At 68.6% G+C, this 229,975-nt stretch carries 208 protein-coding genes, 3 tRNA genes, 1 other RNA gene and 5 pseudogenes (2 of these 217 cut by a window edge); 86 read left to right on the top strand and 131 right to left on the bottom strand.

Annotated features, from left to right (window positions below):
• From ABEA39_RS03410 to ABEA39_RS03400, 3 genes are all read right to left on the bottom strand, one after another.
• A protein-coding gene (locus ABEA39_RS03410; RefSeq protein WP_345373217.1) for an RNA polymerase sigma factor crosses the window boundary here: on the bottom strand, positions 1-582 show its beginning. Its footprint begins 726 nt before the window's first position; the window shows 582 of its 1,308 coding nt (coding positions 1-582); it begins with the start codon at positions 580-582; the stop codon falls past the left edge of the window.
• 232 nt (positions 583-814) lie between these two features.
• On the bottom strand, positions 815-2,152 hold the full coding sequence (locus ABEA39_RS03405) for an MFS transporter (RefSeq protein WP_345373214.1): 1,338 nt from the start codon (positions 2,150-2,152) through the stop codon (positions 815-817).
• A gap of 27 nt (positions 2,153-2,179) precedes the next feature.
• Positions 2,180-3,109, bottom strand: coding sequence for a proteasome assembly chaperone family protein (locus ABEA39_RS03400; RefSeq protein WP_345373211.1), 930 nt, complete (start codon positions 3,107-3,109; stop codon positions 2,180-2,182).
• A gap of 125 nt (positions 3,110-3,234) precedes the next feature.
• Between ABEA39_RS03400 and ABEA39_RS03395 the strand changes: the two genes are divergently transcribed.
• The 3 genes from ABEA39_RS03395 to sucB all read left to right on the top strand — a co-directional run bounded on the left by ABEA39_RS03395 (position 3,235) and on the right by sucB (position 7,801).
• The gene (locus ABEA39_RS03395; protein ID WP_345373208.1) at positions 3,235-4,737 is read left to right on the top strand and encodes a leucyl aminopeptidase; all 1,503 of its coding nucleotides are present in this window, start codon (positions 3,235-3,237) and stop codon (positions 4,735-4,737) included.
• Between the two features lie 114 nt (positions 4,738-4,851).
• A complete protein-coding gene (gene lpdA / locus ABEA39_RS03390) occupies positions 4,852-6,225 on the top strand; it encodes a dihydrolipoyl dehydrogenase (protein ID WP_345373206.1) in 1,374 nt (457 codons plus the stop codon).
• 46 nt (positions 6,226-6,271) lie between these two features.
• On the top strand, positions 6,272-7,801 hold the full coding sequence (gene sucB / locus ABEA39_RS03385) for a 2-oxoglutarate dehydrogenase, E2 component, dihydrolipoamide succinyltransferase (RefSeq protein WP_345373204.1): 1,530 nt from the start codon (positions 6,272-6,274) through the stop codon (positions 7,799-7,801).
• Positions 7,802-7,812: 11 nt separating this feature from the next.
• Here the strand turns inward: sucB and ABEA39_RS03380 are convergent, their stop codons facing one another.
• A complete protein-coding gene (locus tag ABEA39_RS03380; protein WP_345373202.1) occupies positions 7,813-9,090 on the bottom strand; it encodes a hypothetical protein in 1,278 nt (425 codons plus the stop codon).
• A gap of 123 nt (positions 9,091-9,213) precedes the next feature.
• On the opposite strand from ABEA39_RS03380, the gene ABEA39_RS03375 reads away from it, so the two are divergent.
• A complete protein-coding gene (locus ABEA39_RS03375; protein ID WP_345373200.1) occupies positions 9,214-9,933 on the top strand; it encodes a DUF4191 domain-containing protein in 720 nt (239 codons plus the stop codon).
• 134 nt (positions 9,934-10,067) lie between these two features.
• Here the strand turns inward: ABEA39_RS03375 and ABEA39_RS03370 are convergent, their stop codons facing one another.
• Positions 10,068-10,493 carry an RDD family protein gene (locus ABEA39_RS03370; RefSeq protein ID WP_345373198.1) on the bottom strand — a complete coding sequence of 142 codons (426 nt, stop codon included), beginning with the start codon at positions 10,491-10,493 and terminating at the stop codon, positions 10,068-10,070.
• A 141-nt stretch (positions 10,494-10,634) separates the two neighbouring features.
• Here ABEA39_RS03370 and glnA point away from each other — a divergent pair, with 141 nt between their 5' ends.
• Entirely contained in the window at positions 10,635-12,059 is a 1,425-nt protein-coding gene (gene glnA / locus ABEA39_RS03365) for a type I glutamate--ammonia ligase (RefSeq protein WP_345373196.1), read from the top strand.
• Positions 12,060-12,213: 154 nt separating this feature from the next.
• On the opposite strand, the gene ABEA39_RS03360 is transcribed toward glnA, so the two are convergent.
• The 5 genes from ABEA39_RS03360 to ABEA39_RS03340 all read right to left on the bottom strand — a co-directional run bounded on the left by ABEA39_RS03360 (position 12,214) and on the right by ABEA39_RS03340 (position 21,734).
• Entirely contained in the window at positions 12,214-13,611 is a 1,398-nt protein-coding gene (locus ABEA39_RS03360; protein ID WP_345373933.1) for a UDP-glucose dehydrogenase family protein, read from the bottom strand.
• A gap of 109 nt (positions 13,612-13,720) precedes the next feature.
• A complete protein-coding gene (locus tag ABEA39_RS03355; RefSeq protein WP_345373194.1) occupies positions 13,721-15,199 on the bottom strand; it encodes a glycoside hydrolase family 26 protein in 1,479 nt (492 codons plus the stop codon).
• Between the two features lie 13 nt (positions 15,200-15,212).
• Positions 15,213-16,832, bottom strand: a complete 1,620-nt coding sequence (locus ABEA39_RS03350) for a glycosyltransferase (protein WP_425556901.1) — start codon at positions 16,830-16,832, stop codon at positions 15,213-15,215.
• Between the two features lie 514 nt (positions 16,833-17,346).
• A complete protein-coding gene (locus ABEA39_RS03345; RefSeq protein WP_345373190.1) occupies positions 17,347-20,382 on the bottom strand; it encodes a bifunctional [glutamine synthetase] adenylyltransferase/[glutamine synthetase]-adenylyl-L-tyrosine phosphorylase in 3,036 nt (1,011 codons plus the stop codon).
• A gap of 14 nt (positions 20,383-20,396) precedes the next feature.
• The gene (locus ABEA39_RS03340) at positions 20,397-21,734 is read right to left on the bottom strand and encodes a glutamine synthetase family protein (RefSeq protein WP_345373188.1); all 1,338 of its coding nucleotides are present in this window, start codon (positions 21,732-21,734) and stop codon (positions 20,397-20,399) included.
• Positions 21,735-21,825: 91 nt separating this feature from the next.
• Between ABEA39_RS03340 and ABEA39_RS03335 the strand changes: the two genes are divergently transcribed.
• Entirely contained in the window at positions 21,826-23,562 is a 1,737-nt protein-coding gene (locus tag ABEA39_RS03335; RefSeq protein ID WP_345373186.1) for an NAD+ synthase, read from the top strand.
• Here the strand turns inward: ABEA39_RS03335 and ABEA39_RS03330 are convergent.
• Complete coding sequence (locus ABEA39_RS03330; protein WP_345373184.1) at positions 23,559-23,738, bottom strand: SPOR domain-containing protein; 180 nt, start codon at positions 23,736-23,738, stop codon at positions 23,559-23,561. The genes ABEA39_RS03335 and ABEA39_RS03330 overlap by 4 nt on opposite strands.
• Before the next feature lie 104 nt (positions 23,739-23,842).
• Between ABEA39_RS03330 and map the strand changes: the two genes are divergently transcribed.
• Together map and ppgK are read left to right on the top strand one after the other, a co-directional pair.
• Positions 23,843-24,712, top strand: a complete 870-nt coding sequence (gene map / locus ABEA39_RS03325; protein ID WP_345373182.1) for a type I methionyl aminopeptidase — start codon at positions 23,843-23,845, stop codon at positions 24,710-24,712.
• Positions 24,713-24,762: 50 nt separating this feature from the next.
• Complete coding sequence (ppgK, locus tag ABEA39_RS03320) at positions 24,763-25,524, top strand: polyphosphate--glucose phosphotransferase (protein ID WP_345373178.1); 762 nt, start codon at positions 24,763-24,765, stop codon at positions 25,522-25,524.
• Between the two features lie 165 nt (positions 25,525-25,689).
• Here ppgK and rnpB read toward each other — a convergent pair.
• From rnpB to ABEA39_RS03300, 4 genes are all read right to left on the bottom strand, one after another.
• Positions 25,690-26,081: RNase P RNA component class A (gene rnpB / locus ABEA39_RS03315), an RNA gene on the bottom strand.
• Positions 26,082-26,205: 124 nt separating this feature from the next.
• Positions 26,206-26,949, bottom strand: a complete 744-nt coding sequence (locus tag ABEA39_RS03310; RefSeq protein WP_345373958.1) for a zinc ribbon domain-containing protein — start codon at positions 26,947-26,949, stop codon at positions 26,206-26,208.
• 62 nt (positions 26,950-27,011) lie between these two features.
• Positions 27,012-27,827, bottom strand: coding sequence for a Nif3-like dinuclear metal center hexameric protein (locus ABEA39_RS03305; protein ID WP_345373176.1), 816 nt, complete (start codon positions 27,825-27,827; stop codon positions 27,012-27,014).
• A complete protein-coding gene (locus tag ABEA39_RS03300; RefSeq protein ID WP_345373174.1) occupies positions 27,824-29,014 on the bottom strand; it encodes a hypothetical protein in 1,191 nt (396 codons plus the stop codon). The genes ABEA39_RS03305 and ABEA39_RS03300 overlap by 4 nt, the downstream gene beginning before the upstream one ends.
• A 96-nt stretch (positions 29,015-29,110) precedes the next feature.
• Between ABEA39_RS03300 and ABEA39_RS03295 the strand changes: the two genes are divergently transcribed.
• The 9 genes from ABEA39_RS03295 to ABEA39_RS03255 all read left to right on the top strand — a co-directional run bounded on the left by ABEA39_RS03295 (position 29,111) and on the right by ABEA39_RS03255 (position 39,300).
• On the top strand, positions 29,111-29,830 hold the full coding sequence (locus tag ABEA39_RS03295) for an SDR family oxidoreductase (RefSeq protein ID WP_345373172.1): 720 nt from the start codon (positions 29,111-29,113) through the stop codon (positions 29,828-29,830).
• Positions 29,831-29,962: 132 nt separating this feature from the next.
• On the top strand, positions 29,963-31,621 hold the full coding sequence (locus ABEA39_RS03290) for a TIGR04028 family ABC transporter substrate-binding protein (RefSeq protein WP_345373169.1): 1,659 nt from the start codon (positions 29,963-29,965) through the stop codon (positions 31,619-31,621).
• Between the two features lie 24 nt (positions 31,622-31,645).
• The gene (locus ABEA39_RS03285; protein ID WP_345373167.1) at positions 31,646-32,590 is read left to right on the top strand and encodes an ABC transporter permease; all 945 of its coding nucleotides are present in this window, start codon (positions 31,646-31,648) and stop codon (positions 32,588-32,590) included.
• A complete protein-coding gene (locus tag ABEA39_RS03280; protein WP_345373165.1) occupies positions 32,587-33,444 on the top strand; it encodes an ABC transporter permease in 858 nt (285 codons plus the stop codon). The genes ABEA39_RS03285 and ABEA39_RS03280 overlap by 4 nt, the downstream gene beginning before the upstream one ends.
• The gene (locus ABEA39_RS03275; RefSeq protein WP_345373163.1) at positions 33,441-35,105 is read left to right on the top strand and encodes an ABC transporter ATP-binding protein; all 1,665 of its coding nucleotides are present in this window, start codon (positions 33,441-33,443) and stop codon (positions 35,103-35,105) included. The genes ABEA39_RS03280 and ABEA39_RS03275 overlap by 4 nt, the downstream gene beginning before the upstream one ends.
• On the top strand, positions 35,102-36,148 hold the full coding sequence (locus tag ABEA39_RS03270) for a putative FMN-dependent luciferase-like monooxygenase (protein ID WP_345373161.1): 1,047 nt from the start codon (positions 35,102-35,104) through the stop codon (positions 36,146-36,148). The genes ABEA39_RS03275 and ABEA39_RS03270 overlap by 4 nt, the downstream gene beginning before the upstream one ends.
• On the top strand, positions 36,145-36,777 hold the full coding sequence (locus ABEA39_RS03265; RefSeq protein ID WP_345373158.1) for a CMD domain protein: 633 nt from the start codon (positions 36,145-36,147) through the stop codon (positions 36,775-36,777). The genes ABEA39_RS03270 and ABEA39_RS03265 overlap by 4 nt, the downstream gene beginning before the upstream one ends.
• Positions 36,774-37,373 carry an alkylhydroperoxidase domain protein gene (locus tag ABEA39_RS03260; RefSeq protein ID WP_345373156.1) on the top strand — a complete coding sequence of 200 codons (600 nt, stop codon included), beginning with the start codon at positions 36,774-36,776 and terminating at the stop codon, positions 37,371-37,373. The genes ABEA39_RS03265 and ABEA39_RS03260 overlap by 4 nt, the downstream gene beginning before the upstream one ends.
• A 103-nt stretch (positions 37,374-37,476) precedes the next feature.
• Positions 37,477-39,300, top strand: coding sequence for a DEAD/DEAH box helicase (locus tag ABEA39_RS03255; RefSeq protein WP_345373154.1), 1,824 nt, complete (start codon positions 37,477-37,479; stop codon positions 39,298-39,300).
• A 13-nt stretch (positions 39,301-39,313) separates the two neighbouring features.
• On the opposite strand, the gene ABEA39_RS03250 is transcribed toward ABEA39_RS03255, so the two are convergent.
• A complete protein-coding gene (locus tag ABEA39_RS03250) occupies positions 39,314-39,826 on the bottom strand; it encodes a hypothetical protein (RefSeq protein WP_345373152.1) in 513 nt (170 codons plus the stop codon).
• Between the two features lie 114 nt (positions 39,827-39,940).
• Here ABEA39_RS03250 and ABEA39_RS03245 point away from each other — a divergent pair, with 114 nt between their 5' ends.
• Entirely contained in the window at positions 39,941-40,186 is a 246-nt protein-coding gene (locus ABEA39_RS03245; RefSeq protein WP_345373149.1) for a hypothetical protein, read from the top strand.
• A 45-nt stretch (positions 40,187-40,231) separates the two neighbouring features.
• Here the strand turns inward: ABEA39_RS03245 and ABEA39_RS03240 are convergent.
• Together ABEA39_RS03240 and ABEA39_RS03235 are read right to left on the bottom strand one after the other, a co-directional pair.
• Positions 40,232-40,304 (bottom strand) — tRNA-Val (locus ABEA39_RS03240).
• A 52-nt stretch (positions 40,305-40,356) separates the two neighbouring features.
• On the bottom strand, positions 40,357-40,830 hold the full coding sequence (locus tag ABEA39_RS03235) for a peroxiredoxin (protein WP_345373146.1): 474 nt from the start codon (positions 40,828-40,830) through the stop codon (positions 40,357-40,359).
• A 273-nt stretch (positions 40,831-41,103) separates the two neighbouring features.
• Here ABEA39_RS03235 and aceE point away from each other — a divergent pair, with 273 nt between their 5' ends.
• From aceE to ABEA39_RS03205, 6 genes are all read left to right on the top strand, one after another.
• Positions 41,104-43,848 carry a pyruvate dehydrogenase (acetyl-transferring), homodimeric type gene (gene aceE / locus ABEA39_RS03230; RefSeq protein ID WP_345373144.1) on the top strand — a complete coding sequence of 915 codons (2,745 nt, stop codon included), beginning with the start codon at positions 41,104-41,106 and terminating at the stop codon, positions 43,846-43,848.
• 7 nt (positions 43,849-43,855) lie between these two features.
• A complete protein-coding gene (locus ABEA39_RS03225; protein WP_345373139.1) occupies positions 43,856-45,109 on the top strand; it encodes a PucR family transcriptional regulator in 1,254 nt (417 codons plus the stop codon).
• A gap of 79 nt (positions 45,110-45,188) precedes the next feature.
• The gene (locus ABEA39_RS03220; protein WP_345373136.1) at positions 45,189-46,112 is read left to right on the top strand and encodes an ACP S-malonyltransferase; all 924 of its coding nucleotides are present in this window, start codon (positions 45,189-45,191) and stop codon (positions 46,110-46,112) included.
• On the top strand, positions 46,109-47,119 hold the full coding sequence (locus ABEA39_RS03215) for a beta-ketoacyl-ACP synthase III (protein ID WP_345373134.1): 1,011 nt from the start codon (positions 46,109-46,111) through the stop codon (positions 47,117-47,119). Before ABEA39_RS03220 ends, ABEA39_RS03215 begins: the two co-directional genes overlap by 4 nt.
• A 139-nt stretch (positions 47,120-47,258) precedes the next feature.
• Positions 47,259-47,507, top strand: coding sequence for an acyl carrier protein (locus ABEA39_RS03210; protein ID WP_066280333.1), 249 nt, complete (start codon positions 47,259-47,261; stop codon positions 47,505-47,507).
• Between the two features lie 84 nt (positions 47,508-47,591).
• Positions 47,592-48,827 (top strand): beta-ketoacyl-[acyl-carrier-protein] synthase family protein, encoded by a 1,236-nt coding sequence (locus ABEA39_RS03205; RefSeq protein WP_345373129.1) that lies wholly within the window; start codon positions 47,592-47,594, stop codon positions 48,825-48,827.
• Positions 48,828-49,708: 881 nt separating this feature from the next.
• Here the strand turns inward: ABEA39_RS03205 and ABEA39_RS03200 are convergent.
• Positions 49,709-50,158, bottom strand: a complete 450-nt coding sequence (locus ABEA39_RS03200; RefSeq protein WP_345373125.1) for a DUF3145 domain-containing protein — start codon at positions 50,156-50,158, stop codon at positions 49,709-49,711.
• A gap of 231 nt (positions 50,159-50,389) precedes the next feature.
• Between ABEA39_RS03200 and ABEA39_RS03195 the strand changes: the two genes are divergently transcribed.
• Positions 50,390-50,920 (top strand): PadR family transcriptional regulator, encoded by a 531-nt coding sequence (locus ABEA39_RS03195; RefSeq protein WP_345373123.1) that lies wholly within the window; start codon positions 50,390-50,392, stop codon positions 50,918-50,920.
• 322 nt (positions 50,921-51,242) lie between these two features.
• On the opposite strand, the gene ABEA39_RS03190 is transcribed toward ABEA39_RS03195, so the two are convergent.
• From ABEA39_RS03190 to ABEA39_RS03160, 7 genes are all read right to left on the bottom strand, one after another.
• On the bottom strand, positions 51,243-52,865 hold the full coding sequence (locus tag ABEA39_RS03190) for a bifunctional 3'-5' exonuclease/DNA polymerase (protein WP_345373121.1): 1,623 nt from the start codon (positions 52,863-52,865) through the stop codon (positions 51,243-51,245).
• A 182-nt stretch (positions 52,866-53,047) separates the two neighbouring features.
• Complete coding sequence (locus tag ABEA39_RS03185) at positions 53,048-53,881, bottom strand: DUF1684 domain-containing protein (RefSeq protein WP_345373119.1); 834 nt, start codon at positions 53,879-53,881, stop codon at positions 53,048-53,050.
• A gap of 65 nt (positions 53,882-53,946) precedes the next feature.
• The gene (locus ABEA39_RS03180) at positions 53,947-54,570 is read right to left on the bottom strand and encodes an FMN reductase (protein ID WP_345373116.1); all 624 of its coding nucleotides are present in this window, start codon (positions 54,568-54,570) and stop codon (positions 53,947-53,949) included.
• A 37-nt stretch (positions 54,571-54,607) separates the two neighbouring features.
• The gene (locus tag ABEA39_RS03175; RefSeq protein ID WP_345373931.1) at positions 54,608-55,732 is read right to left on the bottom strand and encodes an LLM class flavin-dependent oxidoreductase; all 1,125 of its coding nucleotides are present in this window, start codon (positions 55,730-55,732) and stop codon (positions 54,608-54,610) included.
• A 138-nt stretch (positions 55,733-55,870) separates the two neighbouring features.
• On the bottom strand, positions 55,871-56,026 hold the full coding sequence (locus tag ABEA39_RS03170) for a hypothetical protein (protein ID WP_345373114.1): 156 nt from the start codon (positions 56,024-56,026) through the stop codon (positions 55,871-55,873).
• A 90-nt stretch (positions 56,027-56,116) separates the two neighbouring features.
• Positions 56,117-56,434 carry a hypothetical protein gene (locus ABEA39_RS03165; RefSeq protein WP_345373112.1) on the bottom strand — a complete coding sequence of 106 codons (318 nt, stop codon included), beginning with the start codon at positions 56,432-56,434 and terminating at the stop codon, positions 56,117-56,119.
• 62 nt (positions 56,435-56,496) lie between these two features.
• Complete coding sequence (locus tag ABEA39_RS03160; protein WP_345373110.1) at positions 56,497-59,712, bottom strand: beta strand repeat-containing protein; 3,216 nt, start codon at positions 59,710-59,712, stop codon at positions 56,497-56,499.
• Positions 59,713-59,809: 97 nt separating this feature from the next.
• Here ABEA39_RS03160 and ABEA39_RS03155 point away from each other — a divergent pair, with 97 nt between their 5' ends.
• From ABEA39_RS03155 to ABEA39_RS03145, 3 genes are all read left to right on the top strand, one after another.
• On the top strand, positions 59,810-61,600 hold the full coding sequence (locus ABEA39_RS03155) for an MFS transporter (protein WP_345373108.1): 1,791 nt from the start codon (positions 59,810-59,812) through the stop codon (positions 61,598-61,600).
• Entirely contained in the window at positions 61,600-62,079 is a 480-nt protein-coding gene (locus tag ABEA39_RS03150; protein WP_345373106.1) for a MarR family winged helix-turn-helix transcriptional regulator, read from the top strand. Before ABEA39_RS03155 ends, ABEA39_RS03150 begins: the two co-directional genes overlap by 1 nt.
• Positions 62,080-62,226: 147 nt before the next feature.
• Positions 62,227-63,132: an alpha/beta fold hydrolase gene (locus ABEA39_RS03145; RefSeq protein ID WP_345373104.1), complete on the top strand. Its 906-nt coding sequence runs from the start codon at positions 62,227-62,229 to the stop codon at positions 63,130-63,132.
• An 87-nt stretch (positions 63,133-63,219) separates the two neighbouring features.
• Here ABEA39_RS03145 and ABEA39_RS03140 read toward each other — a convergent pair whose 3' ends face one another.
• Positions 63,220-63,966: a hypothetical protein gene (locus ABEA39_RS03140; RefSeq protein ID WP_345373102.1), complete on the bottom strand. Its 747-nt coding sequence runs from the start codon at positions 63,964-63,966 to the stop codon at positions 63,220-63,222.
• Positions 63,967-64,285: 319 nt separating this feature from the next.
• On the opposite strand from ABEA39_RS03140, the gene ABEA39_RS03135 reads away from it, so the two are divergent.
• Entirely contained in the window at positions 64,286-65,470 is a 1,185-nt protein-coding gene (locus ABEA39_RS03135; RefSeq protein ID WP_345373100.1) for an Ig-like domain-containing protein, read from the top strand.
• A gap of 4 nt (positions 65,471-65,474) precedes the next feature.
• Positions 65,475-69,971: an FtsK/SpoIIIE domain-containing protein gene (locus ABEA39_RS03130; protein ID WP_345373098.1), complete on the top strand. Its 4,497-nt coding sequence runs from the start codon at positions 65,475-65,477 to the stop codon at positions 69,969-69,971.
• A 544-nt stretch (positions 69,972-70,515) separates the two neighbouring features.
• Here ABEA39_RS03130 and ABEA39_RS03125 read toward each other — a convergent pair.
• The 19 genes from ABEA39_RS03125 to ABEA39_RS03035 form a co-directional block, all read right to left on the bottom strand.
• On the bottom strand, positions 70,516-70,680 hold the full coding sequence (locus tag ABEA39_RS03125) for a hypothetical protein (RefSeq protein ID WP_345373096.1): 165 nt from the start codon (positions 70,678-70,680) through the stop codon (positions 70,516-70,518).
• Entirely contained in the window at positions 70,677-71,309 is a 633-nt protein-coding gene (locus tag ABEA39_RS03120; protein WP_345373094.1) for a hypothetical protein, read from the bottom strand. The genes ABEA39_RS03125 and ABEA39_RS03120 overlap by 4 nt, the downstream gene beginning before the upstream one ends.
• 29 nt (positions 71,310-71,338) lie before the next feature.
• A complete protein-coding gene (locus tag ABEA39_RS03115) occupies positions 71,339-71,689 on the bottom strand; it encodes an FHA domain-containing protein (RefSeq protein WP_345373092.1) in 351 nt (116 codons plus the stop codon).
• Entirely contained in the window at positions 71,686-74,016 is a 2,331-nt protein-coding gene (locus ABEA39_RS03110) for a transglutaminase-like domain-containing protein (RefSeq protein WP_345373090.1), read from the bottom strand. The genes ABEA39_RS03115 and ABEA39_RS03110 overlap by 4 nt, the downstream gene beginning before the upstream one ends.
• Before the next feature lie 173 nt (positions 74,017-74,189).
• On the bottom strand, positions 74,190-75,527 hold the full coding sequence (locus ABEA39_RS03105; RefSeq protein WP_345373088.1) for a DUF58 domain-containing protein: 1,338 nt from the start codon (positions 75,525-75,527) through the stop codon (positions 74,190-74,192).
• Positions 75,524-76,489 carry an AAA family ATPase gene (locus ABEA39_RS03100; RefSeq protein ID WP_345373929.1) on the bottom strand — a complete coding sequence of 322 codons (966 nt, stop codon included), beginning with the start codon at positions 76,487-76,489 and terminating at the stop codon, positions 75,524-75,526. The genes ABEA39_RS03105 and ABEA39_RS03100 overlap by 4 nt, the downstream gene beginning before the upstream one ends.
• Positions 76,490-76,570: 81 nt before the next feature.
• Positions 76,571-82,213 (bottom strand): Ig-like domain-containing protein, encoded by a 5,643-nt coding sequence (locus tag ABEA39_RS03095; protein ID WP_345373086.1) that lies wholly within the window; start codon positions 82,211-82,213, stop codon positions 76,571-76,573.
• A gap of 3 nt (positions 82,214-82,216) precedes the next feature.
• Positions 82,217-83,692: a serine/threonine-protein kinase gene (locus tag ABEA39_RS03090; RefSeq protein ID WP_345373084.1), complete on the bottom strand. Its 1,476-nt coding sequence runs from the start codon at positions 83,690-83,692 to the stop codon at positions 82,217-82,219.
• The gene (locus ABEA39_RS03085; protein WP_345373082.1) at positions 83,682-84,635 is read right to left on the bottom strand and encodes a hypothetical protein; all 954 of its coding nucleotides are present in this window, start codon (positions 84,633-84,635) and stop codon (positions 83,682-83,684) included. The genes ABEA39_RS03090 and ABEA39_RS03085 overlap by 11 nt, the downstream gene beginning before the upstream one ends.
• Before the next feature lie 254 nt (positions 84,636-84,889).
• On the bottom strand, positions 84,890-85,132 hold the full coding sequence (locus ABEA39_RS03080; RefSeq protein ID WP_345373080.1) for a hypothetical protein: 243 nt from the start codon (positions 85,130-85,132) through the stop codon (positions 84,890-84,892).
• A gap of 65 nt (positions 85,133-85,197) precedes the next feature.
• On the bottom strand, positions 85,198-85,557 hold the full coding sequence (locus tag ABEA39_RS03075; RefSeq protein WP_345373078.1) for a hypothetical protein: 360 nt from the start codon (positions 85,555-85,557) through the stop codon (positions 85,198-85,200).
• A 296-nt stretch (positions 85,558-85,853) separates the two neighbouring features.
• Positions 85,854-87,233 carry a TNT domain-containing protein gene (locus ABEA39_RS03070; RefSeq protein WP_345373076.1) on the bottom strand — a complete coding sequence of 460 codons (1,380 nt, stop codon included), beginning with the start codon at positions 87,231-87,233 and terminating at the stop codon, positions 85,854-85,856.
• 413 nt (positions 87,234-87,646) lie between these two features.
• Positions 87,647-87,934 (bottom strand): WXG100 family type VII secretion target, encoded by a 288-nt coding sequence (locus ABEA39_RS03065; protein WP_345373074.1) that lies wholly within the window; start codon positions 87,932-87,934, stop codon positions 87,647-87,649.
• Positions 87,931-88,284, bottom strand: coding sequence for a WXG100 family type VII secretion target (locus ABEA39_RS03060; RefSeq protein ID WP_345373072.1), 354 nt, complete (start codon positions 88,282-88,284; stop codon positions 87,931-87,933). Before ABEA39_RS03060 ends, ABEA39_RS03065 begins: the two co-directional genes overlap by 4 nt.
• A gap of 141 nt (positions 88,285-88,425) precedes the next feature.
• Positions 88,426-88,716 carry a WXG100 family type VII secretion target gene (locus ABEA39_RS03055; protein ID WP_345373070.1) on the bottom strand — a complete coding sequence of 97 codons (291 nt, stop codon included), beginning with the start codon at positions 88,714-88,716 and terminating at the stop codon, positions 88,426-88,428.
• Between the two features lie 229 nt (positions 88,717-88,945).
• On the bottom strand, positions 88,946-89,092 hold the full coding sequence (locus ABEA39_RS03050; RefSeq protein ID WP_345373068.1) for a hypothetical protein: 147 nt from the start codon (positions 89,090-89,092) through the stop codon (positions 88,946-88,948).
• 55 nt (positions 89,093-89,147) lie between these two features.
• Positions 89,148-89,222, bottom strand: a tRNA-Ile gene (locus ABEA39_RS03045).
• A gap of 19 nt (positions 89,223-89,241) precedes the next feature.
• Positions 89,242-90,519: a glycosyltransferase gene (locus ABEA39_RS03040; RefSeq protein ID WP_345373065.1), complete on the bottom strand. Its 1,278-nt coding sequence runs from the start codon at positions 90,517-90,519 to the stop codon at positions 89,242-89,244.
• 66 nt (positions 90,520-90,585) lie between these two features.
• Positions 90,586-91,500 carry a DMT family transporter gene (locus tag ABEA39_RS03035; RefSeq protein WP_345373062.1) on the bottom strand — a complete coding sequence of 305 codons (915 nt, stop codon included), beginning with the start codon at positions 91,498-91,500 and terminating at the stop codon, positions 90,586-90,588.
• Positions 91,501-91,587: 87 nt separating this feature from the next.
• On the opposite strand from ABEA39_RS03035, the gene def reads away from it, so the two are divergent.
• Complete coding sequence (gene def, locus ABEA39_RS03030; protein WP_345373059.1) at positions 91,588-92,154, top strand: peptide deformylase; 567 nt, start codon at positions 91,588-91,590, stop codon at positions 92,152-92,154.
• 83 nt (positions 92,155-92,237) lie between these two features.
• Positions 92,238-92,310: transfer RNA gene (locus ABEA39_RS03025), tRNA-Asn, on the top strand.
• A 225-nt stretch (positions 92,311-92,535) separates the two neighbouring features.
• On the opposite strand, the gene ABEA39_RS03020 is transcribed toward ABEA39_RS03025, so the two are convergent.
• The 9 genes from ABEA39_RS03020 to dusB all read right to left on the bottom strand — a co-directional run bounded on the left by ABEA39_RS03020 (position 92,536) and on the right by dusB (position 104,868).
• Positions 92,536-93,546, bottom strand: a complete 1,011-nt coding sequence (locus ABEA39_RS03020; RefSeq protein WP_345373057.1) for a D-isomer specific 2-hydroxyacid dehydrogenase family protein — start codon at positions 93,544-93,546, stop codon at positions 92,536-92,538.
• Positions 93,547-93,582: 36 nt separating this feature from the next.
• The gene (locus tag ABEA39_RS03015) at positions 93,583-94,443 is read right to left on the bottom strand and encodes an ATP-binding cassette domain-containing protein (protein ID WP_345373055.1); all 861 of its coding nucleotides are present in this window, start codon (positions 94,441-94,443) and stop codon (positions 93,583-93,585) included.
• Between the two features lie 2 nt (positions 94,444-94,445).
• Complete coding sequence (locus ABEA39_RS03010) at positions 94,446-96,167, bottom strand: ABC transporter ATP-binding protein (protein ID WP_345373053.1); 1,722 nt, start codon at positions 96,165-96,167, stop codon at positions 94,446-94,448.
• Positions 96,164-97,210 carry an ABC transporter permease gene (locus ABEA39_RS03005; RefSeq protein ID WP_345373051.1) on the bottom strand — a complete coding sequence of 349 codons (1,047 nt, stop codon included), beginning with the start codon at positions 97,208-97,210 and terminating at the stop codon, positions 96,164-96,166. Before ABEA39_RS03005 ends, ABEA39_RS03010 begins: the two co-directional genes overlap by 4 nt.
• Positions 97,211-97,213: 3 nt before the next feature.
• Positions 97,214-98,305: an ABC transporter permease gene (locus tag ABEA39_RS03000; RefSeq protein ID WP_425556900.1), complete on the bottom strand. Its 1,092-nt coding sequence runs from the start codon at positions 98,303-98,305 to the stop codon at positions 97,214-97,216.
• A gap of 193 nt (positions 98,306-98,498) precedes the next feature.
• Positions 98,499-100,136 carry an ABC transporter substrate-binding protein gene (locus ABEA39_RS02995; RefSeq protein WP_345373048.1) on the bottom strand — a complete coding sequence of 546 codons (1,638 nt, stop codon included), beginning with the start codon at positions 100,134-100,136 and terminating at the stop codon, positions 98,499-98,501.
• Positions 100,137-100,352: 216 nt separating this feature from the next.
• Entirely contained in the window at positions 100,353-102,296 is a 1,944-nt protein-coding gene (gene dnaG, locus ABEA39_RS02990) for a DNA primase (RefSeq protein ID WP_345373045.1), read from the bottom strand.
• Positions 102,297-102,360: 64 nt separating this feature from the next.
• Positions 102,361-103,653 (bottom strand): deoxyguanosinetriphosphate triphosphohydrolase, encoded by a 1,293-nt coding sequence (locus ABEA39_RS02985; protein ID WP_425556899.1) that lies wholly within the window; start codon positions 103,651-103,653, stop codon positions 102,361-102,363.
• Positions 103,654-103,701: 48 nt separating this feature from the next.
• Entirely contained in the window at positions 103,702-104,868 is a 1,167-nt protein-coding gene (dusB, locus tag ABEA39_RS02980; protein ID WP_345373043.1) for a tRNA dihydrouridine synthase DusB, read from the bottom strand.
• Positions 104,869-104,975: 107 nt separating this feature from the next.
• Here dusB and ABEA39_RS02975 point away from each other — a divergent pair, with 107 nt between their 5' ends.
• Positions 104,976-105,500, top strand: a complete 525-nt coding sequence (locus tag ABEA39_RS02975) for an aminoacyl-tRNA deacylase (RefSeq protein ID WP_345373041.1) — start codon at positions 104,976-104,978, stop codon at positions 105,498-105,500.
• 135 nt (positions 105,501-105,635) lie between these two features.
• On the opposite strand, the gene ABEA39_RS02970 is transcribed toward ABEA39_RS02975, so the two are convergent.
• The 5 genes from ABEA39_RS02970 to ABEA39_RS02950 form a co-directional block, all read right to left on the bottom strand.
• Positions 105,636-105,884 (bottom strand): hypothetical protein, encoded by a 249-nt coding sequence (locus tag ABEA39_RS02970; protein WP_345373039.1) that lies wholly within the window; start codon positions 105,882-105,884, stop codon positions 105,636-105,638.
• A complete protein-coding gene (locus ABEA39_RS02965) occupies positions 105,881-106,591 on the bottom strand; it encodes a DsbA family oxidoreductase (protein ID WP_345373037.1) in 711 nt (236 codons plus the stop codon). The genes ABEA39_RS02970 and ABEA39_RS02965 overlap by 4 nt, the downstream gene beginning before the upstream one ends.
• Positions 106,588-107,562, bottom strand: coding sequence for a type IV toxin-antitoxin system AbiEi family antitoxin domain-containing protein (locus ABEA39_RS02960; protein WP_345373035.1), 975 nt, complete (start codon positions 107,560-107,562; stop codon positions 106,588-106,590). Before ABEA39_RS02960 ends, ABEA39_RS02965 begins: the two co-directional genes overlap by 4 nt.
• Positions 107,563-107,749: 187 nt before the next feature.
• Entirely contained in the window at positions 107,750-109,135 is a 1,386-nt protein-coding gene (locus ABEA39_RS02955; RefSeq protein ID WP_345373033.1) for a glycine--tRNA ligase, read from the bottom strand.
• Positions 109,136-109,199: 64 nt separating this feature from the next.
• Complete coding sequence (locus ABEA39_RS02950) at positions 109,200-110,321, bottom strand: aminotransferase class V-fold PLP-dependent enzyme (RefSeq protein ID WP_345373031.1); 1,122 nt, start codon at positions 110,319-110,321, stop codon at positions 109,200-109,202.
• A gap of 81 nt (positions 110,322-110,402) precedes the next feature.
• Here ABEA39_RS02950 and ABEA39_RS02945 point away from each other — a divergent pair, with 81 nt between their 5' ends.
• Both ABEA39_RS02945 and ABEA39_RS02940 read left to right on the top strand, forming a co-directional pair.
• Positions 110,403-111,344 carry a LysR family transcriptional regulator gene (locus ABEA39_RS02945; protein WP_345373029.1) on the top strand — a complete coding sequence of 314 codons (942 nt, stop codon included), beginning with the start codon at positions 110,403-110,405 and terminating at the stop codon, positions 111,342-111,344.
• A gap of 71 nt (positions 111,345-111,415) precedes the next feature.
• Entirely contained in the window at positions 111,416-112,084 is a 669-nt protein-coding gene (locus tag ABEA39_RS02940; protein WP_345373027.1) for a hypothetical protein, read from the top strand.
• Positions 112,085-112,534: 450 nt separating this feature from the next.
• Here ABEA39_RS02940 and ABEA39_RS02935 read toward each other — a convergent pair whose 3' ends face one another.
• Together ABEA39_RS02935 and recO are read right to left on the bottom strand one after the other, a co-directional pair.
• Positions 112,535-113,320: an isoprenyl transferase gene (locus tag ABEA39_RS02935; protein WP_425556917.1), complete on the bottom strand. Its 786-nt coding sequence runs from the start codon at positions 113,318-113,320 to the stop codon at positions 112,535-112,537.
• Positions 113,321-113,442: 122 nt separating this feature from the next.
• On the bottom strand, positions 113,443-114,210 hold the full coding sequence (recO, locus tag ABEA39_RS02930; RefSeq protein ID WP_345373025.1) for a DNA repair protein RecO: 768 nt from the start codon (positions 114,208-114,210) through the stop codon (positions 113,443-113,445).
• Positions 114,211-114,244: 34 nt separating this feature from the next.
• Between recO and ABEA39_RS02925 the strand changes: the two genes are divergently transcribed.
• Positions 114,245-114,907 (top strand): trimeric intracellular cation channel family protein, encoded by a 663-nt coding sequence (locus ABEA39_RS02925; protein WP_345373023.1) that lies wholly within the window; start codon positions 114,245-114,247, stop codon positions 114,905-114,907.
• Between the two features lie 125 nt (positions 114,908-115,032).
• Here ABEA39_RS02925 and leuA read toward each other — a convergent pair whose 3' ends face one another.
• The 13 genes from leuA to hrcA form a co-directional block, all read right to left on the bottom strand.
• Positions 115,033-116,793 (bottom strand): 2-isopropylmalate synthase, encoded by a 1,761-nt coding sequence (gene leuA / locus ABEA39_RS02920; RefSeq protein ID WP_345373021.1) that lies wholly within the window; start codon positions 116,791-116,793, stop codon positions 115,033-115,035.
• 231 nt (positions 116,794-117,024) lie between these two features.
• Positions 117,025-119,571 carry a bifunctional lysylphosphatidylglycerol flippase/synthetase MprF gene (locus ABEA39_RS02915; RefSeq protein ID WP_345373019.1) on the bottom strand — a complete coding sequence of 849 codons (2,547 nt, stop codon included), beginning with the start codon at positions 119,569-119,571 and terminating at the stop codon, positions 117,025-117,027.
• Entirely contained in the window at positions 119,568-120,884 is a 1,317-nt protein-coding gene (locus ABEA39_RS02910; protein WP_345373017.1) for an alpha/beta hydrolase, read from the bottom strand. Before ABEA39_RS02910 ends, ABEA39_RS02915 begins: the two co-directional genes overlap by 4 nt.
• 96 nt (positions 120,885-120,980) lie before the next feature.
• Positions 120,981-121,688 carry a response regulator transcription factor gene (locus ABEA39_RS02905; protein WP_345373015.1) on the bottom strand — a complete coding sequence of 236 codons (708 nt, stop codon included), beginning with the start codon at positions 121,686-121,688 and terminating at the stop codon, positions 120,981-120,983.
• A complete protein-coding gene (locus ABEA39_RS02900) occupies positions 121,685-122,974 on the bottom strand; it encodes a sensor histidine kinase (protein ID WP_345373013.1) in 1,290 nt (429 codons plus the stop codon). The genes ABEA39_RS02905 and ABEA39_RS02900 overlap by 4 nt, the downstream gene beginning before the upstream one ends.
• Before the next feature lie 125 nt (positions 122,975-123,099).
• Entirely contained in the window at positions 123,100-124,032 is a 933-nt protein-coding gene (era, locus tag ABEA39_RS02895; protein ID WP_345373011.1) for a GTPase Era, read from the bottom strand.
• Positions 124,029-125,393 (bottom strand): hemolysin family protein, encoded by a 1,365-nt coding sequence (locus ABEA39_RS02890; protein ID WP_345373009.1) that lies wholly within the window; start codon positions 125,391-125,393, stop codon positions 124,029-124,031. Before ABEA39_RS02890 ends, era begins: the two co-directional genes overlap by 4 nt.
• A 6-nt stretch (positions 125,394-125,399) precedes the next feature.
• A complete protein-coding gene (gene ybeY / locus ABEA39_RS02885; RefSeq protein WP_345373008.1) occupies positions 125,400-125,864 on the bottom strand; it encodes an rRNA maturation RNase YbeY in 465 nt (154 codons plus the stop codon).
• Positions 125,861-126,928, bottom strand: a complete 1,068-nt coding sequence (locus ABEA39_RS02880; protein ID WP_425556898.1) for a PhoH family protein — start codon at positions 126,926-126,928, stop codon at positions 125,861-125,863. The genes ybeY and ABEA39_RS02880 overlap by 4 nt, the downstream gene beginning before the upstream one ends.
• Positions 126,921-127,292 carry an HIT domain-containing protein gene (locus ABEA39_RS02875; protein WP_345373007.1) on the bottom strand — a complete coding sequence of 124 codons (372 nt, stop codon included), beginning with the start codon at positions 127,290-127,292 and terminating at the stop codon, positions 126,921-126,923. Before ABEA39_RS02875 ends, ABEA39_RS02880 begins: the two co-directional genes overlap by 8 nt.
• A 23-nt stretch (positions 127,293-127,315) precedes the next feature.
• Positions 127,316-128,071 carry a 16S rRNA (uracil(1498)-N(3))-methyltransferase gene (locus ABEA39_RS02870; RefSeq protein ID WP_345373005.1) on the bottom strand — a complete coding sequence of 252 codons (756 nt, stop codon included), beginning with the start codon at positions 128,069-128,071 and terminating at the stop codon, positions 127,316-127,318.
• A gap of 2 nt (positions 128,072-128,073) precedes the next feature.
• Entirely contained in the window at positions 128,074-129,177 is a 1,104-nt protein-coding gene (gene dnaJ / locus ABEA39_RS02865; protein ID WP_345373003.1) for a molecular chaperone DnaJ, read from the bottom strand.
• A 78-nt stretch (positions 129,178-129,255) separates the two neighbouring features.
• Positions 129,256-130,278 carry a heat-inducible transcriptional repressor HrcA gene (gene hrcA, locus ABEA39_RS02860; protein WP_345373001.1) on the bottom strand — a complete coding sequence of 341 codons (1,023 nt, stop codon included), beginning with the start codon at positions 130,276-130,278 and terminating at the stop codon, positions 129,256-129,258.
• A gap of 77 nt (positions 130,279-130,355) precedes the next feature.
• Here hrcA and ABEA39_RS02855 point away from each other — a divergent pair.
• Positions 130,356-130,661: pseudogene (locus ABEA39_RS02855) on the top strand (DUF4870 domain-containing protein); the annotation flags it as partial.
• 72 nt (positions 130,662-130,733) lie between these two features.
• Here the strand turns inward: ABEA39_RS02855 and hemW are convergent.
• From hemW to ABEA39_RS02825, 6 genes are all read right to left on the bottom strand, one after another.
• A complete protein-coding gene (hemW, locus tag ABEA39_RS02850) occupies positions 130,734-131,960 on the bottom strand; it encodes a radical SAM family heme chaperone HemW (protein ID WP_345372999.1) in 1,227 nt (408 codons plus the stop codon).
• Positions 131,961-131,972: 12 nt separating this feature from the next.
• The gene (locus ABEA39_RS02845; protein ID WP_345372997.1) at positions 131,973-132,623 is read right to left on the bottom strand and encodes a DUF1990 family protein; all 651 of its coding nucleotides are present in this window, start codon (positions 132,621-132,623) and stop codon (positions 131,973-131,975) included.
• A 111-nt stretch (positions 132,624-132,734) separates the two neighbouring features.
• Positions 132,735-132,893, bottom strand: a complete 159-nt coding sequence (locus ABEA39_RS02840) for a hypothetical protein (protein WP_345372995.1) — start codon at positions 132,891-132,893, stop codon at positions 132,735-132,737.
• 46 nt (positions 132,894-132,939) lie between these two features.
• Positions 132,940-133,419, bottom strand: coding sequence for a hypothetical protein (locus ABEA39_RS02835; protein WP_345372993.1), 480 nt, complete (start codon positions 133,417-133,419; stop codon positions 132,940-132,942).
• A 52-nt stretch (positions 133,420-133,471) separates the two neighbouring features.
• Positions 133,472-135,325, bottom strand: a complete 1,854-nt coding sequence (gene lepA, locus ABEA39_RS02830; RefSeq protein ID WP_345373920.1) for a translation elongation factor 4 — start codon at positions 135,323-135,325, stop codon at positions 133,472-133,474.
• Positions 135,326-135,455: 130 nt separating this feature from the next.
• Complete coding sequence (locus ABEA39_RS02825; protein WP_345372991.1) at positions 135,456-136,595, bottom strand: pyridoxal phosphate-dependent aminotransferase; 1,140 nt, start codon at positions 136,593-136,595, stop codon at positions 135,456-135,458.
• 314 nt (positions 136,596-136,909) lie between these two features.
• Between ABEA39_RS02825 and rpsT the strand changes: the two genes are divergently transcribed.
• Positions 136,910-137,179: a 30S ribosomal protein S20 gene (gene rpsT / locus ABEA39_RS02820; RefSeq protein ID WP_345372989.1), complete on the top strand. Its 270-nt coding sequence runs from the start codon at positions 136,910-136,912 to the stop codon at positions 137,177-137,179.
• Between the two features lie 536 nt (positions 137,180-137,715).
• Here rpsT and holA read toward each other — a convergent pair.
• A complete protein-coding gene (holA, locus tag ABEA39_RS02815) occupies positions 137,716-138,741 on the bottom strand; it encodes a DNA polymerase III subunit delta (protein ID WP_345372986.1) in 1,026 nt (341 codons plus the stop codon).
• A 211-nt stretch (positions 138,742-138,952) separates the two neighbouring features.
• Here holA and ABEA39_RS02810 point away from each other — a divergent pair, with 211 nt between their 5' ends.
• A complete protein-coding gene (locus tag ABEA39_RS02810; protein WP_345372984.1) occupies positions 138,953-139,132 on the top strand; it encodes a hypothetical protein in 180 nt (59 codons plus the stop codon).
• On the opposite strand, the pseudogene ABEA39_RS18805 reads toward ABEA39_RS02810, so the two are convergent.
• Positions 139,064-139,579: pseudogene (locus ABEA39_RS18805) on the bottom strand (ComEC/Rec2 family competence protein); the annotation flags it as partial. The gene ABEA39_RS02810 and the pseudogene ABEA39_RS18805 overlap by 69 nt on opposite strands.
• Positions 139,580-139,927: 348 nt before the next feature.
• Here ABEA39_RS18805 and ABEA39_RS02805 point away from each other — a divergent pair.
• On the top strand, positions 139,928-141,475 hold the full coding sequence (locus ABEA39_RS02805; RefSeq protein ID WP_345372981.1) for a hypothetical protein: 1,548 nt from the start codon (positions 139,928-139,930) through the stop codon (positions 141,473-141,475).
• A gap of 246 nt (positions 141,476-141,721) precedes the next feature.
• Positions 141,722-142,018, top strand: coding sequence for a helix-turn-helix domain-containing protein (locus ABEA39_RS18800; protein WP_425556896.1), 297 nt, complete (start codon positions 141,722-141,724; stop codon positions 142,016-142,018).
• Positions 142,019-142,029: 11 nt separating this feature from the next.
• Here ABEA39_RS18800 and ABEA39_RS02800 read toward each other — a convergent pair whose 3' ends face one another.
• A complete protein-coding gene (locus ABEA39_RS02800; RefSeq protein WP_345372977.1) occupies positions 142,030-142,428 on the bottom strand; it encodes a hypothetical protein in 399 nt (132 codons plus the stop codon).
• Between the two features lie 151 nt (positions 142,429-142,579).
• Positions 142,580-142,774: a hypothetical protein gene (locus ABEA39_RS02795; RefSeq protein ID WP_345372975.1), complete on the bottom strand. Its 195-nt coding sequence runs from the start codon at positions 142,772-142,774 to the stop codon at positions 142,580-142,582.
• 77 nt (positions 142,775-142,851) lie between these two features.
• Here ABEA39_RS02795 and ABEA39_RS02790 point away from each other — a divergent pair, with 77 nt between their 5' ends.
• The 7 genes and pseudogenes from ABEA39_RS02790 to istB all read left to right on the top strand — a co-directional run bounded on the left by ABEA39_RS02790 (position 142,852) and on the right by istB (position 146,986).
• On the top strand, positions 142,852-143,460 hold the full coding sequence (locus ABEA39_RS02790) for a hypothetical protein (RefSeq protein ID WP_345372972.1): 609 nt from the start codon (positions 142,852-142,854) through the stop codon (positions 143,458-143,460).
• Complete coding sequence (locus ABEA39_RS02785; protein WP_345372969.1) at positions 143,453-143,980, top strand: hypothetical protein; 528 nt, start codon at positions 143,453-143,455, stop codon at positions 143,978-143,980. Before ABEA39_RS02790 ends, ABEA39_RS02785 begins: the two co-directional genes overlap by 8 nt.
• Before the next feature lie 325 nt (positions 143,981-144,305).
• Positions 144,306-144,779: a hypothetical protein gene (locus ABEA39_RS02780; RefSeq protein WP_345372967.1), complete on the top strand. Its 474-nt coding sequence runs from the start codon at positions 144,306-144,308 to the stop codon at positions 144,777-144,779.
• A gap of 56 nt (positions 144,780-144,835) precedes the next feature.
• Entirely contained in the window at positions 144,836-145,123 is a 288-nt protein-coding gene (locus ABEA39_RS02775; protein ID WP_345372965.1) for a hypothetical protein, read from the top strand.
• On the top strand, positions 145,120-145,428 hold the full coding sequence (locus ABEA39_RS02770; RefSeq protein WP_345372963.1) for a hypothetical protein: 309 nt from the start codon (positions 145,120-145,122) through the stop codon (positions 145,426-145,428). Before ABEA39_RS02775 ends, ABEA39_RS02770 begins: the two co-directional genes overlap by 4 nt.
• Positions 145,425-145,709, top strand: coding sequence for a hypothetical protein (locus ABEA39_RS02765; protein WP_345372961.1), 285 nt, complete (start codon positions 145,425-145,427; stop codon positions 145,707-145,709). The genes ABEA39_RS02770 and ABEA39_RS02765 overlap by 4 nt, the downstream gene beginning before the upstream one ends.
• Positions 145,710-146,180: 471 nt before the next feature.
• Positions 146,181-146,986, top strand: a pseudogene (gene istB / locus ABEA39_RS02760) (IS21-like element helper ATPase IstB).
• A gap of 13 nt (positions 146,987-146,999) precedes the next feature.
• Here the strand turns inward: istB and ABEA39_RS02755 are convergent.
• Together ABEA39_RS02755 and ABEA39_RS02750 are read right to left on the bottom strand one after the other, a co-directional pair.
• A pseudogene (locus ABEA39_RS02755) lies at positions 147,000-147,517 on the bottom strand (GNAT family N-acetyltransferase).
• Positions 147,514-147,864: an ArsR/SmtB family transcription factor gene (locus ABEA39_RS02750; protein ID WP_345372959.1), complete on the bottom strand. Its 351-nt coding sequence runs from the start codon at positions 147,862-147,864 to the stop codon at positions 147,514-147,516. Before ABEA39_RS02750 ends, ABEA39_RS02755 begins: the two are co-directional and overlap by 4 nt.
• An 88-nt stretch (positions 147,865-147,952) precedes the next feature.
• Here ABEA39_RS02750 and ABEA39_RS02745 point away from each other — a divergent pair, with 88 nt between their 5' ends.
• Positions 147,953-149,269, top strand: coding sequence for an NAD(P)-binding domain-containing protein (locus ABEA39_RS02745; RefSeq protein WP_345372957.1), 1,317 nt, complete (start codon positions 147,953-147,955; stop codon positions 149,267-149,269).
• Between the two features lie 13 nt (positions 149,270-149,282).
• On the opposite strand, the gene ABEA39_RS02740 is transcribed toward ABEA39_RS02745, so the two are convergent.
• Positions 149,283-149,957 carry an arsenate reductase/protein-tyrosine-phosphatase family protein gene (locus tag ABEA39_RS02740; RefSeq protein ID WP_345372955.1) on the bottom strand — a complete coding sequence of 225 codons (675 nt, stop codon included), beginning with the start codon at positions 149,955-149,957 and terminating at the stop codon, positions 149,283-149,285.
• A 40-nt stretch (positions 149,958-149,997) separates the two neighbouring features.
• Here ABEA39_RS02740 and ABEA39_RS02735 point away from each other — a divergent pair, with 40 nt between their 5' ends.
• The 5 genes from ABEA39_RS02735 to ABEA39_RS02715 all read left to right on the top strand — a co-directional run bounded on the left by ABEA39_RS02735 (position 149,998) and on the right by ABEA39_RS02715 (position 154,696).
• Positions 149,998-150,753: an aquaporin gene (locus ABEA39_RS02735; RefSeq protein WP_425556895.1), complete on the top strand. Its 756-nt coding sequence runs from the start codon at positions 149,998-150,000 to the stop codon at positions 150,751-150,753.
• Between the two features lie 21 nt (positions 150,754-150,774).
• The gene (locus ABEA39_RS02730) at positions 150,775-152,157 is read left to right on the top strand and encodes an FAD-dependent oxidoreductase (RefSeq protein ID WP_345372951.1); all 1,383 of its coding nucleotides are present in this window, start codon (positions 150,775-150,777) and stop codon (positions 152,155-152,157) included.
• Entirely contained in the window at positions 152,154-152,555 is a 402-nt protein-coding gene (locus ABEA39_RS02725; protein ID WP_345372948.1) for an arsenate-mycothiol transferase ArsC, read from the top strand. Before ABEA39_RS02730 ends, ABEA39_RS02725 begins: the two co-directional genes overlap by 4 nt.
• Before the next feature lie 64 nt (positions 152,556-152,619).
• Entirely contained in the window at positions 152,620-153,588 is a 969-nt protein-coding gene (locus tag ABEA39_RS02720; RefSeq protein ID WP_345372946.1) for an arsenic resistance protein, read from the top strand.
• A gap of 43 nt (positions 153,589-153,631) precedes the next feature.
• Positions 153,632-154,696: a DMT family transporter gene (locus ABEA39_RS02715; RefSeq protein ID WP_345372944.1), complete on the top strand. Its 1,065-nt coding sequence runs from the start codon at positions 153,632-153,634 to the stop codon at positions 154,694-154,696.
• 50 nt (positions 154,697-154,746) lie between these two features.
• Here the strand turns inward: ABEA39_RS02715 and ABEA39_RS02710 are convergent, their stop codons facing one another.
• From ABEA39_RS02710 to ABEA39_RS02700, 3 genes are read right to left on the bottom strand one after another with little or no spacing between them, the layout of a single operon-like run.
• Positions 154,747-155,415: a cation diffusion facilitator family transporter gene (locus ABEA39_RS02710; RefSeq protein ID WP_345372941.1), complete on the bottom strand. Its 669-nt coding sequence runs from the start codon at positions 155,413-155,415 to the stop codon at positions 154,747-154,749.
• Entirely contained in the window at positions 155,412-156,344 is a 933-nt protein-coding gene (locus tag ABEA39_RS02705) for a cation diffusion facilitator family transporter (protein WP_345372939.1), read from the bottom strand. Before ABEA39_RS02705 ends, ABEA39_RS02710 begins: the two co-directional genes overlap by 4 nt.
• Positions 156,341-156,748, bottom strand: a complete 408-nt coding sequence (locus tag ABEA39_RS02700) for an ArsR/SmtB family transcription factor (protein WP_345372938.1) — start codon at positions 156,746-156,748, stop codon at positions 156,341-156,343. Before ABEA39_RS02700 ends, ABEA39_RS02705 begins: the two co-directional genes overlap by 4 nt.
• Before the next feature lie 337 nt (positions 156,749-157,085).
• On the opposite strand from ABEA39_RS02700, the gene ABEA39_RS02695 reads away from it, so the two are divergent.
• Complete coding sequence (locus tag ABEA39_RS02695; protein WP_345372936.1) at positions 157,086-157,259, top strand: hypothetical protein; 174 nt, start codon at positions 157,086-157,088, stop codon at positions 157,257-157,259.
• Between the two features lie 335 nt (positions 157,260-157,594).
• On the opposite strand, the gene eno is transcribed toward ABEA39_RS02695, so the two are convergent.
• The 5 genes from eno to ABEA39_RS02670 form a co-directional block, all read right to left on the bottom strand.
• Complete coding sequence (gene eno, locus ABEA39_RS02690) at positions 157,595-158,929, bottom strand: phosphopyruvate hydratase (protein WP_345372934.1); 1,335 nt, start codon at positions 158,927-158,929, stop codon at positions 157,595-157,597.
• Positions 158,930-158,950: 21 nt separating this feature from the next.
• Positions 158,951-159,322: a fluoride efflux transporter CrcB gene (crcB, locus tag ABEA39_RS02685; protein WP_345372931.1), complete on the bottom strand. Its 372-nt coding sequence runs from the start codon at positions 159,320-159,322 to the stop codon at positions 158,951-158,953.
• Positions 159,319-159,729, bottom strand: a complete 411-nt coding sequence (locus ABEA39_RS02680) for a fluoride efflux transporter FluC (protein ID WP_345372929.1) — start codon at positions 159,727-159,729, stop codon at positions 159,319-159,321. Before ABEA39_RS02680 ends, crcB begins: the two co-directional genes overlap by 4 nt.
• A gap of 89 nt (positions 159,730-159,818) precedes the next feature.
• Positions 159,819-160,562 carry a 2,3-bisphosphoglycerate-dependent phosphoglycerate mutase gene (locus ABEA39_RS02675; protein WP_345372927.1) on the bottom strand — a complete coding sequence of 248 codons (744 nt, stop codon included), beginning with the start codon at positions 160,560-160,562 and terminating at the stop codon, positions 159,819-159,821.
• Positions 160,559-161,065 carry a universal stress protein gene (locus ABEA39_RS02670; RefSeq protein WP_345372925.1) on the bottom strand — a complete coding sequence of 169 codons (507 nt, stop codon included), beginning with the start codon at positions 161,063-161,065 and terminating at the stop codon, positions 160,559-160,561. The genes ABEA39_RS02675 and ABEA39_RS02670 overlap by 4 nt, the downstream gene beginning before the upstream one ends.
• Before the next feature lie 252 nt (positions 161,066-161,317).
• Between ABEA39_RS02670 and ABEA39_RS02665 the strand changes: the two genes are divergently transcribed.
• The 8 genes and pseudogenes from ABEA39_RS02665 (at position 161,318) to ABEA39_RS02635 (ending at position 167,787) form a co-directional block, all read left to right on the top strand.
• Complete coding sequence (locus ABEA39_RS02665; RefSeq protein WP_345372923.1) at positions 161,318-161,869, top strand: uracil-DNA glycosylase family protein; 552 nt, start codon at positions 161,318-161,320, stop codon at positions 161,867-161,869.
• A 78-nt stretch (positions 161,870-161,947) separates the two neighbouring features.
• On the top strand, positions 161,948-162,853 hold the full coding sequence (locus tag ABEA39_RS02660) for a LysR family transcriptional regulator (protein ID WP_345372921.1): 906 nt from the start codon (positions 161,948-161,950) through the stop codon (positions 162,851-162,853).
• Between the two features lie 74 nt (positions 162,854-162,927).
• On the top strand, positions 162,928-164,085 hold the full coding sequence (locus ABEA39_RS02655; RefSeq protein WP_345372919.1) for a TDT family transporter: 1,158 nt from the start codon (positions 162,928-162,930) through the stop codon (positions 164,083-164,085).
• Between the two features lie 205 nt (positions 164,086-164,290).
• Positions 164,291-164,887, top strand: coding sequence for a recombinase family protein (locus ABEA39_RS02650; protein ID WP_345372917.1), 597 nt, complete (start codon positions 164,291-164,293; stop codon positions 164,885-164,887).
• A 7-nt stretch (positions 164,888-164,894) separates the two neighbouring features.
• Positions 164,895-165,044: pseudogene (locus tag ABEA39_RS18795) on the top strand (helix-turn-helix domain-containing protein); the annotation flags it as partial.
• Between the two features lie 141 nt (positions 165,045-165,185).
• Entirely contained in the window at positions 165,186-166,280 is a 1,095-nt protein-coding gene (locus ABEA39_RS02645; protein WP_425556916.1) for a Mu transposase C-terminal domain-containing protein, read from the top strand.
• Positions 166,280-167,092: an AAA family ATPase gene (locus ABEA39_RS02640; RefSeq protein WP_345372913.1), complete on the top strand. Its 813-nt coding sequence runs from the start codon at positions 166,280-166,282 to the stop codon at positions 167,090-167,092. The genes ABEA39_RS02645 and ABEA39_RS02640 overlap by 1 nt, the downstream gene beginning before the upstream one ends.
• Positions 167,093-167,220: 128 nt before the next feature.
• The gene (locus ABEA39_RS02635) at positions 167,221-167,787 is read left to right on the top strand and encodes a recombinase family protein (protein WP_345372911.1); all 567 of its coding nucleotides are present in this window, start codon (positions 167,221-167,223) and stop codon (positions 167,785-167,787) included.
• Between the two features lie 363 nt (positions 167,788-168,150).
• On the opposite strand, the gene ABEA39_RS02630 is transcribed toward ABEA39_RS02635, so the two are convergent.
• The 9 genes from ABEA39_RS02630 to ABEA39_RS02590 all read right to left on the bottom strand — a co-directional run bounded on the left by ABEA39_RS02630 (position 168,151) and on the right by ABEA39_RS02590 (position 181,925).
• The gene (locus ABEA39_RS02630) at positions 168,151-168,564 is read right to left on the bottom strand and encodes a hypothetical protein (protein ID WP_345372907.1); all 414 of its coding nucleotides are present in this window, start codon (positions 168,562-168,564) and stop codon (positions 168,151-168,153) included.
• Positions 168,551-170,659 carry a hypothetical protein gene (locus tag ABEA39_RS02625; protein WP_345372904.1) on the bottom strand — a complete coding sequence of 703 codons (2,109 nt, stop codon included), beginning with the start codon at positions 170,657-170,659 and terminating at the stop codon, positions 168,551-168,553. The genes ABEA39_RS02630 and ABEA39_RS02625 overlap by 14 nt, the downstream gene beginning before the upstream one ends.
• Positions 170,656-171,972 carry a hypothetical protein gene (locus tag ABEA39_RS02620; protein WP_345372901.1) on the bottom strand — a complete coding sequence of 439 codons (1,317 nt, stop codon included), beginning with the start codon at positions 171,970-171,972 and terminating at the stop codon, positions 170,656-170,658. Before ABEA39_RS02620 ends, ABEA39_RS02625 begins: the two co-directional genes overlap by 4 nt.
• A gap of 404 nt (positions 171,973-172,376) precedes the next feature.
• Positions 172,377-173,714, bottom strand: coding sequence for a site-specific integrase (locus ABEA39_RS02615; RefSeq protein ID WP_345372897.1), 1,338 nt, complete (start codon positions 173,712-173,714; stop codon positions 172,377-172,379).
• Positions 173,715-173,894: 180 nt separating this feature from the next.
• The gene (locus ABEA39_RS02610) at positions 173,895-175,499 is read right to left on the bottom strand and encodes a ComEC/Rec2 family competence protein (protein WP_345372894.1); all 1,605 of its coding nucleotides are present in this window, start codon (positions 175,497-175,499) and stop codon (positions 173,895-173,897) included.
• On the bottom strand, positions 175,496-176,272 hold the full coding sequence (locus tag ABEA39_RS02605) for a ComEA family DNA-binding protein (protein WP_345372890.1): 777 nt from the start codon (positions 176,270-176,272) through the stop codon (positions 175,496-175,498). Before ABEA39_RS02605 ends, ABEA39_RS02610 begins: the two co-directional genes overlap by 4 nt.
• Positions 176,273-176,378: 106 nt before the next feature.
• Positions 176,379-177,662 (bottom strand): SGNH/GDSL hydrolase family protein, encoded by a 1,284-nt coding sequence (locus ABEA39_RS02600; RefSeq protein WP_345372887.1) that lies wholly within the window; start codon positions 177,660-177,662, stop codon positions 176,379-176,381.
• Positions 177,663-177,847: 185 nt separating this feature from the next.
• The gene (gene leuS / locus ABEA39_RS02595; RefSeq protein WP_345373918.1) at positions 177,848-180,409 is read right to left on the bottom strand and encodes a leucine--tRNA ligase; all 2,562 of its coding nucleotides are present in this window, start codon (positions 180,407-180,409) and stop codon (positions 177,848-177,850) included.
• A 151-nt stretch (positions 180,410-180,560) separates the two neighbouring features.
• The gene (locus ABEA39_RS02590; RefSeq protein ID WP_345372885.1) at positions 180,561-181,925 is read right to left on the bottom strand and encodes an anthranilate synthase component I family protein; all 1,365 of its coding nucleotides are present in this window, start codon (positions 181,923-181,925) and stop codon (positions 180,561-180,563) included.
• 12 nt (positions 181,926-181,937) lie between these two features.
• On the opposite strand from ABEA39_RS02590, the gene ABEA39_RS02585 reads away from it, so the two are divergent.
• Positions 181,938-182,732, top strand: a complete 795-nt coding sequence (locus tag ABEA39_RS02585; protein ID WP_345372883.1) for an aminotransferase class IV — start codon at positions 181,938-181,940, stop codon at positions 182,730-182,732.
• A 68-nt stretch (positions 182,733-182,800) separates the two neighbouring features.
• On the opposite strand, the gene ABEA39_RS02580 is transcribed toward ABEA39_RS02585, so the two are convergent.
• The 4 genes from ABEA39_RS02580 to ABEA39_RS02565 all read right to left on the bottom strand — a co-directional run bounded on the left by ABEA39_RS02580 (position 182,801) and on the right by ABEA39_RS02565 (position 185,646).
• Positions 182,801-183,982: an AI-2E family transporter gene (locus ABEA39_RS02580; RefSeq protein WP_345372881.1), complete on the bottom strand. Its 1,182-nt coding sequence runs from the start codon at positions 183,980-183,982 to the stop codon at positions 182,801-182,803.
• 62 nt (positions 183,983-184,044) lie between these two features.
• Positions 184,045-184,422 carry a hypothetical protein gene (locus ABEA39_RS02575; protein WP_345372879.1) on the bottom strand — a complete coding sequence of 126 codons (378 nt, stop codon included), beginning with the start codon at positions 184,420-184,422 and terminating at the stop codon, positions 184,045-184,047.
• Positions 184,409-185,020 (bottom strand): Asp23/Gls24 family envelope stress response protein, encoded by a 612-nt coding sequence (locus ABEA39_RS02570; protein ID WP_345372877.1) that lies wholly within the window; start codon positions 185,018-185,020, stop codon positions 184,409-184,411. Before ABEA39_RS02570 ends, ABEA39_RS02575 begins: the two co-directional genes overlap by 14 nt.
• Complete coding sequence (locus ABEA39_RS02565; RefSeq protein WP_345372875.1) at positions 185,017-185,646, bottom strand: RNA polymerase sigma factor; 630 nt, start codon at positions 185,644-185,646, stop codon at positions 185,017-185,019. The genes ABEA39_RS02570 and ABEA39_RS02565 overlap by 4 nt, the downstream gene beginning before the upstream one ends.
• Positions 185,647-185,902: 256 nt before the next feature.
• On the opposite strand from ABEA39_RS02565, the gene ABEA39_RS02560 reads away from it, so the two are divergent.
• The 9 genes from ABEA39_RS02560 (at position 185,903) to ABEA39_RS02520 (ending at position 191,000) form a co-directional block, all read left to right on the top strand.
• On the top strand, positions 185,903-186,952 hold the full coding sequence (locus tag ABEA39_RS02560) for an AraC family transcriptional regulator (protein WP_345372873.1): 1,050 nt from the start codon (positions 185,903-185,905) through the stop codon (positions 186,950-186,952).
• A gap of 178 nt (positions 186,953-187,130) precedes the next feature.
• On the top strand, positions 187,131-187,574 hold the full coding sequence (locus ABEA39_RS02555) for an Asp23/Gls24 family envelope stress response protein (protein WP_345372871.1): 444 nt from the start codon (positions 187,131-187,133) through the stop codon (positions 187,572-187,574).
• A complete protein-coding gene (locus ABEA39_RS02550) occupies positions 187,571-187,759 on the top strand; it encodes a DUF2273 domain-containing protein (protein WP_345372869.1) in 189 nt (62 codons plus the stop codon). Before ABEA39_RS02555 ends, ABEA39_RS02550 begins: the two co-directional genes overlap by 4 nt.
• On the top strand, positions 187,756-188,112 hold the full coding sequence (locus ABEA39_RS02545) for a hypothetical protein (protein WP_345372867.1): 357 nt from the start codon (positions 187,756-187,758) through the stop codon (positions 188,110-188,112). Before ABEA39_RS02550 ends, ABEA39_RS02545 begins: the two co-directional genes overlap by 4 nt.
• Positions 188,109-188,681, top strand: coding sequence for an Asp23/Gls24 family envelope stress response protein (locus ABEA39_RS02540; protein WP_345372865.1), 573 nt, complete (start codon positions 188,109-188,111; stop codon positions 188,679-188,681). The genes ABEA39_RS02545 and ABEA39_RS02540 overlap by 4 nt, the downstream gene beginning before the upstream one ends.
• Positions 188,681-189,286, top strand: a complete 606-nt coding sequence (locus tag ABEA39_RS02535; protein WP_345372863.1) for a hypothetical protein — start codon at positions 188,681-188,683, stop codon at positions 189,284-189,286. The genes ABEA39_RS02540 and ABEA39_RS02535 overlap by 1 nt, the downstream gene beginning before the upstream one ends.
• Before the next feature lie 70 nt (positions 189,287-189,356).
• Positions 189,357-190,388, top strand: a complete 1,032-nt coding sequence (locus ABEA39_RS02530; protein ID WP_345372860.1) for an Asp23/Gls24 family envelope stress response protein — start codon at positions 189,357-189,359, stop codon at positions 190,386-190,388.
• Positions 190,385-190,795: a hypothetical protein gene (locus ABEA39_RS02525; RefSeq protein WP_345372858.1), complete on the top strand. Its 411-nt coding sequence runs from the start codon at positions 190,385-190,387 to the stop codon at positions 190,793-190,795. The genes ABEA39_RS02530 and ABEA39_RS02525 overlap by 4 nt, the downstream gene beginning before the upstream one ends.
• 43 nt (positions 190,796-190,838) lie before the next feature.
• Positions 190,839-191,000 (top strand): YqaE/Pmp3 family membrane protein, encoded by a 162-nt coding sequence (locus ABEA39_RS02520; RefSeq protein WP_345372856.1) that lies wholly within the window; start codon positions 190,839-190,841, stop codon positions 190,998-191,000.
• A gap of 67 nt (positions 191,001-191,067) precedes the next feature.
• Here the strand turns inward: ABEA39_RS02520 and ABEA39_RS02515 are convergent, their stop codons facing one another.
• The 5 genes from ABEA39_RS02515 to ABEA39_RS02495 form a co-directional block, all read right to left on the bottom strand.
• On the bottom strand, positions 191,068-192,783 hold the full coding sequence (locus tag ABEA39_RS02515) for a CBM35 domain-containing protein (protein ID WP_345372854.1): 1,716 nt from the start codon (positions 192,781-192,783) through the stop codon (positions 191,068-191,070).
• A gap of 71 nt (positions 192,784-192,854) precedes the next feature.
• Complete coding sequence (locus ABEA39_RS02510) at positions 192,855-194,786, bottom strand: glycoside hydrolase family 127 protein (protein WP_345372852.1); 1,932 nt, start codon at positions 194,784-194,786, stop codon at positions 192,855-192,857.
• 3 nt (positions 194,787-194,789) lie between these two features.
• Positions 194,790-195,551: a carbohydrate ABC transporter permease gene (locus tag ABEA39_RS02505; RefSeq protein ID WP_345373916.1), complete on the bottom strand. Its 762-nt coding sequence runs from the start codon at positions 195,549-195,551 to the stop codon at positions 194,790-194,792.
• A gap of 143 nt (positions 195,552-195,694) precedes the next feature.
• Positions 195,695-196,672, bottom strand: a complete 978-nt coding sequence (locus ABEA39_RS02500) for a carbohydrate ABC transporter permease (protein WP_345372850.1) — start codon at positions 196,670-196,672, stop codon at positions 195,695-195,697.
• A gap of 36 nt (positions 196,673-196,708) precedes the next feature.
• A complete protein-coding gene (locus tag ABEA39_RS02495; RefSeq protein WP_345372847.1) occupies positions 196,709-197,965 on the bottom strand; it encodes a sugar ABC transporter substrate-binding protein in 1,257 nt (418 codons plus the stop codon).
• 210 nt (positions 197,966-198,175) lie between these two features.
• Here ABEA39_RS02495 and ABEA39_RS02490 point away from each other — a divergent pair, with 210 nt between their 5' ends.
• Positions 198,176-198,454, top strand: a complete 279-nt coding sequence (locus ABEA39_RS02490) for a LacI family DNA-binding transcriptional regulator (RefSeq protein WP_345372845.1) — start codon at positions 198,176-198,178, stop codon at positions 198,452-198,454.
• 93 nt (positions 198,455-198,547) lie between these two features.
• Entirely contained in the window at positions 198,548-199,591 is a 1,044-nt protein-coding gene (locus ABEA39_RS02485; protein WP_345372843.1) for a LacI family DNA-binding transcriptional regulator, read from the top strand.
• A gap of 21 nt (positions 199,592-199,612) precedes the next feature.
• On the opposite strand, the gene arfA is transcribed toward ABEA39_RS02485, so the two are convergent.
• From arfA to ABEA39_RS02460, 5 genes are all read right to left on the bottom strand, one after another.
• On the bottom strand, positions 199,613-201,130 hold the full coding sequence (gene arfA / locus ABEA39_RS02480; protein ID WP_345372841.1) for an arabinosylfuranosidase ArfA: 1,518 nt from the start codon (positions 201,128-201,130) through the stop codon (positions 199,613-199,615).
• 26 nt (positions 201,131-201,156) lie between these two features.
• Positions 201,157-202,944, bottom strand: coding sequence for a glycoside hydrolase family 35 protein (locus ABEA39_RS02475; RefSeq protein WP_345372839.1), 1,788 nt, complete (start codon positions 202,942-202,944; stop codon positions 201,157-201,159).
• A gap of 68 nt (positions 202,945-203,012) precedes the next feature.
• A complete protein-coding gene (locus tag ABEA39_RS02470; RefSeq protein ID WP_345372836.1) occupies positions 203,013-204,356 on the bottom strand; it encodes an ABC transporter substrate-binding protein in 1,344 nt (447 codons plus the stop codon).
• Positions 204,357-204,427: 71 nt separating this feature from the next.
• The gene (locus tag ABEA39_RS02465) at positions 204,428-205,366 is read right to left on the bottom strand and encodes a carbohydrate ABC transporter permease (RefSeq protein ID WP_425556893.1); all 939 of its coding nucleotides are present in this window, start codon (positions 205,364-205,366) and stop codon (positions 204,428-204,430) included.
• Positions 205,363-206,301, bottom strand: coding sequence for a carbohydrate ABC transporter permease (locus ABEA39_RS02460; RefSeq protein WP_425556892.1), 939 nt, complete (start codon positions 206,299-206,301; stop codon positions 205,363-205,365). Before ABEA39_RS02460 ends, ABEA39_RS02465 begins: the two co-directional genes overlap by 4 nt.
• Before the next feature lie 89 nt (positions 206,302-206,390).
• On the opposite strand from ABEA39_RS02460, the gene ABEA39_RS02455 reads away from it, so the two are divergent.
• A complete protein-coding gene (locus tag ABEA39_RS02455; RefSeq protein WP_345372834.1) occupies positions 206,391-207,413 on the top strand; it encodes a LacI family DNA-binding transcriptional regulator in 1,023 nt (340 codons plus the stop codon).
• Between the two features lie 28 nt (positions 207,414-207,441).
• Here the strand turns inward: ABEA39_RS02455 and ABEA39_RS02450 are convergent, their stop codons facing one another.
• Complete coding sequence (locus tag ABEA39_RS02450) at positions 207,442-208,203, bottom strand: hypothetical protein (RefSeq protein ID WP_345372831.1); 762 nt, start codon at positions 208,201-208,203, stop codon at positions 207,442-207,444.
• Positions 208,204-208,340: 137 nt separating this feature from the next.
• Between ABEA39_RS02450 and ABEA39_RS02445 the strand changes: the two genes are divergently transcribed.
• Genes ABEA39_RS02445 through ABEA39_RS02435 form a run of 3 tightly spaced genes read left to right on the top strand, consistent with a single transcriptional unit; the run spans position 208,341 to position 210,827 of the window.
• The gene (locus tag ABEA39_RS02445) at positions 208,341-209,024 is read left to right on the top strand and encodes a response regulator transcription factor (RefSeq protein ID WP_345372830.1); all 684 of its coding nucleotides are present in this window, start codon (positions 208,341-208,343) and stop codon (positions 209,022-209,024) included.
• A complete protein-coding gene (locus ABEA39_RS02440) occupies positions 209,021-210,604 on the top strand; it encodes a sensor histidine kinase (RefSeq protein ID WP_345372827.1) in 1,584 nt (527 codons plus the stop codon). The genes ABEA39_RS02445 and ABEA39_RS02440 overlap by 4 nt, the downstream gene beginning before the upstream one ends.
• 52 nt (positions 210,605-210,656) lie before the next feature.
• Positions 210,657-210,827 carry a CsbD family protein gene (locus ABEA39_RS02435; protein ID WP_345372825.1) on the top strand — a complete coding sequence of 57 codons (171 nt, stop codon included), beginning with the start codon at positions 210,657-210,659 and terminating at the stop codon, positions 210,825-210,827.
• Between the two features lie 101 nt (positions 210,828-210,928).
• Here ABEA39_RS02435 and ABEA39_RS02430 read toward each other — a convergent pair whose 3' ends face one another.
• Entirely contained in the window at positions 210,929-211,963 is a 1,035-nt protein-coding gene (locus ABEA39_RS02430; RefSeq protein ID WP_345372824.1) for a helix-turn-helix domain-containing protein, read from the bottom strand.
• Positions 211,964-212,222: 259 nt separating this feature from the next.
• Here ABEA39_RS02430 and ABEA39_RS02425 point away from each other — a divergent pair, with 259 nt between their 5' ends.
• A complete protein-coding gene (locus ABEA39_RS02425) occupies positions 212,223-213,614 on the top strand; it encodes a serine/threonine-protein kinase (RefSeq protein WP_345372822.1) in 1,392 nt (463 codons plus the stop codon).
• A 113-nt stretch (positions 213,615-213,727) separates the two neighbouring features.
• On the opposite strand, the gene cydC is transcribed toward ABEA39_RS02425, so the two are convergent.
• From cydC to ABEA39_RS02380, 9 genes are all read right to left on the bottom strand, one after another.
• Positions 213,728-215,458 carry a thiol reductant ABC exporter subunit CydC gene (cydC, locus tag ABEA39_RS02420; RefSeq protein WP_345372820.1) on the bottom strand — a complete coding sequence of 577 codons (1,731 nt, stop codon included), beginning with the start codon at positions 215,456-215,458 and terminating at the stop codon, positions 213,728-213,730.
• The gene (gene cydD / locus ABEA39_RS02415; protein WP_345372818.1) at positions 215,455-217,167 is read right to left on the bottom strand and encodes a thiol reductant ABC exporter subunit CydD; all 1,713 of its coding nucleotides are present in this window, start codon (positions 217,165-217,167) and stop codon (positions 215,455-215,457) included. The genes cydC and cydD overlap by 4 nt, the downstream gene beginning before the upstream one ends.
• Before the next feature lie 52 nt (positions 217,168-217,219).
• Positions 217,220-218,224, bottom strand: coding sequence for a cytochrome d ubiquinol oxidase subunit II (gene cydB / locus ABEA39_RS02410; RefSeq protein WP_345372816.1), 1,005 nt, complete (start codon positions 218,222-218,224; stop codon positions 217,220-217,222).
• Entirely contained in the window at positions 218,224-219,651 is a 1,428-nt protein-coding gene (locus ABEA39_RS02405) for a cytochrome ubiquinol oxidase subunit I (RefSeq protein ID WP_345372814.1), read from the bottom strand. Before ABEA39_RS02405 ends, cydB begins: the two co-directional genes overlap by 1 nt.
• 251 nt (positions 219,652-219,902) lie before the next feature.
• Complete coding sequence (locus ABEA39_RS02400; protein WP_345372812.1) at positions 219,903-220,829, bottom strand: ABC transporter substrate-binding protein; 927 nt, start codon at positions 220,827-220,829, stop codon at positions 219,903-219,905.
• Entirely contained in the window at positions 220,829-221,575 is a 747-nt protein-coding gene (locus ABEA39_RS02395) for an ABC transporter permease (protein WP_345372810.1), read from the bottom strand. The genes ABEA39_RS02400 and ABEA39_RS02395 overlap by 1 nt, the downstream gene beginning before the upstream one ends.
• Positions 221,572-222,252 carry an ABC transporter permease gene (locus tag ABEA39_RS02390; RefSeq protein WP_345372808.1) on the bottom strand — a complete coding sequence of 227 codons (681 nt, stop codon included), beginning with the start codon at positions 222,250-222,252 and terminating at the stop codon, positions 221,572-221,574. Before ABEA39_RS02390 ends, ABEA39_RS02395 begins: the two co-directional genes overlap by 4 nt.
• Positions 222,249-223,109 (bottom strand): ABC transporter ATP-binding protein, encoded by an 861-nt coding sequence (locus ABEA39_RS02385; RefSeq protein WP_345372806.1) that lies wholly within the window; start codon positions 223,107-223,109, stop codon positions 222,249-222,251. Before ABEA39_RS02385 ends, ABEA39_RS02390 begins: the two co-directional genes overlap by 4 nt.
• 145 nt (positions 223,110-223,254) lie before the next feature.
• Positions 223,255-223,806 (bottom strand): TetR/AcrR family transcriptional regulator, encoded by a 552-nt coding sequence (locus tag ABEA39_RS02380; protein ID WP_345372804.1) that lies wholly within the window; start codon positions 223,804-223,806, stop codon positions 223,255-223,257.
• A 199-nt stretch (positions 223,807-224,005) separates the two neighbouring features.
• On the opposite strand from ABEA39_RS02380, the gene ABEA39_RS02375 reads away from it, so the two are divergent.
• From ABEA39_RS02375 to ABEA39_RS02360, 4 genes are all read left to right on the top strand, one after another.
• Positions 224,006-224,734 (top strand): SOS response-associated peptidase, encoded by a 729-nt coding sequence (locus ABEA39_RS02375; RefSeq protein ID WP_345372802.1) that lies wholly within the window; start codon positions 224,006-224,008, stop codon positions 224,732-224,734.
• 46 nt (positions 224,735-224,780) lie between these two features.
• Entirely contained in the window at positions 224,781-225,848 is a 1,068-nt protein-coding gene (locus tag ABEA39_RS02370; protein ID WP_345372800.1) for an App1 family protein, read from the top strand.
• Between the two features lie 62 nt (positions 225,849-225,910).
• Positions 225,911-226,261, top strand: coding sequence for a helix-turn-helix domain-containing protein (locus ABEA39_RS02365; protein ID WP_345372798.1), 351 nt, complete (start codon positions 225,911-225,913; stop codon positions 226,259-226,261).
• Position 226,262: 1 nt separating this feature from the next.
• Positions 226,263-227,546, top strand: a complete 1,284-nt coding sequence (locus ABEA39_RS02360) for a type II toxin-antitoxin system HipA family toxin (protein WP_345372796.1) — start codon at positions 226,263-226,265, stop codon at positions 227,544-227,546.
• A 101-nt stretch (positions 227,547-227,647) separates the two neighbouring features.
• Here ABEA39_RS02360 and ABEA39_RS02355 read toward each other — a convergent pair whose 3' ends face one another.
• A complete protein-coding gene (locus ABEA39_RS02355) occupies positions 227,648-228,604 on the bottom strand; it encodes a hypothetical protein (RefSeq protein WP_345372794.1) in 957 nt (318 codons plus the stop codon).
• Positions 228,605-228,795: 191 nt separating this feature from the next.
• Here ABEA39_RS02355 and ABEA39_RS02350 point away from each other — a divergent pair, with 191 nt between their 5' ends.
• Both ABEA39_RS02350 and ABEA39_RS02345 read left to right on the top strand, forming a co-directional pair.
• Positions 228,796-229,122, top strand: coding sequence for a DUF6504 family protein (locus ABEA39_RS02350; protein WP_345372792.1), 327 nt, complete (start codon positions 228,796-228,798; stop codon positions 229,120-229,122).
• Between the two features lie 45 nt (positions 229,123-229,167).
• Positions 229,168-229,975 carry the beginning of a glycoside hydrolase family 15 protein gene (locus tag ABEA39_RS02345; RefSeq protein ID WP_345372790.1) on the top strand. The gene runs 1,124 nt beyond the window's last position, so only the first 808 of its 1,932 coding nucleotides appear in the window; its start codon is at positions 229,168-229,170; its stop codon lies beyond the right edge, outside the window.

The following is a 229,975-nucleotide window of genomic DNA, read 5'->3' as shown; positions in this document are numbered from 1 at the left end:
GTCGCGGGACACCCAGCGCAGCTCGCGCTCGAGCTCCTTCGAGATGTTCGGGGTGTTGGCCAGCTTGTCGTCGGCGAACAGACCCGCCTCGATGCGCATGGCGAGCTCGACCTCTTCGGCGGCGTTGAGGAGCGCCACCTTGCCGATCTGCTTGAGGTAGTCCTTGACCGGGTCGGCGGTGGCACCGGTGATCGTCGTCGAGTAGACGGGGATCTCGTCGTCGTCGTCCTGGGAGATGACGAGCGCGCCGGTCGGCAGCGCCTCGTCGGTCGCCTTGGCCTTGCCGTCGTCGTCGGAGTCCGTGTCGGCGGCGTCGTCGGTCGCGTCGGCGTCGACCACGACGACGGCCTCGACGTCAGCGCCGTCGGCGTCGGCCTCGTCTTCTTCGTCGTCCGACGCCTTGGCCTTCTTGGTGGTGGCCTTCGCCGCGGTTTTGGCGGGAGCCTTCTTGACCGCCGCCTTCTTCGCGGGGGCCTTCTTGGCGGCAGGGGCCGCCGCCTCGACCGACGTGACGTCGGTCTCGACTGCGTCGGACGCAGCCTCGTCGATGACAGGGGTCGCTGCCTTGGTGCGAGTAGCCATTGGAGCACCTTTCACTCGGGCCGGAAGTCTTCGAGCCACATCGCCTTCGCGATTCCCACCTGTTCATGACCTGTTGTGGAAACAGTCCTGAAACATGAAAAGCAGGCATGGCTAGGACCCATGTCAAGTCCTCGCGGTTGAGACGAGGGACTTGAAATAGGTCCGTAAGTGATTATTGCACGATCTGGGTGGACCCGTTTACAAGGGGGCGCCGTTCCTGGTAAGGGAGTGGCTATCGGGTGGCTCGGTTCCGCCGCAATCGTCTGCTGAGTGCAACCCAGAGGGGCCCTACCTCTATTCCCTCTTCGAGGTGCATGCTCCGCCGGGTCCGACGCCGATCGAGGAGGAGGCCGACGACCCCGAGCCCCACCACGACGTACTGCACGAGGAACGCCACCCGAAAGTTCGACCAGGCGAAGATCGACGTGGGATGCCCGGCGGCGATCGAGGCCCCGTGCACGGCGTCGAGCACCACGCCGATCAGGTACATCATCACGAAACTCGCGAGGAACCCGCCCACGTTGACGATGCCGTTGGCGACGCCGAGGCTGCGGAGCGGGTTGAAGGTACGCGCGAAGTCGAAGCCGATCAGAGAGCCGGGGCCGCCGACTCCCAGGACCACGACGAGGGCGACGACGACCCCGTGCGGCGGGATGCCCGGCCAGGCCAGCACGGTCGTCCACATGATGCCGAGCATCGTCACGATGCCGAGGACGAGGTTCGACCGACGGAGCGGGAAGCGGGCGGTCAGGAGCCCGAGGATCGGCCCGGCGATCACGCCCATCACGACCAGGAGGGCCAGCAGGGCGGAGGCCTCGCCGGTGGTGAAGCCCAGGCCGCCGACGAGTGCCGGGACGCCCCACAGGAGCGAGAAGACGGTGCCGGAGGACTGGGTGACGTAGTGCGACCAGAAGCCGAGGCGTGTTCCCGGCCGACGGAGGCTCTCCCCCAGCTGGCGACCGGCGTCACGCCACGACGAGGCCACGAGCGGGACGGAGAGCTCGGCCGGAGCGTTCTTCACCAGGACGGCGAGGACCGCGACGGCGAGCAGCGAGACCGCCGCGGCTCCGGCGAAGGCCGGCGCCCACCCTTGGGAGTGCAGGACGAGAGCGAACGGTATGGCCGACAGGATCTGCCCGATCTGGCCGAGGTTGCCCGTCCACTGCGACACCTGCGGCAGGATCGGGCCGCGGAACCAGGACGGCAGAAGTCGGATGACGGAGATGAACGTCATCGCGTCGCCCGCGCCGACCAGGATCCGGCCGGTGATCGCCACTCCGATATGGGGAGCCGAGACCGAGACCACCACCTGGCCCAGACCGAGGACGACGGCCCCCGACACCAGCAGCACCTTCGGCCCGACCCGATCGAGGAGGACGCCGACGGGGATCTGCAGGCCCGCGTAGACGACGATCTGCGTCACGGCGAGCGTCGACAGCGTCGAGGCCGAGACGGAGAAGAGGTGCTGGGCCTCGACCCCCGAGACGCCGAGGGAGGACCGCTGCAGGACCGCGACGACGTAGGCGAAGACCGCGGCTCCCCAGACGATCCAGGCGCGGGCGGAGTTCACGCTCCGACCGTAGCGGGTCGCGAGCGGTCAGAGCAGCCCGGGACCGCTCTCGTCGTCGGAGCGGCGGTTGGACAGGAACTTCTCGAGTTCGGCCGCGATGGCATCGGCGCTCGGCACCTGTCCGTCGAGCCCGATCAGGGGCGAGGGCAGCGGGTTGCCCTCCATGTAGGTGTCGTGGCGTTCCTCCAGCGTCTGCACGAGACGAGAGAGTTCGTGGTTGCCGACGACCTGCTCCTCCACCTTGGCCAGGAACTCCCGGCTCTCGTCCTTGAGCTTGTCGGTGGGAAAGATGAGCCCGGTGGCGGTCGAGATGCTCGAAAGCGCCGTGATCGCCGCGTCGGGGAACTCGGTGTCGGCCAGGTAATGCGGCACGAGCAGGACGAAACCGGCGGTGGGATGCTCGGTCTCGGCCAGCCTGTATTCGACCAGGTGCAGGGCATTCGCAGGGGCCTGCGTCGTCGGCCGCCAGACCGAGAGGGACTCGATCAGGTCGACCCGATTGCCGCTGACGGTCACGCCGAGCGGACGGGTGTGCGGCACCGGCATCGGGATCGCGTGCACCCAGGTCGTGGTCGCGACCTGGAATCGCTCGATCAGGCCGATCAGGGCGCTGGTGAACTGCTCCCACCGGAAGTCGGGCTCGAACCCCGACAGGAAGAGGAACTGCTGGCCGATCTCGTCGCGAACCAGGCTCAACGTCAGGGTGGCGGCCCGGAAGTCGGAGATGTGGTCTTGATCGAAGGTAAAGATGGGCCGGCGTGCACGGTAGTCGAGCAGGGTGTCGGCGTCGAACGTCGCGACGAGACGGGAGTCGAACGTGTCGAGCACGTACTCCGACACCTGCGCCACGGCCCCGCCGGCGTCGGCGAACCCGGTGAGCCCGGCGATCAGCGGCAGCCCGGCGGGGACGTCGTCGGCGCCCTCGGCGAGCTCGTACAGGTCAGCAGGATCAGCCATCCTCCAATGCTAGGCATCGAGCCCGCGCGGCACGCCCGGGCCCGGCAAGCCCTGAGCGAACACACCGTCACCGAGACCGAGTCGGCGCGGGGGATGCACGGGCCCGCGTCGATACGATCGATCCCATGACCGTTCCCTCCCTCTCCGTCTCCTCGTCCGCTCCCGAGTCCCTCGACGTGGATGTCCTCGTCCTCGGCGTCCTCCCGGCCGAGAAGGGAGCCGACGCGCCGCGCCTCCTCTGGGACGCACCGGTCTTCGCCGCGCAGTTGAAGGCGCTGGGCGTCTCCGGCGGCAAGGACGAGCTCACGCGCTTCCCGGCGTCGAGCCTCGACGGACTCGCCGTCACGGCCGGTTCGATCGCCCTGATCGGGTTGGGGGCGGCCCCGAGCGTCGAGACGCTGCGCTACGCCGCCGGTTCGGCCGTCCGTCAGCTCGCGGGCACGGCGCGCATCGGAGTCGCGCTACCCGTCGCCGACGAGGCCGAGGCTCTCGCAGTGCTCGAGGGAGCGGCGATCGGCGCGTACTCGTTCGACACCTACAGGAAGGCGACGGCGGGCGACGTGCGGAAGGCGGTCGAGGAGGTCGTCCTCGTGACGGGCACGAGCATCCCCGATTCCGTCGTCTCGAAGGCCGTGGCCGTCGCCACGGCCGTGCACACCGTGCGCGACCTCGTCGCGACGCCGCCGATCGACCTCTCGCCCGAGGCTCTGGCCGACGCGACCGTGAAGCTGTCCGAGACGCGCGAGGTCACCGTGACGGTCCTGGCGGGCGACGACCTGCGCGAGGGTGGTTTCGGCGGGATCGTCGGGGTCGGGCAGGGGTCCGCCCGCGGGCCTCGCCTGGTCAAGGTGGTCTATGCGCCGGCCGGCGCCACGAAGCACCTGGCACTCGTCGGCAAGGGGATCACCTACGACACGGGCGGGCTCTCGCTCAAGCCGGCCGGTTCCATGGTCGGCATGAAGTACGACATGACCGGCGCTGCCACCGTGATGGCCGTCACGCTCGCCGCGGCCGACCTCGGCCTGCCCGTCAAGCTGACGGCGTGGATGTGCCTCTCCGAGAACATGCTCGGTGCCGACCCGATCCGCCCCGACGACGTGCTCACGATCAAGAACGGCACCACCGTCGAGGTCACGAACACCGATGCGGAGGGCCGCCTCGTCCTGGCCGACGGCATCTCGGCCGCCAGCGAGGAGTACCCCGACGCCATCGTCGACGTCGCCACCCTGACCGGGGCCCAGGTCGTCGCCCTGGGGATGCGCTACACCGGCGTGATGGGGACCGACGATCTCGCCCCGCTCGTCGTCGACCTCGCCGACAAGGCTTCCGAACCGTTCTGGCGCGTGCCCCTGGCACCCGAGCTGAAGGCTCGACTCAAGTCCGACGTGGCCGACCTCGTCAACGCGACGCCGGGCAACTCGGCTGCGGGCATGCTCCTCGCCGGGGTGTTCCTGAAGGAGTTCGTCGGCACCCGCGAGGGCAGCGACGAGCTGATCCCCTGGGCCCACCTCGACATCGCCGGGCCGAGCGAGAACAAGGCCGGCGGCTACGGGTTCACGACCAAGGGCCCGACCGGAGTCACGGTCCGCACGCTCATCGACCTGGCCGCCAGTTTTTCGGTGGCGTAGTAGGGTCGTCGGGGCGGGAGAAACTCGCCGAAGAAGGGCTGTTCGGCCCTCTCGTGTGTCGTGATCCGCGCCGAGGGTGGGCAGCCGAATCCGAAAGCACGAGGGAGTTGCTGAGTGTCGGAACAGAATTTTGATCTGGTGGTCCTCGGAGGCGGCAGTGGCGGTTACGCCGCAGCCATCCGGGCGAGCGAGCTGGGCCTGTCGGTCGCTCTGATCGAGAAGGACAAGGTCGGGGGCACCTGCCTCCACCGCGGCTGCATCCCCACCAAGGCGCTGCTCCACTCGGCCGAGGTCGCCGACGTCTCGCGCGAGTCGTCGAAGTACGGGGTCAACACCGACTTCCACGGCATCGACATCGCCGCCGTCACGACCTACCGTCGCGACATCGTCGAGCACAAGTACAAGGGCCTCCAGGGTCTGGTCAAGGCGCGCGGGATCACGACGATCACCGGTGCCGGTCGGCTCACGTCGCCGAGCACCGTGCAGGTCGGCGACGACACCATCGTCGGCAAGAACGTCATCCTCGCCACCGGCTCGTACTCGCGCAGCCTTCCCGGCCTCGAGATCGGCGGCCGGGTCATCACGAGCGAGCACGCTCTCGAGCTCGACTACATCCCGAACCGTGTCGCAATCCTCGGCGGAGGTGTGATCGGCGTCGAGTTCGCCAGCGTCTGGAAGTCCTTCGGCGCCGAGGTGCAGATCATCGAGGCGCTCCCCCACCTCGTTCCGAACGAGGAGGAATCCATCTCCAAGTCGTTCGAGCGGGCCTTCAAGAAGCGCGGGATCGCCTTCTCGCTGGGCATCCGCTTCCAGAGCGTGACCCAGGACGACAACGGCGTCCACGTCACCCTCGAAGACGGCAAGACGTTCGACGCGGACATCCTCCTCGTCGCCGTCGGCCGCGGCCCGGTCACGAACGACCTCGGCTACGAAGAGGTCGGCGTGACCATGGACCGCGGGTTCGTGCTCACGAACGAGCGCCTCGCGACGAACGTCCCCGGCGTCTACGCCATCGGCGACATCGTCCCCGGCCTGCAGCTCGCGCACCGCAGCTTCCAGCAGGGCATCTTCGTCGCCGAAGAGATCGCCGGACTGAAGCCGATCGTCGTCGAAGACGCCAACATCCCCAAGGTCACCTACTCCGACCCCGAGGTCGCCTCGGTGGGTCTCACGACCGCCAAGGCCACCGAGAAGTACGGCGCCGAGAAGATCTCGTCGTACGACTACAACCTCGCAGGCAACGGCAAGAGCTCGATCCTCGGCACGGCCGGTTCGATCAAGGTCGTGCGGGTCGTCGACGGTCCCGTCGTCGGGGTGCACATGATCGGAGCCCGCGTCGGCGAGCTCATCGGAGAGGCTCAGTTGGCGGTCAACTGGGAGGCCTACCCCGAAGACATCGCGCCCCTGATCCACGCGCACCCGACCCAGAACGAAGCGCTGGGCGAAGCGATGCTGGCACTCGCCGGCAAGCCGCTCCACGCGATGTAATCCCCTTCCCTTCCACTGAGATTTTTAGAGACATGGAGTTCCACTGATGAGCGAATCCGTCAACCTCCCGGCACTCGGAGAGAGTGTCACCGAGGGCACGGTCACCCGCTGGTTGAAGAACGTCGGCGACCGGGTCGAGGTCGACGAGCCTCTGCTCGAGGTCTCGACCGACAAGGTCGACACCGAGATCCCTTCGCCGATCGCGGGTGTGATCGAGGAGATCCTCGTCCAGGAGGACGAGACCGTCGAGGTCGGGACCGCCCTCGTGAAGATCGGCGACGGCAGCTCCGCACCGGCCCCGGCCGACGAGGCCCCTGCTGCCGCTGAGCCGGCACCCGAGGCCGAGCCCGCCCAGGAGACCCCGGCGGCCGCGGACAGCGAGCCCGGCTACCAGAGCCCCGCCCCCGAAGACGAATCGGCCGAGGTCCCCTCCGACGCCGCTCCGGCTCCGGGTGAGAACGAGAGCCAGACCCCGCCTGCGCCGGCTCCGGCCGTCGACCCGGCTCCTGCTGCTGCGGCCCCCGCCCCGGCGGCGCCCGCGCCCGTCGCCGCCGCCCCCGCTGCCCCGGCTCCGGCCGCCGCACCGGCTCCGACCGCGGCTCCGGCTCCCGCTGCTTCGGCCGCCGCCTCGGCTCCGTCCGGTGGCCCCGTGGGCTATGTCACGCCTCTGGTGCGCAAGCTCGCCAACGAGCAGGGCGTCGACCTGTCGACCGTCGTCGGCAGTGGTGTCGGCGGTCGGATCCGCAAGGAGGACGTGCTGGCCGCGGCCGAGGCCGCCAAGGCAGCCGCACCGGCCGCCACGGCACCGGCCGCTTCTGCGCCCGCCGCCTCCAGCGCCTACGTGCCCCTGCCGGTCTCCGACCTGCGCGGCACCACGGTGCCGATGACCCGCCTTCGCAAGGTCGTCGCGGCCCGCGCGGTCGAGTCGATGCAGCAGACGGCTCAGCTCACCAGCGTCGTCGAGGTCGACGTCACCAAGGTCGCGAAGTTCCGCGACGCGGTGAAGGGCGACTTCCTCGCCAAGACCGGCAACAAGCTGTCGTTCCTGCCGTTCTTCACGCTCGCTGCGGCCGAGGCCCTCCAGGCCTACCCGAAGCTCAATGCCACCGTCGACGGCGACTCCATCGTCTACCCCGACACCGAGAACATCTCGATGGCGGTCGACACCGAGCGCGGCCTGCTCACCCCGGTGATCAAGAACGCAGCCGACCTCGACCTGGCCGGTCTGGCCGCGTCGATCGCCGACCTCGCCGGTCGCACGCGCGATAACAAGCTCACCCCCGACGAGCTGTCCGGCGGCACCTTCACGGTGACCAACACCGGCTCGCGCGGTGCGCTGTTCGACACCCCGGTGGTGTTCCTCCCGCAGGTGGCCATCCTCGGCACCGGCATCGTCGTCAAGAAGCCGGTCGTCATCACGGCCGACGGCTCCGAGTCGATCGCGATCCGTTCGATGGTCTACCTGGCCCTCTCCTACGACCACCGCATCGTCGACGGCGCCGACGCCGCCCGCTTCCTCGTCGCGGTGAAGAACCGCCTCGAAGGCGGCGACTTCCAGGGCAAGCTCGGCATCTAGCCCCACCCGCGTCACCCCGTGTTCGTGAGGACACGCACGTCGCGAAGGCGCCAACCGGCCCCGGTCTTGATCACCAAGACCGAGGCCGGTTCGTCGTTGCCGGTGATCGCCCGGAACAGCACTCCCCCGCCCAGACGATTCGTCTCCTCGCCCACGGCGACGTCGACAGGCACCTGCGTCAGAAGGCCGGGAGCCTCGACCGCAGCCGTGTCGACGGTCTCCGCCGGCGACCCCGCCTGATCGACCGCCGCAAGGCACTCACTGTCGAGCGCCGTGAGGCACGCCGCGCGCCTCTGCAGCAGCAGGGCGGTCGCGGCGGCGGCGTCGTCACCCTGCAGGACTCCTTGGTCGTCCGACCCGGACGGCGACGAGGGTATCGGCGACGCGGACCCCGCCGGTGACGAGCCGGACGGCGCGGGGCCCGAGGGCAGGGGCCGCGGACCAGCGGGAGCGGGTGTTTCCGAGGCGATCGTCTGCGCCACCCCGGACTCGCCCTGCCGACCGAGCACCACCACGCCGCCGACGATCGAGACGGCCACCACAGCCGCCATCAGCCAGACACGGGGTCGGACGGCCGCGAGGGATGCACGCAGCCGACCCCGAACCGTCTCCCCCACCCGCTCGTCCGTGCTCTGGCCTGCGGCCTGCCGCGCGTCCGTCTGCACCTCGACGCCGTGACTCGCCAGGGGAAGCGGCACGGCGAGCTCGAGCAGCACCTCGATGAGCTCGTCGATCTCGAGAGCCTCGGATGCGCTGCCCACGTCGGAGTCCGCAACGAGGGTGTCGAGGGCGGACCGGGCCGCGGGGGCCCCGCCTTGGGTGCGGGACAGGGCCTCCCGCGTGAGACGGGCCGCGACGCTGCGGGCACGGCTCTCGAGGCCGACCCACGGGGGCGCGGCGGACGACGGGGCAGGGCACGACGCAGCAGAGGACGACGGCGACGGCGACGACAGCCGCCGCACGACGGGAGCGCCGCGGTCGTCGAGGACGATGTCGGCGAAGGTGATCGTCGAGACGACGTCGACCCGGGCGTCGAGGCCTCGACGGGCCAGATGCAGCAGGGCGCGGAGCAGCGGCACGAGGAGGGTGACCGTCTCGCCCGCTTCGATGGTGCCGCGTCGATCGAGCCACGACGCCACCGATTCCCGTCCGGGACCGGGGCTGACGGTCAAGACCCCCGAGGGCTCGACGCCCGCGAGACGCGCCACGTGGTCGTGGTCGAAGCACGCGAGCAGGACCGTCGAGGCGCGGTCGGCCCCGTGTCCGTCGAAGGCGTGGGGCGGGTGCATCCCGCGATTCTGGCCCTCGTCTCGTCGGTGCGGGGCCCCGGTGGTCTCAGCGGTGGACAACTCCGCCGAGGGCGAACCGGTGGAGAGGACGTGGCGGACGCGAATGCCCGTATCCTTGTGTCCATGGCACGCAGCAAGTCTTCGGAGAGCGCAGCTCCCACAGCGAAAGAGCCCGGACGCATCAAACAGATGGTCCAGGTCTTCAACATGACCCGTCGGTACGACTCGATGGCGATCTGGTGGATGGCGGCGGCGTTCCTCGTCCCCGTCCTCATCGGCGTCGCTCTCGCGTTCGCGCTATCCGGCGGGGCGATCCTGAGCTTCATCCTGTACATCGTCGTCGGGGTGCTCGCCGGTGTCCTCCTGTTCCTCATCGTGCTGGGCCGCCGCGCCGAGCGGGCCGCGTACGCGCAGATCGAGGGCGAGCCCGGTGCGGTCGGTGCCGTCTTCAAGAGCGGCCTCCGTCGGCAGTGGCGTGCGAGCGAGATGCCCGTCGCCGTGAACGGCCGCACCCAGGCCGCCGTGTACCGGGCCGTCGGCCGTCCCGGTGTCGTGCTCGTGACCGAGGGCAGCCGCGGCCAGACGCAGAAGATCGTCGACGAGGAGCGCCGCAAGGTCGCGCGCATCACTCCCGGCGTTCCGATCACCGTGCTCAGCGTCGGGCCCGACGCCGACGCGATCCCCCTCTACAAGCTCGCCGGCCGCATGAACAAGGTCAAGAAGGCCATCGGCAAGGACGAGATCCTCGCCGTGAGCAACCGCCTCGGCTCGCTCGGTCAGAACGGGCTGCCGATCCCCAAGGGCGTCGACCCCATGCGGGTCCGCTCGGGTCGTCCGCGCTGATCGCTCCTGCCTGACACAGACGCCGCCTCACAGAGGCGCCGCGTGACACGAGGGCCCTGCCGCTTCTGCGGCGGGGCCTTCGTCGTTCCCGGCGGGGCCTGGCGGTGCATCCCCGGGAGCCCCGCCGACAGGTGCTAGACGCGCACCAGGATCGTGCCGACCGCCCGGTCGTGCAGCCCGCGCTGGTCTTGGTCGTAGATGACCGCGGGGATCACGATGCAGATGAGCACCGTCCGGACGATCGGACGCCACCAGCCGAGACGCCCGCCGGCAAGCGGGGTGACGCGCATGCGCAGGATCAGGTGACCCGGGGTGCCGCCCAGCGTGATCAGGAACACGATCTGCACGACGGCGAAGACGATCAGTGTGGCGAGACCGCCGTAGTGGAAGAACGCCGCCGAGATGATGACCGCGATGAGCCAGTCGATGGCGAGCCCGAGGACGCGGCGGCCCAGCCGCCCCAGCGACCGCGGCCCCTTCTCCGGCAACCCCAAGTCGTAGCCGGGGTACGGCGTGCCCTTCTTCGGCTCGGGCGGGATGTACGGAGGGCGTGCGGGCATGCCCCCGAGCCTACCGAGGCCGGCTACGCGTAACATGCCGGAAACAAAGGCGACACCGGGTGGAAACGGCTGCTCAATAGCCTCAACGGTGGATACGTCCTGCTATCCACCCATGTTCCACGCCCATTGGAGACATCGCGTATGTTCACTGATTCTTCCGAGGTGCTCAAGTTCATCAAGGACACTGACGTCAAGTTCCTTGATATTCGCTTCACCGATCTTCCCGGTGTTCAGCAGCACTTCAACATCCCCGCATCCACGGTCGACGAAGAGTTCTTCTCCGTCGGTCAGCTCTTCGACGGCTCCTCGATCCGCGGCTTCGCGTCGATCCACGAGTCGGACATGCAGCTCATCCCCGATGTCACCACGGGCTACGTCGACCCGTTCCGCGAAGAGCGCACGCTCATCCTGGTGTTCGACATCTTCAACCCGCGCAACGGCGAGCTCTACTCGCGCGACCCGCGTCAGGTCGCCAAGAAGGCCGAGCGCTACCTCGCCTCGACCGGCATCGCCGACACCGCGTTCTTCGCCCCCGAGGCGGAGTTCTACATCTTCGACGACGTCCGCTACGAAGTGAAGCAGAACAGCTCCTCGTACTTCGTCGACTCCATCGAGGGCGCCTGGAACTCGGGCCGCGAAGAAGAGGGCGGCAACCTCGCCAACAAGACGCCCTACAAGGGCGGCTACTTCCCGGTCTCGCCGGTCGACAAGACGGCCGACCTCCGCGACGACATCAGCCTCAAGCTGATCGACTCGGGTCTCATCCTCGAGCGCGCGCACCACGAAGTCGGCACCGGTGGTCAGCAGGAGATCAACTACCGCTTCGACACGATGGTCCACGCCGCGGACGACATCCTGAAGTTCAAGTACATCGTCAAGAACGTAGCCGAGCAGTGGGGCAAGGTCGCGACCTTCATGCCGAAGCCGCTCTTCGGCGACAACGGCTCGGGTATGCACACGCACCAGTCGCTCTGGAACGACGGCTCGCCGCTGTTCTACGACGAGAACGGCTACGGCGGGCTCTCCGACCTCGCCCGTTGGTACATCGGCGGCCTGCTCAAGCACGCCCCCGCCGTCCTGGCGTTCACCAACCCCTCGATCAACTCGTACCACCGCCTGATCCCGGGCTTCGAGGCTCCCGTCAACCTGGTCTACTCGGCCGGTAACCGCTCGGCTGCGATCCGCATCCCGATCACGGGCACCAACCCCAAGGCCAAGCGCATCGAGTTCCGCGTCCCCGACGCCGCTTCGAATCCGTACCTCGCGTTCGCCGCTCAGCTGATGGCCGGCCTCGACGGCATCCAGAACCGCATCGAGCCGCACGAGCCCGTCGACAAGGACCTCTACGAGCTTCCGCCCGAAGAGGCCAAGGGCATCCCTCAGGTCCCCGGCTCTCTCGAGGAGGCGCTTGCCGCCCTCGAGGCCGACCACGAGTTCCTCACCAAGGGCAACGTGTTCACCGAAGACCTGATCGAGACCTGGATCTCGTACAAGCGCGAGAAGGAGATCCTGCCCATGGCGCAGCGTCCCCACCCGTTCGAGTTCGAGATGTACTTCGGCGTCTAGTCGACCGAGCATCACGAAGGCCCCACCTGCAGGCAGGTGGGGCCTTTCTCATGCCCTGGGGCTCTCCTGTGGGCCGTTCACACCGAGTGCACGACGACGGCCCCGGCACGAATGCCGGGGCCGCCGAGAGGGAGCGGGGGATGCTCGGGTCGGGCTACGCGGGAAGGTTCACGCCCTGGTAGCTGCGCCCCTTGCGCTGCACGATCTTGCCACCGAGGGGACGGACCTCCCAGCCGGCACTCGACCACACCTCTTTGTCGAGGGCGTTGCGCGAGTCGAGGACGACCGGGTTCGCCGCCAGCTCGGCGAGGTGCACCGGGTCGGCGTTCACGAAGACGGGCCACTCCGTCAGCAGCAGGACCACGTCGGCGTCCGTCACGGCCTCGTCGAGGCTGTCGGCGAACGACAGGGTCGGGAACTGCAGGGCGGCCGTGTTCGACGCCTCGGGGTCGACGACGAGGACGCGAGCACCGCGGAGGTGGAGCGCCGCGGCGACGTTCAGCGCCGGCGAGTCGCGGACGTCGTCGGTGTCGGGCTTGAACGCCGCACCGAGCACCGCGATCTTGCGGTTGAGCACCGAGCCGCCGCAGGCGTCGATGGCCTGGTCGATGACGCGCTGGCGCTGCAGCATGTTGATCTCGTCGACCTCCTGCATGAGGCCCACGACGCGGGTGGCACCGAGCTCGTTGGCGCGGTACATCAGGGCCCGGATGTCTTTCGGCAGGCAGCCGCCGCCGAAGCCGAGGCCGGCATTGAGGAACTTGCGGCCGATGCGGTCGTCGTGGCCGAGGGCGTCCGCCAGGACGGACACGTCGGCTCCGGCGACCTCGCAGAGCTCGCTGATCGCGTTGATGAACGAGATCTTGGTGGCGAGGAACGCGTTGGCCGAGACCTTGACGAGTTCGGCCGTGGCCAGATCGCAGGAGATGACCGGCGTACCCGTGGAGATCGACTCGGCGTAGATCGTGCGCAGGAGGGCCTCGCTCTTGGCGTCGGTCCCGCCGAAGACGAGGCGGTCCGGGCGGAGGGTGTCCTCGACCGCGTGGGCTTCGCGGAGGAACTCCGGGTTCCAGACCACGGAGGCGTCGACGCCGGCCGGCTTGGCGTCGGCGACGATGCCCCGGAGGCGGGCCGCTGTGCCGACCGGGACCGTCGACTTGCCCACGATCAGGCCGTCGTGGCTCAGGGCCTCGGCGACGGCCTTGGTGGCCGCCTCGACGTAGGTGAGGTTGGCGGCGTGGCTGCCTCGACGCTGCGGGGTGCCCACGCAGATGAAGTGGACGTCGCTGGTGGCCACGGCGTCGGCGAGGTCGGACGTGAAGCGCAGGCGGCCGGTGCCGACGTGCTTGAGGATGAGCTCGGGAAGGCCGGGCTCGTGGAAGGGCACGCGACCGGCGCTCAACGCGTCGACCTTCGTCGGGTCGGTGTCGACGCCGATGACGTCGAAGCCGAGCTCGGCCATGGCCGCAGCGTGCGTCGCACCGAGGTAGCCGGTGCCGATGACGCTGATCCGGGGCTTCAAGCCCTCGACGGGGATCGTCGTCTCGTCCATGGGGTCGAAAGCCTTGCCATCGTTCTTCTTGGGAGTGCTCATGAGTGGCTCCTGGTGTCGAGGGTCGTGATATCGAGGATAGGGAGGAACGGGTGCGAATGCGTGCTCATCAGGACACGGGTTTCAGTGCGAATTGGAATGCCTGTGGATTGGACGCCACGAGCGCGAGTCCGGACTTGAAGGCGGCGATCGAACCGTTCGACGATTGGATCCGCCAGTCGTTCGTGTACTGGACTCCCGACGTGGTCGAGGTGACGACGTGGTTGAACCAGTCGACGCCGACGATGTCGTTGTTTACGGGGTTCGAGAGGGCCGTGAAGAGGCTGGTGATCCAGGCCGCTTTCTGGTTGCCGATCTCGGACGCCCCGGTCTCCGCGAGGAGAATCGGCTTGCCCGGGGCGATGTCCCGGAGCTGAGTCAGCGTCGTGCCGAAGGTGTGGTCGAACGAGTAGGTCTCACCCGTCGAGTACGGCGGACGAAGGTAGGCGGACATGCCGACCTGGTCGACGTAGGCGTCTCCCGGGTAGAAGCTCAGGAGGTAGGACTCCTTCTGCATGCCGTTGGCGGCACTCAGGCCGTCGACGCGGTTGGGGGCCCAGATCCAGTCCACGTAGGCGTTGGCGCCTTCGGCGGCGAAGATGTCGTGCACGTGCTGCCACATCAGGACGAATTGACCCTTGCTGTTGCCGTTCGCGCCCTCTCCCCAGGGGTACCAGTTCGCGTTCATCTCCTGGTCGAGACGGATGCCGAGGGGCTGCCCGTTCGCGACGATGTCGTCGGCGTACTTCTTCAGGTACGCGTCGAAGTTTCCGTTGATGATGTTGCCGAGCGAGTAGGCGGCCTGATTGGCCGTCGTGGTGGTCGACGACGAGTTGGACTGCGACTCCCAGGTGAGAAGCGGGGTCTCTCCCTTGGCCCAGGCCCGCTGGACGGCGTCGGCCCGGAAGTCTGTGTCCCATCCCTGGAAGTAGCCGGCGATACTCGGCTGCGCGCTGAGGTCGGAGGCGACGAGGTCGTTCTCCGCCCAGTTGAACGGCGACTGGTCGGTGTACAACCCGAACTGTCGCGACGCAGGGTGGATGAGCGAGTCGAGAGTGCCCGCCTGAGGGACGACGGGACCGACCGCGGCCGTGGTCGACTTGGCCGGCGTGACGGCTTTCGCGGTGCCCGCGTGGGATCCCGCGGCCGCGACCTGCGCGGAGAGCGACGCGGCCTTTCCTTCGGCGGCTGATTCGGCCGCCGAGGCTGCCGACAGCTGCTGCTGGAGAGCCGTCGATTTTCCGTTCGCGGCGGCCAACTGGGCTTTGATCTTCGCGAGTTCGGCCTGTTGGTTCGACATCGCCGACTTCGACGAGACGAGCTGGGACAGCAGGTTCGCGCGATCGCTCTTCAAGGTTGCATCGCCGGCAATCGGCTGCACCACGTCGGAGACGGCCTTCCGGACGATGTTGTCGCTGGGCGACATCCACACCAGCCAGCTGATGAGGGCGAGGAGCACGACGATGGTCGTCGCTCCGAGCGCCGTCTTCCGACGGTTCTTCTTACCGGTGGTCCAGAACGACCGACCCTGCGAGAGGGGGGTGATCATGGTCTCGTTGTACTCAGACAATGAAGAGAGCCTCCAGGACGAGGATGATCGCACCGATCAGGTACGGCCATCCGGCTTTGGGGTTCAGGCGTCGACGGGGTGCGACGGCCTTCTTGGGTACGGTCTGGGCGACCTTGGTGCTGCGGCGGCTCTTGACGAGCACTGTCCCCGCCGCCGGGTACTCCGAGGAGCCGAAGTCGAACAGCGTGTCGATTCCGTCGGCCTCCATCTCCTCGATGCGGGCTTCCGCATAGACCGCTTGGTCGAAGCCGGGAGTGCCGAGGGCGGCCGGCTCTTGACGGAACTGCGCTTCGAGCGCGTCCAACGGAGCCGCCTGTGCGGCCTGTCGGGTCTCGATGACCTCGTGGACCTCCTCGGTCACGACTCCTCCGTCGTAGGCACCGGCGCGGGTTCCCCAGCCGGCCGAGTGACCCATGCGGAAGAAGCCGAGGATGCGGATCGGCATCAGGAAGAAGGTGGAGACGATGATGAAGACGGGGAGTCGGAGGAAGTCGCCCGGCTTTTCGGAGAGGTGCCGCATCTGACGGATGGCCATGCTGAGCACCGAGGAGACCACCATCAGGGCGACGATCGCGATGATGCCCGACTTGAAGCCGTAGTCGTGCAGGATCCCCATGTAGAGGTTGACTCCGCGGTGCGTCACCGCGTCGAAGATCCAGCCACCGACGACGCCCAGCAGGACGAACGGCAGGATGATGTCCATCGCGAAGAAGAACGCCAGCATCGGAGCGTGTCCGAGCATCCACGGCATCATGCGGAGAGTGTTGTACTGACTGCCACGGGCCCAGCGGAGCTGCTGCTTGAACAGCTTCTTGACCTTGAGGGGCGCGTCCGTGTAGCAGAGGCTCGTGTACTGGTACACGGTGCGGTAGCCCTCTTTGAGCGTGAGGTTCGTGAGCGTCCGGTCGTCGCTGACCTCGAGGAAGACGCCCATGAACTTCTCGGTCATGAACTTGTCCATGACCCGCACGAGGATCTCGCGACGGAAGGCGATGGTGCGGCCGGGGAGGCAGCCGATCTGGCCGAGGACGCTCTGCGCAGGCATGGAGTACAGCGCTCGGCTGTTCTCGAGCCAGTCGGCCCAACGGGTGATCCAGCTGCGCTCCGGCTCGAGGATGCGCTGACGAGTCGTGACGCCGCCGATGTTGGCCTCGGCGAACGGCTTGACGAGCTCGGACAGCGTGCCCGGGGTCCAGACGGTGTCGGAGTCGACGAGCACGGTGATCTCGCCGCGGCTGAGCTCGGTGCCGATCATGACCGCGTTCCGCTTGCCCGGAATGGGCGTGTGCGTCCAGCGGACGAGCGGCGCGAAGTCCTCGCAGATGGCCTCGAGCACCGGGTTCGGCTTGCCGTTGATGACGACGATGATCTCGCCTGGGCCCTGCTCGACCATGCGCCCGATGACGTCGCGGAAGAGGTCTTCCGGCTCGTCGACGACGGGAACCACCACGCTGGTGGTGCCGGTGAACGTGCCGGTGAAGGGCCGGTAGTTCCGCGAGATGACGACCTTGATGATCCACAGGACCCAGATCATGATCGAGTAGACGCTGAAGAGGTAGACCTGCGGATGGCCGTTGACCATGTGTCGAATTTGAAGGATGAACGTGAGCACGATGCCGCCTCGATGGGGAGTTGGTAAGAAGTGGCTTCCGCATCATTGGGGAAAGGGGCGTTCGGGTAGTCCAATGTCTAGTCGAGGATCGGGGACACCTCAACCAACCCCGTCCGGGAGGCACCCGAAGTGGGCATCGGGGTACACGCCTGTCCCCTCTTTCGTGTCGTACTAAAGGCCGACCACGGTTTTTCCGGAAGGTCTGCAGTTCTGAGATCTCCGTTCCGGGCCGAACAGCGACATTCGGAAAGCTGGGAACGACCAACGAAATACCTGTTGAGGGCCGCGTCTGTGCATCCCTCGTTCTCAGCTTCGGCGGATGATCGGTCGCGAGAGTGGCCTGGCCCCCGTTCGCGGGGTGGGTGATGAGGAAGTCACTCACCCGTAATGAACCGGACATCTGATTCGGGTGACAAGGGGATTATTCGGGGTACGAACACAGGTGGTTCGGGCAACTTTCCGAACTGATGCGTTCTCGGGCGTGTCGCGGCAGGACGCGTGTCGTGCGATGGGGTCAGACCGAAGGGTCGGGCGACTTCTCCACGCCGTAGAAGCCGTCCTCGAAGACGTGCCGGGCGCGCCTCGTAGTGGCGAGGTAGTCCTCTTCGAGCTGGGTGGCCGAGCCGGGCGGGTACTCGAGCAGGCGCGCGACGCCCTCGAGTTGGCGCCGGTCCGTCGGCAGCACGTCGCTGGTGCGCGAGGTCCAGAGCATGACTGCGGAGCGGGCCCGCGAGGCGATGATCCAGGCGGCACGGAGCTTCGCCGCATCGTCGCCCGCGACCAGGCCCGCTTCGACTGCGGCCTCGAGGGCGTCGAGGGTCGAGGGGGTCCGCAGACCCGGCACCCGATGGGCATTCTGGAGCTGGAGCAGCTGCACGAACCATTCGACGTCGCTCAGAGAGCCGCGCCCGAGCTTGAGGTGGCGGGACGGCTCGGCCCCCTTGGGTAGCCGCTCCGACTCGACCCGGGCTTTGATCCGCTTGACCTCGCGTGCGTCCTGTTCGGACAGGCGGGGCGGGTAGCGGACCGTGTCGGCGAGGGCCGCGAAATCCCTTTGAAGGGCCTCGTCGCCGGCGACGGGGCGAGCGCGCAGCAGCGCCTGGGCCTCCCAGGTGAGCGCCCACCGCGAGTAGTAGCTGGCGTAGGAGTCGAGCGACCGGACGACGACGCCGTTCTTGCCCTCGGGCCGGAGATCGGCGTCGAGGTCGAAGGGGACGAGGGCGTCGTCGGTGAAGCGGTGGAGGTCGGCCACGATGCGGGTGGCCCGGGCCTGCGCCGCGGAGTCGGCCGGATCGGAGCGGTGGACGAACAGGATGTCGGCGTCGGACCCGAAGCCCAGCTCTTCTCCCCCGTAGCGGCCGACCGCGATCACGGCGAACTCGGAACCCGAATCGTCGCCGCGCCGCGCGAGCGCCAAGGCGCCGGAGATCGCGGCCGTCGTGATCGTCGACAGCCCCGTTCCGAGCTCGCCGATGCTCAGGACGCCGACGATCGCTCCGAGGGCCAGCCGGAGGATCTCGCGTCGCCGCGACGCGCGGAGGATCTGGGCCACCGCCGCCGGATCGTCGTGGCGGGCCAGGGTCGCCGCGCCCTCGTCGAGCAGCGCCTCGAGGGTGCGGGGCTTCAGGTCGTCGTCGCTCTCGAGCCACAGAGCGGCCTCGGGGATGCGTTCGAGGAGGTCGGCGGCGAATCGCGAGCTGGAGAGGACGGTGGTCAAACGCTGTGCGGCGCCCGACGAATCGCGCAGCATGCGGAGATACCAGTAGCTCTCCCCCAGTTTGTCGCTCAGACGGCGGAACGCCAGCAGCCCGAGGTCGGGGTCGGTGCCCTCGGCGAACCACTGCAGCATCGCGGGCAGGAGGTGGCGTTGGATGGTGGCCCGCCTCGACACCCCGGTCGACATGGCGGCGATGTGCGCCAACGCACCCCGGGGGTCGCGGAAGCCGATGGCCGCCAGACGGGCGACCGCGGAATCGGTGGTGAGGGCGAGGTCCTCCTCCGGACGGCGCGCCACGGCGCTGAGGAGCGGACGGTAGAAGAGGCGCTCGTGCAGACGCCGCACCCGCAGCTTGATGGCCCGCCAGTGTTCACGGAGCCCTTCGGCGCTCGTGGCCAGGCCGGTGCCGCGGGCGAGGATGCGCAGCTCGGCGTCGTCCGTCGGCATGAGATGGGTTCGGCGCATCCGCGTGAGCTGGATCCGGTGCTCGAGAAGGCGCAGCTCGCGGTAGTCGCGATCGAATTCGGCCGCCTCGGCTCGTCCGACATAGCCTTCGCGGGCGAGGGCGCCGAGAGCGCCGAGCGTCGACCGCTGGTGGATGGACTCGTCGGACTGCCCGTGCACGAGCTGGAGGAGCTGCATCGTGAACTCGATGTCGCGCAGACCGCCGGGCCCGAGCTTCAGCTGCACGTCGACCTGATCGGCGGGGATGTGGCTGACCACCCGCTCGCGCATTTTCTGGGTCGACTCGACGAAGTTCTCGGTGGACGCGACGGACCAGACGAGCGGCGCCAGACGCTTCACGTAGTCGTCACCCAAGTCGCGGTCGCCGGCGATCGGGCGGGCCTTGAGCAGAGCCTGGAACTCCCACGACTTGGCCCAGCGCTCGTAATAGGCCACGTGGGATGCGAGGGTGCGGACGAGCGCGCCGTTCTTGCCCTCGGGGCGGAGATTCGCGTCGACCTCCCACAGGGCGGGTTCGGGTGCCAGGTCGGAGAGCACCCGCATGGTGTGCATGGCGAGCTTCGTGCCGATCTCGACTGCCCGCCCGCTCGAGACGAGGGCCTCGTCGGAGCTGTCGGCCACGTAGACGACATCGACGTCGCTCAGGTAGTTGAGCTCGCGAGCCCCCGCCTTGCCCATGGCGAGGATCGCGAGGCGTGTCGCGCGCACCTCGTCGGCGGGGAAGGCGACCTCGCGACGGGCGACGTCGAGGGCGGCTTCGAGGGCCGCCCCGGCGAGGTCGGACAGGGCCGCTGCCACGAGGTCGAAGCCGGCGACGGGGTCGTAGAGGGAGAGGTCGTAGGCGGCGAGGGCGACGAGGTGGGTGCGGTAGGCCACCCGGAGCGCCGTGCGAGCGGGGTCTCCGGTCAGTCCCTCGACCGCGTCGAGGAAGAGCCGTTCGTAGTCGGCCTGCGAGGGGACGGTCCGGATCTTGCTGCGGAGGGCTTCGAGCGCCTCCGGCCGACGGACCAGGAACTCGGCCAGCCCCTCGGAGGCGCCCAGCACGAGCACGAGGCGGTCGCCCGGACCGGCGGCGTCTTCGAACGAGGCGTGCATCCCCGTGTCGAAGGGGGTTCCGGGGAGGATCGGCCCGAGACCCGACGCCCCCGGCGACCCGAGGAGCGCGGAGACCTCGGCCGGCGCCCGCTCGAAGAGACGCTCGAGACGGACCAGGGCCTGATCGGGATCGGCACTCCGCGACAGGGTCGGGAGCAGCCCCTCGACCGCCGGCTCGCGTTCGACGAGCGCGTCGAGCAGGTCGCGACTCGCACGGAGCTCGGCGAAACCGAAACGCGCCAGATCCGTGAGGGCAGTGGCGGTTCGGGGCATGGCGCGACCTGCTGCTAGAGCATTTCCAGGTTGGAGCGGAGTTCGAACGGGGTGACCTGCGCCCGGTACTCGCGCCACTCGCGGCGCTTGTTCTTCAGCACGTAGTTGAAGACGTGCTCACCAAGGGTCTCGGCGACGAGTTCGCTGTCCTCCATGATCGAGAGGGCGTGGTCGAGGCTGGCCGGCAGCTGGTTGTAGCCGAGAGCGCGCCGTTCGGCGTCGCTCAGGCTCCAGACGTTGTCCTCGGCCTCGGCCGGAAGCTCGTAGCCCTCTTCGATGCCCTTGAGCCCCGCGGCCAGCAGCAGCGAGAAGGCGAGGTACGGGTTCGCGGCGCTGTCGATCGCGCGGTACTCGACCCGGCTCGACTGCCCCTTGTTGGGCTTGTACAACGGCACGCGCACGAGGGCGGAGCGGTTGTTGTGGCCCCAGGTGACGAAGCTCGGGGCCTCGTCGCCGCCCCACAGGCGCTTGTAGCTGTTGACGAACTGGTTGGTGACGGCGGTGATCTCGGGAGCGTGCTTGAGGAGGCCGGCGATGAACTGACGGCCGATCTTCGAGAGCTGGTACTCGGCACCCGCCTCGAAGAACGCGTTGGCGTCGCCCTCGAAGAGCGAGAGATGGGTGTGCATGCCGGACCCGGGGTGACCCTGCAGCGGCTTGGGCATGAAGGTCGCATAGACGCCCTGCTCGATCGCGACCTCTTTGATGACCGTGCGGAAGGTCATGATGTTGTCGGCCATGGTGAGCGCGTCGGCGTAGCGGAGGTCGATCTCGTTCTGGCCGGGGCCCGCCTCGTGGTGGCTGAACTCGACCGAGATGCCGAGGTCTTCGAGCATGCGCACGCTGCGACGACGGAAGTCGTGAGCCGTGCCGCCGGGCACGTTGTCGAAGTAGCCGGCCTGGTCGACCGGCTCGGGGCCGTCGGGGCCGAACTTCGACGATTTGAGCAGGTAGAACTCGACCTCGGGGTGCGTGTAGAAGGTGAAGCCGCGGTCGCCGGCTCGCGCCAGGGTGCGCTTGAGGACGTTGCGGGGGTCGGCCACGCCGGGTTGACCGTCGGGTGTCGCGATGTCGCAGAACATGCGGGCGGTCGGGTCTTCGGTGCCCCGCCAGGGCAGGATCTGGAAGGTCGTGGGGTCGGGATGCACGAGGACGTCGGCCTCGAACGAACGCGTCAGGCCCTCGATCGCCGAGCCGTCGATGCCCACGCCCTCGGCGAAGGCGCCCTCGACCTCGGCCGGCGCGATCGCGACGGACTTGAGCGTGCCGATGACATCGGTGAACCAGAGTCGGATGAACTTGATGCCTCGCTCTTCGATCGTGCGAAGAACGAAGTCGGTCTGCTTGTCCACACATCCCCTTTCGATGTCATCTCGGCCCGGATCGCGGCTGTCCGGCGGTGGACGCGCGGCACGATTCGAGGTCATCAGTAGGCTAGTGGACATGCCCCGACTCCGCTTGGCGCTCGCTCAGACCAACCCCATCGTGGGAGATCTCGCGGGCAACTCAGACCAGATCGTCGAAGCCGCTCGCGCGGCCCGAGAGGCGGGGGCGGACCTCCTCGCCACCGGTGAGATGAGCATCACCGGCTACCCGATCGAAGACCTCGCGAGCCGCCCCAGCTTCCTCAAGTCGTCGAGGGCAGCCGTCGAGCGTCTTGCGTCTCGTCTCGCCGAGGAGGGCCTCGGCGACCTCGCCGTGGTGGTCGGCCATCCGGACGGCCCGTTCGAGCCGCGGCTGCTCGACACGTCCAACGCTCCGACGGCCATCGCCAAGAACTGCGCCAGCGTGCTGCAGGGCGGGCGGGTCGTCACCACGACGGCGAAGTACCACCTGCCGAACTACTCGGTCTTCGACGAGTACCGCGTCTTCATCCCCGGCGACGAGCTCCTCGTCGTCCGGGTCAAGAACATCGACGTCGCCCTCATCATCTGCGAAGACCTCTGGCGCGACGGCGGCCCCGTCGGTCGAGTGATGGAGGCCGGCGCCGGGCTCCTCCTCGTTGTGAACGCCAGCCCGTTCGTGGCGGACAAAGACGAGGTGCGACTCCCCCTCGTCACCCACCGCGCCACCGAGAACGACACGATCGTGGCCTACGTCAACATCGTCGGCGGCCAAGACGACCTCCTCTTCGACGGCGACAGCGTCGTGGTCGACGGCTCCGGCGCGATCCTCGCCCGTGCTCCGCAGTGGAAGGAGCACCTGCTGGTCGTCGACCTCGATCCCGAGGCATCGTCCGGTCGCGCCCTTCCCGCGGGCATCCGACGGGTCGACGTCGACGCCCGCGGCGTCGGCCCGCTCGACGCGCTGGCACCCGACATCGCCGAACTCCTCGACGATCGCGAGCAGCTCTGGAACGCCCTGGTGGTCGGCACCCGCGACTACGTGGAGAAGAACGGCTTCAAGTCGGTCATCCTGGGCCTCTCCGGCGGCATCGACTCCGCCGTCTGCGCCGCCATCGCGGCCGACGCCCTCGGCGGCGACCGCGTCTACGGCGTCTCGATGCCGTCGCAGTGGTCGTCCGACCACTCCCGCAGCGACGCCGACGACGTGGCCGAGCGGATCGGCGTGCACTACTCGACCGAGGCGATCGCCGACCTGGTGGAGCCCTTCGAGCGCCAGTTGAAGCTGACCGGTCTCGCCGCCGAGAACGTCCAGGCACGCGCCCGCGCGCTCATCCTGATGGGGCTGTCGAACCTCGATGGGCACCTGGTGCTCACGACGGGCAACAAGACCGAGCTCTCGGTCGGCTACTCCACCATCTACGGCGACTCGGTCGGAGGCTTCGCCCCGATCAAAGACGTCCCGAAGACGATGGTCTGGGAGCTGGCGCGGTGGCGCAACTCCTTCTCCGAAGCCAGGGGCGAGCGCGGGCCCATCCCGGAGAACTCGATCACGAAGCCGCCATCGGCCGAGCTCCGCCCAGGCCAGGTCGACCAGGACACCCTGCCGCCGTACGAGATCCTCGACGGAATCCTCGACGCCTACATCACGAAGGCGCTCGGGGTCGCCGACGTCGTGGCCCTCGGCTACGACGCCCAGGTCGTGGCCGACGTGACCAAACTGGTGGATCGCTCCGAATGGAAGCGCCGCCAGGGCGCCATCGGCCCGAAGATCTCGGGCATGGCCTTCGGTCGCGACCGGCGCCTGCCGATCACGTACCGGCCGAGCGCGCTCTAGCGGTCTTCGGCCGCGTCTTCGGCGGCCCACTTCTCGCTGTTCGCCTTGATCTGGGCGAGGGCGTGCTCGGCCTCCTCGCGGGTCGCATACGGCCCCGCCCGGTCGACCGCGGGCGAGACCATGCCCTGCTCCACCGCGTGCGTCTTCGTGTTGTAGTACCACTGCTCATCAGCCATGCTGCGAGCGTACTGCGGCGACAGCGGGCCGGCCCCGCGCATCACCCGGCGGCGCCCGCTCGAGGGGACACCGGCATCCCACGTCGACCTCTAAGCTGGTGGGCATGCCCCGGGATTCGCACGGTCATCTGACCCCCGGCCGGATCTCAGCGCAGCGTCCGGTCCCCTCGTCCATCCCCCGTCCCGAGTACGTCGGCAAGGCGGCCCCGGCCGAGTACACCGACGGCGACGTGTACGACGCCGAGACGATCGAGCTCATCCGGCAGAGCGGGCGCATCGCCTCCGACGCCATCACCGCAGTGGGCCGGGCGATCGTCCCGGGCGTGACCACCGACGAACTCGACCGCATCGGGCACGACTACATCGTGGCCCACGACGCCTACCCCTCGACGCTCGGCTATCGCGGCTTCACGAAGTCCGTCTGCACGTCGGTCAACGAGGTCATCTGCCACGGCATCCCCGACGACACCGTCCTCGTCGAGGGCGACATCGTCAACCTCGACATCACGGCTTTCAAGAACGGCGTGCACGGCGACACGAACCGCACGTTCGTCGTCGGCGAGGGCTCGCAAGAGGCTCGCGACCTCGTCGAACGCACCAAGCTCGCCCTCGACCGCGGCATCAAGGCCGTCGCCCCCGGCCGTCAGGTCAACGTGATCGGCCGCGCGATCGAGATGTACGCGAAGCGCTTCGGCTACGGCGTGGTGCGCGACTACACCGGGCACGGGGTGGGGCGCGCGTTCCACTCCGGGCTGATCATCCCCCACTACGACGCCCCGCAGTACGACGACGTCATGGAGGTCGGGATGGTCTTCACGATCGAGCCGATGCTCACCCTCGGCGGCATCGAGGCCGACATCTGGCCCGACGAGTGGACCGTCTCCACCCGCGACAAGTCGCTCACCGCGCAGTTCGAGCACACGCTGGTCGTGACCGAACGCGGTGCCGAGATCCTCACCCCCTACGAGGCGTAGAGCCACCCGGCTCGCACCCGTCCCCCGAACCCTTCAGAGAGGCAACGCACGTGGCTAACAGAGCAGTGGGAATCGACATCGGCGGCACCGGCATCAAGGGCGCCGTGGTCGACGTCGACTCCGGGGAACTCCTCACCGACCGGATCAAGAAGCCGACCCCCGAGGGCGGCGAGCCCGAGGCGATCGCCGCCGTCGTCAAAGAAGTCATCGACGAGCTGAAGGTGACCGACGCCGACCTGCACGTGGGCGTCTGCTTCCCCGCCGCCATCATGGACGGCAAGACGCTCTCCGCCGCCAACGTCTCGAAGAAGTGGATCGGCTTCGAGGCCGAGAAGCTTTTCGAGAAGACCCTGGGGCGCCCCATCCACTTCGTGAACGACGCCGACGCCGCGGGCTACGCCGAGGGCCGCTACGGGGCCGCCAAGGGCGTGAAGGGCCTCGTCATCATGACCACGCTGGGCACCGGCATCGGAACCGCCCTGCTGAACGACGGCGTGCTGATCGTCAACGCCGAGCTCGGCCACCTCGAGATCGAGGGCAAGGACTACGAGACGAAGGCGTCGTTCGCGGCGAAGGAACGCGACGACCTCTCCTGGAAGCACTGGGCCAAGCGCCTGCAGAAGTACTACTCGCGTCTCGAGGCGCTGCTCTACCCGCGGCTGATCATCGTCGGCGGCGGGGTGTCGAAGCAGTACGAGGAGTTCCTGCCCCTGCTCGACCTGCGCGCCGAGATCGTGCCGGCGAAGCTGCGCAACAACGCGGGCATCCTCGGTGCCGCCGCCCTGGCGTCGGAGTCGAAGCCCGCGTTCTGAGGCATCGGCGAAGCCGGAACCGGACGGGCCCGCCCCTTCACCCACCAGGTGGGTGGAGGGGCGGGTCCATTCGACCAAAACAAATACGGGGCGAATGGGCCGACCCGTCACTCGCCAGGAAAGACGTGTGACGGGTCGGCTCATTCGACCAAAACAAATACGGGGCGAATGGGCCGGCTGCTACGCCGGGTTCTGTCCGGGCGACGTGCACGCACGCCGCCGTGGACGGCCATCTATCTCGGCGCTACGTTGCCGCAGCGCTCCAGCGGTCTACCCGGGAACTCGGCGAGCCGCCTCGAGCGTTCCCTGTCTGACCTTGCTCCGGGCGAGGTTTACATAGCCGGTCGGTCACCCGAACCGCTGGTGGTCTCTTACACCGCCGTTTCACCCTTACCCCGCCGCCCTTCCGAAGAAGAGCTGCGTGGCGGTCTGCTCTCTGTTGCACTTTCTCGCGGGTCGCCCCGGGTGGGTGTTACCCACCGCCCTGCTCTGTGGAGCCCGGACGTTCCTCGGCGCACACCCCGAAAGGCGCGCGACGCGACCGTCTTGCCGACCCATTCGCCTGGACGAGTCTAGAGGGTGGGATGCACGGCTTCGCCCCGGGCCGAGGCGCGGGTCGTGCATCCCCCGCTCTCGCGCCGTCGACGCCCGTCGGTCGGACTAGACGCCGGGCGGGTCGGACTAGATGCCGGACTCGGCGGTCCGGACCAGGACGGCCTGGCTGTCCGGGCAGAGCAGCACGTCGTCGGGAGCCGCGGCCCTCACGGCTGCGAGGTCGTTGCCGTTGAGCGCGACGCCGCTGGCGCTGGAGACACCCGCGCGGAGGTGCGAGGCGCCGACGCCGTAGCGGTCGCGCTGCCGTTCGTACAGCGCCAGCAGGTCGGCGGGCACCTTGGCCGCGAGGGTGGCGCGGTCGGCGATCGCGTGCTGCCGCTGGCCCTCGATGGTGACGAGCCCGGCCTCCTTCGAGGCTTCGGCCGCGGCACGCCGGACGGCCAGCTCGTCGATCTCGGCCTGCGTGGCGCTGACGACCGCGCCGTGCTGCTCGACGCGGTCCATCACCTCGAGCTGGATGTCGTCGAGGTCGCTCTGACGGTTGGCGAGAGCTGCCAACTCGCCCTCGAGCGCCTGGATGTCCTTCGTCGACGTCGCCGTCTGCAGTCGGTCGCGATCGCGCTTGACCCGGGTCTCGACGATCTCGACGTCGGACTCGATGCGCGTGAGTTCGCGGCGGGCGTCCTCGAAAGTGCCCTCTTCGGCGGTGAGCCGGACGCGGAGCGCCTGCGTCTGCTTGTCGATGGCCGCGATCTCGGCGATCTCCGGGAGGCTGCGGGTGCGGTGCGCGAGCTGCTGGACCGACGTGTCGAGGGTCTGCAGGTCGAGCAGCAGGGCCTGGTCGGCGGGGCTGGCTTTCAAGAGGGGCATGGGGCTCACTTACTGAGAAGGCGGACGGGAGAGGCCTGAGAACGCGGGATGCACGGGGCCGGTCAGCGGACCACGGCGAAGTCCCACGGGTCGGTGCGCAGATCGCTGAGCGTGACCTCGACTTCGGGCAGGGCGAGCCGCAGTTGCGCGGCCGCCGTGTCGAGCCAGAGCCATTCGGAGGCCCAGTGCGAGATGTCGACGAGAGCCGGCCCGCGGCCCAGGAGCATGAGCTCGCGCGCGTCGGAGGCGGGGTGGTGCCGGAGGTCGCTGGTGATGTACACGTCCGCGCCCAGCACCTCCGGGTGGCCGAGGAACGAGTCGCCGGCACCCCCGCAGAGGGCGATGGACTCGACGACGCGATCGGGATCGCCGGCGACCCGGACTCCCCCGGCGGTCGGCGGCAGGACGTCGGTGAGGAGGCGTGCGAGAGTGACCAGCGTCAGGGGCTGTGCGGCTCGACCGACGATGCCGAGGCCCGTCGTGCCTCCTGCGGCGGGCTCGAGGGGCCGCTGATCGACGAGGCCGAGCTGGTGCGCCAGGACGCGAGAGGTGCCGGTCTCGACGACGTCGGCGTTGGTGTGCGCGGCGAGGAGGGCCGTGCCGCCCCGGATCAGCCGTGCGATGACGGCGCCCTTGGTCGTCGACTCGGAAACGGTCTTGACGCCGTGGAGGAGGAGCGGGTGGTGCACGAGCAACAGGTCGGCCCCGAGCTCGACGGCCTCGTCGACGGTGTCGAGCACGGCGTCGACGGCCAGGTGGATGTGGGAGACCTCGGCTCGGGGATCTCCGACGAGCAGGCCGGGGGCGTCCCACCTTTCGGCGCCGGCCAGGGGCCAGAGGGTTTCGACGACGGCGCCGACCGCTTCGAGTGAGGTCACGCCTGCGAGTTTAGCGGCGTGCTCCCGGCGTCGTCGGCGCCGGCCGGAGCCCGCTCGACGACCACGACGACCACGAACGAGACCACCAGAGCCGCCACGACTCCGACGACGGCCGACACCGGGAAGGTCAGGCCGTGGATGCCGAGCGCTCGTGCCAGGTAGCCCTGCCAGGTGAAGGCGGGCGCACTCGAGAGGACGAGGCCCTGACCGACGGCCACTCCCGCCACGAGGCCGACGACGAGAGCCCAGGCGGTGCGGGGCGTGACCGGGGCGGACTTCGGCGCGGCGCCGACGGCGCGGCTCCGAAGGGCGACGCGGCCGACGACGAGCCCGATCCAGGCGGCTCCGAGGACGGCGACGGCCACGAGGATCGAGGTCGGTTCGATGGGGACGCCGACGAAGGCGAAGAGGAGCGAGGCCGCGACGACGAGGGCGGCGAGCACGGCGAGGGCCCCGGCCAGGATTCGGGACCGCGAGCGGGGCGGAACCGAGGAGGTCGACGCGGCGGGGGTCGGCGCAGTCACGCCGGGTCGGGCATCCCCCGGCTCGTCGCCCGTCACGACCGGCTCGGGATCGAGGACGGCCAGCTCGTCGTCGAGCGTCGGGGGCCGGGTGAGGTCGTGCAGGTCGGGGTGCGTGCCGGGCGGGAGGACTTCGACGGGGACGGCCGCGGCCGCGGCTTCCGCGGCGGCGGTGTCCGTGGTTGCGGTGTCCGTGGTGGCCTCGGACGATGACGACGGCGCCGCCGTGACTGCAGGAGCGGGCGCCGAGGCGCTCGACGCGTCGGAGGCCCGGGCCTGACCGAGGTCGGACAGGCTCAGCAGACCGGGCGCGACCTGGACGGGGATCACTCCCGTGAAGCGCAGCCGGGTCTTCTCGACCTCTCCGAGTGCCTCGTCGGTGCCGATCTGCCGCATCCGGTCTTCCCAGGCGCGGAAGCTGGCGGCCTCGGCGGCCCGGAGCTGCAGTTGCGCCTGAAGGATGCCGATGAGGTCGATGGTCGCGGTGTCGGTCGTGTGGCGCGCGACGAGCGGCACCAGGTCGTCGTCGTCGAGGGAGGCACGCTCCGGCGGCACGGGGAAGTGCGGCCCGGTCCGATGGCCGGTCCGGTCGACGGTCTGCTCGTCTTCCGGCTCGAGGAATGCGGTCATGGTGCTCGACCCCCTCGCATCCCACTCTTCGGTCATGCCGGAATGGTATGCGATCACATGTTGCGTGTCTGGACGACGCGCCGGGGTGCTTGAGCGGCCGGTCGTCAGGAGCAACGCTGCCAAGCTGGCCGTATGACGAACGACGCCCTGGCCCGCCTGTCCGACCTCGACCCGGACCGGCCGGTCGCCCTCGTCACCGGCGGCACCAGCGGCATCGGCCGAGCCATCGTCGACGAGCTCCGGTCGACGCACCAGGTCGTGGCAGTCGGGCGGGACGCGGGCCGCCTGGCCGAGGTCGGCGGCCTCGACGGGGTGACCCCGCTGGCTCTCGACCTGACGGCCGCCGAGGACTTCGCGGCCGTGGCCGCAGCCATGGCCCGTCTCGACGTGCTCGTCCACGACGCGGCGCTGGTGCAGCGATTCTCGGTCGCCGATGCCACGGTCGACGACTGGCGCGCGAGCTTCGCCACGAACGTCATCGCGCCGGCGGAGCTGAGCCGCGTCTTCCTGCCGCACCTGGCCGCCACGAGCGGCGTCGTCGTGTTCATCAGCTCGGGCGCCGCCCGACGTTCGGTGCCGAACAGCACGGTCTACTCGGCCAGCAAGCATGCGCTGCAGGCGCTCACCGACGGCCTCCGACAGCAGGTGTCCGGCGACGGGATCCGCGTCAGCACCGTCGCACCCGGGCCGACCCGGACGCCGCTCGCAGAGGTGTCCGATCGCTACGGGGACAAGGATCCCGGGGTCGTGCGCAGTGAGCCGGCCACCGTCGCGAAGGCGGTCCGGTTCGTCGTCGACGCCCCCGCGGACTCGCAGATCTCCGAACTGTGGGTGCGGCCCCGGAGCGAGTGAGCCGACGACACGTGTCGCCTCGAGTGACACCGCGCGACTCGTTTCGTCATGTGAGGACATGCGACTTGGCCAACGGGCGTCGGACTGGAACGGTAAGAGGATCCCCGATCACCTTCCGCGAAAGGCACACCCGTGTCCCGACTCACCCTGGCAGGAGCCGTGGCCACAGCAGCCGCCGCGGCCCTCCTCCTCGGAGGCTGCTCCGCCGCCTCGTCCTCCTCCAGCTCCTCCACAAACGCCTCGGCGAAGCCCGTCGTCGGCGGCACCCTCGTCTACCTCGAGCAGCAGGCCCACACGAACCTTTACCCGCCGTCGGGCGGGTTCTACCCCAACGGCGGGATCCTCAACCAGATCACCGACAAGCTCACCTACCAGGACCCGAAGTCGCTGAAGATCGAGCCGTGGATCGCGAAGTCCTGGACCACCGACACCACCGACACCGAGTACGACTTCACCCTCCGGTCCGGCGTCACCTTCTCCGACGGCACCCCGCTCGACGCCGCCGCGGTCGCCAAGAATTTCGACACCTACGGCCTCGGCAACACTGCCTTGTCGCAGCCCGTGTCCGAGGTGTTCAACAACTACGACCACAGCCAGGTCGTCAGTCCGACCGAGGTCAAGTTCTTCTTCAAGAAGCCCTCGCCCGGTTTCCTCCAGGGCACGAGCGTGATCGGGTCCGGTCTGGTGTCGCTCTCGACGCTCGCCAAGAACTTCAACGACCTCGGCAGCGCGACGAACATCATCGGCTCCGGCCCGTTCGTCGTCTCGAAGGAGTCGCTCGGCAAGGAGGTCGACCTCACCGTCCGGAAGGACTACAAGTGGGCCCCGGAGAGCTCGTCCAACCAGGGGCGCGCCTACCTCGACGGCATCAAGTTCATCGTGGAGCCGGAGGACAGCGTCCGCATCGGATCGCTCCTCTCCGGTCAGGGCGACTACATCCGCCAGGTCCAGGCCTACGACGAGAAGCAGGTCACCAGCCAGGGCTACTCCGTCGTGGCCAAGGCCACCAACGGCGTCAACGACAGCATCACCTTCCACCCGCAGAATGCCCTCGTCGCCGACGTCAAGGTCCGTCAGGCCCTCCTGCACGCGACGAACACGAAGCAGATCGTCGAGACGATCTTCTCGAAGAACTACCCGCAGGCCACGGGCGTCCTCGCCCACACGGCGAAGGGCTACGTGAACCTCTCGTCCGAGCTGAAGTACGACCCCAGCCAGTCGAAGAAGCTGCTCGACGCCGCGGGCTGGAAGCTCGGATCCGACGGAGTCCGCCAGAAGGACGGGCAGGAGCTGGCGTTCGACATCTACGAATCGCTCCCCCAGCCGCAGAACAAGCAGGTGCTCCAGCTCGTCGCGCAGCAGTGGGCGAAGGTCGGCGTCAAGCTGACGGTGAAGGCGGGCGACGCGGGCAGTGCGACCACGGACAACCTCGACTCGTCGAAGACGGCCCTGGCCGTGACCGAAGTGGGTCGCGCCGACGAAGACGTGTTGAAGAGCCAGTTCTACCCGAAGAACCGCAACGGGCTGCTGCAGGCCGGCGGCACCGCGACCGACGCGACGTTCACCGACCCGAAGCTCAACGACCTCCTGGACGCGGAGACGACCGAGACCGACCCGGCCAAGCGCGTCACCGACACACAGGACGCCTCGACCTACCTCGTCGACCAGGCGTACACGATCCCCCTCTTCGAAGAGCCGCAGGTCTTCGCCGGTGCCTCGTACGTCAAGGGCGTCGCCTTCGAGGCCGTCGGCCGTCCGAGCTTCTCCACGACCTGGCTCGCGAAGCACTAGGCGACGAAGAACCGAAGGAGCGTCATGCCGAGATATCTGCTGGGTCGCATCGGACAGGCCGTCCTGGTCCTCTGGGTCGCCTACACCGTCACGTTCGTGCTGCTCCAGGCGCTGCCCGGAGACGCCGTCCTGATCAAGTTCCAGGGCGGCGACATCAACCTGACTCCCGACCAGCTCGAGCAGGTCCGGCAGACCTACGGGGCCGACGAATCCGTCCTGCAGCAGTACTTCCAGTCGCTCGGTCGCCTCGTGACCGGCAACCTGGGGTACTCGGTGCAGCACGGGGTGCCGGTGACGAAGCTCCTCGCAGCCAACCTCCCCTCGACGGTCGCGTTGACGGCGCTGGGCTTCGTGCTCGCCGTCGTCATCGCGGTCGCCGTGGCGTTCCTCTCGTCACTGAGCCCGTTCGCGTGGCTCCGACGTCTTCTCCAGGCCGTCCCCGCCCTGTTCATCTCGGTGCCCACCTTCTGGTTGGGCATCACCCTGATCCAGATCTTCTCGTTCAAGCTGCGGCTGGTGCCGGTCATCGGCGGGACGGCGGCGCAATCGCTCGTCCTGCCGGTCATCACGCTGGCCGTACCGATCTCGGCGCCCTTGGCGCAGGTGCTCATCCGGAGCATCGACGCCGTGTCGTTGCAGCCCTTCGTCCCGGTCCTCCGCGCGAAGGGGGCCGGACCGAACTGGATCCTCTGGCGGCACGTGGGCAAGAACGCCCTGCTGCCCGCCCTCACGATCGCCGGTGTGCTGTTCGGCGAGCTGATCGCGGGCGCGGTCGTCACCGAGACGGTCTTCGGACGCACCGGCATCGGCGTCCTGACCCAGGACGCCGTCAACAATCAGGACGTGGCCGTCCTGCAGGCCATCGTGCTGCTCTCCGCCCTCGTCTACGTGGTTGTCAACCTGATCGTCGACCTGCTCCACCCCCTCCTCGATCCGCGCCTCTCGCAGAAAGTGGTCCTCGCCGCATGACCGCCACCGCTCTCCTCCCCGGTCTCCTGCGGTCCACCCGCCGCCGGTCGGTCAGCCCGACTCTCGTCCTCGCCTGGGTCGTCGTCGCCGTCGTGATCCTCTGGGCCATCGCGCCGGGGCTCTTCACGCATTACAGCGCCACCTCCGGGGTCCCCCAGGACCGCCTTCTGCCGCCGGACGCCCAGCACTGGTTCGGGACGGATCAACTCGGACGCGACCAGTACTCCCGGGTCGTGCACGGCTCGATCCACTCCCTCTCCGGCGCGGTCGTCGCCGTCGCGGTCGGATTCGTGGCGGGCAGTCTCCTCGGCCTCCTGGCGGGCTCGCTCGGCGGTCTGGTCGACATCGTCATCGGACGCGTCGTCGACGTGCTCCTCTCGGTCCCCGGCCTGCTGCTGTCGTTGACGGTGATCATCCTTCTCGGCTTCGGCACGGTCCACGCGGCCATCGCCGTCGGATTGACCTCCATCGCCTCCTTCACGCGGCTGACCCGGTCCGAGGTCGTCGGCGTCCGACGCAGCGACTACGTGGAGGCCGCGTTCGGATCCGGCGGTCGCCGCTGGTCGGTCCTGTTCCGCCACGTCCTGCCCAATTCGCTCGGACCCGTGCTCGCGCTCGTCGCCCTCCAGATCGGCACCGCGATCATCGCGATCTCGACCCTGGGGTTCCTCGGCTACGGCGCTCCGCCGCCGACGCCGGAGTGGGGCCTGCTGATCGCCGACGGGCGCAACTACGTCGCCACCTCCTGGTGGCTGACCACGTATCCCGGCATCGTCGTGGTGGTCGTCGTGCTCGCTGCCAACCGCATCGGCCAGTCGCTCGGTCGTCGCGGTCGCCAGGGCGGTTCCCGATGACTCTCCTCGACCTCGACGGCCTCTCCGTCTCGTACGCCACCCGTCAGGGCACCCGCACCGTCGTCGAGGACGTCTCCTTCGCCGTCGACCCCGGCGAACTCGTCGCCGTCGTGGGCGAGTCGGGCTCCGGCAAGACCACGACGGCCCAGGCGGTCCTCGGGCTGCTGGCCGACAACGGCCGGATCGAGAGCGGACGCATCTCGCTGAACGGCACCGACATCGCCCGCTGGAGCGATCGCCGCCTCCGTGCCGTCCGCGGGTCGCAGATCAGCCTCGTACCCCAGGACCCGGGCAACTCCCTCGATCCGGTGAAGACCATCGGCAGCCAGATCGCCGAAGTCTTCCGCCTGCACGAGCCGCGCGGCCGCCGCCCCGTCGGCCCCCGCGTGATCGACCTGCTCGAACGTGTCGGACTGACCCGCCCCGAGTTGCGCGCCCGGCAGTATCCGCACGAACTCTCCGGTGGGATGCGCCAACGCGTGCTGATCGCGATCGCCGTGGCCCTGCATCCCCAGCTCATCATCGCCGACGAGCCGACCAGCGCGCTCGACGTCACGGTCCAGCGCACCATTCTCGACCTCATCGACTCGCTGCGCCAGGAGTTCGGCACCGCGGTCCTCCTGGTGACGCACGACCTCGGGGTCGCCGCAGACCGGTCGGACCGCCTCGTGGTGATGAAGGACGGTCGCGTGCAGGAGACCGGCCCGACTCCCGTCGTCGTGGCGGACCCGTCGAGCGAGTACACCCGGGCCCTCCTCGCCGACGCCCCGTCGTTCGGCAGCCCCCTGCAGGCACGACGCGAGCAGCGCGAACCCGTCGCCGCGGTCTCCTCGGGCGGCGTCACCCCGGCCGAGGCCCCGCCCGCCATCGTCGTCGAAGGCCTCGTCAAGGAGTTCCGCGGCGGTCGGCGCGGCGACGCCGTCCGCGCCGTCGACGACGTCTCGTTCGTCGTCCCTCGGGGCACCACTCACGCCCTCGTGGGCGAGTCCGGTTCGGGCAAGACCACGACGGCCCGCCTCGTGACTCGCTTCGAGACGCCCACCGCGGGCTCGATCCGTCTCGACGGCTCCGACGTCTCCGAGCTCCGAGGAGAGGACCTGCGCCAGCTCCGACGGCGGATCCAGCTCGTCTATCAGAACCCGTTCGCCACCCTCGACCCGCGCCACCGTGTTCGCGACATCGTGGCCGAACCGCTGCGCAACTTCGACCTCGGCGATCGGTCGTCCCGTCGCGACCGCACCCTCGAGCTCCTCGACCTCGTCGCGCTGCCGGCGGCGGTCGCGGACCGTCCCGCGCGCGAGCTCTCCGGCGGCCAGCGCCAGCGGGTCGCCATCGCCCGGGCCCTCGCCGTCGAGCCCGAGGTGGTCGTCCTCGACGAGGCCGTCTCGGCCCTCGACGTCACCGTGCAGGCCGCGATCCTCCGCCTGCTCGACGACCTCCAGCGACGCCTGGGGCTGACGTACCTGTTCATCTCGCACGACCTCGCCGTCGTGCGGCAGATCTCCGACACGGTGTCCGTGCTGAGCGGCGGGCGGGTCGTCGAAAGCGGCCCGGTGGAGCGGATCTTCACCGAGCCGGAGGACCCTTACACGAGACAGCTCCTGGCTGCCGTCCCCGGTGCCGCGACACCCGCGCCCTCCGAACCGAAAGCCGCGCAATGACCTCGAAACGCCTCGGATTCTTCACCCGCGTCCTCGACGACGCCCCGCCCGCCGAGCGCTACCGCCTCGCAGTCGAGCAGATCCGGCACGCCGAAGAGCTCGGCTTCACCTCGGCCTGGGTGGCCCAGCACCACTTCAACCGTGACGAGGGTGGGATGCCCTCTCCCTTCGTGTTCCTGGGGCACGTCGCGGCCGTGACCAGCCGGATCCGACTCGCCACGGGCATCCTCACCCTCCCCCTCGAGAACCCCGTCCGCGCCGCAGAGGACGCCAGCGTCCTCGACGCCCTCTCCGGCGGACGACTCGACGTCGGTGTGGGCTCCGGCGGCACGGCGACCGCGTTCCCGGCGTTCGGCGAGGAGAGCGACGAGCGCGGTGCGGTCTTCGCACAACACCTGCGCCTGCTCAAGCGCGCCTGGGCCGGGGACTCCCTGCCCGGCGGCAACCACCTGTACCCGGCCGGGCTCCCCCTCGCCGACCGGGTCTGGCAGGCGACCTTCTCCGAGTCCGGCGGTCAGCGAGCGGGCGCGGCCGGCGACGGTCTGCTGCTGTCGCGGACCCAGCCGCGGACGGGCGAGCGACCCGACGCGACCCTGGCCGAGTTGCAGACGCCGATCGTGGAGGCCTACCTGGCCGCGCTCCCTGCGGGTCGCACCCCGCGGATCCTCGGCTCCCGCAGCGTGTTCGTCGCGGACGACCGCTCCGACGCCCTGCGGTTCGCGACCATCGGCCTGACGCGCGCGGCCGAGCATCTCGCGGCGTCCGGGCGGCCGCCGGTCGGCCGGACCGTCGACGAGTTGATCGCCGAGTTCGACGTGCACGTGGGCACGCCCGACGACGTCATCGCCTCGTTGGCAGCCGACACGTCGCTGGAGCACGCCACCGACGTCGCCTTCCAGGTGCACTCGGTCGACCCGCCGCACGAGTTCGTCCTGCGGTCGCTCGAGCTCGCCGCGACCCGGGTCGCGCCCGCGCTCGGCTGGGCCATCGACGCCCCTCTTCTCACCACCTCCCTCTCCGAACCCGAAAGAAGCCGCGCATGAGTCACGCCGACGTCATCGACCACCTCGCCGGGATCGAGCCCGGCACCCCGCTGGACGCCGTCCGGAGCGCTCGCCCCGAGGCCCGCAGCCAAGCGCAGGCCAGCTTCGACGCCCTCTTCACCCCGCTCGACGCGGGCACCTTCGACCTCGTCGAGCGGTGGGCCGTCGCCACGGTCGTCACCGCGTTCCACGGCGAGCCGTCAGCGGGCGCGGCCGCCTTCTACCACCAGCAGCTTGTCGAGTCGGGAGCCGCCCCCTCCCTCGTCGACGCGGTGACGGCCGCCGCCCAGGCCGGCGTCACCGAGGGCCCCTACGGCTCCTTCCCCGCCGGGCCCCTCTCGGGCGAGGACACGCACGGGCTCCACCTCGCCATCGACGAGCCCCTCCGCTCCCGTCTCGGGGAGCGCCTCGCCGCGGCCGTCGAACACGTCCACCTGCTGGTCTTCCGCCCCCGCGACTCCTCCTCCGAGGCTCTGACACGCCTCGAGGACGCGGGATGGTCGGTGGACGACATCGTGACGCTCTCGCAAGAGGTCGCGTTCCTCACCTTCCAGGTGCGCGTCGTCGCGGGCCTCGGTACGCTCCTCGCCACCCCCGCCGCCGCCGACCTCTCCGGGAGCATCCGATGACCGACACCACGACCGCCACCGACGAACTCCCCTCGGGCCGACCCGTCGCCTTCACGCAGGCCGAGCTCGACTGGACCCCCTGGCTCGAGCCTCTCGCCGAGTCCGAGCTCACCGAGCGTCACTGGACGGGGCTGGTCGATCGAGCCCGCGGCAAGAACCCCTACTTCCGGCTGCTCGCGCGCGACCCGGAGATCCTCGCGGCACGCACCAAGACCGACAAGGACATCTTCTACAACACGAAGACCGGCCTGCCCCGCGCCGAGCGCGAGCTGGCCGCGGCCGCCACCAGCCGCTTCAACGGCTGCATCTACTGCGCCTCGGTGCACTCGCGCTTCGCCACGCACTTCTCCGGCCGCGGCGACGACGTCCAGCGGCTCCTCGACGAAGGGGTGTCGGTCGACCTCGGGGCGCGATGGAGTGCCATCGTGGCCGCCTCCGTCGCCCTGGCCGCGACGCCCGTGCGCTTCGACGCCACGCACGTGACCGCGTTGCGCGACGTCGGCCTGGACGACCTCGAGATCGTCGACGTGATCAACGGGGCGGCCTTCTTCAACTGGGCGAACCGGCTCATGCTGAGTCTCGGCGAACCCGTCTGAGGGCCCGCCACAGGACTCGCCGGCGGGTCCTATTAAGGCGGCCACGGGCATCCCACGGGCCCCATGGGCGGGGCGGAGCCCCTCGACCGGCTACCGTTTGACTATGACCACCGAAACGAATGCCCCGATCGAGGCAGACACTGCCGACGCCGCAGCCGTCACCTTCTCCGACCTGGGGCTGAGTGACGCCGTCCTGAAGGCCGTGAAAGACATCGGCTACGAGACCCCTTCGGCCATCCAGGCCGCCACCATCCCGGTCCTGCTCGAAGGGCGCGACGTCGTCGGCCTCGCGCAGACCGGCACCGGCAAGACCGCCGCCTTCGCCCTTCCGATCCTGTCGCGCCTCGACGTCACGCAGAAGAAGCCGCAAGCGCTCGTCCTCTCCCCCACGCGCGAGCTCGCCCTGCAGGTCTGCGAGGCGTTCGAGCAGTACGCGTCGCAGATGCGCGGCGTGCACGTGCTGCCCGTCTACGGCGGGCAGGCCTACGGCGTGCAGCTCTCGGCCCTGCGCCGCGGCGTCCACGTCGTCGTCGGCACCCCCGGCCGCATCATGGACCACCTCGCCAAGGGCACGCTCGACCTGTCCGAGCTCAAGTACCTCGTGCTCGACGAGGCCGACGAGATGCTGAAGATGGGCTTCGCCGAAGACGTCGAGACGATCCTCGCGGACACCCCCGACGACAAGCAGGTCGCCCTCTTCTCCGCGACGATGCCCTCGCAGATCCGCCGCATCTCGAAGCAGTACCTCCACGACGCCGAAGAGATCACGGTCAAGAACAAGACCACGACGTCGGCCAACACGACCCAGCGCTACCTGATGGTGTCGTACCCGCAGAAGGTCGACGCCCTGACGCGGATCCTCGAGGTCGAGAACTTCGAGGGCATGATCGTCTTCGTCCGCACCAAGAGCGAGACCGAGACCCTGGCCGAGAAGCTGCGGGCCCGCGGCTACTCCGCGGCCGCGATCTCGGGCGACGTCGCTCAGGCCCAGCGTGAGCGCACCGTCAACCAGCTCAAGTCCGGCAAGCTCGACATCCTCGTCGCCACCGACGTGGCCGCCCGTGGCCTCGACGTCGACCGCATCAGCCACGTCGTCAACTACGACATCCCGATCGACACCGAGTCGTACGTCCACCGCATCGGCCGCACCGGTCGCGCCGGCCGCTCGGGTGCCGCCATCAGCTTCGTCACGCCGCGCGAGCGACGCCTCCTCGGCGCCATCGAGAAGGCCACCCGCCAGCCGCTCACGCAGATGCAGCTGCCGTCGGTCGACGACGTGAACGTGACCCGCCTCGCCCGCTTCGACGACGCCATCACTGCCGCTCTCGCTCAGCCCGAGATGATCTCGACGTTCCGCGACATCGTCGGCCACTACGTCGAACACCACGACGTGCCCGAGGCCGACGTCGCCGCCGCGCTGGCCGTGGTCGCGCAGGGCGACACGCCGCTGCTGCTCGACCCGGCGGCCGAGCGTCGTCAGCAGTCGTTCGATCGTGACGAGCGGGCCTCGCGCCCCTCGCGGGACTCCGACGGCGGCTCGCGGTCGCACGACCGATCCTCCGACGGCGGGTCGCGCTCGTACGACCGTGACGATCGCGGTGAGCGCCCCGCCCGTGGGCCGCGCACCACGAAGCCGATGTCGCCGTACCGCCTCGAGGTGGGCAAGCGGCAGCGTGTCGAGCCCCGTCAGATCGTCGGCGCTCTCGCCAACGAGGGCGGTCTCAGCCGCGAGGACTTCGGTGCGATCTCGATCCGCCCGGACTTCTCCATCGTCGAGCTGCCCGCCGACATGAACCCGGACGTGCTCGACAAGCTCAGCGACACGCGCATCAGCGGGAAGCTGATCGAGATCCGGCCCGACCGTCCGGGTCGTGCGCCGCGGTCGGACCGCGACGAGCGCCCCGGGCGTCGTCCGCGCAACGACTGACGCTCGGGAAGGGTCAGGCGGCAGCCTGAGCGCGAGCGACGGCTGCCGCCCGCTCCGCAGCTTCGGCCGCCAGGGCGTCGGCGTACTCCGGCCCGACCGACCCCGTAGCCGCACCGACAGCGCGACGGGCGGTCGTGGCGGCGCGCTGCTCGGCGACGACGGATGCGATCGCTGCAGCAGTGGGCGTGCGAGCCCCGGCGGGGGCCACCCAGGCGTAGGCGCCCGAGAGCAGCAACGGCCCCCCGAGGGCATCCGACGAGGATGCACGGAACGCGAACGTCGTCTCCTCGTACACCGAGCGCGCTTCGGCTTTGTTGCGACTCATGAGACGCGTGGTGCGGTATTCCTCGACCAGCGTCGCATCCACCTCGATCACGGCCTCGTCGCCTCTCGCCACCACGTCGTACGTGCCGACCTTGATCGTGTAGCGGTCGTACCAGGCGGAGTCGTCGAGAGTGTCGTCGACGTGCTCGAAGTCCTCAAGAACGGTGAGGCGCAGGGGTGCGGCGGATGCGGCGGCGTTCATGGTGGTCTCCTCGGAGCGCGGGGCTCCCTCCGGCCGCCGGACTCGACGGCCGCGGTCAGTCCAACACACGACGACCGTCGTCGGACGCCCGCCGCGCGGGCTTAGGCTCGACCCATGGAAGACGACGATCCCCGCGTGCTCGGCTGGGTGCACCGACACACCGCACTCCTCTGGGCGATCATCGGCGTGATCTTCCTGGTCTACGGCATCAGCGCCATCAGCCAGGTCAGTCGAGGCGTGGTCGGCCCCGACCATTCGAACGTCATCTCGAGCTTCGGCGGCATCATCGCGGCGATCGTCTGCGGCATCCTCGCGCTGCGGTGGCGAGCGGAGCGGCGTCGGTCGAACGACAACGACTGAATAGGCCCTGCCGGGTCACTGGGTGGGCCCGACCGGGCTCCTGAGTGGGCCCTACCGGGCTCGAACCGATGACATCCACGGTGTAAACGTGGCGCTCTACCAACTGAGCTAAAGGCCCGCATCCCGCACGGGGCGGAAGCGTTCGTCCATCGTAGCGGGACGGACGGAGGTCAGACGGGGAGCGGCACCAGCGCGTCGAGGGCCGCGCGATAGTCGGTGATCGACCGGGCGGAGCCGGGCTCGGTGACGAAGTGCTCGCGGATGATGCCGTCGATGTCGATGAGGAACGTCGCCCGGTTCGCGAAGCCCTTGTGCTCGAGGAACACGCCGTACTCCTTCGCGACCTCGCCGTGCGGCCAGAAGTCGGCGAGCAGCGTGAAGTCGTACCCCTCGGCCTCGGCGAACGAGCGGAGAGTCGCCTTCGAGTCGACCGAGATGCCGATGAGCTCGACGCGGTGATCCTTGAACATGGCGATGTTGTCGCGGAGGTCGCAGAGTTCGGTCGTGCAGGTGCTGGAGAACGCGAGGGGGAAGAACACGAGGGCGACGGGCTTGACTCCGCGGTAGTCGGCGAGCCGGATGTGCTCGCCGTACTGGTTGGGGAGGTCGAAGTCGGGAGCCTGGATGAAGTTCTCCAGAGCCATCTGGCGGTCCTTTTCTGCCACTCGACTCGAGCGGCCCATTCGCGTCACTCGGTCGGAGCGGCGATTCTCTGCGACACCCGGGTGCGGGCGACGGCACGATCGGCAATGCTACGCCCAAGAATGCGGGATGCAAAGGTTGTCGAATTCCTCCCTCAAGCCGCGTGTCGGTTGTGGGAACTAGAGTGGTCGAGGTCGGGTTCGACACCGCCTCCACAGAGAGCGGCGCCGCACCCGATAACACTGTGTTCACTCCATACAACGAAGAGGTCAAGGGTGTCGGTCAACGAACAGGATCCGTATTCGGTCGACGATTTCGATCGGGATCCCGAAGAAACCGCCGAGTGGAAGGAGTCGCTCGACGGCCTCGTCGCGGCTCACGGCCACGAGCGTGCTCGAGAGATCATGCTGAGTCTCCTCTCGCGCTCCCACGAGCTGCACCTGAACGTGCCGATGGTCCCCACGACGGACTACATCAACACGATCGCCCCCGAGAACGAGCCCCAGTTCCCCGGCGACGAAGACGTCGAACGCCGCTACCGCAAGTGGTTGCGCTGGAACGCCGCGATCATGGTCCACCGTGCCCAGCGGCCCGGCATCTCGGTCGGCGGCCACATCTCGACCTACGCGTCGTCCGCCGCCCTGTACGAGGTCGGCTACAACCACTTCTTCCGGGGCCAGAACGCGCCCGGCGGTGGCGACCAGATCTTCTTCCAGGGGCACGCCTCCCCCGGCATGTACGCCCGCTCCTTCCTCGAGGGTCGCCTCGACACGAACGTCCTCGACGGCTTCCGCCAGGAGGTCTCGCACCAGGGCGGCGGCCTCTCGTCGTACCCGCACCCGCGTCTGATGCCCGAGTACTGGCAGTTCCCGACCGTGTCGATGGGCCTCGGCCCGATCAACGCGATCTACCAGGCCCAGTTGGCCAAGTACCTCACCAACCGCGGCATCAAGGACGCCTCGGACCAGCAGGTCTGGGCATTCCTCGGCGACGGCGAGCTCGACGAGGTCGAGTCGCGCGGGCAGTTGCAGGTCGCGGCCAACGAGGGCCTCGACAACCTCAACTTCGTCATCAACTGCAACCTTCAGCGCCTCGACGGGCCGGTCCGCGGCAACGGCAAGATCATCCAAGAGCTCGAGAGCTTCTTCCGCGGCGCCGGCTGGAACGTCATCAAGGTCGTCTGGGGCCGCGAATGGGACGAGCTCCTGGCCCGCGACACCGAGGGCGCGCTGCTCAACCTCATGAACCGCACTCCCGACGGCGACTACCAGACCTATAAGGCCGAGTCGGGCGCCTACGTCCGCGAGAACTTCTTCGGCCGCGACCCCCGCACGCTCGAGCTCGTCAAGAACTACAGCGACGACGACGTCTGGAACCTCAAGCGAGGCGGCCACGACTACCGCAAGGTCTACGCGGCGTACAAGGCGGCGTCCGAGCACAAGGGCCAGCCGACCGTGATCCTCGCGAAGACGATCAAGGGCTACGGCCTCGGCCCGTCGTTCGAGGGCCGCAACGCGACCCACCAGATGAAGAAGCTCACGCTCGACAACTTGAAGAAGTTCCGCGACGAGATGAGCATCCCCATCACCGACGCGACGCTCGAAGAGAACCCCTACCTGCCGCCGTACTACCACCCCGGTCAGAACGACGAGGCGATCGAATACCTCCAGGCGCGTCGTCGCGAGCTCGGCGGCTACATCCCCGAGCGCCGCACGAAGTACACGCAGATCCCCGTCCCGGAAGAGGCGTCCTACGGTGTCGTCAAGAAGGGCTCCGGCAAGCAGGAGGTCGCCACGACCATGGCGTTCGCCCGCCTCCTGAAAGACCTGCTGCGCGCCCCCGGCTTCGGCCACCGCATCGTCCCGATCATCCCCGACGAGGCCCGCACCTTCGGCATGGACGCCTACTTCCCGACGTCCAAGATCTACAACCCGAACGGTCAGCACTACACCTCGGTCGACCGCGAGCAGCTCCTGGCGTACAAGGAGAGCCCCCAGGGCCAGATCCTGCACGTCGGCATCAACGAGGCCGGCGCGTTCGCGGCCTTCACCGCGGTGGGCACCAGCTACTCCACCCAGGGCGAGCCTCTCATCCCCGTCTACGTCTTCTACTCGATGTTCGGGTTCCAGCGCACCGGTGACGCGATGTGGGCCGCGGGCGACATGATGGCGCGCGGATTCATCATCGGCGCCACCGCCGGGCGGACCACCCTGACGGGTGAGGGCCTCCAGCACGCCGACGGCCACTCGCACCTCCTCGCCTCCACCAACCCGGCCGTCGTGAGCTACGACCCGGCGTTCGGCTACGAGGTCGGCCGTATCGTCAAGGCGGGTGTCGAGCGCATGTACGGCACCGACTCCGAGGGCAAGCCGACGCATTCCGACCCCAACGTCATGTACTACCTCACCGTCTACAACGAGCCGATGCAGCAGCCGGTCGAGCCCGAGAACGTCGACGTCGAGGGCATCGAGCGGGGCATCTACAAGCTGAAGGAGGCCTCGAACCTCGGGCCGCGCGCTCAGCTGCTCGCCTCGGGCGTCGGTGTGCCGTGGGCCCTCGAGGCTCAGGAGCTCCTGGCCGAGGACTGGAACGTCGCGGCCGACGTCTGGAGCGTCACATCCTGGACCGAGCTCCGTCGCGACGGCCTCGCCGCCGAAGAGCACAATTTCCTGCACCCGAACGACGAGAAGCACGTGCCGTACGTCACGCAGAAGCTGCAGGGGGCCGAGGGTCCGTTCATCGCGACCTCCGACTTCATGCACGCGGTGCCCGACCAGATCCGTCAGTTCGTGCCCGGCGACTACCTCACGCTCGGCGCCGACGGATTCGGCTTCTCCGACACGCGTCCCGCCGCCCGTCGGTTCTTCAAGATCGACGGTCCGTCGATGGTCGTCCGCACGCTCCAGGCCCTCGCCGCACAGGGTCAGGTCGACGCGAGCGTCGTCGAACAGGCGATCCAGAAGTACCAGCTGCACGACGTGACCGCGGGCACCTCCGGTTCGGCCGGCGGAGAGAGCTGATCCGGTCGTGAGCGCTCCGCGCACGACCGATCCCGCCACCAAGAAGAAGACCCTCGCCTGGCTGCGAACGGTCTCGGGCGAGTTCGCGACCGCCACGATCAAGAAGCTCGACGAGACGCTGCCCTGGTACGGCTCCATGCCGCCGGGGCGGCGCTCGGCCGTCGGGCTCGTCGCCCAGGCCGGCATCTCGTCGTTCATCAGCTGGTACGACGACCCCAAGGCGACCCCGTGGATCGCCGCCGACGTCTTCGGAGCGGCTCCGCGCGAGCTGCTCCGGAGCGTCAGCCTGCAGCAGACGCTGCAGCTGATCCGGGTGACCTGCGAGGTCGTCGAAGACCGGGTGAAAGACGGCGACCAGTCGCTGCGCGAGGCGATTCTGCTCTATTCGCGCGAGATCGCCTTCGCGGCCGCCGACGTGTACGCCCGAGCCGCCGAGGCCCGTGGGCTGTGGGATGCCCGGCTCGAGGCCCTCGTGGTCGACAGCATCTTGAGCGGCGAGTACGACGACGAGCTCCCGAGCCGGATCGCCGCCCTCGGCTGGCACGGCCATGGCGAGGTCGCGGTCCTGGTCGGGACGGCGCCGCGCATGCTCGACGTCGACGTCCTGCGCCGCACGGCGAGGCACCAGGAGGCCGACGTGCTGATCGGCGTCCAGGGCTCCCGTCTCGTCCTCGTGATCGGACGCGCCGAGACCGCGGGAGACGAGACCGAGGGGGCCACGAGACCCCGGCCCAGCTTCACGGAGATCGCCACGGCTCTCGAGCCGGGTTTCGGCGACGGCCCCCTGGTGCTCGGCCACGAGGTGCCCGGCCTCGTCGACGCCTCCGGCAGCGCGAAGGCCGCGTTGGCCGGTTTCGCCGTCGCTCGTGCCTGGCGGAACGCCCCCCGTCCCGCACAGGCGGACGACCTCCTGCCCGAGCGCGCCCTGGCCGGCGATCCCGTCGCCCGGTCGACCCTCGTCAACCGCATCTACCGCCCGCTCAAGGCCCACTCGTCCGAGCTCCTCACGACCCTGTGGTGCTATCTCGACAACGGCCGGTCGCTGGAGGCCACGGCGCGCGAGTTGTTCGTGCACCCCAACACCGTCCGCTACCGCTTGAAGCGAGTCACCGACGTCATCGGCTGGGACGCCACGGGGGCCCGAGAAGCCCTCATTCTGCAGGCGGCGCTCATCCTCGGGTCGATCGCCGACCCCGACGCGCCTTCTCGGAGCAAGGCGGTCCGGGCCGGCTCCGCCACGGAACACAAGAAGCGCGCGTGAACGGTTCCTCCAACGAATCGCGCCGAACTTGTGCGGGCGTCTCGCAAGAATGCGGCGAGATGCTTGGCAGGATGGTCCGGTGATCGTTCTCGTTGCCCCCGGTCAAGGGTCCCAGACCCCCGGGTTCCTCACTCCCTGGCTGGACGACCCGTCGTCCCGCGACCTCCTCCAGCACCTCTCCGAGGCGTCCGGCGTCGACCTGGTCGCGCACGGCACCACGTCGGACGCCGACACGATCCGCGACACCGCCGTCGCGCAGCCGCTCATCGTGGCGGCCGGTCTCCTCACGGCGCGGGCCCTGTTCGAGCGCGTGTCGCGCGACTCGATCGGTGGAGTCGCGGGTCATTCCGTCGGCGAGCTCACGGCGGCCGCGCTGGCCGGCGTGGTCTCCGAGGCCGACGCCGTCTCCCTCGTCACGGTCCGGGCGAAGGCGATGGCCGCGGCCGCCGCCGCGACTCCCACCGGCATGAGTGCCGTCCTCGGCGGCGACGAGGCCGAAGTGCTCGCGCGCCTCGCCGAGCTCGACCTCTCCCCCGCGAACTTCAACGTCGGGGGCCAGATCGTCGCCGCCGGTGCCGTCGACGCCCTGGCTACCCTCGCCGAAGAGCCGCCGACCAAGGCCCGCGTCATGCCGCTGCAGACCGCCGGGGCGTTCCACACGCGCTACATGGCGTCGGCGGTCGAGCCCCTGCGCGCGGCAGCAGCCGCCGTCGAGGTCTCCGACCCGACCACTCGGCTCTGGACCAACCACGACGGCAGCGAGGTCACCTCCGGCCGGGCGTTCCTCGACCTCCTCGTCGAGCAAGTGGCCTCACCGGTCCAGTGGTCCGCCACCATGGACTCCTTCCTGGGCGCCGGCATCACCGGCATCATCGAGCTGGCTCCCGCCGGCGCCCTCGTGGGTCTCGCCAAACGCGGCCTCAAGGGCGTCCCCGCCGTCGCCATCAAGACTCCCGACGACCTCCAGGCCGCCGTCGACCTCCTGCAAGGAGCAACCGCATGACCAACCCCGTCCTCTCGCAAGCCGTCGGGCACGAGTTCACGCGAATCCTCGGCATGGGCGCCGCCCGCGGCGAGCTCGTCGTCCCCAACTCCGAGATCATCGAGCCGATCAACTCGTCCGACGAGTGGATCCGCCAACGCACCGGGGTCATCACTCGCGTGCGGGCCGGAGCCGACGTGAACGCCGTCGATCTCGCGGAGACCGCCGCGAACGAGGCCATCGCCAAGGCGGGAATCCGCCCCGATCAGATCGGCGTCGTCCTCGTCTCCACGATCAGCAACACCGTGCCGACCCCGTCGATGGCCGCCCTGCTGGCCGACCGCGTCGGCGCGAACCCGGCAGCCGCCTACGACATCTCGGCCGCCTGCGCCGGCTACGCCTACGGCATCGCCCAGGCCGACGCCCTCATCAAGAGCGGTGTCACCGACTACGTGCTCGTCGTCGGCGCCGAGAAGCTCAGCGACATCGTCGACCCGACCGACCGCTCGATCTCGTTCCTGCTCGGCGACGGCGCCGGAGCCGCCGTGGTCGGCCCGAGCGACTTCCCGGGCATCTCCCCGACCGTCTGGGGCTCCGACGGGTCGAAGTGGGACACCATCGGCATGACCAACACGATCCCGGAGTACCGTCACGGCGCCGGCGACGTCGCCTGGCCGACGATCCGCCAGGAGGGCCAGTCGGTCTTCCGCTGGGCCGTCTGGGAGATGGCGAAGGTCGCGAAGCTCGCCCTCGAGAAGGCCGGCATCCAGGCATCCGACCTCGCCGCCTTCGTGCCCCACCAGGCCAACATGCGCATCATCGACGAGTTCGCCAAGCAGCTCGGCCTGCCCGAGACCGTGGTCATCGGTCGCGACATCGAGACCACCGGCAACACCTCGGCAGCGAGCATCCCCCTGGCCACGCATCGCCTGCTCGAAGAGCACCCCGAGCTCAGCGGCGGCCTGTCGCTCCAGATCGGCTTCGGCGCCGGGCTCGTGTTCGGCGCCCAGGTCGTCGTCCTGCCCTGAGACTTCGGCCCGCCGGTGCGCCTGACGGCCGCCCGGGCCGGATCCCCGCGTCACGCCTCGCCCGGGGCCGACGCGACCACCCAGCACGTCCTGCAATATGATCGATCCCGGTCACAACGACACTCAAGGAGAGAACACAATGGCACAGTCCACCGAAGAAGTCCTGGCCGGCCTGGCCGAGCTCATCAACGACGAGACCGGTATCGCCACCGACACCGTCGAGCTTGACAAGTCGTTCACCGACGACCTCGACATCGACTCCATCTCGATGATGACCATCGTCGTCAACGCCGAAGAGAAGTTCGACGTCAAGATCCCCGACGACGAGGTCAAGAACCTCAAGACCGTCGGCGACGCCGTGACCTTCATCACCAAGGCTCAGGGCTAAGACATCGCTTACTCGGCCCGCACCTCGAGAAGAGGTGCGGGCCGAGTGCTGTTCCACCCCCGTTCGTTCTAGGAGGAGCGTCGTATGACCAAGAGAATCGTCGTGACGGGCATCGGAGCCACGTCACCCCTCGGCGGCACGTTCGTCGACAGCTGGAAGAACCTGCTCGCGAAAGAGTCGGGCATCACCCGCATCACCCACGACTGGGTCGCCCGGTACGAGCTGCCCATCGACTTCGGCGGCCAGGTCAGGGTTCAGAGCGACGAGCAGCTCACCCGCCAGGAGACCAAGCGTCTCGACCCATCGAGCCAGTACGGACTGATCGCCGCTCGCGAGGCCTGGGCCGACGCCGGCTCCCCCGAGGTCGTGCCCGAGCGCTTCCTGGTCGACTGGGCCACAGGCATCGGCGGCATCTGGACCCTCACCGACGCCATGGACACCCTGCGCGAGAAGGGGCCGCGCCGGGTCCTCCCGATGACGATCCCGATGCTGATGCCGAACGGGCCGGCCGCGGCGATCTCCATGTCGCTGGGCGCCCGCGCCGGTGCTCGCACGGTCGTGTCCGCATGCGCCTCCTCGACGGAGTCGATCGCCAACGCGTACGACCACCTCCAGAAGGGCGACGCCGACATCGTCATCGCCGGTGGATCCGAGGCCTCGATCCACCCGCTGCCTCTCGCCGCCTTCGCGTCGATGCACGCCCTCTCCTCCCGGATGGACGACCCCGCCTCCGCCTCGCGCCCCTACGACGTGACGCGCGACGGCTTCGTGCTCGGCGAGGGTGGGGCAGCGCTCGTGCTCGAGACGGAGGAGCACGCGCTCGCCCGCGGAGCCCGCATCTACGCCGAGCTCCTCGGTGGGGGCGTCTCGAGCGACGCGTTCCACATCACGGCGCCCGACCCCGAGGGCAACGGTGCCGCCCGGGCCGTGAAGACAGCGCTGGCGCAGGCGGGCGTCTCCGCCGACGACGTCGCTCACATCAACGCTCACGCGACGTCCACGCCGGTCGGCGACATCGCCGAGATCCATGCCCTCGAGCGGGTCTTCGGCGACCACCTCAAGTCGATCGCCATCTCGGCCACGAAGGCGTCCACCGGGCACCTCCTCGGCGGTGCCGGCGCGATCGAGGCCGCGTTCACGGTGAAGGCGCTGCACACGCGCACGGCTCCCCCGACGATCAACACGACGCAGATGGACGCCGAGATCGACATCGACCTCGTCACGTCGCCGCGCCAGCTGGCCGACGGCCCGATCGTGGGCATCTCGACCTCGTTCGGGTTCGGCGGGCACAACGCGGTCGTGGTCTTCCGGAGCGTCTAGAGGGGTGGGATGCCCGGGCCGCTGCCCGCGCATCCCGCGCTCTCCGCTCGCCTCGGTCTGGGCCTGCGGCTCTGCGGTCTGCTCGCAGAGTCGCACCCCTGTCGCCCGCAATCGAACCTCCGGCCCGCGTCGGTGACGGCTGCACCCGGGGCCTGCGCGTCGGTGCTTCACGCGCGCAGAGTCGCACCCCTGTGGCCCGCAGTCGCACCTCCGTCCCGCGCAGTCGCACCCGCGTCCCGCGCAGTCGCACCCTCGTCCCGGAGTGCTGCACCCTGCCAGCCACGAGGCACCCCGGTCGACCGGGGGTCGCCCGTGGAGTCGGGGGTGCGGTTCCCGCGGCGCCGCAGGGCGCACCCTGATCGCCATCAGTCGCACCCCGCTGAGCGCTGCGCCCGCAGCGGCCCTTCAGCCGGCGGCGGCACCCGCACCCCTGCTCCGCAGACCCGCACCCCCTGCACGCCGGCCCGCGCGGTGGCACCCTCGTCCCGCGCAGTCGCACCCCAGCGGCCGCGAGGCACCCCGGTCGACCCGGGGTCGACCGGGGAGTCGGGGGTGCGGCTCCCGCGGCGACCCGAGTCGCACCCTCACGGCGCGGAGCCGCACCCCCGTCGCGCGCACCCGCACTCCGAACGCCGCACGCAGGGGTCGGGCGAAGCGGTCACGCGAAGCGGGCACGCGAAGCGGTGACACGAACCAGCACACGAACCAGCACACGAAGCAGCACCAGCGAGCGGAACGGACGAAGGCCGGCCTCCCCGAGAGGTGACCGGCCTTCCTTACGCCTGACCCAGTTCTGAGCCGAATCGGCGCGCGGTGCGGTGGTGCAGTCATGCGGTGGTGCAGTCTGTGGTGCCGGGCCCGACATGACCCGGTGCGCGGCGTCAGCCGACCTTGTGCAGCCAGGCCACCGGGTTGCCCTCGCCGGCGTGGCGGAAGGCTTCGAGCTCGTCGTCCCAGGCCTGACCGAGAGCCAGACGCAGTTCGCGGTGGAGCTCGAGGGCGTTCGAGCCGGCGATCTCCATGGCGTAGCGGATGCGGTCTTCGGGGATCACGGTGTTGCCGACCGAGTCGGTCTGCGCGAAGAAGACGCCCAGGTCGGGCGTGTGCATCCACCGGCCGCCGTCGGCCAGCGACGACGGGTCTTCGGTCACCTCGTAGCGGAGGTGCTCCCAGCCGCGGAGAGCCGAAGCGATCTGCGCGCCGGTGCCGACCGGGCCCTCCCAGTAGAACTCCGCACGAAGGGAGCCCTTCAGGACGGGCTGGTCACTCCACGTGAAGTTGACCGCACGCCCGAGGGCGCGACCAGTAGCCCACTCGACGTGCGGGCTCAAAGCACGCGGGGAGGAGTGTACGAAAAGGACGCCCCGCGCAAGTATGGGTTTGTGCGTAGCCACGGCTTCTCCATTCGGTTAGGTGCGACTTCCCCATCGACCTGGTGAATGGCGGGCGGTGACCCGAATTGCTTTTGGTTCTTCGTGAATTATGGCCGACTCGGTAACGAAATGACAACTGTGCGATTCCCGTGAAGGCATACTCGGTATACCCCGACGGTTGGAGGACAGGTGTCGTTGCGTTCGTCGTTGCTCGCCACCCTGCTGCTCGGCGACCAGTACGGGCTGCAGCTGCACGGCGAGATCGTCTCGCGCACGGCCCGGGCCACACCTCTCAACGTCGGCCAGATCTACTCCACGCTGGAGCGCCTGGCAGCGGCCGGCCTCGTCCGTCTCGCCGGGCAGACGGGTGACGGGCTCACCCTCTACTCGCTGACTCCGTCGGGGCGCGCTGCGGCCGAGACCTGGACGGGGATGCCCGCCACTCCCCTCTCCTGGAGCGAAACCACTGAGCAGCTCCTCCTCGTGTCGTCGCTGCCGGGGGTGGACGCCACGCCGCTGGTGGCTGCGTACCGGGAGGCGTGGGTGGGCATGCTGCTCGCTTCGGGACCACGCGAGTCCGGACGACAGGACGATCTGGGCGCCGCCCGTGCCCTGGCGCAAGCGGCGGTCGCGTGGCTCGACTCCCTCGACGACCTCGGCGCGCGCCAGGTGCCGCTCGCGCGCCTGCGCCCCCGCCGCGGCCGGCGTCCCGCCGCCTGACGCCGCTCCGCTGTCCGCCGCCTGACGCCGCCCCGCCGCCTGACGGTGCGCGCCGCCTGACGTTGCGCGCCCGCTCTGACACCGGGCGGCTCATCGAGGGGGCGCACACGGCCGCGGCGCCGAGCCCGTCCGGCCATCTCCGCCCACTCGTCACAGAGTGAGACGCTGACCCCCGGCACGCACGGGGCGCTGCGACGACTCCAGAAGATGCGGCCCCAGCAGAACATGAGCAGCGTGTTCTGGAGTCGCGCGCAGGGGCCACCGCGACGACTCCAGAAGGTGCGGCCCCGGGAGAACATGAGCAGCGTGTTCTGGAGCCGAGCTACTTCGCCTCCGAGTACGACGTGACGGTCGCGACGGTCACGGGGAACCGCACCGGCGCGTCCCCGAACAGCAGCCGCCCCGCCTCCGTCGCCGCATCCGAGACGAGTGCCGCGACCTCGGCCGCGTGAGCAGCCGGCGTGTGCACCACCACCTCGTCGTGCAGGAAGAACACCAGGTGCGGCGCCGAAAGGCCCGACCCGTAGCGCGCCAGCAGCGCTCGACGCAGCGCACCCATCCAGCACAGCGCCCACTCGGCGGCGGTCCCCTGCACGACGAAGTTGCGCGTGAACCGACCCCAGGCGCGTCCGTCCGCCCCCACCGACACGGCCATCTCCGGCGGAACGTCGGTGCCGGGCCGCGGCGACGACCGCCCCAGCAGGGTCGAGACGACTCCCCCGCGCTCGCCCGTGCGCGCCGCCTCCTCGACGAACGCGATCGCGCGCGGGAACGCCCGGGTGAGCCTCGGCATCAACCGCCCGCCGTCGCCCGAGGTCGCACCGTACATCGCCCCGAGCATCGCCACCTTCGCCTCGGCCCGCGTCGCGACGGCCCCCGACGCGACGATCCCCTCGTACAGATCGCCGGCGCCTGCGCGGGCCATGGCCGGGTCGCGAGCGAGGGCGGTGAGGATGCGCGGCTCGAGTTGCGAGGCGTCGGCGACCACCAGGGTCCAGTCGGGGTCCGCCACGACGGCACCGCGGATCGCCTTCGGAAGCTGCAACGCGCCTCCCCCGCTCGTTCCCCAGCGCCCCGTCGCGGCTGCAGCGGGAACGTAGTCCGGTCGGAACCGTCCGCCCACCACCCAGGTATCGAGCCAGCCCCAGCCGTTCGCGGCCAGCAGCCGGGCCATCTTCTTGTAGCGGAGCAACGGCTCGATCGCGGGATGCTCGTACCGCTTCAACTCCCACTGCCGCGTCGACGCCACCGGCAGCCCGGCGCGCTGCAGAGCCCGCATCAGCTCGGTCGGCGAGTCGGGGTTGAGCTCCGGCGCGTTCAGTGCCGCCCGCACCTCGGAGAGCGCGCCGTTCATGAGGGTGGGCCGCTCGCCCGTCGCAGGACGGGGTCCGAGCGCCTCGACGAGCAATTCGTCGTGCCGGGTGACGGACCACGGGATCCCCCGGTGCCGCATCTCGGCCGCGATGAGCGCTCCGGTCGACTCGGCGGTCAGCAGCAGCTCGAGCGCACCCCGGTGCGGGCTCGCCTCGACGGCCTCGCGCTGGAGGAGGAACTCGGCCAGCGGGTCGGGCAAGGACTCCGGTTCGACGACGAACAGCGCAGTGCGGTCGACCGGGGCGGCCTGAGGACCGTCGTAGGGCCCCCGCGGCGCCTCGTGGATGCGCGACCCCACGGTGGACGAGGAGGCCCGCAGGATCGCGTGACAGAGGCGCAGATCGACGCAGCGTTCGACGAGGACGCCTTCGTCGAGCAGCTGCGGGTACCAGCGCGCGGTGTCGTCCCAGACCCAGCGCGTCGCCTCGGACTCGCGCTGCCGGACGGTGTCGGCGAAGGCCCGTGAGGCCACCGTCGTGGGATCGCCCGGCACGAGGATCCCGCCGTCGTCTCGCGCCAGCGGCGTCAGCCGCACGGTCTCGTCGGGGAGACGCTCGACGAGGGTGAACATGTGTTCGATCCTAAGAGGGGTGCGCAAATGGCGAGTGATCACGCACCGTCACCCCGGAAACCCGGGGCGGCTGTCGACGACGGCGCCGAATCGCTCGACATTTGCGACACGAGCGCAGTGCCGACACCAGCGCAATGGCGGCACCAGCGCAGTGGCGACACCAAGGCGGCCGGGAGCGCGCGTCAGGCGTGCAGCAGCGACCCGTCGGCGGCCAGCACGTTGCGCTCGCCCGCCTCGATCGGCACGCCGAAGCGGTTCTGCTTGGGTGGGATCGGGCAGTTGAAGTTGTACGAGAAAGCGCACGGCGGGAGCACGGCGCGGTTGAAGTCGAGGGTGATCGTGCCGTCGTCGTCCGGCTTCACGAACAGGAACCGCCCGACCGAGTAGGTGGCGTCGCCGTTGGTGGTGTCACCGAAGACGAGCTGGAGACGCCCGTTCGAGTCGCTCGGGAACGCGGCCAGCTCGTAGTCGACGCCGTCGCGGCTGAAGCGGATGAGGCCGGGCAGGGGCTTTGGGCGCGAGAGGTCGAGGTCCTTCTGGTGACGGATGTCGACCTCGGCGCCGTCGGAGGTCGGGACGAACGACGCCTCGACGACCCACGACGGGTCGTAGGCGAAGGCGTCGATCGAGCCGAAGGCGGCTGCCGCGTCGGATTCTGTGTTCCAGACCCGCAGCGCGTACGACGAGCGGTCGTCGTTCGCGATGACGGTGCCGGTCGCCCCGTCGGCGAAGAGGATGCTCGAGGGCGTGATCGCATCGTCTCCGGCCACGAGGGCGGTGCCGTCGACGAGGTCGCCGTCCACGCGGATCCCGTCGCTCTCGCTCGCCGTGAGGCGGAGGCCTCCGAGGCCGGCCGGAGCCGGTGCCCAGACGCCGGGCACGCCCCAGATCGGCTGCTCGGAGTCGACCCACTGCGTGTTGGTCAGCGCGAGAGGACCCTGGGGTCCGGTCACGTAGCGCTGGCGGGCGGAGTGGAAGCGGTCGAGCTCGGTGGCGGCGGTCAGGGTGTCGGTCATGGTCTCTCCAACAATCTCGACTCTCGAACTATTTCCCGTTGTGCAGCGTAAAGCCAGGAAGCGCTTCAGTCCTGTGACAGCCGGCGCAGCTGCTCCTCGAACGGCACGACGTCGTCGAACTCGTCGACACGACTCGTCGTGTGACCCGCGACGAGGGCGGCCAACTGATCCGCCGCGCGGGAGACGCGGTCGGGCAGGGTGGTGGTGGTCTCGTCGCCGCTGCCCCAGTCCTCCGAGGCCGCGAACACGCCCAGCGGCACCACGACGGCCCGCAGGTACGCGAACATCGGCCGGAGGGCGTAGTCGAGCACGAGCGAGTGACGCGGCGTGCCGGCCGTGGCGGCGATGAGCACCGGGGTGCCCTCGAGGGCGGTGTTGTCGATCACGTCGAAGAACGATTTGAAGAGGCCGCTGTACGACGACGTGAACACCGGCGTGACGGCGATCACCCCATCGGCCTTCGTGACCGACTCGATCGCGGAGGCGAGAGCCGGCGCCGGGAAGCCCGTGAGCAGGTTGTCGGTGATCTCGTGCGCCAGGTCGCGGAGCTCGACGATCTCGACCTCGACCCCTTCGCCCAGCGAGGCGAGGGAGCGGGTGGTGGCCTCGGCGAGGCGATCAGCCAGGAGTCGGGTGGAGGAGGGCTGGCTCAGCCCCGCGGTAATGACGGTGATGCGCTTGGAACTCATGGCGAGCATCCTTGTCGATTGCTGGGGTTCGGGGGTTCTAGAAGGCGCGGATGGAGATCGGGTCGGCCGAGGCGGCGACGGGCTTGGCAGCGGTGGCCGCCGCGACCAGGGACGCGTGGGTCGGGCCGTCCGGGATGTCGGCCGGACGGTTCTTCGCGAACTCCTTGCGGAGCACGGGCACGACCTCGCCGCCGAGCAGGTCGAGCTGCTCGAGGACGGTCTTGAGCGGCAGGCCGGCGTGGTCCATGAGGAACAGCTGGCGCTGGTAGTCGCCGACGTAGTCGCGGAAGCCCAGCGTCTTGTCGATGACCTGCTGCGGGCTGCCGACGGTCAGCGGCGTCTGCGAGGTGAAGTCCTCGAGCGACGGGCCGTGGCCGTAGACCGGGGCCTCGTTGAAGTAGGGGCGGAACTGGTTGACGGCGTCCTGCGAGTTCTTGGCCATGAACGCCTGTCCGCCGAGTCCGACGATCGCCTGGTCGGCGCGGCCGTGGCCGTAGTGCTCGAAGCGCTCGCGGTACAGCTTGACCATCTGCGCGGTGTGCGACGCCGGCCAGAAGATGTGGTTCGCGAAGAACCCGTCGCCGTAGTACGCGGCCTGCTCGGCGATCTCCGTCGAGCGGATCGAGCCGTGCCAGACGAACGGCGCGACCTCGTCGAGCGGGCGCGGCGTGGCGGTGAAGCCCTGCAGCGGCGTGCGGAAGTGGCCCTTCCAGTCGACGACCTCTTCGGTCCAGAGGCGGTGCAGGAGCGCGTAGTTCTCGATGGCCAGGTTGATGCCCTGGCGGATATCCTTGCCGAACCAGGGGTAGACCGGGCCGGTGTTGCCGCGGCCGAGCGTCAGGTCGACACGGCCGTCGGTGAGGTGCTGCAGCAGGGCGAAGTCCTCGGCGATCTTGACCGGGTCGTTGGTGGTGATCAGGGTCGTGGCCGTGGAGAGGATGATGCGCTCGGTCTGCGCCGCGATCATCGCCAGGAGCGTGGTCGGGCTCGAGTTGACGAAGGGCGGGTTGTGGTGCTCGCCGGCCGCGTACACGTCGAGGCCGACTTCTTCGGCGTGCTTCGCGATGGTGACCATCGCCTTGAGTCGCTCGTTCTCGGTCGGCGTGATGCCGGTGGTCGGGTCGGTCGTGATGTCGCCGACGCTGAAGATACCGAACTGCATGCCGCTGTTGTCTGCCATGTCCCTCACCCTACTCGATGTGTATGCGTTTGCATACAGTTCGGTTCAACGTGTCGGGGAACGAAAAATTCCCGACCACTTTCGATGATCGGGAACGGTGCGAAACGGGGGATGCGCGGGTCAGCGCTTCGAGACGGACCCGGCCTCGCCGTGGCTCGTGGTGTGGACCGCATGGCTCCCGCTCGCCGAGGCGGCGGTGGCGGTCACGACGACCGATGGGACCGCGATGGCCAGGGTGAGGACACTGGCGGCGATGGCGAGGCGGGGCGAGATCATTGTGCGGACCGATGCTCGAGGAGGAGGGACACCTCGACCGTAGGGCCGTGCATCCCCCGGCGCGTAGACCCAGAACGGGTGGCAGTCGGCCTAGTCGTCGACGGGCGGGGCGAGCCGGAGGTACTTCTCCGGGAGCTGGACGCGCTTGAGCGGCCCCTCGAGGTCGACCGTGTATTGCGGGGTGTCGAACTCGACCACCCAGACGCGGGCCGATCCGCCGATCACGGAGACGCCCTGCCAGGCCGAGCCCCCCTGCCGGACCACGAAGCCGGTGGGGCCGTCGGGGAACGGCGAGGCGGCGTCTTCGAGCGAGTCGACGACGTAGACCTGCGCGCCGATGCCGAACCCGGTGTCGCGGGTGATGGGCGAGTCGGTGCCTCGCAAGCGCTTGCCGAACATGCGGTTCATTTTGTCATGCGCGGCGCTCTGCCCGACAGCCCCGACAACTCCTCCAGCGGTGCGGCGACGACTCAGCGGGCCAGGCGGACCGTCAGGACCGCCTGGCTGGGCGCGAAGTACTCGTTGCCCGCGTAGGAGACGGTGACCGTCGACGTGCCGACGCCGAGCTTGTTCGCCGGGATGCTCGTGGCGATCAGCGGCAACAGCCCGGGCAGCGTCGACGTGGCGGTGTACACGACGGCACCGGTGGCGTTCCGCGCCGTGATCGTCACCGGGCCCGCGAGGGACTGTCCGATCACCTTCGTCGGCGTCACGACCCCGAGGATCGCGAGGGCGCTGCTCGTCGACGGGAACAGGCTGAGCGACGCCGCGGTCGTCCTGGTCACGATGCCGCCCACGGCGACACGCGTCGTTCCCGTCGAAGCCGCATGATCGGCATCCCCCGAGTATGCGGCCGTGACGGTGTAGGTCGTGCCCGAGGCCCGAAGGGCACCGGCCGGCAGGAGGCACGTGGCCGTGTTCCCCGCGACAGTGCCTGTGTTCCCCGCGACGGCCACGACGTTCCCGGCCGAGCAGGTGACCGCGGAGCCGTCGGTTCCCGTCACCGTGAACGCGACGGTGCCGGTGGGTGCGGCGGCGCCACGGGCGGTACCCGCCGGATCGTCGGACGCCGCAGCCGAGGTCGCGCCCGCGACGGTCGCCGTCAGTGTCACCGCGGTGTGGGGTGCGACGGAGGCCGACGACGGGGAGACCGTCAGGGTGGTGGCCAGCGGCGCCGGCGCCGCGTATGCGAAGGTCGACACGAGCGACTTCTGCAGGCCCTGGACCTCCCCGGTCTTCGACGTGAGGCCGTCGCCGTACCAGTCGACGGTGCCGTCGTCCTGGATCAGGCGGACCGGCGATCCGGCGGTCAACGGGTCCGGGACGCTCACGATGGTCTCCCACGATCCGGCGTTCGTGGCCGAGGGGAGCTGCGGCAGCGTGGTGTTCGTGAGGCGCGGGGCGTGCGAGGCCACGCCGTCCCAGCTGTAGAGCGAGAAGCCGGTGTTGGCCTCGTCGGCGGTGCCGGCGACGATCAGGAACTGTCCGTCGGCGTTCTCCTTGATGTCGCGGATGCCGAGGCCGCCGAGATCGAAGAAGAGGGGTGCCCCGAAGGTGGCGTGCGTCGTGGTCTGATTGCCGGCGTCGGCCAGCGAGGCGTAGGTCGTGACCGGGATGAGCATGGCGAGATGGCGGTCGCTCACCGGCTCGAGCGGGGCACGGAAGGCGAGGTACGCCGTGCCGCTGGTGGGCGAAGCGAATTCCATGCCCTCGACGTTGAGTGCGTCGGCGGCGTGGCCGTCCACTCCCCCGGCTGCGGAGGCCGCGAGCCCCAGGGCGTCGGCACCGAGGCCGGAGCCGCCCTGTGCATCCCACGTCACGAGGTCGTTCAGAAGGCCGGTGTAGCTGCCCAGGTAGGTCAGAGTGGCCGAGGCACCGGTGCCCGTCACGCGGGTGGCGAAGACGGTGCTGCGGGCCGGCTGCACCTTGCCGCTCGAGGAGGTGCTCATCGAGCCCTCCCAGTAGATGACGTCGCCCGACTTCGAGGCACCCTCGATGTCGATCTCGCTGGATCCCGACGGGAGCAGCGAGTCGAAGTCGAACGAGGCGACCGGCGCCCCCGAGGTCGTGAGGTCGTAGAGGCGAAGCGTGTCGGACTCGTCGTCGCCGACGAACGCGTACCCGTCGCCGGCGTCGACGGCGGCGGAGGCGTTCGCGGCTCCGGAGACGTAGGTCGGGGCCGCTTCGCCCGGCGCGAGCGACGCAGCCGGGTCGGCCGACACGCCGTAGCTGACCTGCGTGACGGCGCTCGTCCCGTTCGGGGCCGTGACGGTCAGGGTGAGAGTCGAGAGCCCGGCTGCCCGAGGCGTGGCGGCGAGAGTGCGCGATGCACCCGATCCGGTGAGCGACAGGCCCGAGTCGGGCAGCACCTGCTGGTTCGACGACGTCGCGGTGACGGTGAGCTGCGAAGCGTCCACCTCCGTGTCGCCGACCGTGATTCCGAGGGTCTGGCGCGTGGCGTCGCCGAGGGCGGCCGGAAGCGCCGAATCGGTGGTCGCGATGGTCGGCTTGACGACGGGGGGCTTGATGCCGCCGCCGGTGCCGATGGTCGTGCCGGGGGCGAACGCGATGCCGCGGATCGTCTCGTTCGCGGGAAGGGTGGTGATCGTGGTGGCGACACCGGTGAGCGTTCCGCCGACTCCCGAGTCGTCCACGATCGTCGAGACGGCGCCGGTCGTGCCGTTCGCCCCGGCGCTCGTCGCGAAGAGGGTGACGGTGCCCTGGGAGTCGTTCGCCGTGAGGCCGGTGACCTGCGGCACGAGCACGGAGCCCTCGGCGGTCCAGACGCCTCCGACGAGCCCGTACTTGACCACGGTTCCCGCCGTCGAGTCCGCCTCGTAGAGCGTGTCGGGTGCCTGGCCGGCACCGAGGGTCAGGAGCGAATAGGCGTAGGGATCCGACGGGGCCGTGTCGAAGGGCAGGTTCGTCACGGTCTGGCCCGTCGTGGTGGGGAGGCCGGTGCCGATCGTGCCGATCGAGAGCCCCGCCTTCGTGGGGTCGGCCGAGGCGTAGAGCTGCCCGTCGACGACGCTCACCTGCCGCACGTTCTTGTACGTGCCCGAGTCGAGCTCGGTGGACGTCTTCGCGCCGAGCGCGGCGTAGCGCACGCCACCGGCGGCCCCGCCGAACCAGAGGTCGGTGCCGTTCGTCGAGGCGACGCTCCGCGGGTTGTTGCCGTCGGCGGCGTCCGACAGGGCCGTGGTCGTGTCGACGGAACGCGAGGCGTCCACGCGGGCGACGGTGCGCGGGGTCGCGGCGGAGGTGGTCGAGGAGACTTTCTTCGTGCCGACGGACGCGGCGTAGCCGGGGGCGACGAGGTAGCGGCCGTCGGCGGAGAGAGTCAGGAGCCCCTCCGAGCCGGAGGTGCCGCTCGCCGTCAGCGGGTTGTTCGCGCCACTGGCAGTCGTGGGCAGGGGAACGGACTGCACCAGTCGTCCCGCCGGGGTGTACTCGTCGAGGAACACGGCCGTCGCCGCGCTGCTCAGGGCGCTCGAACCGTCGCCGACCCGGTAGACGACGAGGTCGCCGGGGGTGAACGCCGTCGCGGCGTGGGCTGCGGAAGCGAGACCGACCAGGCTCGTGGCCGTGACGGCCGTCGCCAGCGCGACCCCGAGCATCCTGCCCCCTCGGCTGTTCCGGCGGGGAGCCATGGAGCGAGCGAGCACGGGAACGATCGGATTCTGCACGCCGTGAACCTAGGGGCGGACGGTGAACGGCCGGGGAACGACCCCTGAACGGGGTTATAGTTAGTTCACATCAAGCAACTAATTCAGGAGCACCGCTGTGGCCGAACGTCCTGCCCTCTTCACCAAGGATCACCCCAAGTACAAGTGGATCGCCCTCTCCAACACGACGTTGGGGGTGCTCATGGCGGTGATCAACTCGTCCATCGTGATCATCTCGCTGCCGGCCATCTTCAAGGGCATCGGCCTCAACCCGCTGCTGCCGGGCAACGTCAGCTACCTGCTGTGGATGCTGATGGGCTACATGCTCGTCACCGCCGTGCTGGTCGTCACGTTCGGGCGCCTCGGCGACATGTACGGCCGGGTCAAGATCTACAACCTCGGCTTCGTCGTGTTCACGATCGGGTCCATCGCCCTGGCGTTCGACCCGCTCACGGGCGGGCAGGGGGCCCTTTGGCTCATCCTCTGGCGCCTGGTGCAGGGCGTGGGCGGCGCGATGCTGACCGCCAACTCGACCGCGATCCTCACCGACGCGTTCCCTTCGGACAAGCGCGGCATGGCCCTCGGCATCAACCAGGTGGCCGCGATCGCCGGGTCGTTCATCGGCCTGATCGTCGGCGGGCTCCTCTCCACCATCGACTGGCGGGCCGTCTTCTTCGTCAGCGTGCCCGTCGGCATCGTCGGCACGATCTGGTCGTACCGGTCGCTCCACGAGGTCGGGATCAAGAACCGCGGCAAGCTCGACTGGCCCGGCAACATCGTCTTCGCCGTGGGGTTGACCGCCCTGCTCGCCGGCATCACCTACGGGATCCAGCCGTACGGCTCGTCGTCGACCGGCTGGTCGAACCCCTGGGTGCTTGCGGGGATCATCGGCGGAATCGTGCTCCTGATCGCCTTCGTCGTGCTCGAGCTGCGCACCAAGGCGCCGATGTTCGAGATGCGGCTCTTCAAGATCCGCTCGTTCGCGATGGCCATCCTCGCCGGCCTGCTCGCCTCGATCGGGCGGGGCGGCCTGCAATTCATGCTGATCATCTGGCTCCAGGGCATCTGGCTGCCGCTGCACGGCTACTCGTACGAGGACACGCCGCTCTGGGCAGGCATCTACCTGATCCCCCTGACGGTCGGATTCCTGATCGCCGGCCCGATCTCGGGCACGCTCTCCGACCGGTTCGGCGCCAAGGTGTTCGCCACGGGCGGGCTCGTGCTCGTCGCCCTGGCCTTCGTCGGGCTCCTGCTGCTGCCGGTGAACTTCAACTACAGCGCGTTCGCGGTGATCACCTTCTTCTCGGGCATCGGCTCGGGCATGTTCGGCGCTCCGAACCGCGCGTCGATCATGAACAGCGTGCCGGCGAACCAGCGGGGCTCGGCTTCGGGCATGGCGGGCACGGTGCAGAACGCCGGAACGTCGCTGTCGATCGGCATCTTCTTCTCGCTGATGATCGCCGGGCTCGCCACGACCCTCCCGCAGACGCTGAAATCGGGTCTGACCGCCCACGGGGTCTCCACCTCGGTCGCGACGCAGATCTCGCAGACGCCCCCGGTCGGCACCCTGTTCTCCGCGTTCCTCGGCTACAACCCGATCCAGAACCTCCTCGGGTCGAAGGTGCTCGGCAGCCTGTCGTCGGCGAACCAGTCGACGCTGACGGGCAAGGAGTTCTTCCCGCAACTGATCTCGGCGCCGTTCCATCACGGCCTGGTCGTCGTCTTCCTCGCCGCTACGATCATGACCGTGGTAGCCGCCGTCGCATCCCTCGTCCGAGGCAAGAAGTTCGTGCACCTCGACCTGCCCACCGGACCCGTCGACGTGGTCGACCCCGAGGGGGATGCGGCCGTGCCCACGGTGTCCGGCGCCGCAGCCGTCGGCGCCCCGAACGCTCGAAGGGAGCCCTGATGTCCGTCTCGCCCCAGAACGCGTCCAGCGCGTCCGTGATGGGGGATGCCCGTCCCGGCTCTCCCGAAGACGTCGGCGCCCGACTGGCCCTCGCCGTCGGCCGGCTGAACCGTCGCCTGCAGCCGTTTCGGCCCGAACTCAGCCACGGGCTGCTCATGGCCCTCTCCTCCATCGTCCGGAAGGGCCCGCTGCGACCCGGCGAATTGGCCAAGCTCGAGGCCGTCGCGCCGCCCACCGCCACGCGGATCGTGGTCGAACTCGAGAAGCGCGGCCTGGTCGAGCGGTCGGACGACCCCGACGACGGCCGGTCGTTCTTCGTCGGCGCGACCGAGGAAGGCACGGCCGCGATCCTCGCCGCCCGGCACGAGCGAGCCGTGCACGCCGCGGAACTTCTGTCGGCGCTGACCTCGGACGAGTTCGAAGCCATCTCCGGAGCGCTCGAGGCGCTCGAGAAGGCGTCCCTCGCGGAGTGCGACTGACCGCTCGGTGTCAGCCCGTCCCGCGGGTGGCGTCGTCGCGGGGTCGCCCGGGTCCGCCGAGTCGCGCCGTCGTGCGCGCTTGCTGACGATCCGGGCATTCCCGCCGCGGGCGTGCTGAGGTGGAGGTCCCCCGACGGAAGGACCCCCGTGGCCGATCGACTCATCCAGCTGAAATCCGGCCGAGGCCTCGGCTTCTCCGCCGCAGGCGACCCGATCGCGCGACGGCTGGTGATCTTCTGCCACCCCACACCCGGGGCCGGCGGGTTCGACCCCGATCCGATCGTCACCGACGACTGGGGCGTCCACCTGCTCTCCTTCGACCGCCCGGGCTACGGTGTCTCGACGCCCCTCGGCGCCGGCGACGACGCGACCATCGAGGCCCGGGCCGACGACCTGGCCGAGTACGTCCAGAACTCCGAAGCGACGGCCGAAGACGTCAGCCGCGCCGACCTCGGAGCCGTCGGTGTCGTCGGCTGGGGCTGGGGCGGCCAGGTCGCCCTGTCGCTCGCCGCACGGCATCCCGACCTCGTCGACCGGGTGGCCGTCGTCGGCACCGCCGCGCCGCGCCGGTCCAAGCTCCGCGACGGTCATGGCCCCGCTCTGGACGCCCTGTCGATGAAGGGCAGCTCGACCATCGAGTCGACGGTCGAACGCCTCGCCGGAGGCCCGTGGCAGCTCCACGACGCCCTCGGCATCGAGCCCGACGACCCGGGCCTCGAGTTCCCGGGGCTCGCGAGCCGGCTGTCGAGGATGCTCGAGCGCTCCGCCCTGCAGGGCGAGCTCGGCATCGCCACCGACCTCGTCTCGGCGCAGGACACCGCGTGGACCAAGGAGCTCGGCGCGATCACGGCCCCGACGAAGCTCATCTACGGCACCGACGACCCAGTGGCGGACGCCGACGACGGACACTGGTTCGCCTCGCGCGTGCCGGGCGCCGACGTCGTGCAGGTGGCGGGCGCCGGGCGGCTCGCCGTCTCGACGGTCTGGGGACGCATCCTCCAGCACGTCGCCCCGCACCACGGCGGCATCGGCGAGGAGCAGCGCGACGAGTAGCCGTTCTGGGCGCGTCGAGAGTCCGACAGAGGCTTTTGGCTGGTGTGCCGACGACATCAATCGGACACTCGTCGGCTGCTCCCGCCGCTAGTCGCCGATGTCGGCGACGCAGAACTTCCGACCGCCCTCGGACGCCAACTCGGCGGCTGTGGTCGGTACCGCGTGCGAGGAGGCCTCGGCCTGGCTGCGCACCACGAAGCAGCTGCTCTTCGAGACGCCGAGCCCCGACTTCGGCACGAACGCCTGGCGGCCGCCCTTCACGAACCGCGTGACGTCGATGGTGTTCGACGGGGCATTCGTGGCGGCGACGCTGTAGGGCACGTCGGGCCCGTTCCACTGCAGGACGTAGTTGTTGCCGCCGTCGAGCACGGTCAGGTTCTGCACGGTGTCGGGCCCGCGCAGCACCTGCTGCAGCACCAGGAACGTCGCGACCCCGACGAGGATCACGATCGCGGCGACGATGGACACGATGAAGGCGGGCTGACGACGCAGCGGCTTCGGCAGGTCGTCGTCGGTCGGGGCGGGGAGGGACTCGGGGATGCTCGCCAACGGCCTCTTCACGGCACCGGCCTGCGGAGCCCGCGTCAGCACCGCCGTTCCCGCACCGATGACGTGGTGGGACAGCGCGGTCAGCTCCCGCCGCGGCGGCTCCGGCAGTCGGCGCGGAGCAAGCGGCTGCGTGGCGACGGGTGCGGTGATCGGAGGTGCGGCTGCGGGCGCGACCGGCTCAGCGGCCGCGGGCGCAGCGACGGGTGCGGGAGGAAAGGGAGCCGGCGGTTCCGAACCGAGCAGCGAACCGGGGGTCGGCTCGGGCGCCAGGACGCGTCGCGGCATTGGCAGCCGCTCGGGCACGAGTGGCGCCGGAGCAGGCCGGACAGGCGCCACCGGAGCCGAGGGCTCGACGCTCGCGGCTCGACGGCCCCGGGCTGGTGCACCCTCGGGTCGGATCGGACGTCGGGGGTCGACAGGAGGCCCGGACGCGGCACGACGGCCCGACCCGGACGTGGGAGCGTCGGCGGGCGGCAGGGCCTCGTCGTCTCCGGGCACGGCACCTCCACGAACTCATCGGGCGAATCGCCTCGATGCTAACCTACGGGTGGCTCGCGCTTCGGCCGGGCAGCACTGATCGCGACGACATCGACCGGGGGTTCGATTGAGTTCCTGCCACCGTCGGCGGAGCCGGGTCCGCCCTCGAGCGTGGGCCGTCGTCTTCCGTGCCACGAGCATCCTCGTGCTCTCCGCTCTGGCCTTCGCCGGCCTCGCATCCGCCACTCCGGCTCTCGCCGCGACGACCGGCCCGATCGCGCCGGGCAGCGGCACCGGCGAGACGGCGACCCCGAGCCCGGCGCCGACGAGCACGACCAATCCGACCGGCACCCCCGATCCGACCGGCACCCCCGACCCGACCGGCACCCCTGGCCCGACCGGCACCCCCGACGCCGTGGTCGCCCTGCCGTACCTGCAGTCCGACCAGCGGAGCCTGCCCGACGGCTGGACCGCGACCGCCTGCCCGGCCGGCCGCCTGCCCAACCTCGTCACGTTGAGCTGCACCGACGACGCCGTCGTCTTCACGGCCGCCGGCTACACCCGCGGCGCCGGCACCCAGAGCGTGGTCGTCACGATCTCCGACGGCACCTCGACCCGCGACCTCACCTACCGCGTCTCGCTCGAGGCACCGCAGCTCGCCGCGTCGAAAGACCTGCGCTGGGACGTCCCCCTCGCCCAGGGAACACCCGCGTCGATCCCCTATTCGGTCTTCGACCCGACCTGCCAGGGATGCTCGACCACCGGTCCGCACTACGCGAACGCCCAGGTCTCCCCCGCCCGAGCCGGCGTGCTGCAGTTCGACGGCGCGGGTCTCGTCTTCACCCCCGCCCCCGACTTCACCGGCCATGCGACGCTCGGCTACCGCATCCTCGACCCGTTCGGGCAGCAGAGCGAGGTCGCGCACGTCGACGTGACGGTCGTCCCCGGCACCACGAAGGCACCGGCTCTGGCGACCGCGTCGTTCTCCGGCGCCAGCGGCACGACCGTGACCGGGGTCGTCACCGCTTCCGACGTCCCGGTCTCGGGCTACCCGGTCACGACCGGCGTGTGCGGCGCACCCCTCAACGGCACAGTCGAGTGCTCGGCCGACGGCTCGTTCGTCTACCACCCGAACGCCGGCTTCACCGGAGTGGACCAGTTCTCCTACCAGGTCTTCTCCCGACGCTCCGGCGACCAGGCGGTCGGCGCCGTGGTCATCGGCGTCGGCGTCTCACCTGCCACGGTCGTCGACGCCGGGCCGGCCTCCTCGGCCCTCGACTCCCTGTCCCCGCGCCCCCAGACGAACGGATGAGCGCATGCGCCTGACCTTCACCCCCACGAGCCCGAACGACGCGGCGACCGCCGGCGGCGCGGCCGTCCACGACGTGGTGCTCGACGCCGAGGCGACGGTCACTGTCGGGGAGCTCGCCGAGGCGCTGAGGGTGCATCCCGACGAGATCGCGCCCGGCGCCGATCCCTCGACCGAAGCCGCTTCGGCGGGCGTCCTGATCGGCACGACGCTCCCCCGCACCGTCGACGAGCTGCTGCCCGTCGGCGCCGTGCGACTCGAGGTCGTCGGCGGGCCGTTCTCCGGCGACACCGTCGGGCTTCCTGCCGGCGCCACGGTCACAGTCGGGCGGGGCGACGACCAGCTCCTCCAGATCCTCGACCCGTTCGTGGAGGCCCACCACGCGACACTCGAGGTGGCCCGCGAGAACGCGACCCCGGGCACTCCAGCCACGATGACCGTTTCGCCCGCCGCCGATGCGACGGTCGTGGTCAACGGCGCGGTCGTGTCGGAGACGAGCGCGATCGGCGAGGACGACCTGGTGCAGATCGGATCGAGCATCCTCCGTCTCGGGCGTCAGCCGGCACGCAATGCCGACGTGTCGCCGGAGGGGCTCGGGCACGTCGCCTACAACCGGTCGTCGCGGATCCCCCGCCAGACACCGCAGCCCGCGATCACCCTGCCCGGCGAGAAGCCGACGTCGGCCGATCGGACGCCCCTGCCCTGGCTCTCGGCCATGCTGCCCGTGGTGATCGGCGTCGTGATGGCTTTCGCGTTCCGGCAGCCGATCATGCTCGTGATGGCGGCCGCGTCGCCGATCATGGTCATCGGCAACAACGTCACGTCGAGGCGGACCTCGAAGCGCAGCGGCAAGCGCACCGTCGCCAAGTGGCGCGACGAGACCGTGGCCGCCCGCGCCGCCGTGGCCGTCGCCGCCGAGTCGCAGAGGGTGCGCAGTTGGCACGACGACCTCGACCCCGTCGCACTCACCGACATCGCGACAACGCCCACCTCGCGCCTCTGGGAACGACGACGAGGCGAGCAGGATGCCCTCTCCCTCCGTCTCGGCGTCGGGGAGACTCCCCTCGCCGCCTCGTTCCAGGGCTCCCTCTCGTCCACGCGCAGCCCGGACTTCGGCGTCTCTCCCGCCCCCGTCACCGTCGACCTCGCCGAGGGCGTCGTCGGGATCGCCGGGCCCCGATCCGTCGCGCTCGACCTCGCTCGCACGCTGATGATCCAGCTCGCCGTCACCCGCTCCCCGCGAGACCTGCACCTCGTGCTCCTCTGCGATCAGCAGGCGGAGGCCGAGTGGGCTTTCGCCCGCCTCCTGCCGCATCTCGACGGCGAACCCACTGCTCTCGCGGCGATCGGCAACACGTCCGACACGCGACTGGCCCGTCTGCGCGAGCTGGGCATCCTCCTCGATGCCCGTCGCACCGCAGCAGGCAGCCGGTCGACGGCCGAATTCGACAGCCACGTCGTCGTCTTCATCGACCAGGCCCGCGCCTATCGCACGCTGCCCGGAATGGTGACACTGCTCGAGCACGGCCCGTCGGTGGGCATCCACGTCGTCGCCGTCGAGGAGGACCGAGCGCGGCTCCCGGAGGAGTCGGCGACCGAGATCGTCGTCGACGCGGCCGACCCGACCCTGGCCCGGGTGTCGTCCGTCGGGGCCGTGCACGAGAACGTCCTGCTCGACGCGCTCTCGCCCATCAAGGCCGAGCGCATCGCCCGCGCGCTGGCTCCGATCGTCCACGTCGGCGGGGTCGGCGACGACAACCTGCTGCCCGCCTCCGTCCGCTTCGTCGACCTGCTCGACGTCGACCTCGACGACCCGCAGCCGATCGCCGCCCGCTGGTCCTACGCTCCCCGCGAGACGCGGGCCGTCGTCGGGGCCTCCGCCGACGGCGAGTTCGCGCTCGACCTCGCGAAGGACGGCCCGCACGGCCTCGTCGCGGGCACGACCGGCGCCGGCAAGTCCGAGTTCTTGCAGACGCTCGTGATCTCGCTGGCCCTCGCCAACCGTCCCGACGCCCTCACCTTCGTGCTCGTCGACTACAAGGGCGGCTCGGCGTTCGCCGACTGCGAGCGGCTCCCCCACACGGTCGGCCTGGTGACGAACCTCGACGGCCGCGAGACCGAGCGGGCCCTCGAATCGCTCGACGCCGAGCTCAAGCGTCGCGAGCACGTGTTGAAGGACATGGGGGCGAAGGATGCCGACGCCGCCTGGGAGAGGGATCCCACGACCGCCGCCTCCCGCGGCCTGGCCCGCCTCGTGCTCGTGATCGACGAGTTCGCCGAGCTCAAGACCGAGCTGCCCGACTTCGTGGACGGCCTCGTGCGGATCGCCCGGGTCGGCCGCTCCCTCGGCGTGCACCTGATCCTCGCGACTCAACGCCCGTCGGGAGCGATCACGCCCGAGATGCAGTCGAACACGAACCTGCGCGTGGCGCTCCGGGTCACCGACAAAGGCGACTCGACCGATGTCCTCGGGTCACCCGAAGCCGCTTCGATCTCGACGTCGACCCCCGGCCGCGGGTACGCCCGACGCGGGGCCGGCGCAGCGCCCGCGGGGTTCCAGACCGCCCGCGTGGCCGGGAGGCGCCCGGGGCTGGTGCATGCCCGGTCGTCGGCACCGAGCATCCTCACCCGGTCGTGGCGGGAACTCGGGGTGCCGGTGGTGTTCCCGGCGCGTGGTGGTGCTGCGGGTGCTGTCGGTGCTGTCGGTGCCGCTGCAGGTGCTTTCGGTGCGGGGGCCGGTGGCGCTCCGGTCGATCACGACGACACCGATCTGCGCGCTCTCGTCAATGTCATCCAGCAGGCGTCCGACCGGATCGGCGTGGGGCGGAACCCGTCGCCCTGGCTTCCGCCCCTTCCGAGCGTGGTGACGACGGACGACGTGACGGTCGGTGGCGCCGGGCCGGCCGGGTCGGTGCCGACGGTCGGGTCGCTCCCGTCCGTCGTGCTGGGTCTCGAAGACGTCCCCTCCGAGCAGGCCCAGCGCCCCCTCACCTGGAACGTCGAGTCGTCCTCGCACCTCGAGCTCATCGGCGGGGCCCGGTCGGGACGCACCTCGACGCTCCGCGCACTCGTCGCCCAGCTCGGCGCGACGCACTCCCCCGACGACCTCCACCTCTACGCCATCGACTACGGCAACGGCGGGCTCGGTCCGATGCGCGGCCTCCCGCACTGCGGCGCCGTCGTCACGCCGCTCGAGTCGGGCCGCCTGGAGCGCTTCGTCTCGCGCCTCGGGGCCGAGATCGGCCGTCGGCAGTCGGTGCTCTCGAAGGACTCCTACGGGGACATCCGCGAGCAGCGATCCGCCGCATCCGTCCACGACCGTCTGCCCTACGTGGTGGTCGTCCTCGACGGCTGGGAGCGATTGGCGAGCGATCTCGGGCAGGACGCCCTCGCCCCGTTCCGCGACGCGATCATCCGTGTTCTCCGAGAGGGTCCCGCGGTGGGCATCCGTGTCGTGATCAGTGGCGACCGCTCGCTCATCAACGACAAGGTGTCGGCTTTCATCGACACCAAGTACCTGTTCCCGATGACCGATCGTGAGGACTACCGCACGAGCGGGATCCCCCTCCGCGGGCTGCCCGCCGAGATCGGCCCGGGGCGCGTCTTCTACGGCACGCCGCTGCACGAGGCGCAGATGGTGCTGCTGCCGGGCGGGACGACGGGCGAGGCGCAGGCGGCGGCGTTCCGGGCGGCGGTGGCGGCTGCGGTCGCTGCTGCGACGGCGACGGCGACGGCGACGGACGGTGCCTCAGCGTCGGGTGCTGCGTCGGGGTCCGTGTCGGGCGGTGCGACGGGGTCCCGCTCGCGCCCGTTCCGCGTGGACGTCCTTCCCGCCTCGCTCACGGTCGCGGAGTCCGAAACCCTCCCCCTCCTTGGGCGCGGAACGGTGGTCGGCGTGGGCGGCGACGACCTCTCCCGCTACGCCGTCGACCTCGCCGAGAACCCCGGCTTCCTCGTCGTCGGCGACCGGCGGTCGGGTCGGTCGACCGTCCTGGCGTTGATCGCCGAGCAGCTGGCCGGTGGGGGCGCCTCCGCGGCGCGGCCGGTGGCGATCGTGGCGACGCGCGACTCGGTGTTGCGGTCCGCGGGACGTGCGCTGGGCATCCCCCTGCTCACCGACGACACCCTGTCGCCCGACGCCTTCGAGGCGATCCTGGCTCCGGCGCGCGAGGCGGCATCGGGGGCCGGCGCCATCGTTCTGCTCATCGACGACGTCGAGGGCTTGAAGGACACCCCGCTCGAGCGAGCCATCATGGACGACCGCGGCTCGTTCACCTTCGTCGTCGTCGCCCACGTCGAGGAGGCGGGCGGGCTGTACAAGGGGCCGTTCACCGAGGCGAAGAAGGCGAGACGGGGGATGCTCCTCTCAGCTCCCGCGGCGATGAACGGCACGCAGACCTTCGGTTCGCCCTTGCCGCGGCAGTTCCAGGGGCAGGCGCTTCCCGGTCGGGCCGCCCTGTTCTGGGACGGCTCGTACGTCGAGGTGCAGGTGCCGCTGCCCTGACCCGCACCGCGCCGTGGTCCAGAGGTGGTCGACGACGGACTTGAGGGTGCGGGTCGGCCGGCTTGGCCTTCGGGGCAGCCGCGGCCGTGCATCCCGCGCTCTCGACCGCCAGTGTCGGCAACTCAGGCTCGATGACGCGCTCGGCGTCAGAACGAGCCCCGGCGCGCTATCCGTCCTGAGCCACCGACCGACCCACCCGGGCCTGCCGACCCGCACCCCCGGTGCGCGGGGCGGCACCCCCGACGCGCGAAGCCGCACCCCGCCGACCGCACCGCACCCTTGTCCACAGGTGGTCGACGACGGACTCGAGGGTGCGGGTCGGCGGGGCGGCGTCGTGGGCCACCGCCGTGCATCCCGCGCTCTCGACCGCCAGTGTCGGCAACTCAGGCTCGATGACGCGCTCGGCGTCCAGACGGGCCCCGGCGCGCTATCCGACCTTAGTTGGAAACCGACCCACCCGAGCCTGCCGCCCCGCACCCCCGGCGCGCGCAGCAGCACCCCCGACGCGCGAAGCCGCACCCCGCCGGCCTCCGAGCCGGCGAGGCTAGCGGCCGCCCCGACGACGCAGCCAGGTCGACACGGCGACTCCGGCGGCGACCAGCACCAGCAGCACCACCACGACCACGACGAGCGGCACGATCGGCGACGAAGAGGAGGTGTCGTCGCACGTCGTGACGCCCGAGACGCACGAGGCCAGGTAGCCGGTCATGCCTCGACGTCTCCCGACTCGACGGCGCCAGCGACGGCGCCGGCTACAGGAGCAGCGACCGCGCCAGCGACAGGAGCAGCCACCGGAGCAGCAACCCCGCCCAGGCCCGCGTCGACGCCGACCGCACCGCGCACCGGCGGCTCCCCGAGCCGCCCGTCGGCCAACCGCACTCGGAGCGACAGCCGCCGCGGTCTCGTGACCGTCGCCTCGATCACGACCTCCGGCAGGCGCCCGTGCCGCAGCGGCCAGGGCAGGTCGGTCAGAGTCAGCGGACCGCGCGGGTTTCGCAGGAACGGGATCCGCACCAGCCCGGCCGCCAGGACGCTCGACGGCACGTCGTAGTACCGATGCAGCCGGAGCTCGACGTCGCGGAGCCACTGGGCCTTGAGGGTGCGGATCTGCGCCGAGCTGAGCGCCGCCGCGATCCGTGCGGCGACCAGAACAGCGACAGTGACGATCCACGGGCCGACGTAGCTCCAGGCGTCGCGGACGCTGTGCGCCTTCGGAATCTCTCGGAGGAAGCCGGCGACGCCGAGCTGCGCGAAGAGGTAGCCGAAGTACGCTCCTGCGGCCCAGCACACCGCCCATGCCAGATACCAGACCGGCCAGTCGACCGCAGGCGCTTCCACGTCGCTGACCCGCGCGGCCCGGCCCACCGTCAGACCTCGTCCACCGTCGCCGAGAACGAGCCGAACTCGATGCGCGATCCGGGGTCCACCTCGAGCCGGACGCCGGGTGCGCACTCGAACGAACTGCCGTCGGGATACACCAGGGTCGTTCCGTTCACGCTGTCGAGGTCGGAGACCCACAGGGCTCCGTCATACTGGCCGAACACGAAGTGCATGCGCGAGATCGACTTCAGCGGGTCGGGGATCGTGACGAGCGTGACGTCGCTCGAGCCGTCGACCTCCTCGTCGAGAGGGCGCAGCCCGGGGTTCCGCCCCACGACACCGTAGGAGGAGGCCCGGACGACCGCGCCGTTGCTGAACGTGAATCGATAGGTGCTCACCGGTTCTCCCGTCGTTCCTGCCGCGCCGCCCGTCGACCGAGCCTCCATCTTGTCAGTCCGTCGACGAGCGATCGCGCCGTCAGGTGGTAGCGGAGGCGTTCCCAGCGGGTCGGGGCCGTCGCCTGGATGCTGCGCCGTGCATCCCGCGTCTCCGCCCAGAACGCCTCGACCTCGGCGGCCGTGAGCACCTGTCGCGAGAAGACGCTGCGTTCGGCCCGCTCGGCGAGTCGCACCACCTCGGGCGTACCGACGGCGGCCGCCACCTCGGAGCGGGTGGATGCACGGTGCAGCGCCGCCGCCAGCCGCGGCCCCGAGTCGTGCACAGCGTCTTCGAGCTCGTTCCACGCGCCGCTCACCGTGGTCTCGGCCCGGTCGCGCCGACGGCGGATTCGTCGGCGAAGGAGACGCGCCAAAGCGATGGCCCACAACGGTGCGAGCACGATCGCGGCGATCACCAAGATCGGGAGACCAATGCGCAGGACCTCGAGGAGTACGAGAAGCCAGGCGGGCGCGCCGGAGTCCTGCTTGGTCTTCTGGCCGTCGCGGTTCTGCGTCACCGCGGTGTCGTTCTTCGACGGCGGCGGGGGCGGAAGAACCGTCTGAGGGCGAGCGACCGACTGGGTCTCCTCGGTCTGCGGCGACGGGACGGGGCGCGGCTTCGGGTTGGGGTCGATGTCGACCCAGGCGCCGGTCGAGGTCTGCACCTCGACCCAGGCGGTGAGGTCGGCACCCGTGAAGGTCGTCGTGCCCTGCGAGCCCGACGCACCCGTGCCCGCGAATCCCACCACGACCCGCGACGGGAACCCGAGCTGGCGTGCGAGCAGCGCCAGCGCCGGGGCGTACTGCTCGGCATCACCCAGCATCGGCGTCGCGGTCAGGAGCGTCTGCAGGCGCCCGGCGGTGTGGCCGGCGGCACTGAACGGTTCGCCCTGCCCCGAGTCACTGACGTACCCGGAACGCAGCCAGGTCGTCACAGCGGCGAGTCGGGCACCGGGCGTGCTGCCGGTCGCGTGCGCCTTCACGACGGCGGCGAGGGCCGCGGGCACGGCGGCCGGCTTCGTCTGCTTCGCCGTGCCCGGACGCAGCGCGGCGACCTGGTCGAGGGAGGGCGTCGAGGGGACGACAGCCGCGACCTGATACGTCTCCCCCGCCGTCATGCCGGCGCGGACGGCCGCGGTGCTCGTCTCCTTGTTCACGTAGACGGTGCCGTCGACCGCACCGGGTCGGGCCGCGGCGCTGCCGGAGACCGGAGGCCCGATCGTCACCGACTCCACGTCGCCCACCGTCGGGAGCCAGACGCCGCGGTATGCGTCGACGGTCACCGAGACCGTGGCCGGCAGCCCCGACGAGCGGCTGCCCGACGCCCTGCTGCGGTCGATGCGCGACGGCACCAGGGCGAAGGTCCCCGACGAGGCCGACGCCGCCCCGTCGCCCACGGCGAACACGAGCCCGTCGTAGTCGTCGAGGGTCGCGACCCGCACTCGGGCGCCGGTCGGCAGCCCCGTGACGGTGAGCATCCGCTTCGCATCCCCCGGCGGCAGGACGTCGTTGCGGAACCCGACGAGCGGGCTCACCTGATGCGACGGATCGAACGGCGGCACGACGGCCGTGCGGAGCACCTGCCGCGACACGGCAGGTGGGTTGCCGGCGACGACGAGCCCGCCTGCCGCAGCGCAGACGAGGACGAGCATCGCGGCTGCAGCGCCGCGCGCGAACGAGCGCCCGTCCGCGATCACCGGCCGCACGGCCCAGAGCAGCGCGACGACGACGAAGGCCAGGCCGGCCACGAGCGGCGCGACGACGACGAAGGCCAGGCCGGCCACGAGCGGCGCGACGGCACGCGTCCCTCCCACGGCGATACCGAACGCCAGCACGCCGACCGCCGGCGCGATCGCCCAGCCCGGTCGGCTCGTGCGCAGGACGAGCGACACCGACACCACGGTCGCCACCAGCAGCACGACCAGGGCGGGAACGAGCAGGGCTTGGAAGTCGCCGAGCGGCAGATCGACCGAGAGCATCCGCTGCCACGACGTCGCCGTTCCCGTCACGAGGTCGCGGAACCCCGTCGCGGTCGGCAGCACGCGCGACGCCGCCTCGGTGGGCACCGCGAGAGGCACGCCGACGATCAGGTAGACCACCGCTGTGAGTGCCACGACGGCGTACCAGGGCAGCCTTCGCCACGCTCCGACGACGCCGATGGCACCGCCCAGCACCAGCGCACCCACACTGACGGCCACGAACGCGGGATGCTCGTACACGGCCCCGAGCGGAACGGCGGCGATTGCGAGCAGCACCCCGGCGAACCCCAGGTCGGGCAGGCGGGGCACGAGCGTGCTGCGACGTTCGGCCGACCGATCTGCGGCAGCGCGACGTGCGGCACGGCGATTTGCGCCTCCGCCATCTGAGGCTCGGCGATCTGCGGCCCGGCGAGACGCGGCGCGGCCAGGTTCAACCCGCCGGCGCCCGCCGTTTCGAGGGCCGGCCCCGCGCATCCCCCGGCTCATTCCTGCGCCCCTCGGTGGAGCGCCGCGCGCAGGTCGTCGAGGTAGCCGATGGTGACGATGCTGAGCTCGCCGATGCGCCGCAGCGACGGCTCGGCTGTCGGCCGGCACACCACCACCACGATCTGCACGCCGAGCGGGAACCGCAGCGACCACGACTGCAGCTCGCGCAGGCTCGGGGTCGAGCCGCAGACGAGGAACACCAGCGAGATGCCCGAGACCTGCTCGGTGGCGAGCCGCGCCAGGGCGCTCAGCCCCACGGTGGACGTGCCGGACGCGAGCGAGCTGACGTCGTCGAGCAGACGCTGACGTGACGACGACGCGACGACCCGCGGGGCGCGGACCTCGTCGTCGGGAGCGGCGAACGCCGGTGTGGCGGGGCTGGTCAGGACGGAGAGGTCGCGCCCGTCGCGGATGGCACGGAGGGCGATCGACGAGGCGGCGCCGACGGCGAGCTCGAACTCGTCCGGGTCGGCGTAGTCGGCGTCGGCGAGCCCGAAGGCGACGACGAGGTGGCTGCGCCGGGTCTCCTCGAACTGGCGCACCGTGAGCTGGCCGGTGCGGGCCGTGCTCTTCCAGTGGATGTGCCGCCGGTCGTCGCCGGGCCGGTACTCGCGGAGAGCGTGGAAGGAGATGTCGCTCGCCGTCAGATCGCGTGTCGGGCTGCCCTCCAGGTCGCGGATGAAGCCCGTGCTGGTCGACGGGACGACGACGGTCGCGGGATGCACGAACACCTCGACCGTCTCGGTCCACTCCACGTCGCGGCGGAACAACCCGAGCGGGTCGCCCCGCACCGTCCGCACCGGCCCCACGGTCACGATGCCGCGCTGCCGGGCCGGGACTTCGAACGCGGTCGAGCTCCGGCCCGACTCCCCGACGCCGGGAAGCCGCAGGGGCACCAGCTCGGCACCGATCCGCACCTCCAACCTGGCGCCCCACAGCGGTCGTCGCGAGTCCGCTCCGAGTTCGACGCTGCCCTCGACCGGCGACCCCACGACGGTCCGCCGCGTCTCCACCGTGAGCGCGACGGTGAAGCGGGTGCGGCCGATCAGGAACAGGGCCGAGACGGCGGCGAGGATGCCCGTGCCGACGCCCGCCACCGCGAACTCGGTCCAGCCCAGCCCGTACCCGAGGCCGAGCGCTAGAACCGAGCCGGCGAGGACGGCCCAGCCCAGCGGGGTGACGACGCCGGTCGCCGTCCGGGCCGCTCCGCCCACAACCGTCTCCCACCGGCGCAGAGCCCGTCGCGCGTGCCGATACGCCCCGGAGCGGGACAGGCCCGAGCGCCTGGAGGAGGTGGCGGTCAGGCCGGTGCCGGAGGTGCGGGTCGGACTCACACGGACAGCCGTTCGTGCGGCGGGACCACGTCGAGCAGGATCCGGCCCACCACGCTGGTCGGAGTCACCCCGTCGAACTCGGCCTCCGGGTCGAGCACGAGGCGGTGGGCCAGCACCGGCTCGGCCAGGGCCTTGACGTCGTCGGGCAGCACGTAGGTGCGCCCCTGGAGGGCGGCCCAGGTCATCGACGAGCGCACCAGCGCCAGCGCGCCGCGGACGCTCGAGCCCAGCCGGACCTCCGAGGCCGAGCGTGTGGCGTCGACGAGGCGGGAGACGTAGTCGAGGATGGCCGAGTCGGTGGTCACGAGTTTGGCGGTCTCGATCATCGACCTCAGGTCGTGGACCGAGAGGATCGGCTCCAGGGTGCGCTGATGCGACTTCACCCGGACGCCCTCGAGGATGCGACGTGTGGACACGGCGTCGGGATACCCGAGGGTGGTCTTGAGCAGGAAGCGGTCGAGCTGAGCCTCCGGCAGCCGATAGGTGCCGGCCTGCTCGACGGGGTTCTGCGTGGCGATGACCATGAACGGGTCCGGCACCGAATGGGTCACGCCGTCCACGGTGACCCGCGACTCCTCCATCACCTCGAGGAGGGCCGACTGGGTCTTGGGGCTCGCCCGGTTGATCTCGTCGGCCAGCAGCACGTTGGAGAACACCGGCCCGGTGTGGAACTCGAACACGCCGTTCTTCTGGTCGTACATGCTCATGCCGGTCACGTCGCCGGGGAGCAGGTCGGGAGTGAACTGGATCCGGTTGCTCGTGCCTCCCACCGTCTGCGCGAGAGCGCGTGCCAGCGACGTCTTGCCGGTGCCCGGGAAGTCCTCGAGAAGGAGGTGGCCCTCGCTGAGCAGGGTCGTCAGGGCGAGCTGCACGACGTGGGGTTTGCCGAGCAGGACCTGCTCGACGTTGGCCACCAGACGGGCGGCCACCTCTTTGAACCAGGCGGCCTGCTCGAGGGTCATGACCTCGTCGGGGACGCCAGAGGGCACGCCCGAGGGGACGCCTGCGGGGATGCCCTCGGGAACGGCGGGAGTGGTCATGGCTCAGGGGCCTTTCGTCGGGGGCGGGGTGGTCGCGGCGACCGCCGCGAGGGGCTTCAAGGAGTCGCCGATCTTCGTCGACGGGCCGCAGGAGTCGTTGCCGCCGAACCGGCAGGCACGGGCGTAGACGTCCCAGGTCGAGCCGTACGCGGTCGAACTCGCCCCGGGGCCGGTGATGTAGGCGCCCTTCTGCGCGATCGTGCTCCAGGTCGCCGGCTGCGCTCCGTGCGCGACGAGGCTGTACTGGTAGTGGTCGACCGTCGAGCTCGTGTCGGTCAGCGGCCCGACGAGGATGTCGGTCGCGACCTCCGTCCCGCCCGGCTTCTGCTTCGACAGGGTCGCCTTGCCCGACGGGGCGGCGGGCAACGAGGTGTCGGCGGAACTGTTGGTGAACCGGCTGCAGAACAGCCCGTTGCTGGCGTACACCGCGTACGAGCCGTTGCCCTGCGCATAGCCGTCGTCGACCCAGCTCGTCGCCCCGCCCACGTTCACGCCCGGCATCGAGCCCGGCGAGCAGTTCGACGGGTCGCCTCCGGTCAGCCGCTGCACCGAGTAGGTCAGCCCCGATCCGCCGTTCGGCGAGCCGGGCGTCCACGACACCTGCAGGGCGACGTGGCCCGGGTAGATCAGACCGGCGGCGACCGTAATGTTCGTCGGGGGCCCGACCGAGACCGACACCGCCGAGGCGGGCCCGCTCGTGTTGGTCTTGTTCTGCGCCGTGACCGAGACGCTGTACTGGTTGCCCGGCTGGATTCCGGAATCGGTAAGGAGCGCCTGGGTCTGCGTGGCCGGGACGACCTGGCTGGTGCTCACGCCCGGGCCCTGGAGGAGCACCGTGTACGACTGGATGGGCGTCCCCTTGGTGACCGTGGGCGGATCCCACCGGGCGAGCAGGGAATGCCCGTTCGGGTCGTCGCCGGTGGCCTGGAGCGTCACCTGCTGGGGCGGGTTCGGCGTGCCGTCGACGACCACGGTGTCGCTGGCCGGGCTCGGAGCGCCGTCACCGAGACCGTTCGTGGCCAGAGCCGTGAACGCGTAGGGCACCCCGTACTGGAGACCGCTCACGAGGCAGGAGTCGGGGTTGGCGCAGGTCGCGGTCACCGTGCCGTCGGTCGACCGGACGGTGTAGCCGGTGATGTCGGAGAAGTTGGGGAACGCGTGCGGGATCGCCAGGGTCACCGACGAGGTGTCGGTGTTCTTCGAGAGGATGCCCGGGGCAGCCGGGGGTGCGTCCGGCACGTCCTGGACCGTGGCCGTGATCGTGCTCGATGTGTACCGGTTCGGGTCGTCCGTCTCGTCGGCCACCTCGTACGGGATCGTGACGGTGCCGGTCGACGCCCCCTTGGCCACCGCGATCGAGACGACACTGCGATCGGCACTCGTCGAGACGGTGACCCCGGCGGGCAGAGCAGCGCCCTGACCGACGTCGACGACGCGGAGGGGGTGGCCCGGGAAGGGGTTGGTGGCCTCGTCGTTGGCGAGGACCGACACCGAGCCCTGCGACCCGCGTCGGATGGTGACCGCATCGGGGATCGGCTGCACCAGGGGCCGCGTGGACCGCACGACCGACACCGAGACGACGCCCGACTTGCCGGCGCCGGTGCGATCGGAGACCGACACCACGACCTTGGCGATCGTGCCCACCGCCGTGCCGTCGACGGTTCGAATGGTCAGGGTCGACCCGGAGACGCTCGCCGTGACGGCGCTCGGCGTGCCCGAGACCGCGGAGTAGCGGAGTTCGCTGCGGCGGTCGGGGTACGGGTAGTCGGTCAGCGCCTGGAGGTCGACGGTCGTCTGGGCCCCGGACTCGAGAGGCAGATCGGCGCCGTTCAGCACCGGAGGCTCGTCATTCTTCGGTGTGACGGTGATGGCCAGCGTGATCGTGGCCTGGTTCGCCACCGAGCCGGCCGGGCCGTCGGTCGCCGTGAAGGTGATGGAGGCCGGGCCGAAATACCCCGCCTCCGAGGTGTACTGCAGGGTCGAGGCGTCGGCGACCAGCGGCGAGCCGTTCGAGTACGTCGCGGACACGCTCGACGAGCCGGTCAGTCGCACCGCACGCCCCTGCACGCCGACCAGTTGGTCGGCCAGCCTGATGGTCAGCTTCGAGCCGCTCACCACGCTCAGCGCCGGGGCGTTGCTCCGCACCTCGGGCACGCCGTCCTCCGAGCCGGGCACCCAGAGGAACGCCGTCGACGTGACGGCGGGGTCGTCCTTGCGCGCCACCCGGAACGGGATGATCCGGCTGGACGTCCCCACGTCCGCCCGAAGGACTCCACCCGGCAGGATGCTCGCTCCCCCGTAGCCGGGAACGAGCGACAGCTCGAGGTCCGCCGTCGTCCCTTCGGCGAACGACACTCCGTCGAGAGGACGCACGTCGACGGTCTTCCGCCCGGCGACCTCCTGGGATGTGAGGGTGATGTCGGTCGCGACGGGTGCCGCACGCGGAGCGTCGGCGGCCACGTCGAGGTACAGCCAGGCGCTCGCTGTTCCGCCCCGCGCGTCCTTCGCCGTGTAGAGGATTCCGTAGCTGCCCGGCTTGGTCGGAGCCGTGACGGTGACCGCGGTGTCGGTGAAGCCGGGTGTGAGCGCGGCGCTGGAGGCTTCGACACCCGTGACCGAGAGGGTGCCCTGCCCGGGATCCGAGTCGTTGGCCAGGACGGGGACGGACAGTTTCGTGCCGGGGCGCGTGCGGACGAGGTCGTCCTGGGCCAGGGGTGGCGCGACGGTGCCGGTCGAAGCACTGACGCCGATGCGGATCGTGCCGGTGCCCGTGGATCCCACCGAGTCGACGACCGTGTACTGGAAGGTGTCGGTGCCCGACGCGTACGACCCGGCCTGGTAGGTCAGGTAGTCGCTTCCGACCTTGGAGACGGCGCCGAGCCGGGGCGCGGTGGCCTGGCCGATGAGGCTGACGGCGTCGCCGTCGGGGTCGATTCCCGAGAGCGGGATGGGAATGGTCACCGTACCGCCGGCCGTGACACGGGCCGTGACGGTGCGGGGTGCCGGAGGCCGGTCGTTCGCCGGGTCGAGGGCCTTGACCACGATGGTCACGGGAGCGGTGGCGAATTGTCCGTCGGACTGCGAGACGCGGTACTCCGCCGTGTACGTGCCGGGCTTGTCCGGGGCGAGGTAGCGGAGTTGCGTCCGGTCGGTGAAGAGGAGCCCGTCACCCGACGGCACGGTCGACACCAGCGACTCGTCGAGCTGGAGCGGCTTGTCGTCGGGCTGGCTGTCGTTGGCCAGGACGGGGATGTCGACGACCTGCCCGACTCGCACCGTGGCCGTGTCGGCGACCGCGACCGGGGCTTGGAGGCGCGACGGCTCGGGGGTCTCGACGATCGTGACGCTGCCGGTCGCGTTGGCCTTGCCGTTGGTCACGACGTAGCTGAACGTGACCGGCGCCGAAAGGGATCTGGTCAGAGTCACTCGGAGCGAGCCGTGGTCGATGATGCCCGCGACGATGCCGGAGGAGGCGGGCACGCCCCCGAGGCTGACGAGCGAGAGGACCCCACCGGCGGGATCGCTGTCCCCGGCGAGGACGTCGACCGTCCGGCTGTCTTGGAGGTAGAGGAACGCCGTCGTCGGCACGGTCACGGGCGGCAGGTTCTCGCTCGGCGGGTCGACGACGTCCACGCGGATCGTGCCGTTCGCCGTGCGCGTGCCGTCGGTCACGGAGTAGCGCACATGGTGCGTGCCCGCCCGGGTCGCCGTCACGGCGAAGGTGCCCGTCGAGTAGTCCGGCTGGAGTTGGAGGGCGTCGTCGCCGCCGACTGCAGTGACGCCGTCGAGTGTGACGGTTCCGGTGCCGCCCCGGACGTTGGGCAGCGGGGCCACGCTGATCTGCTGGCCGGTGTACCCGGTCACGGTGAACGACTCGGCGATGATCGGCACCGAGCCGGGGGCGCCGACGGTGACGCTGACCGAGCCGGTGCCCGAAGCGGACCCGTCGGAGACGACCAGGGCGATGGTGGTGATGCCTGCGGCCGATCCGCCGTCGTGGTACTGGATCGACCCGTCCTGAGTGAACGAGACAGTCGAAGGCGAGGCGGTGCTGGCGGACTGCAGGTAGAACGGGTCGGAGTCGGGGTCGACCCAGTCGGAGAGCACGTTCAGGGCGACCGTGCCGCCGGAGGAGACCGACGTGCGGGTCGGCCGGACCTGTTGGGGCGCGCCGTTCTCGTCGGCGGTGTGGACCGTGAGAGTCACCGTGGCGTGGGCCTCGTTGCCGTAGCCGTCGGTGATCGTGTACTGGAACTGCACAGACCCGGCGGCCGTCGGCCGCGTGGTCATCTGGAGCTTCTGACCGTCGGAGACGATGTCGAGACCGCCGAACTGCGGGTCGACGGCGGTCGCGGACGTGATCAGCAGCGGGTCGCCGTTCGGGTCGCTGTCGTTGAGCAGGACCGGCAGGGTGTTCGCCCGCCCCGCGCGGATGCCGAACGAGTCGTCGACCGCGACCGGCGGCTTCTGGTCGGGGTCGAGTTGGGGAGCGACGTCCTCCTGCGTGGTGGTCTGCGTCGTGTTGGTCGTGTCGTCGACGAAGTCGGACCAGTTGTCGATCAGGCGGCCGCCGTTCTGCAGCGCCCAGGCGTTTCCGCTGCGCGCATCGGTGGCGACGACGTGGTGGCCCCGGGCGGTCAGCGACACGGCAGCGCTGGCGCTCGCACCGGTCAGGGTGGTCCGGGTCGTCTTCGTGGCCGTGCCGCAGGCGCGCAGCGCCGTTCCGCCCGACCACACCGCGTAGGCGCAGCCGTCGACGACCACGGGAGCACTCGGGTTGCCGACGGCACGGGAGGCCAGTGTCGTCAGCGCCCCGTCGTCGAGGGCGACGGCCAGCAGGGACGAGCCTCGAGCGACCAGCACTCGACCGCCGGTCGGCGACGGCTGCTGAAGGACGACCGCTCCGGCGGCACTGCCCCCGGCCGGCAGCGTCACGAATCGGCCGTCCACCCAGAGCCGTCTCGAGGCGGGGTCGTACAGGACGGGCTTTCCGCCCACGAGGGTCGCCGTGACGGCCTGGGGCTTGCCGGGGAACGAGACGCGGCGACTCGACGAGGCCTGCCCGCTGGTGGTGTCGACGGAGCCGGTCACGAGCATCCGACTCTTCATGCTGTAGCCGGCATAGGCGCCGCTGGAGTCCATCGCCAGCACGGCATCGACTCCGAGGCTCATGGTGGGGGCGCTCTTGGAGCTGTACTTCGCGACTGTGCCGAGGGTCGTGACCCAGGTGTCGCCGGTCGTGGGCAGGTAGATGCCGACGTGCTCGCCGGCCGAGACGACCAGGGGCGAGCCCTCCGGGAGCGGCACCGTGTCGGTCGTCTTGGCCTGGGCCGGGTCGATCACCGCCAACGTGTTCGCCCCTCGGTCGTGCACGACGAGGTGCGACTCGTCTTGAAGGAGGGAGACGTCGTTGCCGGTCGACTTCACCGCGGCGCTCAGCTTGGCGATCGAGGTGTTGGCGGATCCGACGAGGTGTGCGGCCTCGTTCGCCACCCAGACCGAGCCGTCGTCGAGGTGCACGTCCTGGCGCGAGTAGCCCGGCGACGTGAACGCGATGACGGCGACGAGCACCACCACGACGAAGGCGGCCGCCGTCGAGAGGACGAGCGGAAGACGGGCCCGGAGCCGGGCGGCGAGGCGGCGCACGGGTCAGCCGCCCGCGCAGGTCGACGCGCTGGGGGCGCCGCTCGTTCCGGCGCGGACCACGGCCACGGTCACGCACGCCTGTCCGGTGATCGCGCTCTTCTCGAGCCGGAAGCGGGCGGAGCGCTGCTGGGTGCCGCTGCCGCCGTCGACGCGCACGAGATACACGTCGCCGCGCTTCAGCCCGGGGTCGCTCCAGGTGAACTCGACGGCGTCGGAGGTCGTGTTGGCGCTGATGTGGGCGACTCGGGGGATGCTCGACCCGCCGCCGAGCCGGGGCACGACGAGGATCGCTGCCACGACGAGCACCACGGCCGCGAGGATGCTCGACCCGACCACGAGGGAACGGCGGCTGATTCGAGAGCCGGCCCGGGCATCCCCCGCGCTCGCCCTGACGACGGTGCCGTCGATCCTGCCGCGCGAGCCCGACACTGAGGATCGCCCACCGACGGATCGTCCGCGCGCGGACGCCTCGGGGGCACCCGACCCCGTCGAGGCCGAGACGTGGGAGCGTGTCGACGAGCGGGTGCGAGGTCGCCGCGTGGTGGCCGACGCCGTCGGGGCCTGCGCGACGGGAAGGGCGGCGGGCCCCGGTGCCTCGAGCACGCTCTCGTTCGGCAGCAGGAGGGGTGAGGGCCGCAGACCGAGCTCGGTCTCGACGAGCTGGAGCGAGCGGAGGACCGTCAGCACGGAGGCCGGCCGCAGCCCCGGGTCTTTCGACAGCGCCCGGAGGAGGGCGGTCTCGAGCGAGGCGGGGACGTCGGGTCGGCCGAGCGGGGCAGCGGGGGCGCGACCGAGGATGCGGCGCTGGATGGCTTCGAGGGTGTTCTCCTTGCCCGGCACCTCGAAGGGCGAGCGACCGGCGAGGAGCCCGTAGACCGTCGCTGCGAAGGCGTAGATCTCGCTCTTCACCGTGCCGTGGGTCTCGCCCCGGATCACCTCGGGTGCCGACCACGGCACGGAGAGCCCTCGGGTCTCCTGGCCCTCGGCCGCCGCGATGCTCGCGGCGATGCCGAAGTCGGAGAGGACCGGGCGACCGTAGGTCGTGTGCAGGATGTTCGACGGTTTGACGTCGCGATGCAGGAATCCGTCGCGGTGAGCGGTCTCGAGGACGCTTCCGACGGCCAGCGCGATCGGCAGCACTTCGGTGAGGGCGAGCCGTTCCGTGCGGTAGCGACCGCCGTAGGAGTCGGGGCAGTACTCCATCACGAGGTACGGGCGGCCGTCGGCGGCGATGCTCGCCTCGTAGACGGTCACCACGTCGGGGTGCGCCGACAGCTGCGCCATCATCGTCGCCTCGGCCAGGAACATCTGGCGGGCGTCGGCGTCGGCGACATCGGGCAGCAGCACCTTCACCGCCACCCGGCGGCGCGGCATGCTCTGCTCGTAGAGGAACACGTCGGCGAAACCCCCGGAGCCCAGGGGCCGGACGACGCTGTAGCCGGGAAGGACGGGGGCGGGCTCGGGCAACCTACTCGGCACGGTGCCCCTGGGCCGTCGAGCTGAGATGCGAGGCCGCCGGTACGACCTCGATCGTCACGTCGTCGGCCAGGGAGAGCCTCGTGCCCGCCGCGAGTGGCAGCGACTCCCCCGGCGTGAGTCGGTACGTCGGGCCGGCGGGCGGGGTGAGCTCGGTGCCGTTGGTGGACCAGAGGTCGCGCACCAGGAGGAGCCCGTCGTCGTCGACGAGCACCAGATGGGTGGCCGACACGTGCTCGGTGCGCGATCCGACGAACGCGAGCGCACCCTCTCGAGCGCCGCGCTCGGGCGGAACTGCCGGCGACCGACCGATGTACAGGGCACCGTCGATCGGGAAGAGTCGGGCGCCGGTGATGTCGGTGACGAGCACCTCGAACGCCGGGCCGGGCGCTGCGGTGCTGGGCGTCGCCGCGGGCGCGAGAAACGGTGGGATGCGCGGGGTGAACACCGTCTCGTCGAAGTCCGGTTCGGGCGGTGCGTTCCGTCTCGGCGTCAGCACCGTCGCGTCGAAATCCGCCTCGGGCTGCTCCGGCAGAGCCGGCTGCTCCGGCAGTGCGGCCGGCCGGGGCGTCAGCACGGTCTCGTCGAAGTCCGCTTCCGGCTCGGGTGCGACCAGCGGCTCCGGTGCGACCAGCAGCTCGGGTGCGACCAGCGACTCGGCATCCGTCGGCCCTTTGGCCGCGGCTGCGGCCGCCGGCGTGGGGCGCAGGGAAAGCACCCCGTCGACGAGATCGCTCGGGAGGCCGCCACCCGAGTAGGTGCGAAAGCCGGACGCCGTCTCGAGGTCGACCCGGGCCTCCTCACCCAGTGTGACTTGGACGACGCCCGTTTCACCCTGTCGAACGGCGAGGGATGCACGGGCCGAGTGGTCGACGGACAGCGCCACGGTCGCGGGCTCGGCCCACGCCATGGACCACCCGCGATTCACCGCAGTCGTACTCCCCATTTGCTACCCCTAGCCCGTCTGGTTCCGGTCCACCCACCCTAGCCGCGCCCTCTCCCCCGCCCCAAAACCCCATACGGGGGCATGTTCCCGCGGTCTTCCCAAGGTCGGCGCTTGTACGGGCCCCATTTGGCCCTCGACTCCAAAACATGCCGCTCAATCGCCGCGCAGGCCGTCGTTTCTGGAGTCGGACCCGCCGTGGGCCGCAATTCCGGACGCCGAACCGGCGTCGACCTGGTTCACACTGAGGCCGCCGCCTACCAGTGCGTCCAGGCGATTTGACCGAGAAAGCCGTAGCAGGCCGTCTCTTCGTCGGGCCACACGAGGCGCTGGTCTTTGACGCCTCGCTGGCCGACGAAGGTTTCCCAGGAACCGTCAGGAAGTTCGACAAGGCACAGCGTCTCGTCGAACCCTTTCCCGATCGAATACAGACTGCGGTCGACCCGGGCGTCCTCGAGCTTGCGTTGCAAATCTCGAACGGTGAAGCCATTGGCTGTCACGTGATCTCCTTGATAAATCCGCGCTGAAACAGCACGGCGGCATGCCCTGGCAAGCCGGCCTGCTGTCAGCCCTTCCCACCCCGGCGCTTCGACAGTCGTCGGAGCGTGTCGGCCATCAATTCGTTCTTCCGAACCTCCAGTTGCTCGGGAGTGTGAGTGGACTTCTTGGGTACGGGGGTGGGTGCCGTGAGTTTTTTCCAGAGGTAGTCGCAGATCTCGTCCTCGGTCACAAACTCGACCGGTCGACCTTCGTAACTGAACTCTCGGAAGAATTCGTCCCGTCCATCGTTCACGTAGGACGTGTAGAACCCCTTCTCGAACACGATGTTGTGAGCCCACAGATCGAGGTCCCCTTGGGACATGTTGACGCGGTCCGGGTCTACGCCAGCCTGTCTCAGTCCAGCTTGCAGTTCAGTGAAGTTCACGGTGCTTCTCTGCGTAGCTCACGCCGGCATCGAACTTGTTCAGGCTGGCACCTCTGACTGCCACTGAGTCCAGGCCAGTCGCCCCAAGAAACCGAAACACGCCGCTTCCTCATCGGGCCAGACTCGCCTGTCCGTCTTCTCTCCCCGTTCCCCGATGAATGTCTCCCATTCACCTGTCGGCAGGGGAAGCAAGCAGAGCGAGTCGTCCATTTGCTCACCGAGGGAGTACAGCTCATGACTTATCCCGAGGTTCTCGAGCTTCTTCAGAAGACGAGAGGTGGTGAATCGAATCGGCACTAGAAGATCTCCTTGATGAAGCCGGCTTCAAGCAGGCTATCGATCGAATCCGCGGTCCAGATCTGCGGAGCCCCACCAGTCTTTCCCATCGCGTCAGCTGCGGGCCCGACCCATGCGGGCAGAGGGTGAAGGACTTCGAAACGGTGATAGCCCTCGAAGAGGCTGTAATCGGGAAGGGCTCGAGGAGGAAAGGCCGTGCCGCTCGGCGAGGTGAAGCGGCCGAAGCCCCCTCCGAATCGGTCGAATGTCGCACCAGGATGGAGAACTGCAGGAAGTCGACTTTCCGGCGAGGCGAATCCATCCGGATGGAGGGATGGATCCGGCCATGCCTCGGGACGTACCTCAGGACTTCCGTTCCACTTGAGTTTCCCGGTGGAGTACAGCGAGTCGTACTCTGCCCGCGAGCCACCGTTCCACAGCGAGAATCCCTCCGGCAAAAGGTCTTGGACCGGTTTAGCCGACTCTGGCAGACCCGCGCCCAACGGTTCCTGCGGGGGCCACTCTGCATCGAGGAGGTCTTCGCGAGGATGCACGAGGTCCCGCGTCCGGACCACCTCGCCGTCGGGACGAACGTGATCTACCCGACCGGGGAGAATCTCGATGTTCTCGTGGTGTCCGAAACCCTGGGCCAAGACACGAGCAGCGGACCGATCCTTGACAGCGGCGCGGGCGATGACAGCCCCCTCGCCCAGCATGCCGAACGCCGCCCCACCCACGAAGCCGCTGACTGCGGCATCCACCAGGTTCGCCTTCGGCTCCACGACCGCCGTGACGGCGACGTTGCCTGCGGCACCGCCGACCCCGTACTTGACCGATTTGCCCGCGAAAACGGCCACTTTCACGCCAATCTTCTCCGAAAGCGAAGCCGCCTTGAAGAACGCCGAACCGGCCTTGTAGACGTCGTCGGCGATCCGCAGCGCCGCCGAGGCCAGGCGGGCGATGAACGCCAGGATCCGCGACACGGACGCCGCGACCTCGGCTGCAGCCCCCGCAGCCGCCGCGGCGTCGGACAGACCGGCCGTCACCACCGTCAGGATCAGCCCGCCGGCCGCGGTCAGTTCGACCTGCAGCAGCAGCGACTCCAACTCCCGCTCGGTGTCGGTGTGCACCTGCTCGACGTGCGAGGCGAACGAGACGCAGGCCTCCCCCAGTGCGGCCGCCTGCGTCGCCAGGTCCGACGCGTGACTCTTCACGAGAGCGACGGTCGACTTGATGCTGCCCATCTCGGGCGTCTGCGACCCTGACAGCGAGTCGAGGATGGCCGTCGAGCGACCCGCCGCCGACTCCAGCTCCGCCCCGAGCGTCTTCCAGGCACGACCCGCACTCTTCAGCTCGCCCGTGTCGCCGTCGGGCCAGAGGTCGCCGATGAAGTTCGCCACGAGGTCGAAACCCGCCGCCCCGAACGAGCGAGAGCCGCCGGAGGCCGACGGCGGAGGTGCCGTGCACTCAGCGACCGGCGACGACGGGATCGAGGTTCCGGGAGCCATGCCGCTGTGACCGGAGGACAGCCAATCGGCCGTCGCGTAGTTCACCCCGGTCACGGCGAGGCCTGCGGCGACCTGCTCGAACGCGAGGACCAACCCGTCGAGACCGGCGAAGGCGTCGCCGGCGGCGCTGTCGTACGACGACGCCCATTTCACACCGGAAGGATCGGAACCGGCCATGCGAGAGAGACCGGCGAGGGATGCCCGTGCCGCGTCTCGAGCCGCCCGGATGGTCGACCCGGCGGAGCCCGCTGCCGCCGCCGCCCGCGCGAAGTCGTCGGTCTCGACGTCGATGACCTCCGAAGCCATCAGCCCCAGACCCCGCGGTTGGACTGGGCCGCTGCGGCATAGTTGGTGCTCGAGGTGGACGCCGCCTGATGCATGATCTGGACGCCCGCGGACATCTCGGCCGCCCCGCGAGCCCACTCGGCATGGAGGGCTTGGAAGCTGGCGGCCGCCGCGCCCGACCACTCGCCGGAGACCGTCGCGGCGATGCGGTCGATCTCGGTGAGCAGCGACTCGCAGAACTCGGCCAACGAAGCGAGAGTGACGATCGTCTGGTCGATCTCGGACACCTCGACGCGGAAGCGGGTCATCGGGCACCTCCGTTCGACGTCGCGGCGGACTGCGAAGCCGGAGCCGACACGACGCTCGACGACGTCGATTCGCGGGTCACTCCGGCCTCGGTCGCCTCGTATTGGATCGAGGCCTCGGCCAAGAGTCGAGAGATGCCTTCGAGGGCACGGCTGACCTTCGCCGCCCCGTCGGACCACTCGACCCAGCCCTTCTGGAAGGCCTCCGAGCCGGGGCCCGACCACGAACCGCCGACGAGTGCCGACACCGTCTGGTTCGCCGACGCATGCCGTGCGTCGAACTCGTCGACCATGTCGGCGACTCGCGCGCTCGCCCCGTGAACGGCCTCGGACGAGACCTCGAAATCAGCCATGGATGAAACCCCCGGAAGGACGCGTGCAGAAAGAACTGAGAGACCACGGCGGCGAGCCGAACCCACCGGGGGCCCGACGCGTCACCGTGCACGATCAGTCGACGCGAGTCGGCTACGACCGCGACCCGATGCACTGAAAGGTCAGCTGCGGAACGCGTTCGCGACGTTCGCCTCGGACTCGGCGTAGTAGCCGGCGGCCTTGCTGAGGAGGTTGGCGATGCCTGCGAGCGACTCGTTGAGCTTCGTGCCGGCGGTGTTGAACTCGGTGTAGAGGTCGTTGAAGGCGGCGGAACCGCTGCCCTCCCATTCGGAACCGAGGCTCTCGACGAGGCTGCGGAGGTGCGACAGAGTCGCCTGGACATCGCTCGAACCGCTGGAGAGCTGGCTCGCGGTGGAGGCGAGGCTGTCGGATGAGACCTTGTACTGAGCCATGTGGTTACCCCTTCGTTGGGCGCGGCCTGGCGGTGGAACTGTTCCCCCGAACTGGTGGACCACGCTGATCGTCTCGACCTGGGAAACCGGCCGATGCCGACGACCCTACACCGCGAAGACGCCGAGAAACGAACCAATGCAGACGTATCGTTCTACCTCGACGATCGAGAATTCGGAGGGCCGTGGGATGCACGTGCTCAGCAGGCGGGAACCCCGCCGTCGAACGGGGTCAGTGACCGCCCGCGCCCGGCTTCTCGTCGTAGGCGTCGGAGTTCGATGCGAGTCCGACGAACGCCAGGACGCACGCGATCAGAGTGAGGAGCGCGATGCCCGCCAGGAAGAGGTGGAAGAAGAGGACCAGTGCGGCGTCGTTCACGGCGTCGTCCTTTCGGGAGGGATGGTGGGTCGGACAGCGGTCGCGGTGGAGCCGGTGGGGCGGGCGGGACTTGAACCCGCGCATCGTTCCGTTATGAGCAGAGTGCCTTGACCAGCTTGGCTACCGCCCCGCGCCTCCTCCGGCCCCGTCTAGGAAGCGGACGGTGCGGCGGCGGCTTCGGCGACCGGAATGGCCACCGATTCTCCACGATACAGCTTCTCGAAGGTGTCGAGAGTCCGGTCGATGTCGTGCGGTTCGATCATCGCGAGACTGGCTCGACGCATGGCGAGGTAGTCGTCGTCGCTCTTCGTCAGCACCGCCGTGAGCTTCGCCGCGAGGTCGTCGACGTCGCCCGGCCGGAACAGGTAGCCGTTCGAACCGTCGTCGACGAGGTGGGGCAGAGCCATGGCGTCGGCCACGACGATCGGCAGACCGGACGCCATCGCCTCGAGCGAGGCGATGCTCTGGAGTTCCGCAGTCGAGGGCATCGCGAACACCGCGCCGTCGGTGAGTGTGCGGCGCAGCTCCTCGTCGGAGAGGTACCCGGCGAACTTCACCCGGTCACCGAGACCGAGGTCGATGGACGTCTGCGTCAGCTTGTTCAGGAGGTCGCCGCCGCCGACGACCGTGAGCGTCGTGTTGAGGGCCGGGTCGAGCTTCGTCATGGCCTTGAGCAGCACGTCGATGTTCTTCTCCGCCGTCACGCGCCCGACGAACACGATGTCGTTGGTCGTCGGGCGGTCGAAGCGCGGCGTGTAGTCGGAGGCCTTGATACCGCAGGAGATCGCGTAGACGCCCGTGATGCCGATCGCCTCTTCGAGGAACACGGCTGCCTTGCGAGTCGGTGTCGTGATCGCCTGGACGAGCTTGTAGGTGTTCGCCGCGTCTTTCCAGGCGATCTTCGCGATGCGGTTCAGCAGCGACCGGGGCATCGGCGGAGCGTGCTCGATCAGATTGTCGGGCATGAAGTGGTTCGTGGCGATGGTTCGGATGCCGCGATCGTGAGCCACCTTCGCGAGACCGCGCCCGATCACGATGTGCGACTGGATGTGCACCACATCGGCGGAGAAGCCGTTGAGGATCCGGCGGGAGTGGAACTGGACGGTCCACGGCGTCGCGAACCGGAGCCAGTCGTGGAGCGGCCATCGCGTGGAGTTGAGTCGGTGGACTGTCAGCGTCGCGTCGCCGTGCTCTTCGCGGAAAGTGCCGTGACGCCGCGTGGCGGCCGGCGCGATGATGTGCACGTCGTGGCCCCGGTCGGCCAGGCCGATCGCGAGTCGTTCCGTGAAGTTGGCTGCGCCGTTGACGTCCGGCGGGAACGTGTCGCCGGCGATGACGATGCGGAGCGGGTGCTTGGACGCGACCGAGGCCTCGGCGGCGCGCGGCGCTTCCGCCGTCGATTGGTCGTCTGGGGAGGCTTTCGGCACTGTGTTCTGGCGTCCTAACCGGGTCAGGGATCGAGCGGTGGGTCGTCTGGGCGGCTCCAGGCTAGCTCAGGCACGTGTCTGTGGATGGTATTTCGCGAGTTGGAACACGCCGTAGACCGCGATCGCCCCGGCGATGACGAAGAGGACCCCGGCGTACCACGGGGCCGTGGCGGCTTCCCCGAGCACGATGATCCCGATGCCCACGGCGACCATCGGGTCGACGACCGTCAGCCCCGCGATGACCAGGTCGGGCGGCCCGGACGAATAGGCGTTCTGCACGAAGTACCCGCCGAGGACTGCCGCTCCGAGGAGGAACAGGATGCAGACCGCGGTGAGGGCGTTGAAGCTGTGCGACTCGATGCGGTTGATGACGACCTTCGCCAGCGTCGCCACGAAGCCGTAGAGGAAGCCCGCGCCGATGATGTAGAAGAGCGCACGGATCCGCCGACGGAACCGGGTGAAAGCCGTGGCGAACACCACGAGCACGATCGCGAGGATGACGAGGACCGTGACGAGCTCGCCATTGGTGATCGGTTTCTCGGTGGCCGTGAACGCGGCGACGGTCACGAAGATCGCGACGCCGCCCACGCAGAAGGCGATGGCCCGTTTGGATGCACGGTCCAGCCGCTGATGGGTGGCCCGGGCGTTGATCACCGAGGTCACGACCAGCGCGACCGCACCCAGGGGCTGGACGACGATGAGCGGGGCGAAGCTCAGGCTCGTGAGCTGGAACACCGTCGCCAGACCCAGCATCAGCGTGCCGATGACCCACGACGGCCGACCGATCAGCCGGAGGAGCTGCTTGACACTCAATCCCTTCGAGGCTCCGCCGGAGGCCTTCTCGACCTTCGACACCCCTCGGTGCTGGAGCTGCGCCCCGACCGACAGGAAGATCGCCCCGACCAGTGCGATCGGGATCCCCAGGGCTTGGTGCGGCGTCAAGGAGACGGGCGACGTCACGGAGGCGAGGACGAGGAGCACTCGCCCAAGGTACCTGTACGTCCTCCAAGAAAGTGCTCAGGCGAACCCGCGAGGCGCGCACCGGATGCGCGTCGATAGGCTTTCCGCATGTCCGTACGACCCATTCGAATCACCGGCGACCCCGCCCTCCACGAGCCCGCCGAAGCCGTCACCGAGTTCGGCCCCGAACTCCGCGAGCTCGTCCTCGACATGTTCACGACGATGGACGAAGCCCCGGGCGTCGGCCTGGCCGGACCTCAGGTCGGCGTCGGCCTCCGCCTGTTCGTCTACTCGTACGTCGACGACGACGGAGTCTCCTGGCGGGGCGAGGCCATCAACCCCACGCTCTGGCAATCGCCCCTCACGATCGAGCCCCTCGACGACGAGGAGGAATCCGAGGGGTGCCTCTCCATCCCCGGTGAGCGCTACCCCCTCCGCCGAGCCGAGGGCGTCATCCTCCGAGCCGTCGACATCAACGGCGAACCGTTCGAGATCGAAGCGCACGGTTGGCTCGCCCGGATCTTCCAACACGAGTACGACCACCTCGACGGGGTCCTCTACGCCGATCGGCTCGAGCTCCCGTTCGCCAAGGCTGTCACCAAGGTGATCCGCAAGAAGGGCTGGGGCGTTCCCGGCCACGACTGGACCCCCGGGCTCGACCACCCCGAAGGCTGACTCGCCGACCCGGGCACAATGGTCCGAACCAGGTCTGGGAGCCTGCTACAGTTGTGGTCGCTGTTGAACACCACAGCGAACATTCCTCGATAGCTCAATTGGCAGAGCAGCCGGCTGTTAACCGGCAGGTTCTTGGTTCGAGTCCAAGTCGGGGAGCTAAGGCCTCGCGGCTCCACCCGCGGGGCCTTTTTGCGTTAGCCTCGCTGCGCTCGGCTCCCGGCGGGACCGCTCAGTGCTTGTTTTGGGTCGCTCCGCTCCCGTGCGCTGCGCGCGGGCCTTTTTGCGCGCGAGCACCGCTGAACACACGGCAGCGGCGCGAACCTGCCGCCTAGGCGATGGGTTCACGCCGCTGAGATGTATTCGAGCGCGACCTGCCGCGGACTAGTAGCCCTGGGCGGGATCGACCACGCCGATGAACTCGCCGTCGCCACCGAGAGCTGCGACGTTGTGCCGGATCCGCTCGGCGAGGAGCGGCGCCACCATGTCCGGGGTGTCGGCCTGATGCGGCGTGATCAGGGCGCGCGGCTCGCTCCAGAGCGGATGCCCGTCGGGCAGGGGCTCGGGAGACGTGACGTCGAGGCCGGCTCCCCAGATGCCCTTCGCTGCCAGGGCGTCGACCAGGGCATCCGTGTCCACCAGCCCGCCCCGGGCGATGTTCACGAGCACGGCAGTCGGCTTCATGATCTCGAACTCGTGGGCGCCGAACATCTTCGACGTGTCGTCGGTCATGGCCGCGGCGACGATCACCACGTCGGCGTCGGGGAGGACGTCTGCCAGGGAGGACGAGGCCACCGTGCGAGCGGCCCCTGGAACCGGCTCGGTGCTGCGACGGACGACCGTGATCGAGACGTCGAAGGGGGCGAGCAGCCGCAAGACCTCCAGCCCGATGCCACCCGCGCCGACCACGACGACGTTGGCCCCGTAGAGGGAGATGCCCTCTGGCTCGGTCGCCCAGCTCGTCGCCCGGACACGCTTCGGGAAGACCCGGAGCAGCGCCAGGGTCAGAGCCACTGCGTGCTCTGCGACTGGCTCCGAATAGGCGCCCTTGGCGCTCGTCCAGAGCGGCTTCGGTTTGTCGGCGTACTTCGCGAAGATCGGCGCGAACATGTCGACGCCCGCCATCGGCAGCTGGACCCACTCGATCGACGGGTGTTTCGTCAGCACCTCGTCGAGCTCGTCGATGGCCTTGTGCGAGAGCCACACGAGCCCACGGGTGTCGTCGTCGATACCGGAGACCGTGCCTCCCCCGGCCTCGATGGCTTCGACGATGTGGTCGGCGGACTCGGGACCCACCGCGACCGGCCCGGGACTCGGCCGGTGCTCGGCCGCGACGACGGGTGACGGGGTGAGGACGGGACGGTGACCTCGGGCGGCGGAGGCGGTGTCGGACATGGGTGCCTTTCTCAGGGAGGAGTCGAGACTCGGGGATCAGTCGAGCCGGTGCTGTTTGGGGCGCCGGGACTCGGGCGGGATGATGTCGATCGGCGTCGTCTGCGACAGCACCTTCACGTAGGGGTCGACGGTGTCGTCGAGGACGTCGTCGATCCCACCGACGCCGACGAGATGACCGGCGCGGAGGACGGCGATCCGGTCGGCGACCGCCCGAGCCTCGGCCACCGACGAGGTGACGACCACGGCGGAGAACCGGCGATCGACCTGCAGGGTGCGCAGGAGTTCGAGCACGGACCGGCGGACGAGGACGTCGACGCCGCGCGCCGGCTCGTCGGCGATGAGGAGTCGCGGCTCCAAGACGAGGCTCCGCGCAAGGGCGATGCGCTGGCGCTGGCCGGCGCTCAGCTCCCAGGTCTGCTTCAACAGGGTCGAGAGCGGGAGTTGCACGCCGTCGACGAGAGTCGCGACCAGACGCCCGGCCTCCTTACGGTCGAACCGCCGATCCCGCTCGTACAGGGGCTCGGCGACGGCCTCCCCGACGGTGAGGTTCGGATCGAGTCGATCGCCGGCGTTCTGCGAGAGGTAGCCGACCTGCCCTGTGAGCCGGTCTCGAGCCCGGCTCGACAGCGAGGCGGTGGGCCGGCCCATCACCGTCAGCGTGCCCCCGGCCTGTTGCGGGAACCCCTCGACCGGCCTCCCCTTCTGGGCGTTCCCGGCGAAGGCCAGCGCCAGGGTCGACTTGCCCGAGCCGCTCTCACCGAGCACGCCGAGGATCTCCCCGGTCGCCACTCGGAGCGTCACGCCGTCGACTGCTCGGACGGCGGGACGCCCGCCCCGAGCCGGATAGACCAACGACAGGTCGTCGGTCTCGATGACCCACTCCCCCGGGGCGGCCACGGTCAGCGCCGCCCGTCGAGCAGGGCCAGGGCCTCGCGGCGGCTCTCCTGCTCGACCGGGTCGGGCACCGGCAGAGAGGCGAGGAGCCGTTTGGTGTAGTCGTGCTGCGGTGCGCCGAGCACCTGATCGTTCGGGCCGCTCTCGATGAGGTCGCCGTGGAACAGGACCCCGATGCGATCCGCCAGCATGTTGACCACGGCGAGATCGTGGCTGATGAAGAGGGCCGCGAAGCCGAGGTCCTTCTGGAGCTCGGCGAAGAGTTCGAGCACCCGTGCCTGCACGGAGACGTCCAGTGCGCTGGTCGGCTCGTCGGCGATCAGCAGCGACGGCTCGAGAGCGAGGGAGCGCGCGAGACTGGCCCGCTGCCGCTGTCCGCCGCTGAGTTCGTGCGGGTAGCGGTCGCCGAACGCCTTCGGCAACTGGACGGCCTCCATCAACTCGTCGACCCGCGAGCGGGCGGCCCGGGCATCCCGCGCCCTGCCATGGACGATCAGCGGCTCGGCGACGCATTCGGCGATGGTGAGAAGCGGGTTGAAGCTCGAGGCCGGGTCTTGGAAGACGAACCCGATGTCGGCGCGCTTCGGCTTGAAGTCGCGTTCGCGGACACCGTTCATCTCGATGCCCAGCACCTCGAGCGACCCGCCGGTGACGCGAGTCAGACCCGCGATCGCCCGACCGATCGTGGTCTTGCCGGAGCCGCTCTCGCCGACCAGACCGAGCACCTGGCCGCGGGCGATGGTGAAGTCCACGCCTTTGACGGCGCGGAAGCCGCCTCGGCCGAGACGGCCGGGGTATTCGATCTCGAGCCCCCGGGCCCGGACGACGACCTCGTCGGTGTCGAGAGGGGCCGCCTGATGGCCACGGGGGATGAGCGTGGGAACGGATCCGAGGAGGCGCTTCGTGTAGTCGTCCTGAGGGCTCGCGAAGAGCGTGCGGGAGTCCGCCTGCTCCACGACCTTGCCCAGGTACATGACCGCCACCCGGTCGGCGAGGTCGGCGACGACGCCCATGTTGTGAGTGATCAGGACGATCGCCGCGCCGAACTCGTCGCGGCAGCGGCGGAGGAGGTCGAGGATCTCCGCCTGCACGGTGACGTCGAGAGCGGTGGTGGGCTCGTCGGCGACGATCACGGACGGGTTCAGCACGAGGGCCATGGCGATGACGACCCGCTGTTTCTGCCCGCCCGAGAACTGGTGCGGGTAGTAGTCGACACGGGTCTCGGGGTCGGGGATGCCGACCCGCCCGAGGATGTCGATCGCGCGTTTGCGGGCCTCCTTCTTCGAGACCTTGCCGTGCGCCCGGATGCCCTCGGCGATCTGCCAGCCGACGGTGAAGACGGGGTTGAGCGCGGTGGACGGCTCTTGGAAGACCATGGCTACATCGGTGCCGCGGAGCTCGCGGACCCGCTTCGGGCCGACGGAGAGGACGTCTTCGCCGGTCAGGAGGACGGCGCCGGACGCCACTGCCGTCTCGGGGAGGAGGCCGAGGATCGTCTTCGCCGTCACCGTCTTGCCGCTGCCCGACTCCCCCACGATGGCCAGCACCTCGCCGGCGCGGACGTCGAGCGTGACGCCCTGGACGGCGCGGACGTCGCCGCCGTCCGTGGCGAAGGTCACCTCGAGGTCGCGGATGTCGACGGCCTTGAGGCGGTCGTCGTCGATGCGGCGTGCGTCGCCGGCATTGCTGGCGTTGCGTCCGTCGCCGGCGTTGCGTGCGTCGCTCATGCGGTGGCCTCCTCGGTGGTTCCGGTGCCGGGACCGGTCGTGCCGGTGCCGGTGCTGCCGCCGGCTGTCGTCTCGGTCGAGGCTACGACGGATTTCTTGCGGCGGGCCCGACGGCGGGTGCGCAGACGCGGGTCGGCGAGGTCGTTCAGGCTCTCGCCGACGAGTGTGACGCCGAGAACGAGCATGACGATGGCGAGGCCCGGGAAGAGGCCGGTCCACCAGATGCCGCTGGCCGCGTCGGAGAGCGCGTTGTTCAGGTCGTAGCCCCACTCGGCCGCAGCGGTCGGGCCGATGCCGAACCCGAGGAAGCCGAGCGACGCGAGCGTCAGGATCGCCTCGGAGGCGTTGAGCGTCAGGATCAGAGGGAGGCTGCGGGTCGAGTTGCGGAGCACGTGCTTGAACATGATGCGGCTCGTGCTCGTGCCGATGACCTTCGACGATTCCACGAACGCCTCGGACTTGAGGCGGACGGCCTCGGCGCGGACCACGCGGAAGTACTGCGGCACGAAGACCACGGTGATGGAGATCGCCGCCGACAGGATGCCGCCGATGTAGCTGGAGTTGCCTCCGCTGATGACGATGGAGACGACGATGGCCAGGAGGAGCGACGGGAACGCGTAGACCGCGTCGGCGATGACCACGAGGACTCGGTCGAGCCAGCCGCCGAGGTAGCCGGAGACCAGGCCGAGGACGACGCCGATCACCACCGAGATGACGACGGCGAGGATGACGACGCTCACCGCGGTCCGGGCTCCCCAGACGACACGGCTGAAGACGTCGTAGCCGCCGACGGTGGTTCCCCAGATGAAGGTGGAGTCGGGCGAGGCCTGACGGGGGAAGCTGCCGAACTTGTTGGACAGCTCGCCGAAGCCGTAGGGGGCGATGAGCGGCGCGAAGATCGCTGCGATGAGGAACACCGCGCAGATCACGATGCCGACCACGAGCATCCCCCGTTGGAGACCGACGCTTCGGCGGAGCTGTTTGACGACGGGGAGGCGCTTCCAGAGCGGGACGGCGCGGCCCTCGGGCGTTGTTGCGGACATGGTCTAGTACCTCACCCGGGGGTCGATGAACGCGGCGATCACGTCGACGATGAAGTTGGTCACTGCGACGATCACCGCCAGAAGCGCGACGATGCCCTGCACGGCGACGAAGTCGCGAGCGGACAGGTACTGCTGGAGCTCGAAGCCCAGCCCTCGCCACCCGAAGGTGGTCTCGGTCAGGACCGAGCCGCCCAGCAGCATGGCGATCTGCAGGCCCATCACCGTGATGATCGGGATGAGGGCCGGCTTGAGGGCGTGGGCACCGACCAGGCGGAACTCGTTGACGCCCCGGGAACGGGCCGCGTCGACGTACTCGGCTCCGAGGGTGCCCATCACGTTGGTGCGGACGAGGCGCAGGAAGACGCCGCCGGTGATGAGGCCGAGGGCGGTCGCCGGCATGACCGCGTGAAGCAGCACGTCGCCGATGATCTGCCCGTTGCCGGTGCGGATCGCGTCGATGAGATAGATGCCGGTGGGATTCGGGATGTTGCCGAGAGCCAGCTCGACGCGAGTGCTGGCCCGCCCGCCGAGAGGCAGGATGCCCAACCACACCGAGAACACGAGCTGCAGCAGCAGTCCGGCGAAGAAGACGGGGGTCGCGTAGGTGAAGATGGCGAAGACGCGGAGGATCACATCGGGCCAGCGGTCCCGGAGGTACGCCGCGAGCATGCCGAGGGGGACGCCCACGATGAGGGCGATGATCAGACCGTAGAAGACCAGCTCGAGGGTGGCGCCGCCGTAGGTCAGCAGGATCGTGGAGATCTTCTGGTGGTCGGTCAGGGTGGTTCCGAAGTCTCCCCGGGCGAGCTGCCCGAGGTACTCGCCGTACTGCACGATGATCGGCCGGTCGTAGCCCGCCGCATGGAGGCGCTCTTGCAGCTGCGACGGCGTCAGGCGGCCGCCCACCGAGGCCGTGATCGGGTTGCCGACCACGCGCATCAGGAAGAACACCAGCGTCACGAGGATGAAGACGGTGGGGAAGATCAGCAGGAAACGGATCAGGACGTAGCGACCCAGCCCTCCCCCACGGGTCTTCCCTTTGGACGGAGCGCCGACCGATGGAGCGGTGGGCGAGGTGTCGTTGACGACGGTCACGGAGACGTTCGCTTTCGTTGGGGCCGGGGGTTGTTCGGTGGGCGCTCGCCTGCTGGTTCGGCAGCGGGCCGGATTTGCTGGTGCGGGCGGCTGGCGGCGTGACACAAGGATGGGGTGCCCACCTGGTCTGCGCCAGGTCGAGCACCCCACCCGCTCACGTGATCGATCGCCTCAGCGACCGGTCACGCTTCGATCACTTCGACAGTGCGGCGTAGCGGAACTTGAACGAGGCGTCGAGCGTCGTGTCGACACCCTTGACGTCCTTGCCCGACACCGCGACCTGAGCACCCTGGAGCAGCGGCAACGTCGAGATGTCGCCGGCCTCGAGCGTCTGGATCTGCTCGATGTCCGCGGTGCGGGCCGAGGTGTCGGTCTCGCTGCGCTGCTTCTCGATGAGGGCGTTGACGGCGGGGTTGCTGTAGTGGTTCAGCAGGAACCCGCCGGGGACCTCCTGGCCGGACGAGTCGGCCGACGGCAGGAAGAACGGCGTCAGGTAGTTGTCGGCGTCGCTGTAGTCGGGGAACCAGCCGAGCTGGTACAGCGGGTAGGCGTCTTTCGTGCGCTGCGTGCTGTACGTGTCGTAGAGGGTCGACTGCAGGTTGACCGTGAACAGGCCGGTCGCCTCGAGCTGCGACTTGATCAGCGCGTACTCCTCGTCGGAGGAGGCGCCGTAGTGGTCGGGCGTGTACTGGAGGTTCAGCGCGACGGGGGTCGTGACGCCCGCGGCGGCCAGCGTGGCCTTGGCCTTGGACACGTCGGGCGCGCCCTTGCCGTCGCCGTAGAGGGTGGCGAACGGCTTGATGGCTCCGGTCAGGCCGTCGGGCACCGGCGAGTACAGAGGCGTGTAGCTGCCCTTGTAGACCTGGCTCGACAGGGCGGCGCGGTCGATCGAGTCGGCCACGCCCTGGCGGACGGCCAGTGCCTTCGCGGAGTCGGCGTCGGCCGTCTTCGCGCCGTAGGGCATCGTGTCGAAGTTGAACACGATGTAGCGGATCTCGCCGCCGGGGCCGTTGTGGACCGTCAACTTCGAGTCGCTCTTGAGCGACGAGATGTCCGTCGGGCTCAGCGAGCGGTAGGCGACGTCGACGTCGCCCTTCTGCACGGCCAGCTTGAGGCTGGTCTCGCTGGTGAAGTACTGAGCGGTGATGCTCGACTCCTTCGGCGTGCCGAGGAGACCCTTGTAGCCGGTGAAGGCCTTGTACTCGATGAGCTGCTTGGGCTTGTAGGACGTGATCGAGTACTGCCCGGCGAAGCCCTCGCCCTTGACGATCGCGGAGTCGGAGGTGACCTTGGTGGCGCTGAAGACCTGCTCGTCGACGATCGGGCCGGCCGGGCTCGAGAGCACCTGCGGCCAGGTCTGGTCGTTGGCCGACTTGAGGGTGAAGACGACCGTGGTGGCGTTGGGGGCAGCCGTGCTCTTGAGGTTGCTCAGCAGCGAGGAGGGGCCGTTCGCGTCGGCGATGGAGAGCTGACGGTCGAAGCTGAACTTCACGTCGGACGAGGTGAGCGCGTCGCCGTTGGCGAACTTCAGCCCCTTCTTGAGCGTGACGGTGTACTCGGTCGGCGAGGTGAACTTCGCGCTGGTGGCGATGTCCGGCTTGACCTCGGGCGACCCGTACGGCGTGTTCATGAGGAACGGGTAGACCTGGTTCATCACCGCGAAGGAGCCGTTGTCGTAGGCCCCGGCGGGGTCGAGCGAGGTGATGACGTCGGACGTGCCGACGATCAGGCCGTTCAGGTCGGTGCTGGACGAGCTACCGGACGCGCAGCCCGCGAGCACCAGTGCGGTGGCGGCTGCGCCTCCGACGGCGACGAGCAGGCGCTTGCCCATCGAAGAATTCGATTTCAAGGTGGTGACCCCTTTGTGTAGGTGCGTGAAGACCCGTCCCGCAAGAGCTGCTGCGACCCGCGGACGGGGGTGAATCATTGGTAACACACGGCGGGGACCGTGCTGAAATTCAGCGGGAAGTGTTTACAGGCCCGCAATGAGAGCCGAGGCTACCCCGGCAACGGCGCAGATTCGTTGCGTCGACACCGGTGTGGCGGCTCATTCGTTGCGAAGGACACGCCTCGCGGCCTCGACCTCGACCACCTGGGTGGCAAGCAGCCGGTACGCGTCAGGAGCCGCCTTGGCGTCGGTGCGATGCATCTTGCCGAGCAGTTCCGCCTTCTTGCGCAGCAGATCGCGCTCGACCAGGGAGGACAGTATGCCCTCGCAGTAGACGGCCATGTCGTGCCCCTCCCGCTCGGGCAGCGGGCCGACCGCGAGCTCTTGCACGAGGCGGACGAACGGCGCCGGGGTCTGCGCCAGGACGGCCTCGATCCAGTTCGCGGAATCGAGTTGATCGAGGCTGGCGGCGACAGCGTCTCTGACCACGGCGAGCGAGCCGTTGACGAACACCGCGAAGGCGGCGTGCGTCGTCAGGTCGCGGCTGGCCGCTGTCGGGTGCTGCAGGATGGCCATCAGGGCGTCGCGCTCCATGCGGGTCGACGTGTCGCCGGGGAGACGGAGGATGCTCGGACCGTCGTCTTCGGCGGGTGCCACCTCGGGCAGGCTCGTGATGCTCTGCCGCGAAGGGTCGCTCGAGGGTGCGAGTCGCTCGATCGCCTTCGGCGCGGTGGCCAGCGACCGGGCGCGGTCGACGACGGGACGGACGTCGACCTCGGGATCGAGACCGAGCCAGCCGGCGAGATTGCGCACGTAGCCCTTGTAGAGCGAGCTGTCGCGGATCGTGGCCACCACGGGAGCACTTGCATTGAGGGCGGCCGCACGGCCCTCGACGGTCTCGAGGTCGTGACCGACCAGGCTCTGCCGGATCATGAACTCGAACATGGGCTGCTTGCTGTCCATGAGTCGACGGACGGCGTCGTCGCCGCGATTGAGCCGGAGGTCGCAGGGGTCGAACCCTTCGGGGGCGATGGCGACGAACGTCTGGGCCGTGAAACGCTGCTCTTCGGCGAAGGCCCTGCTCGCTGCCTTCTGGCCGGCGGCGTCGGGGTCGAAGGTGAAGACGATCTCGCCGGGAGCCGACGGGGCGGGTCCGTTCTCGCCCCGCACCGAGGTGGGAGCGGACCCCCGGGCGTCGCCCAGCATCGGACGCAGCAGCTTGATGTGCTCGACGCCGAACGACGTGCCGCACGTGGCGACGGCCGTCGTCACACCGGCGAGGTGGCAGGCCATGACGTCGGTGTAGCCCTCGACGATCACGACGCGCTTGCTCTTGGAGATGTCGCGCCGGGCGAGGTCGAGCCCGTAGAGGACCTGCGACTTGTGGTAGATCGGGGTCTCGGGGGTGTTCAGGTATTTGGGGCCGTTGTCGTCCTCCAAGAGTTTGCGCGCGCCGAAGCCGATCGTGGCACCGGTCACGTCTCGGATCGGCCAGAGGAGCCGCCCTCGGAACCGGTCGTAGACGTTGCGGTCGCCCTGGCTGAGGAGACCGGCCGTGAGCTGCTCCTCTTCGGTGAAGCCGCGTCCTTTCAGGTGGCTACGCAACGAGTCGAACGATTTGGGCGCGAAGCCCACGCCGAAGCGCTGGGCGGCCGCCGGATCGAAACCGCGCTCGCCCAGGAACCGGCGCGCGGGATCGGCCTCGGCACTGGTGAGCTGCTCGGCGAAGTACTCTCGGGCCGCCTCGTTGGCCGCGAGGAGCCGGGCTCGGTTGCCGTGGTCGCTGGCCTGTGCGCCGTCTTCGTAGTGCAGGGTGAAGTTGATGCGGGCGGCCATGCGCTCGACGGCCTCTTGGAAGGTCGTGTGGTCGGTCTTCTGGATGAAGCTGAAGACGTCGCCGTCTTCGCCGCAGCCGAAGCAGTGGTACCGCCCGACCTGAGGGCGCACGTGGAAGCTGGGGCTGCGCTCGTCGTGGAAGGGGCAGAGCCCCTTCATCGAACCGATGCCGGCCCCCTTGAGGCTGACGTAGTCGGAGACCACATCGGCGATGTTGACCCGGGACCGGACCTCGTCGATGTCGCCCCTCTTGATCAGCCCAGCCACGGCACGATCCTAGACGTGGCCGCCGACATCGGACGGCCCCTCTCGATGGTGCCTCGCTCGAGCGTCATCGGCGGACGAGACGGTCGTGCCAGGCCATCGCACTCTGGTCGGTGAGGGACGCGACCTGGTCGACGACGACGCGCCTCCGGGCGGTGTCGTCCGCCGCGAGGGACCAGTCGGTGGCGAAACCGGGATCGAGTTCGCTCGGCCCCGAGGCCCAGAGGGCGTCGGCGAGACCGGTCAGCAGCTCGCGCTGTTCGACGTAGATGGGCTGTCGGGTGTTCTGGGTCATGACGAAGGCGGCGACGATGCCCTTGAGCGCGGCGATCTCGCCGATGATGTCGGGCGGGATCACGACGCTGGCCGAGAACCGGATCAGGCTCTTGCCGGCGTACGACTCGCGCGTCGCGTGGGTGGCCGATGCCGCGAACCGGCCGATCAGCTGACTGGTGAGGTTCTTGAGGCGCGCCTGCGCCAGCCGACCGCCGTCGTAGTCGTCGAGCCAGACGTCGAGGGAGCGCAGTCGATCGAACGCCTCGGTCAGCTCGTCGCGACTCAACTCGCCGCCCACCCAGGCGTGCATGGCCGAGATGAGTTCGTCGTGCCCGATCGTGCCGGCCAGCGAGGCCACGTCGATGTAGCCGTTCACGACGGCGTCTTCGAAGTCGTGCACCGAATACGCGATGTCGTCGCTGAGGTCCATGACCTGCGCCTCGATGCAGCGCTGGCGTCGCGGCGCCCCGAGTCGCAGCCACTCGAAGGCGGGGGTGTCGTCGTCGTAGAAGCCGAACTTCATGCGCCCGCTCGGGTCGGGGATGCCGTGAGCGGCCGGCCACGGGTATTTGCAGCTCGCATCGAGACTCGCGCGGGTGAGGTTGAGGCCGTAGCTCTGGCCGCCGGCCCCGATCACCTTGGGCTCGATGCGGGTGAGGAGGCGCAGCGTCTGAGCGTTGCCCTCGAAGCCGCCGATCTCGGCAGCCCAGTCGTTGAGGGCCTTCTCGCCGTTGTGGCCGAACGGAGGATGCCCCAGGTCGTGGGCGAGGCATGCCGTGTCGACGACGTCGGGGTCGAGGCCCAGGCTGGTCGCCAGCTCTCGGCCGACCTGGGCGACCTCGAGGGAGTGGGTCAACCGGTTGCGGGCGAAGTCGAGACCAGCCGTCGGGCTGAGCACCTGGGTCTTGGCCGCCAGGCGCCGGAGCGCACTGGAATGGAGCAGCCGTGCTCGATCGCGGGCGAAGTCGCTGCGGCGATTGGAATGCTGCTCGGGAAGCCACCGTTCGGTGTCGACGGCCTCGTAGCCGAGGTTCTCGGATTCGACGGACAGGGTGTGCGAGCTGGACGGGGCGGAGCCGGTCACGGGGGCCCTTCGAGAGCGTGGACGATCGGGTGCGGTGAGGAGGGGTGCTCAGCCGCCGCTGTGGTGCAGTTCGGCCGCCGCCAGCTCTTCGCGGAACGCCTCGTCGAGGTCGCGGCTCTCGAGCCAACGATCGGGCAGGGACGGCTTCTTCGGGCTGCCTGCGCGACCGCGCGGGCCCTCGGCGTCGGCACCCGGGTAGGCGAGGGACCAGTCGAGGGTGCCGAGCAGGTCGTCCATCTCGGCCAGAGTGCCGACGGCCGCGAGGGAGGCTCGCGTGTCGCCCCCGACGGGATAGCCCTTGAAGTACCAGGCGACGTGCTTTCGGATGTCGCGGCAGGCGCGGTCCTCTTCGCCGAAGAACTCGACGAGCAGTTCGGCGTGGCGACGGAACGCCTGCGCGACCTCGCCGAGCGTCGGCTCGGCGTGCTCCTCCTCGCCACGGAAGGCAGCGGCCAGGTCGCCGAACAGCCACGGACGCCCGAGGCAGCCACGGCCGACGACGACGCCGTCGCAGCCGGTCTCGTCGACCATGCGGAGGGCGTCGGCGGCCGACCAGATGTCGCCGTTGCCGAGCACCGGGACGCTCGTGATCGCGCTCTTCAACTCGGCGATGGCCGACCAGTCGGCGTGGCCCGAGTAGAACTCGGAGGCGGTGCGGGCGTGGAGAGCGATGGATGCGACCCCGGCGCCCTCCGCAGCGCGGCCGGCCTCCAGGAACGTGAGGTGGTCGGAGTCGATGCCCTTGCGCATCTTCACCGTGAGCGGGATGTCGCCGGCCGCCTTGACCGCGCGCTCGACGATGTCGCGGAACAGCCCCAGCTTCCAGGGAAGGGCGGCGCCGCCGCCTTTGCGCGTGACCTTGGGGACGGGGCAGCCGAAGTTGAGGTCGATGTGGTCGGCGCGATCTTCGGCGACGAGCATCGTGACGGCCTCGGCCACCGTGTTCGGTTCGACGCCGTAGAGCTGGATGCTGCGGGGTGTCTCGCTCTCGTGGTGAGTGATGAGACGCATCGACTCGGGGGTGCGCTCGACCAGGGCACGGCTCGTGATCATCTCGCTCACGTAGAGGCCGGCCCCGTACTCGCGGCAGAGGCGACGGTAGGCCGTGTTCGTGATGCCGGCCATCGGAGCGAGCACCACCGGGGAGTCGACCGCGATACGGCCGATCTGCAGGGCGGGGGCGACGGAGCTCGTCGCGTGAAGTGTCGTTGTCATCGGGATCGATTATCCCATCCCGGTGCAAGCCTCCCTCGGCCCGGTCCGCTGTTGTGGACGAATGCCGGCTCCGGAATGCCCTGGGGAGAAGAGGTGTTGCGATCTGCGTGACCGAACTCGACGACTCGTCCCTCGACCTCTCCCCCGCTCTCGGTACGGAGGGAACGGCCCGAGTGCTGGCGGATGCACGGGGTCGCGGCCTGGCCGTCGAGATCGTCGAGCGTCCGGAGGCCGGCAGCCTCGACGACGCAGCGGCGCTCCTGGGGCTCCGGCCACGGGACATCGTCAAGAGCCTCGTGGTCAAGCGGCACGACGGATCGTTCCTGTTCGCCCTGGTGCCCGGCGACCGTCAGATCTCCTGGGCCAAACTGCGGGCCGTCGTCGGCGTCAACAAGTTGTCGATGCCCTCGGCCGACGTGGCCCTGGAGGCCACGGGCTACGAGCGCGGCACCATCACGCCGCTGGGCAGCACGACGGCCTGGCCGGTGTACGCCGACGAGCGGATCGTCGGACTCCGGGTCGCCCTCGGAGCCGGTGCGCACGGTCGGAGCGCCTTCGTCGATGCCGATGCGCTGATCGCCGCCTACGGGGCGACCGTCGCCGACGTCACCGATCCGATCGCTCCCCGCTAGAACTCTCACCCGCGAGAGCCCTGACCCGCGAGAGCTCTGACCCGCCGGAGCGGCGGGCAACGGGGCGAGACGCCCTCGTCAGGGCGAGGCACCCTCGTCAGGGCGAGACGCCCTCGTCAGGGTGGGACGCCCTCGTTAGAGCGAGGCGCCCTCGTCGAGGGCTGCGATGACCGCCCGGCTCGATGCGGCCGCGGCCTCGTCGGGGCCGGGTTCGATGTTCGGCGACTCGGGGTCTTGGTCGGTGGCCGCATCCGCGAGGGCGGCTGCGGCGCCCGGGGCTTCCGACGCGGCTGCGGCACCCGGCAGGAGGCACGAGTCGCCTTCGCACGCGGCAGCGTCTGCCGCGCCGAGCATGGTGAAGGGGCTGGTCGGGGAGGAGCTCATCGGGTGACCTCGGCCGGTGCATCCTCGCCTCGGGGGCTCTGCTCGTCGCCGGCGGTCTTCTCGGACGCCACCTGGCTGAAGACCTGCCCGAACGTCGCGGGATCTTGCGCGCCCGACACGCCGTACTTGTTCTCGAACACGAAGAACGGGACGCCGTTGATGCCGTACTCGACGGCCTGGGCCTGGTCGGCGCGGACCGCCGCGAGGTACTGGTTGCTCTCGAGGGCCGCGACGGCCGCCTCGCGATCGAGCCCCGCTTCGGCGGCGATGTCGGCGAGCACGTCGATGCGGCCGAGGTGCCGCCCCTTCTCGAAGTACGCGGACAGGAGCCGCTCGACGACGTCGAGCTGGGCTCCGTTCGCCTTCGCGAAGTGGATCAGCTCGTGGGCCTTGACGGTATTGGTGTGGTGGAGGGAGTCGTAGTCGTAGTGCAGGCCGACGGACTCGGCGATGCCGAGCATGTTGTCGAGCATGCCCTTCGCCTGCTCGCGCGGGAGGCCCTTGTGGGTGGCGAGGAAGTCGACCTCGTCGCCCTCGAAGTCGACGGGGGTGTCGGGCGAGAGCTCGAAGGAGTGGTACTCGACCTCGACCTTCCCGTCGAAACCGGCGACCGCCGTCTCGAACTTGCGCTTGCCGACGAAGCACCACGGGCAGGCGATGTCGGACCAGATGTCGACCTTGATGGTGTTGCTGCTGCTGTCGTTCACAATGCCCGCAACGTATCTTCTTCTCGCTGAATTCCCGCTGACCCCTTCGGCAGCCTTATGGGATTCGCGATCCACCACCTGGCCGTGATCGGCCTCGACAAGACCCGCACGACGTGCCGAGCGCTGTCGGCCTCCGACCTGGCCCGATGTTGATCGACTGCTGCTGCCACAGCGTCGACGACACGAGGCCACTCGTGTCGAACGTGACTGTACGTCAACCGGAGAACATGCCGGCCCTCGGTTGTGATGACGAGATCCTTGCTGCGATCGGCTTCGAAACGGTCCTCGTGGAAGCGCCGACCGTCCACCTCGATGGCTAAGAAGCCCTCGAGGACCAGGTCGATGAATTGTCCGTTCGCCAAAGGCACCTGTGCCTGCAGTCGGTAGCCGAGCTGCCGAAGGCGTGTTCTCACGATGCTCTCGATGAGACTCTCGGCATTCGGGTCCACCCACTCGACGATGCGGGATCGACACGATGGAAGCAGGCTGATGACTTCGATGACGTGCTCCCGCGGGAACTTCCGCGACTGGAGAGCCCAGTCGAACACTGCGACAGCCTCGTCGAACGGCAGATCTCGGATCGCGCGCGTTAGGGCGTCCCGCTGATCAGCCTCCGCCACGGTGCCTCGCTCGACGACTTCAGGACCGTCCCAATACACGACCGCGCCATTGGGGAGGCCGCGGGGTCGTCGTGCGTTCCGGGGGACGGAGATGTGCAGTGCCGGCTTTTGCCACAGCCAGGCGCCGAGGCGACTCAGAACCGAGACGCTGGTCAGCCGTCCTCCGAGACGCACAGCAGCCACGCGCGGGTCGGAGTCGGGAAGGGTCGTGTATTGGCCGCGCCTGAGCCGTCGCACGGCACCCGATCGGACTGCCTCAGAGAGCTGGCGGTCTTTGATGCCCTGCCCGCACAGGTCCGCGCGGGTGACGAACCCGCCGAGGGCATCGACGAGTTGCTGCACCGAATCCATGAGGCGAGAGTGCCGTGCGGACGGGGCTTGCGCGGGCGCTAACGAGCATCTGGGGAAAAGCAGACGACAAGAAAGGGCTGTGGAGAACAAGGCACGGTGGTCTCGGAAGGAAAATCGGCACCAAACCGGCTCTGGGAGCCCATTTGGTGCCGATTTTCCTTCGGAAGCAGCGGCGGCGCCGCGGCGGCTACGCGCCGAGCAGCTGCCCCGCCAGATACCCGGGCAGCGCCGACAGCGCGATGCGCTCCTGCGCCATCGTGTCGCGCTCGCGCACGGTCACGGCGTCGTCCTCGAGCGAGTCGAAGTCGACGGTGACGCAGAACGGCGTGCCGATCTCGTCCTGGCGGCGGTAGCGGCGGCCGATCGCGCCGGCGTCGTCGAAGTCGATGTTCCAGTACTCGCGCAGGGTCGCGGCGACCTGGCGCGCGAGCGGCGAAAGCTGCTCGTTGCGCGACAGCGGAAGGACGGCCACCTTGATCGGAGCGAGCCGGCGGTCGAGCCGCAGCACCGTGCGCTTGTCGACCCCGCCCTTCGCGTTGGGCGCCTCGTCTTCGTGGTACGAGTCGACCAGGAACGCCATCAGCGCGCGGGTCAGGCCGAACGCGGGCTCGATCACGTACGGGGTCCAGCGGGTGTTCGCGGCCTGGTCGAAGTACGACAGGTCGACGCCGGATGCCTTCGAATGCGTGGTGAGATCGAAGTCGGTGCGGTTCGCGACGCCCATGAGCTCGCCCCACTCGTTGCCGGTGAAGCGGAAGCGGTACTCGAGGTCGACGGTGCGCTTCGAGTAGTGCGAGAGCTTCTCGGCCGGGTGCTCGTAGCGACGGATGTTCTCGGACGAGACGCCGAGGCCGAGGTACCACTGCTCGCAGGCGTCGATCCAGTACTCGAACCACTCGTCGTCGGTGCCGGGCTCGACGAAGAACTCCATCTCCATCTGCTCGAACTCGCGGGTACGGAAGATGAAGTTGCCGGGCGTGATCTCGTTGCGGAACGACTTGCCGACCTGCGCGATGCCGAACGGCGGCTTGAGCCGCGACGACGACAGCACGTTGTTGAAGTTGACGAAGATGCCCTGTGCGGTCTCGGGGCGGAGGTAGGCCATGCCCTGCTCGTTGTCGACCGGTCCGAGGAACGTCTTCAGCAGCCCGGAGAAGTTCTGCGGCTCGGTCCACGAGCCCTCCTGGCCGGTGTCGGGGTCGCGGATGTCGGCGAGGCCGTTGACCGGGGGATGCCCGTGCTTGGCCTCGTACGCCTCGAGGAGGTGGTCGGCGCGGAAGCGCTTGTGGGTGTGCAGCGACTCGACGAGCGGGTCGGAGAAGACCTCCACGTGCCCGGACGCCTCCCACACCTTGCGCGGCAGGATGACCGACGAGTCGAGGCCGACGATGTCGTCACGGCTCTGCACCATGAACTTCCACCACTGCTTCTTGATGTTCTCCTTCAGCGCGACGCCGAGGGGCCCGTAGTCCCAGGCCGACCGGGAGCCTCCGTAGATCTCGCCCGCTTGGAAGACGAACCCGCGGCGCTTGGCCAGGGCGATGACGGAATCGAGACGGTTCGGTGCTGCCACGTGTGATGCTCCAGAGAGGTTGTGCCCCGAGCTGGATGCGCGGGGTCCGAGGTTCCGAGCAAGCCTAGCGAAGCGCAGCCGCAGGCCGTGGCGCAGGCGCCGCCACGGGCTGGCTCGCCAGCGCAGCCGCGGGCCGGAGCGCCGCCGCGACCCGCTCCACGTCCGCCACGTCGTTCCACAGGTGGAACGCCACCCGCACCCGGCCGGCACGGCCCGACACCACGAGCCCCGCCGCGGTCAGCGCCGCAAGAGCCGAACCCGTGGGGTCGGCCCAGGTCACGATGGCCTGATGCTGTTCGGGGATCCCGAGGGCTCGGCACAGGGCATCCCCCAGCCCCGAGGCGTGCTGCCACACGGCGGCCGGGTCGAGAGAGGCGAAGAGCGAGAGGGCGGGATGCGCGCCCACGAAGGCCTGCCAGGCCGGCGAGACGTCGAACCGCCGCGCCGACGAGGCGAGCTGTTCCTCGGGCCCGTAGCAGCTCTCCCACACCGACTCCCCCGCGTACCACCCCGCCTGGATCGGACGCAGCAGCTCCGCGAAGGAGGCGGAGAACGTCGCGAAGGCCACCCCGCGCGGACAGCACAGCCACTTGTAGGCGTGCGTGACGGTGGCGTCGTACCTCGAGGCGTCGACCGGCATGACGCCCGCGGCCTGCGTGAGGTCGACCAGCGTCCGGGCACCGTGCGCACGTGCCGCCCGCACGATCGCGGCGTCGTCGGCCACGGCGCCGGTGGCCGACTGCACCAGGGAGTAGGCGACGAGCCAGGTGTCATGCGTGATCGACGCCGCGAGGGCGTGCAACGGAACACAGCGCACCCGCACCCCGCGGTACCGCTGCTCGAGGAAGGGGAACACCACCGAGCTGAAGTCCCCCTCGACGCACAGCACCTCGGCCCCGTCGGGGACGGCGGCGGCCACGACGGAGACCTGCGCCGATGTCTGCGAGCCGATGGCGACGCGACCGACGTCCACGCCGACGATCCTCGCGAAGGCGCCCCGGGCATCCTCGACGATGTCGCCGTAGGCAGCCGCGGAGGCGCGACCCGACGCCCAGGAGTCGAGGTCGCTCCGCAGCGCCTGCGCCGTCTCGACCGTCGGCAGACCCATGGTGCAGGCCGCCAGATAGCCGGGCCCTGCGACGAAAGAAGCCCGGGCTGATTCCAGCGAGACGGGGTGCGTGGTCATGAGCCCAGCCTGCGCGACGCCCACCCATCACACAACGGCAGGCTATCCATGCACTTCATAACCGGTGCTTATGCTTGCCTCATGGACACGACGCTCGATCTGCTCGACCTCCGCCTGGTCCGCGCCCTCGCCGACACCGGCAGCATCACCGCGGCAGCGACCCTGCTCGGCTACAGCCAGCCGGCCGTGACCCAGCGTCTGCGCCGCGCCGAAGACCACCTCGGCCAGCCGCTGGTCCTCCGTTCCGGCCGCGGCATCGTCCTCACGGAGGCGGGGCGCCGTCTGGCGCAGCACGCCGTTCACGTGCAGACAGCCCTCGACGCGGCCACACAGGATCTGGAAGAGCTCGCCGGCGGCGCGACCGGCACCCTGCGCCTGGCCGGATTCCCGAGCGCCTCGCCGACGGTGGTCCCCCGCATCCTCGCCCTCCTGCGCTCCGCCCACCCGCGCCTCACGGTCACGTACGTCGAGGTCGAACCTCCCGAGGCCGTCGCGCTCCTCGCCGACGGGTCGGCCGACCTGGCCCTCACCTTCCGTTATCCGGGCGATGGGCGCGACGAGGATGCCCGGGGCTCCGTCATCGAGACACCCCTGTTCCGCGACACGACGCTCGTCGTCGCTCCCCGCGGCACCTTCGACGGAACCGACAGCGCCCACGGCGTCGACCTCGCGCGCCTCGCCGGACAGCGCTTCATCGGCGGCTGTCCGCGCTGCCGCGGCCACCTCCTGAGCCTCTGCCGCACGGCCGGCTTCGAGCCCGAGATCGTGCTCGAGACGGACAACGCGCTGGCCGTGACGGGCCTGGTCGCCGAGGGGCTCGGAATCGCGCTGCTGCCGTCGCTGTCGCTGCTGCCCGCGCATCCCCCGGTGGGTGTCGAGGTCCGGGCCCTGCCCGCCTCGGGCGATCGGATCGTTCAGGTGGCGCACGCGGCCGGAGCCGAACGGATCCCGGCGGTCCAGGCCGCCCTCGTGGCCATCGGCTCGCTGGACCCGGCCGCGTTCGGCCTCCGTCTCGCGAGCTAGTCTTGGACGAACCGCTTTTGGACGAACCACTTTTAGACGAACCACTGCTCCCCCACGGAAGGCACCACCGCGTGCGACGGAAGATCCTGGCAACGACGCTCGTCGCCGCCTCCCTCCTGGCTCTCACGGCCTGCTTCCCCACCGTCGGCACGCTGACGCCGCTGTCGCAGGGTTCCGGGTCGAGCGGCTCCTCGGGGTCGACCACTGCGCCTCAGCCTCAGGTCACCGGCGGCACGGGCTCGGGGTCGGGCACCTCGGGCGTCGACCCCCAGACGCTGGCGCCCGGCGGCACCCTGCTCAACCAGGTCAACTACAAGTCGCTCACCATCTACGTCTACAAGGTCGGCGAGCTCACGACGACGGCGCCCTCGATCTTCGCGCACCCGAACGGCGACGACCCGTACCCCGCCGGCACCAAGGTCTACGTCACGGCCTACGTGCTGACGAACACCTCCAGCCAGCGGCTCGACCTGACCGATCTCAGCGCCGACTACTCCTCGTACGGCAACAAGCTCGCGGGGCAGGACACTTTCGCCGGCCAGGACCTGCTGACCCAGAAGGGCTACAGCACCGATCTGTCGACGCAGTTCCCGGCGGGGTCGAGCACCTGGTACCTCCTGCCGGGCAAGGGCGTCGTGTTCGCGAACGCCTGGTTCAATCGGCCGTCCGACCCACCGCTGACGCTGCAGTTCCTCTGGCCGTCGGAGCGCATCTTCCTGGGCGCGAACATCACCTTCTGACCCGGGTCGGGGCGTGCATCCCCCGGCTGCCCCCTGCGCGTTTCGCAGGCCGTCGCGGCGCGCCCCCGTCAGCCCGGCGTGCGCCCCCAGGCCCGGCGAGTCATGCCCTTCGTTTCGGCACGAACCCGCCGGCATTCCGCGGGGCTTCCGCCGAAACGACGGGGCTCGCGAGACGGGAGGCGCAGGGACGACTGACCACCCCCGACCCGGCATGACCCGCCAGACCCTCCTAGTTGCGCCCTTCGTTTCGGCACGACCCCGCGCATCCGGCGAGTTGCGCCCTTCGTTCCGGCACGAACCCGCCGGCATTCCGCAGGGGGTTCGCCGAAAACGAGGGGGCAGGGGGACAGCGGGGACGGGCAGGGCAGTGCGGACAGGGACGGCAGCCATCGGCCCGCCGGGCATCTGCCGAAACGACGGGGACGGGACGGGCATCCCCCGCCCTGTGCCCTATTTGGCGACGGGAGCGTCGACGGCGCCTCCGAAGCGGCGACCCCGCTGCGTGTAGAGGTCGATGGCTCCCCAGAGGTCGGCGCGGGTGAAGTCGGGCCAGAGCTGGTCGAGGAAGACCATCTCGGCGTAGGCGGACTCCCAGAGCTGGAAGTTCGAGGTGCGCTGCTCGCCCGAACTGCGCACGAACAGGTCGACGTCGGGAAGCTGCGGCTGGTACAGGTGCCGCTGGATGACCTTCTCGGTGATCCCGTTCGGCTTGAGCCGGCCCGCCGCGACCTCGTCGGCGATGGAGCGCACGGCGTCGGTGAGCTCGTTGCGGCCGCCGTAGTTGACGCACATGTTCAGGGTCATCGTGGTGTTGTCGCGCGTCGCGTCCTCGGCGACCTGCAATTCGTTGATGACGGAGGCCCAGAGTTTCGGACGCCGGCCCGACCAGCGGATGCGCACCCCCCAGGCGTTGAGCTGCTCACGGCGGCGGTGAAGGACCTCGCGGTTGAAGCCCATCAGGAAGCGCACCTCTTCGGGCGAGCGCTTCCAGTTCTCGGTGGAGAAGACGTACACGCTGAGGTGCTTGACGCCGACCTGGATCGCACCGGCGACGACCTCGAGCAGGGCCGCCTCACCGGCACGGTGGCCCTCGATGCGGGGAAGACCCCGCGCGTTCGCCCAGCGTCCGTTGCCGTCCATGACGACGGCGACGTGCTGCGGCACCGACCCCGCCGGGTAGACGGGCGGGGTGCCGCCGGCGAAGTCGAGCGGCTTGTAGTCCATCTGCTTCGGCATGAGCTTGCGGCCGAGGAAGCCGCGGCGGACGGGTGCCGCGGCAGGCGGTACGGCAGCGGCGGATGATCCGGCAGACGACCGCGAGTCGTCGGCGGTCGCGTCGGCGGACGGGGTGGTGCTGCTCACGAGAGGACTCCTGGGGTGGTGCCGGCGATCGCACGCGGAACGGTGCGGTCGAAGTGCTGGAGCGAACGCAGGCCGCGTTCGAGGTGCCATTGGGTGTAGGCGGCGACGACCCCGCTGGCCTGGTTGCGCGTGCCCTCCGGGGCGGCCTCGGCTGTCGCCCAGTCGCCGGTGAGGAGCGCGCCGAGGAGGGCGAGCGTCGCCACGTCCAGTCGCGGTGCCCCGGGAGGCGCGGCCGCATCGCTCACGACTCCGCCGAGTTGCACGACGAACGCCGAGTGCGGACCCGGCTCGCCGGTCACGGCGCAGTCGCCGAAGCTCGGTGACCAACCGGCCACGCTCAGGGCACGCAGCAGATACGAGTCGAGGGTGAGCTGCGGGTCGTGCTCGCGCCGGGCCAGCGCCCGCAGAGCTCCGACGAGGAGGAGGTACTGCTGGAGACCGGCCTCGGCGTCGGTGAGCTTGTCGGCCGTCTCGACCATGACGTTGGCGGCGGTGTAGCAGCCGTAGTCGGAGACGATGTCGGCGCCGTACGAGCCGAGCGACTCGGCCTGCGTCACGATGTCGAGGCTGCGCCCCTCGTAGAGCTGCAGGTCGGCCACCATGAACGGCTCGAGGCGTGCACCGAACTTCGACGCGGTGCGCCGGACGCCCTTCGCCACGGCGCGGATCTTGCCGTGCGACCGGCTGAGCATGGTCAGGATGCGGTCCGCCTCACCCAGCTTGTGGGTGCGCAGGATCACGCATTCGTCTCGGTACACGGGCACCCCTCCAGTATCCCCCGCGTGGAAGAATCGACGGATGTCCGCCACGGCTCTCACCATCCCCCTCTGGGCTGATCTTCTGGCCGTGACGATCGGCAGTCTGCAGGGGGCGCTGTTCGCGAGCCAGTTCCGGGAGCGACGCGTCGACCTGTTGGGGGTCGCCATCATCGGCACCGCGACGGGGTTGGGAGGGGGCATCCTGCGTGACCTGCTCCTCGGGGAGGTGCCGAGGGCGCTTCAGACGAACGGGTACCTGGCCGTGGCCGTGCTGGCCGCATTGCTTGGGATGCTCCTGCAGCGGTTGTTCTCGAGGCTCGCCGGATTCATCACGGTGCTCGACGCCCTGACGATCGGGCTGTTCGGAGCGATCGGGTCCACCAAGGCCCTGGCGATGGGCCTGCCCGAGATCCCGGCCGTGTTCGTCGGGGTCGTGTCGGCTGTGGGCGGGTCGGTGCTCCGCGACCTCCTGATGAACCTGACGATCGCGATGATGCACGTCGGGTCCCTTTATGCGGTGGCCGCGTGCGCCGGGACCGCCGTGCTCGTAGCCCTGGTGCGGTTCGGCGTGCCGACGCTGCCGGCGGCGATCGCGGGGGCGACGACCACCGTGCTGATCCGACTGCTCGCGGTGCGGTTCGGGTGGACGCTGCCCGAGCAGCGGGCGCTCTCGCGGCTGCCGCGGTGGCGGCGACCTCGCTAGCTGCCTCTGTATCGGCAGCCGCGCGCGCGCGGACGCGAAGCGCTCCCGACACGACAAACGGCTCGAAACACCTGTAGCTACTGGTGTCTCGAGCCGCTTGTGGTGTCGCGAGCGGAAGGACGTGACTACGCGGTCGCGAACTCCGGCTCCGCCGAGACGGTGCGCAGCGCCCGGTTCACCGCCGACACGATGGCCTTGAGCGACGCCGTCGAGATGTCGGCGTCGATGCCCACACCCCAGAGGCGGGTCCCGTCGACGTCGAGCTCGACATAGGCGGCGGCCTGGGCATCCCCCGACGCGGCCAGCGTGTGCTCGACGTAGTCGTACAGCTTGACCCGCACGCCCTGCCCGGCCAGCACGTCGATGAACGCGGCGATGGGACCCGAGCCGACACCGGTCGCGGAGACGACCGAATCGCCGACGCGCAGGTCGACGTCGAGGTGCGTCTCACCGGACAGGTCGCTGCGGGTGCCGGTGCGAGTCAGCTCGAAGCGGCCCCACTTGTCTTCGGGGTCGCGCGCCGGCAGGTACTCGTCCTGGAAGATGCCCCAGATCTGCTCCGACGTGACCTCGCCGCCTTCGGAGTCGGTCCGGGTCTGGACGACACCGGAGAAGTCGATCTGCAGCTTGCGCGGCAGGTCGAGGGCGTGGTCGGTCTTCAGCAGGTAGGCGACGCCGCCCTTGCCCGACTGGGAGTTGACGCGGATGACCGCCTCGTACGAGCGGCCCAGGTCTTTCGGGTCGACGGGCAGGTAGGGCACGGCCCAGACCAGGTCGTCCACCGACTTGCCCTGCGACGCGGCCGACGCGGCCATCGCCTCGAAGCCCTTCTTGATGGCGTCCTGGTGCGAGCCGGAGAAGGCCGTGTAGACCAGGTCGCCGGCCCAGGGGCTTCGCTCGGGGACCGGCAGCTGGTTGCAGTACTCGGCGGTGCGCTTGACCTCGTCGAGGTCGGAGAAGTCGATCTCGGGGTCGATGCCCTGGGTGAACAGGTTGATGCCGAGCGCGACGATGTCGACGTTGCCGGTCCGCTCGCCGTTGCCGAAGAGGCAGCCCTCGATGCGGTCGGCGCCGGCCATGTAGCCCAGCTCGGCGGCGGCGATCGCCGTGCCGCGGTCGTTGTGCGGGTGCAGGGACAGGACGACGTCGGAGCGGTGCGCCAGGTTGCGCGACATCCACTCGATGGCGTCGGCGTAGACGTTCGGCGAGGCCATCTCGACCGTGGCCGGCAGGTTGATGATCACATTTCGCTCGGGAGTCGGCTCGAACACCTCGATCACGGCGTTGCAGATGTCGCGCGCGAACTCGAGCTCGGTGCCGGTGAAGCTTTCCGGGCTGTACTCGTAGTAGACGGTGGTCTCGGGAATGGTCGCCTCGGCCGCCTTGCAGAGTCGGGCCCCTTCGAGGGCGATGTCGATGATGCCCTGCTTGTCGGTGCGGAACACGACGTCGCGCTGCAGGATGCTCGTCGAGTTGTACAGGTGCACGATCGCCTGCTTGGCGCCCTTGATCGACTCGTAGGTGCGGTTGATCAGCGTCTCTCGCGCCTGGGTCAGCACCTGGATCGTGACGTCGTCGGGGATCGCGCCGTCGTCGATGAGGCTACGGACGAAGTCGAAGTCGGTCTGCGAGGCCGACGGGAATCCGACCTCGATCTCCTTGTAGCCCATCTTGACGAGCTGGTCGAACATGATGCGCTTGCGCTCGGGGCTCATCGGGTCGATGAGCGCCTGGTTGCCGTCGCGCAGATCCACAGCGCACCAGCGCGGGGCCTTCGTGATGCGCTTCGTCGGCCAGGTGCGATCCGGCAGCTCGACGGCGATCTGCTCGTGGAAGGGCACGTACTTGTGGATCGGCATGCCCGAAGGCTTCTGGGTGTTCTTCATGATCTGGTCAATCCCTCTTCGTCAAAGTGTGTCAGCCAACGACAACCACCGCGACGAGGGAGGCCTTAGATCGAGGTCTCGTCGCGGCAGCTAAGGAGGAGCAGGCCGAACAGCACGGATCGACCCTAGCACCGCTCCGGCACGACAAGCGAGAAGCCACAAGCAAGCGGCCACGAGCGAGAGGCCACAACCCACAACCCACGAGCCGGAGCGGGGGATGCACGCCCCGCGTCAGCCCGACACCGATCGGATCAGCCGCGGGATCTGTCGGACCGAGAGGTCGGGCAGATACGCACGACCCAGCGCGGTCCCGATCGCCGGGAGCTGCAGCGGGTCCGGGAAGGCCATGACGAGCGGCACGAACTCCGGCTGGAACTTGAGCTTGAAGGTCAGCAGCGACTGGAACCCGTAGGCGGGCTCGAGGGTCCGCGCGAGGAACGCCATGAAGCGCTCGGTCGTCGAGTCGGGGGACGGCTCGGCGTCGGCCGGTGCCGGAGGCGTCGCCAGCGGCGCGGCGGACAGGCTGAGGAACTCGATGCCCTCCTCCTTGGCCCGGAGCGCGGCCGAGGCGATCAGGAACTCCATCACGCCGTTCATCCCGTCGGGCAGCCGTCGCATGAAGTCGAGAGTCCAGCCGATGACCTCCCCGTCGCGGTACGAGGGCAGCCAACTGGTGACCGCGAAGACGCGGTCCTCCTCGTCCAGCGCCAGCATCAGGGCGACGTCGCGGTCCATGAGCTCGTCGAGGCCACCCAGGGTGAACCCCATCTCGGGCAACCCCTTCTCGGCGACCCACTGCTCGCTGATGTTCTCGATCTGGCGTGCGACCACGGGCCGGAGGTCGACGTACCGGGTCCACTCGGCCCGAACACCCGACTTCGCGGCCCGGTTGATGCTCGAGCGGACGTCCTGCCACTTCTTCCCCTGCATCTGGAACGTGGCCGGATGCAACACGGTCTCCTCCGCGACGGGTAGCGTCGACCAGCCGAGACGGTGGAAGAGGGGCGAGAGGTCGTCACGCACGCTGTAGAACACGGGCGTGAGACCACGGTCGTCGCACCACCGGGCGAAGTCGAGCACCGTCGACTCGACGCGGTCGGGCAGGCAGAGGGGATCCCCCGTGGTCAACGCCGTCGACCCCACGACGCGATAGGCGACCGCCGCCTCGCCGTCGTCCGAGACCCAGTACGAGTTGCCCTCCCAGGTCGCCATGTGCGCGAGGGTTCCCTCCACGCCGCGGTGGAGGATGCGCGTGACGGCCGAGCGACTCTGCACGGAGGCCCCGACACGGGACCCGCGCGACGCCACCACGAGCATCCCCACGATCAGCACGAGCCAGAAGACCGGGCCGATCGTGTGGAAGACCACGCGCAGGGGGCCGTCGACCGGAACCGGACCCAGGTTCCGAAGCCCGAGGAAGCCGACCGGGACGAAGCGCTCGGGGGCCGACACGAGGAGGCCGGGGAGATCGATGCGCGGGCTGAAGGAATCCTCGAAGAAAGTGCCGGCGACGACGTAGCCGATCGCCAGGACCAGGAAGGTGCCGACCAGGACGAGGACGAACCGGACGACCAGCGGACGCGGCGTCGGCACGGTGAAGTGACGCAGGAACACGACGAGGACCACTCCGACGGCCAACGGCGCCGCTGCTCCGATCGCGATGACGAACAGGTGTTCGGCCCGCTCCCCCGGGGCCGCGACGGCGGTCGTGACGTGGACGGGAAGGACCGCGAAGGCGGCTGCGGCCAAGACGGCCAGCACGAAGTTGACGAGCGCCGCGATCCAGACCGCGAGACGGCGGCCGCGGCGGATGAGGAGGGCGGCGAGCAGCAGCGTCACGAGAGGCAGGATGCTGAGCAGGACGGTGCCGGGGCCGTGCAGTCCGCCGACGGCGTAGTCGCGCGCGCAGACGGCGCCGTGTCCGGTGGGGTCCTGGGCGACGTGATGCAGGGCGGCGGCGCAGAAGCGGGACAGGTGGTCGTTCGGCAGCCGGTCGGCGAAGAGGACGCCGAGCGGAGCCAGTACCCCGATCGGCGCCCGCGTGACGATCGTGACCAGCGGACCGAGGGCGGAGATCGCGACCAGGGTCGACAACAGGACCCGGGCCTCGTGGTGCGTCGAGCGGTTCCAGCGCCCCGGCCGTGGTGCACCGCGACGGAGCAGCCGCCCGAGAGCCAGCCCCGCGACGGCGCCGACGAGCGCATACAGGCCCGAGGGATGCCCGTCGTAGAGGAGGAAGGTCGTGATGCCGGCGAAGCCGAAGAGGCGGATCCGACGACGCCAGAGCGAGCCGGCGAAGGCACTGGCGGTCATGATCGTGCCGAGCGCCGGAGTGAACGGGTGAAGCGTCGTGTCGTAGGCGACAGCCTTCGCCCAGCCGTTGTCGAGAGCCAGTCCGAGCGCCTGCACGCCGGCGCCGACCAGGGTGGCCACGATGCCCGTGACGAGGTACGCGATGAGCGCCCGTCGGTGCCCGATCCTCCGCTCCGACGCCCCGACGAGGACGAGGACCGCTACGACCGTGAGCAGCAACGACGGCAGGCTTCCCGCGAAGAGCACGGAGGCCAGCGTGAACAGCCAGGCGGTGAGGGTCGCGTGCCCGTCGATCCCAGCGCCCACGAGGTCCGTGAGCCAGTCGGCCGGGCCCCGCGCGAGGCTGCCCGACACGATCGCCAGCACGGTCACGAGGGCGGCGATGACGACGCTGACGGGCTGGGCGCGGACGAACGCCGCGAGACGGCGGCCGATGACGCGGAGAGCAGCGACGACGCTCGTCACTCGGACACCACCGATTTCGACAGTCCGAGCCGGGGATAGAGGAAGCCCAGGCCGTGCGAGAAGCCGTTGGTGGCCGTCGTCCAGTCGTGAGCGCTGCCCGGTGAGACGTAGCGGGTCACGTGCATCCCCGCTTGACTCGCGAGAGCGGTCATCACGTCGGTGTTGCGGCTGTAGACGGCGTCGTTCTGCCCGGCGGCGAAGAACGCCACCGTGTCTTCATAGGGCGCGTTCGCCTTCATGATGGCTTCCGGCTTGGCCGCGTCGAAGGCGGCCGTCGAACCGCCGAAGCCCTCCTGGATCGCCTGGGCGTCACTGCCGAGGGTGGGGTACTTCTGGCCCGAGACGTCGATGAACGACCCGAAGAGCGTGGGATGCGCGGCAGCGAACTGGATCGAGCAGGTGGCTCCTTGCGAGAACCCTCCGATCGCCCAGGCCTTGGCGCCCTTCTGCACGTGGAGGTGCCCGAGGATCCAGTCCGGCACGTCGCGAGTGATGTACGTCGCGCTGTTGCCGAGCGGGCCGTCGACGCACATCGGGTTGTTCGACGAGGCGCCGAGCTGGTCGGGCACGACGACGATCGGGGCGAGGCCGTGGTTCTTCTTCGCCATCGCGTTCATGATCTCGGGGACGTGGCCGGAGGTCATGACCGACGACGGGCTCGCCGGCTGACCCGAGAGCAGGATGACGACGGGGAGGGCGGGAGCGTTGGCGACGAGAGCGGCCGGGGGCAGGTACACGAGAGCCTTGCGAGCCGAGAAGTGCGAGAGGGTGCCCGGGATCGTGACGGAGCCGACGCGCCCGCGCTTGGCCATGATCGCCGGCGCCTTCCAGGTCGCGTAGAGGTCGGAGTCGACCCCCGTGACTCCGGTGTGGGCGGGTCGGGGCAGCACGAGCGAGGCGGTGGTGTCGGTGCCGAGGAGCTGGCCGACCGTCAGGTACTCCCCCACGTCGTTGTTGATGGCGAGACCCGAGGCCAGCGCGATCGCCACGATTCCGAACGCGGCGATCACCCGGCGGATCCAGGTCGTACCGATCAGGTTCACGACCCCCACGCAGATGCCCGCGACCAGCACGCCGGTCCAGATCCGGTCGACCCAGGTGGGTGGCACGTCGAACGCGTTCTGCACGTCGCCCACGTACCAGATGACCGTGCCGCCGATGGCGGAGCCCAGGATCGCGGCGATGATCACGTGGCGCCACCAGGTCTTCCGCTTCCGCGGCTTGATCACGAGGAGGACGGCGAAGATCCCGGCGACGATGTAGCTGATGACAAGGGTGGGAGTGGCGAGGAGCGAGAGGTGTGACACGGACATAATGATCACGGTCCGGCTCCTGTGCGGAGGCTGGAAGCGCCGTCGCTTTCAGCAATCCGATTGCAATGCGTTATCCGACTGCGACCTTGGAGCGCGCTACGACGTCAGGCCGTGCTCGTAGGCGAACACGACGAGCTGCACGCGGTCGCGCAGCGAGAGCTTGGCGAGGATGCGCGAGATGTGCGTCTTGACGGTCGCCTCGCTCAAGAACTCGAGGCGAGCGATCTCGGAGTTGCTGAGGCCGCGAGCCGCCGATTGGAAGATGTCGCGCTCTCGCGTGGTGAGGGTGCCGAACTCCGCCGGAACCACCTGGCTGCCGGCGCCACGCCGGTCGAAGTGCTCGAACAGCTCGCGCGTGGCGGAGGCGGCGATGACGCTCGTGCCGGAATGCACCGTCCGGATCGCGGCCAGGAGGAACTCGGGATCGCTGTCCTTCAACACGAAGCCGCTCGCGCCGCCGCGGATGGCGCGGGTGGCGGCCTCGTCGAGGTCGAAAGTGGTGAGCACGAGGATGCGCGGGGGACGCCGCTGTTCGCGATCCGCCTGCTCGAGGATCGCCGCGGTGGCCGCGATCCCGTCCATGACCGGCATCCGGATGTCCATGAGCACCACGTCGGGGCGAGTGCGGGCGACGACTTCGACGCCCTCCTCGCCGTCTCCGGCCTCCCCGACGAACTCGAGGTCCTTCTGCGAGGAGACGACCATCCGGATCCCCGCGCGGAACAGGGCCTGGTCGTCGACGAGCACGACCTTGATCGTGGCCGTGCCGCTCGCGGCCTCGGTGTCGTGCGGTGCCGTGGTCATCGGAGTCGGACCTCCTGGGTCAGTGCGGTGGACGGGATGGTGGCTCGGACGATGAAGCGCCCGCCGCCCTGGTGAGTGGTGAGGCTGCCGCCGCTGAGAGCGGCTCGCTCGCGCATCCCCGGGAGACCGTGTCCGCCGCGGCGTTCGTCGAGCCGCACCATACCGTGCGAGGGCGTCGTCGACGGGTCGAACTCGGGCGGGGGCAGCAGGGTCGAGGCGATGACGACGTTGAGGTCGTCCGGTCGCCAGTCGAAGACGATGTCGACCGTGGCCCTCGTGTCGCCGTGCCGCAGCACGTTCGTCAGGGACTCCTGCACGATCCGGTAGATGGCGAGCTGACGATTGCTGCCGAGCTGGGCGGGGGTGCCGCTCGAGCGGAGGTCGATCGAGAGGCCGGCGGCCGTCATCTGCTCGACGAGCTTCTCCAGGTCGCTCAGGACGGGCTGCGGGGCGGCCCCCTGGCTGTGGCGGAGCTGGCCGAGCAGCACTCGCACCTCGCCGAGCGCCTCGCGGGCGGTCGAGGCGATGGTCGTCAGCGACTCCTCGGCCGAGGTCGGGTCGGAGCGGTACATGTAGCGGGCGCCGTCCGCCTGGGCGATGACGACGGCCAGCGAGTGGGCCACGACGTCGTGCATGTCGCGAGCGATGCGGGTGCGCTCCTGCTCGATGGCGATGTCGAGCTCGGCACGGACGGCTTCGCGCTCGGCCCGCGCCGCGTCGCCCTCGGCCCGGGCGGCCTCGCGCTCCGCCACGAGCTGGGCGTCGCGGCTCTCCTGGGCGGCGTAGCGGGTACGCACGAGCTGGCCGCCGACCCAGGGCAGGCCGAGCAGGGCGAGGAAGCCGAGGAAGGTGATGCCGATCTGCAGCAGCACCTTCACGAAGTCGTCGATACTGGCGATGTCGTGGGTCACGCCGAACACGTCGACGCGCGCGAAGACGACGTAGAACATGCCGACGACGGCACCCACGCCGACCGAGAGGAGACCCAACCAGCGCACCTGGTTCGAGCCGTAGGCGGCGGTCGCGTACAGGACGATGGGGATGGCGAGGTTCGAGACCTGGGCCCCCGACAGCGTCAGCATCTCGAACGCGGCGGTCGCCCAGACGAGAGAGAGGGCGATCGGCGGCGACAGTCGTCGGAAGACCAGAGCGACGACCATTCCGAGCGTCACGACGAGCGAGAAACGACCCTGGTGGATGTCGAAGGCCAGGGGCGCGATGCCGATCACGAGCGCGATCACGAGGTCGACGACGACCTGATGGCGCTGCAGACGGCGGATGATCACCCTGCAACGCTACGGCCTCCGCCTTCCGACGACGAGCCGGGGCCGGCCCTACGCGACCCGCGGCTCCCCCGAATCATCCCGGCGATGTAGCCCGGGAGAGTCGAGACGCTGCAGGACGGCAGGCGTCAGAAACCGAGGCGCCCCAGCAGTTTGGCGTCGCGCTGCCAGTCTTTCGCGACCTTGACGCGGATCGAGAGGAAGACCTGCTTGCCGACCAGCGGTTCGATCTGCGCACGGGCGCGCTCGCCCACTTCGCGCAAGCGCTCGCCCTTGTGGCCGATGATGATGCCCTTCTGGCTGTCGCGCTCGACGAACAGGTTCGCGAAGATCTCGACCAGCTCGCGGTCGTCGCGTTCGACGATGTCGTCGATGGTCACGGCCAGGGAGTGCGGCAGCTCGTCTTGCACGCCCTCGAGCGCCGCCTCGCGGATGTACTCCGAGACGCGGTCCTCCAAGAGCTCCTCGGTCACGACGTCGCTCGGGTAGAGCTGGGGCGACAGCGGCAGCAGCTTGGTGAGCTCCGTCGTCAGCGTGTCGAGCTGGATGCGGCTCACCGCCGAGATCGGCACGATCGCCTCCCAGTCGCGCAGGGCGCTGATCGCGAGGAGCTGCTCCGCCACCGCCGGGCGCGACGCGGCGTCGATCTTCGTGACGATCGCGACCTTCTTCGCCCGTGGGAACGCGTCGAGCTGCTCGTTGATGAAGCGGTCTCCCGGCCCGATCTTCTCGTTCGCGGGGATGCACAGGCCGATCACGTCGACGTCGCCGAGGGTCGACTGCACCACGCTGTTGAGCCGTTCGCCGAGCAGGGTGCGCGGGCGGTGCATCCCTGGCGTGTCGACCAGGACCAGCTGGCCGTTCGCGTGGTGGACGATCCCCCGGATCGCCCGCCGCGTGGTCTGGGGCTTCGACGACGTGATCGCGACCTTCTCGCCGACCAGGGCGTTGGTCAGCGTCGACTTGCCGACGTTCGGGCGCCCCACGAACGAGATGAAACCCGCGCGATAGTCGGCGGGATGCTCGGGGCCGGTGCCCTCGGGAGGAGTGGTCGTGGTCATCGGGGCATCCGCTCGTCGGTCTTCGTGGTCTTCGTCTTGGTGGCCGGTGTCTTCGTCTCGCCGGCCGGCACCGTCTCGCCGGCGAACGCCGCCAGGCTGTCGGTCAGCATCGGATCGCGCCGGACCAGGACGGTCTGGAGGTCGCGCCGCCGGCCCTCGGTGTGGTTGGCGGTGAGGATCAAGCCGGACACGGTGACTTCGGAGCCGCGCTCGGGGAGCCGACCCAGTGCCTTCGTCAGCAACCCTCCCACGGAGTCGACGTCGTCGTCGTCCAGTTCGATGCCGAAGAGGTCGCCGAGTTCATCCACGGGCATCCGGGCGCTCACGAGCTGGACCCCCTCGGAGATCTCGCGGTGCTCGACGACGTTCTGGTCGTACTCGTCGTCGATGTCGCCCACGAGCTCCTCGATGAGGTCTTCGAGGGTGACCAGACCGGCGATCCCGCCGTATTCGTCGACCACCATCGCCAGGTGGTTCTTCGCCGCCTGCATGTCTCGGAGGGTCTCGTCGGCGCGCTTGGACTCGGGCACGAACAGGGCCGGTTTCGCGAGGTCGGCGGCCGTGCGCACGGCGTCGTCGCGGCGTTCGTGGACGAACCGAGCCGCGTCACGCAGGTACATCACGCCGAGCACGTCGTCGCTGTCGCGACCGATGACGGGGATGCGCGACACGCCCTTGCCGAGGAACACGCTCATGGCCGCCTCGACGTTCTGGTCGCCGTCGATCGTGACCATGTCGGTGCGCGGCACCATCACCTCGCGCACGACGGTCTCGGAGAACTCGAAGATCGAGTGGATGAGGGTGCGGTCGTCTTCGTCGAGGACCTCGAGCTCGGTGGCCTCGTCGACCATGCTGAGCAGCTGCTCTTCGGAGGAGAAGGAGGCCGTGCGCGGACGGCCGGGGGTGACCCAGTTGCCGACGATCACGAGGGCGTCCGCCAGCGGGCCGAGCACGACGCGGATGAACCGGACCGGAAGCGCTGCGAAACCGATGATGCCGACGGCGTGGGCGCGGCCGACGCTGCGCGGGCTGGAGCCGACGAGCACGAACGAGACCGCGGTCATGATCAGCGCCGAGAGGAGCAGCGCCCACCACCACTCGCGGATCGAGTAGGCGAAGGCGAGCGAGACCAGCACGGCGGCCGCGGTCTCGGCCAGTACCCGCACAAAGTTGATGGCGTTGACATGGGCCCCGACGTCGTCCGCGATGGCCACGAACGACTTCGAGCGCCGCGGCGCGTGCTCGGCCATCTCGAGGAGGTCGTGCCGGCTCACGACCGTGAGGGCGGAATCGGTCGCTGCGAGCACGCCGCCGAACACCACGAGGAGCACTGCGACCGTGACGAAGAGGGCGATCATCATGGGCGACTACCGGGGATGCTGGTCGGCGGCGGCGAACGCGGCGAGGATCTCGCCCTGGAGGCCGAACATCTCGGCCTTGTCGTCGGGCTCGGCGTGGTCGAACCCGAGCAGGTGCAGGATGCCGTGAGTCGTGAGGAGCAGCATCTCGTCGAGCGCCGAGTGCCCCGCGGTGACGGCCTGAGCGGTCGCGACCTGGGGGCAGAGCACGATGTCGCCGAGCAGGCCGGGCGGGGTGGGGTCGTCCTCCGTGCCGGGGCGGAGCTCGTCCATCGGGAAGCTGAGCACGTCGGTGGGGCCGGGCTCGTCCATCCACTGCACGTGGAGCTGCTCCATGGCGCCCTCGTCGACCAGGACGATGGCCAGTTCGGCCTCGGGATGCACGTGGAGCTGGTCGAGGGCGAAGGTCGCCAACCGCAGGATGGCCGACTCGTCGACCTCGATCGCGGACTCGTTGTTGACCTCGATGCTCACTGCGCGCCTCCCTGGGCCTGGTTCTGCTGCTGCCGGGCGAACTGGGCCGCCTGCTTCTCGGAGTCGTACTTCGTGTAGGCGTCCACGATGCGGGCCACGAGCGTGTGCCGCACGACGTCGTCGCTCGTCAGCCGTGCGAAGTGGATGTCGTCGATTCCGTCGAGCACCCGGGTCACGAGCTGGAGCCCCGACGCGCCGGTGGGCAGGTCGACCTGCGTGACGTCGCCGGTGACGACCATCTTCGAGCCGAAGCCGAGGCGGGTCAGGAACATCTTCATCTGCTCCGGCGTGGTGTTCTGCGCCTCGTCGAGGACGACGAACGCGTCGTTCAGCGTGCGACCGCGCATGTAGGCCAGAGGAGCCACCTCGACGGTGCCGGCGGCGAGGAGCTTGGGCACCACCTCGGGGTCCATCATCTCGTTCAGCGCGTCGTAGAGCGGCCGCAGGTAGGGGTCGATCTTGTCGGTGAGCGTGCCGGGGAGGAAGCCCAGGCGCTCGCCCGCCTCGACGGCCGGGCGCGTCAGGATGATGCGCGTGACCTCGCGACGCTGCAGCGCCTGGACGGCCTTCGCCATCGCCAGGTACGTCTTGCCGGTACCCGCCGGGCCGATGCCGAAGACGATCGTGTTCTCGTCGATCGCGTCGACGTAGTCCTTCTGGCCGAGCGTCTTCGCCCGGATGCTCTTGCCCTTGTTGGTGACGATGGGCGTGCCGAAGAGCTCGGCCGGGTGCCCCTTGCCCTCGTCGAGGATCCGCCCTGTGGAGGCGACCTCGGCGGGGCCCAGGTCGTGCCCGTTGCGCACCATCGCCACGAGCTCGTCGACCAGCTCTTGTGCGCGGACGACGTCGTCGACGGGACCCTCGAGAGTGACCTCGTTGCCGCGGACGAGCACGCGCACCGAGGGGTACTGCTTCTCGACCGCTCGGAGCAGCCGGTCTTGCGGGCCGAGGAGCTGCACCATCGCGACTCCGTCGACGATCAGGTCGACGCGCTTGCTCGGGCCGGTGGACGCGCCGGAGGCCGAGGCGCCCGGGCGGAGGTCGTTGCGGGGACTGCTAGGCAAGTGAGCCTTCCTGGAGGTGGCCGGCCATGACGTGCGCATGGACGTGGAACACGGTCTGGCCGACGGCTTCGCCCGTGTTGAAGATCAAGCGGAACTGACCGAGCGGGTATTCCCCCATGAGCTCGGGATCGAGCGAGAGCTGCTTCGCGGCCGCGACGACGTCGGCCAGCAGGGCCGGGTCGCCGGCGGCGAGCTCGACGACGTTCGCGTACTCCTGCGTCTTGGGCACGACGAGCAGGTGCACCGGAGCCTTGGGCGCGATGTCCTGGAAGGCGATGACGGTGTCGGTCTCGAAGACGATGGTCGCGGGGATCTCGCGCGCGATGATCCGGCTGAAGATCGACGGCTCGGCAGTCTCTGGCATGGTGCCCATCGTATCCGGGCCCGTCACCAACGCCCCAGCCTCGTGGACAGGACGGCCAGCGCCGCCGGGCCGGCGGTGGAGGTGCGCAGCACCGAGTCGCCCAGGCGGACGGCCATGGCGCCCGCCGCCCGGAACTGCTCCAGCTCGTGCGGGGTGATCCCGCCCTCCGGTCCGACGACGATCAGGACGTCGCCCGTGCTGTCGATCTCGACGTCGCCCGTGCTGTCGATCTCGACGGAGGACAGGGCGGCGTCGGCCGTTGGCTCCAGCACCAGCACCGTGGCGGACGCCGCCCGCCGCACCAGGTCGGCCGTCGACGCGACGCCCGACACCTCGGGCTGGTACGCCCGGATCGACTGCTTCGTGGCCTCTCGGACGATGGCCTGCCACCGGGCGATCCCCTTGGCGACCTTCGGCCCCTCCCAGCGGGAGATGCTCCGACCGGCCGCCCACGGCACGACCTCGTCGACGCCGAGCTCGGTCGCCGCCTGCACGGCCAACTCGTCGCGATCCCCCTTGGCGAGGGCCTGCACCAGGACCAGTCGACGGGCGGGACGGGGATGCACGGTGACCGTCTCGGCGACGAGCACGAGCCGGTCGCCGGTCGCCTCTCGCACCTCGCCCTCGACCACCAGACCGCGACCGTTGCCGACCCGCAGCGACTCGCCCGGCCGGACCCGGCTCACCGTGACGGCGTGCCGGGCCTCGGGGCCGGTCACGACCACGTCGGAGCCGACGGTCGACGAGGCCAGCTCTTCGACGAGGTAGAAATGCGCCACGATCAGAAGTTGAGGAACCGGTCGCGCAGCTTGCCGAACAACCCCTGCTGGAACTGCGAGAGCTGGGGCTTGTCGTGCTTGCGCCCGGTGGCGAACTTCTCGATCAGCTCGCGCTCCTTGTGGCTGAGCTTCGTCGGGGTGATCACCTGCACCCCGATTTTCAGGTCGCCGCGACCGGAACCGCGGAGGCGGGTGATCCCCCGGTCTTTGATGGTGATCACGTCGGCGCTCTGCGTGCCCGGCTTGACCTCGACCTCGATCTCGCCGTCGAGGGCGGTCACGGTCGTGGAGGTGCCGAGGATTGCGTCGGACATCTGCACCTCGAGCGTGGCGAGGAGGTCGTCGCCGGAGCGGCTGTAGACGTCGTGGTGCTTGACCTTGACCTCGAGGTACAGGTCGCCGTTCGGGCCGCCGGCGGGGCCAACCTCGCCCTGGCCGGGCATCTGGAGGCGGATGCCCGTGTCGACTCCCGCGGGGATGTCGACGGGGATCGTGCGACGGGCGCGGACGCGACCCTGGCCCTGGCAGGTGGGGCAGGGGTTGGGGATGACCGTGCCGTAGCCGCGGCAGGTGCCGCACGGGCTGGACGTGAGCACGTTGCCGAGGAGCGAGCGCACCGTGCGCTGGATCTGGCCGGAGCCGTGGCAGATGTCGCATGTCTGCGGCGAGGTGCCCGGGGCGCAGCAGGATCCGTCGCAGGTCGAGCAGAGCACGGCCGTGTCGACCTCGATGTCGCGCTGCACGCCGAACACGATGTCGTCGAGCTCGACCTCGAGCCGGAGCAGGGCGTCTTGGCCGCGCTCGCGCCGCGACCGCGGCCCCTGGCGCTGCTGGCCGCCGCCGCCGAAGAACGCGTCGAAGATGTCGCCGAAGCCGCCTCCTCCCCCGCCGCCGAAGCCGGCCTGCGGGCCGAGGTCGTACTGCTGGCGCTGCTGCGGGTCGCTCAGGACGTCGTAGGCGTGGGTGACGTCTTTGAACCGCTCCGACGCGTCGGGGCTCGGGTTGACGTCGGGGTGCAGCTCGCGCGCGAGCCGGCGGTACGCCTTCTTGATCTCGTCGGGTGTCGCCTGTCGGTCGACGCCCAGGACGTCGTAGTGATCTGCCACTGGTCTCCGTAGTGCTTCTCGTGGATCGTGCGTGTGAAAGTCGGGTGGGTGGGATGCTCGGGGCGGGTCTCGACGCTGCTACCGGTCGCCGAGCAGTCCGGTCAGGTAGCGGGCGACGGCTCGGACGGCCGCCATGTTGGTCGAGTAGTCCATGCGGGTCGGGCCGAGCACCCCGAGCCTGGCCAGCTCGCCCCCGGAGGCCGTGTAGCCGCTCGAGACGACGGACGTCTGGGCGAGGCCGAACGAGGCGTTCTCGGCGCCGATGCTCGCGACGACGTCGACGGCGTCGGAGCGCATCTCGCCGAACAGGCGGAGCAGCGTGACCTGCTCTTCTATGGCCTCGAGCACCGGGAAGAGGTTGCCGCTGAAGTCGTCCTCGGTCAGCACCAGGTTGGCGGCGCCGGCCATCACCAGGCGCTCCTGCCGGCCGGCGGTGACCTGCTCGACGAGGGTCTGCACGACCTCGGCGACGAAGGGGGTGCGCTCGGGGCGGAACCGCTCGACGAGCGTCGGCAGGAGGCTCGCCGCCTCGAGGAGGGGCTTGCCGCCGACGAGGGCGTTGATCGTGGCTCGCAGCTCGCCGAGGAACACCTCGTCGATCTCGGCACCGATCTCGAGCGTGCGCTGCTCGACGTTGCCCGCGTCGGTGATCAGGACCGTCATGACCCGCGTCTCGCTGAGACGGACGAGCTCGACGTGCCGGACGGTCGCCCGCGAGAAAGTCGGGTACTGCACCAGGGCCACCTGGTTGGTGAGCTGCGACAGGAGGCGCACCGTTCGGCTGAGGACCTCGTCGAGATCGGACGAGTGACCGAGGAAGGTCTCGATCGCCTGCCGTTGAGCGCTGGTCAGCGGTCGGAGGTCGGCCAGCTGGTTGACGAACAGCCGGTAGCCCTTGTCGGTCGGCACGCGCCCCGACGACGTGTGCGGCGCGGTGATGAGCTCTTCTTCTTCGAGAAGTGCCATGTCGTTGCGGATGGTCGCCGCACTGACGCCGAACTGGTGCCGCTCGACGATGGACTTCGACCCGACGGGCTCGCGGGAGGCCACGTAGTCGTGCACGATGACCCGGAGGACTTCGAGACCGCGCTCGCTGACCATCTGACCTCCCATCATGCGACGTTGGCACTCCGTCGATAAGACTGCCAATCGTACTCCACCGCCACTATGCTCTCCGCATGACTGATCCCGGCCAGCCGTACGGAAGCCCCTACCAGCCTCAGCCCCTGCGCCCCGAAGACGAGAAGCTCTGGGCCACGCTCGTGCACATCGGCGGCATCTTCTTCGGGTTCATCCCGTCGTTGATCGGCTACTTCGTCCTGCGCGATCGCGGGCCGTTCATCAAAGAGCACACCCGCTCCGCCCTGAACTTCCAGATCGGCGTGGCGATCGCCGGGCTGCTCAGCGGCATCCTCACCATCATCGTGATCGGCGTGATCACCGGCCCGATCGTGGCCCTGCTCAACGTCATCTTCTCGATCATCGCGGCCGTCGCCGCGAACCGGGGGCAGTACTACCGGTACCCGCTCACGTTCGAGTTCATCAAGCAGTGGCGGTCAGTTGCCGAGGAGTCGACGCACGACGGCGTCCGCCAGCAGGCGCCCGCGCAACGTGAGGCGGAGGGTGCCGGCGATGGCCTGCCGCCCCTCGATCAGCCCGTCCGCGATCAGGCCCGCGACGGCCGAGCGTCCGACCTCGTCGAGGTCCGACACGCGCAACTCGTCGCGGACACGGACGCCCAACAGGATCTTCTCGGTCTGGCGGGCCTGTGCATCCAACGTCTCTCGGCCCGCCGCAGGCGACACCCCGGCGACGATGCGCTCGGCGTACGCGGCGGGATGCTTGACGTTCCACCAGCGGACGCCGCCGACGTGGCTGTGCGCGCCCGGCCCGACGCCCCACCAGTCGTGGCCCTGCCAGTAGGCGAGGTTGTGTCGACTGGCGTGCTCGTCGCCGCGGGCCCAGTTGCTGACCTCGTACCAGCCGTAGCCGGCTTCTGCCAGCCGGGCGTCGGCCAGTTCGTACATGTCGGCGGCCGTGTCGTCGTCGGGCTCGGCGACCTCGCCGCGGCGGATCTGCCGGGCGAGCTTCGTGCCGTCCTCGACGATGAGCGAGTAGGCCGAGAGATGGTCGGGCTCTTGGGCGAGCGCCATGTCGAGCGAACGGCGCCAGTCGTCCAGGGTCTCACCGGGCGTGCCGTAGATGAGGTCGAGGCTGACGTCGAGGCCGGCGTCGCGGGCCCAGGCGACGACCAGGGGGATGCGGGCCGGATCGTGTGTGCGCTCGAGGGTGGCGAGCACGCTCGGGACGGCCGACTGCATGCCGAAGCTCACCCGGGTGAAGCCGGCCGCCTTGAGCTCGCGGAGGTACTGCTCGTCGACGGAGTCGGGGTTGGCCTCGGTGGTGACCTCGGCGCCGGGCACGAGACCCCAGGTGTCGACGACGGCGTGGAACATGCTCGCGAGGTCGGACGACGGCAGCATCGTGGGTGTCCCGCCACCGAAGAAGACGGTCGAGACCGGCCGCTCGGGGAGACCGGCGCGGCGGAGGATGCTCCCCCCTTCGATCACCTCGGCGATCGCCTGCGAGGCGTAGTCGCCGCGCTTCGCGCCCCGGAGTTCGTCGCCGGTGTAGGTGTTGAAGTCGCAGTACCCGCACCGCACGCGGCAGAACGGGACGTGCAGGTAGACGCCGAGGTTGCGGGACTCGGCACCGTCGCGGACGCTGTCGGGGAGGAGGCCGTCGGCGGGAGCCGGGTCGGCGAGCGGAAGAGTGCTGGGCACTGCCGGGCGCGCCTAGTCGCCGACCAGGACGCGGAGGTACCGCTCGGTGTACTTCTTCTGCTGGTGACGGAGGGCCGGGTAGACCAGGCGCCACTTCCAGTTGGCGGGGCGCGAGAACGAGCGGATGGTGAGCCAGACGGAGCCGTCGTCGGTCTGGTCGATCACCCACGACTCCTCGCCGTTCTCGGGGTGCCCCTCGAGCGTGCCGTACGCGAAACCCTTGCGCATCGGCTCGTCGATCACGTAGACGACGCGGACCGGAGCCTCCACGTGGCGGCCGTACGCCTTCATCTTCAGCGTGGCGGTGGTGCCGGCGGTGAGGAAGGGCTCGCCCTCGGGTGAGAACTGTGTCTCCCCCTCGGGGGCGGCGAACTCGGCGGGGTCGAGCGGGGTGCCGTCGTCGTCGAAGGTGACCGGCGTGTAGGCCCGTTCGTGCTCGGCGGGGATGTCGTCGACCCGGACCTCGATGCCGCTGCGCTCTTGCACCTTCCAGGTCATCAGGGCGGCCCACGCCGCTTCGAACCGGGAGTCGCCGTGGCCGATGCGCGTGCGGGCCTCGAACGGACGGAAGCCGGCCGGCGGGTACTGCATCAGATCGGGGGCCTGGGTCGCCCCGACCTGCCCGTAGGTGGTCTGGGTCTCGGTGTGGGTGGATCGGCGCATCCGGTCAGTCTAAACGCGTGCTGTCCGGGCTGCTGCGGGGTGCCGAATGTACGAAATCGGGCCTCCCTCGCGCGAGAGAGACCCGATTTCGTACATTCGGTGGGGACTGGGCTACGCCCGACCGCGAACGGCGCGGGCGATCCAGCCGATGATCGCGATGACCACGATGATCAGGCCGACCCAGAGGAGGAAGTGGAGAGCGGTGCCGATGAAGCTGACACCGAACACGATGAGGCCGACGATGAGAATGACGATCAGAAGAGGAACCATGTATCCAGCATGCTCCCAGTCCGCGTCGAGCGCCCGCTCGGTCTGGTCAGCGCCGACGGCGGCGGGGCGGCATGCGGTCGACCGTCATGACCCAGGCGGTGAAGGCGGCCACCGGGAGGGCGATGAGCCACGCGCCGAGGCCCGGCGCGAAGAGGGTGAGCGGTTCGTACGAGAGGGCGGCCGCGGTGACGAACGCGCCGGCGGCGACCCCGATCCTCGCGCGGCCACCCGCTCGAGCGAGCAGTGTGCCGACGGCCGAGCTGATCAGGCCTACGGCGGCACCCACGACGACGCCGATGATGGCTCCGAGGACACCGGCGAAGATCGAGTAGACGATGGCGTTTGCGATGCTCTGCGACACCTGTCCGAAGGAATCGGAGAGGACGTCGACCGCGCCGCTCACGACCGACACCACGACCATGCCCCCTCCCCCGAGCGCGAGCCCACCGAGGACTCCCGTGAGGGTCAGGCGAACGGGCGACGCCACACCGCGGTCGGGAGTCGGGGCAAGGCAGAACGTGGTCATGCCACGAACTTAGCACCTGCGCTAAATAGCTATCAAGCCCCGACCGACGAGCCTACTTCGCCTTCTTGGCCGCCTCGGTGTCGCCGCTGAGCGCAGCGATGAAGGCCTCCTGGGGGACGTCCACGCGACCGATGGTCTTCATGCGCTTCTTGCCCTCCTTCTGCTTCTCGAGCAGCTTGCGCTTGCGGGTGATGTCGCCGCCGTAGCACTTCGCGAGCACGTCTTTGCGCATCGCGCGGATGCTCTCGCGGGCGATGATCCGTGCGCCGATCGCGGCCTGAATCGGCACCTCGAACTGCTGGCGCGGGATCAGCTCACGAAGGCGGCCCGTCATCAGCACGCCGTACGCGTACGCCTTGTCGCGGTGGACGATGGTCGAGAACGCGTCGACCTGCTCGCCCTGCAGGAGGATGTCGACCTTGACGAGGTCGGCCTCCTGCTCGCCGCTGGGCTCGTAGTCGAGCGACGCATAGCCCTGGGTCTTGCTCTTGAGCTGGTCGAAGAAGTCGAAGACGATCTCGCCGAGCGGCATGTTGTAGCGGAGCTCGACCCGGTCTTCGCCGAGGAACTCCATGCCGAGGAGCGTGCCGCGGCGGCCCTGGCAGAGCTCCATGATGACGCCGACGTAGTCTTTCGGCGCCAGGATCGCGGCCTTGACCATCGGCTCGGCGACGCTCGAGATCTTGCCGTCGGGGAACTCCGACGGGTTGGTGACCGTGACGGTCTTCTTGTCTTCGGTGGTGACCTCGTAGACCACGCTGGGCGCGGTCGTGATGAGGTCGAGGTTGAACTCGCGCTCGAGGCGCTCGGTGATGATCTCGAGGTGCAGGAGGCCGAGGAACCCGCAGCGGAAGCCGAAACCGAGGGCGACCGAGGTCTCGGGCTCGTAGACGAGCGCGGCGTCGGACAGCTTGAGCTTGTCGAGCGCCTCGCGGAGCACCGGGTAGTCGCTGCCGTCGATCGGGTAGAGACCCGAGAACACCATCGGCAGGGGCTCGGTGTAGCCGGGTAGCGCGTCGGTCGCGGGCTTGGCGGCGGTCGTGACCGTGTCGCCGACCTTGGACTGCCGGACGTCTTTCACGCCGGTGATCAGGTAGCCGACCTCGCCGACGCTGAGACCGTTGCTCACCGTGGGCTCGGGAGAGGAGACTCCGATCTCGAGGATCTCGTGGATCGCCCGGGTCGACATCATCTGGATCTTCTCGCGCGGCTTGAGCGAGCCGTCGATCATGCGCACGTAGGTGATGACACCGCGGTAGCTGTCGTAGACGGAGTCGAAGATCATCGCGCGCGCCGGAGCGTCTTTGACGCCCTTCGGTGCGGGGATCTTCGCGACGACCACATCGAGCAGCTCTTCGACGCCCATGCCGGTCTTGCCGCTGACGCGCAGCACGTCTTCGGGCTTGCCGCCGATCAGCTGGGCGAGCTCGGCCGCGTACTTGTCGGGGTCGGCTGCCGGAAGGTCGATCTTGTTGAGCGCCGGGATGATCTCGAGGTCGTTCTCGAGGGCCAGGTAGAGGTTCGCCAGCGTCTGGGCCTCGATGCCCTGCGCCGCGTCGACGAGCAGGATCGCGCCCTCGCACGCGGCGAGCGAGCGGGAGACCTCGTAACTGAAGTCGACGTGCCCGGGGGTGTCGATCATGTTGAGGGCGTAGGTCGTGCCGTCGACCGCCCACGGCATGCGCACCGCCTGGCTCTTGATCGTGATGCCGCGCTCGCGCTCGATGTCCATCCGGTCGAGGTACTGGGCGCGCATGGCGCGATCTTCGACGATGCCGGTGATGCCGAGCATGCGGTCGGCGAGCGTCGACTTGCCGTGGTCGATGTGCGCGATGATGCAGAAGTTGCGGATGGCCTCGGGCGCGGTCGACGCCGGCTCGAGGGCGGTTGCTGCTTGGGGGCTCACGCGGTCCTTCTGGTGCGAGGTGATCTGACGGTCGAACCAGTGTCCCATGTCACGGGGGATGCGCGTGCCCGGCTGTGGAGAACGTGCATCCCCCGTCGTGCCGCACCCGGCACCGCACCCGCCTGCTGCGCTACGGCCGGGGCAGCGCTCCGAGCCCGCGCTCGATAGCTTCCGCGGGCGACGCGAGGCTCACCCGGATCCAGCCCTCGCCGGTCCGCCCGAACGCACTCCCGGGGGCCACGGCGACGCGCTCCCGGAGGAGGAAGTCCTCGGCCCACTGCGCGACGTCGCCCCGGGAGGCGTGGGAGACGTCGATCCAGAGATAGAAGGAGCCCTCCGGATCGAGGTAGTGGAAACCGTGGGCGTCGAGGAGGGACTTCGCCAGGCGGAGGTTCTCCTGATAGTGCAGGCGGGCATCCTGAACCGGTTGATTGTCTCCGACCACGGCCGCCAACGCGGCGTACTGATCGGGCTCGGCCACGCAGCTGATCTGGGCCTCCTGCACGCGACGCATCGTCTCCGCCATGCCCTGGGGCGTGACGAGGTAGCCGACGCGGACCCCGGTCATGGCGTAGGTCTTGCTCAGCGAGAAGACGCTCCAGACCCGGTCGTCGTCGTCGAGGGCCGCGAGGCTGACGTGCTTCTGGCCGTAGGTGAAGTACTCGTAGACCTCGTCGCTCAGGACCCAGAGGTCGTGCTGCTTCGCGAACGCGAGGAGGGAGCGCAGGGCCTCCTCCCCGAACACGCGGCCGAGCGGATTCGAGGGCGAGTTGACGATGATCGCGCGGGTGCGGTCGGTGACGAGGGTGGCGAGCTCGTCGAAGTCGGGCAGGAAGTCGTGCGCGGGAGTCAGCGTGTACGGAACGGGCTGGGCATCGAGCATCCTCGCGTTCATGCTGAAGGTGGTGTAGCCGGGGTCGGGCACGAGGATCTCGTCGCCCGCACCCAGCAGGAGACCCATCGCCTGGTGCAGCGCCTGCGTCGCGCCGATCGTGACCCAGACCTGCTCGACGTCGACGTGGACGTCGTTCTCGCGGGCGAGTTTGGCGACCAGGGCCTCCCGGAGCGGGGCGATGCCGCCGTTCGGCGTGTAGTTGGTGCGGTCGTCGGCCCAGGCGCGGCGGGCGGCGTCGATGATGTGGTGGGCGACGGGCACGTCGGGCTCCCCCACGACGAGCATCGTGACGTCGTCGAGGCCCAGGGCGAGCTCGAAGACGCGGCGGATCCCGGAACCGGGCACGGAGGCGATGTGCGGGGCGAGCGAAGGCATGGGGCGACGGTACTACGGGGTCGGTGCGGGCTGGTGCCGTGTCCGCCGAACACACGTGTTCGGCACGAACACACGTCCTAGGCGGTGGATTCGTGCCGACGAGAGGTGTTCGAGCAGTCGGCAGGGCCCGACTCGCCTTCCGGTCTTGATTGAGTGTCGGGAACCTGCCTGGTAGTGTTGACCCTTGGCTTCCGCTGCCGCTTCCCCGCTGCGCAGCGAATCGCAGCCACTGTTCGCCAAAGCGACCGGGTCTTCCCTCTAAAGACCTGTTCGGCTGCGATCATCACAACTACTCACGAAAAGGGAAAACCCAAGTGGCAAACATCAAGTCGCAGATCAAGCGCATCGGCACCAACAAGAAGGCCCAGGACCGCAACAAGGCCGTCAAGAGCGAGCTCAAGACCGCGATCCGCGCCACGCACACCGCGATCACCGCCGGTGATGCCGCTGCTGCCGCGACCGCTCTCGCCCTCGCCGGCAAGAAGCTCGACAAGGCCGTCAGCAAGGGTGTCATCCACCTCAACCAGGCTGCCAACCGCAAGTCGGCCATCGCCAAGCAGGTCGCCGCGCTCTCCTCGAAGTAGTCGCGACCGCCTCGGCGCTTGTCGGATCTGCGCTTGTCGGATCGGCGCTTGTCGGATCGGCACTTGTCGGATCGGCGCTCGCCGGATCGGCACTTGTCGAATCGGCACTTGTCGGATCGGCGCTCGCAGAGGCTGAGTTCGTCGAAGGCCCCGCCCCCGTTCAGTCGGGGGCGGGGCCTTCGCCGTTGTGCCGCATCGGGTGCGCCGTCCCAGGCGCGCGTCGACTCCACCGCTGGCCCGCCCGCCGGTTGGTGAGGAAATCCTCGCGAGAAGTGAGGAGATGCCGCCGCCAGGTGCACGCAAGCGAGGAGATCGGGGCCCTGCCGGTCGCGCCGCGAGGAGGTCCTTCGCTGAATTCCTCGCCTGGCGACACTCGACTCGCCGGGACTCCGCGGGCCACGGCAGGGCACGACAGACGACGACAGAACACGGCAGGCCACGACAGGACAGGCAGGCGACAACGGGACACGCCACACCACGCCCCGCCCGCCCCACCGCAGGCAACCCAACCCCCGAAGCGACGGGGGATGCCCGGCTCAGCGCAGCCGACCCCGCGCACTGATGACGGAGACCATGCGCTCGAGCGCGTAGACGGGGTCGCGCTCGGCCCCCTTGACCGCTGCGTCAGTGGTGGCCAGGAGGTCGATGGACGTGCCGAGCCCGTCGTCGGTCCAGCCGCGGAGGTCGCGCAGGGCTCGGTCGACCTGCCACGGCGCGAGACCGAACTGGGAGGCGAGCTGGCCGGACGCCCCGTGGGCGCCGCTCAGCTTGGCCATCGTGCGGATCTTGCTTGCGAACGCCGCGACGATCGGCACGGGGTCGGCACCGGACGCCAGAGCGTGCCGGAGGAGGATGAGCGCTTCGCCCTGCCGCCCGGCGATCGCGGCGTCGGCCACCTTGAACGCGTTGGTCTCGACGCGGCCGGAGTAGTACTTCTCGACCGTGGCCTCGGTGATCTCGGCGGCGGCGTCGGCCATCAGCTGCTGGCACGCGGAGGCGAGCTCGGCGAGGTCGTCCTGGAATGCCTGGACGAGGGCACGCAGCGCCCCCGCCGAGACACGACGGCCTTCGGCCGAGAACTCGGCCGCCGCGAACTCGAGCTTCTCGGTGTCTTTCTTGAGCTCGGCGCAGACGATCTCGATGCCGCCGCCGAGGCCGCCGCGGATGGCATCGAGCAGCTTTTTGCCGCGGACGCCACCCCCGTGACGCAGGATGAGGTACGTGTCGTCGGCCGGCGCCTCGAGGTACTGGAGGGTCTCGGTGAGGAACGCGTCGGTGCACTTCTCGACCGACGACGCCCGGAGCAGGCGCGGCTCGGCGAACAGCGACGGGCTGGCCAGCGTGATGAGCTCGCCCGGCGTGTAGTGATCGGCCTCGAGGTCGTTCACCTCGAGGCTGGGGTCTTCGGCCACGAGCTGGTCGCGGAGCTGGCGGATGGCACGGTCGGCGAGGAACTGCTCGGGCCCGGAGACGAGCACGACGGGTGCCGGTCGGATGCGGTGCCACGCGAGCTGATCGATGCGGACGGCGGTCTTCTTGGCCGCCGGTCGTGCGCCTGCCATCTGCCCTCGCCTTCTCGGGCTCGGACGGTGTCGTCGAGCCGGGATCAAGCCTAGGGGCAGCCGCCGACAAGCGAGGCCCGCTGGACCAGACATCGATCCGCGCATCGGCAGCGGCACCTTCACCGTCCGACAGCGCCACGAGCCCCTCCAAGTCGCTGCGCTCGACGGTCGCCCCGAGCCCGGTGAGCATCGCCAGCGTCTCGGCGGTCGGATGCCCGTAGCTGTTGGTCGCCCCGACGCCGACGAGGGCCACCCGCGGCGCGAGGGCCTCGTAGAGCGCGGCGCTCTGATCGCGCGAGCCGTGGTGCGAGACCTTGACCACGTCGGCCCGCGGAACCGAGCCGTGCGCCACCAGCCGCTGTTGCTCCCGCTCGCCGAGGTCGCCGAGTAAGACGATCGACGGACCGGGCGTCGAGGCACCGACGCCGGAAGCCGAACCGGGGCCCGAGTCGGAAGCCGAACCGGAGCCCGGGTCAGAAGCCGAACCGGACGCCGCGCCGTCGAGCGCCACGACGACGCTGGCCGCGTTGCCAGGCGCCTGGCCGGCCGGCGGCCAGAGCACGTCCAGCGACGCCGTTCCCAACGGGACCACCGAACCCGCTCGCCCCGTACCCACCGACGCCCCGCCTCGCCGAAGATCATCGACCAGCCGGGCGTCCTCCGCGCCGTCCGTCGGCCCGACCAGGACGGCCGACACCCGCCCCACCAGGGCTCGGGCCACACCGACGTGATCGCGATCGAAGTGCGTGAGCACCAGGAGGTCGAGCCGGCCCACCCCACCGCGCTCGAGACAGGCCGACAGCAGCTCTTCGTCGTCGCCCGTGTCGACCAGCGCCACGCCTCCCCCGGACCGCAGCAGCACGGCGTCGCCCTGCCCGACGTCTTCCCTGTCAAGTCCAACAATGTTGTCCAGATTGAAATGTCGCAGCTTGTTTCAAGTCCGCTGCCGACCAGTCGCCCTCATTTTCAAACGATTCGGTGGGTCTCGTGCACTCTCTCGCTTGAGGTGGCGGCGGCGGCACGAGGACCCTTCTGTTCCAATAGGGCCGCATGACTTTCTCGCTCGTCACCCACGGCGCTGACGCATTGAATTCCATTTAGCAACGAATGGCCTCGAGATCGCCTTTGGAGGTCGCAACCGGGACGTGGGTTCTCATGCCCTGCTGCGGTACAGAGGTTTCGCGAGTTGAACATGACGGAGCGCGTCACATGGATCCGCTCTCACGTTCCAATGGGAATCATCGCTCTGCAGGCTGGGTGGCTGACCTTCTACTGGCGGACAATCGTCGACATGATTCGTTTTCGCTCGACCTCCAACCGCAACCCAGCGACTCGGAGCCTTTTTGGGGAGGGGGTGAGCCGTGACTTGATCATCGTTGTGGATACTGAAACAGTCGCGTTGAACTCAACGGCCTCGGGAGATCTTGCCCTATTGACTGGACTACTTGAGCAGGACGGCGTCAGCACGCTTCGCTACGCCGATGGGGGGCCGCCCAGCGGCGCCCCACGACAAGACAAGGAATTCTTCGGATCTGCGGCCATCGGCTGGATTCAAGTCACTCCCGACGAGCCGGGTGACGTCCTTCGGACGCATGGTGTCGTCTGGAGCGACGGAACGAACCTCAACGAAGGAGCCCTGGCCGGCGACACAGTCCCGGCCATTGCTGTGCAACTCGCCCAGAGGCGCGGGCACGAAACCTCGTTTGAAAGCACACCTGACGCCGTGCTCGTCGCCGCAGCCGATGCGGTAGGAGCCGACATCCTCATCTCGGAACGACGGGGCGTCGCCGGCCTCGACTCGCAGTTCGCACGTGGACTAACCGTGAGTACGGTTGCCGACGCCATCGCGTTGATCGGACTTTTCCTTCGGAGCCGCGGGAACTATCTTGAGGCTCTCGCCAAAGGAATCACAATCAAAGCGTCCAGGACCGCATTCTTTGAACACAGCAGCGCACTTTTTCTTCCTCACTCCGAGGAAGTGACGGATCTCGTCCGCGCCGTATCAGTCGAACGAAACGAGTCGGCGATTCGAGATCTGGCGGCCGCGTCGCTTCGCCGCATGGGACGCAGCCTCCAACGGAGGGATGAGGTATGGCGACTGGCAAGCCAAGTTCCCAATGCCGACGTCGCCGAAGACATGTCGTCTGCACTCGAGGCAATGCTGGCGGCACTAATGGGAGCTGTCGACGCGACGTCACGCTTGATCCACGTCCTCTACGGACTGCCGGGGCAACTACACACAAGCGGCTGGCAGAAGAAGCAATGGCAGAAGGATTTGAGACAATCAACACCGACTATTTGGTCAGCCGTCTTTGAACCTGCCTCGCACCCCGCTTCTATTGACGTGCTGCGGCTCCTGCGCAACACAGTTCATGCTGAAGGTCTGAGCGCAGTCGATGTCAGGACGAGCGGCCGTGTCGTGGCAACGTGGTTTCTCCTTCCACTCGCCGATGGCGAAACGATCGTGCGGCAGGCTGAGATGGTCGCCCCCCTTCGCGCATGGGGCATATTCCGCAGCAGTGACGGCAGTTATGCAGCGGACCCCGCAGTCCTTTCCGACCGGCTCATCCCGGCCATCTTTAGAATGCTGGCCGCCGTTCAGGAGGTCCTCGCCGGCGACCTGCGTGACGGAATTCCCGAGGTGCCGGTGCGTCAATCCCCGCGACTAGGGGGGCCCGCCATTGCTTCGAGTCATCTGAAACTGATCGGAATGACACCACGAAGCACGGTTTGAAAAAACTGCAGAGCGCTCGTCACGTTGCACGTCAGACGCCCTGGGCGCAGAACTGTGTGAGCGGCCAGGGCTGCCAGTAGTTTCCCTGTGACTACCATCCGTTTGTCTCCCCAGAAGCGTGGCTCGAGCCATCTTGCCAAGAACCAAGCCCTATGCGTCATCAGTTCACTCACCTGTGGAGTGCATTACCCGTCGACAGCCCCTTGCCGGGGCTCCAACGTGGCGAGCATCGCCTAATCTCGATCTATGAGCAGACCGGCGCGAGCGTTGCCCGTAGATCTTGCTCCCGAGCCATGGCCGGACATGCCATCAGAGGACCCATACGGCGAGGTCGCTCGTCAATTCGTTTTGAGATTAGAAAAGGCTCTAGGGGATGAAGGTCCGCGGCGAGTTGCCGCGCGAGCTGGGATTGGGCGAACCACCCTCTACAACGTCCTGAGCGGACGGACCTGGCCCGACTTAGCAACCATCGCGCGTCTTGAAAAAGCCTTGGGAACTGATCTATGGCCGAGCGTGAAGCCGCCGGGCGGGAAACGTTCTTAGCTGCATAGATATCAACCGTTCGGCGTTAAGCCTTCGAGCGTTTCGCCGGCGGCTAGGTACCGCGCTCCCGTATGTTCCGCGAGTTCGCGAAGTGACCGGAACGTGCCTATGGCCGTCGACGAACCCACCGACCCAAAATCTTTGCGATGCTCCACCATGTCCAGTGCAAACTGCACGAGGGGCGACTCCGGCAGGCCGTTGAATCGAACGACCCTTTCGCCCGTAGAGAGATCTCCGAACACGGTGACCTCCTCACCCGACCGCGTCACGACAACGTCGAGTCGTGAGCCGAGGTCGACGGCGTCAACCTCCATCCCCGGGTAGAGGCGCAGGCCTCGAAGCCAGCCGAGTTCCGTGACTAATCCGTCTCGTCCTGTGACGGTGAGTCGCGCAGAGCGCCGGATTGCCATGTTCATTACTATAAACATAGTCCAGGCCTTTAGGCTCACAAGCGGCCCGCTTCGGAGCCCGGCGAATCTGACCCGAGGACGGGTCATTAGCTGCCGTTTTCCGCACCAAGTCCTCCATCTTTGTGCCCTGGAACGACCGGAAGGCCCTTCACTAATGGACGCAGATGCGGTACAGCCCAATGTTCGCTACGTCGATGCTCGCGACTTCGGCGCGAACCCGGTGTCCTGGATGGTCGTGACTCAAATCAGTGGCCACCTGATCCTGACCGTCGAGGGTTTTCCATTTGCACGGGTCGAGCCCGTCGGCCCTCCCGTACCAAATGCGGTCCTCGACCGTTTTCAGCATGATCCTCCTACCCGCCAGTGACCACGGCTGGGTTCCGAAATGTTCCGTGCACGCACGTCCGCCACGAAAGGAAACCTTTGACTAAGAACACCGCCTCCGAAGCCGCGCCCGGACTACCCGCGGGGGCCGTGGCCGCTGGTCCTGCCGGAAGCGACGAGCGTCGCAAGGTCTACAAAGCGATCCGCAACGACCAGCTCCTGCTCCCCATACCGGTCCACCCGGGCGGCCTCGTCGTTCCGAGGTGGGACACCACCGGCGACGTCCCCGGGTGGACACTGACGGCCGCCGAGATCGACGTGCACCACCAGAGCCTGCTCTGGGGGCAAGTCTTCTACACCCGCAAGTCGGACGGTCGACGGGTGCGAGTCGGAGTGCGATGGAACCCCGAGCAGTTCGGGCTCGAAGCCCAATGCCTCGACTCCACCGAACTCAAAGGCGGGGCCGCTCTCGCACTGGAAGATACGGACGGCATCGACACCGACGCCCTCGAAATGTCCACCCTCCGCCGGGCGCAACGCCTCGTGGAACTGAACTCCTTCATCGGCTCCGTCGTCGCGGACCCGGCCGCTCAGGACGTCATCCTTCAATCCGCAGGCCTCGGGCTGACACGCCTCCCGGACCCGGAGAACTGGACCGCCGCCGGAGAAGCCGACGGCGCCGACGGGGATGGTGAAAGCGATGACTGACCACCAGAAGGAGCAGGTGGATTTCGCGCTTTACGACGACGGCAGCACGCCGGGGTGGCTGGACCGGCCGCCGGGCCGGCCAGCACCGATTCTTCGCCCGTATCAGATGCTGCTGCCCGTTCCCACTCTCGATGAGAACTTCGTTATCCCGCGGTGGAGCCCCGACGCGTTACCCGCTGGGTGGACGTTTCTTGCGGCTGAACTGGATGCGCCCCGGTTGACCCGTGTGAGTGGCCGGTTCATCTTCCGACGTGACGCCGACACCCGGTTCGTCGCCGTCTGGATCCAATGGTCACCCGACTGGAACCGCCTCACCGCTCTAACGGGAGAACCAGGAACGGGTGAATCGCTCGAGAAAGCGTTGGACGGCGACATGCGGCGCATCGAGGAGACAGTCCTGCGCCGCGTGGAACGCTACCTCGACCTCCTCACAATGGTCGGGGCAGAAGCGGCAACCCCGGACGTGCAACTCGTGATGCTGGAAGCCATCGGCATCGGACCCAGCGAACGACTGACATGACCATCCGCCGTCACTCCATCAACGTCCGCACCCGACCCGACACCACGGTCGTAACCGTCACCCTTCACGACGACGAGACCACCGGTGACACCCTGTGGCTGCGCATCCTCGACACCCCCACGCCGGGGCGGGGACACGTTCGATTGCGAGGCCAACCGCAGCAGAAACGTGCTTCTCGTCAGTGCCCGCGGATCCTCCGAGCGCCCCGAAGTAACCCATCTGCACGAAGTGCTCCAGTTCGTGAGAGTCAGGGACTTGCCCGGACGGCCAGCGGCCGACAGAAGGCTCGGACCGGAGGAACGGAAAGCGAAGCGGAGGGAACCGAATGACAATTCGCGCTGCCGACGTGAACGTTCACCTGGACCGGCCACCCATTAGCGGCACGATGCTGCTCCACGACGACGAGACCAACACCATCGTCCCCATCGTCATCCGCCCCATTGACAGGCCTCGCGGATTCGTCGTCCGGCCTCCCCTCGGCGACACCATCCGCGACGATTTCGACGACTACAAACGAGAAGCCGAACGCATCATGCACGCCCTCCTCACCGTCACCACCCGTGAAACCGCAGACCGCGACCGGCACGTCAGCCGGTTCGAGGACACGTTCCACATCCCCGACCCCACGGGCGATGAGGGCTGGCAGCGGGTGCGGTGGCGATACATCCGTGGTGACGCCGACGCCATCGAACTCGAAACCGAAGCGCTCAAACGTTCAGGGCCCGACCTGTTCCTCAACACCGACGACCCATCGCCCGACGGCGCCGACGATATTGAACCGAACTGGCGCTTGCGATGACCGATAATTCAGACCGAGGCGAGGTCGCCAGCACCGAACGCGAAGGCGTCGACCCCGTGACTTCCCTCACTGGGTCCGCCTACATCGTCGACTTCGAGAAGATGCCCGCCACCCGCAACCCCAACCCGGACGACAAAGACGACGAGAAAAACGTCCGCAAAGATGGCGGCGTAGACGTGGATCGCTGGCGGATAGTGCGCGGGGAATGCACCGTCGGAGACACCAGCCAGGCCGAACTCGGAATAAAGGCCCGTACACACGAAGGGACCGGCCAGCACCTCGGTTTGGGGCACTGGTTACCCGACAAGAACGAGGACAGCGGGAAACACCGGTCGATCTCATGACCGGCGGCCCAGAGAACATTGCGGAGCTCGCCGTCACCAGCCGTGAGGGCGTCTGGTGCGCAACGACCTTGAACGGGTCGGCATACGTCATCGACTTCGGCGAGATGACCGTCCGCCGAACTCCAGACCCGAACGACGACGATGAAGCGAAAAACCTGCGCAAAGACGGCGAAGAAAGGCCCCTGCTTGGCATCGACCAGATCGCCATCGGCAGCGACATGATTTTCATCCTCGACATTCGAGGGGATGGCACGCCGACCACACGGTGGACGTCACCGGTCATCAGAATCGAGCGCGTCGCATGAACGGCGACGCCGAATCGCCGCCGTTCAAGCCGCGGGTACACATCGTCAGCTTTGCCGGCGACGCCCTCCACATATTGGGGTTCATCTTCCTCGATGACCCTGACCACGAGGAGCCTCGCCAATACAACGTTGAGGCCATCGCCGGGGTTCAACCGCTGAGCGTGACGCCAGCCGGAAGCCAGGCGCACTGGCCGGGCGGAGGGCTCTATCTCACGGAGGCGAACCGGATAGCCCGAGACCTTTGCAAGGCCACGTTCCCGCACCTCGAAAGCGGATCTTGAAACCAGTGGGTCGAGAATGGGCGCGAAAGGCGCGCGAGCTTCTGAGGTCAGCAACTATTACTTGGTGCCGATGCCTCTATTGATATCGCGAGCGATTAGGAAAGTGCCTTCGCGGCATGCATCCCGCCCCCAGAGTGGGGCGGCTGGTCTCGAATTGTCGTATGTCAGCGACAAAATCGGTGAAGCGGCCCGACGATGTTCGGCGCCGATTGCTGCTGTCCGGTGCGGAATGCTCCTGGGCCACAACGATTTCCGGGGGGACCTCAACGTCAGTCACGTCAAGAACCGAAGTCACGTCTCTTCAGGACGCCCACGACTTCAGCGCCGCCTGGCGGACCCTGCCGCAGTCATCGCTGGCCTGCCAGCTGACACCCGCCCCCTTCCGTCGGTTGCCGCCTATGACCAGTTACTTCGACTCCCGGACCGGCAACGACCCGAGGATGCGGCCACCGTTAAGAAGGGAACAGGATCATGACCACGACGACGAGCATTACCACCACTCTGCGGAGACGGAGGGGCTTGACGGAAGAGGCCGCGAACGCCGCTATTGATCAGGCATGCCGTCGGCTGCGGCTGCCATGATCAGAGCTGTGGTTGACGAGGCCATGGCCGCGGCGAATAAAGAGCAGCTCTCCTACCAGGGGTTCCTGGCGGAGTTGCTCTTGGCGGAGTGCGACGATCGCGACCGCCGGTCCTCGGTGAGGCGGGTGAAAGCGGCCGGGTTCCCGAGGGACAAGTGGCTGGGGGATTTCGACTTCGACGCGAACCCGAACATCAACCCCGCCACCATCAACACCCTCGCCACCGGCGAGTGGGTCCGCCGCGGGCAACCGCTCTGCCTCATTGGGGATTCCGGCACCGGCAAAAGCCACCTCCTCATCGGCCTGGGCACAGCGGCGGCAGAGAAGGGGTTCCGGGTCAAGTACACGCTCGCCACCCGGCTCGTGAACGAACTCGTCGAAGCCGCCGATGAGAAGAACCTGGCCCGCACCATCGCCCGCTACGGGCGGGTCGACCTGCTCATGATCGACGAACTCGGGTACATGGAACTCGACCGAAGGGGCGCCGAACTCCTCTTCCAAGTGCTCACAGAGCGAGAGGAGAACAACTCCATCGCGATCGCCTCCAACGAGTCGTTCTCCGGCTGGACGAAGACCTTCACCGACCCCAGGCTGTGCGCGGCGATCGTGGACCGGCTGACATTCAACGGCACCATCATCGAAACCGGTACCGCGTCCTACCGGCTCGCCCACACCCGCCAGCAGGAAACCGCCTGACCGGGACGGATCCCTAGTTGGTTCCGGTAACGGTGCTGCGGCGTTCGAGGAAGACGTTGTCCCGCCATTGCCCTGCCCACGGACCGAAGCTCATCCGCCCGATGCGTTCGCGGATGCCGACCTCCCGGAATCCGTGCGCGGCATGAGGGCAAGGCTTCCGTGGTTCTCGGGGAAGATCGCGGATTGAATCATCCACACCCCGGCTGCCTCCGACAACGCGATGAAGTCGGCCAAAAGCAGGTGGCCGACCCCGGCACCGCGGGCGTTTTCGGCGACATAGATGGAGTGCTCGATGACGCCTCGATACACGGGCCGAGACGACACCTTCGACGCGGCCGTCCATCCGACGACGTCGCCCTGCGCGTCAACGGCGACGAGGCGGAGATCCCGGATCTTTCCGCTATCGAACTCTTCCCAGGACGGGGTCTGGTCCTGGAAGGTCGCGTTCCCCGTCGCGATGCCCTCGGCATAAATCCGCTCGACGGCCGGCCAATCGCCCGCCTTCATGACGCGGATCGTCAAATCGGTCATGCCGGGTTAAGCGCCCGACTGCTGGCGGTGAGGGCGGCGAAGTCGGCGCGGTAGTACGCCCACTTGCCGCGCTGCTCGCGGGTGGCAAGGCCAGCGTCGACGAGCTGCTTCATGTGATGGGACACGGTCGGCTGCGACAGCCCGACCGGGGCGGTGAGGTCGCAAATGCAGGCCTCCCCGGTGGGGCTGGCTGCGATGAGGGACAGGAGCCGGACTCGGGTCGGGTCACCCAGGGCCTTGAAGACCTTCGCCACGTCCTCAGCTTGCGACGCGTCGAGCGCGTCTTCGCCGGCTGGTGCGCAACAGGCGTCGACGGGCTGGAGGAGGAGTGTGGCGGTCGTGGTCATGAGTCCAGTCTGCCAGTCGCATTGACATCTGTCGATGTATCGAGCACAGTCGATGTATTGACCGTTCTCGATCCGAGGAGCTTTTCCCTTGTCTAATCTTCCCGTTGTTGTCATCGGTGCCGGCCCGCAGGGTCTCGCCGTTGCCGCTCACCTTCTCGAGCGTGGGATCGAGCCGCTCGTCCTCGAGGCGGGCACCGGTCCGGCGGCGGCAGTCGCGGATTGGGGCCACGTCCGGTTGTTCTCTGCGTGGCCGGAGCTGGTGGATGCGGCGGCCGGTCGTCTCCTGGCCGGGACGGGGTGGGTTGCCCCGGCGACTGGGTATCCGATCGGGTCGCAGTGGATCAGCCGCTACCTCGCGCCTCTCGCCGAAGCCCTTGGCGACCGGGTGCGGTACGGTACGACCGTGACCGGGGTGGGCCGGAAGGGTCGCGATCGCTTGGTGGATGCGGGCCGCGGCGAGCAGCCGTTCACGGTCCATGTCGACGTCGACGGGACCGAGGAGCGCATTGACGCGCGTGCTGTCATCGATGCTTCCGGCACCTGGTCGACCCCGAACCCGCTGGGCGCCGACGGCCTCTGTGCTCTTGGCGAGAAAGCAGCGGCCGGCTTCCTCTCATATCGCATCCCTGACTTTCACGACGCTGCCCGGTTCGCCGGGAAGCACACCGTCGTTGTCGGGAGCGGGCACTCCGCCGCGACCGCGGTCAACGAGCTGACCCGCGTCGCGAAACAGCACCCGGACACCCGGGTCACGTGGGTGCTTCGTCGAGGGAACGTGGGGAACACGTTCGGCGGCGGTACCGCCGATGAGTTGCCCGAGCGTGGGGCACTCGGTGCCCGCGCCCAGAAGTCCGTCGAAGCGGGGATCGTGGATCTCGTCACCGGGTTCCGGGTCGAACGAATCGACACCACCGACACCGGCGCCATCCTCATCTCCGAAGACGGGCGCGCCCTGCCCGAGGCGGACCTCGTGGTCGCCCTGACGGGGTTCCGCCCCGATCTGTCGTTCTTGTCCGAGGTGCGCCTCGAATTGGACGCGACGTTGCAGGCGCCGGTCCGGATCGCGGCGGAGGTGGACCCGAACGTGCACAGTTGCGGGTCTGTCCGTGCCACCGGAGCTGCTGATCTCGCGCAGCCGGAGAAGGACTTCTACCTCGTCGGTGCGAAGTCCTACGGGCGTGCGCCGACGTTCCTGGCAATGACCGGGTATGAGCAGGTCCGCAGCGTCGTCGCGGAACTGGCCGGCGACCACGAGGCCGCAGCCCGCATCGACCTCGTCCTCCCGGACACCGGCGTGTGTGGCGGGGCGGGGCTGTTCGATGACCCGAGCGGCGCCAAGGGCGGCGCCTGCTGCGCCCCCGCACCGACACTTCTGCAGATCGGCCGCGCACCCGTCAACGCCTAAACCGAAGTCCCGGCTAAGCCTTGGTGAGGCGGGGGGCGAGTTCCTGGATGCGGTGTTCGAGGTCCGTGAAAGCGGCCTCGAATGCCGTGTCCGTCCCGGTGTGGACGGGGTCGGGGATCGACCAGTGCAGGCCGGAGGGGACGGTCAGTTCTTCGTGGGCGTTGTCGCAGACCGTGACCACGAAATCATCCGGCCCGAGAACGTCAGCGAGCAGCTGCGGGGTGGCTTCATGCAGCTCCAGGTGGTGCCGTTTCGCTGCCCGGATAGCGCCCGGTTCGACCCGTTTAGCAGGGTGCGTTCCCCCCGATGCGGCAGGGATGCTGCTCGCGTTTTCCCAGAGCGCTGCGGCGAGCTGGGACCGGGCGGAGTTCCCGGTACAGACGAACACCACCCGGTGCGCGGCCACCGACGTCGTCGGGGTGAGCCCGGTGAGAGCGCCGGGGGCGAGGTGGAGGTAGCTGCGCCGCCGGTCACCCTCAGACCGCACCCGAACCAGTATGCCCACGCCTTCCAGCACCTTCAAGTGATGCGCCACGAGGTTCGACGGCATCCCGAGCTGCTGGCCCATGTCGGTCGGGGAGACGTCCCCAAGGGTCAACAGGTCGACGATTCGCAGGCGTGCTGGATCGGCCAGGGCGGCATGCTTCGCGGCCCGAGCCTGGATTGTCTCTGTTCGCTCAGCGTTCATTACCTCAATCTTGACTGAGGTACCTGGTTGCCGTCAAGATGTGGACGTGCCCTCCTCCACCCTGATCCCACGCGCTGATCTCCTGCCCCGCCTGCTGGCGGAGCTGCTGGGGACGGGTCTGCTGGTGACGGTCGTTGTCGGGTCGGGGATCATGGCGCAGCAGCTCAGCCCGCGCGATGTCGGGCTGCAACTGCTGGAGAACAGCCTCGCCACCGCTCTCGGCCTGACGGTTCTGATCTTGATGCTCGGCCCGATCTCCGGGGCGCACTTCAACCCGGTGGTCACCCTGGCCGACTGGGCTCTTGGCCGCCGAACCCGCACCGGGCTCCGCTCAGCGATGGTCCTTCCCTACGTTGTCGCGCAGGTCGTCGGGGCGATCCTCGGCGCGGTGCTGGCGAACACCATGTTTGACACCCCCACCACCATCGCAACCACGCACCGCGCCACCAGCGGTCACCTCCTCGGGGAGGTCGTCGCGACGGCGGGGTTGATCCTGGTGATCTTCGCCCTCGCCCGCACCGGTCGCGGTGCGCTTGCTGCTCCGGCGGTGGGTGCGTATATCGGGGCGGCGTACTGGTTCACCAGCTCCACGTCGTTCGCGAACCCCGCAGTGACCCTTGGCCGGATCTTCACCGACACCTTCGCCGGCATCGCCCCCACCTCAGCCCCCGCGTTCATCGGAATGCAGCTGCTCGGTGCCGCGGTCGGTTGCGTCCTGCTGCTTGTCCTTTACCCCGACGTCGCCCGGTCCGCCGACGACGTCGTCATTCCGCACCTCGACCAGGCGTCCGCCTGACCCGCCCGAAAGGCCCTCACCATGCACCTCGTTGCCATCGGCGGATCGGACGCCGGGATCTCCGCCGCCCTCCGCGCCCGCGAACTCGACCCGTCCGTTGACGTGACGGTCGTTGTCGCGGACGCGTACCCGAACTTCTCCATCTGCGGCATCCCGTACTTCTTCTCCCGCGAAGTGCAGCCCTGGCAGTCCCTCGCCCACCGCACCCACGCCGACCTCGAAGCCACCGGCATGAACCTCCGCCTGGAGACGTTCGCGACGTCGATCGACGTCGCAGGTCACCGACTCGCCGTCCGCGCCATCGACGGCACGGAATCCACCATCGACTACGACGCCCTCATGGTCGGCACCGGAGCGCTCCCCTCTCAAGCCGGCATCGACGGCCTCGACGTGTTGGGGCCGGAGGACGGGGTGCACGTCATCCATTCCATGGGCGACACCTTCGCCCTCGACCGGTTCCTCGAAACCCGGAACCCGGAGACCGCGATCATCGTCGGCGCCGGTTATGTGGGCTTGGAAATGGCGGAAGCGTTCACCGTCCGCGGCATCAAGACGACCCAGATTCAGCGCGGCCCGGAAGTGCTCTCCACCCTCGACCCGGAACTCGGCGCCCTCGTGCACACGGAACTGACCGACCATGGCGTCACCGTCGTCACCGACACCACCGTGAACCGGGTCGACAAGACCGGCGATAGCCTCACCGTCAGTGCCACACACGACGGCGAACCGGTGACTCACACGGCCGACGTCGTCCTCGTCGTCGTCGGGGTCCGCCCGAATACCGACCTCCTCGAGCGTGCCGGCGCATCTCTCGGCGCCGGCCGGGCGGTCGTCGTCGACGACACCATGCGCACCGGCCTTCCCGACGTCTTCGCCGCCGGCGACGGCGTCACCACCCACCACCGCCTCCTCGGCACCACCTACCTGCCCCTCGGCACGACCGCCCACAAGCAGGGCCGCGTCGCCGGCGAAAACGCCCTTGGCGGTACCGCACGGTTCGCCGGGTCCGTCGGAACGCAGGTCGTGAAGGTCTTCGACCTCGTTGCCTCCCGCACGGGGCTCCGCGAACATGAAGCCGTCGCTGCCGGGTTCGCACCCGTCAGCACGACCGCGATCGCCGACGACCACAAGCGGTACTACCCGGGCGCGCAGCCGATCTCGATTCGCGTCACCGGAGACAGCCGCGACGGACGCCTCCTCGGCGCGCAGCTCGTCGGCCGCCTCGGCACGGAGACCGCCAAACGCGTCGACACCTACGCCGTCGCCCTGCACGCCGGCTTGACCGTGGAGCAGGTCAGCGAACTCGACCTCTCCTACACACCGCCACTTGGCTCACCGTGGGACGCCGTGCAGGTCGCCACCCAGGCCTGGTCCCGCGAACACCGCCAGGCGGTCACCGCATGAGCGACAAGCCCACCGTCCTGTTCATCTGCCAGCACAACGCCGGCCGCTCCCAACTCGGCGCTGCTCTCCTCGAACACCTCGCCGGAGACGACTACATAGTCACCTCCGCCGGAATCGCACCCGACGAAAAGGTCAACCCGGCAGTCGCCGCGAGCATCGCGGAGCTGGGGATGGACATCAGCGGCCGAACGCCGCGCGCCGTCACGCACGCGGACCTTGCTGAGGCCGATCTGGTCGTTCTCATGAAGCCCGGACTGGCGCTTCCTGGCACACCCGTAGGACGGGTGCTGGAGTGGTCGTTCCCTAACCCGGAGAACTGGGACGTCGACACCGTCCGCCCGCTCCGAGACGCAATCGCCTCACGAATCAACGCCGAGATCACAGGGCCGCAACGATAAGAAGCCTGCCCGGGAGCCGCCTCCACGTCGCCGAGTCGTGGGCGGCTCCTCGTAGGGTGTGAGGATGGGCGCTGTCGTGGGTTGGCTGGAGCGGCGCCAGGTTCCCCTCTACATCGTCGCGATCGTCCTCGGCGCCGTCATCGGGGCGGCCGCCCCATCGGTGGCTCCGAGCCTGACCGTGTCCATCAACCCGGTCCTCGGGCTGCTGCTGTTCGCAACATTCCTCGGCGTGCCGCTGACCCAGGTCGGCAAGGCATTCAAAGATGTCCGCTTTCTCGGCACGGTCCTCATCGTGAACTTCGTCGTCGTGCCGCTGGTGGTGTGGGGCCTGTCACGGTTCGTGGCCAGCGACCGGGCCCTGCTTGTCGGGGTTCTTCTGGTGCTCCTAGCGCCGTGCGTGGATTACGTGATCGTCTTCACGGGGATCGCAGGAGGCGCCAAAGAGCGCCTCCTCGCCGCGGCGCCGCTGCTGATGCTGCTCCAAATCGTTCTCCTGCCCCTGTTCCTGCTGCTGTCTGCAGGGTCCGCCGCGGTGTCGTTGATCGATGTGGGACCGTTCGTGGAAGCGTTCCTGTTTCTCATCGTCGTGCCGTTGATCGCTGCCGCTCTCGTGCAGGCCGCGGCGAAAAAATACCGGGCGGGCGTCGTCATCGAGAACGTCATACAGGGCCTGATGGTTCCGTTGATGATGGCGACTCTGGCCGTGGTGATCGGCTCTCAAATCAGCGCCGTCGGTTCCCGGATCGGCCAACTGCTGACCGTGGTTCCGCTGTATGTGGTGTTCCTCCTCGTGATGCTGGCCGTCGGGCTGCTCGCCGGCCGAGTCACGAAGCTCGACGTTCCCGCCCAGCGGGCTTTGATCTTCAGCGCGTCGACAAGGAACTCCCTGGTCGTGCTGCCTCTGGCGTTATCGCTTCCGGCCGCGTTGGATCTGGCACCGCTTGCTGTGGTCACGCAGACCCTTGTGGAGCTGGTCGGCATGATCGTGTTCGTGCGGCTCGTTCCCCGACTGACGCCTCACCGCAACCAGTAACCGTCTACGGGTGTCGGAGGGACACCATGGGACAATCGGTCAGGTGAGAGCTTCCCTGTCGAACCGCGGCGTTCAGGCCGCGCTGTTGTCCGCTGTCCTCTTTGGCGCCGGGACACCGTTGGCGAAGCTGCTGCTGGGTGATGTCAGCCCCTGGCTGCTCGCGGGTCTCCTCTACTGCGGTTCCGGGATCGGCCTGACGATCATCCGGGTCATCCGTCGTGCCCCACGCGTGCATCTGGCACGCCGCGATGTGTGGCCGCTGGCCGGCGCCATCGCTGCCGGCGGCATCGGAGGCCCCGTGCTACTGCTGTTCGGGCTGGCGAACATGCCGGCCTCGGGGGCGTCCCTGCTGCTGAACGCGGAAGGCGTGTTCACTGCCCTCCTGGCATGGTTCGTGTTCCGGGAGAACTTCGACCGGCGCATCGCCCTCGGCATGCTCGCCATCGTCGCCGGCGCCGCTGTGTTGAGCGTCCCGTCTGGCGCGAACCTCGGCTCACCGTTGCCCTCGTTGGCGATCCTCGGGGCATGCCTTTGCTGGGGACTCGACAACAACCTCACCCGCAAGGTGTCTCTCACCGATGCGACGTGGCTTGCCGCGACGAAGGGCCTCGTCGCAGGGCCCGTCAATCTGATCCTTGCCTTCGCCATCGGCGCCTCGCTGCCGTCGCTGCCCACGATCGGCGGAGCACTCGTCGTCGGGTTCTTCGCCTACGGCGTCAGTCTTGCGCTGTTCATCGTCGGGATGCGGCACGTCGGCACGGCACGCGCCGGCGCCTACTACTCGATCGCGCCTTTTTTTGGCGGCGTCCTCGCCTTCGCCTTCGGTGACCGGGTGACCGTGCCGTTTGTCATCGCGGCGGCCTTGATGGCGGTCGGGGTGTGGTTGCACCTCACCGAGCGGCACGAGCACGAACACACCCACGAACCCCTCACCCACGACCACTGGCACACCCACGACGAGCACCACCAGCACTCCCACCCTGAGCCGGTCGCCGCCGGAACGTGGCACAAACACGAGCACCACCACGAGCCGGTGACCCACACGCACGAGCACTACCCGGACGCTCACCACCAACACCGCCACGACCTCTCCCACGCAACCCGGTAGCAGCCCGGGCGCGGCCATCCGGCGCAAGTGCGGCGCTGTCGTGTGGGCGCTCAGTCGTCGCCTTCGGGTTCACGCTCTCCGGTGAGGACGGACACGGGGACGGTGCAACTGTCGCCTTTCCATGCCTCCAGACCCTCTTTGACCGCGAAGCCCACAACGACAAGAGCTGCGATGGGGTCAGCCCATGTCCACCCGAAAAGAGTGTTGAGCAGGAGCCCGATGAGGACCGCTGCGGACAAGTACGCGCAGATGAGGGTCTGTTTGGAGTCAGCGATCGCGGACGCCGATCCGAGTTCTTGACCGGTGCGCCGTTCGGCGAGGCTGAGCGCGGGCATGATCAGCAAACTGATCACGGTGAGAACGATGCCGACAGGGCTGTGCTCGGCCTCTCGGACGCCGGTCAGGGATAACGCGGCATCGATGGTGACGTAGACGGCGAGGGCGAAGAACGAGATCGCGATGACCCGAAGGGCCGTCCGCTCGCGGGTTTCGGGGTCCTTGGCGGTGAATTGCCAGGCGATCGCTGCGGCGGAGAGCACTTCGACGATGGAGTCCAGGCCGAACCCGACCAACGCGGCGGAGGACGCCATGGTGCCGGCGGTGATCGCGACGACGGCCTCGATGGCGTTGTAGGTGATGGTCGCTGCGACGATCAGACGGATGCGGCGGCGGAGGACGCGGGTGCGGGGCGGGACTGGAAGCGCCGTGGTGCCGGTCATGCGTGGTCCGTTCCGGGTTCGTGGGCGGTGTGGCCGGCGGGTTCGAGTTGGAAGGTGCTGTGTTCGACATCGAAATGACCGATGAGGCAGGCTTGCAGCTCGTCAAGGACCTTGGGGGCGTGGCCGTCTTGGAAGCACTCATCGGTCAGCGTCACGTGCGCCGACAGGGCGGGGAGGTCCGAAGTGACAGTCCACGCGTGCAGGTCGTGGATCGCCAGCACGTGGGCGGGTTCAAGAAGGTGACCCCGGATTGATTCGAGGTCGATTCCCTCGGGAGTGCCTTCGAGGAGGATGCGCCCGGAGTCCTTCAGCAGTCCCCAGGCGGCGTGGAGCATGAGGATGACAACGATGAGGGAGGCGATGGAGTCGGCGCGGGTGAAGCCAGTGAAGAGGATGACGACCCCGGCAACGACGGTGGCGATGAAGCCATAAAGGTCCGTGAGGATGTGCTGGAAGGACCCCTCCACGTTCAGGCTCTGACGGTTCGCTTTCGCCAAGACCCAGACGGCCACGAGGTTCACCGCCACCCCGAGGAGCGCGACGACGAGGACTGGTCCGCCTTCGACCTTGGGCGGGTCGATGAGCCGGCGGATGGCTTCGACGGCGACGATGGCACTGATGACCACGAGGGTGATCCCGTTGACCGCAGCGGAGAGGATCTCGGCGCGTTTCAGCCCGAAGGTCCACCGGGAGCTACTCGGGCGGGCGGCGAGTCGGATCGCGACGAGAGAACCGGCAAGGGCTGCGGCGTCGGTGAGCATGTGGCCGGCGTCGGACAACAGAGCGAGGGACCCGGAGATGATCGCGACGACGACCTCGACGAGAAGGAACCCGACGATCAACGCCAGGGCGATGCTCAGAAGGCGGGTGTTGGCGTCGGGAGCGGCGCCATGATTATGCGCTTTGTTCTGCTGGTGGGTGTCGGTCACAGGTCACCTCCCGTCGCCTCGGGGTGGATAGCGACCGTGTGGCCCGCATGGGTAAGGCCGAGGTCGAGGAGCATTCGGACGTGACCGTCGTCGAGGCGGTAGTACGCCATCCGGCCACGCCGCGCGACCGACACCACCCGGTGCGCCCGGAGAAGGCGCAGAGCGTGGCTGACGGAGCTTTCGCTCATCGCCGTTGTCGCGGCGAGATCGCAAACGCACATTTCTCCGCCTTCGAGAAGCGACATCAAGAGGCGAAGCCGGCCGGGATCGCCGAGAAGGGAGAAAACGTCCGCCAGCTCGGTCACGTCCTCCGCATCGGGCAGACGGCGCCGAACCATGTCGACCTTGTCCGGGTCGACCATTTTCAGCTCGCAACTATCGATGCTCGCCACGTCGATCGCCATGGGTACTCCTCATCTGATCAATCGTTCAGATGACCCTAACAGGCTGACGATGCTGAGTCACGCGGCCTAGAGGCCGCCTCTTGCAGGTTTGTCCGGATTCGTGTCACACTGACCTTGCGCTTTTAGCGCGTAAAAAACTAGCCGGCCCTTGGGTCGGTTTTTTTGTGCCCGAAACCGGACGCTTTCCCGCGCCCTCGGTCAGCACATCCACTCCGAGGCCACCGGACCGCCGGCGCCTCGTCGTTCTCGCCCGCGAGAACCATCAGCCTCGGACCCGCACGCCGCGAGGTCCGTGAGTCGACCCGTTCGGGTCGGCAGCATCAACGGTGGAGGTTCCATGCTCCAGCTGTCGATTGAGATCCCCGCTGCCGCGGGCTACGCAATCGGATTCGCCGTCGCGACCGGCATCATCGCGACCGCCATCCGAACCGCGTGGCCGGTGCTGAACGACAAGGCTGCACGCCGCGTCGCTCGCATGCGCCGGGCGAAAGCCGCTCGCAAGAGCGACTAACTCAAAAATCGCACCCCTCCATCGTTAAGGAGAGCTCCGTCTACCGGTGTGCAATAGACAACCGTCCACGACACACTGGAGCCGCTTGATCCCAGAGCCTGTGGAGTTGATCGTTAATTGGCGGTCTTCCGTGATTACTATTTGGCGTGTGACGAGCGCCCATTGGCGTTCACACCTGGGCAAAACGGGTACCGCCTTTTGTGGAAGCGGCGGTGCCCGCCGGCCCAGCCCGCGGACTAAGGAACGCGGGCTGGTTGCTGCACACGCTGCACGTGTGCCGGACCGGGTCGTTGACACGCTCACCGCCCGGAACGTCTAGGTCTCTTGGTCTGGGTTCAGATCAGGCCGTAAGGCAGGGCCTTGTTGGTGTCTTCGATCTCGGTGAGCCGGTTGTACTTGGCGACGCGTTCACCTCGTGCGGGGGCGCCGGATTTGATTTGCCCGGTTCCGGTCCCGACGACGAGGTCGGCGATGAACGTGTCGATGGTCTCCCCAGAGCGGTGCGACACCATGCTTGCCATCCCTGTTTCGCGGGCGGCCAGGATCGCGTCGAATGTTCGCGACACCGTGCCGATCTGGTTCGGTTTGATCAATGCCGCGTTGGTGAGGCCGTCTTTACCTCCGGCGCGGATGCGTGCCGGGTCGGTGACGTAGAGATCATCTCCGACGAGCTGAACGCGGTCCCCGACAGCGCCGAAGAGGGCTTTCCAGCCGTCGTGGTCGTCTTCGGAGAACCCGTCTTCGATGCTCCTGATCGGGTAGGACTTTGTGAGGTCCTGGTAGTAAGAAACCATTTCGGTTCGGTCTAGGGTTCGGTCGGCGATCTTGTAGGTGCCGTCGCCGTGGAAGAACTCGTTCGCGGCCGGGTCCAGCGCCACCGCGACCGTGTCGGTGCCAGGCTCATAGCCCGCCGCCTGAATGGCTTCGACGAGCATGTCGAGGGCTTCTTCCGGGGTGGAGATTGGTGGCGCGAAGCCCCCTTCGTCGCCAAGGCCAAGGGTCTTGTACCGGTCCCGGACGATGCTGGCAAGGGCGTGGTAAACGTCGGTGCCGATTCGGACGGCGTCGGTCATGCTCGATGCCGCGACCGGGGCGATCATGAATTCCTGGAAGTCGAGGGCATTGGCGGCGTGGGCACCGCCGTTGAGGACGTTGAAGTGCGGCACCGGGAGGCGCGGGCTGCTACCGGTGACGTCGGCGATCCACCGCCAAAGGGGAAGATCGGCAGCGGAAGCGAAGGCGCGTGCTGCGGCGATCGAGGTGGCGACGACACTGTTGGCGCCGAGGCGGGAGTAACCGAGGGTGCCGTCGAGGTGGGCGAGGGCTGCGTCGACCTGCGCGATGCTCAACCACGACTGCCCGGTAAGCATCGGAGCGACGTCTGTCTCGAGCAGGTGGAGGGCCTGGGAGACGTCGCGGCCGGAATAGGTGGTGCCGCCGTCGCGGAGTTCATGAGCTTCATGGGCTCCGGTCGAGGCGCCGGCGGGGGCGTCGCCGGTGACGATGGTGCCGTCGCCGAGTTCGAGATGGACCCTGATGGTGGGGAAGCCGCGCGAGTCGAGGATCCGGCTACCGCGGATGGCCTCGATCGTGACGGGGTGGATGGTGTGGGTGACGTAGTCGCCTTGTCGGTGGCTGTGGTGGTGCACGTTGCTGACGTAGTCGTTCATGGTCGTTCCTTTCAGGGGAGTTCAGGCGAGGGCGCCGAGGGCGATACCGGTAGCCGAGGCGGCTACGGAAATGACGAGCATCCCGAGCCCGTTGAGGGCGGCGGCGTTGATCCGGCCGTTCCGGGCGAGGCGCACCGTTTCGAAGCTGGCCGTGGAAAAGGTGGTGTAACCACCCATCACCCCGGTGCCGAGGATTGCGACGGGAAGTGCACCGAGGTGGGCGGAAAGGCCGGTGATCAGTCCAAGCATTAGGGACCCGGTGATGTTGATGGTCAGGGTTCCGACCGGGAGACGGTACTCACGGCCGGTATTGATGCTGCCGTCGACCAGAAGCCTGAGGGCGGCTCCCAGCCCACCGCCGACGGCGACAGCAAGAAAGGCCAGCGCGTTCATGCGGCGTCCTTTCGGGAGTGGAGCCGGGAGGCAATGGCGATACCTGCCCCGGTGGCGACCGCCCCGGCGAGGACGGTGAGGAGTGCGTATCCGGTTCCAGTGAGGTTCCGGTGGGCAAGGAACAAGGCGGCGGTGGAGGTGGCGAGGGTGCTGTAGGTGGTGAAGCCGCCGAGGACCCCGGTTCCCAGAAGCAGTCGCAGGATCCGGCGCCGCCCCTCGTCCGGACCCCGGCGGGCGAGGGACTCCAACAGCACCCCGAGAAGGAGGGCGCCGGTGATGTTGATCCAGAAGATCGACCAACTGACCCCGTTCTGCGCCGGCAGCGCCGTGCTGATCGCATCCCGGGCGGCCGTCCCGAGGGCACCGCCGAGGGCGACGATGCCGAGGTACCGCCAGTGCAAATGCACGGGACGGTTTCTGCGCCTCGGGTCATCGACGTCGATGTCAGGATCGACGGGAAGAGAGTTCTGGGTCAAAGACGTCTCCGTTTCGGGCATTAGGTGCCGCCTTCCGCCGCGACGCGGGCCGCGGCTGCTCGCGCGGACGGGTCCAGGTAGTCGCCTCCGCGCGGCACAAAGCCCCGGCCAGCCTCGAGCCGGTACAGGAGCGGCTGCCCCGTCGGAAGGTTCAACGCTTCGACCTCGGCTTCGGTTAGGGCATCCAGGAGCAGACAAAGGGCGCGAAGGGAATTCCCGTGCGCGACCACCAGCACCGTCCGCCCTTCAAGAACGGTGGGCATGATGCGTGCGTAAAGGACCGGGCGGATCCGGGTCACCACGTCGGACAAGGATTCTGTGCGCCCGACCGCCTTCAACGAAGCCCTGCGCAAAGCAGGACTCATCCGCAGGGAGAACCACAAGCTCAGCGGCATGGCGGGTGGTCGGCCGTGGAGGGAGCGGCGCAGCGACTGGAACCGTGCGTCGCCGAGTTCTGTGCGGGCCCTTGTTTTCGTCATCCCCGTCAGGGCACCGTAGTTGCGTTCGCCCAGCTGCCAGAGCTGCTCGACAAGAACGTCCAACCCGAGGGCATCGGTCACGAGGTCCACGGTATGGACAGCTCGCCCAAGGGTGGATGTCAGCACGAGATCAGGGCGCACCCCGGCGTCGCGGAGGGCGATTCCTGCCTGGGTCGCTTGCGCTTCTCCGACCGCGGTCAGGGGGACATCGAGCAGACCGGTGAATATCCCGGCGGCGTTCGCGGTGCTCTGCCCGTGCCGCAGCAAGATCAGGTGCCCAGTCATGACGCCGTCCACGGCAACGGGTTGTCGAACCCGACCGGTTCCACCGGTACGACGAGGACCGGGCGGTGCTGCTGGTGCGTGAGGCGGGCGGCGACGGAACCTGTGAAGAATTCCGCAACCCGGTGCGTGCCAGCGCGCGCACCAACGACGATCATCAGGGCGCCGTGCTCCTCAGCCACGCGGGCGAGCGCCCGTGCCGGATCACCGACCGCCGACACGATCTCTACCGCGACATCGTGCTGGGCCGCGATCGCCCTGATGTCGACCGCATCCTTCTCATCGAGAGTCCTCGGACGGGTGTCGGCCGCGTCGGGGTCGACGGGGTCGATCATCTCTGACCCATCCGCACGCAGACCGCCGCTCACGAGCGACGGATCGACCGTCACACACACCAAGCCGGTACCCAGGCGGTGCGCCAGTGTCGCCGCGACCGTGAATGTTTCGCGAATTCGACCGGGTTCCAGCCCGACGACGATCTGGCCGGTTTCGATGTCTCTAGTCATGACGTTTCCCTACCTCAGGCGCTACAAAGCGCATCTAGCTGAGATAGGGACTGTTGTCGACGAGTGTCGAGGTTGGGTCCGGCAAGCCCCACTGCCGGGTCGTAATACGTTGTCAGTATGCACCCCGGGCAAGCGCGACCACCAGCTTTATTCGGAATCTATTTCCGCCGCGGCATGCTGACCCGGCAGGCAGGGGGTGAGTAAGTTCGTGTGCGTGAGCATCGATTCGCCCCCGCCGCGGATCTCCGCGGAATGACAGCTTCGCCTCTTCAGGGTTTGAACGAGCTCTTAGATCCGTGGCGGCATCCCGGCTTCGGGCCGGAGCGGTTCGTTCCCGGGTTTGATCCCCGTTCCGGCGGCGACCGATCCACAGTGTTGGTGCTGATGGAATCTCCCGGCCCAGCGACCATCGCTCAAGGCACGACCGCGATCAGCAGCGAGGACAACCCCGGTCCCACGGCCACAGCATTTCGCGCAGCCCGCATCGAGTCGGGCCTTGCCCGCGAACAGTACCTGCGCTGGAACGTGGTCCCGTGGGCTCTTCGTCGTTCTCCCACGGTCAGCGATTTGGAGGAGGCGCGGCCGGCCCTAGGCCAGCTTCTCGACGTAATGACAGAGATTCGGGCGATTGTGACTTTTGGCACGCCCGCGTTGACCGGAGTAATGCGGCACTTCACCCTCAACAACGACGCCCGCATCGTGCCTGTCCTCGCAGCGCCTCACCCGTCGCCAGCCAACGCCACCCGGTACACCGAGAAGCACCTCCGTGCCGTCATCGCGCTTCGGCACGCCGCCGCCCTCTAAGTCGGCGCCTCGATACGCTCCACACGTAAACGAACAACAAGCTCCGCTTGTCAGTCGCCGCCTACAAGGGAGATTTCAGTGCGCGAAGATGTCCCCGATCTTGTGACTCTGCGAATACTCCACGCCATTGCTGACACTGGAACGTTCCGGCGTGCGGCTACGGAGGTGGGGATGTCGCAGCAGGCCGTGTCCTCCCGGATCCACGCCGCCGAGGCGGCTCTCGGCTACTCCCTCGTTAATCGGACCAGGAACGGGTCCACCCTGACCGCGCAAGGACAGTTGATAGCCGAGTGGTCAAGCGAGTACCTGGCGGCCGCGCATCAGCTCGCACTCTCCGTGCAGACCCTCCGCCCCAAGGCCAGCGACGTCCTCACGGTCGCGGCCAGTCAGACGATCTCTGAAGAGTTCATCCCCGGATGGATAAGCGCATTCCGGCACCGGTCTGGCGGCGACGCGCAACTCCGGCTGACCTCGGGTAACAGCGACTTCGTCATCGAGCAAGTCCGCGACGGGACGGCACTGGTTGGCCTCATCGAGACACCGGAGATCCCGGCAGATCTGGCCTCCGCCACAATCCGCATCGACGAGCTCGTCATCGTCGTCGCCCCCACGCACCCCTGGGCCCGCCGGAAGGGAGTCGTGACTGTGGCGGAACTCGCCGGTGAAGCGCTGATCACGCGGGAGACCGGATCCGGCACACGGCGAACCCTCGAACTCGCCCTTGCCGAGACCCAGCCCAGGCTCGTCCTCCACGAGCCGGCCGCGGTGCTGGCCACTACCAGCGCCATCCGCGGGGCTGTCGCCAGCGGGATCGGACCGGCGGTTCTCAGCACCACCACGGTGCAGGACGACATCACCCGCGGCACCCTCCGCCATGTTCCCGTGGAAGGCCTAACCCTGTCGCGGCCATTCACCGCGCTCTGGCGCACCGGGACACTGCTACCTGCCGCAGCAGAAGTGTTCTTCACTGTTCTCCGCGAGTGATCGACAAGGACTGCTTGTCACCTGACAGGGATACAGTCGTAGCGCCCTGCGGAGCCGGAGAGCACGCTTGTGTCATGACCACCACCGCCAGCCGACCGGCCGCACCCGCGCCTCAGAAGAACGCGCGCCGCCTTTTCCGGGAGCTCGAACACCCCCACGAGATCGTGTCGAACCTCACCCCGAACTGGTTCGCCTCCATCATGGGCACCGGCATCGTCGCCAACGCCGCCGCGAGCCTGCCCATGCAGTTCCCGGGCCTGCGGGTTTTCGGCACTGTCGTCTGGGCGATCGCGAGCATCGTCCTCGTCGCCTTGACCGTTGCGACCGTCCTGCACTGGGTCCTCTACCGGGAGACCGCAAAAAAGCACCACCTGAACCCGGTCATCTCTCACTTTTACGGGGCTCCCGCGATGGCGTTCCTCACGGTCGGCGCCGGCACTCTCCTTCTCGGCAAGGACGTCATCGGGCTGCCCGCCGCGATCGGTGTGGACTGGGTCTTGTGGTCTCTTGGTACAGCGATGGGTCTCGTCACCGCGATCAGCATCCCGTTCCTGACCTTCACCCGCCACGACACGAAACCCGACAGTGCGTTCGGCGGCTGGCTCATGCCAATTGTCCCGCCGATGGTCTCCGCCTCCACCGGCGCACTGCTACTGCCCTACACCCCGGCCGGCCAAGCCCGCGAGACGCTTTTCTGGTCCTGCTACGCCATGTTCGGCCTCGCACTCGTCGCCTCGCTGATTGTCATCACCCTCATCTGGGCCCGGTTGACTCAGCACAAGATCGGCGCAGCCGCCATGGTCCCCACGCTCTGGATCGTCCTCGGCCCCCTCGGTCAGTCGATCACCGCCGTCAACCTCCTCGGCGGCAACGCCCACCTCGTCGTCCCACCCGCCCTGGCCAACATGCTCCTGACTTTCGGGCTGATCTACGGCATCCCCGTCCTCGGCTTCGCCCTCATGTGGACCGCGCTGGCCCTGATGATCACGATCCGCACCGCCCGCGAGAAACTCCCGTTCTCCCTTACCTGGTGGTCATTCACCTTCCCCGTCGGGACCTGTGTGACCGGCCTCTCGGGCCTTGCCCTGCACACCGGACTCGTCGCCCTGCAGGTCCTCGCTTGCGTTTACTACGCAGGACTCCTTGCGGCTTGGATCACTGTCGCAATCCGCACCTTCCACGGCAGCGTCATCCGCGGCACCCTCCTCGTAGCACCACGCGTCACCGCGTAACTGATGAATCGTTCGCCGGGCGGCGTGCATCGCCCTATGAACTCACCGTCTCGAAAAACTAAAGCTTTCCGAGGCACGCGAAACCTGCTCCGAGCTTCCCTGGGAAGTGGCGGATTTCCGGGAGCCCCTTTGTCTTGGAAACATGTCTTACCGAAAAGTGCCTTTCTGTCGCCTGTTCTAGGAGTTATCAAGGCAGAATGGCCCGGTGAGACATCTCGGGTACACACGGGTCAGTACGAGAAGCCAAGACGCGAAGTTGCAGGTCGACGCCCTGGTCAAATCGGGCGTGCAGGAGCGGGACATTTTCGCTGACGTCACCTCGGGCAGTCGGACCGCGATCTCGCGTCCCGGGATGAAGAAGCTCCTCGACTACGCCAAGCCCGGCGACACGGTCGTCGTCTGGCGGGTCGATCGCCTCGGACGGTCCCTGATCGATGTGTTGAACACGGTGAAGCTCCTGCGAGAGCGGGACGTGCAGGTGCAGAGCATCTCGGACGGTATCGACCCGTCGACGACGTCGGGCCGGCTGATGCTGAACATGCTTGCCACGCTGGCCGAGTACGAACGCGAGCTGATCACAGAACGAGTGAACGCCGGGATCACGGCTGCCCGGCAAGGCGGCACCAAGTTCGGCCGGCCCCTGTCCGATCCCGTCGTCGTCGCCGACAAACTGAAGCTCGTCACCGAGGCAAGGGCCAAGGGCCGGACGGCGGAGGACGCCGCGAAACTCGTCGGCTGGAGCCGGGCCACCCTCTACCGCCACCAGCAGGCCCTCGCGGCCCGGGAGAGCACCACCGTGTAAGTGACTCATGAACGCGGCCGAGCGGTGGCGTGTTCTTCGGCTGCATGTCGAAGACCAGATCCCCCTCGCCGCCCTCGCACGAGAGACCGGGATCTCCGCCCGAACCCTTCAGCGCTGGAACCAGCTCTACCGGGTAGGCGGCATCTCGTCTCTCGAACCTCATGACCGAACCGATAAGGGTGTCCGCCGGACATCACCGGAGACGGTCGCCTTCATCGAACGGCTGGCGCTCACGCGGCCACGACCGAGCATCGCCACGCTGCACCGTCTCGCTATCGGCGACGCTCAAGCAAAACAGGTGCCTGCGCCCAGTTATGCGACTGTGCGGCAGATCGTCCAGGCACTCGATCCGGCCCTGGTCACCCTGGCACTTGAGGGACCGGTCTCGTATCGGGACAAGCACGAGCTGGTATTCCGGCGCCGCGCGGAACGCCCCAACCAGACGTGGCAGTCCGACCACACCGAACTCGACATCCTCATCGTCGGCGCCGACGGGAAACCCGACCGGCCTTGGCTCACCACGGTCATGGACGACTACTCCCGTGCCATTTGCGGATACATGGTCTTCACCGGCGCACCCTCAGCGATCAACACCGCCTTGGCTTTCCGACAGGCGATCTGGCGGAAGACCGACCCGGCGTGGGCGATGTGCGGCATCCCCGACATCCTGCACGTGGACCACGGCTCGGACTTCGTCAGCCACCATCTCGAGCAGACTGCCGTCGCTCTGCACATCAGGATTATTCACTCGACTGTCGGGCGACCCCAAGGCCGAGGGAAGATCGAACGGTTCTTCGGAACCATCAACACCGAGCTCCTGACCACGCTCCCTGGCCACCTTGGACCCGGCAGCCGCACACCAACGCCGGTCCTGGACCTCGCCGGCCTCGACCGCGCGATCAGCGAATTCATCGGTACCTACAACGACCGGACCCACAGCGAGTTGGGGATCTCACCGCGAGACGCGTGGGTCGCGGACGGGTGGCTTCCGCGGATGCCCGACAGTCTTCAAGAGCTCGACGGGCTCCTCCTTACTGTTCCGAAGAAGCGGGTCGTTCAACGCGATGGGATCCACTTCCAAGGCCAGCGCTACCTCGCCACAACCCTCGCCCCGTTCGTCGGTCACAGGATCACGATCCGGTACGACCCCCGCGACATCTCCGAGATCCGCGTCTACGACCGAGACACCTTCATCTGCACCGCCATCGACGAGGCCCACCCCAACCTTCGCCTCAGCCTCCGCGACATCGAAACCGCTCGCCGCGCCCGCCGCAAGCAGCTGCGGCGGGCCATCAACGATCGGATCCCGACCGTGGCCACCCGCGAGGAACCTCGCACGCCACAACCCACGAAGCGGCGGCCACGGCTGCGAACCTACGAAGAGGACGAGTGATGAACCAAGCCTTCATCGTCACCAAAGAACACCGGCGCTTCATCGAGTTCGCCAACGCCGTCCGGAAAGAGAAGACCATCGGGATCTGTCACGGCGCCGCCGGCGTCGGGAAGACCAACTCCGCGCGCCGCTATGCGAACTGGGATGCCCTCGAGGCCTACATCAACGAGTGGGGCCCGCGAGGCGAGCAAGACGCTCCGCACTACGCCCTCGCGAACCGATCCCGCACCGTCTTCTACACACCAGAGGTGCTCTGCACTCCCAAAACGCTGATGAAAGAAATCATGCACTGGCAGATCAAGGTCGGAATCTGCGCAGACGAGCACCTCCGCTCCATCAGCCCAGAAGCTGCCGCGGAGAAGCAGCACGACGTGACTCGGTTCGTCGAGCTGCTGATCATTGACGAAGCCGAACGGCTCACGCCCACCGCCCTCGAGCTGCTCCGGGACCAGCACGACCGCACCCACCTCGCGATGATCCTGATCGGCATGCCCGGCATCGACGAACGCTTCCGCCACTACCCCCAGCTCTACAGCCGCCTTGGCTTCTCACACCAGTACCGCGCATTGGGCCGCGAGGAACTCCTCTTCGTCCTCGACCGCCACTGGAAGCGCCTCGGCAGAACTCTCGACCCTGACGACTTCACCGACGCGCAAGCCATCGCGGCAATCGAACGAATCACCCGCGGCAACTTTCGCCTCCTCGAGAGGCTCTTTCCTCAGATCAATCGCGTGCTCAAGATCAACCAGCTCGACACCATCACCGACGACGTCATCGAAGCCGCCGCCAGCATCCTCGTCATCGGCAACTAGCGACACGAAGCGATCACAGAACACCGCCAAAGAGCGGCAAACTCCACACCCAGAGCCGGCGCGTCTTGTTCTATGGACCGTGTCCGAGATCTATGTGCCGCCAGGCACGTCAGAGGTACAGTTCTGCCATGGCATCCGTTGGCTACGCGCGCGTTTCCACCCAGGAGCAGAACCTCGACGCCCAAACCGATGCTCTTGAGGCGGCCGCCTGCGAGAAGGTGTTCGTTGAGCACGCCTCCGGGGTCCTCGCGAAACGGCCAGCCCTCGACGACGCGCTCGATTACCTCCGCAAAGGTGACACCCTCGTCGTCACGAAACTTGACCGGCTCGGCCGCTCCGTCCGGAACCTGAAAGAGATCGCCGACGGACTCGAACGCCGCGGCGTTGGGCTTAGAGCGCTATCGCAGGGCATCGACACGACCACCCCCGGCGGGCGCCTCTTCTTCCACATGCTCGCGGCCATCGCGGAGTTCGAGCACGACCTCATCGTCGAACGCACCAAGGACGGTTTAGCTGCAGCCCGAGCGCGCGGCCGCAAAGGCGGCGGGCGCTCCAAGATGACCGCCACGAAGGCCAAGCAGGCCCGAGCGATGTACGACGAGAAGACCTACACGGTGCAGCAGATCGCCGACACCTTCGGCGTCTCGCGCGGCACCATCTACCGACACCTCGAGGAAGACGTCAGCTCCAGCTAGCCGAGGATTCTCCTAGCTCACGAGCGTTCGCGAAGGTCGCAAGTGGGTCCCGCTTAGATTGCCCAGGTGGGTCCCACGTACCTTGACATAGCCACTAATGACCGACGAGGAAGCCGACGTGACTGCTGTTCGAGGTATGCCGGAGCCGGAGGAGATGAAGCACCAGAGAGGAGCGCGCGTTGTAGATCTGATTGGCTTAGCAGTGAGAAAAGGGCTTGACACCTCACTGTTCGCAGAACACACCAGCCACTCGGGTATTCCGGCTGGCGAGGAGCGGCGGCGACATCTGGTTGCGTTTGCGCTGCGGGGGCGGTGGAGCAGGTGTGCCAGAGGTGCGGATTCGAAGCTCGATGGCACCGCGACTCACGTCCGTCGAGGGCGTTTGATGTGAGTGATGTTGCCTCCCAGCCCCCCTTCGATGGTCTTGATTAGTTGGTCGCGTTCAATGCTCAGCGCATTGTTGTAACGCAGAAGGACCTCGACCTGGTCTTGCAGATCACTGCGCGTGTTTTCGCTCGCCTCAAGCTTCGCTTCTAAATCACGCTTCTCAGCTCGGAGCTTGGTTTCGCTTTCCGGAACAAAGCCCTTGGCGCGTACGCGCGCGTTAAACTCGTCCCTAAGGTCGGTGTGCTTGTGCGTCAGGTGGTGACGCTTGACTGGGCTCCCGGCCTCAGCGACGAGACCCACGACTGTTAGTGCCCCGTCCGAACGCAACGGTATGCCCTCGAGCAGACGCTGCATAGCTGCACGGATTAGAGCACGTTCATCCGTTGTCATGGAGGACATCCTCAACTGTAATGCGGTTAGCGAAGTGTCGAGCCGCTTCGAGTCGGAGCTGTTCTGACCGGGCGCGTTGGCGGTTAAGAATGGGAGTGGGACTTACGCCGAGAGCGACATCTCGGTCGAGGCGGTCTGCCTCTCGAGTTCGCTCATTAGCCAGCGTGTCCGTCAGGCTGATATTTGTGCAGGTTGGGACGCAATGGTCGAGTTGGGGATTGCTCGGCTCGGGAATTGAATCCGTATGGCACAGGGCTCGCTCGCGCACATAGTTGCAAAAGATCTTGGATTGTTTGTTGGCGAAGACGTTCAGTCTGGGATTCTGTAGGAGTTCCCGCGCTTGCCGAATGGTGGCAACAGAGCCACCGAACTTCTTGCTTTGTTCCATAACTGCGTGAAGGAATTGCCGTGCAGATGCACCACTAACTCCTTCCGTTCCCGTCGGACGCCCGTCCCCAACGTCGCTAAGGCTAGAAGCGATGGCCTGAGCTGTCTCGAAATCGACGACAGATTGAATGCCGTCTCGGGCCCGACTTGCATATCCTGCAGCAATTGCCGTCCGCAAATGCCCGTACTGGATGGCCAGAGCCACTATGCCTTCAGGCTGGTTTGCAATATGCCAAGCGAGCGTCCGCCTTAGGCGGCTTGGCGTTACGTTCCCGTGGACATCTTCGGGAACAGCAGGTCCGACATCCTCACCTCGCTCTCGAGCCCAAGAGACAAACACGGCGATACGGTCTATCAGAGTGTTCAGGCTCAATGACTTTGCCTTGTACTTTACGAATTGTGGACTTGGAAATAGCAGGTCGACCTTGCTCAGGCTTTCCATCGTTCGTATAGCTGTGACAACCGGTTCTATGGCGACCCAGGGCGCCTCGCGAAGTTGACCGCGAGAATCGTGAATGCCCTCGTCGTCATGAGCGGTCTTGAACGTGACCGAGTGAATTAGCTTCCACCCTGCTTCAGCATGCGTTGAGGTGAAAAGTGAGTTGCGTCGTAGGGCAAGCACTTCGCCGGGGCGCATGCCGGTCAGGTAGAGGATGACGATTAGACACGCAGTCTCGAGCCGAATCTTCCAAGTTGCCAGCTCATTTCGAGCAACTCCGGCAGCCAAAATAGCGCCCTTAGAATCGGTGACCCCGCCGTCATAGTGTGCGGGAGCAGCGTGCTCTTCGAAGTAAGCAGATACATCCTGTCGCCTCCTCCACCTCATGACGCTCTCTACCCAAACGCCGGCTTTCTGCGCGATGAAAGATGCATCGACGCTCCAAGCAGCTTCGCGACGGGTGGCGGGGAGAGGCGCGCCGCGCGACTGGAGATCCGCGAAGTATGCCTTGAGCCGCGTGCGCTCCTCTTCCAAACTTAAGGTTCGCGCTTCGCGGGCATGAATCCGGATGCACTCCTCCTGCTCAGTAAGGTGAAGGATGCTTGGAGCGCAGTCCAGTACAAGGAGAGCCCAATGCAGCAACGGACCGATGACAGCCGCTTGGATGGGCTCGCGCACATTCTCGCCAGCACCGACGCCTTTGGGCAGGTAGTCCTCTGCGTCGCCAGTGACCCAGGGGGGAGCGACTTCAAAAAGGCGTCCTGGGAAAACTTGACCTGCAATCCAGAGCCTTGTGAGGGCCGTGACGTGGTGAATGACTGTGTTCCGAGCCAGTCGTCGCTGTGCTGCTAGGTACCGCGTGTACTCGGCGAACTGATCGGTCGTGACTTGTCTGAGCAAAAGGCCCTCTGAATCGAGCCACCGTGCGAAGGAATTCCAAATCAGGACCGTTTGGTAAATACGGAATGCGCTCAGACGAGGGCGCATCGAGGGCCCATGGAGTCGAAGAATCTCTGAGGGGATGGGCACATTGATCAGAGTCCAGGCCGCAAGCCTCATAGCTGGTCGATGTTGCACCGAGAAGGTCTTCCAGTAGATCGATGCCGCTGGCGACGATGGGTTGTCAGTGAGAAAAGCCAAGTTCCAGGCGTCGTCGCCATAGAGGGCAATGCGCGAGTCACCCACGGAGACCCGCATCGATTCTGGAGCGATTGGCTCGAAGTCCCCCGGTTCGATTCGTTCGTCGAAGGCGACCGATAGGGCGTTCATGCGGCTATCTGGCCTTGAATCAACAGCACGGCCGTCGTTCGTTCATCTGCCGTCACCTTCTGGAGAGCCAGCCTCCATGAAGGTTCGTAGACGTAGTTTTCGCGGAGGTCGTCCAATCTTTCGAAGGAGTCTCGCCATCGACGGTTCCATGATTCGGTCAGCATCGACGTTCTCAGAGCGCCAAGGCACTCGTGCAGGTAGGCGAGAAATGGAATGTGGGAAGTGGTCACGACAGCGAGCGGACACGCAAGACAAAGCAGGAAAGAAACGAGGCACGGCTCGCCGAGAGCAGCAAAAGGGCTCTTGAGGGTGCCCTCTCCACAATGAGCGGTCGGTGTCGAGGGCAGGTCGGGCCGGCCGTCCAAATCGACCGCGGCCCGGATCGTTGCTTTTGCGTGGTCGAGAGCCTTGGCGAGGCCCGCCGCGATGACCCGCTCCATCTCGACGTGGAGATTAGGGTCACCGAGCGCGTACTGCGAGTCGTGAGTGTTCTGCGTGTTCTGATTCGGGCGTCTGAGGTACCTAGTGTTGACCGTTTTCCTAACTCGACGCCAGTTGATACTCGGGGCCCCGCTATTTTTCCAGGCCACCAAATCGCCTTCGTCAACTCCAATTCGAACAAACTCGCTGAGGTTGCTGCCCTCCCGAAGGGCGCTTGTCCGAGAGACAAAAAGGCGATTAGTAGGTACCCCTGCCGTCTTTGCGAAGTCCCGGGCCGGCTCCGTGACGGTCATGATTCGCGACAGAAGGCGCCCAGGTGAACCAGGCCCAAAATCGTCGAGCGATCTGTCCTCGTAAGAGTCCCTTCCGCCCCGTTTCGGCTTTCGTAGTTTTACTAGGTGCATTACCGACCCTTCTCCTGCCGACACACTCGTTGGAAGATTCAAGGCCACTACCGAGGACCAATTCCATCCGTTTTCGTTCATAAGAAGGAAGACCGCGGCGATGCGCTCGGTCGAGGTCAGAAACAGTCGATTCCACCCCTCCACGCCGGACCTATTGCCCAGGGGCCCGCGGTACTTGCTCTTGACATACCGGTTGCCTCGCTTCGCGCGGTAGTGGGGAACTTCGCCACTCGCCATGACGGATTCGAGTGCTTCACCGACAAGGTAGTCATCGGACCCAACCGCAAAGTGGCCTGCTCTGAACAAGGCCAGGTGTTCGACGCTTCCGCAGATTCGCTCCTCCGCTTTCCTAAAAATCCGCGTTGCGTGGTCACGCCGCACTTTCATTTCGTCCTCGGAATATGAAGGCTCGTCCGGTTTGTCCCTTGCGACGCGCCTGGAAAGTTCCTTCTGAAGGCCATTCGTCACGTGCGGGTGCCCGAGAAGGTAACTTGCCGTGATGCGGACATATCGCCGTCCGCCAGTGCTGTCAGTGCGGCTATGACGCCAAGACCGCCACATGTCGGCAGTGATCTCACTCACAGATGTCGGCGGTTGGTCAAGAGAAGCCATGAATACTGCCAGGGCTTGAATAGCTTGCCATGGCTGAGTGCTGCTCGGCAGCCGCCGCCAAACGCCGGTCGGCCGCACCCTGTCCGCCATAATGAGCGCTAGTTGAGTTTGCAAATCGCGGTGCAGCGGAAGAGAACTGAAGTCATAGGTTTTGCTGCCACCGTCACCTTCAGCGACGTGCTTGACCCGCAGCCCCTCAGACAAGACCCTTGGCCTCGTCCACCCTTCCGGCGGCCGGGTCGACCTCTTGCCGTAACCCGTCACTCGACCGTGTCCAATACTCGCGGGGACCGTGACAACAGGGAGTGGACAAGTCCTTGAAGGTCCTCCTCGTCGTACTCGATGAGCGTCCTCCCAAGAATCTCCTGAACCGGCGCGAGGTAAATATCTCTCGTCACGTCCGGGCTTGCGTGCCCCAAGAGACTCTGAACGGCTAGCCATGCGTCCCCGTAAAGCTGGCGGAAATACACGCGGTCCTCCGGCGCTAGCTGAAACCGCTTGTCGAAGACGCCCATGAAATGGACGAGGCGAATGAGTGCAAAGGAGTGTCTCGCCATGTGAGGTCGCATGAATGGAGGGCTCGGCATCCCGGTAGCAGCAACGCGCACATTAGCTGCCCGAAAGACGTTTTCCCATGAATCGGGCAAGAAGGGGAGACCATCTTCCGACAGCCAAAACCAGAGCGGTTCGAGGCTTCCATTAGCCTCCTCATAAAGGCGCAGGCGCTCGGCGACTCGGACATTCGCGATCTTCGACGTTGCCCCATTGCCTGCGTCGTCTTTCCACGTAAGCGAATCGAGAGTTCGGGAGACGACCACAAGTTTTTCGCTAACTCGGTCGTATCGGTGGGCCGCTTGGGCTCTCCGGATCGCGCCGGCGCGCCGCGAAATCCGATACGTTTCCAACATCTTGGCCGTCTTAGACTGAACCGGAAATGCTCGCCCGTGCTTCGTCTTGGTAGCTGCAGCACCCACTCTCGACCAGACGTAACGTCGTGCGTTGTCGGCTTCCGGAATCTCGAACGTAAGAAGCGACGCTGCTTCGGTGCGCCGCAGCCCGCTGTCGAAAAGTAGCTGGGCGTAGCCCGCGTTCCTGTCCGAGTTTCGGCCTCTCCAAGCCGGGTCCTCGGCGGCGTCGACCCCCATCCCCTCAAGACCGACACGCAACCACAGCTTGAACGCTCGAGGAGTCAGCCATTTGACGTCACGCCGTTGGGTATTCTTCGGCGAAGCCTCATACGTCTCTCTAACCGAACCATCGTGGAGCCGGACGACACGGGTCAGGAGGGGCGAACCCGCCACGAAACCCCGCGACTGCGCCCAATGATAAAGCAGCCCAAGTGCCGCGAGCTCCCGTTTGAAAGTAGTGCCGGCCACGTGGCTTGGGTTCTGGGGGGCGCGGCGACGCCAGTCCTCGTAATCTTCAATTGCATCTACGTCTGCGTCCCGCCACGTCATGCCCCTCGTCCACAAAAAGTTGAAGAAAACCCGGTAGCTGGTCGTGTATGACCGCATGGACGACGGCTCGAGCTTGCGAAACCTAGGTGATGCGAAAAACTGGCTCATCGTCGAATCGACAATCAGCGTGGGATCGATCATAAATGGCAGCCCCTCGCGCACCCGCAGGCGATTTTCCAACGCCATGACCTCTCCGGCCATCGAGGCAGCCATGCCTTCGCCGCCAATCTCGAGCCTGCCAATCCATCGGACTGTCCATCCCGCCCCAATATCCATCACAACACCACCCAGTCCGCTGCAACACGAGCGGCTGCAACACGTCTATTCAACAGGGAAGGTGGAGCACTGGATCACCGACCAGTCGGCGGGAAACGACAGGGTGCGACCGACGGCCGAGCCCGTCACCACCGACGCCGTCGGCACCGCGACCACCAGGAGCCCGACCACTGCGACGCGACGGGACCGCCGGTACGGCGTGGTCAGGACGACCCCCGCCACGAGGAGTACCAGCAGAGCGAGCAACGCCACGCTCCACCCCTCGGCGGGCCACGGCAGCGCTCGCCCGGGCAGACTCGAGCAGAACCGTGCCACAGCGCCGATCCACGCCGCGGGCACCCAGGCCGCCGCTGCGACGACCGCAGCGCCACCGGGCCAGACGGGGCCGACGAGACACGCGAGAAGACCCAGCACGGTCGCCACGGGCGCGGCGGGTTCCGCCAATACGTTGGCAGCGAGGCCGTGCACGGGGATGCTCGGACTCAGCGTGATGAGGAGCGGCTGGCAGGCGAGCTGAGCCGCGAACGGAACGGCCAGCGCCACGGCCACGGGCTCGGGCACGACGCGCGCGAAGAGGCGGGCGAGGGGACCGGCCAGCACCACCAGCCCGGCCGTGGCCAGCACCGAGAGCGCGAAGCCGTACTCGCGCGCGAGCCACGGGTCGACGAGCAGCAGCACACCCACGGCGACCGCGAGCAACGGCAGCGGACGCACGGGTCGACCCGCAGCCACCAGCACGATGGCCACGAGCGCCATGACGGCGGCCCGCAGCACGCTCGGCTCGGGTGTCACCAGCACGACGAAGAGCGCCAGCACCGCGGCCGCGGCGCCGAGTCGGACGAGACGGGGGATGCGCAGCTGCAGCCCGAGCGCGAGGACCAGCGCCACCACGACAGCGCAGTTCGCGCCCGACACCGCCGTCAGATGCGTCAGCGAGGCCCCCTTCATGGCCGCCTCCAGTGACTCGTCGACAGCGGACGTGTCGCCGATGGCGAGGCCCGGCAGGAGGGCGCCGCCGTCGCCGGGCAGACCCCCGGCGCGCGACCGGAAGCCCGCCCGCAGCGCGTCGGCCCACCCCACGACGCCCGACGCGCGTGACACGACCGACACGTCGGTCGCTCGGGCGAGGAACGCCACCGAGTCGCCCGCCGCGGTGGCCGTGAGCCGGGCTCGGACGACGACGCGGTCGCCCACGTCGAGCTCGGGTGCCTCGGCGGGGAGGCCGAGCAACAGCACCGGGACCTCGCCGCGGGTCATGCCGATGCGCGTCGTCGCTTCGTCGACGCGCATCGTCGCCCGCCCGGTCTCGGGTTCGGATCGCGCGGTCACGGAACCGTCGAGGACGACCGGAGCACTGCCCTCGGCCGCTTCGACCAGCGAGGGCGGCGAGCGGACCGCGGCCTTCACGGCCACCGAACCGCAGACCGCACCGACGAAGGCCGCGGCGAGGAGGAGCACCGCACAGCGCTCGGCCCAGCGACGCCGACGCCCTGAGACCGAGCGGGCCAGGACGCCGGCTGCCCCGCCCGCCACGACGGCGACACCGATCGCTGCACCGGCGACGCCTGCGGCCCCCGCCGGCACCGACAGCACCACCACGAGCACGATCCAGCCCAGGGCGACGGGGATGCACGCCCGGAGGTCGATCACGACGCCCGCACCCGGTCTCGCAGCTTCTCGAACTTCTTGTCGCCGATGCCTGTGACGTCGAGGAGGTCTTCGGGGGCTGCGAACCGCCCGTGCTCCTGCCGCCAGTCGAGGATCGCCTGCGCCGTCGACGGACCGACGCCCGGCAGGCTCTCGAGCGCCGCCGCGTCGGCCGTGTTCAGGTCGACGAGGCCCCCCGCAGCGGCGGCACCCCCCGCGGCGGCGCCCCCGGCGGAGCCAGCACCCGCTCCCGCCCCTCCGGCGGCGCCTCCGCCGCTGCCGAGCGACGCCTCTCCCACCGCCGGCACCTCGATCTGCTCGCCGTCGCTCACGGGTCGGGCCAGGTTGATCCGTGCCTGATCGGCCCCGTCCGTCAGACCCCCCGCCGCGGTCACGACATCGACGGCCCGAGACCCGGGAGGCACCTCGTACAGCCCCGGGTAGGTGACGCGCCCCAAAATGTGGACGAACACCGAAGCGGGGGCCTCGGAGCCGCTCGAAGCCGGATCGGACTGGCCGGCGGCGGACGTCGACCGGCCGATCGGCGCCGACGAGAGGGCACCGGCTCCGCGCGGATCGACGACCGACCCGGAGTCGCGCCCGCCGGCCAGCGCCGACACGGCGACGCCGACGATCATGAGCACCAGCACGGCGACCAGAGCCGCGCCGACGCCGACGCGCCATCGCGGCGCCGAGCCGGGCTCGCGGAAGTCGGTCGGGAGCGTGGGCAGGGCGTGATGGACCGAGGGCGTCTCAGTGCGACGAAGGGAGGGCATGCAGGCACGGTACGGAGTCCGTCCCGCTGATCCGGTCCCCCGGCGCCGACCGGTGGACTCCGAGCCCGGCGACCCCGCCTGGGGAGAACAGGACGGAAGGAGCCGGTCAGGCCTGCTGCAGCGCCGCCGCCCAGAGTTCCCGCTCGACGGCGTGGGCGTAGGTCGCCAGGAGATCGGGGTCGACCGTGGCGGAGGGCCGTGCATCCCCGTCGAAGATGCACAGAGCGCCGACGCGATAACCGGAGGGGCTCTCGACCGGATACCCGGCATAGAAGCGGACGCTGCCGTCGCCGGCGAAGGCGGGGTCGGTCGTGATGTCGGAGACGACGATCGCGCCCTCCTCCTGGATCGCGATCGAGCAGAGGGAGGTCGCTCGAGGCGTCAGCAGTTGGTCGAAGCCGCTGCGCACCTTGTTCACCTGGAAGTCGCGGTCGATGAGGGTGAAGGCCGCAGACGTGGTGCCGAAGGCCGCACGGACCCCGTCGACGAGCGGCTGGATCGACGGCAGCGCCTCCAACTCGAGCACGCCGAGCTCTCGGAGGGCCCCGAGGCGCGCCTCCTCGTCTTGGGCCTGCGAGCGACGGAGACGGGCCGGCGCGGTCCGGGCATCCTCCTCGTGAGCGATGCGGGCCTCGGAGCGGCCGCTCGGGAAGTCGTGCTCGAGCACCCGCACGGTCGACGGCACGCTACCGGACGCGAGGAGTCCGGGCAGGAGGTGGTCGGCGATCTCGGCCGCCCAGACGTGGTAGTCCTGCGCCGTCCGGTGACGACGGCTCTGGCAGTCCTGCATCGACACCGGGGCGAACGCGACCCGGTCGGAGGTCGCCGCGACCTCCCGGGCGATGGCGTTGAGCTGGGGAGCGTGCCGGTCCCCGAAGAAGCCGAGCACTCCGTGGAAGGTCGGGATCACGCTGACGGGAGGGATCTCCATGAGGACGATCTGGGTCGTCGCAGGAGTCGCTTCGAGCAGGCGGCCCACGATCCTCTCGACGTAGTCGCGGTACTGCGGCAGCGGCGTGAGGTGGATGGCGTCCGTGTTGCCGATGACCACGACGACCGCGTCGTAGCGCCAGAGCGGATGGTCGTCGAGGTACGGGATCACGTCGGCGGTCGAGGAGCTGGCCTTGCCGAGGAAGTCCACGGTCGCCCCGCGGCCGGTCCGGGCGGCGATCGCACGCGACAACTGGCCGGGCAGAGCGAGGTCGTGGCTGCGGACGCCGAAGCCTCCCGCCGGACCGTTGCCGAAGACGAGCACCCGGTCGGGGTCGGGCCCGGGCGCATGCGCCTGCGGGGCGTCGTCCGGCTGCGGGATCTTCCAGAACGACTTGGCGCGGTAGTCGAAGGTGGAATGGACGAGAGGGCGAGCGAGAGCGCAAACGAGTTCGTTCACGGTGGACCTTCCGGGCGCGCGGGAACAGCCTCCTGATCGACGATTCTCCGCAGACGGACTGGTGAGGTCCGCCACCGCCTGTCTACGCCTGTCCGGAGCCGGCCACAACCCGCGACCGGCCGTCTAGCCACGAAGTGGGGGTGGGATTGTCCCCCACCCCCGCCCGGTTGTGCCCCGAAAGCGCGCTAGCGGACCGCGATGTTCACGAGCTTGGGCGCCCGCACGATGACGTTGACGATCTCTTTCTCGCCGACGGCCTTGGCGACCGCGTGGGATGCACGGGCCAGGGCCTCGAGCTCGTCGGAGGTGATCTTCGGCGACACCTCGAACCGGTCCTTCACCTTGCCGTTGACCTGCACGATCGCCGTGACGCTCGTCTCGACGAGCAGCGTCGGGTCGGCCTTCCGCCAGCCGAAGGTGGCGACGTTCGAGTCGTAGCCGAGGCGCTCCCACATCTCCGACGCCGTGTACGGCGAGAAGAGGGACAGCACCAGCGTGACGGTCTCGGTGGCCTCGCGGACGGCGGGGTCGGCCGGGCCGGCGCCGGAGTCGATGACCTTGCGGATGGCGTTGACGAGCTCCATCAACCGGGCGACGACGCTGTTGAACTTGAAGGCCTCGACGAGGCTCGGGGCGTCGGCGAGCAGACGGTGCGTCTGGCGGCGCAGCGCCACGTCGCCGTCGGCCCACACGGCATCGGGCGTCGAGGTGACGTCGTTCGCAAGACGGAACGCGCGGGCGAGGAACTTGGCGGCGCCCGCGGGGGACACGTCCTCCCAGTTGATGTCGTCCTCCGGCGGGCCGGCGAACGCCATCGTGAGGCGGATCGCATCGACGCCGTGCGACGACAGCTCGTCGCCGAGGTTGACGCCGCCCTTGCTCTTGGACATCTTGGATCCGCCCGAGAGCACCATGCCCTGGTTGAGCAGAGCGCTGAAGGGCTCGGTGAAGTTGACGTAGCCGAGGTCGAACAGCACCTTCGTGATGAAGCGCGCGTACAGCAGGTGGAGGATCGCGTGCTCGACGCCGCCGACGTACTGGTCCACCGGAGCCCACTTGTCCGCCTCGGCCGGATCGAACGCGCGGGTGTCGTCGTTCGGGTTCATGTAGCGGAGGTAGTACCAGGAGCTGTCGACGAACGTGTCCATGGTGTCGGCGTCGCGGAGGGCCGGAGAGCCGTCGCGGGGGTCCGGCACGTTCACCCAGTCGGTGGCCGCGCCGAGCGGCGAGGAGCCCTTCGGCTTGAGGTCGAGGCCCTCGGTCGGCGGCAGCTCGACCGGCAGCTGGTCTTCGGGCACCGGGATCTCGACGCCATCGGCGCCGTGGATGATCGGGATCGGCGTGCCCCAGTAGCGCTGGCGGGAGATCAACCAGTCGCGCAGGCGGTAGGTCTTGGCGGCGCGACCGTTGTCGGCCCCCTCGAGGGTCTCGACGACGCGCTTGATGGCGTTCGACTTGCTGAGCCCGTCGAACGGACCCGAGTTGATCAGGCGGCCGACGCCGGTCAGGGCGACACCGGTCACAGCCGGGTCGACCGGAGGCAGGTCGTCCGGCAGGATCGCCTGACCGTTCTCGTCGATCTCCAGCGTGGGGATGAGGCCCGTCACCGGGGCGTTCACGTCGACGACGACTCGCACCGGCAGGTCGAACTTGCGGGCGAAGTCGAGGTCGCGCTGGTCGTGGGCGGGCACGGCCATGACGGCGCCGTGGCCGTAGTCGGCGAGGACGTAGTCGGCGGCCCAGATCGGCAGGCGCTCACCCGTCAGCGGGTTGACGGCGTAGCGGCCGAGGAAGACGCCGGTCTTCGGGCGGTCGGTCGCCATCCGCTCGATCTCGCTGCTCTTCTGCACCTGCGTCAGGTAGTCCTGGAATCCGGCGCGGATCATCGCGTCGTCCTGACCGGAGACGAGCTCGGCGGCCAGGTCGGACTCGGGAGCGACGACCATGAAGGTGACGCCGTAGAGGGTGTCGGGGCGCGTCGTGAACACGGTGACGCGCTCCGTGCGGCCCTCCACCGTGAAGTGCACGTCGGCCCCCGTCGAGCGGCCGATCCAGTTGCGCTGCATCGCGAGCACCTTGGGCGGCCACGACCCCTCGAGCTGGTTCAGGTCGTCGAGCAGCCGGTCGGCGTAGTCGGTGATCTTGAAGTACCACTGCGTGAGCTTCTTCTTGACGACCACGGCGCCCGACCGGTCGGACGTGCCGTCGGCCAGGACCTGCTCGTTGGCCAGGACGGTCTGGTCCACCGGGTCCCAGTTGACCCAGCTGTCTTTCCGGTAGGCGAGGCCCTTCTCGTACATCTTGAGGAACAGCCATTGGTTCCACTTGTAGTACTCGGGGTCGGAGGTGTGCAGCTCCCGCGTCCAGTCGACGGCGACGCCGTAGGCCTTCATCGAGGCGCGCTGCTGGTCGATGTTCGCGTAGGTCCACTCGCGCGGGTCGGTGCCGCGCTTGATGGCGGCGTTCTCGGCGGGCAGGCCGAAGCTGTCCCAGCCGACCGGGTGCAGCACCTGGAAGCCCTGCTGCCACCAGTAGCGCGCCACGATGTCGCCGAACGCGAAGGCCTCGGCGTGCCCCATGTGCAGGTCGCCGGAGGGGTACGAGAACATGTCCATCACGTACTTGCGCGGACGCTTGTCGGTGGGGTCGGAGATGGTGAAGGGCTGCGTCTCGTCCCAGATCTTCTGCCACTTCGCCTGGAGCTTCGCGAAGTCGTAGCGCGAGGCGTCGTCGGCGTCGGACGCCACAGTGTCGACCCGCGGCGCGTCGGACGCTACAGCGTCGGGCAGGGTCTGGTCGTGCTCGGATGCCACAGAGAACTCACTTCACTTCGAGGGATTGGACCGTCGGCGCGCAGGAAAGCGCCAGGACACGAGGGCCCGACCATCAAGATTAGCGTCAGACCGCCCCGAGCACGGTCAGCAGCACTTCGGCCTTGAGCCGGACCTCGTCCCACTCCGCCGAAGGGATCGAGCCCTGGGTGATGCCGCCGCCGACCCCGACCCGCGCGACGCCGGTGGTGCGGTCGAGCACGATGGAACGGATGACGACGCCGAGGTCGACCGTGCCGTCCGATCCGAAGCGGCCGACGGCGCCGGCGTAGAAGCCGCGCGGTTCGGATTCGAGGAGCCCGAGCATCCTCACCACCCCCTCTTTCGGCGCGCCGGTCATGGAGCCGGGCGGGAACACCGCCTGGACGGCGTCCACCCCGGTCAGCCCCGCGCGGAGTCGGGCTCGGACCCGACTGACGAGCTGGTGGACCTGCGTGTACGAGCGCACCGCGAAGAGCTCGGCGACCTCGATGCTGCCCGGCACCGCGACCCGGCTGAGATCGTTGCGCAGGAGGTCGACGATCATCAGGTTCTCGGCGCGCTCCTTCTCGTCGGCGGCGAGCTCGGCTGCGATCCGGGCATCGAGTGCGGCGTCGACCGATCGGGGCCGGGTGCCCTTGATCGGCTCGCTCTCGAGGAGCCCGTCGGCGTCCACTGTGAGCAGCGTCTCCGGCGAGGCGCCGAGGTAGGAGATCGAACCCAGCCGGGCGAAGGATGCACGGGGTGCGCCGGTCGCGCGCCGCAACCTGCCGTAGACCTCCAGGTCGGGCTCGGCGACCCCGCGCACCCGGACGGACGTGGTCAGGCACATCACCCACGCGTCTCCGCGGGCGATGGTCTCCTGGCAGCGGCGGATCGCGTCGAGGTAGGCCTCCCGTGTATCGGCCCACTCGGCCCGAAGACGGGGAGCGGCGGCCGGGACGGGCTCGGGGACGGAGGGCGGCGACGACGCGATCGAGTGCCGGAGGGCATCCCACGTCTCTCGCAGGTCGTCGAGCCAGGCGTGCGCGCTCGACCGGACCACGGCCTCGACCGTTCCCAGCGTTTCGTCGAAGACCAAAGCCCGATCGACGTCGAGAAGCGCGAGGTCGGGATGCACGGGGTCGCCCAGCAGGCCGGCCCAGGTCGCGTCGCCGGGCTCGAGCAGGTCCGCGCCCGCGCCGTAGCCGACGAGCCCCCACCAGCCGAGCGGCTCGTCGAGTGGCGCTCCGGCCTCGCGCGGCCCCGTCGTGCCGCGGACCCGCTCCCAGGCCGCGGCGAGGCTCCCCGCCTGCCGTGCCGACGCGCGGAGCACCTCGCTCCCCCAGCCGACGAGCGAGCGCCCGCCGGGACGGTCGAACCACACCACGTCGCCCGTGGCGCCGAGGGCATGGACCACCCGCTCGGGATCGACCCAGCCGTCGAGGTTCCTGCGCGTCGGCCGGTCGGACATACCCTGGATCCTATGAGCGATTCGGCGGCTTTCGAGTGGACCGCGACGGACGGCGGTCTGACCCCGCTCCCGCGGCGACGCGTCGGGGAGGTGCTCGTCGCCGACTCCTGGCTGGTCGAGGACGGCTCGGTGCTCGCGCTCGGGGTGCACGGCGATCGGTTCTTGGCGTCCGTCGAGGAGGCGGCCCCGTCGCTGCACGAGACCGCCCGGGCGTTCTGGGATCGAGCGACGGCCGGCATCCCCCCGCTCGGCGACTGGTTTCCGCGACTCGAACTCGTCCGAACGCCGCTGGGCGTGTTGGTGCTGCAGGGCGAGTACCGCCCCGCTCCCGCCCGGGCTCTGAGCGCGCGGCTCGTCACGGCGGCGGAGGATCCGCGGCGGAACCCGTTGGTCAAGGGGCCCGATCTGCGTCGGCTGGGCGAGCTGCGGTCGTCGGCGCGGGAGTCCGGCGCCGACGAGGCCGTCCTCGTGGACAGCGCCGGCTTCGTCGCCGAGGGCGCCTACTCGTCGATCGTCTGGTGGCGCAACGACGCCCTCTGCCTCGTCGAGGACGACGTGCCTCGGCTTCCGGGAGTGACCGAGCGGGCCCTGGTGACGCTGGCCACGGCGCTAGGCGTCCAGGTGCTGCGCGAGGTGGTGACGCCCGACGACCTGGAGGGTCTGGAGGTGTGGCTGCTGGATTCGCTCAACGGGATCCGCATTGCCACCTCGTGGGTGGACGGGCCTTCGGTGGCCGAGGAACCCGGACGGCTGCGGTTGTGGCGGACGCGTCTGGCGGCGTTGGCCCGGCCGATCCAGCCCGCCTGATCGGCAGCGCACGGTTCACAGGAAAGAGGCACGGTCGGGGCTGTTGCCCGACCGTGCCCCTGCGTCACTCACTCCTTTCGAGGAGTGCGGCGTTCCTTCGCCTTCGGATCGGGATCGTGGCCGGCCCCGGTGATCTCGTCCGGGTCGTGGTGGTAGGCCGCGACGATCATCGAGTTGACGGTCGCGATGAACGGCACAGCGAAGAACGCTCCGGCCACGCCCGCGACGCTCGAGCCGGCGATGACGCCGAGGACGATGCCGAGCGGGTGCACCTTGACGGCGGATCCGGTGAGCAGCGGGTGCAGCACGTGGCTCTCGAGCTGCTGCACGAGCAGCACGATGCCGAGCATGATCAGCGCGTGCACCCAGCCGTTGAAGACGAGGGCGATGCCGACGGCGGCGATGCCACCGACGATGGCGCCGACGACGGGGACGAACGCGCCGAAGAACACCACGACGGCGATCGGGACGGCCAGCGGGACGCCGAGTGCGAACGCGCCGATGCCGATGCCGACCGCATCGGTGGCGGCCACGATGAGCTGCACCCGGATGAACGAGGTGAGGGTGCGCCAGCCCGCGTCACCGGCCGCGTTGATGCGGCCGCTCGCGCGGCGGGGGAACATGCGGACGACGAAGTTCCAGATGCGGCGCCCGTCGATGAGGGCGAAGAGCGTCACGAAGAAGACGATGAAGACGCCCTCCAACACGTGGATGGCCGAGCTGCCGGCCGCTGCCGCACCCGCGCCGATGCTGGAGGCGTTCTTCTGCAGATACGTCGTCGCATCCTTGACGTAGCCGTCGATCTTGGCCTCGGTCAGGCCGAACGGGTGCGTCGCCAGGAGCGACTCCGCCGATTTGAGCGCAGTGGTGATCTGCTTCGACAGCGCCGGGAGCTCCGAGATGACCTGCTGCGTGACGAGGAGCCCGAGGCCGACGATGACGCCGAAGACGACCAGCAGCGCGAGGACGATGGAGATCCACTTCGGCACGTGGTGGCGTCGGAACCACGACTCGAGGGGCAGGAGGAGTGCGGAGAGGATCAACCCGATGAGCAGCGGGATGACGATCTCGGAGAACTCGTAGACCAGCAGCCCGACGAGTGCAAGGGCGGCCGCGATGATGATGACGCGGCCCGCGAAACCCGCCCCGATCTTCAGACCCTCGGGAATCGGATCCGGACGCGGGATCGTCGGTTGTGGCGCCGGCGGGGGTACCGGCTGCGGCACCGACGCTCTTCTCAGAAACTTCATACTCGGAATGTAGTCGGTCGCGGGCCGCGGGGGCCGGTGCGACGCTCGCTCTCCCGCAGGCGTCAGTCGCCGGCGACCAGAGGCGCTAGGGTCCGCAGGCCGGTGTCCTCCACGAGGCGGATCGACACGTTCACGGCGAGCTCGTCCGGCTTCGCGCCGGTGGCGAGCAGGGTGTCGCGGATCAGCTCGCCGACCCGCCGCACGGTCTCGGGCGCCGGGAGGCTCGCCGACGTCGAGATGTGCGCCGTGACGGTCGTGAAGCGATCCGAACGGTCGATGTCGACCATCTCGTCGGGTTCGCGTAGGTCGAGCCGGACCGCGAGGGCGTCGGCCGCCGCTTCCAAGAGAGGCTGGGAGGGGAAGACTCCCGTCACCCCTTCGACCGCGCGGACCGCCGCCGTCAGGGAACGCGACAGCTCGGCGTCGTCAGTCGTGGCCATGGCCGTCCTCCAGGTAGATGTCGTCGATGGTGACGTCGATCCCATCGACGACCAGCTCGGTGTGGCGTCGCAGGGCGGACGCCACCCGCTCACGCAGTTCGTCGGCGACCCGGTCGACCCCCATCCCGAAGCGGATCGACGCGCTGACGTCGACGCGGACCGGGGCCCCCGGAGTCGTGACGTCTCCGTCGAGTTGGCAGCGGCCCATGATGACGCCGTCCATGGTGTCGCCGGCGCGCCGGATCATGCCCCGCACGGCGGCCTCGGTCAGAGCGAGCCGCAACGTGGCGTCCGGATGCGAGAGGGGCACGTCGCGACCCGACTGCACCTCGGCCTTGATGGTGTCGAGGAGACCGGAGATCCAGGCGTCGTCGCGGTGCGGATCGAGGCGCGACTGCTTGGTCATCCCCGCCCAGGAGAGCTCTTGGAGTCTCGTCATGCCCGTCAGGGCCAGTCGGCAGGCGGCGGAATTCTCGATGGACGCGTCGTACGGCGTGCGACCGCGGTCGAGGTAGTCGCTGAGCTCGTCCATCGTGTGACCGTCGAGGTCGTCGTCGGGTGCCGCGTCGCCGGGCAGGGCGGAGTCGTCGGAGGTCATCGCCATGCCTCCATTTCCGTCAGGAGAAAGCGCCGCGCCCGAGACAGGAGTCCACGAACGGTCGAGAGGGGTAGTCCGAGCGAGTCGCCGATCTCCTGGTAGCTGTAGCCGGCGGTCTCCCGTAGTAGCCAACACCGTCGCTGATCCGAGGGCAGCTTGTCCAGTGCATCCCACACGGCGTCCATCTGCAATCGCGCGATGACGACTCGCTCGGGAGACGTCTCGGCCGGTGCCGGCGGATCCCAGTCGTCGATGTCGTCATGAGTCCGCCGGACGCGGATCCGGTCGATGGCCTTGCGGGTGACGATGCGCATCATCCAGTTGCGCACGTGGGCCGGGCTGTCGAGCTGGTCGATCTGCCGCCACCCGGTCAGGAACGCCTCTTGGACGACGTCGTCCGACTCGATGTCGGAGTTCAGCAGCTTGGCGGAATAGACGCGCATGAGCGGGCCGTGTCGCCGCGCCAGGACTTCGAAGGCGTGCGTGTCGCCGTCCATGGCCCGGGAGGCGAGGGTGGCGTCGGCCGCCTCCTCCAGAGGGTTACGGCTCTCGGCCCCGTCGTCGGCCGGGCTCGGATCGCTCGTTCGATCTCCGTCGGGGTCGTCGGGGAGGCCGCTGTCGCTCATGGTCGGCCTCCTTGCTCTCGATCGAATCGGCGTGCCGCACAGTTCCTACCATCTTCGTCCCGCCCCCTGCGGATTCCTGGCCGGGAAGCGAGTGGGCGGTGCGACTTCGTGACGTTCGCGGATGTCGGCACGTCTAGAAAGCAGCCCGCTCCGGCAACCCGGCCCCCGGATCTGCGGCGCGTTCCCCCCACCGGCCGACAAGGAACCGCATGTACAGCTACCGACCCTCCTCGTCCCTCCCGGATCGAGCGACCTCGTGACGGGCTCCGCCTTCGACGGCGCCTCCACCTTCGAGGGCTCCTCCTCGTTCGAGGGCGCCTCCTCGTTCGGGAGCGCCTCCTCGTTCGGGAACGTCGCCTCGCAGCCTCGGGAGGACCTCCGCTTCCACGCCCAGGGAACGAGTCCCGACGAAGCGGCGGCCGCGTACGGCAGCGCCTACGGGGGGCGTTTCGAGGTCACGCCTCCGGCCCGGGATTTCTCGTTCCGCTACGCCTTCGTCGGCAACGACCGCCTCACCCTGCGGACCTCCGCGAGCACGGGGACGATCGCCGGTGAGATCCCCCATCTGCGCGATTACGTCGTGTCGTGGTTCCGGACCGGGTCCGGTCTCCTCGACTGGCATCGCTTCACTCGGCACGGGACGACGACGGAACCGTTCCTGTTTCCGCTCGAACGCAGCTTCGGTCTCAGGTTCGCGCCGCATCGACAGAACCTCGTCCACTTCGCACCCGACTTCCTGGAGGGCGTCGCCACCGAGTTCCACTCCGGCCCGAGCCAACGCGTGTCGTTCGATCACGAGGCCGACGCCCAGCCCGCGGGCCTCGCGCGATGGCGGACCGCGCTCACGGACGCCACCTCCGCGATCATCGACCGGGCGACCGCTCCGCTGCTGCGCTTCAACGCGGAACTCATGCTGGCCCGCGTGCTCCTCGTCCTGTTCCCCTGGCGCGCGTGGGACGTCCCCCGAGTCCTCCGCGAACCCTCCGGCTCCAAGGCGCGAGTGGCTCTCGACTTCATCCAGCATCACGCCCATGAGCCGATCACGCCCGCCGACGCCGCTCGCGCAGCGGGCATCCACACCCGGTCCCTCCAGCAGGCCACCCAGCGGACCCTGGGCATGTCGCCCACCACGTATCTGCGGAACGTCCGGCTCGATCGGGCCCGAACCGAACTGCTCCGTCACGACGCCGGGACGACGACGGTCGCGGCCGTGGCGCGGGACTGGGGCTTCGGCAATTTGGGGCGTTTCGCCTCCACCTATCAGGCGCGATTCGGGGAGAAACCGAACCAGACCCTTCGGAAATGAGACGTTTTCGTACCCGATACTGGCCGCGAAACGAGTGGGGGATGCACGAAACCTGAGTTCTTGCTGACGGCCGTGACATCCTCCTCGGTCCATGCGTCTGAATGATGTGTCCCGCTTCACGGGCACCGCAGATCCGTCCCGGATCTGTTCCGAGTTCCATCTCAAGGAGAGCACGACCATGACCAACGTCACCCCCAGCACCGGAAACACCGTGGCGAAGAGCACCCCCTCGACCGGCACCGCAGCCGGCAAGAACACCATCGCCGACGGCGTCGTCGAGAAGGTCGCCGGCATCGCGGCTCGCGAGGTCCCCGGGGTCCACGACCTCGGCAACGGTGCGGCCCGCGCCATCGGCGCCATCCGCTCCGCGATCAACCAGCAGGACCGCGGCCAGGGCATCAAGGTCGAGGTCGGCGAAAAGCAGGTCGCCGCCGACATCATCATCGTCGCCGAATACCCCGTCGAGCTGCAGAAGCTGGCCGACGACGTCCGCTCCGCCGTCACCGAGGCCATCTCGACCGTCGTCGGCATGGAGGTCGCCGAGGTCAACGTCACCGTGTCCGACGTCTACATCGCGTCCGACGACGACAACGACGAGAAGACCGAAAGCCGCGTCCAGTGACCCCGACCACGAAGGGCATGCTGATCGGCGCAGTCCTGGCGCTGTCGGCTGTCGCCTTCGGGTTCTGGGCCATGATCCTGGTCGCCGTGGCGATCGTGATCGGCTGGGGTGTCGGCCGGGTCGTCGAGGGCAAGCTCGACCTCCGCTCCCTCTCCGACTCGCTCCGCGGCCGGCGGTCCTCGTGACCACGGCGGTGATGGCCGAGACGGCCGTTCACGGCCGCACGAGGATCGCCCCGCGTGCGGTGCGCCGAATCGTGTCGGCCGTCACCGCGGACGCTCTGAGCGTCGACGCCTCCGACGTCTCGGTCGAACTGGCCGACGACGACGGCACGCTGACCGTCGTCGCGAAGACGCCGATCCACGTCTCCCCGCTGGGTGAGGTCGGTCGACGCACCTCGGGAACGCTGATCGAACGGTTGACCGCGGCGCAGACGAGCATCCGCGACCGGACGCTCGCGTTGACCGGTTCGACCATCGGTCGTGTCGACCTCCGCGTCACGGGCGTCGACCTCAAGGAACGAAGGAGAGTGTCGTGAGCACCGCCCTCTACAAGCGGGTCCTCCGCCGGGAGACCCACTCGTCGCGATCCGGCGTCGCCATCGTCCTGGCCGTGATCCTGATCGTCGTGTTCGCCTGGGCCGGTACCGAGTCCGTGCTCGCGGCCCTTGAGCGACCAGCCCTGCTGGTGTCGCCGAAGGATGCGGCCGTCTCCGTTCTCGGTGCCGCGTCCGGTCCCGTCGGTCTGTTGACCGCGGCTGGTGTGGTCGCCGCAGTGATCGGGATCATCCTGATCGTGGTCTCGTTCGCTCCAGGGCGCCGCGGTCGCCGCGGCGTCGATGCCGGACGAACGGCGGTCCTGGTCGACGACCGGGTCATCGCGCAGAGCGTCTCCCGATCCGGCGCCTACGCCGGCGACGTCGATCCCTCCCAAGTGAAGGTCACCGTCGGAAAGCGCACCGTCGACGTGGATGTGACCCGCACCTCGGGCCGCACCGCCGACGTCCGCAGCATCCAGGACGCCGTGAACGACGAGCTGTCGTCGTACGACTTCAGCCCGACCCTTCGCGGCAAGGTCCGCCTGTCCAAGAAAGCCGAGATCGCCTGATGACCAGCACCAACCGGTTGCTCAATCGCCTCCTCGTCTTCGTCGTCGGCCTCGTTCTCTTCCTCGCGGGCGGCGTCGTGGCGGCAGGCGCGCTCGTCCCGTCCGTCCAGAAGCCCGTCGCCGACGGTGCGAACGACGCGAAGGGCCCGACGGGGGATGCCCTCTCCGGCGGTACGCCCTGGATCCTCTGGGTCGTCGCCGCTGCGGCTCTCGTGTTGATCGTGCTGCTGCTCTGGTTCGTCTTCCGTCAAGGCCACGGACGCACGTCCACGCTCCTCACGGTCCGAAGCGGCGAAGGCGCGGGCTCGCCCCAGGGAGGCTCGCTCGTCATCGACGCCAAGGTCGCCGAAGAGGTGCTCGAAGAGGCGCTCTCGCGGGATCCCGCGATCGTGTCCGTCGACGTGACCGCCTTCGAAGTGAAGAAGCAGAACGTGCTTCGCATCACGGTGCAGACCCGACGCGGCATGTCGCCCGTCGACGTCCGCCGGGTCGTCGACCGGGCCGTCTCGGAGTGGGACACCCTTCTCGGGACCCAGACGCCGGTGGTCGTGCAGATCGTCAGCGGCATCCGCACCCAGGTGTCCGGCACCGCTCGGGTCGCCTGAAGCCCACCACACCCCCGCCGGCGGGGATCGCGATCCGCGATCCGCGCTGCAACCTGCAAGGAGTTCCACCATGACCGATTCCCTCACCGGACTCGCCCAGCGCGCTCAGCCCACCCCGGTCGACCTCGCGGCAATCGATCGCCGCCACCCCGACCACGAGGACACCCTGCACCTGCTCGGCACCACGGTGGCCGAGACCGCGGCCGGCGTCACCGGAGTCCACCACCTCGGTGGACTGGCCGCGCGAACCCTGGACAGGGCGCGACGCCAAGTGCTCGGAAGCTCGAGCGCTCCCGGCGTGAACGTCGCCCGCGAAGACGGCACGACGGTCATCGATCTCGACATCGTCGTCGAGTACCCGCATGCCGTCTCCGACGTCATCGACGCGACACGGATCCAGGTCTCCCGCGCCGCAGCGCAGATCGTCACCGGGCCCGTCGTCGTCGACATCACCGTGACCGATGTGCACGGGCCCTTCGACCGGGACCCCGCGATCCTCGACGCGATCGACACCGCCGGCGACAAGGCGCGGGATCTGAAGGATCGGGCCGTCGACAAGGCCGGCGACCTCAAGGACCAGGCCGCCGGTGTTGTCGCCACCGCGAGCGACAAGGCCGACGAGCTGTCGGAACGCGCTGCTGACGGTATCGATGATTTGAAGGATCGAGCCGGCGACCTGGCGGCCACCGCGAGCGACAAAGCGGACGAGCTGAAGAAGCAGGCCGCGGACGCCGTCGGGGACCTCACCGAACAGGCCGGCGACGTCGCCGAGCAGGCGAAGACCCGCAGTGGTGAGCTCCGTGAGGACGCCGCCGACGCCACGGAACGGGCCGGAGACGCCGTCTCCGACTTCGCCGCCCGAGCCATCGACAAGGTGGCGGACTTCCAGGAGCGGGCGCAGACCAAGGTCGACGAGGCCGCCGCCGAGGTGGATGCACCCGACAGCGCACTCGGCCGTCAGGTGGACGAACTGGAAGACCACGCGGAGTCCAAGCTCGATGAGCTCGGCGCTGTCGCGGAGGAGAAGCTCGACGAGCTCGATCGGGCCGCCGACCACGGGGACGCTGCCAAGACCCGCCCTGTTGCAGGCGAGGACTCGTGAGATCCCGGTCGTTCGGCAACGGTCGGAGGAGACGGCCCCGCGCGGTCTGGATCGCCCTGGCCACGGCTGTCGTGCTGTGCGCGGCGACCGTCGCCGGCATCCTCCTCCCCGTTCTCGGTCTGATCGGGGCGGTGGGGGCGACCACCTTCGGTACCCTGCACATTCCCGTCGGTACCATCGCGGCAGGGATCGTGATCAGCTACCTGATCGCCCTCGTTCTCGTCGTCCTGACGTTCCTGTCGAAGTTCGGGCCCCTGGCCTGGATCGCGGCGGTCGCGGCCGTGATCGCCACCCTCGTCGGATCCGTCTGGCCCCTCGTCGCCACCGCCTTCGCGAGCGTCAGCCAGGTGCAGGACGTCATCCCGTTCATCCAAGAGCTCATCGCTAAGGTCAGCGGCAACGGCTGACCCCCCACCACTCCCTTCCCCACCTCACCGGAAAGACACTCCCATGCGCAAAGTCCTGCTGATCATCCTCTGCTTCTTCTTCCCGTTCATCGCCGTGCTGCTGGTCGACGGCCTGAGCCTCAAGGTCCTGTGGGCCTTCCTCCTCCAGCTGCTCGGCCACGTGCCCGGCGTCATCTACGGCATCTACCGGGTCACGCGCAGCTGACCGCGCCCTCGCCGGACGACGGACGCCCCGGGAGATCTCCCTCCCGGGGCGTTCGCCGTCGTGCCGCTTATTGGGCGGTCAGCGTGATGGAATCGAGTTCCGCGTAGCCTGTGCCGCCGGCGAAGCTCGGGGAACCTTTGGCGAGGCGGATCATGTTGTAACCGGCTTTCAGGGTGAGATTCGTCGACACGGTGTTGTTGGCGGCGAACGTGCCCCAGCTTCCCGTCACCGGATAGGTGATCGTGCTGAAGGCGCCTCCGTTGTAAGCCAGTCCCTGCGTCGAAGGTGCGGTGCCTCCGTTGGCGTAGCGGATGCCCATCTTGTAGGAGCCTGCCGTGGGGACGTTGACCAGGAAATCGACGAAGCTGTCGCTCCGCTGGTCGGCGGATCCGTCGATCCGTCCGACGTAGCCCCCGTTGCTCGCACTGCTCGATGACAGGCGCTGGGCGTTCACGACCGTGGCGTTCTCGGCCTCGTACACCTGCTGGGTGGCCGTCACCGGCCCTGACGCCGGTGTGACGACGACCTGGTAGGCGGCCTTATCGTCTTCGTTCGTGATCGGAACGCTGAGAGAACCGTTGACGATCGGGACCGTTGTCGTCGACAGGGGTGCGGGTTGCGACGAGTTGGTCGTTCGCCCGGTGGTCGCCGAGGCGGTCAGGGTCACCTTCGCCTGCGTGCCGAAGCTGCCGAGGCCGTTGATCGTGATCGTGTTGTTCCCGTATTCGCCACCCGCGATGACCGTGAGGATCTTGCGAGTCGAATCGAGTGACGCGATGCCGTCGAGGTCACTGGAGGCGGTCACCGGCACCATGTTGCCGGTCATGTCGCCGTACCACTTGTACATCCAGTACGAGGCGGTGGGCTGATTGTTGTACAGGAGACCGTTCACCGTGCCGGACTCGTACCAGTACGCCCGTTCGGCATCGCGGATCCCGTAGCGCTCGAACTGAGAGATGTAGTGCAGGGCTGCGCTGGGGACGTCGACCTGATCGGTCCAGGCGTACTCGTTGATCGACACGGGGCGAGGGCTGATCCCGAGCGAGCTCTCGATCGACGCGAGGTCGGACATGTGGTCGCCGATCCCGCCCCAGCCCTGGGACAGTTCGTGCCAGGAGATCACGTCGGGGACGGCGTTGTTCGCCTTCGCGTTCGTAAGGAATGCGAGCATCCGGTTGTGGTCGTAGTACTGGTAGCTCGGTCCGACGATGGGGGTGACGGTGTCGTATTTCTTGACCTCGTTGTAGATCTTCACCCAGGCGTCGTTGAAGGTGCCGTTGGTGTTGGTGTCCCAGGTGCCGTCCGGTTCGTTCCAGAGCTCCCACCCGTTGACGTTGGTGGTGTTCGTCGCGGCGACGCGCGCCTTCACCATCGTGTCGACCTTGGCGAGGTAGTCCGGAAGCGTGACGCCCTGGTACGGGAAGCCGTTGTAGATGTCGGCCATGCGGATCGTGGTCTGGGCGCCCGCGTTGGTCGAGACGGGGGCGACCTTGAGGGCGTCGCCGGTGGGAACGGACGCGCCGTTTCCGACCTGCTGGACGCCGGGGGCCGGTTGGGTCAGCTGGTTCAGGTGCAGGGGTGGCAGCTGGGTGGGGTCGGGGGTGGTGGTGGTCGCCAGGGCGTAGAGCCCTCCGGCGGCGACGTGCGTCACCGGTCGGAGGACGCTGCCGGCGTTGACGACGAGTGTGTCGGCGTCGGCGTGAGCGACACCGGCGTTGGCCAGCACCCCCGTGGCGACGAGGGCCGTCGCCAGAAGTGAAGCGGTGATCGTTTTCTTTCTCATTCCATGCTCCTTCGCGTGGATGGGGATCGCCCCGGTGCGGGGCGGGTCGCTTCGAGCGACACTCGAGGGGGTCAGGTGGTCGGCAGCCAGACCCTCATGGTCGAAGGGCCCTCGTTGGCCCAGGTGGCATAAGGGCGGAGGGATGCCCGTCCCCGTTCTTCGCGCACGGTGGCGGTGGAGCCGTACGGCCAGCCCTGGTCGTCGTCGTGAAGTGCGTGCTCGAGGGTGACTTCGGCTCCTGCCTCGGTGGTCGTCAGCGGGCCGGACGTGTCGACGACCGCATCGTTCACCGTGGCGCCTCCGTCGTGCTCTTCGAGGCACAGCACGAGGGGTCCGCGTTCCACCGCGACGGCACCCCGGACGGCGTCGATGCGGGGATCGGGCGCGACCCACCGAGCGTCCATCGGGAGGTCCAGGACGATCGACTCGCCCGCCTCGAACACCCGCGTGACGGCGATCGAGGATCCCGTCACCCGCTCGACGGGCTCGCCTGCGACCGCGAGGTCGGCGTGGTCTGCCCAGGCGGGGATGCGGAGGGTGACGCTCACCGCACTCGGGGTGGCCTCCCGGGCCGTCACGACGATGCGGCCCTCCGTGGGGTACCCGCTGACGACGGAGAACGACACGGGGATGCCCGATTTCAGGGTCGTGCGGACGTCGTAGCTTCCGTACTGGTGCAGCTGGATCCCGTCGTGGGTCTTCGTCGCGAAATACAGTTCGACGCTGGCCAGCGTGCGGGCGACGTTGGTCGGGCAGCAGGAGACCTCGAACCACGGGGCTCGGAGGCTGGACAGAGCCCGCGCGTTCACGTCGATCTCGTCGGGGACACTGCCTGGCACCCGCTGGTGCAGGGTGTTGGTGTAGTAGAACGCCCGACCGTCTTCGCGAGGCGACGCCATGACGTTGTTGAGGAGGGTCCTCTCGAGGAGGTCGGCGTACTTCGCGTCGCCGTGCTGGAGGAGCAGTCGCCACGAGAGCATGTTCGAGCCGATGCCCGCGCAGGTCTCGGAGTACGCCCGGTCGGGCGGGAGCTCGTAGTCGGCACCGAACGCTTCGTCCTGGTGGTGGGATCCCATGCCGCCGGTGATGTAGGTGCGGGTCGCGACGGTGTGGTGCCACTGCCGTTCGACGGCTTCCGCGAGGGCTTCGTCGCCGAGTTCGATGGCGACGTCCAGAGCACCGGAGGCGAGGTAGAGGGCACGGACGGCGTGCCCCCGGAGCGTCGTGGCCGAGCGGACCGGGGTGTCGTCCTGGAAGTACTCCTGCCCGTATTCGATCGGTCCGAGCAGGCCGTGACCCCGCCGGTCGACGAAGAGGGCCGCGAGCTCGATGTACCGGCGGTCGCCGGTGGCGCGTCCCAGTTCGGCCAGGGCGGGCTCGATCTCGGGATGGCCGCAGACGGCCTCCCGGCCGGAGGGTCCGAACGTGTCGTAGAGGTGGTCGGCGAGGCGGATGGCGACGTCGACGAGCTGCCCGGAGCCGGCGGTGCGGAGTCTCGCCACGGCGGCCTGGATGAGGTGGCCGAAGCAGTACATCTCGTGGCCCCACTCGAGATTCGAGTACCGGGCCGGCTGACCGGGACGCCCGAAGCTCGTGTGCAGATACCCGTCGGACTCCTGGGCCGCGGCGACGCGGGAGGTGAGGGCCTCGTACCGGGCTTCGAGCGCGGCGTTCTCCCCGTGGCCGAGTTCCCACGCCATGGCTTCGAGCAGTTTGTAGATCTCCGAGTCGACGAACTCGATGCCGGAGTGCAGCCACCCTTCGTCGCCGGCCGCAGCCTTGTCGAAGTTCCCGATCCAGCCGATGCGCTCCATCCACGATTCGCAGTGCTCCAGGATGACCTCGGCGTTCTTCTGCTGCCAGGAGAGCCAGTAGCCGCCGGTGAGGTGGATCTCGGTCGCGTCGAGAGGCGTCAGGCGCGACGTGGTGGGGGTGACCGGTCCTCCTCGGGGGCTTCGGATCCGGTGCCCTCGGGGCTCGTCCACGGTGATGGTGTCGGTCATGGTTCAGTCCTTGACAGCGCCGGCGGTGACTCCCGCGGCGACGTAGCGTTGTGCCACGACGAGGAGGATCGTCGCGGGGATGGAGGCGACCACGGCGGTCGCCATGATCGCGTTCCAGTCCTGGTTGTTGTTCCCGATGTACCGGTAGATGCCGAGGGTGATGGTCTGCTGCGCCCCTCCGGAATTCAAGGTGGAGGAGAACACGAAGTCCGACCAGGCCCAGAGGAAGGCGAACAGGCTCACGGTGACGACGGAGTTGCGGCTGACGGGGAGCACCACGGAGACGAAGGTGCGCCAGGTGCTGGCCCCGTCGAGTTTCGCGGCGGACATCAGCTCGTCGGGGATCCCGGCCATGAAGGCGGTGAAGATCAGCACACCGAAGGGCACGGCCAGCGTCGAGTCGGCGATGATGAGGCCGCCGGCCTGGTTGAGGATTCCGAGGTTGAGGTAGATCGCGTAGAACCCCATCGCGATGATCACCTGGGGGATCATCTGCGCCACGATCAGGATGAAGGACAGCGCCCCGCCTCCGCGAGGGCGCAGCTTCGCCAGCGAATAGGCGGCGGGGGCGGAGACCGCCACGGTGAGGACGACGGTGCCGAGGCCGACGAGCAGACTCGTGCCGAGATAAGGCAGCTGCTGGCCGACGACCTGGGCGTACCCGTCGAAGGTCGGATTCAGCGGGAACCACGACGGCGGCGAGCTGCGCATCTGCGACTGCGGGGTCAGCGAGACGTTGATCATCCAGTAGATGGGGAACAGCATGATCGCCGTGAGGACGACCCCGAGAATCGTCTTGCCCGGAGAGCGCTTGCGACTCGTGCGTGCCGGGCCCAGTGCTCCGGCGGGCCGCACGGAGCCGGTCTTCCGCCGCGGCAGGGTGTCCGCGGTGGTGCGGGTGGTGGCGGTCATTGCTGTGCCTGCTTTCTCTGCACGCGCAGGTAGAGGAACCCGAAGATCAGGGCGATGACGATGAGGAGATTGCCGACGGCGGCGGCCGGGCTGAAGTTCGGCAGGGTGGATCCGAATCCGAGTTGGTACGACCAGATGGCGAAGGTGGTCGACGCGTTGCCGGGCCCGCCCTTGGTCATGATCCAGATGATGTCGAAGACCTTGAGCGTGTAGACGAGGCCTAGAAGGATCGTGATGGCCGACACGGGCTTCAGCAGCGGGAACGTGATGCGCCAGAACTTCTGCCACGCATTGGCGCCGTCCAGAGCGGCGGCCTCGTAGATGTCGCCGGGGATGTTCTGCAGGCCCGAGTACAGGATCACGAGGTTGAACGGGATCCCGATCCAGACGTTCGCGATGATGACGGCGACCAGCGCCCACTGGGGCGACGTCAGCCAGTTCACCGGTGCACCGCCGATGCCGTGGATGACCGAATTGATGACGCCGGAGTCGCTGTTCATCATCCACGACCACGTCGACGCGCTGACGATCAACGGCAGGAGCCAGGGAACCAGGAAGAGGGCGCGCAGCGTGGACGAGAGGCGGAAGTTCTGGAAGAAGAACACCGCCAGGGCCATGCCGAAGGAGAACTGGAACGCGATCGACACTCCCGTGAAGAGGAGGGTGTTGCGAAGCGCGGGTCCGAAGGTCGGGTCCTGGAACACGTCGACGAAGTTCTGGAACCCGACGAAGGGGGCGTTCCCGTCGATGAACGAACGCACCGTGTAGTCGCGGAGCGAGAGGTCGACGTTCCGGTACAGCGGGTAGGCGTAGAAGATGACCAGATAGGCGACGACGGGCAGGATGAAGGCCCATGCGGTGAGCTGCTCGGCGCGGAATCTCTTCTTGACGGTGGGTCGGGCCGGAGGGCCGGCTGTCGCCGGTCCTCCGGCCGGGACAGGGGCCTCGGGCCGTTCGATGATGGTGGTGCTCATGAGAGTGCTCCTTCGAGGCCTCTGTCGTGCTGCGACTTACTTGATGGCGGCCGCGGCGGCGGTCTGTGCCTGCTGAAGAGCGGCGGCCGGGGTCTGGGAACCGGAGAGGGCGTTCTGCTCCGCCTTCCACATCTGCTCGGAGATCTTGGGGTACTTGGTTCCGAGGTTGTCGCTGGTGCGTCCCTTCGCGTCCCCCACGGCCGTGACCCACGGCTTGAGGTCTGACTGGGCCGCCAGCTGCTGCTGCTGAGCGGCGGCGGTCGGGGCGACGTACGAGAGGGTGGTGTCGGTGGAGACGTAGTTCTTCGTGCTCGTCAGGCAGGACTGGATCTTCTCCGACACCTGGTAGCGGGCGGTGTCCTTCTGCACCGGGATCGTCAGGAACTCGCCCCCGGTCGGCGCCGGAGCGGCACCACCCGACTTCGACGGGATCGAGATGATGCCGTAGTCGAGCCCCGACGTCTTCACCCCGGCGAGCTGCCACGTGCCGTTCTCGCTGAAACCGAACTTGCCGGTCAGGAACTCCTGCCACGAGGTCGTCTGGGTGTTGTTGATGACGGAGTTCGGGGCATACCCCTTGTTGACCCAGTCGGTCAGGAGCGACAGAGCCGAGACGCCGTCCGACGAGTCCAGCTTCGTCAGATCCGCGCCGGAACCCCAGAACCAGGGCAGGAACTGGAAGCTGCCCTCCTCGGTGCCGATGCCGGAGAAGGTGATGCCCTTGTTGCCCGTCGCACTGATCTTCTCCAGTGCGCTCGTCAAGGCGTCCCAGCTGGTGATCGTGGACGGGTCGACTCCGGCGGCGTCGAGGACCTTCTTGTTGTAGTAGAGCGCGAGCGTGTTCGCGCCGATCGGGACGCCGTACGTCTTGCCGTCGATCTGACCGGCCGCGAGGATGTTCTTCTCGACGGAGGCCGTGCTCGTCTTCGTCTCCGACGTGTCGGTCAGGATGCCCGCATCCGCCAGCGTCGAGACGACGGGATTGTCCACGAGCAGCAGGTCGGGCGAGTTGTTCTGCTGACCGGCCAGAAGAGCCTTGCTGGTCAGGTCGGAGGTGTCGTAACCGGTGCGCTTCACCGTGACGCCGGCTTCTGTGCCGCACTTCTCGACGAGCTTTGTCCAGGCACTCGAAGCGTCGAACTGGGGGTACGGGTCCCAGAAGGTGTACGTGCCCTTGGGTGCCGCGCCACCGGCGCTGCTGGTACCGGATGCGCAGCCCGTGAGGGTCGCACCGGCAACGGCGAGGCCGACGAGCGCGGCGAGGGCGCGCTTGCGGCGGAAGAATGAGATCACAGTTGATTCCTCTCTGAATGCAGTGATGACGTGCCTTGTTCGGAGAGAACCGCTCAGGTGATCTCTCCGGTGAAATCGAAACCGAAACTGGTTTCGTCGGGGAACATATCCGCCCGCAGTCTTGTGTGTCAAGGCAACGTGAACTAATTTCGGTCGAACTGGCCGGATTACGAGTCCGGGCGTCACTCCGTCGTCGAAGATCGGTTTCCCATGGACGTGCCCGGCATCACCCCCTCCACACACGGCTCGCCGAGAACAGAGCAACCGCGGTCGCACTCGACCCCCGTTCGCCCGACCGTCTTCGACGTCGCGGCGGCAGCGGGCGTGAGCGCCCAGACGGTCTCTCGAGTCGTCAACGAGCGGGAACACGTCCGGCCCGAGGTCCGTCGGAGCGTTCTCGCGGCCATCGCCCGGCTCGGCTACGAGCCCAATGCGGCAGCCCAGGCGCTGGCAGCACGGCGCCATCGCCATGGAAGGGAGCACGAGTGACGATGTCGGACCGTACGGGTCGAAATCACTTTCGGTTCGGGCTGGATCGGCCTGGCAATTGCACGGCGAGCGTAGAGGAACTACTTTCGGAACATGACATCCCTGCCCCCTGGCGCCGACGTCTCGAAAGCGACCCTTGCTGACGTGGCCCAGGCAGCCGGAGTCTCCCGAGCCACCGCATCGAAGGCGCTCAACAACCGTGTCCACGTCAAACTCGAGACCCGACTCAGGGTCGAGGCCGCAGCCGCGGCTCTGGACTTCACGCCGAACTTCTTCGCCAAAGCACTCAACTCGTCCCGAACCAACACGATCGGCATGTTGACGAGCGACCTCGACAACCGGTTCGTCCTGCCGGTCCTCCTCGGTGCCGAGGACGCGTTCGGCTCCGGTTCCCTGTCGGTCCTCCTCGCCGACGCCCGCGACGACGTGATGCGGGAGCAACTGCACATCGAGACGCTCTTGTCGCGCAAGGTCGACGGTCTGCTCGTCGTGGGCAGGACGACCAACCCCCGCTCCCCCGTGGGCCTTCCGGTCGACGTGCCCGTGGTCTACGTCTACGCCCCCTCCACGCGAGAGACCGACACGTCCTTCACACCGGACAACGTCCTGGCGGGTCGTCTCGCCGCACGTCATCTCGTCGAGACGGGGAGGCGCCGCATCGCGCTGGTCAACGGCGAGCCGTCGTACGCGGCCGCGCGAGACCGAGCCCTGGGAGTCACCCTCGAACTCCGCGATCACGACCTCGAACTGCTGAGCGGCGACTCCCTGTTCGGCCAGTGGGGCGAACGCTGGGGACGGGATTGCGCGCGCCTCATCGCCCAGAGCCATCCCGAAGTCGACGCGATCATCGGCGGGAGCGACCACATCGCGCGAGGGGTCATCGACTCCCTGACCCGCCTGGGTCGCCGGGTGCCCGACGATGTCGCCGTGATCGGGTTCGACAACTGGGACGTCCTGGTGAGCGAATCCGAACCTCCTCTCTCGAGCGTCGACATGAACCTCGAGCATCTCGGCCGAGTGGCAGCCCAGGCCCTCGTCGAAGCCATCGGAGGCGCCCCACGCACCGGCCTCCACAGCGAGACGGTTCACCTGGCGCTGCGCGAATCGACACGACCGTCCGTGACCGACGACCACTGATCCTGCTATGGAAGTCGGTGGCTAGGAGAACCGGACCCGCAGGATGCTCCACGAAAGTGGCGGGAGGGTGACGAGTACCACTCCCCCGTCGACTCGGGCCGCGAGGGGAACCATGCCGACCGCGTCAGGCGCGGCCTCGGTGTTCGACGTGTGACGGTCTCCTCCCTCGGGCACGGTCAGAGTCTCGGCCGACACGACCTCGACGGCCGTCGGGAGGCCGGCGAGCGTCACCTCCGCCGCTTCGTCGAGCGACCGGTTCGTGACGAGGACCGTCACGACCTGCTCGTCGAGGGTCACCACGCAGTCGATCGCCGGCACCTCTCCGTGGCGGCCTCCGTCGACGGCCTCCACCTCGAGCGAGGCGGCGACGATCGAGCCCCGTGCGAATGCGGCTGCCCGCTGGAACGGGAAGAACGTGGTCTGCCGCCAGGCCGGACCGCCGGGCTCGCTCCGGATGGGGGCGATGACGTTCACGAGCTGGGCCAGGTTCGCCATGGACACCCGGTCGCTGTGCCGGATCAACGAGTTCAGGAGCGAACCGACGACCACGGCGTCCGTGACCGAGTATTCGTCCTCGAGAAGGCGAGGTCGTGCATCCCACGGTCCTTCGAACAGCGGCGCTTTGTCGACCTCGTTGAACCGCGTCTGGTACCAGACGTTCCATTCGTCGACCGCGATGCCGATCTTCTTCGTCGAGCCGGTCTCCACGGCGATCTCGTCGATGATGCGCGCGACGTCGTCGATGTACGCGTCGAGCGCGACCCCGGACGCGAGGAACGACGCCACGTCACCGTCGACCTCCTCGTAGTAGGCGTGGACGCTGATGTGGTCGATGACGTCTCCGGCCTCGCGGAGGACGGTGCGCTCCCAGTCGCCGAAGGTGGGCATGTCGGCGTTGGACGACCCCGCCGCGACCAGTTCGATCGACGGGTCGATCCACTTCATCAGGCGCCCGGTCTCGGCGGCGATCCGGCCGTATTCCGCGGCCGTCCGGTGCCCGATCTGCCAGGGGCCGTCCATCTCGTTGCCGAGGCACCAGACGGTGATCCCGAAAGGCTGGTCCGCGCCGTTCCGCCGGCGCCGATCGGAGAGTTCCGTGCCCGAGGGATGGTTGCTGTATTCGAGGAGGTCCGCCGCCTCGGCCATCCCCCGCGTGCCGAGGTTGACCGCCTGCATCAGCTCGATGCCCCGCGCCGAGGCCCACCCCGCGAACTCGTGGAGCCCGACCTCGTTCGTCTCACGACTGTGCCAGGCCGCGTCGAGTCGTGTCGGACGGTCGGCGACGGGCCCGACCCCGTCCTCCCACCGGTAGCCCGAGACGAAGTTGCCGCCCGGGTAGCGCACGATGGTCGGGCCCAGTTCGGCGACGAGCGCGGCGACGTCCTGACGGAAGCCGCCCGCGTCGGCCGTCGGATGGGAGGGCTCGTAGACGCCGGTGTAGACGGCCCGGCCGAGGTGTTCGACGAACGAGCCGAAGAGCCGGCGAGGCACTTCGGCAATCGCGTGAGAGGGGTCGATGTGGATGCGGGCGGTGAGCACGAGGGGGCCTTTCGGAGAACGGGTGGTCAGACGCCGTGGACGGCTCGGCCGTCGATCACCACGTCGCCCAGGCGGGGGCTCGGGGAGAACGAGAGACTCACGTCGCGCGACTCGAGTTCGAGCAGCAGGATCTCGTTCTCGCCCGCACGGGTGACCGGGCCGGGGACGTAGAGGGTCTGCTGAGGACCCCTGGACCAGTATCGGCCCAGGGCGAACCCGTTGAGGTAGGCGATGCCCTTCCCGGCGCCACGGGTGTCGAGGAACAGGTCGGCGGGCTCATCGAGGGCGAAGGAGAATCGGAGAACGGAAGGCCCGGATCCCGAGTCGCCGCCGGTCGCCGCCGTGACCACCCGGCTGAGCGGGAGATCAGCCAATCGGTCCAGATCGAGGGCCATCGCCGACCAGTCGAGCGCGGCTCCCCCGACCGTGACGGGCCCGATCAGGCCCTTCGGCTCGCCGAGTCGGAGGTCGTAGTTCACCCGGCCCTGGTCCTCGACGAGGACGGTAAGGTGATCGCCGGCGGGGAGCACGAGGGTGGTGTCGCCGAGGCTCCGTTCGAGCACGCCGACGAGGTCGCCGTCGACGAAGACCAGAGCCCGGTCTCGCACTTCCGCGACGTGCAGATCCCCCGACCGGCCGTCCAGACGCGCCCGCAGCGCGAGGAAACCCCGGTAGTGACCGAGATCGTCGAAGAGGGCAGGCGCCGGAGCCGAGCCCGGTGTCCAGTCCCCCAGCCGATCGAGCAGCGGCAGCAGATCCGCTCCCGCCTCGGGCTCGACGCGTGGGGTGGGCGCCTCCTCGGGAGCCCTGTCGAGGTCGAACGGGGGAAGCTCGGTGTACTTGCCGAAGACCTCGCGGAACGCGAAGAACTTGGCGGTCGGATTGCCGGCTTCGTCGAGAGGGGCGTCGTAGTCGTAGCTGGTCACGGTGGGCTCGTAGACGCCCTTGTCGTTGGCTCCGTTGGTGAGGCCGAAGTTCGTTCCGCCGTGGAACATGTAGAGGTTCACGGAGGCCCCGAGCGCGAGCAGTTCGTCGAGGTCACGGGCTTGCTCGTCCGCCGGCGTCACGTGATGCGCGTCGCCCCAGTGGTCGAACCATCCGTTCCAGTACTCGGAGCACATGAGGGGGCCGGTCGGCTGATGCTCGCGCAGCACGGCCAGACGCTCGCGGCTGCGGGACCCGAAGGAGCCCGTGCGGAGGAGCTCCGGCAGGCTGCCGTTCTCCAGCATGTACGGCTCGGGCTGGTCGACGGAGGTCAGCGGGACCGTGATCCCCGCCTCGCGGGTCAGATCGACGAGTGCCCGCAGGTACTCCTTGTCGTCGCCGTAGGCGCCGTACTCGTTCTCGATCTGCACGAGGACGACCGGACCGCCGAGGTCGATCTGTCGAGGCGCGACGATCTCGTAGACACGCTGGAGGTACGCCTCGACGGCCTTCATGAAGTGGGGCTCGAACCGGCGGATCCCCGTGTCCCCTCGCGCGAACAGCCAACCCGGCAGCCCGCCGTTGTCCCACTCCGCGCAGATGTAGGGGCCGGGGCGCACGATCGCATGCATCCCTTCCGCCTGGACGAGGTCGAGAAAGCGACCGAGGTCGAGCCCTCCCGTCGCGCTCCACTCGCCGGGCTGCGGCTCGTGGTCGCCCCACGGGACGTAGGTCTCGATGGTGTTCAGACCGAGAAGGCGCGCCTTGTGGATGCGATCGGCCCAGAGATCGGGATGCACGCGGAAGTAGTGCAGGGCGCCGGAGAGCACGCGGTGGGGAGCGCCGTCGAAGAGGAAGGTGTCGTCACCGACGAGGAAGCGGCTGGTCATGGGAGGTCTTTCGGTCGAGAGACGAGGAGCAGGTGCTGCCGACGGCCGCACCTGCTCCCGCGGTGGGTCTACTTGCTGGTGACGGTGAAGCCCTGCTGGTTGCCGTACTTGACGATCGCCGCCTGCCACGCCTTCAACCCGGCGTTCAGATCGGAGCCGTTCTGGTAGGCCTGACCCACGGTGTCGGCGTAGATGCTGTTCGCGTACACCTGGAACGGCAGGTACGACCAGCCGCTCTTGACCGAGTCGGAGGCGCCGGCGAGGACGGTGTTGATGTCCTGCTGACCGAAGTAGTCGGGCTTCGTCGCGAGGAACGACGACGAGGTGAGCGTCGCCGTCGTCGACGGGAAGCCACCCGAGGCAAGGAACGTGTTGACGCTGTCGTTCGAGGAGTTGAGCCACTTCACGAACCCGGCGGCAAGGGCCTGGTTCTTGCTCTGCTTCAGAACGGCCTGGGCGCCGCCGCCGTTCTCCGCAGTGACCGCGGTCGTACCGTCGTAGGTCGGGATCGGCGCGACGCGCCAGTCCCCCGAACCCGCCTTGGCGCCGGACTCGATCACGCCGGGGAACCACGCACCGGTGATCTGGGTCGCGATGTCACCGTTGGCGAGCTGCTTGTACCAGTCGTCGGTGAAGCCGGGGGTCGGGGCGAGGAGCTTGTTCTCGACCAACTCGTTCCAGGTGTCGGCCCACTTCTTCGTGCCGGCGTCCTGCAGGTTGACGGTCACCTTCGTGCCGTCCGTCGTGAACGGTGTGCCGCCGGCCTGCCAGATCATGCTCGTGGTGAAGCCGGCGTCGCCGGTGTCGCTGGTGAGATAGGCGTTCGGGTTGGCCGCGTGCAGGGTCTTGGCGTCGGCCACGTATTCGTCCCAGGTCTTCGGCACGGTCAAGCCGTACTTGTCGAAGACGGTCTTGTTGTAGAACATCGCCATGGGGCCGGAGTCCTGCGGCAGGCCGTAGAGCTTGCCGTCGAGGTCGACCGAGCCCCAGGTGCCCGAGGTGTACTTGCTCTTCAGCGAATCGAAGCCGTACTGCGAGAGATCGCTCAGCGACCCGGCGAGGGCGAACTGCGGCATGGCGTAGTACTCGATCTGAGCGACGTCGGGAGCGCCGGATCCCGCCTTGATCGCATTCTGGAGCTTGGTGTACTCGTCGTTGCCGGTCCCGGCGTTGACGAGCTTCACCTTCACGTTGGGGTAGGCCTTCTCGAATGCCGCGACCTGGGCCGCTCCGGAGGGCGTCCACGACCAGTAGGTGAGGGTGCCGCCCTTCTTGAGCGCAGCCGTGACGGCCGACGCGTTCCCGGAGCCGGACGCCGAGCCCGAGCCTCCGCTCGAGCAGCCTGCCAGGGCCGCGGTGACTGCGATCGTCGTGAGCGCAGCTCCGACGACCATCCTCAAGCGCTTGTGCATGAGGTTCCTTTCACTTCGTTGTGTGGGGTGATGTGGGCAGGACGCCCTGGTGGATCAGGAGGCGGGAGTGGTCACTCCTTGACGCCTCCGGCGCCGAGTCCCGACTGCCAATACCGCTGCAGGAGGAGGAAGACGACGACGATGGGGATGATCGTGAGCAGCGAACCGGTCACGACGAGGTTGTAGATCGGATGGGCGGCCACGCCGGAGGCTTGCTGACTCCACTGGTTGAGGCCGACCGTGAGCGGATACCAGCGGGGATCGCTGAGCATGATCAGGGGCAGGAAGTAGTTGTTCCAGACCGCCACGACGGAGAAGAGCAGGACGGTCACGATGCCGGGGGTGAGCAGCTTGACCGCGATCGTGAAGAAGATCCGGATCTCGGAGGCGCCGTCCATCCGGGCGGCCTCCAGGAGTTCGCTCGGGATCGCGTCGACCGCGTAGGTCCAGACGAGGTAGAGCCCGAAGGGGCTGACGAGCGAGGGCAGGATGATCGCCCAGGGGGTGTTCGTCAACCCGAGCTTCGAGAACAGCAGGAACGTCGGCACGGCGAGGGCGGTGCCCGGGATGGCGATGGAGCCGAGCACCACGGCGAACACGAGGCGGCGACCGATGAAGCGGAACTTGGCCAGGCCGTAGCCCGCGATGGTGGCGAGGAACGTCGCTCCCCCGGCGCCGACGACCACGTAGAGCAGCGTGTTGCCCAGCCACTGCAGGAAGATTCCGCCGTTGTAGGTGAACACGTCGCGCACGTTGGCGAAGAGGTCGAAGCCGCTGCCGAACCAGAGTCCGAACGTCGAGAGCAGATCGTCCTGCGACTTGGTCGAGTTCACGATCAGGTAGAAGAGCGGCGCGAACGAGTAGACGAGGAAGACGATCATGATCGCGGTCATCGGCAGGGACTTCTTCTCGCGGAGCCCGGAACCGCCGTCTTTCGGGGTGCGTCGACGCTTGGGGCGACCGACGGCCGGGTCTCCGACCGGGGCGACGGGGCGGGTGACGGTGGTCATCGGTTCTCCGATCGAGTGCCGCGCACCTGGACGACGTAGGCGATCACGGCGGTGATCACGCCCATGACGATCGCCACGGTGGCGGAGTAGTTGAACTGCTGGCCGGCGAACGAGAGGTTGTAGGCGTACATGTTCGGGGTGAAGAAGGTGCCGATCACGTTGGGAGCGAGCGACTTCAGGAGGTTCGGCTCGTTGAAGAGCTGGAAGCTGCCGATGATCGAGAAGATCGTGGCGATGACGATGGAGCCGCGGAGCGCCGGGATCTTGATGGACAGAATGGTTCGCAACGAACTGGCGCCGTCCAGCGCAGCCGCCTCGTAGAGATCCGTCGGCACCACACGGAGTGCGGCGAAGAAGATGATCATGTTGTAGCCGAGGAACTCCCACGTCACGATGTTCCCGATCGAGGTCAGGATCCACGACGGGGTGAAGGGCTGGAGGAGGTCGATTCCGATCGCACTGTTGAACGAACCGGTGAGTCCGAACTGCGGTCCGTAGATGAAGCCCCAGATGAGCGCCGCCACGACTCCCGGCACCGCGTACGGCAGGAAGATCGCGATCCGGAAGAACCCGGCAGCGTGGACCCTGGCGCTGTCGAGGGCGAGGGCCGCGATGAGAGCGAGCACCAGCATGACGGGCACCTGGATGACCAGGAACACCAGCACGCGCAGGAATCCGCTCCAGAACTTGCTGTCCTGGAGCAGCTGCGCGTAGTTCGCGAGTCCGACGAAGTGGTTGCCGCCGATGAGCTGATCGCGGAACAGGCTCAGGTAGAGCGCGTATCCGATGGGAACGATGAGCATGGCGATCAGGACGACCATGAACGGGCCGACGAAGAGCCAGCCGGTCATTCCGCCTCGGCTCTTCCGGCGCCGGCGGCCGGAGAGACCGACGGTGGGATCGGCCTTCACGCCGGGCAGTGCTCTGGAACTCATGAAACATCCTTGTCTCGACCGATGTTTACGTCAACATCTCGGAGTGGACAGTAGCATGGCAACGTCGCCATCGCCATATCGGGAGGAAAATGTCCGAAGAATCACCGGTCGCCGCCCGTCGGACGGTCTCGGCCTCCGACGTCGCCCGCGCCGCCGGCGTCTCGATGCAGACGGTCTCGCGAGTCGTCCGCGATCTCGACAACGTCCAACCCGCGACTCGCGACCGGGTCCGCGAGGCGATGACCTCTCTCGGCTACCGTCCGAATCGCGCCGCACGGGCCCTTCGCTCGGGGCGCTTCCGGACCATCGGCGTCATCATGTTCACCCTGTCGTCGTACGGCAACATGCGGACCCTTGACGCCATCGCCGAGGCCGCCTCGGCGCTCGACCACACCGTGACGCTCCTGCCCGTCCACCAACGGACCCGCGGCGGGGTGAGCACCGCCTTCACACGATTGTCCGAACAGGCCGTCGACGGCATCGTCATCGTCATCGAGGCGAATCTCGACGAGACCGAGATCGACCTGCCGACCGACGTGCCCATCGTCGTCCTCGACTCCAGTCGCGCCTCCGAACGTCCCGTCGTGGACACCGATCAGGCCCAGGGCGCCCGCTTGGCGACGCAGCATCTGCTCGATCTGGGTCACGAGACCGTCTGGCACGCAGCGGGCCCCGACAGCTCGTTCTCCGCCCGTCGTCGACAGGAGTCGTGGCGCGCCACCCTCGAGGCGGCCGGCCGCCCGGTGCCGCCGGTCTTCGAAGGCGATTGGACGACGTCCTCCGGCTATCGCATCGGCCTCGAGATCGTGAACCGGCCGGAGATCACCGCCGTCTTCGCCGCGAACGACCAGACCGCCCTGGGGATCCTCCGCGCCTGCCACGAGTTCGGCCGCCGCGTTCCGGAGGACCTGAGTGTGGTCGGCTTCGACGACATGCCCGAATCCGACTCGTTCTGGCCCCCGCTCACGACCGTCCATCAGTCGTTCGACGACGTCGGACGCCTCTCGATCGAGATCCTGATGGCCGAGATCGCGGGATCCAAGGGCGCGGCCTCGACGATCGTTCCCACCCGCCTCGTCGTGCGCGACAGCACAGCCGCACCCCGGGCATGACGCCGAGGCCGCGCACCCCGACCTCCGCCTAGGAGCTCGGCGTCGGGGTCGTCGTCGGCAGGGCGGGCCGAGCGCCGCCGTCGGTCGTCGCCGGCCCCTTTCCGGCCACGGGTGCCGTCGGCGCGTCCTTCCCGGTCGGCGGTGCCGGCGGGGTGGCACCCGGTTTCGGCGCGGTCGCCTCGGCGGCGGCACCCGCCTTCGGTCCTGCCGGTGCGGCCCCGGCCGCAGGCGCGCAGGCCGGCCCGGCGGCGTCGGCCCCCGCCGCTCCCTGGGCCTTGGGTGCATCCCCCGCCTTCGGTGTCGTGCCTGCTTTGGGAGCGGCCCCGGGCGTCGGCGCTCCCGATGCCGGAGCCGTGGGCGCGCCCGTGGCCGTGCCGGCCTTCGGTGTCGCCGTGCTGGTGCTGCCGGCCGCCACGCCGCTGCCGCCCGACGACGAGGCGCTGTTCTGGTACGTACCGCCTCCCGGTCCCCCGGTGAGCGCCGACGCCGCACCGACTCCGGCGCCGCCGAGGCACACGACGAGTGCCGCTACGCCGAGGACGACACGTGTTCTCGGCCTGCGACGCTGAGCGCGATCCTCGAGCGTCGGCGTCGGCGACCCCGCGGCCCAGAAGGCCGCTGCAGGATCCGCCCCCGCTGTCGGAAGTTCTCGAGTCGCGGCCTGGTCGTCGTTACCGCCCGGGGTTCCCGCGGTCGGCCGCTCGAATCCCGAGGTGGGTCGAGGGAATTCCTCGGTGGGTCGTTCGTCCTCGGAGCGCTCGCGGTCGCGCTCGTCGTTGTTCTTCGTCATGGTGACTCCTTCTCTGGACGGCCCCGTTCGGGCCCTTCCTCCACCGTCGAAGTCGAATCTGAAGCATTGCTTAAGCCCAGCTTCTGGGCAGCCTTTTCATAGGGGCAGAGCCGCCGGGCGGACGTAGGGTTCCCTCCATGCCCAACCCCGCTCGCATCCTGCTCGTCGACGACGACGAGACGATCCGCACGTCCGTGGCCACCTCCCTCACGGCGGAGGGCTTCTCCTGCCGGACGGCTTCGGACGGCTTCGCGCTGACGTCGCACCTGGCCGACTTCCTCCCCGACCTCGTCATCCTCGATTGGATGCTGCCGGGGCCGAGCGGCATCCAGCTTGCACAGACCGTGCGAACGGTCTCCGACGCCGCCGTCCTCATGCTCACGGCTCGCGACGAAGTCGACGACCGGCTGCGGGGCTTCTCCGAGGGCATCGACGACTACCTCGTCAAGCCGTTCGCCATGGCCGAGCTGATCGCCCGGAGCACCGCCGTTCTGCGCCGACGCGGGCGGGTGCCGTCGATCATCGAGGTCGGAGACCTCCTCGTCGACCAGAACGCCGGGATCGCACGCCGAGGCGGGGCCACCCTCGATCTGACGGCGACCGAGTTCCGGCTCCTGGAATTCCTGGCCTCGAGCCGCGGCCGGACGCTGTCCAAAGGCCAGATCCTCACGCAGGTCTGGGGCTACGACGACTACGACCCCAACCTCGTCGAGGTGCACCTGAGCTCGCTGCGCCGCAAGATGGAGGTCCAAGGCCCCCGCCTCATCCACACCATCCGAGGGCTCGGCTACCGGGTGGCCGTCGCCGAGGCGGCGCGATGAGGGCCCGCACCCGCTCGCTCGCCGGCCCCGTCGGGCTTCGCACCGGCTCCCTCCGGCTTCGCGCCGTCATCGCGGTCCTCCTTCTCCTCGTCGTTCTGCTGGGGGCCCTCGCCGTCGCCGTCGAGGCGACCCTGGGATCCCGGCTCCGCACGCAGATCGAGGATCGACTTCGAGACCGCGCTTCGGCCGCGACCGCCCTCGTGGGCACGGTCAGCTCGGACGACCTCGCGGAGCGTCTCTCGTTCCAGGGCCTCTCCGTCGTCATCCGCGACAAGAACGGCGACTCCGTGGTGGCGGGGCCGTCCCCGGCCCAACTGCGCGCCGGGCCCAAGGCGGGCGCGCCCCTGCCCGGGCCGAAACAGGACGGGTCGTCGGCCGGGGTGTCGAACACGCCGACGGCAGGTGCGGACACCTCGACACCCGCCACGGACGCCTCGACGGGCACCGTCTCGATCACCTCCTCCACCATCACCACGGACGATCAGATCGTCACCCTCGTCTCCCGGCTCGACGACGGATCGACGATCACGCTCACGGCAGACGCGTCGTCGGTCGGCCAGACGCTCGCCCAGCTGCGGTGGGTGATGCTCGGGGCATCCACCGGCTTTCTGATCATCGCCGCAGTGGGCCTCGTCGTGGTCATGCGGGTATCGCTCCGACCCCTCGACCGGATGTCGGCCGTCGCCCGGTCCATCGCCGCCGGCGACCGAGGGCGCCGCTTGACCCCGGCCAGACCGCGCACGGAGATCGGTCGGGTCGCGGCTGCCTTCGACGAGATGCTCGATGCGATCGAGGGTGCGGAGCGCAAGGCCGTGGAGGCCGAGGCGCGGGTGCGGTCCTTCGTCTCCGACGCCGCTCACGAGATGCGGACGCCCGTGGCCGGCATGCGGGCCGCCGCGGACACGCTCGTGCGGGCTCCCGTCGATCCGGCCGAACGCGAACGCCTCGCCTTCCACGTCGCCCGGGAGGCGGGGCGGGCGTCGCGGCTCATCGACGACATGCTGATGATGGCCCGGGTCGACCGAGGAATCGAACTCGCCCTCACGCGCGTCGACCTCCGGACGGTCGTGACGGGCGAGGCCGATCGCCAACGGCTCCGTCGGCCCGCTCTCGATCTCCGGGCCGAGGTTCCCGACGCCGAGGTGTGGATCGAGGCGGACGCCGACCGCCTCGCGCAGGTGCTCGGAAACCTCGTCGACAACGCCATCCGGGCGACTCGCGGAACGGGGCGCATCACGCTCGCTCTCGAGCGCCGTCCGGGCGACGCCGTCGCCGTGCTCGTCACCGACGACGGCCCCGGTGTTCCCGAAGCCGACCGCGAGCGGATCTTCGACCGCCTCGTGCGGCTGGACCCGAGCCGCGATCGAGACACCGGGGGCGCCGGTCTCGGTCTCCCGATCGCTCGAGGCATCGCCCGCGCCCATGGCGGCGAGGTGCGGTGTGTCGCGACGTCGACGGGCGCGGCGTTCGAGATCGAACTGAAAGGCGTCGAGGGGGATGCCCGGGCCGACCTCCGCGAAGCCCCGCAACCCTCGCGATCCTGGCAAATCGCCCGGAGGCTGACGACGCCGCATCGGTAGGTTCTACCCGGAAGCCAACAGGCCTCCACCCACTCTCGAAAAGGAGCATGTCATGGGACTCGACGACAAGATCAAGAACGCCGCACAGGACATCGCTGGCAAGGCCAAAGAGGTCATCGGCGACCACAAGGGCGACGACGACCTCAAGGCCGAAGGCCAGAAGGACCAGACCGCCGCTTCGGCGAAGAAGGTCGGCGAAGACGTCAAGGACGTCTTCAAGTAGATCGACTGTTCTCCGAACAGAGCGACACCGTCAAGCGCGGGCGTGACCACGAGGTCCCGCCCGCGTTCGTGCGTCAGTGGGCCAGCGTCAGCGGGACAGCGTCAGCGGGACAGCGTGACGCGGGGATACTCGTCGAAGCGCTCCGTGTAGGCCGCGGCGAACCGGCCGAGGTGCCCGAAGCCCCACCGGCGGGCGACGTCGGCGACGAGAACGGACCCCGGGTCCGACGACAGGAGATCCTGTCGCACGCGGTCGAGCCGCACGTTCCGCAGGTACGCGGTCGGGCTGGATCCGAGGTGCTCGCTCATGAGCAGCTGCAGCGTTCGGGTGTGGAGCCCGGCGGCGGCGGCGATGTCGGCCGTGGTGATCGGCTGGTCGGCGTTCGCGTGCACGTATTCGGCCGCCTGCCGCAGCTTGCGCGTGCGTTCGGTGCGGAGGGCGTCCGGCACGTCGACGGCTCGCCAGGGGAAGAGGTCGAGCAGCGATCGCACGAGCGAGACCTGCGCCGCGTGGCGGGCCAGGGCAGGCGTCGACTCCCCCACGACGAGAGGTGTGACCGCCCCGAGTGTCTCGCGCCAGGCGGCCAGATCCTGAGGCGTGGGGATGGCCGAGTAGTCGAAGACGATCCGTTGCGACGGGCCGGCGTGCCGTTCGGTGGCGACGTCCTCGAGGAACGTCGCCTCGATGTGGACGATGCCGTGCCGGTGCGGGGTCATTGCGAACGCGAACGACGTCTCGGTCGGCGTCAAGAAAGGGCGGGACTCGACGCTGGTCAGCTGCCCCACGGGGTAGTCGATCGTGACGGAACCCATCCGGAACCACGACATCACATAGTCCTTCGACCAGGGGATGACTCCCTGCAGATGGCCGAGGAACGACCCGGTCTCGAGACTCAGGCGGGCGTCACCGGCACCGGCGAAGCGGAACGCGAACGGTTCACTCGTCTCCCGAGCACGGAACTGCCGACCGCTGTAGATGTTCTCGAGGAAGTCGCGGGAATCGTCGACGCTTTCGCTGCTGTACTCGACGCGTTCGAACGGCAGCGGCTCGTCGGCCGGGCGGATTGTGGCGGCCCCGCCGGGTGCGACCGTCGAGCCGGTCGCGACCGTCGCGTCGGTCGCGTAGGTGCTGGTCATGGACATCTCCTGATCCTCTCGCGCCGCGCGGCCCGCGGTGGTGAGACGCACGGCCGAACGGCTTCGAAATCGGCGATCGGCGATGCGTCCTGTTCCGGACGACGTGGAAGGCCCTGAAGACAGGGTTCCACACCCGAACCGCCCTCGTCGTCACCCCAAAAGGCGGGTCCGGCGGACGACGCGACGAATTCCATTCGCTGGAGCGCCCGAAACCCGCCCCTCGCAGAACCGATAGGGTCGGAGGCACCTTGGAGGCGACGTGGAACAGGATTCACCCGCGGATGCCGCGCGTCTCTTCGCCGGCCGATACGTTCTGGGCGAGGTCATCGGCACCGGCGGCATGTCGACCGTGTACCGCGCACGGGATCAGGTGCTCGGCCGTCCCGTGGCGATCAAGATCCTCGGCGGGCAGTCGAGCGATCCGGCTCTGCTCAGGCGGGAGAAGAACGAGGTCGCGCTCCTCGCATCCCTCGGACACCACTCGCTCGTGACTCTCTACGACGCCGACGTCGCCGTTCTCGGCACCGAGGAGCGCAGCTTCCTCGCGATGGAACTGGTCGACGGCCCCACTCTCGACGCGCGCATCCGGACGGGCCCCGTGGCTCTCACCGACATGAACCGGATGCTGCTCGACCTCGCTGAGGCTCTGCACGTCGTGCACGCGGCCGGCGTCATCCACCGGGACATCAAGCCCGGCAACATCCTGCTCGCCCCCAACCCGCTGCCGGACCGCGAATTCTCCGCCAAACTGGCCGACTTCGGGATCGCGTCCCTGGTGGATTCCACTCGCATCACCGCCACGGGAACAGTGGTCGGGACAGCCGCCTATCTGTCGCCGGAGCAGGCTCTCGGCCACCGCGTGGGTCCGCCGACGGACATCTACTCGCTCGGGCTGGTGCTGCTCGAGGCGATCACCGGACAGCGCGAGTTCTCCGGCACGCTCATCGAGTCGTTGAGTGCCCGCATGAATCGCGACCCGGTCGTCCCCGGCACCCTCGGCTACGAGTGGAAGTCCCTTCTCACGGCGATGACCGCCCGCGACCCCGAGGCCCGGCCCACCGCCGAGCAGTTGCTCGTCCGCGCCGAGGCCCTCGGTGCCACGTCGACCGCGCCGGGCACGGCACAGCTCACGACGCCGCTGCCCGCGCCGCAGAGCTCCGTCGCCTCTGCGGAGGATGCTCCGACCGTCCTTCTCACGCCGTCCGCCGACGAGAACGCCGCCACGCGCCTGCTCCCCTCGACCGCGGTCACCGCGGAGGAACGCGCCGACCCTCCTCGGCGTCAACGGAAGGGCCTGTTCATCGTCATCGGCATCGTGGTCGTCGTGCTCCTCCTGGCCGCGATCCTGGCCATCGCCGGAACGTTCCGCTCGAACGGTCCCGCAGTCACGCCGGATCCGTCGACGAGTTCGTCCTCCCCCGAGCCCGCAGAGTCGTCGACCCCGTCACGGTCCACACCCACGAGCACGCCGACCGTCACCACCCCCTCCCCCTCCGAGACTCCCCTGCCGAGCGCCACCGCGCCCCCGACGCCGACGACCACGCCTGTCGTACCGACCACCCCTGTCGTACCGACGACCCCACCGCTGCCGGGTGCCGGAAAGGGAAACGGCAACGGCAACGGCAACGGCAACGGCAACGGCAAGAAGTAGCCCGGGCGAAACCCCGCTTCGGCACGAGTCGCCCCGTTTCACGTGAGTCGCCCCGGCATGCCAGGGCGACTTACGTGAAACGGGGCGACATGCCCGGCGGACACGCGCCGACCTCAGGCCGACAAGGCAACCGCACTGTCCGCCACGACCCGCCCGTCGTCCAGTACGAGCCGCCGCGTCACGAACTCCTCCGGCACCGGCACGTGGGAGATCAGCAGCACGGTCGTGCCGGCCTCGGCGGCGGTCCGCAGCAGATCGGTCAGCAGCGCGTCGGCCACCTCCGAGTCGACTCCGGCGGCCGGCTCGTCGAGCACGAGCACCGGGAAGCCTCGCAGGAGAGCCCGGGCCAGCGAGATCCGCTGGGCCTGCCCGCCCGAGACCAGGGCGCCGCGCTCGCCGAGGGGAACGCGCAGTCCACCCCGGGCAGCGAGCCACTCCCCCAGGCCGACCCGTTCGAGGACTGCGGTGAGCTCGTCGTCGGTGGCGGTGTCGCGGGCGAAGAGCAGGTTCTGGCGAACATCCTCGTCGAAGAGATACGGCGTCTGCTCGATCAGACCCACGGTCGCCCGGACGTCCGCCCCGTCGAGCGACCGGGTGTCGAGCCCGCCGAGCGTGTACGACCCGGTGTGCTCCAGGAACCGCACGAGCACCGAGGCCAGAGTCGACTTGCCCGCACCGCTCGGCCCTTCGAGCACGACGCGTTCGCCGACCCGCAGTGTCAGAGACACCGGCCCGAGGGCGGGATGCACGGCTCCCGGCCACGAGGCCCCGACGTCGTCGAGCCGAAGTGCCACGCCGCCGACGCCGGGCAGCGCCACCGGCGAGACGGCGGCCTCGGGCGACCCCGCCGAAGACACCTCGTCCACCACGACCTCCGCCGGCACCACGGCCGGCGCCGCCGAATCCACCCGCTCGCCGCTCGCCTTGACGCGACGCCACGCCAACACGGCGACGGGCACGTTCCCGACGACCTCGAACACCGCCAGCGGCACCAGGATCACCAGCGCGAGGTACGGGCCGCTGAGCGCGAAGCCGAGGGGATGCGCGTGCCCGAGCGTCGGCGCCGTGAACCAGGCGACGGCCAGCACGGTGAAGCCGCTCACGAACGTGATGATCGCTGCCACGAGGCCCGAGGTGGAGGCGGTGCGGAGCGACGCGCGCCGCAGATCGTCGTCGAGCTGCCGGACGCGGGCGAGCTGGGCGTCCACCGCGTCGAAGGCGACGAGCACGTCGAGGTTCTGGATCGTGTCGAGGACCGCGGCACCCAGGTCGCCCCGCCGCTCGGCGAGGCTCTTCTCCGAGCGCGAGGCGAGCCCGTTGGCCAGCAGGATCGTGACGGCGAAGGCCACCACGAGCGCGACGAGCAGCACGAGGCCGGCGATCGGCGAGATCACGAGCACTCCCACGACGGCGACGATCGACGTCAGCGCGGAGATGGCGAGCGGCTGCACGACCCTCAGTGGGAGGTCCTGCAGGTCGTCGACGTCGCTGACCACGCGGGTCAGCAGGTCGCCGCGCGAGGTCCGGGCGAGGCCCGCGGGTGCGATCCGGACGAGACGCTCGTAGAGCTTCGTGCGGACCACCGCGAGCTGCCGGAACGCGGCGTCGTGGCTGGTGAGGCGCTCCAGGTAGCGGAAGAACGCGCGCGACAGGGCCAAGGCCCGGACGGCCACGATCGCGACGGAGAGGAACAGGATGGGCGGCTGCGCACCGGCATAGGTGATGAGGTAGGCCGAGAACGCGAGCAGGGCCACGCCGGAGAGGGCGCTGAGGGCACCGGTCGCCATCCCCCGCCACGATCGGGCGATCGGGGGCTGGGCGGTGCGGAGGAGCGAGTCGGTCATGCGTGCACCTCGTGGGTCTCGGAAACGCTGCGGCTGCCGGAGGCGCTCAGGGCGCGACCCCCGAGGTCGATCACCCGATCCGCCGCCTCGGCGACAGCGGGCCGGTGGGTCACGACGACCACGGCGACGCCCGTCTCGGCCACCCGTCGGAGCCCGGCGACGAGCACCTTCTCTGTCGCGAGGTCGAGGGCGGAGCTGGGCTCGTCGATCAGGAGCAGCCGAACGGGGTGTCGCCGGAGGCGGTACAGCGCCCGGGCCAGGGCGACCCGCTGGGCCTGCCCGCCCGAGAGTCCGTCGCCGGCCGCGCCGAGGACGGTTCCGGGGTCGATCTCGCGACCGCCCGCCGTGCCGAGGGCTTCGATCACGGCCTCGACGTCGACGTCGTCGCCCAGCGCGACGTTCGAGGCGACGGATCCCGAGAGGAGCCCCGGGTTCTGCCCCGACCACGCCGTCTCGGAGTGGACGGGTCGCTCCCCGGTCGACCGCCAGCGCATCGTGCCCTCGGCCGGCACCGTGCCCAGCAGTGCGCCGAGCAGCGTCGACTTGCCGATGCCGCTGGGGCCGGTGATCGCGGTCACCCGCCCGGTGGCGATGTCCAGGTCGACGGGGGCCAGACTGATGGTGTCGCCGAAGGCGACGGTGACTCCTCGGAGTTCGAGCACGTCCGGCTCGCCCGGTCGAAGGGCCGAGGCAGAGGGCGCGGGATGCACGGAACGACCTCGAAGGAGGGCTCGGGCATCCTCGTCCCCGCCCTCCCCGGCACCCTCGTCGAGCACCTCGAAGACGTCGTCGGCTGCCCCGACCCCGTCTGCCGCGGCGTGGAAGTGCGCTCCCACCTGGCGGAGCGGCAGGTACACCTCCGGAGCCAGCAGCAGCAGGAACAGCCCCACCTCGAGCCCGAGACTGCCGGCCACGAGACGCACGCCGATCGTGACGGCGACGATGGCGACGGACAGCGACGCGGCCATCTCGAGCGCGAAACCGGAGAGGAACGAGACCTGGAGCACCTTCATGGTCTCGGTGCGGTACTCGTCGGTGATGGTGCCGATCCGTCGGACCTGCCGGCGCTCCCGACCGAAGGCCTTGAGGGTCGAGAGGCCGTTCACGGCATCGAGGAAGGAGGAGGCGAGGCTCGCCAGGCGATCCCACTGGCGGGCCTGGGCTGAGCGCGTGGTCCAGCCGATCAGGATCATGAAGACCGGGATGACCGGGAGGGTGCAGAGCACGATGATGCCCGACAGCAGGTCTTGCGAGAACATCACGATCACGAGCAGCGGTGTCGCCAGCGCGGTGAGGATCAGCTGCGGCAGGTACTTCGCGAAGTAGTCGTCGAGGGCGTCGAGACCCGGACCCACGAGCGTGGCGAGCCGGCCGGAGTTGCGGGTGGCGAGCCAGGCGTGGCCGCGGGCGACGACGGTCTCGACCACACGCCTCCGCAGCTGGCTCTTGACCCGGGCCGCGGTGCGAGCCGCGACGGCCTCGAGAGCCCAGCCGACCAGCGAGCGGAGCACGACCGTGATCGCGAGGCCGACGAGGTAGCCGGCGAGCTCCGACGCGCGATGGTCGACGATCACGACGACCGACCGCGACACGAAGAAGGCGAATGCGACGGTGAGAGCCGTCTGCACGACTCCGAGACCCGCGCCCAGGGCGAGGAAGCTCCGCACAGCGGAGGCGTAGCGCAGAAGGCGCGGGTCGAGGGGTTTCATGCGATGACGGCTCTCGGTGGTCGGTGTCGGACGCTCGCGGAGGGTGCCGGGCTCAGTGCGAGGCGGCGGTGACGAGCGAGCGCGTCACGCGTTTGCGGAAGATCCAGTACGTGAACCCCTGGTAGGCGAGGATCAGCGGCACGAAGATCAGGGCGATCCAGCTCATGACCTCGAGCGTGTAGTGCGAGCTCGACGCGTTGGCGATGGTCATCGTGTGGGCCGGGTCGTTCGTCGCGACCAGCACGTTCGGGAACAGTGTGGCGAACAGGCTGACGATCACCAGGGCGATCGTCGCGGCCATGAAGCCGAACGCCCATCCCTCGCGGCCCCGGAGGTTCTGCACGAACGCGATGATCAAGGCGACCACCGCGGCCGCGGACAGGATGATCGAGACCATCGTGCCGTGCTGAATGCTCGTGACGATCAGGAAGACCAGACCCACCACGGCGGCCACCACGCCCGCCCGAGTAGCCAGCTTGCGGGCCCGGACCCGGATCTCGCCGTCGGTCTTGAGCGAGACGAAGATCACGCCGTGCACGAAGAAGAGCAGGAGGGTCGCGAGACCGCCGAGGATGGCGTACCAGTTGAACAGGTCGCCCAGCGAGCCGGTGTAGTTGAAGCCCTTGTCGAGAGCCAGGCCGTGGACGATGTTGGCGAACACGACGCCCCAGAGGAAGGCCGGGACGACGCTCCCGATGAAGATCATCCGGTCGAAGTTGCGCTTCCACTTGTGGTCGGGGCGCTGGTGACGGTACTCGAACGAGACGCCGCGGAGGATGAGGGCCAACAGGATCATCAACATGATCAGGTAGAACCCGCTGAAGATCGTGGCGTACCACTCGGGGAACGAAGCGAAGAGGCAGGCTCCCGCGACGATCACCCAGGTCTCGTTGAGGTCCCAGACCGGGCCGATGGTGTTGATCAGGACCCGGCGGTCGGTGTCGTCCTTCGAGAGGAACGGAAGGGACATGCCGACGCCGAAGTCGAAGCCGTCGAGCACGAAGTAGCCGGTGAAGAACAGGCCGATGAGGCAGAACCAGAGATCGGGGAGGAACATCAGTACACCGTCGCTTCGTGGAGCATCTTGCCCGTGACGACGTCGATCTTGGTCGGCGCCTCCGGACCCGCGTGAGCGGCCTTGAGGATGAGGCGGAACTCGACCACCGCGAGGGTGGCGTAGATCGCCGTGAAGGCGATCAGCGAGATCAGGACCTCGACGCCGGTCGTGTTGGGCGACACCCCGTCACTCGTCTTCAGGAGGCCGAACACCAACCAGGGCTGGCGGCCCATCTCGGTGAAGATCCAGCCGATGACCATCGAGGCCAGGGGCAGCGGGAAGCTCCAGACGGCGGCACGCCAGATCCACTTGTTCTTCGGCATGCGGCCCTTGCGGGTGACGAACAGGCCTACGAACGAGATGAGGATGGCGACGATTCCGAGGCCCATCATCCAGCGGAAGGACCAGTACGTGATCCAGATGATCGGCGAGTAGTTGCCCGGGCCGTAGGCGGCCTTGTACTGCGCCTGGAGGTTGTCGATGCCCTCGACCGTTCCGTCGAACGTGTGGGTCGAGAGGAACGAGAGCAGATACGGCACCCGGATGCTGAACAGCTCGTTGGAGCCGTTCGGCGTGCCCAGGGTGAAGATCGAAAACGACGCGTTGAAGCCGGTGCTCGTGTGATAAAGCGCCTCGGCCGAGGCCATCTTCATGGGGTTGGTCTCGACCATGGCGAGGCCCAGCTGGTCACCCGTGAGGACGGTCAGAGCGCCGGAAGCGATCATCATCCAGAGGCCGAAGCGGAGGGCGGGACGCATCGTGTCGAGGTTCTGACCGCGCGAGATGTGCCAGCAGGCGACGGCGACGATGACGGCGGCCGAGACCATGAAGCACGCGAAGAGCGTGTGCGGGAACGCGGCGAGGGCGACCTTGTTGGTCAGCACCTCCCAGATGCTCGTCAGCTCGGCCCGGCCCTTGGCCTTGTCGATCGTGTAGCCGACGGGGTGCTGCATGAAGGAGTTCGCCGCGATGATGAAGTAGGCCGAGAGGATGCTGCCCACCGTGGCGCCCCAGATGGACGTCAGGTGCAGACCCTTGGGCACGCGATCCCACCCGAAGATCCAGACGCCGAGGAAGGTGGCTTCGAGGAAGAACGCCAGCAGACCCTCGAGGGCCAGCGGGGCACCGAAGACGTCGCCGACGAAGCGGGAGTAGTTGGACCAGTTCATGCCGAACTGGAACTCCTGGACGATGCCGGTGACCACGCCCATCGCGAAGTTGATCAGGAAGATCTTCCCGAAGAACTTCGCCAGTTGGAGGTAGTGCGCACGGCCGGTGCGGTACCACGCGGTCTGGAAGACGGCGACGGTGAAGCCCATACCGATCGTCAGCGGAACGAACAGGAAGTGGTAGATGGTCGTCAGACCGAACTGCCACCGCGACAGGATGAGAGGCGAAAGGATCTCATCGGCAAGGAGGGGGTGCAAGGTGCCTCTTCTACGGACAGAGGTGGTGGGGGTCGCTCCATCGAGACTCTCGGGACAGTCAAAAGCGTACGTTCGCGATCCGACCCGAACGGGCCGTGGAACCTGCGAAAACGCTGATCAACCCGGTGATAGCTCGGCGTCGAGAGAAGTGGGACCCCGTTCCGTGCACAGACGTGCAAAAAGGGTGGTCGCCCGGAGCCTCTATCCGGGCGACCACCCTCTCAGGAGCAGCCTCTAAAACAGGTGTCGTTTTACTTGACGATCCCTGCATCCTTCAGGAAGGCTTTGGCGATGACCGCCGCGGACTTCTTGTCGTTGACGCTCTCCGCGTTCGCCGCGATGAGCTTCGACTGCGTGAGCGCGGCGTTCACCTTCTCGATGATGCCGGCGGCCTTCGAGTTCACCTTGCTGTCGGCGACGGGGATGATGTTCTGCGGCAGGATCATGTTCTTCGGGTCTTTGAGGGACACGAAGTCGTTCGCCTTAATCGACGGGTCGGCCGAGTAGATGTCCGCGAGCTGCACGGTTCCGTCCTTCAGCGCGGCGACCGTGAGCGGTCCGCCCGAGTCGGCGATCGCCTTGAGGCTGGCCGTCACGCCGTAGTCGCTCTTGAGACCGGGGATGCCGTAGGGGCGGGTCTGGAACTCGGCGTTGGCGCCCACCGTCAGCGGGTCGGTGACCTTCGACAGGTCGGACAGGCTCGTCACCTTGTACTTGTCGGAGAACGCCTTGGTGACCGTATAGGTGTCCTGGTCGGTCGCGGCGGACGACGCGAGGACGCGGAGACCCTTCGGGAGGACCGAGGGCAGAGCCTTCTCGATGTCGGCCTCGGAGGTCGCCGTCGTGTTGGCGTCGTAGAACTGCAACAGGTTGCCGGAGTAGTCGGGGATCAGGTCGATCTCGCCCGAGGCGAGCTCGGGGAGGTAGACGCTGCGCTGGCCGATGTTGAACTTGCGGTCGACCTTGAAGCCGCCGTTCTCGAGCGCCTGGGCGTAGGCCTCGGCGACGATCGTGTTCGAGTAGTACGCCTGCGAGCCGATCGCGATGGTGCCGGCACTCGCCGTACCCGTCGATCCCGACTTGAGCGGGTCGCTGGACGAGCACCCTGCCAGGGCCACCATGGCCCCGATCGCGACCACGCCCATGACGGCGAGCCGGCCTTTCTTCGCTGTGAACATCACTTGTTACCTTCCTGGAGGGGGGATCCCACTACCGCGCGCGAACGGGTCGCTCCCGCGCGGGTGCTCGTCGAACGCCCGGCGCGGACACCGGCGGGGACGACGAGACGCTGAACGATCGAGAAGACGATCTCCAGCACGATGGCCAGGACGATGACGAGGACGGACCCCGCCAGCGCCTGGGAGAAGTCGTTGTTGCCGAGGCCGAGGAAGATGTAGGTTCCGAGGCCTCCCGCACCGATGTAGGCCGCGAGGGTGGCGGTCGCGACGATCTGCAGCGTGGCCGAGCGCAGGCCGCCGATCAGCAGCGGCAGCCCGAGGGGGATCTCGACCTTCGTGACGATCTGCCACTCGGTCATGCCCACGGCTCGCGCGGCGTCGATGGTTCGGCGGTCGACCGACTCGAAGCCCGAGTAGGCACCCGCCAGCACCGACGGGATCGCCAGCACGACGAACGAGATGATCGGAGCGCCGATGCCGATGCCGATCAGCAGGGCCAGCAGCGTCAGGACGCCCAGGGTCGGCAGCGCCCGTGCGCCTCCCGACACCGACACGGCGATGGTGCGGCCCCGACCGGTGTGTCCGATGTAGAACCCCAGCGGGATCGCGATGATCGCCGTGATCACCAGCGACAGCAGCGTGTACCAGAGCTGTTCGCCGATGCGGACCGGGATCGGGTTGATCGACGTGGAGGCCCAGTTGGCCCCGTCGAAGAGGAACGCGACCGTCTGCGAGAAGTAGTTCACGAGGCGAGCACCACCTTGCGGAGAGCGCGGCTGCTCGGCTCGCGGGTGGCCCGGGTCCAGGGCATGAGCGCCCGCCCCAGCAGCACGAGGAGTCCGTCGAGCACGAGGGCGAGGACCACGACGAGCACGATGCCCGACACGATCTCGGAGATGATCGAGCGCTGGAGGCCGTCGGTGAAGGCGAGGCCGAGGCCGGGGATGCCGAGCACACCGCCCACGGTCACGAGGCTGACCGTGCTCACGACGACGACCCGGAGTCCGGCGAGCAGCACGGGGCCGGCGAGCGGGAACTCGACCTGCCAGAAGCGGGTCCAGCCGGAGAACCCGACCGCCGTGGCCGACTGCCGCACGTCGGGGTCCACCGCGTCGAGGGCGTCGGCCGTCGACCGCACCATCAGGGCCATGCCGTACAGGGTGAGGGCGACGATCACGTTCACGGGGCTCGACAGCGAGGTGCCGATGATGAGCGGCAGGGCGATCAGCAGCGGCAACGAGGGGATCGCGTACAGCAGGCCCGCCACGGTCAGCAGGACGGCGCGAGACCAGCGGTACCGGTTCGCGACCCACCCGATCGGGATGCTCAGCACGAAACTGAGGACGATCGGCGGGATGCTCAGCTCCAGGTGCGAGAGGAGCTCGGAGAGCAGCTGACCGCTGTTCTCGAGGACCCAGTTCACCGGCCTTCTCCGTCGGCTCCCCCGCGGGACGCCACCGTGCGGATCGAGCCGGTCAGGGTTCCGGCGGGACGCCCGTCGTCGTCCACGACGATCGAGCCGGTCGCCGTCTCCTCGATGTGCAGGGCCCGCTTGCCGCGGTTCGCGCCGATGAAGTTCGCGACGAAGTCGTCGGCCGGGTTCGACAGGATCTCGGACGGCGTTCCGACCTGGGCGATGTGGCCGCCCTTCTTCAGGATCACGACCTGGTGACCCAGGTAGAAGGCCTCGTCGATGTCGTGCGTGACGAACACGACGGTCTTGTCGAGGTCGCGCTGCAGGCGGATCAGCTCCTCCTGCAGATCGGAGCGCACCAGCGGGTCGACGGCACCGAACGGCTCGTCCATGAGCAGGATGTTCGGGTCGACGGCGAGGCCGCGGGCGACACCCACGCGCTGCTGCTGGCCCCCCGAGAGCTGGCTCGGGTACCGGTCGGCGAATGCCCGATCGAGGCCGACGGTGTCCATCAGACGCAGAGCTTCGGCCCGGGCATCCTTCTTCTTGACGCCTTTGAGCATCGGCACGGTCGCGATGTTGTCGACGACCTTGCGGTGCGGCAGCAGACCGGAGTTCTGCATCACGTAGCCGATGCTGCGACGGAGCTTGACGGGTTCGAGACCGCCGATCTCGTCGCCGTCGATCGTGATCGTTCCCGACGTCGGGTCGACCATGCGGTTGATCATGCGGAGGATCGTGGTCTTGCCGCACCCGCTCGAGCCGACGAAGACCGTCGTCTTGCGGGACGGGATCATGAGGCTGAAGTCTTCGACGGCACGGGTTCCGTCGGGGTACTGCTTGGTCACCGAGCTGAACTCGATCATGTAGGTGGCTCATTCCTCGCGGGCAACGCGAATCGACACTTGCCAAGAGCGTCTAGCGAACCACAATTCATGACCGGGTGTTACCCCGACGGGCACCGTTTCGTCATGCGACGACACGAAGCCCCGGGACCGTGGGATGCCCGGCTCAGGCCGACGGGCCCGTCACGGATTCGAGGTGGCGCTTCGCGATCACGCGGCACTGCTCGATGTAGCGCGTGTCGCCCTCCGGCACCGTCAGGAACGCTCGCGAGATCAGAGCACTGCCGATCTCGGTGACGATCTCGACGGCGAACTCGAACTCGGTCGTCCGGCCGATCTCGAAGCGCTCGACGAGGAAGTCGGCGATCTGGGCGGCCAGCGGGAGCCGGCCGTCGCCGCCGGCCCGCTCGGCGGTGTCGAAGTCGCCGAAGGTGACGGCGCGGAACCCCGGCTCGTTGCGGTACATCTCGACCTTCGAGTCGATCAGGACGTCGACGGCCCCGCGCCAGTCGGTGACCCCGTCGGACTCGACGGTCGCGGCGACCCGCTCGACGAGCCGCTGCACGCATCGGATCGCGAGGGCCTCGACCACGGCGATGCGGTCGGGGAAGTAGCGGTAGACGGTGCCGATGGAGGCCCCGGCCTTCTCCGCGACCATGGCGGTCGTCAGACGCTCGTAGCCGATGTCGTCGATGATGACGGCTGCTGCATCGAGCAAGCCCGTGAGCCGCGCGGAGCTGCGCGCCTGGACGGGTTCGTTCCGAAGCAGGGATGATCCCCCTGGTAGTGCTGTTCCCCCCGAGAATGGTTCGTTGGTCTCGGTGACGAGCAATGGATCTCCTTCGTGCGGTGCGTGCGATGCGACAGGGCGGGCCCCCTGGCCCGGCAGTGTCCGATGTTCCTGACATGATCGAATCATGTGCGGAAGATTCGTGATGTCCCGGGCCTCGAGCGACCTGGTGGCCTTGTTCGACGTCGACGTGACGGGCGACAGTCTCCCATCCCCTTCCTGGAATATCGCCCCTACGCAGCCGGTGAGTCTGCTGGTCGACGCGGCGCCCCGGGGCGACGACGCCGGCGGGCCTCCGGTGCGGCGTCTCGCGTCGGCCCGCTGGGGCCTCATCCCGTCCTGGTCGGACGACCCCAAGGCCGGCGCGCAGGCGTTCAACGCCCGTGTCGAGACCGCTGCCGAGAAACCCTCCTTCCGCGACGCCGTGGTGTCGCGCCGGGCGATCGTCCCCGCCAACGGCTACTACGAGTGGGTGACCGGGGCGGACGGCGTCAAGGCCCCCGTCTTCGTCCACCTCCCCGACGACGAGCTGTTCCTGTTCGCTGCGCTCTACGAGTGGTGGCGGAACCCGGCCTCGGCGCCCGACGACCCGACGCGGTGGGTGCTCTCCACGAGCATCCTCACCCGCCCTTCGTCCGGTCCCCTCGGTGCCGTGCACGAACGCATGCCCGTGTTCGTCGGCGCCGACATCATGGACGACTGGCTGGATCCCGAGACGGAGGGCGACGACGACCTGCTCCAGGGGGTCGCGGGCGAGGCCGACTCCCACGCGGCCAGGGCCCTCGTCCGCCGGGTCGGGGCAGCAGTCGGATCGGTCTCGTTGAACGGGCCCGAGCTCCTGGCCGAGGCCCGTTGAGCTCGTCGACGGGGCGGGTCGGGGCGGGCGTGCCACAATGATCCCCATGCTCGGTTCCCGCAAGGCGTCCGTCGAGGCCCGTGTCGAGCCGATGCTCCATCGCGCGGCGCGGGTCGAAGACACGATCCACGCCTTCCGCGAGAAGAACGCTCGTCGGCGCGGCCTCATCCCGACCATCGTCCCCTACGCCGGCTACGGCGGTCACGACGCGGGCGGCGGCTGGATCCGCGTCCTCTGCCGCGTGCTCCTGACCAAAGAGGGCGAACGCCGCTCCGACGGCCACACCCACGTGCGCGGCTGGCGCAGCTTCACCAGCGTGCCCATCGACGCGGTCGTGGTCGAGGTGGTCGTCGACGGGGTCGTCTATCCGGTCGAGGCCGATCGAGGCGGGGTCGTCGACGCTCGAGTCGAGGTCGATCTGCAGCCGGGCTGGCACACGGTGCGGCTCCGCACGGTCGGATCCCTCGAGGTCGAGGCTCCGATCTTCGTCATCGATCCGCGCGTGAAGTTCGGCCTCATCTCCGACATCGACGACACCGTCATGGTGACGGCGCTCCCTCGGCCGCTCCTGGCGGCGTGGAACACCTTCGTCCTCGACGAGCACGCACGTCGGCCTGTGCCCGGCATGGCCGTGCTGTACGAGCGACTCCGGGCGACCCACGAGGGCTTCCCGGTGATCTACCTGTCGACCGGGGCCTGGAACGTGGCTCCCACGCTCTCGCGCTTCCTCACCCGCAACTTCTACCCGCCCGGGCCGCTGCTGCTCACCGACTGGGGGCCGACCCACGACCGGTGGTTCCGAAGCGGGCGTCAGCACAAGGAGGAGTCGCTCGCTCGGCTCGCCAGGGAGTTCCCGGAGATGAAGTGGCTGCTCGTCGGCGACGACGGGCAGCACGACGAGGAGCTCTACGGCGCGTTCCTCCAGAAGCACCCGGACAACGTCGCCGCGGTCGCCATTCGGCAGCTGTCGTCGAGCGAGGCGGTCTTCGCCGGCGGTCGGTCTCGCGGCGAGGAGCACGAGCGCACCACTCGCGTGCCGTGGATCTACGCCTACGACGGTGCCGGGCTCTGGGAGCAACTCGTGCACAAGGGTTTGGTCGAGCCACTCAACTAATTTGACTCCAAAAGTTGGAATTGCAACTCTTGTAGCCATTGTTTCCTAGTAGAGTTGCAATCATGACTTTTGGAAGCGTGTCTTTTGGCACTGAAAGAGCCGCCGGTTCCGGAGACTCCACCGACGACTGGGAGGCGCGGCTCGGTGAGCAGGTGCGCACCCTGCGACTCGATGCCGGTCTCGACCAGGTGAGTTGTGCATCCCTCGCCGATGTCGGTCTGAGCTCTCTCAAGAACCTCGAGAACGGGCGCGGCACCTCCCTCCGCACCCTGGTCAAGGTCCTGCGGGCGCTGAACGCGGTCGACTGGCTCGAGACCCTGGCACCGAGCCCGACGATCAGTCCGCTCGACGTGCTGCGGCGAGCGCCCGCGACTCCTCGCCGCCGCGTCTACCGTCCCCGAGCCGAGAGCTGACATGCCGTACACCCCCGTCTCCGCCGTCGAGGTCACCGCCTGGGGCGCCCGGGTGGGCGCTGTGGCTCCCGACCCGCGCCTCGGCGCCTACGTGTTCGAGTACTACCCGGACTGGGTGGCGCGCGGCGTCGAGCTCGCGCCGGTGCATCTGCCGATCGCGAGGCGGCGGCACGTGTTCCCAGCCTTGCCGGAGGCGACGTTCCATCGGTTGCCGGCGCTTCTGGCCGATGCGCTGCCCGACGACTTCGGCAACGCGATCATCGATGCGTGGCTGGCGCGGCAGGGCATCCGGCAGAGCGAGGTGACTCCGCTCGATCGGTTGGCGTACATGTCGAACCGGGCGATGGGGGCGTTGGAGTTCCGGCCGTCGCGGGGTCCGCGGCAGCGGGTGGCGAGCGCGGTCGAGATGAGTGATCTCGTGGAGGGGGCGCGGAGTGTGCTCGACGAGCGGTTCGCGGGCGATCGTGAGACGGAGGCGGCGATCCAGAGCCTGATCCAGGTGGGCACGTCGGCGGGCGGGGCGCGGGCGAAGGCGGTCATCGCGTGGAATCCGTCGACGGGCGAGATCCGGTCGGGGCAGTTGCCGGCCGACGAGGGGTTCGAGTTCTGGCTGTTGAAGCTCGACGGGGTGGGGCGCGACTCGGAGCTGGGATCGGGCGGCGAGTACGGGCGCGTCGAGTACGCCTACTCGTTGATGGCTCGGGCCGCGGGGCTCGAGATGACGGAGTGCCGGCTGCTGGAGGAGAACGGGCGGGCCCATTTCATGACGAAGCGGTACGACCGCTCTCCGAGCGGCAAGATCCACGCCCTCACTCTCTGCGGGCTGACCCACCTCGACTTCCGGCAGCGGCAGACGCACGACTACAGCCAGTACTTCGAGGCGCTCGCCGCCCTGGGGCTGGGGCCTTCGGCGCGCGAACAGGCGTTCCGCCGCATGGTCTTCAACGTGGTGGCGGCGAACTGCGACGACCACACGAAGAACTTCAGCTTCCTGCTGCCGGGGCTCGATTCGGGGTGGGAGTTGGCGCCGGCGTACGACGTGACGTTCGCGTACAACCCGTCGGGGCAGTGGACCTATCAGCACCTGATGGGTGTCGACGGCGCGTTCCGCGACATCACGCGGGCCGACGTGATGCGGGTGGCCGATCGGCACCGGGTGCCGCGGGCCCACGCCGTCGTCGACGAGGTGCTGGAGGCCGTGGCCGGGTGGCGGGGGTTCGCGGCGGCGGCGGGTGTCGCGCCGGCGTCTGCGGCGCGCATGGAGGACGCGCTCCCGCGCTGGTAGCCGGGCTCCTGCTGCTTCTGCCTGCCGCCCCCTCTCCTGCCGCCGCCCCCTTCTCCCGCCGCCCCTCCGAAGAACGCGCGATTTCACGGAGAACACGCCGTTTAACTCGCGCGCTTTCCGTGAAATCGCGCGCTCTCGAGCGGCACGCCCGCGTCGCGCAGCAGCCGCACCAGGCGGCCCGGCACCCGGAGGTCGGCCCAGGTCCACCGCACGAAGGCGCGCACCTCCGGGTGTCGGCGCAGCCAGTCCTCGCGGAGCTTCTCCTGCACGACCACCTCCTCGGGCGGCAGCCCCGACCACCGGCCGGAGTCGCGGTACTTGGTCATCCCGTCGAACTCCCCCACGGCGCCGACCTCCTCGAAGAAGGCGTCGACCTCGGCGCTCTGCCCCTGCGGGCCCTCGAAGCGCTTCTGGAGCACGGGCGCGACGAGACCGCCCTCGTGCATGAGCACGCGGCTGAGCGACTCCCCCGGCCGATTCGCCCGGGCGTCGGCGAACTCGATGGCCTTCGACGCCTTCTTCCGGGCGTGGTCGCTCGGCAGGTCGGCGAGCACGCGATGGAGGTCGTCTTTCGTGAAGAGCCCCGAGCGCAGTCCGTGGTCGAGAGCGGTGACGGCCTGCCGGAAAGGAGCGGAGAGGGCCAGGTCGACCGCGGTGCGGACCGGGGAGGTCACGAGCACCCCATGGGCCTCCAGTACCTGTTCCAGCGGCACGGACCCTCGATGCTGCGACACGTAGCGGCTCTTCCGAGAACGCTCGAGCGAGGAGTCGATCACGTGGGCGACGTCCGGCCAGGGGCCGAGCCGCGGGAACCCCCAGAGCGCCGCGGCCGAGGCGTGCGACAGGACCACGGGTCCGCGGAGCCGCGAGTGGGCGGCGAGGCTCAGCATCGCGTACCGCTCGCGCGCGTCGAACCGCTCCCAGTGCTTTCGGCGGACGTAGCGCCCGGCGACGACCCGCACCAGGTCTCCGCGCAGGCAGGCGCGACGCAGGTGCTCGTCGTCGAAGACGGTGTCGACGAGCAGCGTGGGATGCGGGGCGAGGGCTTCTCCGTGCATCCCACGACCCTGCCGTCTCGGCGAGCGCGACAGCGGGCCGACGCCGCGACCTGGGGAGAGAACCGTCAGGGGGATGCTCTGGGGAGGAGTGTCGGAGGTGCGACGTATGATTCGAACATACTTTCGAACACGGGTTCGGATGCCACGGATTTCGAACACCACGAATTTCGAACACCACGGATGGAGAAGCGATGCGCATCGACGAGAAGGTCCCGGTCGAGACGACCGACGACGGGTCACCCCTTCGGTTCACCTGGCGGCGGGTGGTGTACGGGGTGGTCAGTTCGCCCGAGATCTGGGTCACCCGGCAGGAGTGGTGGCGGTCGGCCGTCCGGGCGCCGCGGGGGCAGGGGCAGCACCTCGTCGAGATGCCGGTCTGGCGCGTCGACGCCCTGCCGCTGACCGACGGCGCCCATCGGGTCGACGGCACGTTCGATCTCGCGCAAGACCCGGTCAGCCACGAGTGGCTGCTGCTCGGCGTGTTCGACGATCAGGTCGACCAGCAGTTGTTCGCCTGAGCCGCGCCTCGTCCCATTCCAGGGCTCGGCTGATTGGATGACCCCATGCCCTTAGCGATCGAAGACTACGCACTGATCGGCGACTGCCACACGGCCGCCCTCGTCGGCAACGACGGCAGCATCGACTGGCTCTGCCTCCCCCGGTTCGACTCCGCCTCGATGTTCGCCGGCCTCCTCGGCGACGACGACAGTGGGCGGTGGCTCGTCGCCCCCGTCGATGGCACGGCCACGTCGACGAGGCACTACGTCGACGACACCTTCGTGCTGGTGACGCACTGGGTCACCCCGACCGGCGAGGTCGAGGTCGTCGACCTGATGCCGTACGGCGATCGGCGAGCCGACGTCGTCCGTCGGGTGCGCGGCGTCAAGGGCACCGTCTCGATGAAGATCGACCTGCGCATCCGCTTCGGCTACACGACCGCCATCCCCTGGATCCGGCAGATGCCCGACCACGGCGAGAACGCGCTCATCGCGATCGCCGGCCCGGACGCCGTCATCGTCCGCGGCCCGAAGCTCCGGGCGTCCGACCACACCCATGAGACGACCTTCGACGTCACCGAGGGCGAGAACGTCGACATGACCCTCACCTGGTATCCGTCGCACCGTCAACCGCCGTCGCCGATCGACGTCACCAAGCGCATCGACGACACCGTCGCCTGGTGGAGCGACTGGGCGTCCAACTCCGATGCGCCGTCGGTCTACACGGGCGCCGTCCACCGCTCGCTCCTGCTGCTGCGAGCGCTCACGCACGAAGACACCAACGGCATCGTCGCGGCCGCGACCACGAGCCTGCCCGAACAATTCGGCGGCTCCCGCAACTGGGACTACCGGTACGTCTGGCTGCGCGACGCGT

The sequence above is a fragment of the Frondihabitans cladoniiphilus genome, assembly GCF_039544345.1.
In the GTDB taxonomy this organism is placed as follows: Bacteria; Actinomycetota; Actinomycetes; order Actinomycetales; family Microbacteriaceae; genus Frondihabitans; species Frondihabitans cladoniiphilus.
This window is presented reverse-complemented; position numbering and strand designations above follow the sequence as displayed.

Excerpts from the sequence above, each read along its gene's own strand:
- ABEA39_RS02440 (WP_345372827.1), top strand. The coding sequence starts at position 209,021 with ATGAGGGCCCGCACCCGCTCGCTCGCCGGCCCCGTCGGGCTTCGCACC.
- dusB (WP_345373043.1), bottom strand. The coding sequence starts at position 104,868 with ATGACAACGACACTTCACGCGACGAGCTCCGTCGCCCCCGCCCTGCAG.
- ABEA39_RS02960 (WP_345373035.1), bottom strand. The coding sequence starts at position 107,562 with ATGGATTCGGTGCAGCAACTCGTCGATGCCCTCGGCGGGTTCGTCACC.
- holA (WP_345372986.1), bottom strand. The coding sequence starts at position 138,741 with ATGGCAGGCGCACGACCGGCGGCCAAGAAGACCGCCGTCCGCATCGAT.
- ABEA39_RS03125 (WP_345373096.1), bottom strand. The coding sequence starts at position 70,680 with ATGACCGGCTACCTGGCCTCGTGCGTCTCGGGCGTCACGACGTGCGAC.
- ABEA39_RS03355 (WP_345373194.1), bottom strand. The coding sequence starts at position 15,199 with ATGATCACCCCCCTCTCGCAGGGTCGGTCGTTCTGGACCACCGGTAAG.
- ABEA39_RS02590 (WP_345372885.1), bottom strand. The coding sequence starts at position 181,925 with ATGTCCGACCGGCCGACGCGCAGGAACCTCGACGGCTGGGTCGATCCC.
- ABEA39_RS03205 (WP_345373129.1), top strand. The coding sequence starts at position 47,592 with ATGACCAAGAGAATCGTCGTGACGGGCATCGGAGCCACGTCACCCCTC.
- ABEA39_RS02510 (WP_345372852.1), bottom strand. The coding sequence starts at position 194,786 with ATGACCGACACCATCACCGTGGACGAGCCCCGAGGGCACCGGATCCGA.
- ABEA39_RS02665 (WP_345372923.1), top strand. The coding sequence starts at position 161,318 with ATGACAGCTTCGCCTCTTCAGGGTTTGAACGAGCTCTTAGATCCGTGG.
- ABEA39_RS02785 (WP_345372969.1), top strand. The coding sequence starts at position 143,453 with ATGACTGACCACCAGAAGGAGCAGGTGGATTTCGCGCTTTACGACGAC.
- ABEA39_RS02580 (WP_345372881.1), bottom strand. The coding sequence starts at position 183,982 with ATGAAGTTTCTGAGAAGAGCGTCGGTGCCGCAGCCGGTACCCCCGCCG.
- ABEA39_RS02950 (WP_345373031.1), bottom strand. The coding sequence starts at position 110,321 with ATGACCACGCACCCCGTCTCGCTGGAATCAGCCCGGGCTTCTTTCGTC.
- ABEA39_RS02535 (WP_345372863.1), top strand. The coding sequence starts at position 188,681 with ATGACCAGCACCAACCGGTTGCTCAATCGCCTCCTCGTCTTCGTCGTC.
- ABEA39_RS03175 (WP_345373931.1), bottom strand. The coding sequence starts at position 55,732 with ATGCAGTTCGGTATCTTCAGCGTCGGCGACATCACGACCGACCCGACC.
- ABEA39_RS02910 (WP_345373017.1), bottom strand. The coding sequence starts at position 120,884 with ATGTCCGTGTCACACCTCTCGCTCCTCGCCACTCCCACCCTTGTCATC.
- ABEA39_RS03100 (WP_345373929.1), bottom strand. The coding sequence starts at position 76,489 with ATGACCCTCGAGCAGGCCGCCTGGTTCAAAGAGGTGGCCGCCCGTCTG.
- ABEA39_RS02385 (WP_345372806.1), bottom strand. The coding sequence starts at position 223,109 with ATGATCGAGTTCAGCTCGGTGACCAAGCAGTACCCCGACGGAACCCGT.
- ABEA39_RS02700 (WP_345372938.1), bottom strand. The coding sequence starts at position 156,748 with ATGGCGATCGACGTGGCGAGCATCGATAGTTGCGAGCTGAAAATGGTC.
- ABEA39_RS02470 (WP_345372836.1), bottom strand. The coding sequence starts at position 204,356 with ATGCACAAGCGCTTGAGGATGGTCGTCGGAGCTGCGCTCACGACGATC.
- def (WP_345373059.1), top strand. The coding sequence starts at position 91,588 with ATGTCCGTACGACCCATTCGAATCACCGGCGACCCCGCCCTCCACGAG.
- ABEA39_RS03260 (WP_345373156.1), top strand. The coding sequence starts at position 36,774 with ATGACCGACACCACGACCGCCACCGACGAACTCCCCTCGGGCCGACCC.
- crcB (WP_345372931.1), bottom strand. The coding sequence starts at position 159,322 with ATGAACGCGCTGGCCTTTCTTGCTGTCGCCGTCGGCGGTGGGCTGGGA.
- ABEA39_RS02970 (WP_345373039.1), bottom strand. The coding sequence starts at position 105,884 with ATGAGCTCCTCCCCGACCAGCCCCTTCACCATGCTCGGCGCGGCAGAC.
- ABEA39_RS02490 (WP_345372845.1), top strand. The coding sequence starts at position 198,176 with ATGGACGTGCCCGGCATCACCCCCTCCACACACGGCTCGCCGAGAACA.
- ABEA39_RS03250 (WP_345373152.1), bottom strand. The coding sequence starts at position 39,826 with ATGAACGCCGCCGCATCCGCCGCACCCCTGCGCCTCACCGTTCTTGAG.
- ABEA39_RS02355 (WP_345372794.1), bottom strand. The coding sequence starts at position 228,604 with ATGCACGGAGAAGCCCTCGCCCCGCATCCCACGCTGCTCGTCGACACC.
- ABEA39_RS03280 (WP_345373165.1), top strand. The coding sequence starts at position 32,587 with ATGACCGCCACCGCTCTCCTCCCCGGTCTCCTGCGGTCCACCCGCCGC.
- ABEA39_RS03245 (WP_345373149.1), top strand. The coding sequence starts at position 39,941 with ATGGAAGACGACGATCCCCGCGTGCTCGGCTGGGTGCACCGACACACC.
- ABEA39_RS03235 (WP_345373146.1), bottom strand. The coding sequence starts at position 40,830 with ATGGCTCTGGAGAACTTCATCCAGGCTCCCGACTTCGACCTCCCCAAC.
- ABEA39_RS02605 (WP_345372890.1), bottom strand. The coding sequence starts at position 176,272 with ATGCCCTCCCTTCGTCGCACTGAGACGCCCTCGGTCCATCACGCCCTG.
- ABEA39_RS02435 (WP_345372825.1), top strand. The coding sequence starts at position 210,657 with ATGGGACTCGACGACAAGATCAAGAACGCCGCACAGGACATCGCTGGC.
- ABEA39_RS02375 (WP_345372802.1), top strand. The coding sequence starts at position 224,006 with ATGTGCGGAAGATTCGTGATGTCCCGGGCCTCGAGCGACCTGGTGGCC.
- ABEA39_RS02635 (WP_345372911.1), top strand. The coding sequence starts at position 167,221 with ATGGCATCCGTTGGCTACGCGCGCGTTTCCACCCAGGAGCAGAACCTC.
- ABEA39_RS03215 (WP_345373134.1), top strand. The coding sequence starts at position 46,109 with ATGACCAACCCCGTCCTCTCGCAAGCCGTCGGGCACGAGTTCACGCGA.
- ABEA39_RS03335 (WP_345373186.1), top strand. The coding sequence starts at position 21,826 with ATGCCCCGACTCCGCTTGGCGCTCGCTCAGACCAACCCCATCGTGGGA.
- ABEA39_RS02795 (WP_345372975.1), bottom strand. The coding sequence starts at position 142,774 with ATGCTGAAAACGGTCGAGGACCGCATTTGGTACGGGAGGGCCGACGGG.
- ABEA39_RS02730 (WP_345372951.1), top strand. The coding sequence starts at position 150,775 with ATGCACCTCGTTGCCATCGGCGGATCGGACGCCGGGATCTCCGCCGCC.
- ABEA39_RS02465 (WP_425556893.1), bottom strand. The coding sequence starts at position 205,366 with ATGACCACCGTCACCCGCCCCGTCGCCCCGGTCGGAGACCCGGCCGTC.
- glnA (WP_345373196.1), top strand. The coding sequence starts at position 10,635 with ATGTTCACTGATTCTTCCGAGGTGCTCAAGTTCATCAAGGACACTGAC.
- ABEA39_RS02585 (WP_345372883.1), top strand. The coding sequence starts at position 181,938 with ATGAGCGATTCGGCGGCTTTCGAGTGGACCGCGACGGACGGCGGTCTG.
- ABEA39_RS18800 (WP_425556896.1), top strand. The coding sequence starts at position 141,722 with ATGAGCAGACCGGCGCGAGCGTTGCCCGTAGATCTTGCTCCCGAGCCA.
- ABEA39_RS03005 (WP_345373051.1), bottom strand. The coding sequence starts at position 97,210 with ATGTCCGCAACAACGCCCGAGGGCCGCGCCGTCCCGCTCTGGAAGCGC.
- ABEA39_RS03190 (WP_345373121.1), bottom strand. The coding sequence starts at position 52,865 with ATGTTCACCCTCGTCGAGCGTCTCCCCGACGAGACCGTGCGGCTGACG.
- ABEA39_RS03330 (WP_345373184.1), bottom strand. The coding sequence starts at position 23,738 with ATGGCTGATGAGCAGTGGTACTACAACACGAAGACGCACGCGGTGGAG.
- ABEA39_RS02475 (WP_345372839.1), bottom strand. The coding sequence starts at position 202,944 with ATGACCAGCCGCTTCCTCGTCGGTGACGACACCTTCCTCTTCGACGGC.
- cydC (WP_345372820.1), bottom strand. The coding sequence starts at position 215,458 with ATGACCGACTCGCTCCTCCGCACCGCCCAGCCCCCGATCGCCCGATCG.
- ABEA39_RS03165 (WP_345373112.1), bottom strand. The coding sequence starts at position 56,434 with ATGAACCGCATGTTCGGCAAGCGCTTGCGAGGCACCGACTCGCCCATC.
- ABEA39_RS02570 (WP_345372877.1), bottom strand. The coding sequence starts at position 185,020 with ATGACCTCCGACGACTCCGCCCTGCCCGGCGACGCGGCACCCGACGAC.
- ABEA39_RS02845 (WP_345372997.1), bottom strand. The coding sequence starts at position 132,623 with ATGCGCCGATCCACCCACACCGAGACCCAGACCACCTACGGGCAGGTC.
- ABEA39_RS03375 (WP_345373200.1), top strand. The coding sequence starts at position 9,214 with ATGGCACGCAGCAAGTCTTCGGAGAGCGCAGCTCCCACAGCGAAAGAG.
- ABEA39_RS02370 (WP_345372800.1), top strand. The coding sequence starts at position 224,781 with ATGCTCGGTTCCCGCAAGGCGTCCGTCGAGGCCCGTGTCGAGCCGATG.
- ABEA39_RS03170 (WP_345373114.1), bottom strand. The coding sequence starts at position 56,026 with ATGATCTCGCCCCGCCTCGCCATCGCCGCCAGTGTCCTCACCCTGGCC.
- ABEA39_RS03130 (WP_345373098.1), top strand. The coding sequence starts at position 65,475 with ATGCGCCTGACCTTCACCCCCACGAGCCCGAACGACGCGGCGACCGCC.
- ABEA39_RS02905 (WP_345373015.1), bottom strand. The coding sequence starts at position 121,688 with ATGACCACGGCACCGCACGACACCGAGGCCGCGAGCGGCACGGCCACG.
- cydB (WP_345372816.1), bottom strand. The coding sequence starts at position 218,224 with ATGTTCCTCCCCGATCTCTGGTTCTGCCTCATCGGCCTGTTCTTCACC.
- ABEA39_RS02505 (WP_345373916.1), bottom strand. The coding sequence starts at position 195,551 with ATGCTGTTCCCCATCTACTGGATGATCAACGTCTCGCTGACCCCGCAG.
- ABEA39_RS02725 (WP_345372948.1), top strand. The coding sequence starts at position 152,154 with ATGAGCGACAAGCCCACCGTCCTGTTCATCTGCCAGCACAACGCCGGC.
- ABEA39_RS02935 (WP_425556917.1), bottom strand. The coding sequence starts at position 113,320 with ATGCCGAAGCAGATGGACTACAAGCCGCTCGACTTCGCCGGCGGCACC.
- ABEA39_RS02630 (WP_345372907.1), bottom strand. The coding sequence starts at position 168,564 with ATGACAACGGATGAACGTGCTCTAATCCGTGCAGCTATGCAGCGTCTG.
- ABEA39_RS02460 (WP_425556892.1), bottom strand. The coding sequence starts at position 206,301 with ATGAGTTCCAGAGCACTGCCCGGCGTGAAGGCCGATCCCACCGTCGGT.
- ABEA39_RS03150 (WP_345373106.1), top strand. The coding sequence starts at position 61,600 with ATGTCCGTCTCGCCCCAGAACGCGTCCAGCGCGTCCGTGATGGGGGAT.
- ABEA39_RS02695 (WP_345372936.1), top strand. The coding sequence starts at position 157,086 with ATGCTCCAGCTGTCGATTGAGATCCCCGCTGCCGCGGGCTACGCAATC.
- ABEA39_RS02770 (WP_345372963.1), top strand. The coding sequence starts at position 145,120 with ATGACCGGCGGCCCAGAGAACATTGCGGAGCTCGCCGTCACCAGCCGT.
- ABEA39_RS02400 (WP_345372812.1), bottom strand. The coding sequence starts at position 220,829 with ATGTTCACAGCGAAGAAAGGCCGGCTCGCCGTCATGGGCGTGGTCGCG.
- ABEA39_RS02625 (WP_345372904.1), bottom strand. The coding sequence starts at position 170,659 with ATGAACGCCCTATCGGTCGCCTTCGACGAACGAATCGAACCGGGGGAC.
- ABEA39_RS02530 (WP_345372860.1), top strand. The coding sequence starts at position 189,357 with ATGACCGATTCCCTCACCGGACTCGCCCAGCGCGCTCAGCCCACCCCG.
- ABEA39_RS02565 (WP_345372875.1), bottom strand. The coding sequence starts at position 185,646 with ATGAGCGACAGCGGCCTCCCCGACGACCCCGACGGAGATCGAACGAGC.
- ABEA39_RS03185 (WP_345373119.1), bottom strand. The coding sequence starts at position 53,881 with ATGACCGACACCCTGACCGCCGCCACCGAGCTCGACCGCTTCCACTCC.
- ABEA39_RS03055 (WP_345373070.1), bottom strand. The coding sequence starts at position 88,716 with ATGGCTCAGTACAAGGTCTCATCCGACAGCCTCGCCTCCACCGCGAGC.
- ABEA39_RS02780 (WP_345372967.1), top strand. The coding sequence starts at position 144,306 with ATGACAATTCGCGCTGCCGACGTGAACGTTCACCTGGACCGGCCACCC.
- leuA (WP_345373021.1), bottom strand. The coding sequence starts at position 116,793 with ATGAAGAACACCCAGAAGCCTTCGGGCATGCCGATCCACAAGTACGTG.
- ABEA39_RS03270 (WP_345373161.1), top strand. The coding sequence starts at position 35,102 with ATGACCTCGAAACGCCTCGGATTCTTCACCCGCGTCCTCGACGACGCC.
- ABEA39_RS02485 (WP_345372843.1), top strand. The coding sequence starts at position 198,548 with ATGACATCCCTGCCCCCTGGCGCCGACGTCTCGAAAGCGACCCTTGCT.
- ABEA39_RS02720 (WP_345372946.1), top strand. The coding sequence starts at position 152,620 with ATGGGCGCTGTCGTGGGTTGGCTGGAGCGGCGCCAGGTTCCCCTCTAC.
- ABEA39_RS03020 (WP_345373057.1), bottom strand. The coding sequence starts at position 93,546 with ATGTCCGACACCGCCTCCGCCGCCCGAGGTCACCGTCCCGTCCTCACC.
- ABEA39_RS03360 (WP_345373933.1), bottom strand. The coding sequence starts at position 13,611 with ATGGACGAGACGACGATCCCCGTCGAGGGCTTGAAGCCCCGGATCAGC.
- cydD (WP_345372818.1), bottom strand. The coding sequence starts at position 217,167 with ATGAAACCCCTCGACCCGCGCCTTCTGCGCTACGCCTCCGCTGTGCGG.
- ABEA39_RS03285 (WP_345373167.1), top strand. The coding sequence starts at position 31,646 with ATGCCGAGATATCTGCTGGGTCGCATCGGACAGGCCGTCCTGGTCCTC.
- ABEA39_RS02875 (WP_345373007.1), bottom strand. The coding sequence starts at position 127,292 with ATGCCAGAGACTGCCGAGCCGTCGATCTTCAGCCGGATCATCGCGCGC.
- ABEA39_RS03060 (WP_345373072.1), bottom strand. The coding sequence starts at position 88,284 with ATGGCTGATTTCGAGGTCTCGTCCGAGGCCGTTCACGGGGCGAGCGCG.
- ABEA39_RS02710 (WP_345372941.1), bottom strand. The coding sequence starts at position 155,415 with ATGACCGGCACCACGGCGCTTCCAGTCCCGCCCCGCACCCGCGTCCTC.
- sucB (WP_345373204.1), top strand. The coding sequence starts at position 6,272 with ATGAGCGAATCCGTCAACCTCCCGGCACTCGGAGAGAGTGTCACCGAG.
- ABEA39_RS03255 (WP_345373154.1), top strand. The coding sequence starts at position 37,477 with ATGACCACCGAAACGAATGCCCCGATCGAGGCAGACACTGCCGACGCC.
- ABEA39_RS03275 (WP_345373163.1), top strand. The coding sequence starts at position 33,441 with ATGACTCTCCTCGACCTCGACGGCCTCTCCGTCTCGTACGCCACCCGT.
- ABEA39_RS03380 (WP_345373202.1), bottom strand. The coding sequence starts at position 9,090 with ATGCACCCGCCCCACGCCTTCGACGGACACGGGGCCGACCGCGCCTCG.
- ABEA39_RS02750 (WP_345372959.1), bottom strand. The coding sequence starts at position 147,864 with ATGACCACGACCGCCACACTCCTCCTCCAGCCCGTCGACGCCTGTTGC.
- ABEA39_RS02995 (WP_345373048.1), bottom strand. The coding sequence starts at position 100,136 with ATGGGCAAGCGCCTGCTCGTCGCCGTCGGAGGCGCAGCCGCCACCGCA.
- ABEA39_RS03065 (WP_345373074.1), bottom strand. The coding sequence starts at position 87,934 with ATGACCCGCTTCCGCGTCGAGGTGTCCGAGATCGACCAGACGATCGTC.
- ABEA39_RS03180 (WP_345373116.1), bottom strand. The coding sequence starts at position 54,570 with ATGAGTTCCAAGCGCATCACCGTCATTACCGCGGGGCTGAGCCAGCCC.
- ABEA39_RS02365 (WP_345372798.1), top strand. The coding sequence starts at position 225,911 with ATGACTTTTGGAAGCGTGTCTTTTGGCACTGAAAGAGCCGCCGGTTCC.
- hrcA (WP_345373001.1), bottom strand. The coding sequence starts at position 130,278 with ATGGTCAGCGAGCGCGGTCTCGAAGTCCTCCGGGTCATCGTGCACGAC.
- ABEA39_RS03345 (WP_345373190.1), bottom strand. The coding sequence starts at position 20,382 with ATGCCCCGAACCGCCACTGCCCTCACGGATCTGGCGCGTTTCGGTTTC.
- ABEA39_RS02765 (WP_345372961.1), top strand. The coding sequence starts at position 145,425 with ATGAACGGCGACGCCGAATCGCCGCCGTTCAAGCCGCGGGTACACATC.
- ABEA39_RS03310 (WP_345373958.1), bottom strand. The coding sequence starts at position 26,949 with ATGCCCCTCTTGAAAGCCAGCCCCGCCGACCAGGCCCTGCTGCTCGAC.
- ABEA39_RS02575 (WP_345372879.1), bottom strand. The coding sequence starts at position 184,422 with ATGGCCACGACTGACGACGCCGAGCTGTCGCGTTCCCTGACGGCGGCG.
- ABEA39_RS03370 (WP_345373198.1), bottom strand. The coding sequence starts at position 10,493 with ATGCCCGCACGCCCTCCGTACATCCCGCCCGAGCCGAAGAAGGGCACG.
- ABEA39_RS02945 (WP_345373029.1), top strand. The coding sequence starts at position 110,403 with ATGGACACGACGCTCGATCTGCTCGACCTCCGCCTGGTCCGCGCCCTC.
- ABEA39_RS02350 (WP_345372792.1), top strand. The coding sequence starts at position 228,796 with ATGCGCATCGACGAGAAGGTCCCGGTCGAGACGACCGACGACGGGTCA.
- ABEA39_RS02640 (WP_345372913.1), top strand. The coding sequence starts at position 166,280 with ATGAACCAAGCCTTCATCGTCACCAAAGAACACCGGCGCTTCATCGAG.
- ABEA39_RS02675 (WP_345372927.1), bottom strand. The coding sequence starts at position 160,562 with ATGACTGGGCACCTGATCTTGCTGCGGCACGGGCAGAGCACCGCGAAC.
- ABEA39_RS02430 (WP_345372824.1), bottom strand. The coding sequence starts at position 211,963 with ATGACCAGCACCTACGCGACCGACGCGACGGTCGCGACCGGCTCGACG.
- ABEA39_RS02500 (WP_345372850.1), bottom strand. The coding sequence starts at position 196,672 with ATGAGCACCACCATCATCGAACGGCCCGAGGCCCCTGTCCCGGCCGGA.
- ABEA39_RS02835 (WP_345372993.1), bottom strand. The coding sequence starts at position 133,419 with ATGACCACGTTCTGCCTTGCCCCGACTCCCGACCGCGGTGTGGCGTCG.
- ABEA39_RS03295 (WP_345373172.1), top strand. The coding sequence starts at position 29,111 with ATGACGAACGACGCCCTGGCCCGCCTGTCCGACCTCGACCCGGACCGG.
- ABEA39_RS02925 (WP_345373023.1), top strand. The coding sequence starts at position 114,245 with ATGTCCGCCACGGCTCTCACCATCCCCCTCTGGGCTGATCTTCTGGCC.
- ABEA39_RS02825 (WP_345372991.1), bottom strand. The coding sequence starts at position 136,595 with ATGCCTTCGCTCGCCCCGCACATCGCCTCCGTGCCCGGTTCCGGGATC.
- ABEA39_RS02445 (WP_345372830.1), top strand. The coding sequence starts at position 208,341 with ATGCCCAACCCCGCTCGCATCCTGCTCGTCGACGACGACGAGACGATC.
- ABEA39_RS02360 (WP_345372796.1), top strand. The coding sequence starts at position 226,263 with ATGCCGTACACCCCCGTCTCCGCCGTCGAGGTCACCGCCTGGGGCGCC.
- ABEA39_RS02520 (WP_345372856.1), top strand. The coding sequence starts at position 190,839 with ATGCGCAAAGTCCTGCTGATCATCCTCTGCTTCTTCTTCCCGTTCATC.
- ABEA39_RS03140 (WP_345373102.1), bottom strand. The coding sequence starts at position 63,966 with ATGCCGCGACGCGTCCTGGCGCCCGAGCCGACCCCCGGTTCGCTGCTC.
- map (WP_345373182.1), top strand. The coding sequence starts at position 23,843 with ATGCCCCGGGATTCGCACGGTCATCTGACCCCCGGCCGGATCTCAGCG.
- eno (WP_345372934.1), bottom strand. The coding sequence starts at position 158,929 with ATGAACGACTACGTCAGCAACGTGCACCACCACAGCCACCGACAAGGC.
- ABEA39_RS03010 (WP_345373053.1), bottom strand. The coding sequence starts at position 96,167 with ATGAGCGACGCACGCAACGCCGGCGACGGACGCAACGCCAGCAATGCC.
- ABEA39_RS02890 (WP_345373009.1), bottom strand. The coding sequence starts at position 125,393 with ATGATGATCGCCCTCTTCGTCACGGTCGCAGTGCTCCTCGTGGTGTTC.
- era (WP_345373011.1), bottom strand. The coding sequence starts at position 124,032 with ATGACCACGACCACTCCTCCCGAGGGCACCGGCCCCGAGCATCCCGCC.
- ABEA39_RS02670 (WP_345372925.1), bottom strand. The coding sequence starts at position 161,065 with ATGACTAGAGACATCGAAACCGGCCAGATCGTCGTCGGGCTGGAACCC.
- ABEA39_RS03265 (WP_345373158.1), top strand. The coding sequence starts at position 36,145 with ATGAGTCACGCCGACGTCATCGACCACCTCGCCGGGATCGAGCCCGGC.
- ABEA39_RS02615 (WP_345372897.1), bottom strand. The coding sequence starts at position 173,714 with ATGATCGATCCCACGCTGATTGTCGATTCGACGATGAGCCAGTTTTTC.
- ABEA39_RS02515 (WP_345372854.1), bottom strand. The coding sequence starts at position 192,783 with ATGAGAAAGAAAACGATCACCGCTTCACTTCTGGCGACGGCCCTCGTC.
- ABEA39_RS03085 (WP_345373082.1), bottom strand. The coding sequence starts at position 84,635 with ATGGGGAGTACGACTGCGGTGAATCGCGGGTGGTCCATGGCGTGGGCC.
- ABEA39_RS02450 (WP_345372831.1), bottom strand. The coding sequence starts at position 208,203 with ATGACGAAGAACAACGACGAGCGCGACCGCGAGCGCTCCGAGGACGAA.
- ABEA39_RS03400 (WP_345373211.1), bottom strand. The coding sequence starts at position 3,109 with ATGGCTGATCCTGCTGACCTGTACGAGCTCGCCGAGGGCGCCGACGAC.
- ABEA39_RS02740 (WP_345372955.1), bottom strand. The coding sequence starts at position 149,957 with ATGAACGCTGAGCGAACAGAGACAATCCAGGCTCGGGCCGCGAAGCAT.
- ABEA39_RS03300 (WP_345373174.1), bottom strand. The coding sequence starts at position 29,014 with ATGACCGAAGAGTGGGATGCGAGGGGGTCGAGCACCATGACCGCATTC.
- ABEA39_RS02840 (WP_345372995.1), bottom strand. The coding sequence starts at position 132,893 with ATGGTTCCTCTTCTGATCGTCATTCTCATCGTCGGCCTCATCGTGTTC.
- ABEA39_RS02810 (WP_345372984.1), top strand. The coding sequence starts at position 138,953 with ATGCCCGTAGCTGTTGGTCGCCCCGACGCCGACGAGGGCCACCCGCGG.
- ABEA39_RS03395 (WP_345373208.1), top strand. The coding sequence starts at position 3,235 with ATGACCGTTCCCTCCCTCTCCGTCTCCTCGTCCGCTCCCGAGTCCCTC.
- ABEA39_RS02800 (WP_345372977.1), bottom strand. The coding sequence starts at position 142,428 with ATGGCAATCCGGCGCTCTGCGCGACTCACCGTCACAGGACGAGACGGA.
- ABEA39_RS03210 (WP_066280333.1), top strand. The coding sequence starts at position 47,259 with ATGGCACAGTCCACCGAAGAAGTCCTGGCCGGCCTGGCCGAGCTCATC.
- ABEA39_RS02455 (WP_345372834.1), top strand. The coding sequence starts at position 206,391 with ATGTCCGAAGAATCACCGGTCGCCGCCCGTCGGACGGTCTCGGCCTCC.
- ABEA39_RS02655 (WP_345372919.1), top strand. The coding sequence starts at position 162,928 with ATGACCACCACCGCCAGCCGACCGGCCGCACCCGCGCCTCAGAAGAAC.
- ABEA39_RS02555 (WP_345372871.1), top strand. The coding sequence starts at position 187,131 with ATGACCAACGTCACCCCCAGCACCGGAAACACCGTGGCGAAGAGCACC.